We start from the raw sequence: 230,686 nt of genomic DNA on the forward strand, positions 1-230,686 counted from the left end.
TTGAGCAAGCGATCTCCCTTGGATTCTTTAATCATCATCTTTACACCTACCTTACTGGAATAATGGAGCTAGAACAGTGCTGACTCCGGACTGAATTTCTTGGCCAGCATATTCACGCTGAAGACAAGGATGAAGCCGACAACCGACTGGAAGAAGCCGACTGCTGCTGCCATACTCATATCTCCCAAATCCATCAGTGCCCGGTATACATAAGTGTCTATAACATCCGTAGTAGGGTAGAGCGAGACGTTTCTGCCTACAATAGCGTATATCATACCAAAATCTCCGTAGAAGATCCCGCCCATAGCCAGCAGCAACATCAGAATAATCGTCGGCTTCAGCAGCGGTAGTGTGATGAACCGGATTTTATGCCATCTGCTGGCACCGTCGATGGAGGCGGATTCATAGATATCCGGGTTTATGCCCGTGATCGTTGCCAGATAGACGATGGAGCCGAACCCTGCACCCTGCCAGATCTTCAGCAGCACCAGAATCAGTGGCCAGTAACCAGGCTCGCTGTAGAAGGATATTGGAGCCACACCGAACATGTCCAATACTTTGTTGATCAACCCGGTATCCGAAGAGAGCAGCGACACAGAGAACATCGCAATAACCGTCCAGGACAGGAAATTCGGCAAAGTGACCAGCGTCTGGCTGACCCGCTTGAACCATTTGCCGGACAGCTCCGAGAACATCACGGCGATGATTACGGAAATCATGGTCCCGCACAGAATGAACAGCGTGTTCAGAAACAACGTATTGGCAATGACCTTAATCGTATCACTTGATTCAACAAAAAAGCGGAAATTCGAGAATCCTACAAACTTGCTACCCGTTATGCCTTTAATGGGATTGAAATCCTGAAAGGCAATGACAATGCCTCCCATCGGCAAATAGGAAAAGATGAAGATGACCGCTATCCCCGGCAAGGCCATCAGGTACAGCAGATAATTTCTTTTCATTTCTTCAAGAAAGCCTGTCTTGTTTTTGCGTTTTTTAGTGCGGGTTTGAACTGCTACACCGCTCTCCATGTTGTCAACCTCCTATAACTATACTTCCCGCAATTTCTTGTGTATTGGTTTCTCCTGCGGGCAATTCAAATATAACATCGCCAGCGGCATTCAAAAATGAGTCAATCTTTAGTGAGATATGTATGTTTTTTTGGGCATTAAAAAAGCCAACCCCAATAAAATTGAGTTGACCTTTCGGAGATCTGCGATTCGAGACCGGTGCCGAGGAGATTTACGGACGCGCGGTCGAACAAGGGCACATGCCGCAAGAGCACAAAGAACGCTACCTAAGTATGATGCTGCGATGCTCGGCGGTATGCCGATTCAGGCCAAGCGCGAATCCGTCATGCCGGACAGCGGACTCGCCGCCATGCAGCTGATGCTTTCCGCGCAAGCGCGGGGCTAAGACACAAACCCAATGGGAAGCTTCGACAAAGCGAACATTGCCGTGACGTTCGGCCTCGCCCCTGAGCGCTACGCCCCGGTGTTGATCGACGCGATCGGCAAATCAGCAGCGTAAGGCCGGGCTTCGGTACGTTTTTCCGTGGACGAGATTACGGATTGGAAATAAAGGAGTGGGATGTACGAAGCCGCTCCCGTATTTGCGGGGAGCGGCTTTTTTTGCGATAGATAACGGATTGGGATTGTGAAGGAGGGCGGTATAGTCGAGAGAAGGCTATTATGTGAACGGGAATCGGGAGGACCTACGTTTATTCGGATTATCGGAGTTGGCACATGATATTGCTGCTATCCTCACGGAGTTGACCGGCCGGTCCATTCGCCGTGTCGTCGTTTCCGATGATGAATTTCGAGCCCAATTAATATCTCAAGGCTTACAAGACCATGTGGCCGATATGTTTTTAACGTTCTTCCTGGCCAGTCGTGCTGGCGAGTTTGCCCCTGCCGATCCAACGCTGGAGAGTCTGATTGGACGACCGTCCATCACTGTGCGAGAATTTTTAACGAGCTCACCCCACCTGATCTGAAGATAGTAGAGCTAGGTCATTAGACAACAATTGAATTGGTACAACTGAATTTCGGGGCATTTCTTGACAAGGGAAAAGCCCTTTCCACCATGTTATCAGCAGAAGGGGCTACGCATAAAGAATGCTTTTCGGTCTCCTCTTTGAAGGCATGCTCGACGCTGTCGACGCCCAGCGTGATCCCTCGTTTAGGCCATACTCATCATCTAAACATTGATTATAGGAATAGTGATTATACTATTGACTCCTTCTTCTTGTCCTGCCCATGCCGTGAATCATCTCTCTGCCACCGATAATGTCAAGAGACCAGATTTCTCCAGTCTGCTATCCCTGACATAGGATAACAGTTTCCCCTTATGATATTTCTTTCAAATGGTTCCAGACAAGTGCTTTCCCCCGCAGAGAAACTTTCGCATGGTACTCTGGATTATACAAATAATTGTGCCAGGGAACAGGCGTATGAGGATGCTTCTGGCATGGAATTTCAATCCGTCCAACATGAGCCGCTCTACGTTTTGAATATCCATAAAGGCCAGGTAAGATAAGTACTGTTTCAGCTATTAGCCTTTTTTCGGATCGTTTTAGTCAAGATCTCCGATATTCCCTCCCCGCGGAGATTTAGCATCAGCTGCGTTGTATTCTTCGACTAAGGAATCCATTAATTCCTTAACAGGTATAATTTTATTTGTCCTATACGCATTTTCACCGGCAAAAGCAAAACCATTCCTCATTTTTCCTTTTTTCGCATTCATTAATGCAAGGGCAATGCAATAGGGGGAGGATTCATAATTACATGTAACAATACAGTGATACGGACACGTATATGGCTTTTTGTTGCCTGAGTTCACTTCATTTATAAATTTATTGACGATGGCTCTTCCGGGCATGCCGACCGGACTCTTAATAATCTCAATATCCTCTTTTCTACAATTAATATAGGCATTCTTAAATTCGTTAGAAGCGTCACATTCCATGGTTGTTACAAATCGAGTTGCCATCTGCACACCTGAAGCGCCCAACTGCATCATCTTGTGTATATCTTCACCGGAGTATATCCCACCTGCAGCTATAACGGGAACAGGTTTGGCTGCTTTCTCTTCAACTTTTCTAACTTCTTTAACAACCTCTGGAACCAATTTTTCCAACTTATAATCCGGGTCAGTTAAATGCTCGTATTTAAAACCGAGGTGTCCACCAGCCATAGGTCCTTCAACCACGATTGCATCTGGCGCATAGTTATATCTATCTATCCATCTCTTAGCAAGGATGCTGACCGCCCTTGAAGATGAAACAATAGGGACAAGCTTGGTATGCTGTGAGCCATTTAGAAATTCCGGGAGACTAAGCGGCAAGCCAGCTCCAGAAAAAATAATATCAATGCCCTCTTCCACAGCTGCTTTAGCCATCTCCACATAATTGGTCATTGCCACCATGATATTGACTCCGAGGATACCCTTGGTTAAGCTGCGGGCCTTTCTAATTTCGTTTCTAAGGGCTCTAATATTGGCTTCATGAAAATTTCGGGAAAAATCTTTTTCCTCCATCCCAATCCCTGCAACAGATATTACCCCGATCCCGCCTTCATTAGCAACCGCTGAAGCAAGACCGCTAAGAGAAATTCCTACACCCATTCCACCTTGAATAATCGGAAGCTTGGCTGTGAATTCACCTATTGTTAGACCTTTGCCATTCCAAACGTTCATATTCAGTTCTCCTTAATAAATATATTAAAAGATTATTTGTTTCCATGCGGTAATCTTATCAGTACACTTTCAACAATTGCTCAATTTCACCTCAAGTAATAATCAACTTTTCTTGTGATTAATCGTTGGCTTGAATTTTAGTTTGGCTGGCTTAGGTACTCTCCTGTAATTAATAATGAAACACATAAATACAAACACAGACACCGTGTAAAATACTACCGAGAATGCAGAAAACATGAAAAACTGAATGCATCCATTTTATCTTCATGCCGCCCAGCTTGTAAAAAACTGTCCCGATGCTGTAAGCTGCTCCACCAGCCAAAAAGATGGCAAAGCCCTCCCTTGTGAGCTCGGTTATCAGTATATCCGAACCAATCAGCAGACTGCCCCCCATTAGAAAATAACCTATCATTGTAATTGCTTTAAACCGATTAAGGTCAAGTATATTCAATGCAATTACAATACAAACGATAACGCAAACTATACCAAATAACGTCCAACCCAAGCCCTGCTTTGCAGGCTCTAACACGCACAGTGCAAAGGGTGCATAGGTACCAGCAATCAGTATGGGAATAGAACAATGGTCGACCACCTGAAATTTCTTTTTATGATCCAATTCCTTTTCAGGAGACAATCCGTGATAGATACACGACATGGAGTATAAAATAATCAGCGACAAGCCAAACAAAATGCCGGAAACTAGCTGTAATGTATTCTGATATAACAATGCTACGGTGATAAGCATACCCATACCGAAAAGCACACCCAACGTATGCGAGTATACGTTAAAGGTTTCTTCACCTTCAGAATAGACTGGCAGACGAGAATTTTTTATAGATATTTCAGCATTCATTAGACTGACTCCAATCGAATGTTTTTTTTGTATATTGTATTTTCAAGTATCCGAAGAACCCTTTGCTCCAGCAAAGGCTCTTTTATACTCCTTGTTAATGTGAGGGTTAACGTGTTTCCTACAGAAACTACACCACAGCTGTAGGGTGAGGAAGGCTTGGGGCTGAACATCATACCGCTCTGTTTGACATAAGGCTCCATTTCATCCGGAAGCCGCCATATCCCCAAGTTGGAAAATGTCATACAGCTTTCAACCTTACGAAGAGAGAAAAATGTCTGCACTCCCCATCTTTTAAGAGACAGCGGCATGGCGGAAATAACCCTACTTTTTGCCATTTTCACATACATCGCTACCATAGCCGATAGATTTTCTTTGTTTGTACTCCTTTTTAATTGTTTATGGATCGATTGGCACAATGCAGATATATCCGTTTTCTCACTCACATTCCCTGCATAGATCGTGATGGGAACTGTGAAATTGCGCAGTGTACAGCTGCTAAAGCGCCTTCTCAAATCAATCGGGATTGAAAGGCGAACTTCTTGTTGTTTTTTGTTCTTGTACCATCGCACATCAGTTAGCGCTGCTACCAATATGCCTGACAAAAATGCTGTAAGAGTTACTCCATGTTCACTTGCACAGTTCAGCAGTGCCTCCGTTTTGAAGGTAAGTTCTGTGATATGCAGCTTTTCATCCGGTGTTCCTTTCAAGGAATAAGCACTTGGAAAATCCTTCAATTTGTTTGCGACTCCTGCTATCTTTGGGTACTCGTCTTTAATTTCGTCGTAAGTCGATGCTTCTTTCACGCATAGAACCCCTGGAAATCCCGATACAGAATATCGGATATTCAAATATTCGGCAATTAATGATTTTAAAAATACACTACCGCCGTATCCGTCAGATACTGCATGTGAATATTCGAGGGCAATACGGTTTTCCGCTACAACGACACGAAAAGCGCAGGTGTAAAGCTCATCAAGTGTCATGAAGAGCGGATCATTCGCTCTTGCTTCTTCCAGAATCACCGGTGTGTAATCCAAGCTCTCGAAGAAGTAACGAAACCTGTTATGACTCAGCCGTACATAAAAGGATGGAAATCGCGGCATTAAACGATCAAGTGCAGATTGCAAGCTGTTTCTGTCAATAGGGTCGCTCATGGTAACCGTCAATCGGATAAGGGATTTATGTTTTTTGCAAAAGGCTAACGGAAACATGGTTGCTGCCGTATCTAGTTCTAACCGATTAATGGGGGGAGCATATTCTTTTTCATTCATGACAGACCTCTTTCTATGCGAGATTGACACCGTATCGTTTGATCTTCTTCGTGGCCGTGCACTCCAAACCTTGTTCCAAAATCACAAACATATGAATACGTTTATAGCTTGGGAGTTTGTTATTGACGTCATCTATTACTGACTTTATATACGACTGGATTTCTTCAAGATTGGGTAAATAGCCCAGTTTTTCTTTGATGTACTCAATGTTGGGTAAAATCTTTGCCTTTACGCAGCTTTCGCCGTCGCGGTCCTTTCCCTCAAGCACAAGGGATTCGATGATACACTCAGCTTCTCCCAGCCGGGTCTCCAGCTCTTCCGGGTAAATATTTTTGCCGTTGCTTGTAACGATGACATTTTTAATCCGCCCTTTGAAAAACAGCGCCCCTTTTTCGTCGAAGTAACCGAGGTCACCGGTGTGGAAAAATCCGTCCTTCATAACAGCACTCGTTGCTGCCGCATCTCGGTAATATCCAAGCATAACATTTTCCCCTTTGACTACGATTTCGCCGACCCCAGCTTCATTGGAATTTAAGACTTTCAAAGTTACATCAGGGAGTGCACACCCTGTCGAAGTAGGATCGAAAAAGAGGTCGCTATTTCCGGCAACAAGCGGTGCGCATTCCGTCAAACCATAACCCTGCAGAGTGCGGATTCTAACCGCAGCAAAATCACTTACTAGCGAAGCATCAAGCTTTGCCGCACCAACGATAAACAGTCTAAGCTTGTTGCCAAGCGTTTTTCTGATCTTTGCAATGATGATTCCCCGGATAATGAACGGTACTTCGGAAAGAGCTTGTGCAAGGGATTTTTCCTGAAAAAGGGTGCGGTACTTTTTAGGGCATTCCTTCGCGACAGAGAGTCGGATTCGCTTGCAAAGCATTTTCAAAAGCGCAGGAACAACAACCATAACAGAAGGATGATATTCCTGAACATTTCGTGCAACATGGCTTAGTCCGTCACAGTAGCAGATGCACGCACCGCGGGACAGCAGGAGCAAACAATTAAGCGTGCATTCATAGGTGTGATGAAGCGGGAGAATTGAAATCGTCTTATCGTCCGGGTTGATATTCACCACCCTCGTGGTCTGATAAATGTTCGCACAGATATTGTTCTGCGACAAGCACACGCCTTTGGACCTTCCCGTGGTTCCAGAGGTGAAAATAAGAATGCGCATTTCCTCTTTCGGGATTGCAATGGAATCAATATGCCGTTTTTCGCTTTCCGAGATAGGAGCATGAAAAGCTTCGATATCGCTATGTGAATATTGAAAAATGGGCAAATTGACCTCAATCAGCTTTTCATGGCTTGAATCATCTATGCAAATAGTGCTGCATTCGGCTGCTTCACAGAAATTCTGTATATCCTCTGCACACAACTCCTTGTCGATAGGCACGGCCACGCCTACCGTCGCCGCACAAAGGTAGCTAAGCACCCAGCCGTAGCTATTTGTACCGATAACGGCGATGCGTTTGCCGGAAAGTCCTTTTCTGATAAACTCTGCGCAAAGGCTGTAATATTGTTCCACTAGCTCTTTATAAGGGACAAAGCGATAAGCACCGTTCTCTTTTTTGATTTGAAAAGCATTTCGGCCTGCGTAATGCTTCGCACTATAATTCAGAAGTTCTCTGAAATCAGAGAACTTTGGAACGTTGTAGAGAGTTGTGCTTCCGAATGAGAATGTTTTTTTTATCATAATTACCTCCGTAAATATCTGTAGATGTGATTATGATAACTATAAAAACTAAAAAAATGCCTACCTTAATTCTGAATAATTCTTAATTGCCTGTACCGCTATTTCAGAACTCATGTTTTGAGATTTAATATTTATAGATCGTTATCTCTTTGCCAAACCGCCAATAGCAAAACCGCCAGGGCCGCCGTGTGTGGAGATGATGCAGCCTGTGATAGACCATAGAATTCGATTAACCTGGTGTGAACGGCATTTTTGTTCAATTCTGGTGCGGATTTCCTCAGTTAGTCCGTGTGAATACGCCAAATATATTTCATCCGTTTCGATCTCAGTAGAGTTAAAAAAATCTTCCACCACTTTTTCACATACAAGCTCCATCTTTCCCCGGTATCTCCGAGCGGCTACCAGTAAGCCGTTTCTCATTTCAATCAGTGGCTTTATGCTAAATATCAGCGCCATCAGGTATTGGGTGTTAGAACAGCGGCCTCCAGCCTTCAGATAGCGCATATCCTGCACCACAAAATGGAATTTCATTTGCTTGGAGATTTCCATAATTTTCTCTACTAATTCGGCAGGCTCAACATCCGGGTGTGCCATCAAATATCTTGCGCTCTGAATCACCACAGCACCCAAGCCTGCACTTACGTGCTCACTGTCAACATGATAGATATTTTCGTACCCATCATCCGCTATGATAGAGTTCTGGTAGGAGCAGGTGGTTTGTGCTGAATATGCGATGTGAATGATAATAGAATCTGGATTTTTGCTGCGAATATGATGGTACACCAATTCAAAATCTGCGGGATTAGGAGCTGAGGTCGTAGGAATTACGCCGTTCGAGTTACAGAAGTCAAACATTTCTGCTGAGGAAATATCTCCATCAGCATATGTTTTCCCGTTGAGCTGAACGTACATGGGAACAAGCCTAATTCCGTACTCCATTGCCAACTCCGGAGAAAGGTCGGAACCGCTCTCAGTTAAAAGGACATACTGTTTCATTGTTTATTTTCCCCCAAAGTTACTTTGTGTGTTCATAAAACCATTTCTTCGTTTGTTTTACGAATTGCTTAATCCATCTTTTCATCTTTCAAACCTCTTTCGGATAAAATAAAAAAACTCCTTCCAGCAGATTACCTGTTGGTATATTTACCCTAACAAGTAAAACTGAAAAGGAGCCTATTCTAATTCTGAATAAATCTTAATTCTGCTTGGCTGCAGTAACAGGCAGACGTAAAACTGCGGCAAAATGGTTTTTGCGTTTTTCAATATGCAGGCTTCCATTCATTGATTTCGCCATTTTTCCTGCTGACTGTATGCCGATGTTGGCACTTTCCGTAATTGCATTGTGTCTGCCAACCGTGTTTTCAAAATGGACATACACGCTGTCATCCTTGACTCGATAGTACAGCTCAACTGGCTGGCTTGGATCCCCGTACTTTTTGATATTGGAGGATAGATTATCCATGATGCGGGTGAGATACTGAATGTCCACGCTCAAGGAAAATTCCTGCATCTCTGGGTTCCGCATCTGCACGTGAAAGCCGCAATTATATAGAAATTCGGAGTATTCCATAAAGAGTTGATTGAGCAATGTAAATCCATCAACATCCTCCAAATCACCCTGCTTTCCGTTAGAAGCTTGAACCGCTGTAAAATAGGAAAAAAGTTCATCCGAAAGGGATTTGATTTGTACCGATGCACTATGAACTTTTCGCAAGCAATTTTGCATGGAGGCTTCATCCTGATACTGGCCATTCATGGCTAATTCAAGGTAACCGAGCTGCTTCGTCAATGGAGTACGAAGATCATGTGAAAGTGCGGTTATCAAATCCTGATTGGCTTTTATTGCCTTGCTCTCCGCTTCCATACGAGTGATAATGGAGCACCGCATCGTATTAATATCTCTTGCCAACTCACCAAGCTCATCCTTTCTCAACAGCCTGACCTCATGGTTCAGGTTTCCGTTGGTCAGCTGCTCCATATCGTGCGACAGAAGTTTAATATCGCTTATCATGTATCGTACAAATGCCAAAAACAGAAAGAAAAAACTAACGGCTGCGATAAGGATGGATAACGGTTGTCCTAATGCAGAGTTTATTGTACTGGTTGCATATGGTGAAACAGAAACTGATTTATCTGCAAACTGAATCACATAATTTCCTGACGAGCTTTTGTCGGAATTGTACAAAAAGCTTATCTGGGTATTTTCGGTCAGCCAAAATTTGATTTGGGTATAGTCAGTGGACTGTAGGTTGTTGGCCGTAACATAACTCTGAAACTGCTTCAGAAAAACTTCTACATTGTTATTAGTTTCTAATTCTTTAAGTGTTCCTGAATCTGCAATATAATTGCCAAGCGCAGACAGTCCTGTATAGAGAATTACTGCTATAATAACGCTAAACAATGCGAACCCCATCAACTTAAAACCCAATACTGACCGATGTAGAGGTATACGGGCTCTTTTTTCCATTTTGAGTTTATTTTTCAACACGATACCCCTTTCCCCAAACAGTTTTAACAATTGTCGGATTTTTGGAATCCTTCTCGATTTTAGCTCGCTGTTTGCGTATGTGAACCATTACAGTATTGGCGCTTATAGATAAGAAAGGTTCGTTCCAGATCGTTTCATAGAGGTTCTGCATCGTGAAAATCTTACCCCGGTATTGCAGCATCAGGCGTAGCAATTGGTATTCAATCTCTGTGAGATTCAGTTCTGTGTCTGCTTTGATTACTTCGTTAAACGCAGGATGAACCTTCAGATCACCGTAAACTAGATAAGCATCGTTCTTCGCGTCACTTTCTTTTCCCATATATATCTTGTATCTGCGTATCAAGCCTTTAATTCGCGCCAACAACTCTGCACTGGAAAAAGGTTTGGTCAAATAATCGTCCCCGCCGCAGGAGTAACCAATGGTCAGGTCGGAGTCCATACCTTTAGCTGTCAGAAATAACACGGGAGTATTGTATTGTTCCCGAATGGTACTGCATACCTTGTAGCCAGTCATTCCCGGCATCATGACATCGAGAATCACTAAATCAACATCCGCATTCATAAGCGCGACTGCCTGTTCGCCGTTTTCTGCCTGACAAACGGTATACCCCTCATTCGCTAAAAGCGTCTCAATCAGATCGCGAATTTCCTCATCATCGTCCACGATTAATATTGTAGAATTGTTCAAAAGTATTTCACCTCCGAAAAAGTAAAGATCCGTTATTGTTATAATAGCAACATCTTTTCCAGATGTATCTAAATCTTCAATTTAGCAAATATCGCTGAGGTTGCAACCAAGAGTTTTATAAATCTTGCCGTAAACATCAGTTGTGACATTTTCTCCACTGTTATGGGATAACAATACTCCCTTCTTTTCAGCGTGTTCGAATTTATGTTGTAGCAGAATTCTCCTTGGTAGTTTGGTGAAGAAGTTCTTAATTTTGCAACCAATTGCGTATTGTTTATTTTAACTTATTAAGTAATAATTTATTTAACAAATAGAGATCAGCGTTTTTTCTGCATTTAAGAAAGGAGGTGAATGGATTTTGAACTCCAAGCTGACACATCGTGACAAAAAAAAGAAAGCCACTGCTTATGCATTGGCTGAAGCCGCCTTTGAACTTGCGCTTGAGCATGGTATGGACTGTTTCATCGTTGATGACATTGTTCAGAAGACTGGCTTTTCCCGGCGGACCTTCGCCAATTACTTCTCATGCAAAGAGGAAGCAGTAGCTACCTATTTTATGGGCAGCGCCTCGAAAGAGGACGCGGAAATATTATTCGCGGGTTTGCCTCCGGATGCAACGCCGCTCGATGCATTATACAACTTATTGAAGGTGCAACTCACCTCTGAGTTCCTACATAAATTGCGGCAATTCGTTTCACTCGTGGATCTAAATCCGTCACTGGAGCCTTATATTCTCATCGTATTCCGCCACTTGCAAATCTCCGCCCAGGAATTGCTTGAACAGTTCTCTCATGGACGTTATGACGACGCATATACCCACCTTCTAGCAGGTGCCGCCTACGGAGCTTTCGTACCTATTCTACACGGAAGGTTGAACGTCAAGCTACCGGGTGAAAGGGGGGATCCAGACTCTGGTACCTTATCATTCGATCAGTACGTGAACCTCATGTTTACTTATTTACGCAACGGCTTCTAATTCAGAGATAGAAGGCTGTTTCCTTTAGCTGTACATTTTTTCCGAAGGGACTAGGTTAAGGCTTTCATAAGCTTTGACTCATACTGTACTTAATCAAACCGCAGTGTATCAAAAAACGTAAAGCGGAGCTTCCCCCAATAACAGGATAAGCGCCGCTTTGCTGACTTAGGTGATTTTTAGACCGTTCTGGACATTGGCTATTTAGATTGCTCTTGCAATTTCGTTTGCCTCGGCGACAGCATTCAGCGCTCTGCGGGCACTCACCGCATCCCCAATTACATGACACGGAATACTGTGTTCATCACAATAATTATTAATGTCTTCAAAATTCCGTGACTTTGCCCCGATGGCCACTACAACCGAATCACATGGTAATTGCATTATCCGTCCCATGTTTTCTATGACAATAGCTTGTTCCTTAATCTCTACACATTTAGCATCTGTCAAGGTTTGAACACCTGAGGTTTCCAAGTTCTCCATTACACAAATTGACCGCAGCTGACCCAGATCCTTCGCCACTTTTTCCAGCATTTCTACTACAGTTATTTCTGTAGCCTTCCCATGTAGATATTCGGCCACCTCCAATCCTACCAGCCCACCTCCAATAATAACAACCTTACCGGAGACCGCTATCTTTCCAGAGAGAACTTCGTGGGAATTGGTTACCATAGGCAAATGGCTGCCTGGCACTTTCAATTCCATTGGAGCAGCACCGACGGCAACAATTACTTCGTCCGGCCTTAGCTCATCTAGAAGTGCTGAAGTAACAGGTGTTCCAAGTCTCACCTCAACCCCTTCTCTGATTGCCTGCTCTCCCATTGCAATGGCTGCTTCCTTCATCTCCTCTTTTCTTGGTGCTTCACCAGCAAGAGCAAACTGGCCTCCAAGTACAGCTGACGCCTCGCATACAATCGGATAATGTCCTCTACGTTTAAGGATCATCGCTGCCTCAAGACCCGCTATACCTCCGCCTGCAACAACTATTTTCTTGGGATTGTCGGTTGCTGCAAGTTTATATTCGTTTTCTCTCCCTAGTGCCGGATTCCTCAAACAAGTAATGTATGGCATTTCAATGGAGACAAATCCATCATAGCAGCCTTGATTACATCCGACACAACGGACAATATCCGCTGCTTTTCCGGCCTCAGCCTTGTTGCAGAACTCCGGATCGGCGAGTTGAGCACGGCCAATGACGACCATATCCGCTTTTTTGCTGGATAGAATTTCTTCCGCTTGACCAGGATCATTGATTCGTCCCACTGCCACAGTTAACATTCCTGTTTCCTTCCTGATTCTGGCGGCATTATCAACATTGAAGCTCCGGGGAAGGTCAATGGGAGGAACCTCATATTTTATAGCTGAAGTTGAGAAGTTGCCGCGAGATACATCGAGTACGTCTACTCCGGCCTCCTTAGCCATCTTGCAAAACTGTATGACCTCTTCGATGGTCAATCCGCCTTCCAAATAATCATCATGTGCATTAATCCTCATAAAGAGAGGCATTTCAGCTGGAATATTATGACGGATAGCTTCTATGCATTCAATCAGAAATCTGGCCCGATTATTCAGATCACCGCCGTATTCATCTGTTCTCTGGTTGAAATAGGGGCTTAGGAAGATATGAGGCGTGTAATTATGGCCAGCATGAAATTCAACAGCATCAAAACCGGCTTCTACGGCCCGCTTAGCACCTTCTCCAAAGGACTTGGCCGCTTCCTTCAGCGTAGCGATATCTGCTCCAGGAAGGGTGTATTCGGTCCCTGGCACTGATACGGGGCTGGGAATGATCAGCTTCTGCTCAGGATCGCTGGCGACTGCCATCCCTCCAAGCCAGAGCTGAATCCCTGCTTTTCCCCCAGCTTCGTGAATCGCATCTGTAAGCTTCTTTAAGCCAGGAATATATTTGTCCTCGGAGATAGCCAGGAAGTTCCGCGGAGAAGCAGGAGAGTATACGGAGCAGACTTCGGTAAAGTTTAGTCCGCATCCCCCCTCAGCTCTGGCTACATGATAATCAATTAGCTGCTGAGTGACGAACCGGTCCTCTGTAGACATCTTTGTTCCCATTGCCGGAAACATAACCCTGTTCTTCAATTCAAGGCCTCTGATTTTTAAGGGACTAAAAAGCGTACTGTAAGCCATAATAATTCTCCTCTACGTATAATATCTGAATGACTTAGTAAAAATTTTCACAATGTTTTGTACAGAATAAAAATCTTCTTAGATGCACTATAAATATATACGAATCACATTTTTAAATCAATATGTTTAAAACAATTTGTTTTAATTTTCCGAAAAAAAAGAGACTATGCCAGATAGTCTAAAAATACTGGAAATCATATCCTTTTATATTGATTTCAGTGCTTTGATCAACAATTTCAGATATGTTATTCTAGCTTCTCTTTCGTTTAACAATGTTCTACCCAAGCCTATCGCATCATCTTGCTCGGTTGGATAATTTATAGATGACATGAATATTAGATTCTTGTATCTGGTACTTGCCTCATCCCCCGCTATAAGGTTGCACAGCAAACCACTTAGCCGATTGCTCAATTCTAAAGATAAATCGACAATTTTCCTTGATGTCTCATCTACATCTGCAAGCTTCTGAGAATCCTTAAAGATTACTGAATTGCCGGGAAACCTTAATGAGTACTCCATAATTTCGTTGGCAGCGAGCACCAGCCTTTCTTCATCATCGTATTCTACGTTATTCAATATGGACGAAACGGTCAGTGTGTTCTCTATGTAAAACTCCTTTACCATCCTCAGCATTTCTTCTTTACTTCTGAAATAATAATTAATAGCACTAACGTTTACATTGGCTTCTTTCGCTATAGCCCGAATGGATATTTTACAAGTATTGCTCAGTCCCATTAGGTAAAGTGCCCGGTCAAGTATCCGTTCCTCTATGCTTTTCAGCTCTCTCACTTTGCCACCTCATAAACTAATGAATTCTTAGCATATTATAATCACAACGAGCATGTTTGTACAACGGCGAGGCCGATTTATTAACGAATGGGAATGCAAAAACCGGATGCATCTTTGCAACCGGCCTTTCATCACTTTTTATTGCAAATAAATACTGCATCATAAGCTTCAAGAACTGAGTTGAGTACCTTTCGAAACTCACTTATCAATAAAGTTTTGCGTGTTAGGCACAAGCCCATAGCCAGTAGCGTATATGTCTTCCAACGAATTTACTTTAATATCCATACCACTAGCATTTGCAATGAATCCAACACTCACACAAGCCTCCGAACATACAGAATTAACTCACCGTATGTCCTAAGCTATTTAGATATGAATAATCTTTCGTTCCATAGCCGTAGCCACCGCTTGGGATCTTGAATCCACTCCAAGTTTTGAATAAATGCTGGTTAAGTGTGCCTTGATCGTACGCTCTGTAACTCCCATGTCAAATGCGATTTCTTTGCTTTTATATCCACGTGCTACAAACTGAAGTATTATTTTTTCCTTGTCCGTTAAAACAGGGATCTCTGTTTCTTTGGAATCGGAACCTTCTTTACGCTCTTTGGCCGCTAACACTTTGGTCATGATATCAGACTGTAGCAGTGTCTCTCCCCGGATCGCAGATTCGATAGTCCGAAACAAATGAACACGATTGGTATCTTTCAGCAGATAACCTTTTGCCCCCAGTGCCAAAGCATTTACCATTAATTCATCTTCATTATAGGTGGTTAAGATGATGACCGGAATTTTACATTGATTATCACTTAATACTCCCATCGTTTCCATTCCACTCATTACTGGCATATTCAGATCCAGCAGAATTACATCGGGCTTCAGCTCGTCTATCAGGCGCAGCGCCACCTGTCCATTCTCTGCTTCTCCAATGATATCAAACCGTTTATTGGTTTCGACAATCAGCTTCAAGCCGTCACGAACGAGCTGATGATCATCGACAATCAATACCTTAATGGTACTCATAGCTTGTCTCCTTTATGAATGGATGCTTCTATTATAATTCGTGTACCTCTAGATGTACTGGTGATTTGGAGTTGACCTCCAATCAACCGTACACGCTCATATAATCCCAGTAAACCATAATGGCCTGCCTGTTTGCCGATCTGGCTTGTATCAAAGCCTGTCCCGTTATCTTTGACCTCAATCTCAATACGATTATTCCGTTCAGTCACAGTCACCCACACTTTGTCAGCCTTTGCATGCTTCGCCACATTGGTTAGACATTCACTTACGATATATAGACTGTGCTCTATCAGCATTCTGGACATTTGGCTGACCATTTGGATTTTAGGATAAACATTAATTCCGGTCGCCTGGAAAAAACGTTGTATCTCATCAGTAAGTGATTCACGAAAGTCAAGAACGGAAGAGGATTTCAACCTTAGATTATCAATCGCCCGCCGGGCATCAGCCAATAAACTTCGCGCCTGGCTCATCGACTGTTGAATAATTTCCTGTGATCTTCGAATATTTCCCTGTGAGATAAATTCATCTGCAGCATCAAGCTGCATAACGAAAGCAGCTACCCCTTGCGTAAGCGTATCATGAAGATCCCGGGCCATGCGCTGCCGTTCATTTGCCAAGGTAAGTTCCTCTACCTTTCGGTGCGCTTTTTCCAAGTCCTTCAGAAAATTTTGCGTCCTCAGACGGGCATGAACTTGTTCAAAAAACAGCAAAGCATACGCTATAACAACAATTAACATTAATATGAATAAGGGAATGAGCAGTAGCAAGTCAGGCATTTTTCCCAAATACAGCTGAGCATAGAAGAAAATAAACACACAATACAGAAATACAAATGTAATTTTCCTTTTGTGATAATAAAGCCCTACACTCTGTCCAATTAATATGGGTAATAATCCAATTAGAACAGCTGGAGAACCTTCACCCAGCAGTAATGCACAGGTCAAGATCAGCAGTCCTTGAATCAAAAAATACAACCAGGACCTGGAACGGGTCAACCTAAATGAATTCCAGTGTAACAGGGCATGAAGCACATAAGTAATTGTGAAGAAAATGTCGGGTAGGATGAGAAGTTCTTTAACATTTTGCAGAATCATCGTCGCTATATATACCATCTGTATCCACAGCAGGATGGGAATTCGGGAGGCAAGCATTTCATCGGAATTTTCATACTGTATTGTACTTTCATTTAGAAAAGTGCTCATACTCTTCATCATTACACAACCTGTCTCTTATTATTCTTCCATTTAATAAAAGGTTATTTATATGACTTCCGCCGCAAGATAAATCGAATTATTCGAATGAGGAAAAAATAACCTAATAGTAGACCAGCAGCAGTAAACACTGTCACTTGGATTCTGTTCAAACGGCGCGCCTTCTGTTCTTCTACTTGATGAAGGGAGTCCATAGCCTCTGCTAACTGTTGTCTTTGGTGTTCATTTTCAGCAAATAGTTGCGAATTCTGCTTCTGTAAATTATCAGCCATTAAGCGTGTTTCCTCTAGCTTGTCCATGGTAGACTGGTAATTTTCTTTCAGTTCGTTTACCTCGTCCGGAAGCTCGGTAATCGTGTGATACCCATTTTTCAAACTATTCCAGAGTCCTGCATGAGCCTTCTGAGGAGCACAACATAACAGAAACAAGATCAGCGGAATGAGCAGGAGCCGCAATCGGTACCAAGGGAAGTTCGCTTTCAATTCAATCCCTCCTCAAATCACAGGTATGACTTCAACGATATCAATATTGACTTTTGCCACAACCAACCCTGTCATTCTCTCTACTTCTTCTTTCACATTTGTTTGGAGAATTCTCGATAGCAGATGTAGTGGGGTGCTTAGAAGAATAACTGTATGCAAATCAATAAACAGCTCTGCCTCTTCGATACGGACTCCAACAGCCTTATAGAACATTTCTTGGTCCGTTTGCTTATTTCGTCCATCTACGAGTGCAGTCACTTCACGAATCGTTTGGACGGACGAACTGACGATTTTTGCAATCGCCTTATGTGATATATGAATATTCCCCTTTACATTTTCATGTTTAATTGTCATTTAACTTCCTCCTGCTTGTAGGACTTCGTTTTAATAGGTTTCATTAGATAGCTTACCGCTAGACTTCGAGGTTTAGTACGGCTTAACAGCCCGCAAATACTGGGAGTTATGAGTACGGTTTTTATTCTCGTCATTTCAATTAGTTTTGCCTTTAAATACTCCGCTGGGCGCTGGGCCAGAGTCTGTGATATGATAACCAAATTTGAATCCAATTCATGTTGATTTTCTAATATTTCATGAAGAATCACATCAACAACACTTGTGGGGTATTTATCATCAGCTCGAATCCTTCCCGTTTTCACTTCACCCTCAGATCTTAGAGCTAGCGGGCTTATTATTCGATTCTCCAATCCGTAGACATTTCCTCGTATGCTAGAAGTCCCTGTATCATCCAGTAGTATCGTAAACTTCATATTTTGACGGTATTGTTGTAGCCGTTCAATAACGGTAGTCACTTGAAATCCTTTACTGGCGATACGGACTGCTTGTATAACTAATAGTGCGGTTCCGGATGAAAGACTTGCCGAATCTATAACACATACTCGTCCTGACGGAAATGCGCCTGCCGCAGCAACTGCATTCTTATAGGCCGGTGACAGTTCCGAAGCTATGCTGATAAAAAGAACATCCTTCCCGGCGAAAATAGCGGGTGTAAATGCGGATATGAAATCGTTCACGGATGGAGCCGCAATGCCGGGAACTCTCCCTTGTTCGAGCACCATTTTGCAGATTTGTTCAGTAGATACATCCACTTTATCTTTAAAAACCCTATCATTATTAAAAACTACATACACTGGTACGAGTTGTATTTGATGTTGTTCTATGAATACTATTGGCAAATCGGCCAAGCTGTCTGTAAAGATTTGAAGAAGTGACATATGCATCCCCTTGACCTTAATGTTGTATATAGCTCATTATAGCGTTTTGAATACACAAAAAAATCGTACGTAAGGGCATGTACCTTATGTACGAAAGGGAAATCAATACTCTTTTTATTCCTTGATAATCGCTACAAAGTGGGGGCACTGTATCCGGATAAAAAGCAGCCTGTCTATGGACAAGCTGCTGTAATCATTCATTTCACTATAGAATCTTCGATGTATTGAAAAGAAAACCAACAAACAACAACTAAAAAACTACCGGAAGTTCTTTTAATCCTCGAATAATCATACCCGGTCGCCATTCCATGAATTCCTCAGATATTTTCAATTGAATATTCGGCATTTGGCGCAACAAGGCGGATATAGCGATCTCTCCTTCAAGTCTGGCCAAAGGCGCGCCCAAACAGTAATGAATCCCTTTACCAAAAGCGATATGGTTATTCACCTTACGTGTTATATCAAATGTATCCGGATCCGGGAACTGCTGCGGGTCACGGTTTGCCGAGGAGAAGGAGACAAAGAGCATATCTCCTTGCTGAATATGCTTACCGTCAAATTCAACATCCTCCGTTGCCCAACGTATGTTGCTCACTTCAGCCGGTCCGTTATACCGTAAAATTTCCTCGATAGCTGGTTGGATCAATTCCGGATCTTCTTGAAGCAACTGTTTCTGGTCAGGATTATTCAGTAAGGCAAGCATACCGTTACCGATAAGATTTACCGTGGTTTCATGACCTGCAATGATAAGGACAAATACAAGTGCATACAATTCCTGTTCCGAAAGGACATCCCCATCCTCTTCTACACTGATGAGGTCGCTAATCAAATCCTCCTGCAGATCCAAACGCCTTTTGGTTATCAACGAATGAAGATAGTCCACAAACAACGCCATTGCTTCATCACTCTTCTGATTTAATTCTGTGTTATTAACTCCCTCCATAATGGTATTAGACCATTCCCTAAATTTATCCTGATCCTCAACGGGTACCCCCAGCATCTCACATATCACAATAATCGGCAGCGGGAATGCATAATCTTCTATTAAATCCATCTCACGTATACTTTTAGTCTGGATTACAGCAAGAAGTTCATTACTAATATCCTCAATCCGGCCCCGAAGCCGTTCAATCATCCGTGGTGTGAAGGCTTTCTGTATGAGCCGCCGCAACCGGCGGTGATCATCAGGATTTACGCTAAGTAAATTACGGGAAATGATTTCTTGGTGCGGGGGGCCGGCCCCCGCTTCATTATCCGAATATGGAGAATTTGTTACAAAACGTGAATCCTGTAGAATCTCTGCTGCATCTTCATAACGGGATACAATCCACGCAAACTGGCCGCTAGGCAAGAGAAAACGATGAACCGGGTCATTTTTTCGAAGCTCACTATACACCGGAAAAGGATTATTGATAAATTTCTTGTTCAGAAAGTCTACCTTTGAACTCTCAAATTCCTTATTCTGATCCGTTGACATGTCAAACCTCCTGACGATGGTTTAGGTGGAGTCTCTTCGGACTTAAGCTTAATTTTGTTTTGGAGACAACTGCAAGCTTTTCTTCTTTTCCACTCCACTGTCTGAGTGTTCCAGCTTCTCCATCACTGCTTCACCTTCAATATCCAGATTCGGCAGAATCCGGTCCAGCCATTTGGGCAGGTACCAAGCCGATTTCCCCATCAGTGTCATAGTTGCTGGAACAATCAACATTCTAACAACAAATGCATCGAACAGAATTCCGAAGGCTAGTGCAAAACCCATTGATTTGATAATCGGATCTTCAGCCAGCATAAAGCCCGTAAATACCGAGATCATGATGAGTCCTGCCGCAGTCACCACGCTTCCACTATGGCCCATTCCGGCAAGTACTGCCTTTTTAGCATCTCCAGTCTTTTTATATTCTTCGCGCATCCGGCTTACAAGGAATACCTCATAGTCCATCGCGAGACCGAATAAGATACCAACAACGATAATCGGCATGAAGTTCAATACCGTACCTGTTCCATAGAATCCGAACAAGCTGCCCATATGCCCATCCTGTATAACAAAGACCGAAAATCCGAGTGTTGCCGCAAGAGACAGAATAAAACCAAGTACAGCTTTAAGTGGTACTAGCAAGGAGCGGAACACTACCATCAGGAGAACAAAAGCCAGCCCAACGATAACCATACAGAATTTAGGGAGCGCTTCGTTCAATTTTTGGGAAATATCAATATTGACTGCAGTGGTTCCAGTTACCATCAGTTCTACATGATTCTTTTTCAAAATCTCAGGTGTCTGATCTCTGATCGATTGTACAAGCTCTTTGGTTTTCACATCATGCGGTCCGGTAGCAGGGATGATATTGATTAACGCCAGTTTTCCTGATGGACCCGGAATAGCCGGAGACATACTGCCAACATTAGGCAATGTACCAATCTCTTTTACTACATTAGAGACATTCTTTAGAAAGTCTCCCTCACCATCTGCCCGGGCCAGGACTACAAGCGGACTATGGAAACCTGGGCCGTATCCTTCAGATATTAGGTCATAAGCACGGCGTTCAGTCTTTTCAGTCGGTTTTTGCCCATCATCCGGCAAACCAAGCTCTATATGAAGAAACGGAAGGGCGATCGTACTTAGCAGGATCACTCCAGAGATAACCATTATTAATGGCTTTCGGGTCACCACCTGTCCCCAACGATTGTCCTTGTGATTTACTCTTTTTCGCGGTTTTAGCCACTTATTACCACTGCTTGCGCTGATACGATTTCCAAATACCGATAGCAGTGCCGGAATCATAATGACGGAAGATAACATGGTTACGAATACAACAAATGCTCCGGATAATCCCATTGCAGTCAAAAATGGGATTTGGACTACAGAAAGGCCAGCCAAGCCGATGATCACTGTTACGGCTGCAAAAACAACCGAGCTCCCTGCGGTTGCATTAGCGATTGCGATAGATTCGGAGCGCTCATAACCTTCCACCAGTTGCTGGCGGAATCTGGAGACAATAAAGAGTGCATAGTCAATTCCAACAGCCAGTCCAAGCATCGCTGCAAGCGAAAGTGCAACGGATTGTATTTCGATCATATTGGAACCTATCATCATTCCCAGCAATCCGATTCCTAGTCCAACTGCCGCAGTGACAATCGGCAGGGCACCCAGTAGAAACGAACTGAACGTAATGGCCAACACCACAAACGCAATGACGACACCGATGACTTCCGATGGTCCCAAAATTTTCATTTGTACAAATGCTTCACCGGATAGTTCAGCCTGCCAACCTGAGAAACGCATATTTTCAGCAACGTCAGTAATATGCTCTCTGGATTTATCCGTTACCTCTCCGGCAGGAGATTTATAAGTAACGTCTATATAAGCTATTGTTTTATCTGCACTCAGCGAATGATTCTCATCAGGACCTACAACCGATTGCACTTCTGTATCTACCGCAATCTCTTTTAAGGTCTTCTGAATGACCACCTTAGAATCCTCCGAGGACAATGTCTCCTGTTTCGGAGCTTTGATGACCATACGAGTCTGACCCCCGGTCACCTTCGCCTGTGGGTTTGCAAACTCCTTGTTTAGCACTTCAATTGCTTTTTGAGATTTAAGCCCCGGCATGCTCAAATCATCACTGAAAGCTGGTCCCATAGCCAAAGCCAATACCGCTAATGCCAGCAATACTCCCACCCCACCGATAATCACCTTCTTTGAATTCCTCACCGACCAGTGTGCCAGCCGGTATAATAATGTTGCCATTTTGATTTCCTCCCTCTATCCCGCATTACTGATCTCTACTTGAATTCATTCTACGATTTTGGAATGAGAAATACATCGTACTTAAGGGAAGGCGGTCAATGTACTTTTGGGAAATAAACTTACAGAAGAAAAAAAGAACAACCCGCCTAGGTTGTTCCTTCGTCATTATCCTAAACAGATACCCGTCTTAGATCGCCCTTACCTTGATTCATGGAGGGTCCAAGTATCCTTAGATATGAATTATCCCACGTTCCATAGCCGTAGCCACCGCTTGGGATCTTGAATCAACTCCTAGTTTAGTATAGATCGTTGTTAAATGCGCCTTGACCGTCCGTTCCGTGACTCCCATGTCAAAGGCGATCTCCTTGCTTTTATATCCGCGTGCAACAAATTGGAGTATGACTTGCTCCTTGTCCGTTAAAATAGGGAACTCCTTTTTGCTGGAGCCTGTACTTTCTTTACTCTCTTTTGCCGCTAACACTTTGTTCATGATATCGGGCTGCAGCAATGTCTCTCCCCAGATCGCAGATTCGATGCTCCGAAACAGATTTGTACGATTGGTGTCTTTCAGCAGATAACCTTTTGCTCCCAATGCCAACGCATTTACCATTAATTCATCTTCGTTGTAGGTTGTTAAAATGATGACGGGAATCTCACATTGTTTGTTCCTTAATGCCTCCATTGTTTCCATCCCGCTCATCACTGGCATATTCAGGTCCAACAAAATCACATCGGGCTTCATCTCTTCAATCAGACGCAGCGCCACCTGTCCATTTTCTGCTTCTCCAATGATAACAAACCGTTCATTCGTCTCAACAATGAGCTTCAAACCATCACGAATGAGCTGATGATCATCCACAATCAACACCTTTATAGTACTCATAGCTTGTCTCCTTTATGAATAGGTGCTTCCATCCTTATTTTTGTACCGTTTGAGATACTGGTAATCTGGATTTCACCTCCAATCAACCGTACACGTTCATATAATCCCAGCAAGCCATAATGACCTGCTTGTTTGCCAACCTGGCTTGTATCAAAACCTGTCCCGTTATCCTTAACCTCAATCTCAATACGATCATTCTGCTCAGTCACAGTCACCCAGACTTTGTTCGCCTTAGCATGCTTTGCCACATTAGTTAGACATTCACTTACGATATATAGGCTGTGCTCCATCAGCATTCTGGACATTTGGCTGGACATTTGGATTTTAGGATATACATTAATTCCTGTAGCCTGGAAAAAACGTTGTATCTCATCGGTGAGCTCCTCATGAAAGACCATTTCAGAGGCGGAACTCAACCTTAAATTATTAATCACCCTCCGGGCTTCAGCCAAAGTTCTTCGCGCTTGTCCCATAGACTGCTGAATAATTTCCTGTGATCTTCGAATATTTCCTTGTGAGATAAATTCATCAGCAGCCTCAAGCTGCATAATGAAGCTCGCTACTCCCTGCGCAAGCGTATCATGGAGGTCGCGGGCCATACGCTGCCGTTCATTAGCTAATGTAAGTTCCTCCACCTTGCGGTGCGCATTTTCCAAATCCCTCAGAAAGTTCTGAGTCCGCAACCGTGCATGGACCTGTTGAAGAAACAACATACTGTACGCTATTATTATAATCAGCATCAGTAAAAATAGCGGGGTTATCAGTAACAGCTCATATGCTTTGTTCAAAAATATTTCAGCATAGAAGAACATCGACACACTGTATAAAGAAACAAATATGATCTCTCTATTTCGAGAATAGAGCCCAATGCTCTGACCGATTAATACAGGAAGCAGACCGATAAGAACAGCCGGCGATCCGAAAGGCATCAATAAGGCACAGGTTAATATCATCAAACCTTGAATCAGGAAATACAACCATGACCAGAAACGAGTTAATAAATATGAGTTCCAGTTAACCAGGATATGAAAAACAAATGTGATTGAAAAGAATAAACTGTTTAGAAAGATCAATTCGTTAAAGTTCTGTAGGATTAATGTCGCCACATACACCAGTAATATCCAAATCAAGATAGGGACCCTCGAAACAAGCATTACTTCTTCATTGTTAAATGGGGCCTCCTTATTCATTTTATATTTTTCTATAATCTTCAATTTCCATGCCCCTTTTCCAATACATTTTTTATAGGCTTGGACAATCGTACCCTAATTCGTACTTTGATTCTACTCTTCACACGATTTTCAGTTAATCATTTGACGACTTTACGACTTGAAGTCCACTCATCAGTAAGCTTCTTTATTAAATGTTATTAACAAAAGGAAAACGGTTGGACTTGGGATTCATTATCCTGAGTCCAACCGTTTTTCTTTCATTTCTCAAAACTGCTTACTAGCTAATAGGCTTAATTACAACATCTACACGATGCATCTGGTCATCCTGAAAGAGAGGCAGTAGATTTCCATTGATAGGGCTTCCGTCCACCTGTATCTCCGGTTGTCCATGAGACAACCCTAATGGATTTCGGATAGTAATTTCATAACGTATACCGCGGAATTCTCTGTACACCTGGGCTTGCTCCCAATCTGCAGGGAAACACGGATCAATTCGGAGGCCGTCATAATCCCGCTTGATTCCCATAATCCCCTCCAGGAGCGACATAAGTCCCCATGCTGAGGTTCCGGTTGTCCAAGATTGGTATGACTTCCCATAATATTTGGGGTGAATGGAATAACAATTCGTGAAGACATATGGCTCCGCGCCGGATTGTGTGGATGGATTCGCTTCGCTGTCCGGAATGATCTTCAGTAAAGTCCGTATCGCTTCTGCTCCTCGGCCTGCCTTGCAATCCGCCATAATCTTAAACCCTGTTGCATGGCAGTACACTCCGCCGTTCTCGAATAGCCCGGGAAGCATGCCAGCCATTCTGCCTACATGCGGGGAATATTCCATATAAGGAGGCATATTGATTGGGAAGCCAAAATCATGCTCCATGCTGTCCATGGAATCCAGTACCTTGGGCAGCTTCTCTTCATCCGGAATATCGGCAAGTACAGCCCACGATTGTGCGTTAATATAGATTTTGCTCCCCACGCTGTCTTTGGAACCAATATTTTCTTCTTTGCTAAGTGCGCGCATATACCAGCCTCCGTCCCAAGCTGTTTCGTTAATTGCATTTCGGAGGATATGGTACTGTTCATCCAAATAATCGGCATAAGCGTTATCGCCCAAGCGGCGGACCAGCGCTGAGAGCTCTTTCAAGGCATAACAGAACTGCTCGGACAGCATGACAGATTCCGCGTCCGGGTCCGTTGTAATATTCAAGGCATCGTTCCAATCCGCGAAGAAAATACGTACAAGGCCATGCTTTCCTTTGTCTTCAATTAAACGGTTGACCGCTGCCTTCACATGCTCAATCATCGTTGCCGAACCTTCATCCTGATATTCGATCTCCATATCCAGAAGCGAATAATCACCGGTCTCCTTAATCAGCTCACATACCGACCAGATAATCCAGAACGGCTGATCTGAATAACGGGTAGCGTCGTAAGGATACCATGTCAGTACAGCATGTCCAGCCTTAAACTGATGCCGCAAGCATTCGATGATTTCCTCTTTGGCTCTCTCCTGTCTGTAATTGAGAAGGCCAACGGCAATTTGAAGATTGTCACGCACTCCTTTTTTGCCGACAATACAGAAGTCTACCTGTTTTTTCACCCATTCGTTCATAAGTACGTTCAACTTCTCATTAGGTGTAGAAATATGGAGAGCAGCGTATTTGCTTGTCTGATGCTCCTTAGTTTCCTGTAATGCTTGTTCGATACGCTCTTTGCTACTGTAAAGCTCCGCTGTTTGAACCGCTTCATCTAAAGATTCACTAACACCCAGTACATAATATAGTTCCTTCTCTTCACCTGGCGCCAATACCAGTTTATTTTGCAAGACGCCTCCGAGATTAACCAGTGTGGTGAGAGAATTCGTGCAATCTTTACCCTTAACAACAACGTCGGGCCGCTGGAACATTGGAGACGGCATGGAATCCAAACGGGTATACGTCCCCAGTTCCCCCAGAAACTCTCCAAGATTGCCATCAAAGGCGTGGACCGTTTCCGAGCAGGCGATATAACCGTTATATCTATTGTGAGGTGCGAAGGGATGTTTGGACTCACAGTAAACGCCGTTCAGCTTTTCGTCAAAGAAGGTTTCACAGCTTCTGTACATTTCGTAATACCGTGGGTATTTAAACCCTTCCAGTTCAAAGCTAACGGTAGAAAAGAGGCTGATTCGCTTAACTTTATCCGTATTATTCTTTACTTTGACCACCCATACCTCGTTGTACCCTTCGTGGGGCACAAAAAGCTTCCATGAAGCATGGACACCGTTCTTTTGGGACTCTAGGATGGAATACCCTATATTGTGCTCACACGAGAAGTCCTCAACTTCTTCGTTCAAGGGGCCTTCCCCAATATTCCAAAAAACATTTGTGTCATCATCACGCAGATATAAGTATTTGGCATCCTGATTATTAATCATACACATGTCCGCTTTTGAATTGATATAGTAGCTTCGGCCATGGCCGATTTGAGAAACCTGCGTGCAATAGCCTTGCTCACTCCACAAGTAATTGTACCAATGCCTAGGGGTCCGTGGCGTATTAATGACACAGGTATTACCTTCATCTGTAAAACGGTGGATTTTATCTGATTTCATTTTCTCACTCCTAACATTCTTCAATCGTTACCTGTGATGAAAATACCTTACGTTCAATATTAAGTTTTTCACCTATAATCTCAAAGGCACCTTTTAAACGGATATCTTGCGATGAAGCACCTATAAATACTTCCATCTTCCCTGGTTCCACCACTTGCTCCATATTCAAATCATGAAATGCCAGTTGTTTCATATTCACCTTGAAAGCAATTTTCTTTGTTTCATTCACATCTAAGGTAACCCGTGCAAATCCGACCAGCTGTTTTGCAGGTCTTGCGACACTGCTCACATTATCGCGGATATAAACCTGAACCACCTCATCCCCGGCAACCTGACCCGCATTTTCCAGCTTAAATTCTAGATTCAATTCTCCGTCTGCCCGAACCGTGTCGTCGTGTTCCAAGTCGCTATATTTAAATTGTGTATAGCTTAATCCATGTCCAAACGGATATAACGGTGTGTTTTGGTTCGTTTTAATATATTCAGCCCACTCATTAATATCAATATAGAGCGGCACTCTGCTGTTATACATTGGAATCTGGCCTGTTTCTTTTACAATGGTCACCGGCAGCTTTCCACTAGGATTGGTCTTTCCGGTAAGGATATTCACAATGGCTTCAGCTCCAGACTGTGCCGGAAGCCATGAATACAAGACCGCTTTACTGTGTTCGCTTACAAAAGGTGTAGCTAACGGCCGGCCATCAATGATAATTGAAATTACAGGTTTATTCAGCTTAAATACTTCTTCCATCATTTCCAGTTGAGGCTTTTCAAGACCAATGTTGATATTATCTTTGTTTTCACCGCATGTAGCTTCAGGATCAATCATACTTTCTTTGCCGCCTAATACTGCAATGACGATATCCGCCTGTTGTACTGCAGCTTTTACTGATTCAATCCCTCCATCTATGGTTTTGAAAATATTGCAGCCTTTGGTGTGCATTACATGATCTTTCCCAAACTCTGCTTCCAAAACATCTTTTACAGATTTACAATCCGGATAAAACATTTGAACAAATTCTTCATTCGTTTTATAGACTCTTTCCGAGGAATCGTCAGAATTTAAATTCTGCTTGATCATATTCATAATGATTTCTTTCTGTTCAGGGGTTGGCTTACCTTCAAATTCAATTCCAATAGACTTTAATGATTCTTTATGTTCGGTAATGGTCCCTGTGTAAAGCATTCTCAGGAAGCTGTCTTCTTCGGATTTATCAAAATCGCTACTTTTTGTGCTTGCCGATCCAACGGATGAATATCCTCCAAAAAAATTGGTTTTGGTATCGGAGTTGGGCCCTATCAGCGCTATTTTCAAGTTCTTATTGATCGGCAGAATGTTGTCCTCATTTTTGACCAATACCATGGATTTCTCAGCAATATCTTGTGATAATTCTGCATTCTCCGCTTTTTTTATTTCATTGAAGAAATCGCCATCTTCATAAGGATTCTCGAATAGACCTAATGTAAATTTGGTCTCAAGTACCCGGCTAAGCGAAATGTCAATATGTGCCTCTTCAAGTTCACCTGACTCAACTGCTTCTACTAAGTACTGGTAACACTGGTTGCCAGGTTGTTCTACATCCATTCCAGCTTTGAATGCCAGAATCCCTGCCTCTTTAGCATCTTCTGCTACTCTGTACCGTAAAAATGAATGTGTGATACTGCCATAATCAGCTACTACCAGTCCCTTAAACCCTAACTTATTTCTTAGAATGTCTGTAAGAAGCCATTTGGATGTAGACACTGCCTGGTCATTTAACATCCCATAACTATTCATAATAGCTTTCACGTTCGCCTCATGAATGGCTGCTTCAAAAGGGAAGCAATAAGTATCAAACAATTTCCTTTCAGCTATTTGCTGTTCTCCGCCACCTCTTCCCCCTTCAGCATTGCCATAACCGATAAAATGCTTGGCGGTAGCCATTATCTCATTATCACCTTGTATTCCTTTGACAAAAGACACGCCCATTTGCGCAACTAAATAGGGATCCTCCCCATAGGTTTCACCAATTCTTCCGAATCTAGGATCTCTCCCCAAGTCAAACAGGGGGGAATGTACGGCCTTGAGCCCAAATGCCGTTAACTGTTTTTTGACTACTGTACCCATTTTTTGTGCTAAAGCCGGGTCCCAGGTAGAAGCAAGATTAAGAGACTGAGGAAAAGTAGTTGCAGCGGGTATCTGCGCTCCAGCTATTCCTTCACTATGAAACAGCCCCGGAATCCCCAATCTCGTTTCCTCAACAAGGAATTTTTGTATGCCTTTTATAGTCTCCTTATCCTTATTAAGGTCACCTGTAAAGGAATCATTTAAATAGCTTATGGTACCAATTCCATCCTTTAATTTTTCTGCTCTGGTATCATAAACGGATTCTCCTCCATATGAATTTACACAATATAGCTGGGCTACTTTTTCCTTCAATGTCATTCTTCCAATTAAATCTTCGACTCTCTCTTGAATAGACTTACTTGCATCTTTGTAGATCATATTTATCCTCCTAGTAGCTCATCAGTCTTTAAACTGTGGATATAACCTTTTGAGTTTGACTCGTGCATCTTCCGTAGTGAATTGCCAATCCACTCCTTTTTGAACAGCGTTTCGAGTCGATTCCCATTCGGTTAGTTCGCTGGCTAGCTCTTCCATAGAGGGAATCCGTCTGTCTAAACATTGGCTTGTCATGACACTCAGCTCAATTTCAGCAATGTTTAGCCAGCTGCCATGTTTAGGCGTGTAGTGGATCTCGAGCCGTTTGGCTAGACGCAGCGCTGTCTCGGGTTCAAAAGCCTCATATAACGAGGCAATGGAATGTGTGTTTAAGTTGTCCATCACCAAACGAAGGGTCGGTGTGTTCGGGTAATGAACGTCCAAGAGTTCTCGAACTTGCTCCGCCCATTCGATTTTGGTACGTCGTGGACGAACGCTGACATGCCTCCAGCCTGCAAGTGGTTCTGTGAAAATAAAGATACTACAGGTTCCATGGCGTACGTATTCGGAATCTTCTCGCAATGGCTTGGCTGGTTTCATCGGAATGGGGTTGCGCCTATCATCCAGCAGTTGGAAGGGTTTCTCATCCATGCAAATGACAGGATATTCTCTATTGTAGGGCAAATGGTAGACCTCTAGCACATCTTCCATGGCTGCCACAAACGCCGCATTCTGCTTTGGCGGGATACACCAACATTTACGAAGATGGGGTTTGAGTTCGTTTTTTTAAAATCCGATCGACCGTGTCGTACGAAATGCTGTCAATGTACCCCAGTTCTACGGTCTTATCTGCCAACAGCCGAAGGGTCCACCGACTTCTTCCCACCGGTGGTGTACTGCAACTGAGCGCGATGATTCTCGCCTCCAATTCGCCAGTAACCTTTGGAGGATTCGGCGGGGTCAGTCTCTTTTTTCGTTCAAGTGCCGCCTGCATTCCGTTCACTGCAAAGGACTTGCGCACCAGATATACGGTGTTCGTATGGATGTGTAGCTGCTTGGCAATTTCTACATCTGTAAGTTTTCCGTCCAGTCGATTCTCATCTGCCCACAACAGAATTTGGGCTCGCCGAAGAGATCGTGCGGCCACCTTACCTTTCGAGCAAATCTCCAGTAATTCATTCTGCTGATTTGCGGTTAAGCAAACGGTAAATTCACGGTTTCTCATAGTCGACACCTCTTTTTATCTCGACTATATCACATTCACCATATTTTAACTATTTTAAATCTGATACTCTACTAGTGATATTTTTTATTTCTTTAAAAACTAATAAAAATATAGCGCAACTTCAGTTTATGCTGAGACACAAACCTGCTCTACTCTTGAAGCGACTATTCTTTCTTCATTTACCGACTTCATTAGTCATGCTTCGTGTGTAAAAGCTCAAATGAAGCTTCTTTCACATCATGAGAACTTGTGCCGATGTATACCTTGAAATCCCCCGGCTCAGCTCCATACTTCAGATCCGGATTCCAGTACACCAAATCCGCCTTGGTAATACTGAAACAGATCTCTTTTGCTTCACCTGCCGCTAATTTCACTTTCTCGAATCCTTTTAGCTCCTTTACAGGACGAACTACGCTGCCATAAAGATCCTGGATATACATTTGAACGGTTTCTTCTCCCGGTACTCTTCCTGTATTGCTGACCATGACGCTAGCGACTATCGTTTCTGAATCCGTCAACTGCGTTTGTGATAAACGAATGTCCGAAATCTCAAAATTCGTATAGCTTAGGCCATAACCGAACGGGTATAGCGGCTCATTGGAACCATCGATATATCTGGAAAAGAATTTTTCTCCTTTATTGCTTTCCGTTACCGGTCTTCCTGTTTTAAAGTGGCTATAATATACCGGTACTTGTCCAATATGGGCGGGAAAACTCATCGTCAGTTTGCCCGAGGGATTATAGTCGCCTAAGAGCACATCGGCTATGGCATGCCCGGCTTGTGATCCCAGGAACCACGTCTCTACAATGGCAGCCACATGACGCTCGAACCAGTCCAGTACCAGGGGTCTTCCATTGGTCAGGACCAGTATTGTCGGCTTACCCACTCGAACTATAGCCTCCGCAAGCTCCTGCTGCACCTTCGGCAGCGTTATATCCATGCGGGACGCTGCCTCGCCAGACATTTCACTGCTCTCCCCAAGTGCCAGAATGACGATATCCGCTTGTTCCGCCACCGCAACAGCCCGCTCGATTCCCCCATCCACTGCTTCTTCTACGTTACAACCTGCTTCCATCAGCAGATGAGTCTTCGGAAATCCTTTCTCTTCCAGACCCTCTCTCAGCGTAACTGTCTCCTTCGAATACCGGGACCACTGCCAGGGGCCCAGCATATCCTTGCTATCACCGAATGGACCTATTACAGCCAGCTTTTGTTCTTTGACTGCAAGCGGGAGAGCGCCGTTATTCTTCAACAGGACAATAGACTTCTGAGCTAACTTTCGGCTTGCCTCCAAATGCATCGGATGGAAGTGGTATTCCTTCTCTTTCTCCGGACGAACATAGCGGAACGGATCATCCATAATGCCAATCTTATACTTAAAGGTCAGAATGCGCCGTACAGCTTCATTTAGTTGTTCCTCCACAACGAAGCCCCTTTCAATTAATTCATGGAGATGGTCATACGAACGTGTGACCATTTCTATATCCATGGTTGCCTCAAGCGCCTTTTGGGCTGCTTCTTTGCTGTCTTTTGCATTTCCATGAGCGACAATTTCATCAATCGCACCATAATCCGAGATCAATATCCCGTCAAAGCCAAGCTCTTTTCGAAGCAATTCGTTAAGAATGTATCGGTTGCCTGCCACCGGCACGCCTTGGTACGTATTGAAGGAATTCATAACCGAACCTGCGCCAGCTTCAATCCCTGCCTGAAATGGCGGCAAGAATACATTGCGGAGCGTGCCTTCCGAAATATCCACTGTATTGTAATCCCGGCCTGCCTCAGCAGCCCCGTATGCCACGAAATGCTTCAAACAAGCAATGATCGTCTCCGGATCAAACAGGCTATCCCCTTGGAATCCTTCGACTTGAGCTTTGGCGATTAGGCTGCCCAGATAGGGATCTTCGCCAGCCCCTTCCACGACACGACCCCATCTAGGGTCTCTGGTTACATCAACCATTGGCCCGTGATTATACGTTATACCGGTAGCGCTGGCTTCTTTCGAGGCAATCGCGTTAGCTTCTTTGATTGCTGCCATATCCCAACTGCAGGACCAGGCAAGTGGTACCGGAAAAATGGTCTGAAAACCGTGGATCACGTCAAAGTTAAATAATAACGGGATACCGTGAGGGGACCGTTCAACCGCGATTTTCTGCAATTCGAACACGCGGTTACTGTTTACGGCAGAGAGTATTGAGCCTACCCGACCTTCCGTAATCAATTTTTCTGGCGTCTCAGACTCGATATCTGATCCAAGGGAGAGGTTTGTAGACATACACTGGCTCATCTGACCGATTTTATCAGTGATGGACATCTTGTTAAGCAGAATTTCTACAGCTTCACGGATTTCTTGGTCGTTCCTTGGCTTCACATCGCTTTTCCGGTAAGGAGAGAGTGTCGAAATCAGCAAATCTTCGAGAGATGGACCGTTCCCTCTCGTACCCTTCACGAAGAAGGCCTCCTGGTATGGAAGTTTGATCCTGCCCTGGAATTTCTCATCTTCAAAGGTCAAATCAAATTCGAAAGTTTCGCCTGAGACGAACTGGGAAGTTCCTCTGGCTTGTAAAAGATTCCCTTCAACTGTTACCGTGTCGATCTCCACTGGAAATGGAAAAGGCTCCAAGATAACGGATAGTGTAAAAGCTTCTTTTTGATCAATAATGAACTGCATTTTTATCGTCGTATCCGGGGTTTGATGCAGAAAATGCCAAGTACCGATCATACAATTCAACTCACTTTCAAGGTTTTTTTGAGGAATCATGATAGACAGTATTTAAAAGAGCGTAGAAATGTTACTGCGCTCTTTTAATTAATCTATAAGCAATGCTGATTATTTCTTGTTTGCCAGGAATGCATCCGCTTGGGCTTGTACCTCAGCTTTGACCTTATCCAGACCAGCACTGTTAAGGTTTTTGCTCAGTTCGTCAAAAGCTTTGTCCACATCTTTGACAACACCGATATAAATCGGGTTGGCATATTGTGTCGAGGCATTGGCCAGGTTGGCAATCTGCGTCTTGACGTTATCCGAGTTGAAGCTAAAACCTTTATATGCGTAGTCCGAGGTGTCATATTCGTCTAGCTTCTCCCAGAGATTGATATAAACTTGTGGCCAAGTACTCATCGGTTTAAACAACGCCTTATTTACGAACCAGAAGCCTGCAGCGTCAGGAGGATAGGTATTGGTATCGGCTGTTACCCCTTCCGGCAGCCCGATTTTATCATCCGGGGTGATGATATAGTTCTTTCCTTCGATCCCGAAATAAGTCAAATACACATAGGATGGATCTTCCATAATAAGATCAAATGCCTGCATCACACGTTCCGGATTTTTGGAATTGGCCGCAATAGAAATTCCTGCGCCTAACACACCACCCATTGGGTATTTACCGTTAGGCATCAATGACGGAATGATATAACTTTCAATCCCTTTCGCTTCAGCCGCTTCAATTGTGGCGGCAATATCTATGGTGTTACCAAATGCTACTGCAGATTTGCCTTCTACAAAATTATCCTTGGAGCGGATTTTGTTTGCATACGGATTTTTGTTAACATAACCCTTGTCATACCATTCTTTCATGATGCGAGCAGCATATTTTTGTGCGCTCAGGTAAGGCTCTTCCACCATGCTGTAGATTTTCCCAGTTGGATCTGCAGCATCATATGTTACGCCTTGAGCCAAACCACCGCCTCCAAAGGGACCCGTAAATCCAATTTTATCGCGCATCAGATGTTGGTATGGCGTTGGTAAATCAACCTGTGAATCCAGGTTTAGGCCAATCATATCCGGATGATTTTTCTTGACAGCCTCCAGATATGGACCGATTTCAGAAAGGTGTTTCACCTCGCCAAGGCCAGCTTCCGTCATAATATCCTTACGAAGTACAGACACAAAGACACTGCTGTCCGGGGTAGTCTTCGGAATCATAAAGATTTTACCGTTAATCTTGGCCTCTTCCCAAGCGGATGGATCAATAGCAGCTGATTTCTTCGGCATATATTTGGCGATATCTTCTGGCTTCAGCTCATGAAAGGCTCCTTTATTCGCTTGTTCCACGTAATAATTCCAATCTGCTGAAAAGATAAAATCCACATCTTCGCCTGCAGCCAGCAGCAACGGATACTTCGACTGAACATCCCCCCAGCCGATGTAATTCAGTTCAATGGTAGCATTAATGTCTTTTTTCAGCTTCTCATTAAGCGCTGCAAGCACCTCTGGCATTCCTTTCGGTGCCTCGCCAAGCAAGTATCCTTTCAGAACAACCTCTTTTTGATTTGTTGCCGCTTCATCATTATTTGCGGTTTTTGCATTGTTTGCCGAGTTTTCATTGTTTGCATTTCCTTTGGAGCAGGCAGACAACAGCATCGTCAGTGATAGCAGTATTGTCAGGATGAGAATCACATTTTTCTTAGCTTTCTTCACTTTCATTCCCCCTTAGCTATATCAGTATGTTTCTCTCTGTCTCTATCTTTTCTAATTGTAATTTGCTTGTGAGTTTGTACCTACGAGAGAAAGTTTCGATTTTCTTTAATTTCCTTGGTTAATGCTTAATTTCGGAAGGCGGATTCGAACGGTAGTCCCTCCATCAGGTAGGCTGGTGAAGGATAATCCGTACTGAGGTCCATAATTCAACTGAATTCGCTCTTGAATGTTCCGTATGCCGAAGCCTCCTGTTTGTTTGCTAATTGGTCTAATCAACACATTCTCTAACACCTCTTTTTCCATACCAATGCCGTCATCGCTGACTTCTACAATCAAATCTCCCTCCTCCTCTATTGCTGTCACCTGGATTTCGCCTTTCTCCGAATCCCGTTCCAATATGCCGTGCAAGATTGCATTCTCAATTAGAGGTTGAAGCATAATTTTCGGCACCGTACTGCTTTGCAGCTCTGGCGGAACCTTCAGAGTCAATAAGATCGCATTGTTAAACCGCATATTCTGAATTGACACATAAGATGCAATATGCCTAAGTTCACTTTCCAAGGTAACGATTTCTTTGCCATTCGATAGGCTCAAGCGGTAAAATAGTGCCAGCCTGTCCACTACTTTGGATATTTCTTCATTGTCGGATTCAATAGCCATTACATTGATTAGATCCAGGGTGTTGTATAGAAAGTGCGGGTTAATTTGGGCCTGCAATGCCTTTAACTCTTTGTTTTTCACTTCGCGCCCAAGTGTGTAGGTCTGATCCATTAACCTAGACACATTCTCCACCATTACATTGAAATTACGGGTAAGTTCACCGATTTCGTCCTGATTGGCCGGAAGCGGATCAATGCGAAAATTACCATTCTTGACTTTGCGCACATGCCGTAGAAGCTGCCTCAGACGTTTAGTAGCTGAACCAGCAACGATAAAAGACAGCACAAAGGTGAGCGGAATGATCAGAAAAAAAATGAAGATTAGCCGGTTACGCATAATATGGCTCGATTTCAATATGTCAGAGTAAGGTACAATCATAGCTATACTCATATTCGTCCCAGGGATTGGCTGAAGTCCCAGCAGAATTTGCTGTCCATTGAACTCCAGCCGATCCAACCAGATATCCATTCCTCCAGCAATTGAACCCTTTGTCAATATCTCATTAAATTCCTTAGTGCTATACGCAAATGTATTGGAGGTGCCAAGAATTTCACCCCGGTCATTGTATAAGGCTACGGATGTGGAAGGAGTGGCAATGGCATGTTCCAGTATAGAAATCAATGTACTGTTTAATATCTGGGCGCGTACTATCCCGTCTATCTTCTGTATGTTGTGAGCATTCGGAATGACTCGGAGAACAGATATTGTACCACTGCCTGTTTCCTGATCAAGAGAGGAAGATCGCATCCAGGTGAAAACAGATCGAGAGGTTACGAAGTTATTGAACCAGCGGCTATGCTCCAAATTATCCATTCTCAAAAAATCGGAACTCTCAGTGGATGAAGCAAGTCCCTGTTTCATATAGAGCTGAACCGTTTTAATATCCGAATTGTATCGATACTGTCCTAATACCCTGGCTAGCTTATTAGCATCTGTTCCCCAGAGATTTACATCCTTATATCTTTTCGGATCCTCATTGACAAGGGTCTGCACTGTATCATTGAAGGCAATGAAATTCAATACTTCTTTGACCGTTTCTGCACGATACTGCAAGTATGACTTAGTCTCCTCCAACATTTTCCGGGCAGAATACAATGCCTGTTTCTCCGTTTCATTCTCGGTTAGATACAAATGCACAAAGAGCAATAAAACCAACGGAATAATGATGACCAGCAAATAGGAAGCAAATAGCTTATATCGGATGCTAAAATCAGCGAAAGGTCTCCGGAACTTCCTTTTCATTTGGTCATCCTCTCTCGATATTCCGAAGGTGTACAGCCTGCATATTTTTTGAAAAAGGTGGTAAAGTAGTTGGCATCGGCGAAGCCTGTCCGGTCTGCCACCTCATACAGCTTCAGTTCCTTGTCCAGAAGCAGTTCCTTGGCCTTGTCTACTCTTAGGGAAGAGATATATTCTTTGATGGTACCGCCTTTCTGCTTCTTGAAAAAAGAACAGAGATAAGTCTCATTTAGTCCGACCTGATTGGCGATATCCTGAATAGCGAATCCCCTTTCATGAAAGCGTTTGTGAATATACTGCAGGATTTCCCTCATTTTGCCGGAACTCCCCTCCGATTCCGGCGGCATTAGGAATAAGTTCAAGAAGGAGAGGATATATTGCTCCATGCTTACTAGGTCGGGAACACGGTCAATATCCTTCCATATATACCGCCGCTCGGTATCCTCATCTGTGTCAGTAAATCCTAGTTGCACCGCGACATCGAGGATGACCAATAAGAACTGGAAGTATGAATCTTTTAGCCGGACTATATCCAAATCACGTGCTGCCCTTGCCTGTTTGGTCCAGTTCATAATAAGACTACGGGCAGCTTCCAACTCTTCCTGTTTCAGCAAACTTCGTAATCTACGTACCATATCCCAATCGGTAGCCAATTCCCTGCTTACGCCAAGTTCACTGGCAAAAAACAGCCTGCTGTTTTCGTTATAATAATGAAGATTGCACGCATTCAGGGCTTTGTTATACGAGAAGGGAATCTGCATCCGTTCTTTTACAGAATCTCCGACCCCCATACGGACACGGATACTCCCGCCAGTAATTCCGTCCACTTCAGCATAAAGCTCCTCCAGAATAGTGCGTTGCTCCCGATAGCTGCTGCCAAATGCTTCCGGCAGAATGAAGATCAAAAATTGTCGTGAATCGAAACCGCAGATGCCACGAAGCGAAGCAAGCGTACTATTCATATTCAGTCTCCGCAGCAGTGTCTCCTGTAAGGACTTTAGATCTTCAGGATACTGCAGCGGCTGCCAGTACAAGGACGAAGCAATCACAGTGTACGTTCCTTCCAAAGGCAGAAGAAACGTCTCTTTGCTCTCCAGTGCTTCCTGCACATGGTGCGAACCGGGAACCGTAATCAGCTTGCGGACCATCTCCTGTCTCAGATAAGGCAGACCTTCATCGCGGGCATCTTGCAGTTGGCGTTCCTCCAGCCGTTTTCTCTCTTCATGTTTTCTGGATTCCACTGCCTTTCCAACTGCCTCCCGGACTTTGTCCAAATTAATAGGCTTCTCAATATAGTCAAGAGCATTCAGCCTGATCGCCGACATCAGATATTCTTTGTCTGAGAAGCCGCTTAGAAACAGCAGTTTACATGAGATACCGCTTTCGCGGAGCCGCTTCGCGAATTCAATACCATCCATCTTCGGCATCCGGATATCACAAAGTACAATGTCAGGGGCAAAATTCTCACATTTCTCCAAGGCAACTAAGCCATTACGTGCCGTTTCCACCTCATGAATACCTAGCTCCTTCCAGGCAATATGCTTATAAAGCATTTCCCTTGTTCTTTCTTCATCATCAACGATCAGCAGTTTCATGATGTACTCCCCCTTAAGGAATCCAAATTACGTTATGCATTTAAGTAGCCAGCTCTTTGCAGTTGCTAGGCGACTAAATTCTTATTTCGATGATTCCCATCGATTATGCATACTTAGCTTGACCAGGCATACAGTAATAACAATAAAGCCGGTGGGACCCCCCGCCCGGCTTTATTACTCATTACCAATTTGAATTAATACTTTAGTAATTCATCATTTCCCTGGATAACTCGATTTATTCTATAAGTATATTCAACTATATAGTGAAGAATGGACCCATTCTGCTCTTATAACGACTTTTCATTATTCATTTGACGACTTTTCTCTACATAGCACAATATACAAAATCAATACAGTTCCACACGTAACGCAGAAGGAAAGCTGCCTACCGAGAATCCATAAGCCACACGTTTTCTTGGCGAGCTTGTTCGATGATTCCATCAACGGGTCCAAACAATAACAAGCCGTTACAAGAGCACAGCAAAAACGTCTGCACTCTTGTAAAACGACCCGTGATTAAGATCCAAATATTCCGTTTAAAAATACGGTTATTTCTTCTTTGCCAGGAATGCCTCAGCTTGGGCTTCAACCTCAGCTTTGACCTTATCCAGACCAGCACTATTAAGGTTTTTGCTCAGTTCGTCAAAAGCTTTATCCACATCTTTGACAGCACCGATATAAATCGGGTTGGCAAATTGTGTCGAAGCATTGGCCAGATTTGCAATCTGCGTCTTAACGTTCTCTGAGTTAAAGCTGAAACCGTTAAATGCGTAGTCTGACGTATTATATTCGTCCTGTTTTTTCCAGAGGTCAATATAAGCCTGTGGCCAGGTGCTCAAAGGCTTAAATAAAGCACTATTTAAGAACCAGAAACCTGCAGCATCTGGAGGATAGGTATTTGTATCAGCCGTTACCCCTTCTGGCAGTCCGATTTTATCATCTGGAGTAATCACATAATTTTTGCCTTCGATGCCAAAATAAGTTAAATATACATAAGATGGATCTTCCATGATAAGGTCAAATGCCTGCATAACACGTTCCGGATTCTTGGAATTAGCCGCAATAGAAATTCCACCTCCTATATAATTCCCCATTGGGACCTTACCGTTAGGCATCAGGGATGGAATGATATAGCTGTCAATTCCTTTCGCTTCAGCCGCTTCAATTGTGGCGGCAATATCTGTGCTGTTGCCAAACGCTACCGCAGATTTCCCTTCCACAAAGTTATCCTTGGAGCGGATTTTGTTTGCATACGGGTTTTTGTTAACATAACCCTTGTCATACCAGTCCTTCATGATGCCGGCAGCATATTTCTGTGCGCTAAGGTATGGCTCTTCTACCATGCTATAGATTTTCCCAGTCAAATCTGTAAAATCGTAAGCTACTCCTTGGGCTAAAGGTCCACCCCCAAAGGGACCACCCGTGTAGCCAATCTTGTCACGCATCAGGTGTTGGTAGGGTGTCGGTAAATCAACCTGTGAATCCAGGTTTAGGCCAATCATATCCGGATGGTTTTTCTTAACGGCTTCCAGATATGGACCAATTTCAGAGAGGTGTTTCACCTCCGTGAGGCCTGCTTCTGCCATAATATCCTTACGAAGCACAGATACGAAGACATTACTACCTGGGGTGGTTTTCGGAATCATAAAGATTTTGCCGTTAATCTTTGCTTCTTCCCAGGCGGCAGGATCAATAGCAGCTGATTTCTTCGGCATATATTTGGCTATATCTTCTGGCTTCAGCTCATGAAAGGCTCCTTTATTCGCTTGTTCAACATAAGAATTCCAATCTGCTGAAAAGATAAAATCCACATCTTCGCCTGCAGCCAGCAGCAACGGATACTTCGACTGAACATCCCCCCAGCCGATGTAATTCAGGTCAATGGTAGCATTGATGTCTTTTTTCAGCTTCTCATTAAGTGCAGCTAACACCTCAGGCATTCCTTTTGGTGCCTCTCCAAGCAGATATCCTTTCAGAACAATCTCTTTTTGATTGCTTCCCGTTGCATCATTGTTCGTCGTTTTTGTATTATTTTCCGAGTTTTCATTGTTTGCATTTTCTTTGGAGCAGGCAGACAACAGCATCGTCAATGATAGCAGTAATGCCAGGATGAGGATCACATTTTTCTTAGCTTTCTTCACTTTCATTCCCCCTTAGCTATATCAGTATGTTTCTCTCTGTCTCTATCTTTTCTAATTGTAATTTGCTTGTGAGTTTGTACCTACGAGAGAAAGTTTCGATTTTCTTTAATTTCCTTGGTTAATGCTTAATTTCGGAAGGCGGATTCGAACAGTAGTCCCCCCATCAGATAGGCTGGTGAAGGACAATCCGTACTGAGGTCCATAATTCAACTGAATTCGCTCTTGAATGTTCCGTATGCCGAAGCCTCCTGTTTGTTTGCTAATTGGTCTAATCAACACATTCTCTAACACCTCTTTTTCCATACCAATGCCGTCATCGCTGACTTCTACAATCAAATCTCCCTCCTCCTCTATTGCTGTCACCTGGATTTCGCCTTTCTCCGAATCCCGTTCCAATATCCCGTGCAAGATTGCATTCTCAATTAGAGGTTGAAGCATAATTTTCCGCACCGTACTGCTTAGCAGCTCTGGCGGAACCTTCAGGGTCAATAAGATCGCATTGTTAAATCGCATATTCTGAATTGACACATAAGATGCAATATGCCTTAGTTCACTTTCCAAGGTACCGATTTCTTTGCCATTCGATAGGCTCAAGCGGTAAAATAGTGCCAGCCTGTCCACCACTTTGGATATTTCTTCATTGTCGGATTCAATAGCCATTACATTGATTAGAGGGTGTTGTATAGAAAGTGTGGGTTATTTGAGCCTGCAATGCCTTTAACTCTTTGTTTTTCACTTCGCGCCCACGAGTATAGGTCTGATCCATTAACCTTGACACATTCTCCACCATTACATTGAAATTACGGGTAAGTTCACCGATTTCGTCCTGATTGGCCGGAAGCGGATCAATGCGAAAATTACCATTCTTGACTTTACGCACATGCCGTATAAGCTGCCTCAGACGTTTAGTAGCTGAACCAGCAACGTTAAAAGACAGCACAAAGGTGAGCGGAATGATCAGAAAAAAAATGAAGATTAGCCGGTTGCGCATAATATAGCTCAATTTTAATATGTCAGAGTAGGGTACAATCATAGTTATACTCATATTCGTCCCAGGGATTGGCTGAAGTCCCAGCAGAATTTGCTGTCCATTGAACTCCAGCCGATCCAACCAGATATCCATTCCTCCAGCTATTCAGCTCGCAGTTGCTAGGCGACTAAATTCTTATTTCGATGATTCGCATCGGTTATGCATATTTAGCATGACCAGGTATACAGTAATAACAATAAAGCCGGTGGCCCCCCCCCCGCCCGGCTTTATTACTCAATACCAATTTGAATAATTAATACTTTAGTAACGACTTTCCATTATTCATTTGACGACTTTTCTCTACATAGCACAAAAATAAAATCAATTCAGTTCCACACGTAACGCAGAAAGAAAGCTACCTACTGAGGAATCCATAAGCCGCACGTTTTCTTGGCGAGCTCGTTCGATGATTCCATCAACGAGCTCGAAATCATATTGCCTTGTTTCGGTTCAATTAATTCCCAGTAGACTGGAACAATGAGTGTATTCAAGTTTAATCCTGTTCATGATAACCTGGATCCAAACAATAACAAGCCGTTACAAGAGCACAGCAAAAACGTCTGCACTCTTGTAAAACGACCCGTGATTAAGATCCAAATATTCCGTTTAAAAATACGGTTATTTCTTCTTTGCCAGGAATGCCTCAGCTTGGGCTTCAACCTCAGCTTTGACCTTATCCAGACCAGCACTATTAAGGTTTTTGCTCAGTTCGTCAAAAGCTTTATCCACATCTTTGACAGCACCGATATAAATCGGGTTGGCAAATTGTGTCGAGGCATTGGCCAGGTTGGCAATCTGCGTCTTGACTTTATCAGAGTTGAAACTGAAGCCGTTATATGCATAGTCTAAGGTATTATACTCGCCCAGCTTAGTCCAAAAATCCGCATAAGCCTTTGGCCAGGTGCTCATTGGTTTAAACAAAGCTTTATTTACGAACCAGAAGCCTGAAGCATCTGGAGGATAGGAATTTGTATCAGCCGTTACTCCTTCCGGCAGCCCGATTTTATCATCCGAGGTGATGACATAGTTCTTTCCTTCAATGCCGTAATACGCCAAATATACATAAGACGGGTCTTCCATGATAAGATCCATGGCTTGCATAACACGTTCCGGATTCTTGGAATTAGCCGCAATGGAAACTCCAGCACCTATATAATTCCCCATTGGAACCTTGCCGTTTGGCATCAGGGATGGAATGATATAGCTTTCAATTCCTTTCGCTTCAGCCGCTTCAATTGTGGCAGCAATATCGATACTGTTGCCAAACGCTACTGCAGATTTACCTTCCACAAAATTATCCTTGGAACGGATTTTATTTGCGTATGGGTTTTTGTTAACATAACCCTTGTCATACCAATCCTTCATGATACCGGCAGCATATTTCTGTGCACTCAGGTAGGGCCCCTCGACCATGCTGTAGATTTTGCCGGTTGGATCTGTATAATCTGTACTTATCCCTTGAGTCAACGGTCCGCCTCCAAAGGAACCGCCTGTGAAACCAATCTTGTCGCGCATTAGATGTTGGTACGGCGTCGGTAAATCAACCTGTGAATCCAGGTTTAGACCAATCATATCCGGATGGTTTTTCTTAACAGCCTCCAGGTAAGGACCAATTTCAGAGAGGCGTTTCACCTCCGTGAGGCCTGCTTCTGCCATAATATCCTTACGAAGCACAGATACGAAGACATTACTGTCCGGGGTGGTTTTCGGAATCATGTAGATTTTACCGTTAATTCTCGCTTCCTCCCAAGCGGCAGGATCAATAGCAGCCGATTTCTTTGGCATATATTTGGCTATATCCTCTGACTTGAGTTCATAAAAGGCGCCTTTATTCGCTTGTTCAACATAAGAATTCCAATCTGCTGAAAAGATAAAATCCACATCTTCGCCTGCAGCCAGCAGCAACGGATACTTCGACTGAACATCCCCCCAGCCGATGTAATTCAGCTCAATGGTAGCATTGATGTCTTTTTTCAGCTTCTCATTAAGTGCAGCTAGCACCTCAGGCATTCCTTTTGGTGCCTCTCCAAGCAGATATCCTTTCAGAACAACCTCTTTTTGATTGCTTCCCGTTGCATCATTATTTGCGGTTTTTGCATTGTTTGCCGAATTTTCATTGTTTGCATTTCCTTTGGAGCAGGCAGACAACAGCATCGTCAGTGATAGCAGTATTGTCAGGATGAAGATCGCATTTTTTTTAACCCTTTTCACTTTTACGCCCCCTATTAATTAAGATTCCATAAAATCACCAGTTAGCAGGCTTCATATGGGATGGTTCGGCAACAAATCGTAAGATTTAACCTTTTACCGCACCAATCGTGATGCCTTTGACAAAATACTGCTGAAGAAAAGGAAACAGGATTACAACCGGACCCGTAGCAATTACCGTCATAGCAAGTTTGAATGTCTCCTTTGGCATATTAACGGACGACACATGCTGCGCCATCGCCGCCGACATGTTGATTGAAGACAGCATTTTATAGAGCATATACTGCAAAGGAACGTACTGTTCCTTATCAGTAAACATCATCGGAGTCCACCAGTCATTCCAATAGGCTAGGATAGTGAACAAACCGATAGAAGCAAGTGCAGGTTTACTGAGCGGCAGCACCATCTGCCAGAAAATCCGAAAGTCTCCCGCCCCGTCAATTTTGGCAGATTCTACAAGCGGCTCCGGTACTGATCCCTGTATGAAGCTGCGCATAATCAGCACATACATCACATTAAACATAGGCAGCAGAATTAGCACCGCAAGCGTATTCTTTAGATGCAGATAACTAGTGACCCAGATAAAATAAGGGGCTAGTCCACCGCTAAACAAGGTAGTGAAGAACAAAAAGAATGCAAGTTGATTCCGATACTTTACTTCCTTACGGTACATCACAAAGGCAGCCATCGTGGAGATTAACAGCGAAAGCACCGTTCCAATCACTGCCACAATCACCGAAACGCGGTAAGCGGAGATAATATCACCGGGATTGCGGAAGATAAAGGCATAGGCATCCAATGAAAAGCCGCGAGGCAGGAAGGAATAACCCTTCGCCAAAACTTGCCCTTCATCTGAGATAGATCCGGAAATCAGCACGATAAACGGAAGCAGGCACAGAATTGCGATAATTGATACAACAATGTACGAGAAGGCCTGAAAGACAGGCGCTGAATTCAATTTATTATTTTCCATATTAGAGTCCTCCTTTCTTCTGGTTAGAATAGTGCGTTGTCCTTGTCATAACGACGGACCAGGTAGTTGGCAAACAAGATAATGATCAGAGTGAGCACAGATTGATAGAGCCCTACTGAAGAAGCCATACCAAAGTCCTGCGTACCCATAAGCGAACGGAACACTAACGTATCAATAATATCTGTAGCATTCATGAGTGATCCATTGTTACCAATCAGCTGGTAGAACATATCAAATTCACCGCGCATAACCCTTCCTAAACCAAGCAGAATCAACACTACGGCAGTAGGTTTTAGCAAAGGCAGCGTAATTTTCATTATTTTCTGGAACCGGCTAGCACCGTCAATGGTTGCCGCTTCATAAATCTCCTGATCAATTCCGACAATAGCAGCAAGATAAAGAATACTGCCAAAACCAACCCACTTCCACACATATAGTAATGGAAGCAGAAGATACCAATAGCTACTGTTCGAGTAAATATCAATAGCCTCTAAACCGAGATTTTTTAAAAATACATTTACAATACCAAACTCGTAATTAAAAAAGTTGTAAACGAACGCGGATACAGTAACCCAGGATATGAAATAAGGTAGAAACATTAATGTCTGTGCAGTTTTTTTGAAAAACTTGTTATATGTCTCCGAGATCAGTACCGCAACCAAAATCGAAAACAGAGTATACAATCCCAAAAATACAACATTGTACATAATGGTATTCTTTGTCACGAGCCAAGCCTTGCCGGATTCAAAGAAATACTGGAAGTTCTCCAGCCCGTTCCAAGGACTCATAAAAATTCCATCCCTGTAGTTGAATTCCTTGAAGGCCATAACGATACCCGTCATCGGTATATAAGAAAAGATGATAAAAAAAACAGCAATCGGCACAAACATCATGTACAGTACCCAGTTTTTCCTTAGTTCCTGCAGCGGGGACAAACCCTTAGCCTTTTTTGGGGTCCGCACCGCAGCTCGCTCTATATTGGTGCCCATAAGCAACCTCCTTCTGAATGTCTCTCTTTACTTTCTTATTGTAAATGGATTGAGGGTCTCTACCTACGGGGGAAAGTTTCGATCTACTTTGAAAACCTTTGTTAAAAGAGGAACCGAAATGGGACGGTTGGCGTTCCCAACAATCAAACCACCCATCAACAGGTGGTTTTGATTTTGCGCGTTTCCCGCACATAACGGGCTCTTTAAGTAATGCGATTCCCTTCGCGCTTTCTCCATGTAACTCGCCACCTTTGGCCCACCATAAGACCTCATCTTCTCTATAATAAGTTTCGCCGTGTGTACAAAACCCGCCTTTAAGGTTCATTGTCCAGAAACGGTGTACAAGTTCGAACGTGGAAATGTTTTATGAGAAAAAACAGATTGAACCGAACAATGCAGCAAAAAGCTGGAGAAAGAATCTCCAGCTTTGTTATATAGCGATTTTTGTATAAATGATGTCCAAGGCTGTAGGCGTTGCGGTTTTGCACCTTCTTTATTTCCTCTGTACCATAAGTATTTGTACTTACAGAGTCAAGCCGCCATCCACCGCAATGATTGAACCTGTCATATAGCTGGATTTTTCGGATGCCAAGAACACGACGATCTCCGCAATTTCGTTAGGCTCAGCGAAGCGTCCAATCCGCATGTTCGGGAACTCTTCGGGGATATAACCGGACTCCTGCATCATAAGAGGAACACTCTGCGTCAATGCCGTATCGACGCCCCCCGGACAGATAGCATTGACGCGGATGCCTTTACGCACATATTCAATTGCGGCTGCCTTTGTCAGGCCGATGACTGCATGCTTGCTCGTGGTATACGCTGCCATACTATGCTCAGCGCGAATTCCTGCTGTGGATGCGGTGTTAATGATTGAACCAAATCCTTGAGAGTTCATTACTTTAAGTACCTTCTTCATTCCAAGGAAAACACCACGGACATTAACATTTATAATACGGTCAAATTCCGCGGTGTCAAGGTTCTCGATAAGCGAGAACTTCTGCAGGATACCGGCATTGTTGAAAAAAACGTCTATTCGCCCGTAGGTGTCAATGGTAGCCTTCGTGTATCGGTCAACATCTTCTTCCTTAGTTACGTCCGCTTGAAGAAACAGGCCCTCTCCACCTTGATCCCGGATCAATTGAACCGTTTCTTCCCCCGTTACCGTGTTAAAATCAACAGCTACTACCTTGAAGCCTGAGCTTGATAGTTTAAGTGAGGCTGCACGGCCTATGCCTCCACCTGCGCCAGTCACAATAGCGACTGAACCACTCATGGATATCGGCTGAAACGGGCTCACGTTCTGCTGAGGACTCGTCAGATCACCTATTTGCAGTTTCGCCAAGCTCGTTACCATCTCGGAAAGAATCTCTTTGGAAATATTGGCTTGCGGAAAAGCGCTAAGTTGCTCCAAAGTGAAGCTTTTCCCCATGTTTGCCATCGGATTGGTGGAAATACCAGGCAGGTGCTTCTCCAATATTTCAACGGCTTCTTCGTTGGAAAGCAGTTCACCAAGTTTTGATTTTTCTGAAAAGTTCATTTTTATTTCCTCCCTTTAAATTACTTTTAGTTTCCGATCCAGCTCGTCGAGTATGCTCGAATCAATTGGATTATGAACGGCCAGTTCACGAAGTGAAGTGTTTCGAATCATTGAATAAAGCGAATCCGGATTCTGTACGAAACCTGGAGGAAAAAATGGCGCAATCAACTCGCACGCTTGCTCGTTCTCGGCAAGAACAACCAGTGGGGTATACGTGCTTAACATTTTAAGATAACTTCTGAACGGCATATATCGAATCACATAGCTGCCGCTTTCCAGCTCTAGTAGTATGTCCTCACCTTCTTCATTAGCAGGAGAGTCCGGCATAGGACCGGCAATTGACAGAACCGCCGATGCTGCACGAGGAAGGCGAACAAGAGCTGTGGAATGAAACGGGATTTCAAAGTGAAATTCAAGCTCCCCCTCTTCGTCGAACGTCCATTCGCTCAAATAGGTACCTGCCGCAGATTCGAGCTTGGCCTTCGCCCACCGCAAGCGTAAGTCAGGTTTTGGCGCCAGCACGACTCGGCGAAAGCCAGGTGCTTCTTCAGACGGATTTATCCCAGCGATCACCCGGTACATCCATTCGGCGATAGCCCCAAAGGCATAGTGGTTCAATGAGTTCGATCCTGGATTTCCGATCTTGCCGTCCGTGTCAATGGCATTCCAACGCTCCCAGATAGTCGTGGCTCCTAGCTTGACAGCATAAAGCCAGCTCGGATAGTCGTCGTTCAGGAGCAGCGTATACCCCAGTTCTTCGCATCCGTTGTCTGACAGGGCGAAGTTCAGATATGGTGTTCCGACGAATCCGGTCTTGAGATGATTACGGTCCTTCCGCAGCCGATTTATCAAGCCATCCACGAGACGCTTACGGTACGATTCCGGCGCCAGGTCCATTTTCAAAGCAATAGCATAAGCCGTCTGGGTATCGAGTGCAAGGCGCCCTGTCTTAGAGAAGAATTCGTCTTCGATAGACTGTCTGACTTGCCCTGAAATTTGTTCGTAATAGGTCGCATCCTCTTTAAGCCCCAGAACTTTTGCCGCCTTGGCAACCAATCCTGTGGAATGGCAGTAATAGGCCGAGGCGATGAAGTCCTCGTCGGTGCCTCCCATCGAGGAATCGTTGCTTCCGTCAAGTGAAAGCCAGTCTCCGAATTGGAACCCGACCGTCCAAAGCCTCTTACCACCTGATCCTTCGTCCGCGCGAATGATGAAGTCTGCCCAGCTCTTCATACTCTCGTATTGCTGCTCGAGAATCGCTTTGTCTCCGTAATGAAGATATACATTCCAGGGAATGATCGTGGCCGCGTCAGCCCATGCGCTGGAACCGCCGCTCGGAACGTTCACGGCGGGTACGACCATTGGCACCATTCCCTCGCGATCCTCTTGTTCCTGATACATATCGTAACCGTACTTCGCATAGAACGTGTATGCATCCATATTGAAACAAGCCGCCCCGGAGAACACCTGTGCATCTCCCGTCCATCCCATCCGTTCGTCACGTTGCGGGCAATCCGTCGGAACGTCCAGAAAATTGCCCTTCTGCCCCCACAATGCATTCAGAAATAACCGATTTACAAGCGGGTCACTCGTCTCGAAACTACCGATTTGATCTAGATCAGAATAGAGGACACAGCCTGTGAAGTCGTTCGGGTCAAGCTCACCCGGCCAGCCCTCCACTTTCACGTAGCGGAAGCCATAGAAGGTGAAGAACGGGCGGACAATCGCTTCCTCCCCATCGGTAGTATAGACATATTCAGCCTTGGCCGTTCGCAGGTTTTCACGGTAGAAGTTGCCCTCCTGCAGAACCTCACCGTGCTGAAGCCGGATGACGGTTCCTTTTGGAGCGCGTGTACGGAAGCGAATCCAACCAACCATGTTCTGGCCCATATCCAGCACCGTCTCGCCGGCCGGTGTTTGAATAACCTCGACGGGCTTCAGCTCTTCTTTCACGGTAACAGGCACGCTCATCCTCGCTCTCAAGCGTTCGAAACCGAGTTCTCCTTCGCGAACGTTATATAATTCCGTTGCCGTGAACGTGGCATCATAGACTTCTCCGTCATACAGGTTGCCGTCCATGACCCGGCTTCTCTCCGCAGTCCAATCCGTATCAGAATTCAGTACTACCGTTGTTCCGTCGGCGAACGTAACCCGAATCTCGCACAGGACCGCGAATTCGCTACCATATAACTCCCTGGAATGACCATCGAACCCGAAGCGGCCCTTGTATAAGCCGTTACCGAGGCTGACTTGCAACTGGTTATTTCCTTCGCGTAGCAACTGAGTAACGTCGTACGTCTGGTACTGCAGCCACTTGTGGTAGGCGTTGAAGTGCGGGGTAAAATATTCATCCCCAGCCTTGATGCCGTTAATCTGCAACTCATACAATCCGAGCCCGCAAACGTATGCCCGTGCGGACGTGACTGCTCCGGTCAGCTTGAAAGTACGACCGAGCACCGGATGATGTTCCTTGTCCATATCGGGAACGATCCACTTCGCTTCCCACGGTTCTTCCAGCTTAGCAGTCTCGAACCATGCCGTCTCACTTAAAGCATGGTCACCATTGTCCGCCCATACCTCTACCCTCCAGTAGTAGCGGGTTCTTGGCATAAGCTGGATTGGCAGCTCGAAAGAGAGACTGTCGATATCGGCGCGTATGCCGCTGTCGAGTACGACAGACGAGAACGCCTCGTCCAGCGCGACTTCGTAACGGGCGGCAGTCTGCTTCCTGCCAGCGGTATCCGTTACAATGTAGGAAAGTCGGGGCCGGCGGCCCATCGAGAATCCCAACGGATTTGTGATTCGATTGGTTTTTAATTTCGTAATAATCATTAAATTCTTCCCTTTCCAATTAGGTTTTTTTCGATCATAAATAGCTGCAATTCAAATGCCTGCCTGATTACTTCGAGTACTCGCCTTAGATGATTTTCATTTCTAGTTTTATTTTAAGTCCTTGAGCCAATAAGTTATGGTATAATACTTATATAAATAGTATGATTAACAACTTGATTGGATGTGAATGAGCGTGAAATCCGACCAACAAAACGAATTATTACATTCCTCGTGCAAGCTATTGCAGGAGTGCCTGGGACTTCCCGTATTTTGCTCATGGATGCAGGACGATGACGAAGTCCATTCCTTAACCATGGAAGAAGAGCAAACTAACCCCTTCTTTCAAAATCAATTGGAGCTTATTCAGTTTCTAAAACAACAAGTGCATCTTGTGGAGGTTCCGAACATTCATACTACCAACATCGGCGAATCATTTATTACCGTTCCATTCCTTCAAAACGAAATCATGACCGGTATTGTATTTATTGGTCCTTGCACTACTCTCCCACTGACGGACGAAGTCATCCATACCATTCTTATGGATATCAATCAAGTCGAGAGCCCGGATTGGGCCCCCTACCTGAAACAAATGCCACTCGTATCAACAAAGCGTCTTTATAGCATAGGAATCCTGGCACATCAATTGTTAAATGGAGTCATACTGGACGTGACGGATATCATCGAAAAACATTTACGGATCGAGCAGTCTCCTAAAGAAAAAAAACAGGTCGAGGTGCTCATTTCAGACCGTAGAGAATCTTCAGAGTTCCGAGGTCTGTTCGAAATTGAGAAGCAGCTACTCAGTTCCATCCGTAACGGGGATAAAGCCGCTTTTTACAATATGACGCTAACTGTTGGCTACGACGGTAACGGCATCCTGTCTAACCACACCCAGTTACGCAACATTAAAAGTCTTGGCGTTTATGTGATTGCGCTTGCATCCCGAGCCTCAATAGAAGGCGGATTGTATCCTGAAATTGCTTATTCCCTTAGTGAACTTCACCTTCGCTGCATTGAAGATCTCCAAGATTATCGAGCTGTAGTAACCGCCATAGGCGATGCCCTGATCGACTTCGTAGAGCGTGTATCCAAAAGCAAACGAAAGCATCTTTCCAAATCGATTGCGACCTGCCAAGAGTACATTTTCAACCACCTGTATGAAAACATTCCCATATCGGTCCTTGCGGAAAAAACAAGTCTGAATGAAAACTACTTATCACAGTTGTTCAAGAAAGAAACGGGACTAAATATTACCCAGTTTATCCATCAAGAAAAAGTAGAAGAGGCTAAGAAATTGCTGGAACTCACCTCTAATCCGATCACTTTCATTGCCACCAAACTCAATTTTTATGATCAAACCCACTTTAATAAAATTTTCAAAAGATATACCGGGTTTACACCTAAGCAATACCGAAATAAAAATAAATTTGTTATCACACCGGAGGGTGATGACGAATAACGCAAGCCACAATTCGCCCCGATAGTGGCGGCTTGATTTCACCTGCAAGTGCGATATAGGGTGTACCGTCAATATATAGTTTGAATACTCCGTTTTAATTGTGGTATCAAGTCAAAATTACTCATTTTGCGCCCCTCCATTAAATGGTGATTTTAAAGGGTTTTGCAGGAAGATTGGCGCTATTGTATAAATTGACTTCCTCATAGTCTGAACATGCGAACCGAATATTTATCGTTTCCAAGTCGGTAACCTGCTTGTTTAGAATAATGAAAAGATTATTTCCTTTTACCTCTGTGGTATATTGAACAGGTCTTTGTCCTGCGATTACCTGCAATCCATTCAACTTGTCGCCATGTACAACCAACCGCTCACCTGCATGATGGAATGTAATCCGGATGCAATTCCCCTCCTTCATCACCTGATCGACTTCGGGAGCTTCGCAAAATATATTTTGCCCATATACTTTGCCTAACGCCAATAACGCCAGACGTTCACCAACAGGGCGCTTCCGTTTAGGGTGGACATCAAATTCCATACCCATATCCATGATACTGGCCATGTAGGTTTTCTGAACGTTTTTCGATACCTTTTCTTGCTGATCCCGAATGTATGGAAACCCTTCTCCGTTACTCTCAACATCTCGAAATGGCGCCAACTGAACAAAAAGAAACGGCAATTCGTCTTCCCACGTTTCCCTCCAGCATTCGATGAGTGCTGTGAACAACTTGTCATACAGGAATGCCTTGGGCGCGTCAGCTTCACCTTGGTACCAAATTACACCTTGTGCTGTATACCCCGCAATTTCTTTGACCATCGTATGATATAAACCATTAGGACGATTGTAATGTTTTGGTCCAAGCTGCTTAATATAAGGCGATCCTAATAATGGAGCAAGCGTCGTATAAATATCCTCTGTTGCAGTTCCTGCATTCATTCTATCTAACGCTGCAACGATCGAAGGTAACAGGTAAAGCTGCCTGCACAATTTAACCTGCCGTTCATATTCTTCAAGGTTCAAATCCTTAATTGCTTCTTGGTATTCCTGCAAATAGATATTCAAACCTGTATCACGATTTAAATATTCTTCACTTAACCAAGCAGCAGCAGATGTTCCTGACCACGTACAAGTTATAATTCCAACCGGAATTTGAAGATTCTCGAACAGACGGAGCGCAAAATAATAGGCCACTGCGGAAAAATCAGCCGCATTCACCGGGCTGCAGGTTCGCCATTTGCCAAACGGATTTATATCTTCATCAATCTCATCGTCAAAACTAACCTTGGGAGTTTCAAAATAACGTATATCGGTATGATTAGCTACTGTTAGAACTTTGTCAGCTTCCGCATCATATTTTAACCGGAACTCCATATTTGATTGCCCGCCTGCAATCCATACCTCGCCAATCGCAACATCTCTGACCCTGATTTGTTCGCCTGAACTCGAAAGTACGATCAGCTCGGCGTTCGCCGTTGCTTCCATCGGTGGTAGATTTGCCGTCCAGCATCCTTGCTCAATAATGGCGACAACTTCCTTTGCCCCGAGCTTAACTCTTATCTTGTCATCAACATTGCAGTACCCCCAAATTCGAATGGGCTTTCTACGTTGAAGTATCATATGATCGGAGAAAACTGGAGATAATACTAACTTTTGGTTTTGTGAGTGCATTTCTAAACCTCTTTTTCGGGATTTTTTAAGTAACTATTGTATTCCGTTCCGGGAGCTGCATATTGGAGATAGTATTTACCATTGTGCTTGTTCATCCATGCTCCCTCAAAGTTTCTTTCAAGGCATGCTCTTCAATATTTCCATAAGTAAGTGCGGTCTCCTACTCTATTGGCTTCATATCGCCCGGATTGAGTTCAACGCATATGGTCTACTTAACAGCTTTAGCGGTAACTCCATAAAGTTTACTAAAATGCCAGTTACTGCTCTGCCATTGTTACGACTTTCCTTTATTCATTCAGCGACTTTAACAGTAATCTGTGAATAAGGTAGCTCTATTAATAATCATCCCTTGTGTTAACCTAAATAATTTCTAAAAAGCCTGTAGACTTGTTCCTATAAGGAACTTTGTCTACAGGCTAAAAACAGTCTTCTTACTTTCTTTCCAACAGGAAGTGAACTGCAGGGATGGTGCCATCCAACGTGAAGCTCATACCGTCTTCGACAGATGTGCCTTCAACCTGGGCGATCGGAGTACCTACCGTATCCAGTGCGGTAAGCGTTGCCGAATTGCATCTTACGAACAACGTGCCTTCAGGAGTATCAGCATACAATTTCCCTTGGTGGTCGACCGTCGTGATGAACCCCTCCACCGTGAAGATAGTTTCATCCATGCCGGTTTCTCCAAGGACTGTCAGTAGGATTGTCTCAGCCCGTTCTACGGAAGTGCCTTTCGAAGGCAAAGCAGCCGCAGAGATTCGCTGGTTACTCAGAGACAGGGACAAATCGTTTGTTAATGTGACCCCTCCAACCGGATTGCCGCTGAAGTAGGAACATCCTTCGGCGCGGATGCGGAACGTTCCAGCTTCCGGGTCGGATATCAACTCACCAGTATCTGAGACGAGAGCATTGCCAACCAGACCCCGATCATGGGACAGAAGACCCCAACGCTTGAAAGCAGCATCAAGATACGTGGCGAACGCAGTGTAATCGCCGTGTCCAGCCAAGGAAGTAATATCATCGAAGACTAGGGTTTTGTCTCCAAGCTTCGCGCCAGGGAGCAGTTCATCGGTCTCGGTAGCAAGCCGCTCCAGCCGCCCACCACCGGAAGCATGGCGCATGGCGTCACGATACGGCGACCATGCAAAGTACACGGCACGTTCAGCTTGGGAAAGATCGCCATTATTCAGGAAGCCGGCTGTAATTGCGACATCCGCATCTCCGGTATAGGTATCTCCCTGATCCAGGAATACGTTGCGCATATTGGTAATGTAAGGAAGAAATGTGTTCGGCATACTGTAAGAAGGCGGCAGGGTTAACAGATCGTTCTTCGTAAATACCACATCCACCTGGTTTTCTGCCTGGCGCACGAGACCCTTCAGGAATAAGGCAGCCATAAAGCCAAACTGGCAGATCAGGGACGGATCATTGTACGCATCGAAGATGTCCATAATCTCATCGTCGGGCTGGTCGTCCCAGCTTTCAGACGTATGGAAGCAATAGAGCATAAGACCGTCCCAATCGTTCAAACATGCATAAGCAGCCATAGAGAGGAACGCCGTCGAGTGAAACGGATTCACGCCGTACTCGTTCCATTCACTTAGAATAAAGGGCTTTTCTCTGAGCACTGCTGTGGTGGCCATCTGCAGCATTTCGGTGCGCATATATATGCCGTCAGCATGCACCTTCAAAGGATTAGATGTTACATACTCCCTCATCCCTGGTACAACCAGCGTTTCCTGGTGAAACGGCGGCATCGGATGATTGAAGTACGGGTTATTTTCCATAATGTCCGCGTCCGAATGGGAATATACATCCGCTGAACCGTTCAAGAGGTTGCTGGTATTTATAGGAACTTTCGCCCCAAGAGATCGAATATGGTCAATCATTGTACCATAGTACCTACGGTTTACATTGATACCAAATTCCATGAAATCGGCATAGCGGGCAGGACTTACATCCGTCCGTTCCCCCATCGGATTATTTGTAGCTTGAGAGACACTGCCTGTCCATTCCCCCATTGGTTCGTTGGCAACCTGGTAGAACCCCCCCTCCGGGAATAGCACCGTGCCCGCCTCCGGATCTTCCTCTTCACCAAGGGCACAAACATTATTGTAAGTCCACGCCTTAGCAAGATTCTTCCTTGTGTCGTACTTGGCTAACAAATACCGGTTGAAGCGGCGCTGCAGCTCCTGCCGATAAGGCTCAATCCCTTTCTCGTTCTTGATATCTGCCGTTCCTCTTATGGCGGAGTCCTCATTCGCGATCTGAATGGTCATAACCGCCGGATCATCAATTAGTGCTAGTCCAGTATAGGGATTCACATGGGACAGGAGCTTCGTTGCATACTCCTTCTGTAGTTGAATCAATCGTTCATTCATATGGGTGAAGCTCTTAAAAGGGAAGCCCGGTGCGTTAGGATAGTCGAGATCGTCTCCGTCCTGAAAAGCGCGAGCAACCAGCAGATCGACTTGTACGTAAATGCCTTTTTCTTTAAGCTTTGCTACAAAGTAATCAAAGCGGTCAAGACCCTTCTCATGGAAAAACCGGCTAGATCCGCTGTTATAATCAATTAACGGATTATCGAGACTTGAGCTCCAGCCGGAGGGTCCAAGTGGCGCATCGGCTGCATGAAGACGGATCACGTTAATGCCCAAGGAGGCGAAGCGATCCGCCAGACGCTCCGCAGTCTGATGATCAGGCGTATTAGAGCGAGTGGGCATATTAAAGCCGATGAACTTTGCGCGGGTGCCATCCTCAAAGTACAAACGTCCATCTTTCACTTTAGTGAATCCGTGCTTGCCCGCAGGAGCGTCCAGAAGATAGGAGAAATCCAAAGCTCCCGTATTCGGTGCAGTTTTATCAATTTTAATTCTCTGTTTCATATTGAATGACCTCCGTAAGATTGATTTTTGACTGGCTCGCTACTTAATCTTAATCTTTAAATCGTTCATAATTATTGTATGTTTCTTACTAAAAGAGTACGAAAATACATTATTTTGAACGGTAATCCTGTTGTATTTAAGGAATTCATCACCACCCGCACATGATTATGAAGTTACCCCTTCACAGCGCCGATGGTCATACCCTTGACAAAGTATTTCTGAAAGAACGGGTAGGCGATCATGACGGGGATTATGCTGATTACTGCAATCGCCATCCGGAAAGACTCGCTCGGAAGTTGAACCGGATTCGTATTGAGTCTGGAGCTCAAACTGCTGTTGGTGGACAGGAATTCAATATCGCTCATAAGCCGATTCAACACGTTCTGCAGGCTAAACAATTTAGGATCAGTCAGGTAGATAAGACCGTTATTCCAGTCATTCCAATACATAAGTCCCTGCATAAGTCCGATTGTCGCCATAATTGGCAGAGACAGCGGTATGACAATTTTAAGAAACATGGTAAATTCTGATGCACCGTCTATGCTTGCCGATTCCAGCACCGGAGCCGGTATAGTCGTCATAAAGAAGGTTCTCATCATTAGTACCATAAAACCATTCATCAACAATCCAGGTATGATGAGTGCTGCCACTGTATTCTTGATATCAAAGATTTGGGTGTAAATCAGGTAACTTGGTACCAGCCCGCCGTTAAACAGCACAGAAAAGAACAGGAGAAATGCAATGAGCGATCCGCCAGGTAAATCACGGCGAGATAACGGGTAGGCGAACATCGCTGTTATAAGCAAGCTAACCGTGGTACCAACCACAGTAACAAACACGGTGATCCCATAGGCATTAAAAATCATCGAGGATTGATCCCAAATATACGCATACGCCTGTCCGCTCCAAAGCTTGGGAAAGAGAGAGTACCCATCCTTAATAATTGAATTTTCATCAGTAAGGGATGAAGTAACGAGCAGTACAAACGGAAGCAAACAGGCTAGCGAGAATAACGTTAATACCGTATGTGAAATCCATTGCCAAAGCCTACTTTCTTGATTCATAGTATCCTTCCCTCCTAGAACAAAGCATTATCTCTGCTTAATTTGCGAACCACGTAATTTGAAAAGATGACAAGAATGAAGCCAACAATAGATTGGTAGAGGCCGGCAGCAGAAGCCATCCCGATATCGCCAAGCTGCATAAGCCCTCGGAACACATACGTATCAATCGTGCTGGTCGCATCGTACAAAGGACCGGAATTCATCGGTACTTGGTAGAACAATCCAAAATCAGAGTAGAATATCCGGCCGATGTTCAATATCAACAACATAATGATAATTGGGGTAATCAGTGGAATTGTGATGGTTCGAATTTGTTGCCACTTTGTAGCTCCATCCAGTCTAGCGGCTTCATAATACTCTGGATCGATACCGATAATTGCGGCCAGATAGATGATACATGAGTACCCTGCACTTTTCCACACATTCACGAATACAAGAATATATGGCCAGTACTTTGGTTCGTTGTACCAAGAGATAGGTTCTATTCCTAACGATGGCAGGATAGTTTTATTAAGAAATCCCGTCTCTATGCTTAACATCGAAAAAACCAGGTAGCTAACTAAAACCATTGATATCAGATAAGGCAGCAAGATAATACTTTGATAAGCCTTTGCTGCAGCTTTGCTCCTGATTTCATTCAAAAAAATGGCGAAGCCAACGCCAACAATCAGACCAATAATGATGAAGGCTAAATTATATAAAATCGTGTTGCGGGTAATGAGAAAAGCATCTGACGACTGGAATAAAAACTTGAAATTCTGAAATCCAACCCAATCACTGTTCCATATCCCTTTAGAATAATCAATGTTCTTAAAAGCGATCGAGATTCCAAACATAGGGAGATAGTTATTAATAAGCAAATATGTAATTCCCGGTACCATCATGAAATATAGAGGGCTATATTTCCAAATACGCCTCCTCGATAAGCTTCGTGTGTTATTCCTCATTCCGTTTTTCTCCCTTCGTAGTAGCCCGGCGTATTCTTCATCGGTTCTATCTTTATATTATGGAAATAGCTGTCTTGGCTCTACCGTTCCACCGACTTCCGATTTGCATTTTACCGACCATTCACTTAAGGCCAGCTATGAGATTACAAAATAAGAACGATTGTCCAGAAAGATTACTAAACGAGGTCTAGTTGCAAAAATCGAGTAGGAGGGGGCGGTGAGCCCCCGACCTCTCACACCACCGTACATACCGTTCGGTATACGGCGGTTCATGAAATATTCCGTATGGAGTTGTATCTGTCCAACAAGCTCTTAAGTCCATTGGATGCCCAGTATTGGTTATTCAAGGCTCGCGACAAAATTGGACTCCCTGCAATTCGCCAGTACCCTTTACGGGTATTCCCCCACTCATAGGCTTTATCGTTGGGCATGCCTAGAGATAAAAGCCTTTTTAACTTTGGTTCGCGGGTTCTTCCATTGCTTCCATAGACACATTCGTAGCCTTCTTCGAATCCACGCGTCCATCCTTTGAAAGATACTTGGCGTATCCGCTAGCGAGAAGTACCCACACCATCCCATTAGGTATTGGTTTAGTTCCTTCATTCGCTCTTCCATCCTCATCGGCTTCTTTCGGGAGGTTATCTCTCGAATTCTAACCTTCGCTTTCTGTAAGGACTGCTTTGCAATTCTCACTTTCGGCTCTTTGTCTGTGCTAAAACTAAATCCTAGAAACTTCCGTTTCCATGGGTGGTCTACCGCGCTCTTCGCTTGGTTGACCTTCAGTTTTAGCCTCGTCTCGATGAATCGGGTGACGGATGCCTTGACTCGTTCGCCTGCTCTTGGCGTTTTCACGTAGATATTACAGTCGTCCGCATAGCGGACGAAGCGGTGTCCACGTCCCTCTAGTTCTTTATCCAATGTTGGATAGTAACGGACTCAGAGGACCGCCTTGTGGCGCTCCTTCCGTAGTCGGCTTTACTAACCCGTTTTCCATCACCCCCGACTGAAGGTATTTACGAATAAGCAGAAGAACTTTCTTGTCCTTCACTTTCTCCGCAATCTTCATCATTAGACGGTCATGGTTGACGCGATCAAAGAATTTCTCCAAGTCCAGGTCAATTACGAATCGATAGCCTTCTTTCATGAATGTTCTCGCCTTCCTTACGGCATCATGTCCCCGCCGTTTGGGGCGAAATCCATAACTGTGCTCGGAAAAGGGTGGATCGAACAATGGGGTTAACATCTGAGCGATGGCTTGTTGCAGCATTCGGTCTGTCACGGTAGGGATTCCCAGCTTCCTGACACCTCCGCCATTCGGTTTCGGGATTTCGACCCGACGTATGGGGCTCGGCTCATAGATTCCTTCTTCTATCGCTTGCCGTATCTTCTGCCAGTTTTGTACGATGTGTTCGCGTAAGGATTTTACGGACATCCCATCTACGCCATGGCTTCCTTTATTCGATTCGACTCGCTTTAACGCTTGTAGAAGATTTTCCCGTGACAGCAACTGCTCCAACATTTTTTTATTTTTTTATCTCTCTTTACGTGATTTGTGCCTTCTTCTTGTGCCAAAGATGAATTCTGCCCTGCCGAAGCTCCACACGGGATTCACCGCTTCTTTCTTCGGTCAGGTCCTTTCGGATTTTCTGCTGTCATTACTCATCTTGAACGCCTAGATGCACAAATGCCTATTTCATGTTCAGCCCTTCCGCTCGTGTTGCAACACGAAAGCGTACTATGGCGTCAGCCTTATATGAAGTTAGTGTTCCTCAGACCGGAGATTTGCTGCCGGCTTCCTTCAGATTCCACCTCACGGTGGACACCCTTGCCTTAAGCTAATGACTACTACTGCCTTCGCCATTCGGGATTTCAACCCTAGAGATAGCGCCCATGCTGGGCGCACTAAAAAAAGACCATGCAAACCTGCATGGCCTTTGGTCTGAGAATCAAAATTATTTATTATCTTCTGCCCATTTGTCGAGTTGTTTTTGCTTCTCCGCGATGACCTTGTCAATCCCCGCTGTTTTTAACTTGTCAATAAATTGAGGCAATATCTTCTCAGGATCAACACTTCCGGTTTCAAGGGGCAGGAAATATTGACCAATAACATTACTGACGTTAGCATATTCTGTTTTTACCGGTGTAGGGTCGAACGAGAACCCTAAGGCTTTGGATTTATAAGCCGATTTATTATATTCATCCACTTTCTTCCATATATCCGGATCATTCCCATTCCAGACATAGGATAAAAACTGATTGCCGAACAACCAACCATATCCCAAAGTATATCCTGAATTTTGCGCATTAACACCAGGGGGATAATCAATAATGTTATCGGACTTCACTACATAGTGTTTCCCTTCGATACCCCAATCCAGGATGTTCACGAGTTCTTTATCGGTATACATGAGATTTAAGAATTCCATAGCTTTCTCCGGAACTTTCGAGGTAACAGGCACTCCCCACATCGCGTTGGTTAAGGTGGATGACATGGATATAGCAGGCAGCAGTTCTTTAATTACCCTAGGATAACCAGCGCTATTACTTACATTAGCATACGACATAGGGTTAATAACGGTTATAGTAGAAAAGCCACGGTTGGAGTTAATCAGTTCATTTTCATTAACCTTATTGGTCGTTGCGTCTTTTAGAATCAGCCCCTCTTCATACCATTTTCTTACTAATTTAAGCTGCTGAGCATATTCTTCCGTTTCGAACAAGTCGACCACTTTCAGATTATCTCCACGATTCATTAGTACACCGATTCGGTCAATGAGACTGTCATATGTTGGCAAAGCGTTGACAACTGAAGAAAAGGTTGGTGGCAGCAATGGGGCCAGATCCGGTTCACCAGCTTTAATTGCTTTGAGTGGTTCTTCCAAGTCTGCCAAGGTGTTGATTTTATCAACATCAATTTTATATTTCTCCACAAGATCCTTCCGCATTGAAATACCATAACTTGTAGCCATGTCACGCAATGTTGGAACGGCATAAATTGCGTTATTAACTTTTCCTGCCTCCAGATAAGCAGGATCCAGCGCTTGAAGAATTCCTTGACCTTGTTCATTCAGGAGTTTATCCATGGGAAGCAATTGATTTTTCGACATGAACTGAGTGAAGGTTCCTACGATGCCAATTAAATCGAGTTTTTCATCACTGGATAGCATCAGGTTCATTTGTTGCTGCCAACTCGAAAAATTTATTGGCAACAGTTCTACTTTAGTATTAATTCTCTTTAGGGTAACCTCATTTACAGCGTCTTGTATCAATGCCATATCTTTTGGTACGGAGCCGTAAAGTGGAAACGCCACAGTTATTTCCGTCGGTTCTTCAACCTTATTACCAGATGAATCCACTGCTTCCTCGTCTTCACTTTTTCCATTATTTCCACCACAAGCAGATAGTAACAGCGTTGCAATCAAAAGCAGCGAGCATAACATTTTCCATTTTTTCGTCATACTTCTCCCCCATTTTTGTACTATTTCCCTTACTTGAAAACGCTTCCAGCACTCAATTCGCATTAGTGCTTACCTTCAGTTTATATAAACCCGTATTTGAGCACTGCTCCTCAAACGACATTCCATTATTCTTTTGCCGACTTTATCTCACCTGATTCTCGATGAAGTATCTGCCGGTATTCATTCGGATTCATATTCGTATGTTTCTTGAACGTTCTGGAGAAATGGGAGAAATTAGCGTACCCAATATGAGTGGCAATTGCACTTATCGGCATTTCCGTTTTTTCGAGCAATTCCTTAGCAATCTTGAGACGCTCATTTAAGAGATAATCCGATATCGCCATACCGGTTTCTTTTTTAAAGACACGAGTTAAATAATCCGGATTAAGAAATACATGGTTTGCAATCTCCTCCCGGGATAGATCTTCAGTTATGTGAAGTTTTATGAAATGAATGACTTTCTCGATTACACTTTGGGATTGTTCAATTGATTGTACATATTCCTTGGCCCTTTGGATCGTATAACTCATCCAATCGAGAAGATTAACAACAGATCTTGTCGCAGTCGCAGACATATCCTGTGAATCGGGATCGCCAAAGAGCTGATGGGCTTGAATCCCTTTTGTCTGAAGCACATAGTAAACCATTTGTTGAAAATCCTGATAGAACTGGCGCAGAAAGCTGGCGTCTATTTTCTCCTTCTCCATTATGTCTTTCAAAAATCGGGAAGATTCTATTAAAACCTCTTTGAAAGCTCCTTCTGTCAGCATCACGGACCATATAGTCATGTTGATGGATTTGTATGTCGATGCTGGAGTAGTTTGTAAAGAAATTGAAAACACCTTGTTATTATGAACAACATTGTTTTGTTCCAATTTATATAGCTTATTGACCATTCCCAATAATTCATGACCACGAACCTCTTCTCCAATGTAACAGGACAAATCGCAATAAAAAAACTCGCTGCATGCTTTAATGTATTTTTCGCATCTTGATTTCATCGTTTCAAGGTCATGTTGATTCTGAACCGAAAGAACAATAAGCAGTCTTCTATTGCTGAGTGTAATGATCCGACCCGACTGACCGGCTTCAAGCAGTAATTCTTCTGCTGAATTTCTTAGTCCATACTCCAGTATTTTTTCGTCTCTCAAGTTCAATAACTTATGCCAACGTTGGATCCCGATGAGAACAGGAAGAAACAACATTTCTTCCACATAAGGAATTTCCCGCTCTATAGCCGCACGTTGTACCGCTTCACGACTTGATGGAATGGTTTGATTTAAAATATCCTGCCAGAATCGCTCAATGAGTAGAGGCTGATGTTGAAACCATAATTGCCCATATTGGCTATATTTCATCGCCTCTTGATCTTTATTGATTTTATCAATAGCGGTTCGTATCACCTTCTCCAGCTCGCCAAATGGTACAGGCTTCAAAAGGTAATCAAAGCTGCCTAATTGAATAGCTTGCTGCGCATACTTAAAATCAGCATGGCAAGTCAGGAATATGGTCTCTGTTTTGGGATAGAATCCCTTTACCCATTTCGTCAGTTCGAGTCCGGTTGCTTGCGGCATCTCAATATCGCAGAGCATAATATCAATCCGCTCCTGCTCAAACCATTCCTTAGCTTGCCTTACAGTGTAAGCCGAAAATACTGCCGTAATACCTAGCTTCTCCCAGTCAATTCCCGATTGAATCCCTTCTACGGCATGAATTTCATCATCAACGATTAATAGTTGATACATATCCTACTCCACCTTCCTAACCTTCTTCTGTATAAGGCAATTTGATTTCGATGACAGCTCCATTGGGATAACCATTGTAGCAAGTTATTGAAGCCGAATTTCCATAAAGAAATTTCAGTCTCTTGCGAACATTCCAGATCCCAATATGCTCTCCTTGGTCATCAATAATACGGTTACCAGAGTTAATCTCTGTCAGTACTTCTTCCGAAAACCCCTTGCCTGTGTCTCGGATTACAATTTCAATATATGGCTCCAAGCCATCCTCCCTTAAATCCAACTGGACGGAAAGGTGAATCGGCTCCTCCAAAGTAACACTGTGCTTAATAGAGTTTTCCAAAAAGGTTTGAATCAGAAGTGGTGGTACCGACAGCTTTTCTAAAAATTCAGGAACGCTGATAGTGCATGTTAAATGTTCAGGGAACCGCAGTTCTTGAATCCTGATATAATTTCGCACATGTTGAAGTTCTTCGTCCAAAGAAACAAAGGATAAATTGCTGCGGAACATAAATCGAAAATACCTGACCAGACATAAGGTCATTTCTTGAATAAGCTCATAGTTTTTCACCTGCGCCAGGTTATATAGAATGTTTAGGGAATTCAGAAAAAAGTGCGGATTAATCTGCAGTTGGAGATGCTGAAGCTCAGCCTTTTGTTTGTTCAACTGTTCTTCATAGACATTAATTTTCAAGGATTCAATCTCTGACATCATGGTATTAAAGGTTTGATTCACTAATATAAATTCATCTGAGGTTTGATAATCCTCAATACGTGTGTGAACGAGCCCTTTATTTATTCTTTTCATGACTATAATTAATCGTTTTAGAGGCATAAGCAAAATCCGAAAAAGAAATAACAGGCCTAAAGGCAATAACCCGATAGCTGCAAAGGATACAATTGTATTAACATTGGTTAGCCACGGGAGATTTTGCAGAATATGCTTATTAGGAATAATCGCCGCCAAACTGAAATCTCCCTTTTCTGAAGATTCTCCTACTACCAAAAGATTATTTTTTGTTCCTGAAACGTAATATTGCTGAAATCCCCTTGTAAGGTCGATATTCTCATCTTTTAAGGATCGGGTGCTACTCAGGGTTTTACCCTTTGAAGTTACAAGTATTACGCTTCCTTCGTCACCCAAATCGATCAACTGCATGGGTTGGAGTAATGTTCTGGTGTTTACCCAAGCACCAATATACAAATTCCCTGATCTTACTATCCGGAGAATATAATAGCTTTGATCAATCTTTTGGATAAACCAATTTTTATCCGCTGCTGCAGAAGAGTTGGTAAAACCATCTAAGTATTTCTTCAAAACCTCTTCAACCTTCATCTGCTCAGGATAGAGAACGACAGACTGAAAGGCATCAACTAAATCCTGCCGTACATAATTGTAAACAAAAAAGGCATCAACAGATTTATAAAAAACCATATTATTAGTCAGCGTAGTGGATAAGTTATATTTTGCCATCTGATAATCATCTTCCGAGTTGGGAAGATCTAGGGACTTGATGTCCCAATTGTTATTGGCCAAGCTCAGCACATTGCTTTCCGCTTCTTCCAGTTGCGAATCAATCTGGGCCATATATAAAGAAATCAAGTTCTTGTTAGAAATAGCAACTTGATTACGAACAACTGCAATACTGTAGTAATTATTATAAATAAGTAACGTAATTAGAGGTACCGTGATAAGAACTAGTCCGACGATCAGCTTAAGACGAATAGAATTCCAAGAGATTTTGGGAAAGCGTAATCCCATCAATATGCCCCCTTATTAATCTAAAAAGACTGCCATGAGCTTACTTGGGCAGTCCGGTACGATTTTATTATTATTTGTATCCCACGAGAATTTTGTCCTCTTAACGGTTCTAATCTTAGCATGATCAGGAAGTACTAGCTACCTTTTTGACGACTTTGAAGTATGCATTTTACGACACTTAATTCCTGCATTACGATACCTGCGAGCCGATTCTTGCCTTTTCGGAAATCCCACTGCATATTGAACAGCCACTTGTGGCCGTCCGTATCATGGAACAGAAAATGGTCGAATCCGCTAGAGTTCAGAAAAATCGGCTCGGACCACGGGCCTTGAATCATGCCTTCTTCCTGTTTGGCTTTAGCTTTACTACCTTATTTCAGTGCTGCCCTTTGCTGCTCTGATTAAATACCTGCTCCGTATATCCAACTTCTCATATACCTCTACATCGGTCAGTAGTGGTCGCATTATTTAACTATTCCAATTTGATAAATTCAGAAGATGCTGTAGAATAAAGCCACAATCAGCGATCTGAGGATTATTTCCTTTCAACAGGAAACGGATGCATAGTTTCAGACTTATCGAAGATTTTGAACTCTGTATCTGTTATTTCAATCCGCTCCATACTAAACTGCGCTCATACAGATTCTCTTGTTGCTGTTTATCATTGGAAAATGGCCCAGTCAGCTTTTTTGTAATTTTATTGAAATATTGCCCCGTCACACCTTCAAGGGCAGGATCTTTAGCCAATCTAAGGGAAGGCTGGGCTCCTTTATCCGGAGCCTTCTATTTAGGAAGGTCTGTTTTGATCAGGCCATATAAAACAATATCACTCATCGCCTTAATGCCCGACTCGAAGCTGACCTGATGGCCCGCAATAAACTCATAGTCCAGCAGTTTACTCAGTGTCTCATTCAGCATAAGCTTGAGAATCACTGTGTCCACCTTTTGCAGCTCGTCACGGTTCATTCCCTGCTCCACCAGTTCAATGACGCCATCCCAAATCGTATCCAGATGACGTTTGACCTTCTCGTGAAGCCGGGGATAATACCGCTGAAGGTCATCCATATGCCTTATAATCGTGCCAATCGAATAGGCATCGGGAATGTTCAGAAAATATAGTTTTAGTTTGTCATGAATCGGAATTTGTGTATTTCCCAAAATGTCCGTATCCGATTGGTTAATCTGCGAAAAGACAAAATCAATCGTTCTCTCTATCATTTCATCCTTGCTCGAAAAATAGGCATACACTGTGCGTTTACTCGTACCCAGTTCTCTCGCCAAGTCCTCCGTCGTAAAACGCGTGCCCTTGGCTCCGAAGCATTTTAAAATTTTTAAATAAACTATGTTGTCCATACCCTTGCCCGTCCACCCTTCCAGCCTTATAGCGTCTATATTTTAACACTCATGTAATGATACGAGGAAGGGGTTTTACCATACGGTACAAATAATACGGTTTTTTCTCAATGGAATCTGTTATCCGGTATCCTAACCGCTCATACAGCTTGATGGCCCGTATGTTCTCTTGCTTGACGGTCAAAGAGCATTTGCTGTAGTTGCTTAATCTGGCTTGTTCTTCAGCATAATGAATTAACTTCGAACCTACACCGTATCCCCGGCTTTCCGGCAATGCTGCCAATGCTCCGATATGGTATTCATCCACTCTTCCCTCATTTAAGCTAACCGTAGACCACAGCTCCTGCAAATGCAGCAGTGAATGCTTGATAAGATTCCATTTGCGCAGTTTGATTAGATCCCGGACAGTGGGACAGACCAGCTTATCCATCACAGATACCGGGTAACAGGAGATGATGCCTACCGTTCTGTTATCCAGTCTTGCCTCAAATGCATATTGATGGCTGAAACGGTTTTTTTCGAGTCCCCATAATTGTTGCAGCGTATGTTCAATTATTGCTTTATCTGTAGTTCCAATGAGCGGATAGGCCATATAATCCAGTGCCATCCCCATAAGTCCTCCGGATGCCGATTTGGGATTGCCGGGTATTATTGAAATATTATCCATAGAAAAAACTCCTCTCGCTACACATTGGTACTTATATAGTTTCCTTAGTACCAAAATAACTGAAGTCATGCTTCTTTGTCAAACAGCTGTTAAAAGGATTGAACAAAGGTATCGTATCCAGTTCAAACTTTTCTCACGTAAAATCATTTTCATGCCAAAGTTCATATTGTAGGAAGGACCAAATCTCGAAAAGGTGAATTGCCCACGCTATATCTTGACTAGTGCATTTTACGTTTTAAATAATCCGTTTCTTCATATACATCGGCTATTCTGTTGGGTGCACCATCTATCCAAAATGAGTAAAAAATGAAAATGGTGGCACATTATATGTACATTCAATATATAAAGGAGAATAAACTTGAATAAATCAAGTTCGAATTTGAATTCAAAAAAATTAAGTGGCGAACTTAACACCACCCTTGCCATTATAGACGAGCGTCTGGGAAGCAATTCGGACTTCATTTTACATAAGCTGACAGCAACAAAAGAAGGGGTATACCAAGCGGCTATCTGTTATATCGATGGACTCGTTGATCAACAGTTGGTTACTAAATTAATATCGGACATGAATCAGGTTTTTTGGGACGATAAAACATACACTTCAATGAAACCCAATTTATTCAAAGTCCAACTTTCTGCGCTAAGCATTTCCTCTGTTTACACAGAAGATGATCTGATTATGTCTATCCTCAATGGTTTTGCACTTGTTATTGTCCAAGGGGTAAATGAAGCGTTTGTTATACCAGTTAATGGCGGATTGAGACGTGCAGTAGAAGAACCTACTTCCCAGACGGTTATCCGAGGACCAAAGGAAGGTTTTACAGAAGACATTACAACCAATATTGCTCTTATTCGCCGCAAAATAAAGTCTCCAAACTTATGCGTCAAGTCCCAGGTCATAGGTCGGTACACTCAAACAAAAGTATCATTAATTTATATTGATGGCATTGCAAATCCGGAAGTGGTTAAAGAAATATCTTCACGCCTTAATTCTATAGACAGCGACAGTATACTGGAAAGTGGCTATATTGAGGAATTTATACAGGACGGCATTGCCTCCCCCTTTCCAACCATGCTTAATACAGAACGTCCAGATACAGTCGCAGGCGGATTACTGGAGGGGTTGGTGGCAGTTATAGTTGACGGCACTCCCTTTGTATTAATAGCTCCTGTAACCTTTTTTAGATTCTTGGTTTCCAGTGAAGATTATTACCAGCGATTTGACATTTCGTCATTTCTTAGAATTGTTCGTCTGGTTTCTTTTTTTATTGCCTTGCTTCTTCCTTCTCTTTTCATAGCAACCACAACGTTTCAACAGGAAATGCTTCCGACCACCTTGCTGATCACGCTCGCTGCCCAACGTGAGAGCACTCCGCTGCCCGCTCTTCTGGAAGCTTTTATTATGGAATTGACCTTTGAAATCATTCGTGAGGCAGGCGTTCGTATGCCCCGTGCCATCGGACCTGCTATCTCCATCGTTGGAGCTCTCGTTCTTGGCCAAGCTGCTGTTCAAGCCGGTCTTGTATCAGCCGCTATGGTTATCGTCGTTTCATTCACTGCCATTGCTAATTTTGTTCTCCCTGCAATCAATATGGCTGCAGCTATTCGCCTTCTCCGTTTTTTCTTGATGTTCTTTGCAGGAACCTTTGGTTTATATGGAATCCTTATCGGTACTGTACCTCTTTTGGTTCATTTGGTTTCCCTTGAATCGTTTGGAATACCTTACTTGGCGCCACTCTCACCATTTAATAAATCTAAATTGAAGGATCTGTTCATTCGTGTACCATGGTGGAAGATGAAAACGCGCCCGGTGATGAATGGTGACAAGAACCAAAAGAGACAGTCTGATAAGCAGAAAAGCTTCGCTCAAAGAGCGAAAGACCATCATAAGGACCCTTTGTCTTAGGAAGGTGAAAATAAATTTATGCGTAAAGCTCTGATTAGTGTGATGCTTTCACTAGCCGCGCTGATTTTATCCAGCTGCTGGAACCGGACAGAATTAAATGAACTAAGAATCACGACTGCAACAGGCGTGGATTACAAAGATGGAAAGTGGCTCGTCACATATCAGACGATTATCCCTTCATCTATGGCTTCTGGTACAGGAGGAACCTCGGGAGGCAGTTCGCAACCAGGCATCCACGTTTTCTCAGTGAGGGCGGATACATTTAATAAAGCAAGGAATTTAAGCAACCTGGAAACCTCCCGGCGTCTCTATGTTGCACATAACAAGGTCGTGGTAATCGGCAAAGAAGCGGCAGAGAAAGGAGTCCGTGAGCTTATAGATTTATATCTTCGGAGCACAGAAGCACGGGAAAACGTTTATATCCTAGTGACCGATGGCCAAGCGAATGAGCTACTGAAAAAAATGGTACCACCTGAAAAACTACCTGGAGCAAGTTACGGTGAGATTTTAGATATAGAAACCGATTTGGTTTCTATTTTCCCAAAGACAACTATTTACGATTTTGCATTACATTTATATTCAGATTCCAAAAGTATCGGAATCCCCGTCGCTACACTCTCTGGAGAAGAAACCACTCAAAATATAAAAGACCTTGAGTCTCTTGATGCGCTCAAGACAACGTCACCGCCTTTAAAAATCACCCTTTCCCGGTTAGGGATCTTTCAAAGAGATAAGTTAGTGGGTTGGCTCAATCAGAAAGAAAGTAAAGGGCTCTCCTGGCTATCCGATCAAATCAAAGGTACTGAAATCTCTTTTCCTTGTTCTGAACATGAAAAAAAGCTAAACTCCATTACCGTTACTTCATCGAAAACAAAATTAAAACCATTAAAATCAGATAATCATTACACCATGCTTGTAAAAATAAACGTAAGTGGAGTCTTAATGGAATCTGTCTGTAAAGAAGACTTATCAAAACCTGAGATCATTTCAGCCCTTCAAAAGATTATCGAAGAACAAATTGAGGAAGACATTAACGTTGCGTGGGACGCACTGCAACGTTTGGGTACCGATACGCCAGGTTTTGCAAATATTATTCATCGGAAATACCCTAAGGATTGGAAAGAAATTAATGATGATTGGGAGACAGAGTTCAAAAAAATGGAACTTAAAATACAAATCAAGGTCAACATCAAACGCCCGGGGCTTATTCAAAAATCGGTTAATGCCTCATAGTGTTAAAAGGAGCTGCATTTATGAGTAAAGATGCCCGTATATCTGAAATAGCCAGTACACTTGCTCTGTTTGAACTGGGGAGTACACCCTTGTTTTTATTGGGTGCAGAAGCAAAGCAGGATGCTTGGTTAGCTATGATTATTGCAGCAGCCGCTGGTTTTATTCTATTACTAGCCTATCTTTGGATTTATCGCTTAAGTCCAGAACGGGACTTGTTTGAGATAAGCCTGCATTATTTGGGCAAAATACCAGGTTGGATTGTAGCCTTCTCTTTTGTTGGTTACTTTACGTATGAATGTTCCCGCAATTTGCGCGATATCGGTGAGCTGTGTAGCATGACGCTACTCAATCAAACCCCCATGGTTATGATTTCACTGCTTGCGATAGGTGTAATCACGTTTGTGTCTAGCTATGGACCTAAAGTGTTTTTTCGTCTTTGCGTCATTTTTATATATCTATTAACGTTCGGTTATGCATTAATATTGATTTCCATTCCGATGACAGGACTGTTTCACCATGAATTTATGTTCCCTATACTGGAGAATGGTCTTAAGCCAGTTTGGGACTCTGCAATTCCGGAAATTGTTTCTTTTCCATTTGGACAAGTCGTCCTTTTTCTCGTGTTCTTTAAATATGCACCAAAAGGTAAGAAGCTTGGTAAAGGTATCATATCCACATACATCGTTGTATCACTAATGTTGACCATACTGAATCAGACGGTAATCCTGGTCTTGAATCCTGATGTTGCGGGTCTCACCACCTACCCGCTGCTTACCGTTGTTCAAATGATACATGCAGCCCAAATTGTCGAGCGAGCCGACGCGCTCTTTACACTCATTTTGTTTATTGGTTTAGGTGTGAAAATGTGCATCTTTTTTATAGGCTCTGCTATCGGGATGCAAAGACTCACTACAATTAGATATAAAATATGGCTAATCCCTTTGGCTCTAACTGTTTTTGTCCTCTCCTTTTTATCGCGGACCTATACAGAATTTATATGGGAAGGTCTACATTATGCAGTAGTCAGGGTATTTCCTATTTTCCAAGTTGCCCTCCCTGCTATACTGCTCATCACCATGTTGATCCGAAAAACAAAACATCAAAAATAATTAGGGGTCAGGCATCAGCTTGATTGCGAAAGAGTATTTTCTATTGAACATTATTTCAATGAAGAGCTAGGTGGTGTCTCCCCAGAAAGTCATAAAAAAAAGACTCTTTCGTCTTCAAAAACAAAAGGGTCTTTTTTTTGTTTTATTCTATAAATATCCATTCAAGGGCAATGTTTCAGATCGTCTAAACTGATGTCTTGTTTCGGGTTTTCGCTATTTTGTATTTTCAACCATAATACTCAACACATGCTTGAATGTCTCAAGATCGTCCTTGGAAATACCTGCGATTGTATCGTTTCTGAATTTTTCGGCAATTGGCACTAAATCGAGAACTACCTTTACGCCCTTTTCAGATAATTCTAACTGCTTTATTCGTTTATCTGAATTAGTAGCGGAGCGATATATTAGCCCATCGAATTCCAGCTTTTGAAGCAAACGGACCACACTCGGTTCTTTTATCGACATTTCTTCTGCTAGTTCTCGCTGGGTAATGGATTCATGAATGTGGATGTAATACATAGCGATCCATTGGCTCCTGGTGATGTGGTAGGGACGAAACTCTTTCTCCAATGCTTCTGCAAAGATTTTCCCACTACGGTTTGTGACAAAAGCAAGACAATCCTCTAGATTAAACAATAGACACACCAACCATTCCCAACAGTTTTATCTCCGTGTACTTCTCCTCTATTCGTTATATGATAGCAAACTTTTCACTTTTTGTGAATTGGTGTAGCTTATCCGGAAATTTCATGCTTGATGCAGCGCCCCAATGCTAAAGCCGAATGCAGCTTCATGAATCACTTCTCCCGTAGTCGGGTGAGCAAAAACGGTGTGCATGATTTGTTTCTCCGTCAGCTCATTGGCAATCGCAAGCGTTAAGCTGCTGATCAAGGAAGACGCATCAGGACCAATGATTGCCCCTCCAACTATTTTATGTGAGCGATTATCCTTAATCAATTTAATAAAACCTTCGGGTTCATTCATTGTTAACGCCTTACCATTGCTGGCAAAGGAAACCTTGCTCACACTGTAATCCATCCCTTGCTGTTTACATTCATCCTCTAATAGACCTACACTGGCTATTTCAGGTGAAGTGAAAATCACGTTCGGGATTGCCGTATAGTGCATGCCTCCCGATTCCCCTAATATCCCATCGATAGCTGTAGTACCTTGATGTGAAGCGACATGGGCAAGCTGCATAATATTTGTAACATCGCCTATCGCATAGATATGTTCGACGTTTGTACGCATGTGTTCGTTCACGGTAATGCCTCGTCCACGTTCATTGAGCTGAATTCCGGCTCGTTCAACCTCCAAGCCATCCAAGTTAGGCTCACGTCCAATAGCCACCAATACTTTCTCACTAACGAGCAGGTGCTCGCCTAGGGAATCCTCATAAGTTACAATCGCTTGTCCTTCGTCAGCACGCTGGACTTTGACTACCTTCGAGTTCGTATGGATATGGATCCCTGCTTGCTCCGCCGAATGTTTAATTTCTTCAGAAATGTCGCTGTCGACCATGGTCAACAGTCGGCTCATAAATTCAATTACATGCACTTCAACACCCAAATAACGATAGATGAAGGCAAACTCCATGCCAATGACACCCCCGCCGATAATCGTGATGCTCTTCGGCAGCTCGGTGCATGCAAGCGCATCAGTGCTGTTCATAACAAAAGGAAGGTCGATGCCAGGAATATTCACCTTGGAAATTTTGGAGCCCGTAGCGACGATGATTTCGTTCGCTGAAATATGGTAATGGTTCTGCCCCTTTACACTCACTTCATGTGCGGATAAGAAAGAAGCTTGCCCGCGGATAACCTCTATATCATTTTTCTCCATCAAGTAGTCAATCCCGGAAACTAATTTTCCCTTGATCTCATCTTTACGACGAATAATCTGCTTCATATCGACCTGGAGATCCGTTCCTGTGTGGATACCAAATAAAGATGATTGTTTGACATAGTGACAAACTTCAGAAGATTTAACCAGTGATTTGGTTGGAATACAACCTACATTTAAACATGTACCGCCCAATTCTTCCTTTTCAACTAATGTAACTTTAATCCCTTTTTTAGCGGCATAAATGGCGGCCACATACCCGCCTGGTCCTGCACCAATAATCAATAATTCAACTTTTTTAGCCATGGCTGGCTGATCCATGCCAGCAGGCTGCGCTTCAGATAATGCAACGGTGTCTTCTTCAACAGTTTCCAATGTAAACAAAACTTGGTTGGAGGAAATTTCTCCACCTTCTTCAAAAAGAATGTCGCTAATGGCCCCCGCTGCGGTCGCTGTAATTTCTCGACTGCCTTTTCCCGTCTCAACCTCGACGAGTACGTCTCCGATAGAAACCTTCTCCCCTAGCTGTACATTGATCGTTCCTGCCTTTCCCTTTTTTCCCCCAGGAATCATTGACATTTTAATTTCCATGATCTTCATGCTCCTTCATAACTAAAAAGCGTAAAGCCGCGCCGCTTTTAGCGAATAGTTTAGTGTCTGACTACACCTGATTGTACCAATTTAACCCCGTTCGCCAAGCAGTCTCCAACCGGGCAGGTCTTCTCAATGAATGCCGCAAAAGCTTCTGCTTTTTCCTGACTTTCGGTCGTTTTGAAGTGCATTACAAAACGAATTTCCTGGAAACCGCTTCTCACATCTGCCAGCCCCATGAACCCATCCGGGTCCAAATCCCCTTCAAGCTCAACGTACAACTCTTCATACGAAAAGCCATACCCATCTGCAAAAGCAGCAGCAACGATGGACTGACATGCTCCCAGCGCACACAGAAGTGCTTCGACTGGATTCATCCCTTTATCTGTTCCACCAAAGTCTTCGGGTTCATCCATCAAGATTTTAAAACCTCTAGATTGAGCCTCAACCTGCAAACCTCCTGGTAATTTTGTGGCAGTAGCTTTAAATGTAGTTAACATAATATAGCCTCCTTTTATATTGTGAAAAAAATAACTTACCACTCGTGAAAATAATAACAATCTTTTTACTCAAAGTCAATAGTTAGCTAAGTAAGTATAATTATAAATTGTAGTATGGATTATATTTGTCTAATTAATTAAGTTTCTCTACCGCAACACTTCACATATTCTCTTTAGCCCTTCTGTTAAAATCGCTCTCGGGCATGCAAGATTAAGACGAATATAACCATCTGAATTGGCCACAAACATACTGCCTCCTTCGAGTAATACTCCTGCATTAGCAGCAAAATATAAAGACATATTTTCCTCATTAGGAAGATATGCACTAATATCCACCCAAGCAAGATAAGTAGCCTCAGGGATACGGAATACAGCCTGATGTAAGTGTTTTTTCAGATATTGCTGGGTAAAAATAAAATTGTCATCCAAGTAAGTTTTTAATTGTCTCAGCCAATCATCACCGTGTTGATAAGCTGCCTGTGTTGCCGCAATACTCAGTGGGTTTTCCATGCTGTAATGACGAGCCTGCCACAACGCTCTGACTTCATCATTGGGAATAATTATATTTGAGAGCATCAATCCGGCCATATTAAAGGTCTTGCTTGGGGCTAAACATGTAATAATCTTATCTGAATTTGGAAATATTTTCGCCAAAGGTTCATGAACCATTCCATTCCTGAGCAAATCACAATGAATTTCATCTGAAATAATCCAAACGTCATTTTCAAGACAAATTTCACCAAACCTCATTAATTCTTCTGGTGCCCAAACACGTCCTGTTGGATTATGAGGATTACAAAAGATACATAAACTCACCTTTTCATCTCGCACTTTTAATTTTATATCTTTATAATCCATTGTATAGTAACCCTCTTTGTTTATTAAGTCGGAGGTCACTAATTTAAGATTATTAAAATCTACAGCGTGCTTGAAATACGCATAGGACGGCGTAACAATTAAAACCTTATCGTCTGGTTTGCAAATGTACTCAACCAACTCATATAAAGCGGGAATAATACCAGGTGAAGTTACCAACTGCTCTTTTGGGAAGCTCCAATCATAGTGACTTTGTGTCCAACCAACAACAGAAAGATAATAATCGGGATCAAATATTTTCGTATAGCCAAAAATACGTTTATCCAACCGATCTTTAACGGCTTGAATAATTTCAGGAGGAGTAGCAAATTCCATATCAGCCACCCACATACGAATGAACTCGTCATCTTTAAAAGGGAACGTTATGTCATTAGAAGCCTTGAAAATGTATTCTTTAAAGCCATCTGTACTCATAGCATTGGTATTTTTTCGATCAACGATTTCATCAAAGTTATACTTCATCTGTTTTCTCAGCTCCTATGGTTTACTAATTCATATCCTCTCCAAGAAAAGAATGTGAATCGGCTTCAACAAGACAGTCTATCGTTTGCTTAAATTTCAACCGCTGAATCTATGTAGAGTGTTAGGCAAAAGAGGCACCAGCCCCTGTGGTGTAGATATCCGCAATACTAAGCTACCGACATAGCCGATCAGAGTATGGTCCACTAATTCTAAAAAAGTAGACATTATGTGTTCCTCACATAATGTCTACGCTTCTAGCAAAACAAGCAAGCATTCAAGGTTTTTTAATTATTAAGCGTATACGTCGAAGTCACTTTAACGTTTCGTTCAATTGTATTTCTCACAGGTGATATTTCTATGGCTTTTGCAATCAACTTTTCAACCTGCGTTTCATCTGCGTCACTATCCACATTGAAACGAACGTTTATTTCATCAAAGCCAGAATTGCCCTCTTTTAAGCCAAAGAAAACGTTCAGATCTATTTCGCCAGTAACATCAACTTCCAAAGAATTTACTTTAATACCCATACCACTAGCAGTTGCAATGAATCCAACACTTACACAAGCGCCAAGCGCACTTAACAACAGCTCGACTGGATTAGGTCCTTTTCCAGTTCCGGATAGCCACTCTGGTTCATCAATGGGTACCGGCTTATAGTCCCCAACCTCGGCCTCCGAGTAAAACCCATCTTTCCATTTTACTGTAGAAGCGAAACTTGTAATCGCCTCATCAGGTTTTCCCTTATATTTCTCTGCTAAGCTTCCGAGCATATTCACATTTATACCGTTCATTTTCCCCATGTATAGGACTCCTCTATTTTACATTATTCATAGACCAATCTTAATTGAATCCTCGCTTGTCCTTATGACTTTTTAGGCGGGATCGCACACCCTTCATCAGTACATAGTCCTCCACTAGAGGTTTCATCAGAAAGAATTTCAAACTTAGGAGCCGGATGTTCTTCTTCCCAGACTTTCTCCAACACTTGAGAAAAAGATGCTATCGGCTGTGCCCCTGAAACTGCATACTTTTGGTTGAATATAAAGAACGGTACCCCGCTAATCCCAACTCGACGAGCTTCATCTTGATCATTTCGTACTTGATCTGCATAGAGCTCCTTATTTTTCAATACTCCAAGGGCATCTTTTCTGTCTAATCCAACCGCTTCTGCAATATCGGCCAGTGTATCATGATCTCCTACATCCTTTGATTCAGTGAAATGAGCAATAAGTAATTTTTCATTCAACGTTGTTTCTTTGCCATTCGTTTTTGACCATTTTAATAAACGATGAGCATCCAGTGTATTTGTGGGTTTAAGACTATCTAATTGAAAGTTTAATCCCACGTTCTTGGCTTGTTGAGTTAAGTGGCTAAGAAATTCTTTTGCTTGTTCTCTTCCGCCAAACTTAGGGATTAATTTTTCAACAAAACTTGTCCCATCATATGAAGAAGCTCCCGGATCAAGCTCAAAGCTTTTGTATTCAATACTTATTTCATCTCTATACGGTAATCCTTCTAAGGCTCGTTCCAGATTTTGTTTACCAATATAGCAGAATGGACATGCAATGTCAGACCATATTTCAATTTTCATATTTCTACCCCTTTTCAGTTCTCGTTATTCGTCAAATGCAACCAGTGCATTCACTCCATGAGCAAGTGCGGAACCAGCTTTCAAAGCAGTAGCTACCATAATCGACTCTGCCAGCTCTTCTTTGGTTGCTGTGGCTTTTTTGGCTGCTTTCGTATGAATATCAATACAATATGGACACCCAGTGGTATGGGCAACCGAAACCGCAATCAATTCTTTTTCCTTGCTACTGAGTATGCCGGCTTTCAACGCCTTCTGATCAAAAGAACCAAAGGCTTTAAATGCATCACCGCTTAATTGGGTAAACTCTCCCAGCCGGTTGATATAAGATGCACGGTATAGCTCGTCGTCTTCGGTTTCATCATATGCATTTAATGCATTAACGCCATGAGCCATCGCCGAACCCGCTTTGAGGGCGGTAGCAACCATAATCGATTCTGCCATTTCCTCTTTCGAAACACCATTTTTCTTAGCTTGTTTGACATGAGCCTCAATACAATAAGGGCATCCCGTGGTGTGGGCTATAGCAATTGCAATCAGTTCCTTGAATTTCGCTGTAAGCTTACCTTCGGCCAATGCTAGCTTTTCAAAGGATACAAACGCCTTAAATATTTCTGGAGAAAGTGAGTTAAATTCTCCAATACGTTTAAAACTCGATTTTTTAAATAGACTGTCCTGATGATACATATAAACCCCTCTATTCTATTAGAAATTTTAGTTTAATATAATATGCTCAGTGCCTCACGCGTAAACGGAAGTAAATCCTCTGTTCGTCCATCGCGGATTTTGTTTACCCAGTCAGGATCAGCCAATAATGCGCGTCCGACTGCGATCAAATCGAATTCTTCATGGTCTAATCTCTCGATTAAATCACCCATGTTGGCTTTGCCATTAGCCTCTTCCCCGGTAGCAAAGAAATCAACGAAATCAGCGCCCTCCAGTCCGACAGACCCAACAGTAATCGTTGGTTTCCCAGTCAGTTTTTTTATCCATCCTGAAAGATTCAACTCAGACCCTGCAAAAGCCGGTTCCCAAAAGCGACGAATAGAGGCATGAAAGATGTCAACGCCCGCATCAACTAATGGCGTTAAGAAACGTTTTAGTTGTTCTGGAGTTTCAACTAATTTTGCTGTATAGGCATCATATTTCCACTGTGAGATTCGTAGCACAATTGGAAATTCTGGTCCAACAGCACGTCGGCAAGCTGCGATGACCTCACTAGCAAAGCGTGTGCGAGCGACTAAGTCGTCACCGTATTCATCGGTACGCGTGTTTGTTTTTTCCCAGAAGAATTGATCAATTAAAAATCCGTGTGCCGCCATAAGCTCGATACCATCAAAACCAACTTTTTTAGCATTGGCTGCTGCCTGCTCGAAGGCTTCAATCAATTCTGTAATTTCTTGCTTAGAGTAATCATTGACGTTACCGCGTGCACCCATGTGCCATATTTGTGAGAAAATTTTACCACCGGCCTCATGGACACCATCTACCACTCTTGACCATCCGTTTAGCGCATCTTCCCCATATATGTGTGGTACGTTCTCTTGATCAGATACAACATCACGATGATTGATAAATGTACCCTCTGTTACAATAAGTCCGACACCATTTTCAGCTCTACGACGATAATACGCAGCAACATCCTCCCCCGGCACTCCATTTGGAGAAAAGTTCCGAGTCATTGGTGCCATCATAATACGGTTAGATAGTTTCAGATTTCCCATTTCGAATGGTTTAAAAAGAGCTTCAACTGACTGGGGAATATTCATAATAACCTCCTAAAAGTACATTGCCTGTTATTTCATGTAATCCTATTAACGATCTATGATCATACCTCAATAGCACTTTGCAGAAAATGTTCGATCTCTTCGCGTGATTTACGGAGCTTGTTGACATATCGAATAAGCTCTTTACCGTCGGCATAGGCTACAAAGCTTGGAATACCCATAATATTTTGTTCTTCACTCACAGTGCCTACTTTATCTACATCCACCTCAATGAGATCCAGATCATTCGCAAATTTTTCTTCAACTTCGGGCATGAATGGATCAATGAATTTGCAGTCAGGACACCAGTCTGCTTTAAAAACAGCAACTGTAATTTTTGGTGAAAGGATAGCTGTATCAAATTCTGATTTAGAGTTAATTTTTTTCATTTTATTATCTCCTTTTAATTAGGTGGTTTTTTTACCACTCCATTTGATTTTTTTCAATATAATCACTTGTCAGATCATCTCCAGCATCAATTGACACCTTACCCTCGGTACCTACAGGCACACCCGCTTTTACAAGTAGCTGACCAATGTGGCATTTTTTTTCAGCTTGTAGAAATAATGCTTCCACCACAGAAATATCTTTCTTTGATGCATTTGAGGATAAAACAACATGCGGACGATGTGTAATGCTCAGTTGATTTCCTTTAGCCATGTTCCCTTCAGTGTCCATAAAGAACCCGGCAACGGGCACCTTCTTGCGATCAAGCATGTACGCTAGCGTCAGAGCATAACAAGCAACGGCTGAGGATATCAGGAGCTGTTGAGGATCAGCACCCTCTCCACTTCCCCCTTTAGAAACAGGGATAGCAATTTGTGTTTGTAAATTGTCACTTTTTATGTGGCCAATTCCTTGCGCATTCTTGTACCAAACCATATTCATCTTGATTTTTTGATCTAGCACTATAATATGCTCCTTTTCCATATTATTAATTCGTCACTAAAAACCTTACGTTTTTAATTATTTTCCAAAGAATCAATAAATTTTTCGCTATCCATAGCTGCCATCGCTCCAGTTCCTGCTGCAGTAATAGCTTGACGATAGCGGGTATCCTGTACATCTCCGGAAGCAAACACACCTGGAATATTTGTCATTGTCGTGCCGGGTACTGTAACGATATAGCCGTTATCATCCGTCTCAATTTGACCATTTAAAAAGTCAGTATTTGGATGGTGACCGATGGCTACAAAAACACCATTTGCATGCAGCATTTCCTCTTCACCTGAAACATTATTCCGGACTTTCAATCCTGTCACTCCACGCTCTCCCGCAACAACCTCAAGAGGAGTCTTGCTTAAAGCCCACTCAATTTTAGGATTTGCACGAGCGCGATCTTGCATGATTTTTGAGGCCCTCAGTTCTTCTCGACGGTGCACCAAGGTAACTTTTGAAGCAAAACGCGTTAAAAAGCTCGCCTCTTCCAAAGCAGTATCGCCTCCACCCACTACGATGAGTTCCTTATTTCTAAAGAAAAATCCATCACAAGTGGCACAAGTACTAACACCCCGGCCTACATTTTCTGCTTCGCCTGGTATGCCCAAATATTTCGCACTGGCACCGGTTGAAATGATCAGAGTTTCAGTAATGATTTCTCCTTTTCCATCGACTTCCAACCTAAATGGTCTTTTGTCCAAATCCACTGTCTTTACCCATCCATTATGAAATACAGCCCCAAAACGTTCCGCTTGTTTACGCATATTATCCATTAATTCAGGACCCATGATTCCATTGGGGAATCCGGGATAATTTTCAATTTCAGTTGTTGTTGTGAGCTGCCCTCCTGGTTCAAGTCCTTCAATGACAAGTGGCTTCATATTTGCACGGGCAAGGTAGATCGCAGCGGTCAATCCTGCTGGACCCGTTCCGACAATTACAGATTTATACATATTCTATCCCTCCCAATTTATTAGTTTACAGCTGCTTATGAAGAATAAATTTAATATTCAATTGATTAATTGAATTATAACATTGGAATCTCTGTTCGTCAACTGGTGGGGAGAAAATGATTACAAATGATATGCATTGCATAAAGGCTTGTCAGAGCCCCATCGGCACTGACAACTATGATTTTTCTTATCATTTTCCAAAATAGGGTATTCCCATGAAAATTATCGAATTTATTTTCTTTTGACTTGACTATCCTCGGGATGTTTATGTTAAAATTCTAATAATCAATTGAATCACCTATGCTCGATTACATGATGAATTACCTATTGCCTCGCTTTGGGGATTGATATCTTTAATACGAAAAGAAAAGAGGTTGACAATAATGGAAGAAGAGCTGAACTCTGCGAAAATTTTCAAGGAAGATCTATATAAACAATTGGCTAGAATCGGAAAATGTTTGTCCAGTGATAAGCGACTTGAGATCTTGAATGTCCTATCCAATGGTTCTAGAACCGTAGAAAAAATAGCTACCTGCACAGACATGAATGTTGCGAATGTATCCCGCCATCTTCAAGTTCTGCTCGATGCTAAGTTGGTTAAATTCTCGAAAAAAGGAACATACGTGATCTATTCTTTGGCCGATCCTGAAATCATCGAATTTCTTTCCTCTTTATGGCGGATCAGTGAAAAACAGCTTCCTGACATTAGCAGACTGAAAGATGATTTCCTAAACAATCTTGATGACGTTCATACGCTTACGATGGATGAGGTTAGGGAGAAGCTTAATAATGATTCAATAATTTTGGTGGATTTACGTCCTAAAGAAGAGTATGAAATGGATCATATTGCAGGAGCAATTTCGATACCAATGGAAGAGTTAGAGATATTCATAAGAGATATACCGAAAAATACAGAAATCATCGCATATTGCAGAGGTCCATTGTGTGTCTATTCAGCTCTGGCCACTCAAAAACTACAATCTGAAGGATTTACAGCTTTTCGGATGGAAGAGGGCTTAAATGAGTGGCAAGAACATTTTCAAATTCATTAAGCTGACTTCTTAGAACAGACGAAGAACAATTAATTCTATTCTTTTATTCATAACTAAAGGACTTCAAGGCCATATAATTGGTCTCTGAAGTCCTTTTTAGTAGAAAAATTTAAATCGAATGTGTACTTCTTAGAATACTATCTTCTTTCCGGTGAAACTGCGGTAAATACTGTTTATGAGCCTCAAGTAATTCATCCAACAACGCTTTAGCCGAGTCACCGCTTTGAACCAGTGGATTAGACGTAAATGCTTGCAGAGCCGTTGCGTAGTTCCCCGTAACAGCGGCTTCAATCGTTAATTCCTCCATGGACTTCATTAATTGTAATAAACCGCGTTGTGCAGGAGGGAAAGAACCAAAGTGAATTGGCTCAGCACCATGGGAGGTGATCACACTGGTTATTTCAATGGCACTTTCAACTGGCAGATCATTGATCGCTCCCTTATTGCGTGTACTTACAACCATCTGAGTTCCTTTATTGTTATAAATGGAGTTAATGATCTCACAGGCAGCATCACTATAATAGGCGCCGCCTCGTTTTGCAAGTTCTTCTGGCTTATGATCCAAATTTGGATCTTTGTAAAGTTCGAACAGACTCTCCTCTAGGCGCTTCACTACTTGTCCACGAGTCCCTTCTCCCTTCGCTTCTTCAAGTTCCTCTTGAATCATCGCATCTGTCATGTAATAGTACCGGTGATATGGGCATGGTAGCATGTCTAATTGGACAAGCTGTTCATGCAGGAATCGCATGTTTTTAATATTTTCAACGATTTTCTCTGTTTTCGCATCAGGACCATACAGTTTATCAATCGCTTGACGAGTAAGATCTTGGCCGTTGTGTCCATAAATCTTATGCCAGTGCAGATGATTAATCCCTGCGAATTTAAAAAATAATTCATTTTCATTCTTCTCGAGCACTGCAGATTCATTTTTCACAGCCACAATGGGGACATTACACAGTCCAATGACTTTCTCCCACATTCCATAACGAAGAACTGCTTCAGTGACCATCCCTGCAGGATTCGTGAAGTTAATCAGCCATGCATTTGGACAAAGCAATTTCATATCCTCAACGATCTCTAGAATAACTGGAATGGTCCGAAATGCTTTTAGCATACCCCCAGCTCCATTCGTTTCCTGTCCAATTAGTCCGTATTTATTGGGTATCGTCTCATCTTTGATCCGAGCATCCATGAATCCAACACGCAACTGAGTCGTTACAAAATCTGCACCCTTCAAAGCTTTCTGTCGATCAAGTGTCAAATGAATATCACAATCAATCCCTGCTGCCTTTATCATACGTTGAGCCATAGCGCCGACAATCTCAAGTTTTTCCCTGCCTTCTTCAATGTCGACTAGCCATAACTCTTTGACCGGGAGTTCATGATATCGTTTGATAAATCCTTCCACCAATTCCGGAGTATAGCTTGAACCTCCACCAATCGTTACAATTTTCAGACCTTTTTTCATTCTGATTTCCTCCCAAAAATGAATTTATAAACTATATTTGCACTGTAATTTATGTAATGCATTACATGTCAAGTATAAAAAATTCGTGCTAGGATTATCTTCCTTTTCTGCTTTGTAGAGCTTCGAAAACATGATATGCTTTCTTGTAAGAGGTGGTTAGAAGTGGCGAATATTCAAGAGATTGCTCGTTTAGCGGGGGTATCCACAGCAACTGTATCACGAGTAATGAATAAAAATGGCTACGTCAGTGATGTAACCAGACAAAAAGTTTTAGGAATTATCGAGGAACTTGATTATGTCCCCAATGCAAATGCGATCTCTCTAAAAAAAGGTGAAACTCGCCAAATTGGAATAATAACGGTCTCTTTTAGTCCCATTATTATTAATTTTGTTCGTGCATTCACTCTTTTTGCTGAGAAAAACGGATTTAACATCACACTTTTTATCACGAATGGAGAACCTAAAAAGGAGCTTATCGCTCTAGAAATGCTAAAACGGAAGCAATTAGATGCTATCGTGTGTTTGATACGGTCTAATGAATGGGATGTTATCGAATCCTATGCCCGGTATGGCCCTATTGTGGTATGGCAACGTCTTCAAAACGAGAATCTTCCATCTGTCTTTATGGAACAATTCCATGCCTATTGGACAGGCCTTGAATATCTTTATTCCAAAGGTTACCGAAAAATACTCAGCATATATCCAATGTCCAAAGGGCTGAATACAAAGGAACGTATTCGTGCCCATTCAGAATTTGCTATAAAGCACAATCTTATGGCCTATTCTTTTCCTCATTTCGAAGATAAAACTTTAGTACGTGATGGGGAGGAGCTTGCTAGATGGTGGGAGTCGCAGGAAGTCCGGCCTGATGCTATTTTTTGTGCCAATGATGAAGTGGCAGCTGGCCTCATGACAGCCCTGCGTCGCTTGGGATTTTCTATTCCGGGAGATTTGGGAATTATTGGATTCGATAATACAGAGGTGGCTCACTTGCTCGATTTGACAACGATTGACTACCCTATCGATCAGCAAGCTGAGAATGCATTTATAATTTTGCAAAACAAGTTGAACAACACCAAAAACAAGCTAAACCCTTTAACATACAGGTTAGTTGAGCGGAACTCGACGTAACGCAGTATCTTTACTGGCTACTTTGTTACTGGTGCTGTCTTACGTAGTTTCCTGTAATCTCAATAAAAAAAGAACACCTCATCCAATTCCATGGACGACGTGTCTTTTTTCGGTGGTACTCATTGATCTTTTATTTTAATTCATTCATAAATCGCCTGAAATTTTGAGAATTCAAATTAGTTTGCCCTTTTTAATGAAATTTCAAATCGGGAGCCAGCCTCACCTGCAAATACAATGCGGCCGTTTTCTGGCAAGACAACCTCATTCTTACCGCTGACCACGGTGTGATTAATACAAATTCCCGTCTGGTCATATACAGCAAAGGCACCATGTGCAGGCATTTTCACTGTCATGACTTTTCCTTTTGCAGTAGCTGGTACCGAAAACCATTTGGCATATCCATCTGCTTGAATGGTTGTCACGGATTGTTTACCAGAATAGATTGGTTTCACCAGTTCCTCACTGGCGTATACATAACCAGAGGCTTTAAGATACTCTCCTCCATTCTTTTTAGAGAAATGAATATCCATCGTATCCCGTCCGGCAGTACCAGGAATTTGCAATAGATTGGCTGCTTCGTTTGCTCCAATGATCTTATTGTTGGACATATACCCTGGATTCTCTTTATTCAGATGAATAGGTAGGATTGATGAAGCATTGAGATAGACCATGGATGTATATTTTTCATTCACCAGGTAATATTTTTTACCATCACGTTTTTTCCATGAGGCGTCAATCTCCTTGGATAATTCATTGGCTTCAAGCTTCTCCGCTTTATATTCTGAGAAAGCCAGCTGTCCGAGTTCTGGTATGGATATATAAGATTGGGACCATAGGTAAGTATGCCCATTTTTCTCCATAACGAATTTCAACTTTTCTGTACCATCGTCATTAACAAAAGTACCATCTGCTGTATAGGTGTATTCTTGAGCCGGATTACTAGGAGCTGTAGGTGTGGATACAGTCATTTGCCCAGCCGTATTCATTTTGATCTTCATAACCGAATTATTGCCGCCATACTTCCCTTCATACTTGGATATTCCTTTGGGCATTTCTGCATTCACGGGTACGCCAAATGATTTTTCTGGCTTCCGTTCTGTAATAATGTCATTTTCCTCAAGTGCGCTGAGTAATAATTCATTCGCAATGAAATGATTGGTTAAGCTTGACCCGCCTGAAGAGATAACTGCTGCAGCCATGTTGTATTCCGGAAGCACCACTAATGAAGACTGATAAGATAACGTATCTCCCCCCTTCATAACTGCCTTAATGCCGTACTCGTTGAATGGGAACAAGTTCACAGTATCCCACCCTAACCCGTAAGACATGAGCGTATCGCTATCCTCTGGCCACATGCCTTCTTTATACTCTTCTTGCGCCATGGCTTCTACAGACTTACTGGATAGAATGCCATTGATCTCTCCCGTGAAGATTCTTGAGAATTTGACCAAATCTTCAGCGGTGGAATAAAGACCTCCAGTACCGATAATATTATAATTCTCTTTTGGAAGTTGTCCCTCATAAAAAGGGGAATAGATGCCCGCCATTTCTGCCGGGTCAAGCACATCCTGTGGTGTTTTGGTATGCTTCATATCCAAAGGTTCCGTAAAAAATTTGTGTATAAATGCGGTATAACCGATGCCGCTAACTCTTTCGACCAGAATCTCGGCTAACGTAAAACCATCGTTGCTGTAGACTGAGTATGCGCCGGGATCTGCCTTCAGGTTTTGATTCGCCAATTGCTCCATAAACGTATCATGTGAATACGTGTCATTATCTCCGTACAATGTGGCATTGCTGGTTGAGGTGCCCAAAAGACCGGAGGAATGATTCAGCAACATACGGGCTGTAATCTGTTTGTATCGGTTATCTTTCATTTTGAAGTCAGAGATATAGTTCACAACAGGCAGATCCAAATCGATCTTGCCTTCATCAACCAGCTTCATTACAGCGGCAGTAAGCATCATTTTACTGGTTGAACCGATGCCATAGATCGTGTTTGAAGTAAGAGGTACCTTGTCGTTTATATCGTTCTTGCCCGTTTGACCGGATACCACAATCTCTCCACCATTGATGAGCGCATATTGCAGACTCGTCGTGCCGTACGTCTCGGTCAGTAATTTGGCTTTTTCGATCACGGTTTTCTTCGTTGTTTCATAAGAAAGGTTGCTGTTGTTATTCGTGGCAGCCGGTGTGGCCATTGCAGACATTGGAGCAATTATAGTCAGCATGAAAGTCATAGCAGTTAAAGTATTTCTTTTTCTTGCTGTCCTCATACTCATCTTCATTTTTGTTACCTCTCTTGGTTTCACTCTTGCATCTACTCCTGTCTTCATCATTGTGTTAGGCCACCTTAACATAGGCGCTAAAGACAGTATAACCAACCAAGATGTCCCCCTAATGACTGCAACATGAACGGAGGATGAACAGGCCAAAAAAGGCTGCACCATCACATGCAAGAAGCTTTATACATGGTGTCGCAGCCTAGAAAAGGTATAAAAAAACAATCACACTGCTGGTGTTGTGATTGGTAAGATGACTATGAAGGTCGTTCCTCGTCCGTATTCGCTCTCCACCCGGATGTCCCCTTGATGAAGCGATACGATCTGCTTTACAATAGCCAGTCCCATACCGCTGCCTTCATATTTCTGGCTGTGGGAGCGATCAGCTTTAAAGAAGCGGTCAAATATACGCTTTTGATCCTCCGGGAGAATACCAATACCCCAATCTGATATGCAGACCGTCACATTCTTGATATCCTGTTTGATTCTGACGTTAATCCGGCCACCCTCCTTGGAAAATTTGATGCTATTGCCGAGGATATTGGTCCACACCTGATTTAAGAGCTCATGATCGGCCGTGATTTTGGCGGGCTGCAAATCAAGCTCGAACTGAATGTTGCGGGCTGACCATTGAGGTTGAATAGCGACGATTACACGTCTGATCTGTTCATCCAGACTAAGCGTGGTGAGTCGCATCTGGGATGTTTGAGATTCTAGCAAACTCAGCTTTAGTAGACTATCACTTATTTTGGACATTCGCGCAGTTTCAGTGATGATAATATCGAGGAAACAGTTTCGTTCGTGATCCGGGAGGTCTACCTGCTTTAGCGCTATTGCATAACCGGAAATGGAAGTGAGTGGAGACTGAACTTCATGGGATACGTTTGTCACGAATTCCCTGCGCATCTGCTCAAGCTGCTGTAGATCGCGCATCATTTCTTCGAAGCTGCGAGCCAAAGTACCTAACTCACCCTTTTGTTTAATATTAAGCTTGACGTTGAAATCTCCACCAGCTATACGACGGGTCGCTTTTGTTAGCTTTTTTATCGGTCTCACCAGGAACATAGCGGAAATTAGAATCAATAGGCTTCCTGCTAATAACGAATACACTAAAAAAGTTACAACAAACTTGATAAGAGATGAGGTGGAAGAGGGAGTGATGGGCTCTACAAACATTGCTCTGCTCCCCATTTCAGTTTCTATCGGCAATCCTAAGAAGATCGTATCGATTCCATTGACTTGCGCCCTTCCTCCATCCAGCACTTTCTTCACTTGTTCCGTAGTCACTGGGAAAGGATGGTGTCCTGAAAACTCTCCGTAGGATTGGAATTGATCCGTTGCTGTATAGATTCGTATGTGATAGGAATTGAGTTGCTTCATTTCACTTATAAACATTTCTGCTTCACGTAACGGCAAAGTCTCGTAGATGCGGACGATATCCTGGCCAAAGTCGAGTAAGGTGATTTGCAGGTTTTCATTTAATTCATCTTGAAATATCCAGGTTGCAGCAAAAAAAGCAATGATTGTGCCCCCGATTACGGAGACCAGAAAGGTCAGGACTACGCGTGTATATAAGGAACCGATCATTCCTGCACCTCAAGCCGGTAGCCAAGTCCGCGCACCGTTTCGATACGGAAATCGGAGATAGCCGCGAAACGTTCGCGTAGGCGCTTAATGTGCACGTCTATCGTTCGATCATCGCCAGTATAATAGATTCCCCAAACTTGATCGATTAATTGCTCCCGCGTATAGACTTGTCCTGGTAATCCAGCAAGTTTATACAATAATTCAAACTCCTTAAGCGGCAAGGTGAACGACTCTGTACCTCTCATGACCTTATAAGTCTGCCGGTTCAGAATGATGTTTCCTAGCTGGATGGTCTGAGTTAAACCTATACGGTATCGTTTCAACAGTGCCTTGACACGAGCCATCAGCTCAAGCGGATCGAATGGCTTTGTCAAATAGTCATCTGTCCCGAGCTGGAATGCTTGTACTTTCTCCCAGGTTTCGCTTCTTGCCGTCAACATTAGTAACGGAAGATCCGGATTGGCTCTTCGAAGTTCCTCGCATAATGCCCAACCGTCCATCACCGGCATCATAATATCAAGAATGACCAAATCGACTGGCGTGGACGTATAGATGGCCAGTGCTTCCTTTCCGTTTGCGGCGTCGATAGTTGCAAATCCGTCGTTGCGCAAAAAGAAACAGACGAGTTTTCGAATGTTCGCATCGTCGTCAGCGACCAATATCGTAGGCATCGTTTCCACACTCCTAAAAAAGAATAATTCTTCGTTTGTGCAAGAGCGAAGAATGTCTAAATTATGCTACCTCATTGGCCGAAATCATGCAATGGCACCCATGTGAGAAATGGCCCCATTAAGTTGTCTTTGGCCTGCCCGGTCGCAGCCCAGATCGCATCCACGGCAGTGTGTTGATCAGATAGGGAGCGCGTGGCTTACGTGAAACCATAAGCCCCCTAAATACAATTAAAAGATGCTCAATGCCATGCTTTGAGTAGCTCATACAGATTCGCCGTGGATTAATTTACCATAATATTACTATTTTTGGTCTTCGGTGTATGCTCGGTTTCGCCGATGGCAAAAGGCCAGAGTATCCGATCAAATATTAGAAAAAGTTTGAATCACCCCTAACTTTGAGCGCAGGATATCTGCATAAACAACTGCATATTAAAAGTTATGATGCTCTTCTTCATGGATGCTGAATGCCAAACATCATTAATCAGATTGGAGCATATATTGTATATTTCACCGTACGTATTTCTCACATAGAAGCCGTCCTCTTAAAACACAAATCTAATAGCTAGTCAAAAAACTGAATATCAAAGGCTCCTTTATGTATCCAAGCTCGGCACCGGCAGACATTGCCACAATGATTCGTTCGGGACTCATCAATCTTCAAGCATTGCATCCGTGATAAGAAGGAGAACTGAAATGAAGACCACAAGCGAACAGATTATTCTTGTAACAGGAGCAATAGAGGGTATCGGAAAGCAGACGGCTGCCGACATAGCCAGATTAGGAGCGACTGTGCTTCTCCACGGAAGAACCCAGAACGCGGTGCCGCTGTCCGAGAGGAACTTATAGCCTTCACTGGAAACGCAAACATCCGATCGTACACTGCCGACTTCTCGTCACTTGAAGAAGTACGGCGGCTGGCGGCTTAAATTCAAACCCACTACTCCCGCTAGATGTACTGATCAACAATGCCGGCATCGGATTTGGAAATCTTCAGGACACAGAGCGCTCCTTCAGTCGGGATGGGCATGAGCTTCGTTTTGCCGTCAATTATTTGGCCCCGTTTCTGCTGACAGGCGAGTTGCTGGGCACACTCTAAAACAGCCCGGCCCGGATCGTTAATGTTGCCTCTGCAGGCCGTAGTCCCATTGACTTCAATAACATTATGCTGACCCATCAAAACTCCCCGGTTACGGCCTAAACACAGAGCAAATCAGCTCTTGTTGCCTTTACCTTCGAATTTTCGGAGCGGTATTGCCATAGTGAATGACATGCTATTCTCTGCATCCTGGCACGTATCTCAACACCAAAATGGTTCAGGAAAGCCGTATCGCTCCAATGGGAAGCGTCCAGTCCGGTTCGGATGCCATTGTACATCTGCACTCTCCCCTGAACTTGCGGGGATTATCTGAAAATACTTTGACCAAAAAAGGGAATCCCGTGCGGAGAGACAAGCCCATGACAGCAAATTCCGAAAAGAATTGTGGCAATGGAGTGCGAGTCTGGTAAAACGATAAAATTCAATTGATTATACCCAATAATACTCATCTTATCTGAAAGGCAAACGACTCAATTGTGAGCCGGATGCTTATCTCTGCAATTTGGAGCAGCCTTGGAATCAAAACGTTATATATTAATCCTGCGTCAAAATTCTCATGGGAACGGATGGGGAAAATCTCCAAGAGACACGGGAACTGTACAATTTGACGGATACCGAAGAAGAATCACGATAACGATATATTTATCAACTCATAAATAGTACCCCTATCGGCAGACAGTCAATAGGGGTACACTCATGTTCCAGCCTTCAATGGGTTTGCAGTTGCCGTTTCCAACTTACTTGCAATATCGTCTGCAGACCATCCTGTATTTAAGATTCCTTCTTTATCACATACCGCTTTTATTCTTAGGGAATCAGCTTTTGTTTTCTTAACTCATCCAAAACTGCAATCAGTCCAACTTCGCTATCCACAACCTCATGAAAACCGAACTGCTTCGCTTTGGTTGTATCCGAAATGACATCATATTCGCAACCGAATATAAAATCGCCAAAAGGCCAGGCAGCAACTTTTTCATAAGGAGTGGGAAGTAAATCGTATTTTTTAATCATGGACATCCATGTTTCTTTTTGCAATGGCATCAATTCCGATAATGAAATGGTCTGAATAGGAGCCGCATCCATATCAAAGTATTTAGCCACTTTGGGCCATAGACTTTCCCAGCGAAAAAGGTCTCCATTCGTAATATTGAAAATTTCAAAGGCGGTGTGCTCTTGAACAGCCGCCCATGCTGAAGCACGTGCAAGCAGAGAAGCGTCTGTAAACTGTGCCAACGCACGGTAGGCACCTTCTTTGCCGGGAAAGCGGAGCGGCAGTCCCAATTCTTTTGAAATGGAAGCATAAACAGCGATAACCATCGCGATACTCATTGGATTGCCAATCGAAACTCCGGCAACGACGTCAGGCCGCAGAATCGTCCATGACCAGCTTTTCCCAGCCTGATAGATCCGCAAAAAGTCCTCCTGATTATAATAAAAGTTTGGAGGAAGATGGCGCGGATCATTTTCTTTGGCCGGTGTTTTGAACTTACCCAAATGTACACCGTATACCTTAGCTCCCTGCATTAAAATCACTCGTTCTAAAGCGCCTGACGTTTCTTCAACACTTTGTACAATATTGGCCAGCATACTTGTATTCACATCAATCTGCTCTTTGGAGTGAGCCGGGAAATCCTGATAGGCCGCATAGAAGATATGGGTGATCCCTTTGATCTTGCCTAAGGCTTCTCTCAGCTCTTCACGGTTTAACAGATTCAGACTGATATAACGGTCAGCTTGCTTCTGTGGAACAGTGCGGGCCACTCCAATGGCATCCCACTGCTCCAAACTACTCAAGTGCTCCAAAATATAGCTCCCAATAATTCCTGTAGCTCCTACAACAAGAGCCTTGTTTTTCGCCATAAGCCTTCCGTCCTCCTTAAGATAACTTAAATAATACCGGAATCGAAACTCAGATTATCCTAGCAGTTCAATAACTGCGTTGGTTGCAGCAATCGTAGATTGCGGATTTTGTCCCGTAATCAGATTTCCGTCCACTTCTACATGAGAAGACCAATTAGGTTCAGCCACAAATACAGCACCTAAATCGCGAAGCTTGCTTTCCAGTAAAAAAGGAACATGTTTATCCAGTTTTGCATTTGCCTCTTCCTGATCTGTAAAAGCAGTGACACGCTTCCCAGACACAAGCGGTTGTCCATCTGCTAAAGTGACGCCAACGAGACCTGCAGGACCATGACATACCGCCGCAATAACCTTTTTGGCTTGGTCAAAATAGGCGATTAAATCATGAAGTGGCTGATGCTTGGGGAGGTCGTACATGGTTCCGTGACCACCTGGAGAAAGATCGCATCAAAATCAGCTGCGGAAACTTCCTCGACACGCAAAGTATTTTCCAGATATTCTTGGGTATCTAAAAATTCTGATGACACGCTATCATTGATACTGCCAGGATCAACGGGGCCATTGCCTCCGAGTGGACTTGCTACGGTGACTTCATATCCTTTGTTTGTAAATCCAATGTAAGCTTCTGCAAATTCGGACAACCAAATTCCGGTTGTTCTTCCCTCGTGAATTTCTGTATGATTAGTGACAACGATTAGCACTTTTTTTGTCATTACGATATCCTCCTGTAGGGTTGTTTTGTGCTTTCGTTGTTATTGTATACCCGCCTTTCATATAAAACAAATTATGAAATAGTGGTGTTATGATAAATATATTTATAGATAAAACATTAGTTATCCTCATATATGGACTTCATGAACTCATGTATTGAAGACAGGTGCTTATGTTTGTGCTTACATGCAATAAACAATTCATTTTTAACTGTCAATTCCACAAAAATCACTTTCGATTTTGATTTATCCGCTGCCTGCTCAAATATATAGGTTGGCATTACACCTAAGCCCACGCCGTTTTCAATCGCTCTCAAAATCAGGTGGTAATCAGGAATGATGTGTACAGGCCGGATCAGGGGACGTTTCTTAAAATGCTCTCTCCAAATTCTTCGTATACCCGGCAATTCCAGACCATAACTCATCCAGTTTTGAGTAGCTAGCCATATTTCCTTGGCGATCAGACTGATGCCAATAGGTATTTCATAATGCTCAGGCGCAACGACAACGAACGCCTCTTCCATCAATTTAAGATACTCTATGCCTGCTGCGGGAATCTTTTTTGATGTAATGATTAAATCCAATTTGTCTTCGTTCAGAAGTTGCAACAATTGATCAGCTTCACTGAAATGTACGACTGTACGCATGTTGTATTTTTGAATTTGAGGAAGTATTTTTGCACTGAAAAATTCATGATGGGTTCCGATCCTTACTACGGCCAGTGTAGATAAAGAAGCACAATTCAGATTTATAGTTACCTCATCCAAGGACTCAATTAAGGGGGCTAGCTGCGAGTACAATTCCTTCCCCCGTTCGGTGGGAATCATTTTTCTGGAGGTTCTCCTGAACAACGCTTCTCCCACCTCTGCTTCCAATGCAGCTAAATGCTGGCTCATCGCCGGCTGGGTCATCATTCGTGTTTTTGCAGCTTCGGAAACAGAATGATGCTTATAGATTGCAATAAAGCTCCGATACCATTCATAATCAGCCATACACCTATCCCCTTCATTTTTAACTTCACTTTCTCCATATAACTATTACCATACACATTTCGTTGAAACATCACGTGCTATGATCTTGAAAGTATTACAACAGCACGTTCATCGTTTGTAATATGCTCTTTGCCCCATGAACACAGTGTCTCCAGCACAGGCATCAATGTTAAGCCTTTAGGCGACAGAGAATATTCGACCTTGGGCGGCACCTGTGGATACTCTTTACGAACAATGAGATCATGGGCTTCTAATTCTTTTAATTGATTGCTTAACATTTTATGCGTGACCTTGCCTAGTTCTCTTTTTAATTCACCGTATCGCAAAATTTCTCTTTTCCACAACCAAAATAATATATGCATTTTCCATTTGCCGCCAACTAACGACATTGCATAAGCAAACGGTTCGACATTTACGGTCTCTCGTTCCTCCACTCACTCCCATGATAGTTTTCGTAATTTATTATATCGTTGATGTATAATATAAAAAAAGTATGCACTTTTAAGGTAGATACTATCAAGAAGAGCGTTGCGTACGTAACAGAAGGAGGAAAAGGATTTGAAGACGAGCTTTCTATTGCTAATGACTTCACGATCCGGGGACTTTCCAAAATCGAGAGTGCCATCCAGCAAGAAGGTACCAAAGCCGTAATCCAAATCTTTCATGCAGGCCGCAAGACGAATTCCAAAATCTTAAGAGGCGTTCAGCCAACAAGTGCGAATGCTATTGCCGCGGTGTACCCCCAGGATTCAGAGACACCACGCGAATTAACAAACGAGGAAATTGAAAGTATAATTCAAGACTTTGGCAGAGCCACGCTAAGAGCAATTCAAGCCGGATTTGACGGAGTAGAGCTGCATGGGGCCAATACGTATCTCCTTCAACAATTCTTCTCTGAGAATTCCAATCAGCGAGGCGATCAATGGGGAGGCAGCTTCGACAATCGTATGCGGTTCCCTCTAAGGGTGATTCAAGAAGTTGCCTCCGTCATCAAGGCCAATGCAGACAAACCGTTTACTTTAGGGTATCGTCTGTCTCCCGAAGAATTGGAAATCCCTGGATTACGACTCGACGATTCTTTAGCTTTTGCTCAAGCTTTAACAGGGACTCCGATTGACTACATTCATTTGTCGATGGGAAGTTATAAACGCACCTCCTTAAATCAACGTGAAGATAAAGAACCGATCCTGGCTAAGTTTGTCAAAGTCTTGGATAACATCAAGCCGCCGATTGTCGTAGGCTCGGTAGAGCGACCAGAAGATGCGGAAGCAGTTATAGAGACTGGTTCTGCTTTGGTGGGAATCGGAAGATAATTGATCCGTGAGCCTAAATGGGTACAAAAAGTTGAAGCAGGCGATCTTTGCAGCATCCGCTATCACATTTCACCGTACGAATTGATTTGAGAAAAAGATGTAACAAGTAGAAACGGACGGAGCTGTCCCAAAAGCCATGAAATGGCTGCTTGGGGTAGCCCTTTGTTTTTGAGCAGGATCAACTTAAGCACTTGGGTGGACGCTCCGCGAATGGACCGTTGTTCCAATCGCTGATATGAACAAGACTGTCACACGCAATTGTAACTCTCTCGTTTATTAAATCCCCCTTATAACAAGAAGGGGTTTGAACAAGCTGAACTAGAAGGCAAAAGGTATCGACGGTGAGCAGTCTGATATTCGCGGATTGGGGATACCGCATGTTTTCCCTCCGTCTGCAGAGAGTGCACCACGAACTGTTGGCGTGCATCTTCACCTTTAAGGTTAGGCACATAGCGATTACGTGGATTCTCTCTTGCGGCTTTTCTCTTTGCCTTCTAACTCTGCTTTTCAATCCTTCTTCTCTATCGGGGCTTGGTATTTCTAAACTGGTAGATGGTTAGCTTTCGAAACGTTTGACCTATGTCTCATCCTTGTCTTCTGGTTTCTTCGATTTCTCGAGCAATCGACCAAACGAATCCACTTAACTCCCGTGCCACAGCTACAATCACTTTTCCACTGGGTTACCCTTGGATAGCATCGTCGAGTATTTCCGATGCAGCCGGTGTTGAGCCTTCCAGGAAATCGACTGAATGCCAGGCTCTTGGCCCATCTGGCGATCGGATGCTTACGTTAAGTCAAGTGTCAGAAAAAACGGGATTAACTCCTTATACGATTCGTTATTTTGAAAAAATCGGGGTACTACATGAACCCAAGCGTAGTAATGGAGGGGCACGTGTCTACAAAGAAAGCGAGGTTCCTATATTCAATGTCTAAATAAACTAAAAAAATTGGGCTTATCGCTTGAGGAGATTACGGAATTTACTCGTGAGGGCTGTGTAATGGATAAAATTCAACAAGGGGAGAATCCTTCTAATTATAATCCTACCTTAAAAAAGCGGATTGAAATCCTTGAGAAGCATCTGATGGGACTGGAATTCAGGCGACGAGAAATTGATTACATGATTTCTCTCGCCGAAGAGAAACTTATCCTATACCAAGAACTTACGAAATAAGACATAGTAAATACTGGATAATAGCGGTGTAATCGTACGTGAACACTGTAGGGTGTCTGATGTAGAAAATCAGACACCATGTGCCAGTTAATTGAAAGCAAGCCCCTCCGCAGCGAGTATGTAATGTGAATGATTTCCATACTCCAGGTGTGGCAATTCCCCTGACTGAACTCGAAGCAGCTCACTTTTAGCGTACAATGTTGAATAAATATATTACCGATTTTGACAACCAGAAAAAAACTAATCCCCCAAAAGACCACACTTAGAGTTAATGGTCTCTGACTCATCTCAAGAGGCAAAACTTGCGACTGCTTGATAGCGAAAGCTATTGAAGCTAAAGAAGTGGCCAAAATAAACTAAATATACTTGTCCTGACTTGTCTGTAGTTGCCTGTAAACCTCTCTAAAATTATCATCCACAGTATTTCCTCCTAGCCTGGATCATTTTGATCCATTTTCCCTGAACAAATCTCAGTACAAGCAGCTTTAACTCTCCGCACAGCTGATATAATGCAGCAATCTCCTGCATACCGTCTCCGGTAAGATCGGAAGCATAGATAGCCGGATGTTTGACTGGTTTTTCGATGGTTACGTCCGTTGCGCCAATCGGAAGATGCTGATTCACAATTTGGTTTAATAGCGGTTCGCTCATGGACAAGCTATTTACCTCCCTTATGACCACATTCGCCTAATGGTATGCGTCATAAATCGAGATATGCCTTCTTTCAATTGTACATAGATGGATTGATGCTGAAGATTGAATGGATAAGTTTAGTCATTGAATGGATTCATCTCCGTCAATGTTCGCACAAACTCTCTGGCAGCAGGAGATAACTGCTCGAATGAATGCGCCACTATTCCGTGCTGCCGCTGTATTGCAGGTTCGATATCTTTGACAAGCAGATTGTGCCTGGTAGAATCCAGCGTAAAATTCGAGATAACACCGATGCCCAGATTTTTCTCCACCATATGAATCAAAGAATCGGCAGTTTGCACCGTCAAACTTTCCCGTATATGAATGTCATGCTGTTCCAGCAGTTGCATTAACGATGCCTCAGTGCCACCTTTGCAAAAAATCAGATCTCCCTGATGCTCGCGTAATGAAACGGTCGAGGCTGTATGGAGAGGATGCGTGTCGGGAAGAATCGCCGTCATGTGATCGTAAATGAGTACCCTGGATTCCAACGCTCCAAAGGGAGATGTGACCAGGCCGATTTCTACAGTGCGGTTTTCAACCCACTCTTTGATTTGAAATGGAGTTCCTTCTACCAATTCAATCGTCACCTCAGGATATTTTTGGTGAAAAGTGTAGATTACATCGGTCAACAGATTAATGGTTGCCGCAGGAAAAGAGCCTACCTTCAGCGTTCCACGTAGCAGATCGTTTTCCATACACGCGACCTGCATCATTTTATTATCTAACGCAATCATTTGCTTGCCAAGCTGCAGCAATTCCCCACCGACCGCTGTTAATACAAGTCCGTTTTGTTTATCCCGTATGAAGAGGCGCACATTAAGTGTATTCTCCAGATTTTTGAGGGCTTTGCTTACCGCAGGCTGTGAGATGTACAGCATTTTGGCGGCTTCGGTAATATTCATTGTCTCCGCAACCTTAACGAACACTTCCAACTGGCTCATATTCATTGTGCAGCTATCCTCTCACCGTCATAACCATAAGGTTATGTCTCTCATGAATTATTGATATTTCAGTTATATTGGAACATGAATTAATATAAAAAGCAATCCTGTTACGCCTTCATAGCGATTTCAACAGAAAGAAAGGAGTTTTTCTATTGAGTTCCAATCATGTTGCTCAATCTTCACAAACGGCTGCAGATAAACGCACCTCCTCGGTTAACATGCCCTGGGGCGGCCTGCTCGCGCTAGCTTTAACAGGTTTTATCTGTGTACTCACCGAAACAATTCCCGCGGGGCTGCTTCCCCAGATTAGTCAAAGCATGGGGATTACCGCATCCATGACCGGACAATGGGTTACCCTGTATGCGCTGGGTTCCTTGCTCGCTGCTATACCGCTAACCGCGGCAACACAGCACTGGAACCGAAAATCTTTATTGCTTGTCTGTATTATCGGTTTTCTTCTATTTAACACAACTACAGCTGTATCCAGCGTATATGCAGTTACGCTTGTTGCCCGCTTCCTGGCGGGAGTCTCTGCGGGTGTACTATGGGGCATGATTGCCGGCTACGCCCGGCGTATGGTTCCGGACCCGCTGAAGGGTCGGGCTATGGCGATTGCCATGTCGGGCACTCCACTTGCCCTGGCTCTGGGAGTCCCGATTGGAACATGGGCCGGGGTACTTATGAGTTGGAGATATGTTTTTGGCGCACTATCATTGGTCACCTGCCTGCTCATCATTTGGGTCATGTTCAAACAGCCAGACTATCCAGGGCAGACCCGACAGCTAAAGGAGCCTTTGATTCGTGTACTTCGCATAAGAGGAATTCTTCCGATTCTAAGTGTCACATTTATCTGGGTATTGGCTCATAACATTTTGTACACGTATATTGCGCCTTACTTGGAGAATGCAAGTACCGTCACCCGGATCGACATGGTTATGTTAGTGTTTGGACTGAGCTCCGTGGCCGGTATTGTCGTTATCGCCGCACTTATCGACCGCTGGTCACGTACACTGATGCTGACAAGCATACTCGGTTTTGCAGTAGCAGCACTGGTACTGGCATTCGCCAGTCAGGAAGCAGCTGTTGTCTATATCTGTGTTGCCTTATGGGGCCTTACGTTTGGAGGTGCCGCTACACTATTGCAAACGGCAATGGCCGAAGCCGCAAATCATCATGCGGATGTCGCCCAATCTATGCTGGTTACCGCATGGAACCTGGCGATCGGGGCAGGCGGTTTCGCGGGAGGACTGTTGTTAACTCATGCGAGTATAACAGCTTTCCCTTGGACAGTCGTCGCTCTCCTGTTGCTTGGAGGGATCATTGCCTTTTCCGCACGTACCTATGGATTTCCCTCCCAGGCAAAAGGTTTGCATCAATAGCTAAACCAGCATGCCTCCCTTCGACATATGTTCGAGAACAGCGACTGCATTGAGCAAAATGCTTTCTTGAAGTAACGGAAAGTGTTGGTATATTGTCAGGGAGTTCAACTCGCAAGTACAACAGCATTTTTTTGAACTGACCCCTTCTGCTAAAACGGCGGAAGGGGCTTTTTGCTGTAAATCGGCAAAATCTCCCTTTGAGGTACATCATCATACTGTAGCATGAAAAAAATTGCCCCTACTTATGATACGGTTCCCCGCGTATGATCTTAAACTAATCTGCCCGTTAGCTCAATGAAAAAACGGGCTTCCGTAGCGCCTACTCATCAATGTATATCATTCAACTATATTTTCCCGTTAGCGCAATGAAAAAGCAGCCGTAGTTTGGCTGCCTCTGCTCAAATGGGCTATTACAATATAATTTCAGGTAAATGAAGTTCAAAAATTAAGTGCGCTGTTCGGTGAGATACGTTTTGACTGAAGGAGCCTTATAAATCGAGAACTGCTTCAGAATCCCTTCTGGAGTATTATCTGTAATGACCATAGCACGATACTTCGATTGGTCGCGTTCCATAGTATCAAACATGGATACAAGTGGATCAAAATATTGATTGATGTTCAGCAATCCACATGGCTTTTGATGCAATCCTAACTGACCCCATGTAAAGATTTCAAAATACTCTTCTAATGTTCCAGGTCCACCAGGAAGAGCAATAAACCCATCTGCCAATTCCGCCATCTTTGCTTTACGCTCATGCATCGAATCCACCATTATAAGCTCTGTTAAGCCCGTATGCGCTATCTCACGGTTTTGGAGAAATTGAGGGAGTACTCCAATAACAGAACCTCCATGCTCCAGCACAGCATCCAGCAACAATACCCATAAGTCCGACATTAGCTCCACCGTAAATTAGAGTGATTTGTTGTTTGGCAAGCTCTTGTCCTAATTTAAGTGCATTTTCTTTATAAATTGAAGAAGCTCCTTCACTAGAACCACAAAATACAGCTATTGATTTCATAACCCATCTCCCATTTATTTTAATTTTCTGAATAACGTGCCTGAAGCTTTTGTTTATGCGATATCAGGATATCTTCAAGCGATATATCATATTTATTGGCGATCACAATGAGATTTCCTAAAACATCTCCAAGTTCTTCTGTTAATTCAGATTTATTCTCTTGAAATGTGCCTGCAACCTCATCTGGACGATCCCTACCAATCTCTAATGCACGAATTGCACGAGCTACTTCCCCAGTTTCCTCAGCAAGAAATCCAATACGGACAAATATATCTAAGTCTGACCAGTTACGATTCTTGTAATATTCCTTAACCCATTGTTGAAATTCAATGATATCCATGTTTCCCTCCAACATAACAAGATTGCTCGATCTCAAAAACTCGAGAATAATAATACCATATTGAAGTTTAATAATCTATTTAGCCAATTTCATCGGTTGCTTTATGTGAATTAATCATTGGAACTAACCTGCCCGTTAGCTTAATGAAGCGTCCGCGCTAGTCTAATACTTTGTTTTCTCAGTCTAACACTTTATTTTCTGGACAATAATATCTCAGTATCATTATAATTGCACTGTAATCTATTGTTCCACAATTGGAGGAATGAAATAATGCCACATGAACCAGAGATTGAAGTTGTTTTCGAGGGTGGGAAGAACAAAAGTTATCCCATACAAGGTGGAAAAAGACACTGGCGGCGTGTGATTGGTAAAGACGAAGTGATTTACGAGGATAATATAATCTCGCCTGAACTTTGGGAAGCAGCGAACGCTAGTATTAAGAATCGTAATGGATTGCCCTCAGCCATTTCTGACAAATAGAAGCCACATCGCGTTTATGCAATATGGCTTCTTACCTTTCTAACCAATGTCCAAGCCCTGTTAATGTTATCTGCTCAGTTCGTTACCATCCCTTACACTTATCAAAATATCTTCTTTTGATTTTTGTCATCAATAATAATCTGCACCGATTCCTTAAACCGCAAAGCATGCACAATCTCCTGCTCCCGCAGGAACTTGAGGCTGTCCTGCAGATCCACATCATCCGTCATGTCAATCAGCCACTGGTATGTAGCCCTCGGCGGCGATGTCTTCATATAGGTCAACGAGCGGATCACCCTTGGCCTGGATATACGATGCGGTCCATGGCTCACCGGCAGAATTCTGATAAAACAGAGCATGATCACGTTGCGCATAATTCGGACCGAGTCCCGCCGCCTCAAGCTCACTGATCGAAGCGTACTTGGTCAGCTTGTAGATCATAGTGGCAATTATTTCCAAATGAGCAAATTCTTCTGCACATCGAAGTTATCAGTCATGATTTTATTGAAATAATTGTTAAAAGAAATTAAAGTGTTAGACTGTATTTGTTAATTTAACACGGCTTCAGAGTTTGATAATCGTCAACTTTTAATAAATAAGTATTAGACTGACTCATTAAAAGTAACAGCAGCAGAACAAGACTTGATAAATAAGTCTTAGACTGCCGCTGTTGTCATTCAACTAAAGTTCCCGTTAGCTCAATCGCACTTGGTTTTTTGGCCACATGCCATAACAAAGGTCATCATCGAATACGCTTCAGAGGAATTATTAATTTTCTCAGAAGCTTGTTTTAACTGATCGTATTCTTCTGCATTGATAACACTATTTTTTAAAAAAACCTCAAAACGGTTAATATCCAATTGCCGAGTAAATCCTTCAATTCCATGAAGATCGCTATGCTGAATAACGACATCTAAATCTACATCTGTATAACCCGCATTGGTTAAGAGCCGTGGAATATACAGCGTACAGTGCAGCAAGAATGAAACTAGCTGCAGCATTATTAAGCCATAATTGAGGTTTTACCAGAACTTTCAGCTGGTTCCCATAGGATTGTTTCTCTTCTACTGGCATGGCTGGGATCCATTTTAAAATTCCCGCAAAAGCGATGGCATTAATGACAGCGGAAAAGAGAAAGGCATTCTCGTCAATTGAAAATAAACTCAAGCAATGTTGAGCTTGAGTTTTACGAATTTTTAAGGTAAATGTGGCTTCAATATGTTACTTTCTCACCAGCAACACACAGCATTCCACATGTCTTGTGTGTTTACTTAAAGCTCCTATCTTCAGGTCTAGCATCGCTTCCTCAATCTTAAACTCGATTCTTTGTTTTACCACTACCGATGATACGGTTCACCGCGGATGATCTTAAACTAAACTGGCTCGTTTAATGCCCTCGACACTCTAGCACTTTATTTTCTACTGACGACAATATCGGGATACGGGAACTAACTTGGGATAGTCTGCTCCAGGAACCAATGGACATGTTGGATTATTCACTTTTGTTCAATTGAATTTTTTTGAAGTAACTTATTCATTTGGGTCATGTTAGTCGATTGGCTATAAAAATCATACCAAACTCATTTCGAGTCATCTTCTACAAATTCGACTACACTTACTTCTGTTGAATTTCATAACATAAAAAATCGTCCACAAGTCATTCTTATGGACGATAATGCTTTTTGACAATTTTCAGGGATTATCTTCACTCAGAAATATTCAGGACGGCACGGAATCGAGTCGATGCTGACATCATTTTATCGTATGCTTCGCTAGCACGATCTAATGGGAAGGTCTCAATCATGGGGCGAGTATCAGTCAGGATACTAAAATTAATCGTCGCTTGTATTTCTTTCGCTCCGCCTGTAAACGTACCTTTGACAGTGTTAGGCCCTTTCAAAAAGTCCATCGCTGACAATTCTAGTGGATCAGTGGAACCTGCCACAATGATTAGCTCGCTGTCTTGACCCAACCCGTTGATCAGAGAGGAAATCGCCTTCGCATTAGGTGCAGTTGCCAAGATGACTTTAGCACCGCCTAATGCTTGTAATGCCTCAGCCGGATCTTCTTTGGCCGAATCAATATAGTGATGGGCTCCAAGTTCACGTGCGAGAGCTTCTTTATCATTTCCTCGTGAAATAGCCACGGTGCGAAATCCAGCTTTGCTTGCAAACTGAACGGCAAGATGTCCCAGTCCACCAATCCCTTGAATCGCCACCAGATCACCAGGACGAGCTTTACTATTTTTGATGGCACTAAAGGTTGTTTCGCCAGCACACATTAGTGGGGCAGCTTCCATCACCGAGATTTCATTTGGAATACTGGACAAGCTGTCTTCATAAGCAACCATGTACTCCGCATATCCACCGTCCATTGTTAATCCGGTTACATGGCTATGTCCCCCATTCCATCCAATGCCAACACGGTCTCCGATTTTCCACTTTGATGAGCCTGCTCCAAGCTCATCAACGATTCCTATTACTTCATGTCCAGGAATACGAGGATATGCTGACGCAGCACCGCCCATGGCCATTGAATCTCCGTTACAAACGCCACAAGCTTCAACACGGAGCAATACTTGTCCTTCTGCCGGCTGCGGAACCGGCACCTCAACTAACTGCATTTTTTCTCCTGCAGCCGGAATTTGCATGGCTTTCATTTTCTTCATGAATAAACCTCCATAGTTTTAAAATGATAGTACTTCATTAGTATAGTTTAAATTAATCTAATATTCAATTCATTAATTGTATATTTGGTTTTATTGATTTCATTGTAGATGAATCATATCTGACTAATGATTTTTGAGACTGCAAGTTCAGCAGTCTGAAGTGCACCTTCAAGATGTCCACCAAATTCTGAACTTGTTTCTGTTCCAGCAAAAGTAACTTTATTTTTCCATTCCCCTGATATAGGTATAGGTCGTATTGCGGGAAATTTTGAAGTGGACGATCTTCGGATATAGCCGTATTGACATCCGCAGACCAATCTTTATAAATTATAGCCCTTACGTTTATGGCTGACGGGCCGAAAAGCCTAATCAACTGTTCCTTCACTTGTTCTAAAACCTCTTTTTCCCCTAACTGTTGGCGGACGTCCGGAGGCATTCTAAAGAAACCAAATAATGCACCCGAACCTGTGTTGGGAGATGCGTCATGAATTTCCTGCAACGGCCCTACCCCACTCGATGCGAAACCCGAAAGTCCATCTTTTCTCCAAAAAGGTTCATCATAGACAGCTATAGCCTTGGCTTGTTCAGCCATTCAGGTTGGTTTGTTAATAAGACTTACGTTCGTTTCAGGAGAGAATGAAGGAATAAAAGTAATCTGCTCTGCAATAATTCGAGGTGGTAGTGCTAAAATAATAGCACGAGCGATAAACTCTTTTGTTTGTCCATCTGCAAGTTCTGTGGTTATCGTAATGGAGTTTTGATCGTTTAATTTTATTGTTTTCACACGTGTTTCCAAATCAAAGAGATCTCTCCATGGAGTTATCTGGAAGGGTATGGCGTTCAGGCGCCTGGTTCTCATACCGCTCAAATAACATAGCCCCCTCGGTGTGCTGATCGAAGGTTTTGAGGTGTAGCTCTTGAACGAGACTAGATATCGTATGCTCATATCGCGGCCAGAACCAAGTGGGTCCAAGATCAAATTGACCCAATTCAGGTTTGTCGGGACTCGTGGTACTTAAAATCCTACCACCAATTCTATTGCGGGCCTCCAAAATCTTACATTCAATTCCTTGTGCTGTGAGTAAATTGGCAGCTCGCAGGCCACTTAAACCAGCACCAATAATAATCCGGGATTCTTCATTTTTTACTCCATCATTAAATGATTTTAAATTCATGTAGCCTATTTTAGAAGTTATACAGCATTGTACAACTGTTCTAATTGTGCTTCTAATTGTTCAAACTGAACAAACCGTCCTTCACGAAGATATTCCTTTTGATCAAAAAATAAGATGATCATGGGAACTGTAAAAATCAATAATTTGCCTGCAACCGCCTCTACCTGACTAGCGTCTATGTGCGCAAGTTTAATTTCCGGATAGTTGTTGAGTAAGTTTTTTAGTTTAGGATAAATCGCATGACATACATTACAATCCTCTTGAGATACATATAGCATACTTAATCGGTTATTTTGTATAAATGTATCTATTTCATTGACTGAAGTTATTTCTTGGACATTTATCATTATTCTCCCGCCTTACTGTATTTTATTCGGAACTGAATGGTTACAGTTCCAAGGATATTCAATGCAATATTGTTCTAATTTGCTTTTCCGACTCCATTCAATTAATTGAGAAACTGGACCGACTAATAAATACAAATCATGAAATCCCTGTTTTCGTAAAATACGCACCGCTTTTTTTCCTTTAAAATAATGATCGGTCAATATAATAACGCTATCTTTTGGAGACAAATCTTTTTCCCAAACAAAAGGCAATCGGCCTACGTAGATATTGATGGATTCCGGAACCTGCTCTTTTTCAAAATCGGAACTATCTCTGATGTCAAGCCATTTAATATGATCAGGCAACTGGTTTTGGTTTGATTTTAAAGATAACATGGTTACACCGCGAAGGAAGCGGAAATGTTGAATTAGCCAGTAAATTAACAAAAAAACTAATATCAAAGTATACATTTTAAGCATTCCACTCTTGGACTCCTTCTTCTATTCGGTATGCTGTGAAGCCCTGTTTTTGAATATAATCAACAGCTTCAGACGCAAGAGAACAATAAGGGCCACGACAGTATGCAGCAAGCTCTACATCAGCTTTATTTAATAATTTCAGGTATTCTTCCAACTGGTCTAAAGGCACAGAAATGGCACCTGGGATATGAGATGTTTCATACTCCTCTATGGGTCGTAGATCTATGAGAACCATGTTATTCTGCTTCATTTTTGCCAGCAGGTCGTTTTTTGTGATACTTTGAACACCTGCATATTGATTTTTTAAATCATCTTTAATCTGTTTGATGTCGGAGAGTCTGTCCTCACACACATTCCATAAAGAGGATAAAAATTGAGTTACAGATGGATCACTAATATTATAGATGACGAAAGTACCTTTTTTGTGAAATCTAACCAGCTTCGCTTCCAATAAAATTTGTAAGTGACGGGATACATTCGCAACACTCATACCAGTTTGTGTAGCCAGACTTTCAACAGATTTTGGTCCATTTGATAAGAGATCCATAATTTCAAGTCTTTTGTCACTGGATAAACATTTTCCGATTCGAGCGAATTGCTGATATAGACGTTCTTTAATATCTGATTCAGGACATCTAATTCCCATTGGAAACGCCCCCCTCTCTGTTGCATTACCATATATGCTCGGGTATACCCTCTGCACTCGAATTACTGACTAATATGTCCAAGTATAAAATAGCAATACAATTGTTAAAAAAGAACGACGGTTCAGAAAATCCCAATCCGTCGTTCTCTTTGAAGACTCTGTTAATTAAGCAATCCTAGAATTTTTTCTTTAAGTGCTTGTTTTTGATTGACTCCCACCATTGTTTCAACCAATTTACCATCTTTAAATAAAAGCAGTGTAGGAATACTTCTAACTCCAAATTGTGAAGCCAGTTCGTTTTCTTCATCAACATTGACTTTAGCTATTGTCGCTTGTCCAGCTAAATCAGCAGCCAGCTCGTTTACGATTGGCAGTTGCACTTGACAAGGTGGACACCACGGTGCCCAAAAATCCACTAGTGTTACTCCGGCTTTAATGTTCGATTCAAAATTCTGATTTGTTAAAGATGTTGCTCCCATAACTAAAATCCCCCTTAATCTAATTATCAATTATTCAATCGATTAATTGAATTATACTTTTCAGATTGAATTTTGTCAACCTCTTTAAATAGGTCTGTGTCATTCTCAGCCGGATAAGCGTAGTAGGATATGCCATTAAGGCTGTATGGAAAACGAAAGTGTGCCAATCTTAGGAAAAATTCCATGGAACTTCTCACTAGAGTAAAGGGCTGAACAAATTCAGCCCCTCCTCATCAAACCGTACGTGAGGTTTTCCCTCATACGGCTTTCCGATGTTTGTCATTCATGGGCATGCAGATTACAATAGCGTTTTTAGTCCATATTGGATGGTCAAATATCTAACTTCTGACCGGGATTTCATCCATCTTCCTCGTTGTCTCTTCTTCGCGTACCACCGGGTTAATCGCTGCAGAATATACCAATCCAGCTTTGCTAACCTCTTTTGGCTGTAGTTCGTGTAGTAATAATTTCTCCATCCTTGAATCTTGGGATTGAGCCATTCCACGTGTTCCACGAACGATTTCCAGCGCATGCCGGGCGGTGCTAATCTTTCTTTGACCACGCCGCGGATACGTTCCTCTGCCTTCTTCGTTAGCCACTGTTGTGTGGTATAGTACACCTTCCCTTGAGAAGTTTCTGCTTTCGTTTTTCGGTGGTGCATTCCTAAGAAGTCGAATCCCTCTTCTCCTGTCCACAGGCCTACAATGCGGGTTTTGGTTGGATGTAGCGTGAGCTCTAGACGTTCCATAATTCTGCGGATGAGTTCATACGCATGTTCTGCATCCTTCTTGGTTTTACAGACCACGACGAAGTCGTCCGCATACCTTGTCAGTTCTCCCAGCCTACTTCCGTGTTTCTCCCATAACTGGTCAAAATAGTTCAGGTAGATATTTGCCAAAAGCGGGGGAGATGACCCCACCTTGCGGTGTCCCTAAATCGGAGCGCCATACATTTCCTTCTTCCATCACTCCCGCATGAAGCCACTTCCGTATGAGCTTCAAGATCCGCCTGTCATTGATACGCATCTGTACCAGTTTCATGAGCTTCTCTTGATTAATATTGTCGAAGTAGCCTTGGATATCGACGTCGACTACCCAATTTCCTTTGCGGTTGCAGGCTTTCCGGATTCGCTCCAGCGCTCCTTTCGCACTTCGTTTCGGACGAAATCCGAAGGAGACTTCTTTAAAATCTGCTTCAAAGATGGGTTCAATCACGAGTTTGGTTGCCATCTGCATCACTCGGTCGCGCACAGTGGGGATGCCTAGCGGCCTTGGCTTCCCATCTTTCTTGGGAATGTAGTGCCGCCGTACGGGCTGCGGGTGGTAATGGCCTTCCTTCAGTTCTCGTTCGCATTCCTTGAGGAAACTTGTTTCCCCTTGTTCTTCAATTTCTGCGAGCGTCACGGCATCCACTCCCGCAGCTCCTTTGTTCGCTTTCACCCGTTTCCAGGCTTCGCATAGCACATCCCACCGGTAGACTTTGTCGTACAGGGCATGGAATTTACGCTTGTTGTTCTCCTTGGCCGCATGACCTAGCTTTTCTTGGAGTTCTTGAACTTTTTCCTTGGGTGTTGTTAGCCGTTTGGCATTCACTCACTCGTACCTCCTCCAAAAGCATAAACAAAGCAGGGCTCCTTCCCTCCCTAAGGTTATGTTGTCCTTAGGTTCCTTGGTACTACGAACCCCTCGGACTCCCTTCCCACAGACGGTTCATTTCGTCTTTTGGACTTATAGAGCGCCTCTTTACGGGTTCCTAAAAAAAAAAAAAATAGTCCCGTGTGGGGGAGGGTCTCCCCAGTTCACTGCATCCTCTTTACTACCATGCCGATCCCTTTACGCTGGAGGATTCTTCACTGTCGCTCCAAGTTCTTGACAGCTTCCATGGCCTTCGCCCAATTTCCCGAGGCTCGGCTTCCTCTCTTCCCTCTTGCGAGGCCTTTTTGACAACGCGGCAGGATTCACTTCATGTTACGGCCTGGCAGTTTGCTCGCCCTGTCTCTGACAGGTACTTTTGTCGATTCGCTTTTACATACGGCTTTCACCCTACGTAAGAATCCTAGCTACGCGGGGGCTTGGCCCCTCCCACGACCGGGCTTTCACCGGCTAGACGATGCGTGCTTAGCTGGGCACGCAAAAAAAGAAAAACCCGCAATTTATGCGGGCCCCCTTCTTACCGGTCACTCATTATGATTCTTGTTGATCCCCCTGATTGAACGAGATTGACAAGGAGCAATCCTGCCGCTTTCTCTCCCTGCTCCGCTGTAGCCCTCCGCCAATAGTCTTGTTCGCAGTTGGTGGAGGCTTCACTCCTTTTTTCAATTCATACCTGCGATTGATTTTTTCATAAGGTCTTCATTTATAGCCCCACGATAGATTTCTTGAATTACTCCTTGGGAGTCAATCATGAGAGAGGTGGGGTAAGCAAATATTTGATATTGTCCAGATATTTCCCCTTCCGTATCCAAAGCAACCGGGAATGAAAGCTTGAAGTCCTCTACAAATTTCTGTACATCGCTATTACTTTTCTCTGTATTTGTTAAATTGATAGCTAGTACGACAACTTCCTTACTATTCTTTTTATAAATCTTCTCCATATGCGGCATTTCCGCCCGGCAAGGCGGGCACCATGTGGCCCAAAAGTTTAAAATCACTTTTTTTCCAATAAAATCAGAAAGTTCAACTTCATTTCCTTCCAAATCGAGTAATATAAAATTCGGCGCTTGATTCCCTTTCTGAATGCCAATATCAACATCTTCTAACTCTACGGTTTGAGTTGCCGTTCTAGACTGTTCCTTTTTGCTTTGGCTATAGTCGTAAATCCCCCAACCGATAACAAGCAGTAAAGCCACAATGGCAATACCATTTTTCCACATACCTTTACACCTCTTTAATACGAAATGGGAGTAAACTGTGTCAACCACGCACTGATCTTTTGTAACTGTCCAGTGAAGACTAGCAAACCCATGCCTATAAATATCCAACCATTAATCCTGGATAGTAAAGGTAGCCAGCGGTTGATTTTTTTCAAAATCCCTAATGAATAGGTCAACATGATCGCTATCACCAAAAAGGGTACGCCAAGTCCAATCGAGTAAACGAACAACAAAAACATCCCGCTGTATAAGGTTTCTGCAGAGCTCGCGAGCAACAGAATAGAGGATAAAGCAAGACCCACACATGGAGTCCACCCTGAACCAAAGGCCAATCCTAAAATGAATGAACTCACATTTCCCTTCTTTGTGTGATTGGTGTTCACCCATTTCTTATCGAACATGAGAAAACGCAAAGTTAATATCCCTGACATTTGCAGGCCAAAAACAACAATGAGCAAACCGCTTATTTTCTCTATCAGCATGCGATTACCGGCAAAAAACTGACCTATAAAACTTGCTGATGCTCCCATGGCAACGAATACAACACTGAAACCCAAGATAAAGCTGATGGAGCGGAAAATTAACAGTTTTTTGTCGACATTCATTTTATGGTCTTGTACAAGCGAACCCGTTAAATGGGACACATAAGCCGGAATTAATGGAAAAACACATGGCGAAAGAAATGAAAGAATACCAGCTATTAACGCAATGATTACTGTCGGGCTTTCCAATTCATTGAGCCTCCTTACTCTTCTTTTGACCCAATCGGTTACTGAATCCTAATGCAAGTAGAAAAATGATGATATAAACCGCCTGTTCCTTGGTAAAACCAGCTATGATAAATGATTTGCTTTCCCGGACAAAAAAAATACCAACCATCCCAATGCTATACCAGATCCAGCATGGACTCATTTTCTCCATTCCCAAAGTAGCGCGATTGCTTGTATACAGACAGAAAGCCAGCATACCATTGAGGAGCAGATGCAAGATATGAAACAGCATGTTCGAAGTGCCCATGAATAAAAATAAAAGTTGATACATACTGCTGCCTGCTATCCATCCTGCACTTGCAAGATCCAGATTAAGCGTGAGGGATGTATGATCTTTGCGCGTGCGAAATCCTACATAAGCAAGAGATGTTACGAATGCCAGTCCAATTCCCCGATCTCCTCCATCAAAGTAAAGTAGTGACATCGGATACTGGATGACGGAAACCGGATCAAAGAGGATAAAACTTAATTTCCAAGTAAAAAAACCAATCATCATCGCACGCGAATATTTTTCTGCAATTATTCCTTCTATATTAAGCCGATACAGCCGCATTTTTATGACCAGAAAAGTGACAAAGGCTGAAAGTATGGATATGAGCAAATCTAAATTCAAAAGTAAAGGGCCTAGCTGCACAACATTCAATATCCCACCTCCAGTGCTTATTAGAACATCCTAAAGTCAAGTTGCTGTCGATTCAAAATCGCTATTCCCCTCTCTGTCTATAAGGAGAGGGGAATGGTAAACCAGAATGTATATTCGTCGCCTTTAGGGCTTAAACCGATTCGCCCCCCATGTTGTTGAACAATTTCTTTCGCAATGGCAAGCCCTAACCCTGTGCCACCTGTACCGCGTTGCCTGGCAGAATCAGCCCGGTATAAACGTTCAAAAACAAAAGGGATTTTCTCGGGAGGAATAGGTTGTCCGGCATTGGTAATCGTCACACGATATTCCTTTTCCACCCTGTCGCCTGTAATTCGTATCCATCCACCAAGATCATATTGCAGCGCATTTTGAAGCAGATTAGTTACCACCTGTCTCAAGCCAACTTCATCACCTTCTACCACTGCCGGACTGACTTCAAATTCTACGTTCATCTGTACATTCCTTAATTCCAAATCAAAGCTCTGATACACGGTTTGTATGACCACATGTATGTCGATCTTCTGCCATTGTGGTTTAATGAATCGTCTATTTTCCCAGACCGCAAGCTGATGCAATTGTTCCACTAACTTCGACAAATGCAGTGCTTCATCGTGCAAAGAACGATAAAGCACTGCATTCCCTTGAATGACACCAGTACTGAGTGCCTCCAGATAACCATTGAGGTTACTCAACGGGGTGCGCAATTCATGTGAAATATTGCTAAACATTTGCTTTCTGCTTTCTTCGGATCGACTTAAGGTAAGGATCATTTGATTAAATTGATGACTAAGTTGTCCAGTCTCATCTTCCGATGCAACTGGGAGGGGCTCCGGGTACTTTCCCTCATTCATCAACCGTGTAGATTTCATCAACTGGTGAAGCGGGATCTGAATTTTTCGCATTAACAAATAATAAATCACTGCCGCCACCAACAGCGCAATTAGACTGGCACGCAATAAATAGAAATGCATCGTTTGATTAAAAAAATGTTGTTTTTCCTGCTCGACAAAACTATATTGCTCGACGAGAAGACAAGCAAAATCTTTAACTGAAACTCCTACCAACCATATTACCATTCCGATCACAATTCCATTGATGATCATAATTTTCCAAACAATGCTCTTTCTCCAAAACCATAGTCCCTTTAATGTTGAAAGCAACAACACGTCCCCCCTTCATTACTGAACCTGCTGCATAAGTTCCTCGATGATTTCGTAGGTCATCGGGCCGACGATCTTTTGCTCGATTTCCCCCTTTGAATTCAAGATAAAGGTTGTAGGAATGGTGGTGACTTGATACAAATCGGCTACCTCAGAACCTTTATCAAATACGATCGGGAATGTTAACTGATACTTGTCAATAAATTGATGGATGTCCTCCTGTTTAGCTTCCGATTCTGTCAGGTTAATTGCGATCAATTCTAATCCCTCATCTTGATAATCTGAATAGAAGGACTGTAGGTGCGGCATCTCAGCAATACATGGCGAACACCAGGTTGCCCAAAGATTCACAATCACTCGTTTTCCTCGATAATCCGACAGCGAAAGTCCTTCGCCGTCCGTTGTCAATAACGTAAAATCTGGTGCCAGTTCCCCTTGGTTCAATCCGATTTCACTCTCTTGTTGTTCTTCCTCTACTGTGTGTTCTGCTTGCTTTTTCTGCACTAGTCTCGAATTCTCTTTACTTTGAATATCATAGGCGCCCCATATGATGAGGGCAATCAATCCGAACAATGCAAACCACTTTTTCATAAGAGCCAGCCTCCTTTCTGTATACTGTATAGGTCCATTGTTAAGTTTCCTTAAAGACAGATAACTGGGAAAATATTATCCTAAGCAAAAAGAAAACTGCCCTCGGGCAGTCAAATGAAAAAGCATTAGTATATTACAAATCGATATCCCATGCCTCTGATGGTTTCAATACATTCGGTCGTGCATTCTGTTTCAGCCAATTTCTCTCGGAGTTTGCTGACATGAACATCGATGGTGCGTTCAATGACAAGCTTTTCACTATTCGGATAAAGTTCCTCCAAAATTTGCTCGCGACTCAAAATCTGTCCAGGATGCTGCATCAAAAAATGAAGAAGACGAAATTCATGTTTGGTCAAAGGCAATAGTGCACCATTGCATTTGGCTTCCCCGCGAAATGGCTTAACGGTGAGCCCTCTATAACTGATTTTACTACAGCGATTCGCGGTTCTTCTCAAAATCGTCTCGACACGTAGAACTAACTCTTGCGGGCTGAACGGCTTGGTCACATAGTCATCTGCTCCGAGTTGCAAACCGTTAATACGCTCCTGCTCATCCACTTTGGCAGTTAACATCATGATCGGTACATCACTCTTCCATTCACTGCGAATACGCCGACATAGTTCTTCGCCGGTTTGCTTGGGCATCATGAGATCCATAATAACAAAACAGGGATCATATGTTTCAAACTTGCGTTGCCCTTCCTCTCCATCCTCAGCTTCAATAACCTCAAACCCCGACTTTTCCAAGTAAATTTTGATCAATTGCCGAATCTTCTGATCATCCTCAACGAGCAAAATGTTCTTTCCTCTTAACTCCATTACCAGACACCTCGGCTTTCCCGGCTATTTCAATATCAAACCCTCCAGTCATCAGCGCGCCACCGGGTAATGTGACGTTTTATCGCATCAGGCGCCATGCCCTCTCCAACAGCACGCTGGCAAAGCGCAAGAAACTCATCATCTTCTGCGAACCGCAGTGCAATCACTTGCCTTAATTGCAAGTTGGTATCAAGGGGCTGGCCGGTTAGCTGGATATGCCTAAAGTTCACTTCATTCCAGATGATTCGATCCTGGAGCTTCATCGCATACATTCGCGCCAGCATCCCGAGAATAGTGATGCCAATAGATGTAAGCAAGAACAGGAATGCAGGCAAGCTCCCCTTACTCGTAACGACATAAACAATTGCAAGAATTAATAAAATCAGTGCCAGCGGCATCAAAATGTAGTGTTGCAACGGGGTGATTTTTTTATGATTTTGATAGTTCTGAGGTTGATTCCTTTTCATCAGATTTCACCTTTCCTCTGTCTTATAATGGCTCGAACGCTTCATGAATGGTGCTGTCCACTTCGCTATAATCAACAATTTCCTCGAGTTCACCTGTTACGATTAAACGATCCGAGCCATCTGAGCTGTAACAAGTGACGAGGGTTAATAATGTTTTATCTGCCACATCATCAATTACATCCACGCGTTCAGGCATAACAACTTGACTTTGAACCATGGTGTATTTAAATACCTTGTCCTTATTCGTGATAAAAAGCTCATCACCCGCTTCTACATGCTTTAAGGCTCCAAACAAAAGTTGCGGATTACGCGAATTATGGGCAGCAATGGCATAATTGCCTTCACCCATCGCTTGATCAGGCTTCATGGTTGCGCTGGCCGCTCTCAAATTCTCATTGGTTGCCCCATACAATATCGGCAAGTTTATGTCTACGCTAGGAATATAGATCCCGCCTATAACATTTTCAGTTTTGATCGTTGCTTTTTTATCGAGGAATCCTAAATTCTCTACTGCCGTGAAATCAAAACTCTCCACTTGTTTCTTCTGGTTCTGTTCATCCAGACTCTCCATATTTTTCTTGATGCCTTCGGCACCCAGTCCGGTTTGATACAGCGAATTCAAATGGTTTGGAGAGATCCAATAGTCCATAATCGGTTTGTATATCATCATTCCGCCTCCTGCAAGCAGCAAGATAACGGAAAAGATGCTGTAGTAACGTTTTCGGCTTCTGTTTTCCATTATGTTGTTCTACCCTCCTTTCCTGAGACATCCTGAAAATGATCATACCTCCTCATTGTTAAGAATTGTTTAAGCACGGCAAACTCCCATTGCCAAGGCACAACTAGGGAGTATTCGATCTGGAACACCTTGAGGGGTAACACATTCAGGCATTTGGATAATCACGCAGGGATCTGCAAACACATCAGGGAGTCTGTCCTACGAAAGAACATAATCATCACTCCTTAACAAACTGTATTAATCTAGCCAAGGCCATTAAACCAACTTTCTTTTTATAAGGCTGCTTTTTAAATTAAGACTGTCTAAGGTGTACTCATCAATTGAAATGAAATTAGTCGTTAAATGAATCGACAGTCAAATGGTATTTCCCCCCTCCATGTTTCTAATATGCTTGGTCCATCGTAAACGATTATATACCATTCGATAGATCAATTGAATAATACTTTAATATAGGCATCCGTTCAAGTCTATTTACTTGCCGGTTCCTGGGTTACCTGTCCTCGCGTTGTCGATGCTTACACTACGGTAGGCTACCAGGTCATCGGTGCACTCAAAACCAATCGAAGAGGTTCACTCGGCTAAAACTTTTATCCAGTTGGGGATACTCTTGCCTTGGACTAATTTGTATAACACGGTCAGGTGAGAATATACTTTTTCCTTTTAGTGATGGACTGCGCTTCGTACACAAGTGCCTGGCGATCGGTATAGGAAGTTGACTTTTCGATCATATAAATTCCATAATAGGGTCCGGCGCCTCTGTTACTGAATTTAGTTAAAAACTACGCGAAAAGTTTCAGAGAGAGTGATTTCACACACAATACTTCATTGGAGGATTAGCCGATGAGTTAGTTTAATATTACAAAAAAACATGCTGGAACAATCTGTAACTAAACTGTATTCTCTGAAGTTTAATCTGATTGAGCGAAGATAGACATAGATTTTTGACCAAAAAAAAAGAAATAAGGTATGAAGCATCCTTATCTCTCGTCTAGTTTGGAGTATTTTCTAAAGCAAAAGACTGTCTAAACGTTCTTCATTAATATTTTCGGTAATTATCCTCTGGATTTTCCCGGCGGTGAAGTAAGCGACAGCCGGTACGATGTCTATACCAAGTTTCCCAGCCAGTCCGGGCGATTTATAGACATCCACTTTGGTTACCCTCAGCTGTGTGGCGTGAGCCTGCTCAAATTTCTCAATTAATGGCAGCAGCTCGCGGCACTTCGGCTCGGTAGCATTCCACAAATAGACGACCGAAGGCTTGCCATGATTTAAAATCTGATTTTCATATACTTCGCATTCTGAAATATACTTCTCTGCGTTGTAACCGGCAATCGCGCCGTCCCCCACCGCCGTAGCAACCTGCTTCAGGAATTTGTCGCATACGTCACCTGCGGCGAATACACCGGGTAAATTCGTCTCCATTTTCTCGTTGACGAGCACGTAACCATTTCGATTCAGCGTGATCGTATCAGCAAATATTTCCGTATTCGGGTTATATCCAATGAACAGGAAGCAAGTATCCACCTTTACCGGCTGCAGTTCGCCGGTTTTCAGATTTTTCAGCACTACAGCCTCCAACTGTTCTTCTCCTTCAAAAGAGTCGACCATCGTATTCCACAGAAACTCCATCTTGGGATTATCGAGAGCCTGATTTTTGGCAATTTCATTGCAATCCATTTTACCATGATCATGCATCACTGATACGATCACCTTGTCGGCAAACTTCGTCAGGAACATCCCTTCTTCAATGGCCGCATCTCCGCTGCCAATCACCATCACCGTTTTGCCTGTATTAGCCGCCGCATCACAGGTCGCACAGAAGGAGATTCCCTTATCGTATAGAAACTTTTCCTCATTCTTTGCGCCGGTCAGTCTGGGTTTCCCGCCACTGGCAATGATTACGGCCTTAGATTCATAACGAACCCGGAACGTTTCAACAACCTTCACCTCACCTGTCAAAGAAATCGCTTTGACATCAGTCATTTTGAAATCTACGCCAAACTTCTTCGCTTGTTTATGGAACAGGCCCATCAATTCTGTACCCGTCGCCCCCTCAGGAAACCCAGGGTAATTTTCTATCTCATTCGTATACGTGGCAAGACCGCCAAACAGCGTTTTTTCCAGAATCAGTGTCTTGAGTTTGGCACGTCCACAGTAAATTCCCGCCGTTAACCCCGCCGCACCACCGCCGATAATAACGACATCATACTGCTCTGTTTTCTTCTCCATATGCCTGAACCCCCATCGCAAATGTTGATTTCAAAGAAGCAGGCTGACCTTTTAGTCAGCCCGTCATCAAGTCCATTGCTCTCGTCTACATGAAAAATTTAGCTAATAATTTACTGCCGATAAAAGCACCTGCAAGCAGGAACAGCCAAAAAATCCAGCCGGAGAGTGACAACGAAGAAATCGAGGTAAATAACGCCCCAATATTACAGCCATTGGCAAGTCTCGCTCCGTAACCCATCAGTAATCCGCCAAGCACTGCTGCAAACACTTGCTTCAGTGAACGAAGCTTCTTCAGCTTGAATTCCGAAGCAAACAGCGTAGCCAGCAATGCCCCCAGAATAATACCCAGGTTGCGAATTGATCCTCCATCGTTCAGAAAGCCGGCAGACAGCGTCTTTTGCGCCTTCTCCGAGCTGAAATACGCCCAATTGTCCACATTGCCTCCGACGAGCTGATACATCCAGGCACCCCAATCTGCAAAGGCGCTCGTTACCCCCCAGCCCTTCGAGAATACAGCAAGATGGGCTATTGCCAATACAGCGAGCAGTACGGCTCCAGTTACATAAGTTAGCGGTTCTTTCAGCAATTGCTTATAAAAACGATTAGAGGATATTTTTAACCAAAATGCGTTCACCGTTCAATTCCTCCCATCTTCAACATACCGTCTACTCTATTTCACTTTCTCGATCACAATTTCCCATTCGCCATCATCAATTTCTTCAATTTCTACGTTGTGGCCTTGCGTTCTCGCCCATTCAGGAACATTCTTCATCGCACAGCTATGGTCAATCGACACGACTAGCACGTCGCCTACCTTAAGCTCCACCATCTTTTTCTCCGTTCTCATCAACGGAACCGGACAAGCTTCTCCCATGCAATCCAATGTAAATTCTGCCATTTTAACAACCACCTTAACTTAGTATTTTTGTGAATAATTTCACTTTCCATCGAAACCAAACAGACACTCTGCATCCAAACTCAAGAAAAGCACCTTCATCCGATGAACCCTTACTCCGCACTACCCACTTTTTTCTGCTGCCATTTGACAGAAGCAATATAAAGCAGCAGGATGATTAAAAACTGAACCAGCAAGGCTCCTAACCAACCAAACACATCAGGTAAAAAAACAGCCGGCGCATCCTTTATCACAGTTGTCTGCCACCAGCCCATATCATGCGCTCCCCACAGAGAACCAATTACAAAGAACACCAGAGATAGCATCTGCATCGTAAAGCCTTCCCCGACCCGCATAAGTGTACCTGAGGCGCAACCGCCGGCAATGACCATCCCGATCCCGAAAATAACGGCGCCGATGACCAATGCCAGACTGATCTGACCGACATTATCCATGCCTGGAATCGGGTTGCCTGCTGCAAATGCGGAGTATTTTATTGCCGAGAAGCCGATGGTCGCGAGAGAGCAAGCAATTAATACCGCCCTTGTCACGGATGTACTCCCCGTAATCCAGGGATCTCTCATTGAAGCCGTAAAACAAAACCGCGCTCTTTGCAAAACTACGCCAAACGCAAGCCCGAAAAGTAAATAGATCACCATTTTGTCATTGTACTGATTCAAATAGAAACCAAATCCAATGACGAGAACCGAAGCCAAAAGAGCGATCGGCAGCTGGCTCTTCTTTGGCTTTCTAGGTGCCCGGGTGCGAACGGATTTCGCTGCGAGACTAGCGCTTTGCTCCATAAATGAACACCTCCTACCTTGAAGTTAATTAACTATGTGAAAATAGTAACATGATTATAAAGCCTGTGGTTATCTGCATTTTCAATGCTGTATAAGTTTTTCTAATGGCGATTTAATTATAGGCAGGTTATGATATACAGTGGTCAGAGATTGACAAAGGAGGGCATTACAATGAATCTGGAAACGCTTAAATCATTTCTCGATATTGCCAGGCTCAATAGCATCTCCAAAGCTGCGCAGAAGTCGCACATCACGCAGTCCGCGCTTAGCCAACAATTAAAATCCTGGGAAACATCGCTGGGCACCGAACTGCTACAGAGAAGCAACAAAGGGGCGCAGCTCACGGACGTTGGAGAAATTGCGCAGAAATACGCAACACAAATTTGTAAACTATATGAGGATATGGTCACCGAAATCGAACAATTTAAGCCTGCCCAGTATCAACAACTTTCCATTTACGCGATCCCTGAAGTTTGCAACTATGCTCTGCCCTGCACATTATTTGAAGTGAAGAATCACTTCCCTTTTTGCAATATTTCATTAAATGAAGCGCTCAGTCCGCACATTGAGGAGCATATTTTACTTGAAGAAGGAGACATCGGCTTCATCTCTGGTCCATCCTCCAAGTCAGAGATAAACTCGTATAAGGTATTTTCCGACCAAGTCATGCTCGTCTCCAGCTACTCCAAGCCTGCTCCTCAGGAAATTAAATTGGAAGAATTGCCTCGGTACCCCCTAGTTGGGTCTACCCAGCTTATCTGTGTTCAACGCTCGCTGGAACAGACTTTGACAGAAAACGTGAAGCTGAACATTCTCTACAACCTTGATTCCATTGAGGCCGTTAAGCTGGCTGCAATCAAAGGACATGGCGCTGCATTTCTGCCGTATATGTCCATAAAAAAAGAGCTGTACAACAAACAGCTCAAACCAATTCATATTCGTGATCTCCAGGTATACAATGATATTTATATGGTCAAGAAGCATCATCAAAATTGTAAACGCGATACAAAGCAACTTGTTCAATATATTGAACAAACCTTAATTGATACGTTATGCTGAGAGCTCAATGCTCAAGCCTCTATACTAATCTCCCATACGCCATTAATCACTTCTTGAGCTGAACAACGCAGATGGGTCTGCTTGCAGTATTCTGTGATCGATTTTCTCGCACAGCTATGGTCTGTGAGCAGCAGTACCTTTTCACCTCGATAAATCGCTTGATGATGCTTCTTAAGCATCAATACCGGCACCGGACAAATTTCTCCCATACAATCAATTTCAATCATACTTGGCACTCTCTCCTCACTCGACTCTTTGATAAGTCCTGTACTGTGTCAACCTTCATGAATAGAATATGATCCATAGTATATTGAATGTATGCTACTTCAAATATTCCTTAAGCGTTTCAATAAACGTCTCCAGAGCTTTTGTCTGGTATGCCGATCTGGTGACGATGGTGAAATTCCGTTTAAACGGAAGCCCTTCTACATGAATCTTTCCGATGTATCCGCTTGTTAGCTCTTTAGCAATTGCCCACCCTGACAGCAGACTGATCCCCAATCCTGCCTCAACTGACTCCTTAATCACCTGTGTACTTCCGAATTCCATGATAGATTTCGGAGTAAACTCATACATTTCAAAGAAATTGTCCGCTGCCTGTCTTGTTCCGGAGCCTTCTTCCCGAAGAATCCACGTTTCATCCACCAAGTCTGAAAGGCGCAATTCCTCTTTCTTTTCTAGTAAAGGATGCTGCGGCGAAGCAACTATAACCATATGATCCTCCGAAACGATTTCTGAGTGTATTTGATGATCGTTGAAAAAACCCTCGATAATTCCAATATCCAATTGATAGGAAATCACCAAATCGATTATTTCCTTCGTGTTATGAATGATGATTGACGGTCTGATAAGCGGGTATTCTTTTTTCAGCTTGGCGATAATATGCGGTAAAATATATTCGCCGAATGTATAGCTCGCGCCAATGGCTATTGGGCCGCTGGCATTGTTGGCCAAATCATCTACTAAGTATTGCATTCTTGTGTAGAGTGCAAGGATTCCTTTTGCATGGTGGTAGACAATTTCCCCGGCTTTATTCATTCGCACGAATTTATTGCTCCGCTCCAGTAATCTTGTCCCCACCACCTGCTCTAATGTTCTAATGTACTGGCTGACGGCTGGCTGCGTCATATGCAGTTCCTCTGCGGCTTTCGTGAAATTTTCTTTTTCTACGACTTTAATAAACACCTCTAAATATTGATCCATATTGGTACACTTCCATCCAATTTTGTTTTTACTTAGCTGTAATCATTGCCGTGTTTATTTATATGAAATCACTTATCATCCATATTATATATCATTATTTTCCTTATATATAAAATAGGGGGTACACTCGACTTATGAAAATAATTTGAGGTGATGAAATGGAAGGCCAACAAGCAAATATTCCGGATGTCAAGGAGAAAAACCTTCTCAATCCCAAAAAGAAAGCTTCTGTGGGTTTATGGTTATCAGGCATTGCTTTCACCGTTGTTATTGCAGCAATTGGGTTTGTTTTATCAAAGGTTCCCGGGTTTGATCATGTTGGCCCGCTGGCCTGTGCGATTGTGATCGCAGTTATTTACCGGCAACTTTTCGGTTACCCGGAGGCATTGCGACCCGGGATTCAATTTTCAGCCAAGCGTTTATTGCGTTTTGCGATTATATTATATGGTCTGAAATTAAACATAGATACTGTTCTTCACCAAGGACTTGACCTGATTGTCCGCGATATGGCGGTAGTTGGATTTGCAATTTTGGCAACCGTTTGGCTGGGAAAGGTCCTCAAAGCGGAGCCATCATTATCATTGCTTCTTGGAATTGGAACTGGTGTCTGCGGTGCTGCAGCTATTGCCGCCGTATCACCGATATTGAAAGCTGATGACGAAGATACAGCCATTGGAGTTGGCATTATTGCCCTGGTAGGAACCATTTTTTCGGTTGCTTATACCATTCTTCGGCCTTTTTTACCAATATCATCTATTCATTATGGGATTTGGAGCGGCATCAGCCTTCACGAAATTGCACATGTCGCATTGGCGGGGGCCCCAGCAGGGCAAGATGCACTGGCGATTGCCCTGCTGGCCAAATTAGGCAGAGTACTGTTGTTAGTTCCCTTATGCTTTATATTGATATTTTGGATGAAACGGAAAAACTCCGGAAACAGCAATGGTGCGAAAATTGAACTTCCGTGGTTCCTTATCGGCTTTATTCTAATGAGTCTATTTGGCAGTTATTGTTTAGGTAAGTCCATTGCTATTTCCCCGGGGTTTATGAACGGAGTTTCCAATCTGACGACCTTTATTCTCACATCGGCCATGGTCGGACTTGGATTGAATGTAAATCTGCGCGACCTCCGGGCAAGAGCTTTGAGACCGCTTATTGCGATGCTAATCACCTCTATTGTATTATCGGTTGTTACATTTTTCATTGCTTAAAATCCGTTCAACAGCGTTGGTTCAGTGGCAACGATGGTAGTTGACGATTTCTTGACGCCAGTTGCGCAAGGTTTTCAAGGAAGTAGTTAACGCCGGATATGCGCTGTGTTGACATCCGGTGAGTAGTAGTACCATTCCGCGAATACTCCTTTCTAGGCGTGGGCCTGCTAAAGCCAAGGGTAGCCACCTCAATATGAATCGTTTGGTGGTCTACTTCCAATTGTCGTAAGCCTCAATAAGTCGCGGAGCAAAAGCGTCGCTCCGCTTCAAAAAGAGCTCGCTGCAATCGAGCGTGAAATGAAAATGTTGGATTCCCAGAAGGCAAAGGTACTTTACCCTCTACGAAAGCGACACAATCGATAACGACATCTTGGTCGAACGCATCAACGAGCTGAGGTCGAAGTACTACGTGCTTGCAAACCGAAAATCTGAAGCGGAGCGACAGCTTGATGAAAAAAACCAGGCTGAACCCCATCCCACTACAGCTCGTACGCAAAGCGCTCAGAACTTAAACGGGCTCCTGCAGTCCTCTCCGCTCGAAACTCAAAGACGTTAATTCAGACCATAGTGAAGCATATAGCTGTTCAGCAAAGCCAAAAGCTTCGAGGCGTCGAACTAGAATTCGATGAGACGCTACGGCAGTTTCTGGTCGTCGCAGTGGCCTCCACCGATAGGGAGGCCACTGAAAAAGTCTCTTTATAAAAACCGTCAAATATCGCGGGATGTGACTAGGATGTTCCATTCAAAAAAAATAGCCCTTTGTACCGTTCCTATGTGTGAAGCCTCCACACATATATATAAATCCGTGCCCCGCAAGGAATTCCACAAAAAACTTGTCCTTATTTAGGATACGCTTCACCGCGTTGTCTGTAACGGCAAGTTTTAGGACCATCCTTTTGTGGGATGGCCCTTTCATTTTTCTCATTATGTTGAACTATGTTCCCCGTTAACGAGCCGCCAGCATACTGGAAATACTGAAGAAGAGAAATCGGTTTCTCAGTTGACCAGCGAACACGGCATTCATGCGAATGTCCTCCAACGGTGGAAAACGGAAGCCATCCATAATCTCCACCAGCTCTTTGTGGATGATCGCCAAAGCATCACCAAAATGATGATCCGAGATTACCAGGCGCTTCAGCATACGTGGTTTCTCAAAGGCAAGCAACGCATCATCCAGACCACAGGCAAACATCGCGGCGTCAGGCCGTTAGCCGTACGGAATTATAGGACGGGTCAAATTCTCTGGAAAGATGATGAGCAGCTGATCAGGTTGTAGGACTTTGTAAGGTGAGTCTTGCGCCGGAATGAATGATAACCCCAATACACTAATGAAGTAATTGGAGTCTATTCCCGGGCTTTCTCTCTGCTGACCGGAACGTGAAAAGTTACCGTTGTCCCTGTATCTAGCGAGCTTTTGATATCAAGGCCCGTCCCGAAATGCCGTTTTAAGCGCTGATCCGTATTGATTAATCCGACGCCGGAACTACTGTCTTTATTTCTTTCCAATAATCGTTGCAATTGAACCTCGTCCATTCCGCCCCCATCATCTTCAACTGTTATCTCTGCATGGGTCTCCACGACGGAAATTCGTATTACAATGCTGCCTCCACGTTTGCGCTTCATTATTCCATGTCTGATTGCATTCTCAACGAGAGGCTGGATCGAAAGAAACGGGACTTTGATGCCCACATAATCATCAATCTCCCAAATCACCTGCAGCCTATCTTCAAACCGGACCTGTTCAATATATAAATAAGAACGCACTAAACTTAGCTCTTCTTCAACCGGAACAAGACTGTCCACGTTTTGAAATTTAAATTTGTTCCTCAAATAATTAGTGAACTCTTCAAGCAAATCACGCATCTTCTCCAAATTAATATCACTTAATGCTGATATAGCATTCAACGCATTAAACAAAAAATGAGGCTGAATTTGTGCTTGCAGCCATACAGCTTCTAATCGGAGTTGTTCCCGAATGGATTGTTTAATCGTAGTTAGCGCCTTTATCCGCAATTTAAGTTCTATCGCCTCTACTGGCTTCGTCACATAATCGTTTGCTCCCGCCAGAAAACCGCTTTGAATATCCTGCGGCTGGCTTCTTGCAGTAAGAAGCAAAACCGGAAGCTCTGTGAAGGTAAACCGCTCACGAATCCTTCGTGTCAGTTCATATCCGGACATCATCGGCATCATGATATCGGAGATAACCAGATCCCACTCCTTAGTATCCAGAATAGCCAAAGCTTGTTTGGCACTCGTTACCATTGTTATATCATATTCGTCTGGTGGCAGTATGGCTTCAAGCACTTGAAGGTTAACGGGATCATCATCAATAATTAATAGAACCGGACGGTCGGAATCCATATTGAAGAACGTTGCCGGTGTCTCAGCACTCAGGATATTTGCCTTGTCCGTGTTCATCGGAACATGTTCTTGAGTTGCCACAGAATGTACGGGTAACAATTCAAAAGCGTTCGTCATAGCACTCTCCGCCTCCGCTTCCAAGCCTGCCAGCTTTAAAGAGAATATGAATTGTGAACCTTCTCCTTTAGTGGAGGTCACATCTAATGTACCCCCATGAAGCTCAACCAGCTGTTTGCTTATACTCAACCCTAACCCAAAGCCGCCTTCAATCATGGTCTCACTTGTGTTGGCTTGCTCGTATGGACGGAATAGGCATTTAAGCATGTACTCATCCATTCCGATTCCGGTATCAGCAATAACGATATAAGCCCGCCCGTCCTTTACATAAGCCGAAATCGAAATGACTCCATCATTTGTGTATTTCACAGCATTATGAAGTAAATTGAAGACGATTTGAATAATCCGGTTCTCATCCGCATGTACCAGAGGAAAATCTTCAGGAATTTGATTTGTAATTTTTACAGACTTCACCTCTGCATTTAATTGCAGCATATCAAGTACTCCCGTCACGATCGGCTGAATCAGTATGACTTTTTTGAAGATACGGGGATTGCCTTCCCGCAAGCTCATCACATCAATCAAATCGTTTAATATCAAGGTCAGCCGGCGCCCTACAGAAAAAATAGTATCAAGCTCTTTGATACTTCTTTCCTGCATCAAATGCTGTTCCCGTTTTAAAACAGATTGTGACAGGTTGAGTATGCTGTGAAGCGGATTTTTGAACTCATGTGAAGTATTCACCAGAAATTGATCTTTATGGTCATTCATTCTTTGCAAGGCTGTTGCAAGCTCATTTGTGTTCTCGTACATGTTAAAATAATTCCTAAACCATACTGAGGCCAAACACCCCATCGAAATAATCAAATCAAACGGATAGTAGACAACACTATACCCGCCCTCCCGCCAGAGGAGCATCCAAATAAAATGATGGATCAACGCAAGGATGGAGAAAAACAATAACAGATTCCCTCTCATATCCTTAGCCACTGTTCTACAGATCGCAATCGTCGAAATGACTCCAGCAATACCACCTAGCAGATAATACACGGGGAAGATCCTAGTTACCTGATACGTATCCAAGAACAACGTAATACCTGCGGTCCCCAAGATCATTGCCCTAAATACAGGATACATCCTGTGCCAAAAGGCGAGTTCGCGATGATTCGTACACTCCAATAATGCATAGGCTCCAATCAAAAAAGCCACATTGGATAGCCGGAAATCCCAAACGTTGCCGATATAAAATATTTGATGGAACAGCTTCTCATCACTGCTTAATCCGCTGCTTAGCGTGATAAAGAATGTTAGCAAAGAGAAATAAAGCAGCTTTTTCTGCTTGTTACCCAATAGAAATAATATAAACGCATAGGCAGAATGGATCAGAAAGATAACAGTTGTCAGAATCTGCATAGAAACCGAAACCTTCATCTCTTTGGTAATTGCTTCTTCTGACCCGAATTTAATAGACCGGACAATGCCACCGTTCCGGCTATCCACAAAATTGGACGCTTGAATCACCAGTTCGATTACACCATCTTTATCTGCCGTAAAGGTTGTAGAATACGGAAGATTCTTAGCGATAGAGTCTTCTTCCGAATCCGCCACCCGCCCGGATTTAGCCAGCAATCGGCCGTTTACGTATACTTCCGACGAAGTGCGTATACTTGGCACATGAATACTATAGTTTAGATCTTGTTCCGGATTCACATATAATCGCAAGCGGTACGAGCCGAATCCATATGGAGTAGACGTCCCGGCATGCAAAGCTTCATTCCATCCCCCCGGAACTTGAATAATCCTTGGCTCACTCCAGACCAAGCCTTGCTGCTTATTGCCATCCGAGAGCCATTGTGAGGAATAAAATTCCCATTCCCCGTCAAGCAAAACAATCTGCCCGTCTTCTGCATTCCAATCACGCAAATGGAGTTCCCCGTTTTTTATGGAATCCTGTTGTAGATCACCAAACATCTCCATCCACAATATGCGTGAGCCTGATAGAACAGCTATTAGTAATCCCAGCAATAAAAATATGTACTTCAATTTCATTTGGTATTTCAATGAAAGATTAGCCAAGAGTATTCCTCTCTTCTTTAACTATCGGTTTCCTGTAGTTCTTTGCTAAGAACGCAGAGCATTGCGAAGATAAGCCTCATCTTCAATATGGCTGACTCTAGTCGACCCGATCAAAGGGGCTGTGCCCCCTTCATTTTGTAGCAACCTGTGCACGTAAAATTCTTCGGTTAGCGATGTCTGCTCATTCCAATTGCGGTTAACCGACCTGAAGCCAAAGGCAGGACTCCTTTTTAAGAGATTCTCTTACTAATGCTAAGGCTAGTCCTTAACATTATATTTGAAAATTGGCCCCCCCAAAATTTGCGCTCAATAATTTGGGTTCAAAACGGCAAAAGCCCCTTAAAGGCACCTCATTATTCTGTAACACAAATAAACCCGCAGAAGCCCGTTTACACACCGTTCCGACCAGAGTGTAAGCTACACTACTCCTATGTTCTGCATGATGCAAATACAGGCTCCTGCGAGCTTTTCTTCAAAAAACTTGCCCCTATTTATGGTACGGTTCACCGCGGATGGTCTTAAACTAAACTGGCTCGTTTAATGCCCTCGACACTTTAGCACTTTATTTTCTACTGACGACAATATCGGGATACGGGAACTAACTTGGGGTAGTCTGCTCCAGGAACCAATGGACATGTTGGATTTTTCACTTTTGTCCAAACTCATTTCGCTCATCTTCTACAAATTCGACTGCACTTACTTCTGTTGGATTTCATAACATAAAAAATCGTCCACAAGTCATTCTTATGGACGATAATGCTTTTTGACAATTTTTCAGGGTTTATTTTCACTCGGAAATATTCAGAACGGCTCGGAATCGGGTCGATGCTGACATCATATTATCGTATGCTTCGCTAGCACGATCTAATGGATATGACTCAATCATAGGGCGAATATCCGTCAGCACACTGAAATTAATCGTCGCTTGGATTTCTTCCGCTCCACCTGTAAGCGTACCTTTGACTGTGTTAGGTCCTTTCAAGAAGTCCATCGCTGACAATTCTAGTGGATCAGTGGAAGTTGTCACAATGATGAGCTCGCTGTCTTGACCCAACCCGTTGATCAGAGAGGAAACGGCCTTCGCGTTAGGTGCAGTTGCCAGGATAACTTTGGCACCGCCTAATGCTTGCAATGCCTCAGCCGGATCTTCTTTGGCCGAATCAATGTAGTGATGAGCTCCAAGTTCACGTGCGAGAGCTTCTTTATCATTTCCTCGTGAAATAGCCACGGTGCGAAATCCGGCTTTGCTTGCAAATTGAACGGCGAGATGTCCTAGCCCACCAATTCCCTGAATCGCTACCAGATCACCAGGACGAGCTTTACTATTTTTGATGGCACTAAATGTTGTTTCGCCAGCACACATGAGTGGAGCAGCTTCCATCGCCGAAATTTCATTTGGAATACTGGACAAACTGTCTTCATATGCAACCATGTACTCCGCATATCCACCATCCATCGTTAATCCGGTAACATGGCTATGTCCCCCATGCCATCCAATGCCGACACGTTCTCCAATTTTCCACTTTGATGCGCCTGCTCCAAGCTCATCAACGATTCCTATTACTTCATGTCCAGGAATACGAGGATATGCTGACGCAGCACCGCCCATAGCCATTGAATCTCCGTTACAAACGCCACAAGCTTCAACACGGAGCAATACTTGCCCTTCTGCCGGCTGCGGAACCGGCACCTCAACTAACTGCATTTTTTCTCCTGCAGCTGGAATTTGCATGGCTTTCATTTTCTTCATTGAATAGACCTCCGTAGTTTTAAAATGTTGGTATTTCACTAGTTTACTTTAATTAAATCAATTATTCAATTAATTAATCGTATATCGAATTCATTGTAGATGAATCATATCTGATTGATGATTTCGAGAATGCAAGTTCAGCTGACTGAAGTGCACCTTCAAGATGATCACCAAATTCTGTACTTGTTTCTATTCCAGCAAAAGCAATTTTATTTTTCATTCCCCTGATATAGTATAGGTAGTCCATACTTTTATTGCTGACGGGCCGAAAAGCCTAATCAACTGTGCCTTCACTTGTTCTAAAACCTCTTTTCCCTCTACCTGTTGGCGGACGTCCGGAGGCATGCTAAAGAAACCAAATAATGCCCCCGGACCTGTGTTGGGAGATGCGTCATGAATTTCCTGCAACGGCCCTACCCAACTCAATACGTAACCCGAAAGCCCATCCTTTCTCCAAAAAGGCTCATCATAGACAGCTATAGCCTTGGCTTGTCCAGCCATCCAGGTTGGTTTGTTGATAAGGCTTAAGTTCGTTTCAGGAGAGAATGAAGGAATAAAAGTGATGTGCTCTGCAATAATTCGAGGCGGTAGTGCTAGAATAATAGCATTTATGGTAGAATATAGGGTTCGGGCGGCTGGTTCTCATACCGCTCAAATAACATAGCCCCCTCGGTGTGCTGAACGAAGGTTTTGAGGTGTAGCTTTTGAACGAGACTAGTGATGGTATGCTCATATCGTGGCCAGCACCAATAATAATCACGGGATTCTTCATTCTTTACTCCATCAATGAAACTCCCCGCAGCAAGCTGCGGGGTATCTTAGCTGGAGAATTCGCTTCGCTCACCTAGTAAAACGTCAATTGCTCTCCTTCTGTTTTTTCGTGTGACTTTACGTATTCGTCCACAATCCCTTGCTTCTTCACATAATTTCTTATGGTTGCTTCACTTCCAAATTTACTTACTGTGTTTACAAAATATCCGTCTGACCAAAATTCTCCACCCCATAATTTTCTTCACTTCGGGATGTCTTGTGAAAATTTCTCTTGCCGTTATACTTTTTATCGTTTGTATGATTTTCGTTGGACTATACTTCGGCACGGACTGCACCAGAAAGTGAACATGATTTTTATCCGTTCCAATCTCTAAAAATATGATCTCATATCTCTTGGATATTTCCAGACAGATTTCTTTCAAACTTTCGTCTACCTCTGCACCATGTCCATTTTCTATCTGCAACATGCATATATCACTCAACGTTTATCTATCCTTATCACTTCCAGCATCCTATCAATCAAAAAGATGCTATAACATATATAAGCCTAGCTCTACTTAACAGTTGTACGAAAATATGGTGTTCGGTATTTATTGGATTTATGTTTACCATAGCTTTTATGTGCTGTCCATCATCGTGCTGTTCTTCTGCTTTCTTGGCGGAGGGGTGGTCGTGTTAGTCAATCACGCTATAATTAAGCAATATTATTGCTTGCACAAAAGTGGGGTGTGCTGGACCGCTCAAAACGTAAGTTTTCCTAGAAATTTCATTGAATACAATACTTGAGCAACGCGTTTCTAAATGTATGGGGAATTGCAAATGTCGTATATTGCACATTCGAAAGTCGTCAAAACGTTAGAACAGGCTCCTGGTTTCTGTTAGAATTAATCTAAATATTCGTATGATAATATTATAAAACGACAGGAATAAAAAAATCCATCAGGCTGCCAACACGTTCATGGCAGTCCTTTTTAGATTAACAAGGAGGGCTTATGATAGGATTGCGTTTTCCCAAGATCTCTTGGATTCCATTCGGCTTAAGCTGATTGTCGAACTAAGTCTTACGGTTCCCCTATTGACGCAGCTTATATACAACAATTATTATACTCTGCACATATTGAGGTTTCTTGAGTGCATCATTTCTCTTGAATCAGCAAGATGTTGTAAACCGAGCCACCCCCGTAAAAAATACCATTAGGAAAATCTGAGTAAAGTTGAAGAAAATAGATAGGTTAATTATCTAACAGTTGAGCCATAAACTATACAAACGAGGTGAGAGGCTTCAACGGTACATAACATACACAACAGTAATGGCATCGAAAATCGTATTCCAAACATTCTTTAGAATTAGCTTTCTTCGGTTTGATTTATAATTGCATACTCCGACAAATGTTTTAAAAAAAGTAGCATAATCTATTTTTTAAAACTATTTACTTAAAAAGGAGCTGATATATATGAAATCCAAAAAAATTCTATCTCAGGAAGTTGAATGTGGTTTCAGTAGTTATATCAAGGCGTGTCTTTCCCGCTCTGCTTTTCGCTTTTTCAGTAAACAGGCCAAAGATAATACCAGCACACAACCTCTACATGAGAACTTTGAATCTTCATTAATCAATAATGATTATGCATTCTCAATTGATATTGTTGTACGACAGCTTTGGTTACTTCAAGCTCTTGAAACCCTCAGTATTACTGAAAGACAACTGATATACTTAAAATACTTTCAAGAAAAAACTGATCAGCAAATTGCCTTTTTATTAGGTGTAAGTAGACAAGCTGTAACAAAATCCAAAACCAATGTACTGGATAAACTTAAAAGAAATATGGATCTTTGAATGTAGATAGAAACAGCGAAGCAGCGCTCCTCTTTTCTTTTATATGCATATTATATAAAAAGGGAGGCATAACTGATGTTTGAAACTAAAGAGTTAATTGAAATGGCTCAATATGGCAATACAATTGCCGAAGTTGAATTATTAAGAAGATATGAACCCCTAATTAATAAATATTCTCGACGATTTGGATTGTTGGATGAGGATTGCAAACAACATCTGGCTATTGAATTTCTCTTAGCTACAAGAAAATTTGACATTAACCGTTATCTATAGACATTTTCATATTGAAGCTATTTTAGTGATACCAAGCCTTGTTCTTTATTTCACTTATGCATTGTTTATATTAATTCAAATAAAATATATTTTTGGTTGCAATTATCCACTTATAAAGCAATTTATATTAATAAGCACAAGGTAAATTCACGCCACCTTGAGTTTTTCTTTTTCAATTCGCTCATTGAAAATAGCACATTTATAATCCAAGCACTTTCTTCTTGCACTGTTTAACAGAAAGCGACGTAAGCAAAGGCGCGAAGACTGTCTCGCTTTTTTCTCCGTATGAGACACGAGCGATTTACTTTTGGCTTTGAATCAACCTGTAGTGGGTTGAATCGCCATAATCTGTAAGAATAAATAATGATACTTCTGCCCGGCCAACGTCACTGTATTGGGGGCAGCTCGCTCGGATGAGGGGGAGTTCCCATAAAGTTGGGACTATGTGCAGTTTAACTAACTGCGGCTTGAGATTATTATTTGGAGCTTGTCTATTATGTTTTTCAATCTTGTAGTAACACTTCCTCAAAATCAGCAATATAACTTTCAGAAGCAATTTTAGCACTCTTAGCAAAAATCTCGAAAATATGAGGTGATAGAATTGAATCCGAATCCACAAATGTATCTTAGCCTTCAAGAAGCTTATCCCCTTCTTTTTCAAAGCTATCCCGATGTCGTAGACATTACTCAAATGTGTGAGATGCTCGGCGGCATTAGCTTTAAAACAGGCTATAAGCTCCTAAAGGAAAATAAAATAGAACACTTCAAAATTGGCCGCTCTTATAAAATCCCTAAAATCAATATCATGATCTACCTACATCTCTCGAATATACAACCGCCCCTAAACTTCAACGCTTTACCGCATTGAATTAACCTTTTACACATGCTACAATTAATGCGTCAATGGTAGGATCAATGCGGGCTGCTATGAAGGAGGAATATTCATGGTAGCAGGCCACCTACAAGAAAAAAAAGGGCTTTTTTATATGGTCTTGAATTGCAAGGATGAAGAAGGTAAGAGAAAACCAAAGTGGATTCCTACTGGTCTTATGGTAAAAGGAAACAAAAAAAGAGCAGAAGCATTGCTATTAGAGACGAGGAGGGAATTCACTCTTCTCTTAAATGCCCCTGAAAAAGAACAAGCTGCTGAAGAAATTATCGAAGAGAAACCCACTGAAGAGCCAGTTGAAATAGGCCCACTTTTTTCTGAGTTCATGCTTCAGTGGCTAGCAATGATGAAACATCAGGTTGAATTTATCACCTATGCTTCGTACCACAATGTCATTACTAATCATATTGTTCCTTACTTCGAAGAAAAGGGGTTATTTCTCAAAGAATTATTACCAAGTCACATACAAGATTACTATCAATATGAGCTTGAAGAAAATGGAGTAACAACCAACACGGTTCTCCATTATCACGCTAATATTCGCAAAGCTCTAAAACATGCTCTCAAAAATGATTTAATTAACACTAATCCAGCAGATAAGATTGAAAGACCAAAGAAAAATGATTTTGTAGGCAGTTTTTACAACAAGCAGGAGACTAATATTCTGTTTGAAAAAGTTAAGGGCGAACTGATAGAGCTAGCAGTCATTCTTGCCGCTTTTTATGGATTGCGGCGAAGTGAAGTAGTTGGGTTGAAATGGACAGCTATAAATTTTGAAAACAAAACGATTAGTATTAGGCACACTGTAACTCCGGTTTATTTTGAAGGTCAGGAACACATCATTGAAAAGGACCGGGCTAAAAACAAACCAAGTCGCCGCACCTTACCTCTTGTGCCTGCCTTTGAGGAATTACTGCTGCGTATTCGTGAGCTTCAAGCTCTCAATAAAACCATATGTGGTAAATCCTACTGCACTGATTACGAGGAGTATATCTATCTGGATAAGTTGGGACAACGTATTAAACCCGGCTTTATTACACAAAACTTTACTAGAACTCTTAAAAAAAATGGTTTACGTCATATTCGCTATCACGACCTGCGTCATAGTTGTGCAAGCCTCTTACTCGCCAATGGAGTCAGTATGAAAGAAATTCAGGAATGGCTGGGACACAGCAACTATTCTACAACGGCGAATATTTATTCTCATCTAGAGTACAGCTCCAAAATATCTTCGGCATCAACGATGAGCAATGTTCTGATCTTTTAATAAAAAAAGATCGCACTGCCCTCAATGTTTCATGAGAGTCATGCGATCTTCTCCTAGTTCTCTCCTTCGGAAAAAGGAGAGAACTACAGGAGAGAACTCGATAAAAAGTTCTCTCCTAAGTCGTTTCAAAAACCAAGGTTTTTCGGAAAAAACCCTTATAAATCAAGGATGCCGAGGACGGGGGTCGAACCCGTACGGTAGTCACCTACCGCAGGATTTTAAGTCCTGTGCGTCTGCCTGTTCCGCCACCCCGGCATGTTATTGCGCGTTCTTACGCGACAAGAAATATAATAGCACGTATTAGGTGGATACGCAATAAATTTTTCCTGTTTTCCCTATCCTCAAAAAAATAGCCCGGTCAGCCAAAGCTGATACGGGCTTTTTGTCCACGGCCAAATCCTAGTGGCGGTCGCGCTCACCGGTTCTGCTGCGCATTCCGGCAAGACCGAGAAGGCCAAGCAGACCGAGCCAGCCCCAGTTGGAGCGGTTATCGTTATTGTCTGTGGCGGTCGTACTCTGCGCCCGATATCTGCCGGTAGTCGTGTTGTTCGACAGCGGAGAGACGGAGCTGTTGTCTCCGGTACGGACTTTGTCCTTCATGATGGTTTCGGTCTTGTGCATGGAATCTCTGGTCTCATTCATCAGGGTGTTGCCCCGATTGTCCATCGTCCGGTCATCCATATTCCCCATGTTGCCCATGTTACCCATTCTGCCATCTGTCGTTGTGCTGTTCATTCCCGGTGGTGTAGTTGTGCTCATACCGCCTGCTGCTGCGGAGATGTCACCGGCTCCGAGCAGACTCATGGACAGGACTGTACCGCAGGCAAGGCTTGTGATCAGCTTGTTCAAAATGTTGTGCCCCCTTCAAGGATGTGGTTTATCGCTGATAATTTCCCCATCCGGGACAGCATCTATACAGAGAAGTTATTCCTTCACAATGTTCACAGTCTTGGTGCGCGCATCATAGGTTACCTGGGCACCCAGCGCTTCAGCGATGGCACGGACCGGAGCATAGGTTGTGGCATTGTCCATCAGCCCGTTCGTAAGCTTCCGCCCGTTCAGCGTGATGTTAATGGGGATATCCTTATTCACCTCTGGTTCACCTCCGTTAATGCGGCTTAACGCGGCCTTAACCTGCTGCGCCGCCGGCCGTTTCCCGGCTTTAAGCTCTGAAGTAGTCAGGCCGAAGCTCATCTGCAGATGGGCATAATCTTTGAAGGTGGTCCAGTCCCCACCCCATTCGAAGCCAAGCTTCTTGCCCTCCTGTGCAACCTCCTGCCAGTCTGCCACCTTATCACCGTCTCCGTCCCAGTTAATATCCCAGGATACACTTTTACCATCCGGCAGCAGCAGTGCGAAGTCAATCGCTAGTCCATAATTATGGTAGCTGCTCCCGCCCCGGGCATTAGTCACAATGTCGCCCTTCTTCGTTCTTCCCTGAGCATACAACTCATTCTGCTGCGCTATCGTACGCATTCCCTGCGTAATGAGGATCGGCACTCCCCGGTTATAACAACGTCTAATCAGCTCTGTGGTCCCTGCCAGCACAGCCGGATGCAGATTGCCGAGCTTCCCGGCCGATTTACTCTTCACTTGTTCCAAAGTCAGCATATACTCACCCCCCTATATAGTTAATGCCCCCTTTTCCCGTGTTGCTTGTACGAATAACCTATACAGCCCGTAAAATTCGGATGTACTATCCGTATAATCAGAAATAGACCCCCGGTATTCCAGGGATCTTGTTCAGCCGGATGGATTCCGCCATAACAGGCCAGAATAAGTAAGCGGACCTGTAATTCTTAATACATGAAAGGTGGTTGAACATGGATATTCACAGCGACAGCTACAAAATAGCCGCACTTAGTGACCAGGAGGATGTCGTGGAGGTGATCCGTCAGGCTGAATCGGAGATTGCCCGGATGACCGGGAACCCGGAAGTGACGCTGATTGCCTATGAGAAGACGGACCGGGCCGGGAACGGGAGTAACTAAGGACTCCTTTTACAGGCAGAGCCTTCCTTCGTCAGACAATATAAGCCTCGACAATGTCATCTATAAGCAGCCACTTCCATTCCTCCGCCCACTGCAGCTTAATCTCACGCGAGTGGGTGTGAATGGAGGTTACGAACCCGCTCAGCAGCTTCTGCTCCAAGGGGTCAAACAGCACTACTGTCACCCGCACATGACTCCGCAGCGATAAGGCCAGCGTATGCTCAATCTCCTCCACCTTCTGCTCATCCAGAACCGGTCTCAGGCTGCGCCAGGCCTCCCGTTCGTCTCTCCTAATCCCGCTCTTATGCTCCGTCAGCAGGATTCTACTGCTCTCCCGCAGACTGCCCGCTTCAAGCTTCTTGCCCATTACCTATTCCCCCACTCTGTGTGTGTATAACCCGGACTCATCATCTTGCCGCCTATGTACCGAACGTATGTTTGTATTATATCCGCGATTCCTCTTGTTAGGCAAGCAGAAATTAATGTCAGTAAAAGGACGCAGAAGGAGGGCCAAACATTCTCTGGAGTCACTGTAATCCCATAAGAGAAGTAATACAAGTACACTCTATATAGCACCACACCTGCATTGAAACAGCCATACCGTGGTTCTAGTAATTTGTCTAATCTGATGCCATCATTAAGGTGAAGAGTAAGAAAAGGAGTGGAGATGAAATTTATGATTAGAGCTGCAAATGTGGGGGATCGTGAGGATATTTCCAGACTATTAACGCAATTAGGTTACCCGGGTACGGAGACTTTTATGAAAGAGAACATAGAGAGATTTCTTGCTGACCCCAACGAGGAATTAATGGTCTATGAAGCGGAAGGAGGTGTTATCGCCTGTCTGTCCCTGCATTATATCCCGCAATTGGGCATGAGAGGAGATATCGCCTCCATTAGTTATTTGGTTGTGGACTCCTCCGTTAGAAGTAAGGGCATTGGACAGGCATTAGAGGAATACGCCTCAGCTTGTGCCCACCAAAGAGGATGTGCCAGTATCCAGGTTCATTGTCATTCCAGAAGAATACAGGCTCATAAATTTTATGAGAGACAAGGCTTCAAGGAGGCCCCTAAGTACTTCTCAAAAAGGTTAGACATATGATTCAACCGGCAGCAAAAAGACGCCCACAGTTATACTGTAAAGCGTCTTATCAGAAACACCTTGCGCGATCACAACTCTCTTATCCGCTTACTTCCCTGAAGTGGTCTCTGTGCCGCCAGTACTTGGAGCTTTTCCGATATCTGCCCCTGCTTCTGACACGGTCCCTGTTACGGCCTTCTCCGGCTCAATCAGTCCCGCTGCGAGTCTGGCTTCGTTCAGCTTGGAAATGCCGTACAGCATCGCTACGTCCGCCTGCTGATTCATCGCGTTGAACTCCTCGGCGGTTACATCGGGAGATACTGCGCTTTGGGAAGCCTTTTCCTTGAGCTGATAGGCGCTTTGGAACGCGATAACCGAATCTCTGAGCAACGTCTGCACGGTATCCGGCAGGCTTTTCGAGATTTTGACATCGTTCACCTGATCTGCAATCTCGGAAGCCGTATCCTGGAAACGGTTAACCGCCTTCTGCAATTCTTTGTCCGTCGCTTGTCCGGTGGAATAAGAGGTTAGCGTGGTGTTGAAATTCTCCAGCGAGGATTTTCCCATTTCGTCATATTTTGACATTTCATTGTAAAAGCTCTGCACTGTCTCCTGCACCACTTCCTCTGAAGCAGGTTCAGCACTGTTATTGCCGCAGGCACTAAGTAGAACAACCACCATAATTAGTCCTGCAAATAAAGCTTGTCTCATAGTTAATATCCCTCCACTTAACAGAATAATATCGAATTTTGTTAAGTGCAAATGAAATTAATGTAAAAACCGCGGTTATGAAACATATTTCAGCGGTTAAGCGTATTCATATGGAGAAATAGAAAACAAGAACCCCGTAATGACTGGGAATTCTTGTTATACTATAATGAAATTATACGTTAGATGAGAGGGAGTTATCTTATGCATTATTGCACAGCCTGTGGTGCGGAGTACAAGCAAGATGCCAAATTCTGCGGAGAATGCGGAGCAAGCACAGAGAATCCCAATACACCGGCAGCAGCACAGCGTCCGGCGGCTGGCCGCCGCTCCGGCTCCGGTCCGGAACAAGAATTATGGCAGGGCAAGCCTGCCGGCATATCCGACCGTCTCAAGGGGCTGGTCGGACTGAATTCAACCAAGTACACGATTACGTCCCAGCGGATTATGGTGAAGAGCGGACTGATCGGCAAGGATGTCGAAGAAATCGAGCTGCTGCGGGTGAACGACTTCTCCGTCAGCCAGTCAATCATGCAGCGTATGCTGGGCATCGGGACGCTTACGATTTTGTCAGACGACGCTTCTTCTCCACAGCTCCCCTTCTATAGAATCCGTAAGGTTCAGGATGTGAAGGATATCCTGCGCCAGGCCGTCCGCGACGAGAAGATTGCCAACAACATCAGCTACCGCGAGCAGATCTGATTAGGGAAGGTAGAGGGCTCCTGCCGGAATTACGCTTTTGGCCTGGCTGGGGCTCTCCCACATGAGTACCGCACGCGCATCCCCCTGGTTCTCGTAGTACTCCACCTTCAGCTCATGCAGCTTCCCCGCAATCAGCTTCACTGTGCCCTTCCGTTCCTGCCCGCTCTGCTTGATCCAGCTGTCGATAATCAGCTTCCCGTCAATCCATACCCGGATTCCGTCATCTGAATAAGAATAGATATTGTAAGTCTCGGTGTAGGCCGCACTCAGTCTGCCGCTCCAGCGCACGGAGAACAGATCTGCATGAACCGCCGGACCCGGCGCGGACTGCCTCCAGGCGAAGTTAATGTTGGCATCCGTCCGGGTGAGGGCAGGCGTGCCGCTAAGCGTAATATTATTATAGTATTGCCCGTACAACCCCTGCTTCGGAAGCTCGCCGCCTGTTGAAGCAAATTCCGCCGCCTTCGCCGCATACTCATCCCTGGTGAACACAGCACCATTCTTCATAAAAGCCTGAATCGTAGCATCGTTGTTCCGCTCATACAGCAGCTTGCCCCAGGTCATCTGGTAACTCCATTTATTCTGCGTTCCTGACAGCACCGAAGGCGGCGGAAGCTCTCCGTTCTCACCTACGGCGATCAGCTTGCCGCGCCCCAGATCCCACAGGCTGTCATGATGGCTTGCCTTGAAATCCCCCTCGTAGATATCTGATGCCAGCACATCCACTCTTCCGCTGCCCGGATAATACTTCGCCAGTTCATCGCTCCACTCGTTCTTGGCATTCGGGCTCCATACCCAGAGCAGATTATGCAGCTTATGATACACGGTGTAGCGCTCAAACATAATCTCCCAGAGGGTAACGAAGGAAGACTTCTGCCCCCACCAGAACCAGCCGCCGTTCATCTCATGGTAGGGCCTCCAGAGTACAGGCACGCCGGCGTCATTCAGTTTTTTCAGGAAAACAGCCACCTTATCCAGCTCGGCAATCATCGCCGTATATTCGGGCGTTCCCGGTGTGATATATTTGCTGAAATTAGCTTCACTGAGGCTCATGGAGACATTCGTCCAGGCCGGGGCCGTACCCGGCAGATGGGCATGATAAGTCATGGCCACAATGCCCCCGGCTTTGTGCCAGCGGATGGCGCTGTCCGTAACCCCCTGCCGCTGCCTGCTGATTAACTGCTCCGTCTGATTGCCGATCGGCCCCATCTCATAGCCGTGAAGTCCGGCATAGCTGCCAGCCGTATTCTTCAGCTTGTTATTGAGATCATCCGGACTCTCCAGATAGTCATGCTGTCCGCTGATCATCCCCTGCCCCTGCAGCCAGTACAAGGTTTCCAGCAGCTGCCTGGCCGGAGGGCCCAGCTCATCATCCGCAGGAGCCATCAGCACTTTGCGAAAAGCCGCCTGCCACTGCACATCGCCAATGAGCCGTGAGGCCGAATCCAGCAGATCCCTGAGTATGCGCTGTTCCACAGTTTCCACCATCCTTTTCCTAAATATAAGAATTTATATGCTTCACGCCATACATTATCCTTCTATTTCCCGCTGAAACGGTACGTCCTGTACAAGGACAACAAAGCCGTTTCTGCTTGGTGTTTGTACATATTATGACGAATTATGGGATCTCAGCACGGCGAATCCCTAAGAAATTGGACTGTCGCAATCCTGTACTCTTACGCTATACTATTGTGAGCATAGGCTATATACCCACAACATGTGCAAAGGAGCAGATATGAAAGCAAAAAAAACGTTCACCAGTCTCTTGATTCTCATCTTGCTCAGTCTGGCCGCTTACTGGTTCGGAGAGAACGGGCAGCTGCTGCCGCAGACCCCTTCTACAGATCATTCAGATGTAGTGAAGCTGGAATTCCCGTCAGAACGCTACCCGGAGACCGCCAGACATATTCAGGAGGCCATCCGGAAGGGAGAGTCCGCCATCTGCACCATCGACCGGAATGAAGCGGAGGAGAACCGTAAGGCATCCCTGAAGGGTGTCCCCACCAAAAAAGGCTATGACCGGGATGAATGGCCCATGGCCATGTGCGCAGAAGGCGGTGCCGGTGCACATATTGAATACATAACCCCCGGCGATAACCGCGGGGCAGGAAGCTGGGTCGGCAATCAGCTGGAGGACTTCGCCGACGGTACCCGGGTGGAGTTCATGTTCAAGTAAACACGAAGCTGCCGGATTGGACTTGCACAGAGCTGAACCCCTGGCCCTGCTTAGTTATTCAATTTCACCGCGATAAAGCGTAAAATGAAATGGGATAATCTGACTTAGATGGAGAGCCTGAAGTGTTCTATATCTGTTATCGGGGGAAACGGCTGTACGGCCCTATGTCCGAGGCTGAAGCTTTGCAGGAATGGTTCGCGCTTGCAGGAACAATCAGGGAATTATATATCATTGAAACCGACGAAGCCACAGGCCGAATCAAACGTCAGATCGGACCGGCGGTCCGTAGTTATAAAAAGAAAAAGAAATAGCCCTGTCCGGCATCAGCCGGACAGGGCCACACTTGCTACAGGCTGGTTTTAGAATAAGCAGGCTTTAGTGATAATAACCAGCAGAATGAACAGTACCAGAATTGCGCCCGTCGAAGTCCAAGGGCTTGCTACCGGAAGGATTGGTGGTCCCTGATTCACTCCACCTACGTTATTTCCACAACCGCAACCATACTCTGCTCCCATAATTAATTCCTCCTCTTGAATATTGAATACAGCACAGAATATGTGGAAATCCGCCCCGTTGCATGGGCCAATCGGCAAAGAAATGTCATTCACCTAACGGACAGGCGGCCAGCAGTCGATAATAAGTAGAGGAAGCATCGTCGCTTCCAGACTACCCAGAAGGAGGTAACTACATGGATATTGCAGCGTTATCCGTTGTCATGAGCCAGTCTTCCTTACAGCAGGCCGCAGGGCTGCAGGTAATGAGCCTCGCTAAGGAGCAGGCGCAGACGGATGCCCAGAACATGGTCCAGATGCTGAGTCAGGCCACACACCCCACCTTGGGAAAAACACTTGATATTCGGGCGTAATTCCTTTATGCTTACATACATAGGAACACTCGTTCCATATTTCAGCCGCTTGAGTTGTAAGTGCGCGCTGAACTGCTAAGCCCTTGCGGGCTTTTCTTTTGGCCAATAACACGAACATACGATCTTATATTGGGGTGATTGAATATGCAAGGCTATTATCAGATGACCGCTTTGGAGAAATGGACAGAGGATCTATACCAGCGTATTGGCGTCCGTAAGCCATCCGACATATCCATTGACTACATAGCCGAACGGCTGAATATCTGGGTGCATTACCTGGACGTCAGAAGCAAGGGGATTGAAGCGACGGCCGGAATGTACAGTATGTTCATCGACAACAGGCTGCCTCCCGAGCTGCAGCGGCTGGAATTCCTCCATGTGCTCTGCCACCTGCTCCGGCATGCCGGTAAGTCTACCCTGATGCCCGGACAATTCACACAGGCGCAGAAGGACGAATCAGACCGGTTTATTCTGTATGCCTCCATGCCCTATTCGATGATCGCTGCGAATGTCCTGCCCGAACTCCGTGAGGATGCTGTGGCCGAACTCGCTGTAGCCTTCCAGGTTCCCGTCCCTCTGGCGCTGCAGCGGATTGATCAGATCCAGAGACGGATTTTTCAGGGGCAATTAATGGCTGTAATGGAGCGGAACGAAGACAGAAATATAATCCACAGACATATTCGCTAAGCGCTGCGGGGATAATACGGTACAGAGATAAGGGCATGGTGAGACTCTACTGTAAAGGGGATCAAGATCAACGTGGACGCCATACAAGTCATTCAATTACTGCTGACTCATCCTGATTACAGCGTGGATGCGGTTCATCCCGAAATCCCGGATTTCGTGGGTATCGAGACGATTGAAGTGGACCACGAGACCCAGACCTTCTCCATTCTGCTGCAGGAGCCCAAGGAATACGGCTGAACCTCCGAAGCAGCTTACACGTAAGAGACCCCGCCAACTTCCGGCAGGGCCACCTTGTATATGAAGATCATTCAAGCCAACTAGCCTGTGCTTACAAACTGGACAACCCCGATAACCACCAGGAACAGCAGGATACCGAGTACGATCGCAAGGACGGTCCTGCCTAAGTTGTTGGCGGGTTGCCGGGGCGCATTCTCCATATTGGTTAGACGGGCCTCCAATACAGCAATCCGCTTCTCCAGTTCCCGGTTCTTGTTCTCTGCTTCGGTCATTGCCACTCTCCTCAATGATTTATTTTAAGAATAGTTACAGGATGACAATTACATAGAATAGGCCTGCTAATACAAACCGGTATAGAGCAAACCATTCCAGGCGCAGCCGCTTAATTAGCTTGATGAATGTTACTACCGCTATCATTGCCACGATGAAGGAAGTAATAAATCCGATTAGCATCAGCACAAGCGCATCCGAACTCAGCAAATCACGGCTGTCGTACAGATCCAGGAGGCTTGCCCCGAACATGACCGGCACGGAGATCAGGAAGGTGAAGTCTGCCGCGGCCTTCTGGCTGGTTCCCAGCAGCAAGCCCCCTGATATCGTCGAGCCCGATCTTGAGAAGCCGGGCCACAGCGCCAGACACTGGAACAGTCCGATCCCGAAGGCTTGTTTATAATTCAGACCGTCCACGGTCTCTGCCGTTTCGGTTCTCTTGCTGCGTGCGGCGAAGATCATCAGCAAGCCACCGGCAATAAGCCCTATTAAGACGGGCTTCGGACCGAACAGCTGGCTTTTAATCGTGTCCTTGAATAGCAGATAGATGATTAACGCCGGCACCATAGCGAGGATCATATGAATGGCGTTCAATCCCTTACTCTTGGCGAAATCCATCTTAAGCATATTCACACCAATGTTCAGGTACTTCTTCCAATACAGCAGCAGTACTGCCATCACTGCCCCCAATTGTATCACAATCTTAAAGGTTACTGCCGTGTCTCCGTCAAAGTCCAGCAAATCCCCTGCCAATACAAGATGTCCGGTGGACGATACCGGTAGAAATTCCGTCAGTCCCTCTATAATGCCCAATATGATTGCCTTTATTGCGTCCGTCACTGTCCAATAGTCCCCTTTCGGAAATAGATCAATATATTTCCAGTATAAGAGGCGGGGAGGAAATTCCCCATCGTTATATCTTACAATATCGGATTTGGTGTGACATAAATGTCATGTGCGATTGTGATAGTAATGCGCGTTACAATATAATCTGAAAGGCGGAGAACGCTTGGGCACACAAGTTACAGTACGGGAAATGCTTAGAGCCTTGCAGGATGCCGGATTCATACCTTCACTTAATTATAGCAATCGCGGAAGCCACCAGCACTATATATACCGTACTGACCCGGCTCGATACGCTGATGTAAGCGTCCATGCAATGGGGCAGGTAATACCAAAAGGCACACTCAAAAGCATTGAACGAACTTCCGGAGTTATATTTTAATAATTGGGGTTTCCCTTAACCTATAAGAGGAGAATGAAAAAATGGCGAAATGGGTGCAACGTTATATTTATCCGGTAGTTGCTGAACAGGGCGAGGATGGCGGTTATGGACTGTATTTTCCGGATTTTCCCGGAAGTGCGATTCTTGCACTCGACATTCAGACCGCTGTCCGTAACGCAAAAGATATGTTAGTCGATTTCCTATTAGAGTTAGAAGATAACGGAAACATCCCTCCAAATCCTTCTGCCCCTGAACAGATTCAGCTAGAAGATCCGGCCGACAAAGTTATTTTCATTGACGTATTTATGCCGCCCTACCGTGACGAAGCAGCAAACAAGTCTGTAACCAAAAACTGCACACTGCCAAAGTGGCTGCGGGAAGCGGCAGACGAAGCCGGCCTTAACTTCTCACAAATTCTCCAGAACGGTCTTAAGGAAGCCTTGGGATTAGATAAACGCCAGGAACGTTAAGAGACATGCCAAACAAGCCCTTCCGCTGATTAACGGGATGGCTTGTTTTCGGGTGATTGAAGACTTAATCTTTAGCCGATAAGCAGCTTATCCTCCGGATACCGATATTTTTGCTTCACATTTTTTTGTGCCAGTGCCAAAGCTAGAGTCAAGGGCCCTAGTCTCCCGATGTACATTGTAATTATGATGATACATTTCCCCAGGGGCGAAAGCTCCTGCGTTAGATTCATAGACATTCCTACAGTTCCAAATGCTGAGGTTACTTCAAAGAGAAGCGCCAGGAAGTCTTTAGGATGAGCATATTCTGTAATGGATAGAAGAAAGGTGGCTGTAAGAACTACGCCCAGGGATATGGTCAATACTGCGAGTGCCCGGAATATGATATCCTGGGAGATCCGTTTTTTAAGCAGCTGTACATCTGTTTTCCCCTTAATCGTTGAGACGATACTTAACATAAGTACAGCAAAAGTAGTCGTTTTTATACCTCCTCCCGTCGATCCGGAAGAAGCCCCTACAAACATCAGGAAAATCATAAAAAATTGTGAGGCCGGGAGCATTGCTCCAATATCAATAGAATTAAAGCCGGCTGTACGGGTAACAACACCCTGAAAATAGGCCGCCCAAAACCTTTCGCTCCATGAGAGGGAACTAAAGGTTTCTGTATTAAAGAGTTCTATCGCAAATATGACCAAAAACCCCGCCATACAAAGGAGCCCGGAAGTAATTAAAACTATTTTAGTATGAAGCGAAAGATCTCTCCATCTTCTTTTCCGGTACAGATCCAGAATCACCGTGAATCCAATCCCGCCGACGATAAACAAAAGGGAGATCACAATATTAACCAACGGATCACCGACATAGCGGCTCAGACTGTCTGGCCACAATCCAAATCCGGCGTTATTAAAGGCAGACACTGAATGGAATATCCCATAATAAATTGACCTTGCTGTTCCTAGTTCATTGGCCCATCGAAGAGCCAACAATATAGCTCCAGCTGTCTCCACAATAAACGTAATGAGAAAGATACTGAGCGATAACCGCACGACTCCTTGTGTGGTTACAGAATTAGATGATTGCTGGATAAGCAGGCGTTCTTTTAGTCCAATCTTTTTGCCCATGATCACGGCGATCAAAACACTGAATGTCATAAATCCCAAACCGCCAATTTGAATCAGAAGTAAGATGATCATCTGTCCAAAATGAGAAAAGTCGGTACCGGTATCAAGTACAACAAGTCCCGTTACACATACGGCTGAAGTCGAAGTGAACAGAGCTGCCAGCCAGCCTATACTAAGTCCGCTGGACGAAGATATCGGCAAGGCCAGCAGCACTGTACCCAGCAAAATAGGGACGGCAAAACCGAGCAAAATGATTCTGGATGAGGTCAGTTTGAGATTTGTGATGAAGGATGAAATTCTGTTAAAGAACATAGTTTGGCTCCATTCAGCTTATTAAAAAGAGCCCGCTATAAGCAAGCTCCTTCAATACCGATTTAGATCCCTATTATAGAATTTATCCATTTAATTGTACAGGAGCATCGTCTCCAACTACGCTCAGCTCAGCAATTCAGCGATTAACTGTTATTTTACAGACGTTTCCTTGCTTTCTTCCTCCAGGACCTTCAGGTCATCCTGAACGCTCCCCTTCCATAGGGGCACTCCGGAACGGTAGGCAGCCCGGCCATTCAGGTGACCTGCTACCGGTGAAGTGATGAATACAAATATAATCGCCAGCAGAAGCTTGACGTTAACCGTTCCGTCTTTGAACCAAAAGTACAGGAAGCCTCCCGTCAGCAAACACAATACCCCGAAGGTTGCACTTTTGGTAGCCGCATGTGAACGCAGATACACATCGGGCAGCCGGACTAAGCCGAAGGCACTTAAGCCGCAGAAGACTGCACCCATTACCACAATCATCGAGCTAATCAGTTCACCTGTCATTGGGGTTCCCTCCATCTTCTATAACGGCTCCCCGTTCAATATATCTGGCAAGTGCCGTAGTACCAATAAACGTCAGAATCCCGATAACCAGGATGACTTCTATAAAGTCCTGGGTATCCAGCAGCATACTAAAGACGGTTATCATAGCGAGTACATGAATGCCTATCGTATCGAGTGCGGCAACCCTGTCGGAGCGGGTTGGCCCTTTCAGGAGACGGAACAGGCAGGCCAGCATCGCCAGAGCCAGAATGATCATGGCCACGGTTAGCATAACTGGGATCATTAACGGGTCACCTCCCTAATCGCTCGTTCGAAAGTGCCTCTAATCTGCGTGACCAGCAGCTCTGCATCTTTGATATCAATAGCATGAATGTACAGCGTCTTGCCATCCTTGGACACATCCAGGGTCAGGGTTCCCGGTGTCAGACAAATCAGGCACGAGAGCAGTGTGACTTCCCAGGGCGTGGTCAAAGCCGTCTCATAAGCAAAGATACCGGGACGTATAGCCAGTCGTGGACGGATAATATGACCTATGACCACAAAATTCGAAACCGTAAGTTCACGGGCAAAGATCAGCAGAAGCTTCAGTACAGCCCATATACGTATGAGATAGAACGGCCGGGACTGGGACCTGGATTTCCTAAATAACAGTAAAAGCCCGATGCCCAGCAGATAACCTACAATGAAGCTTGAAGCGGAGCTACTATTATTTATCGCCATCCACAGAAAGGCAATCAACAGATTAAACAGGAATTGTAAGGCCATCTCCTCTACTCCTTCATTATGGCTTCTATATATAGCGCAGGTGAAGCCAGAACGTCGCCAGCCTGCGATACATAAGTATACACAACCTCCGCCCCGATCCCCATTGCTATCACAAGCAGCAGCAGGCCGGCAGCCACAGCCGAAGCAGCCTTCAAGCTCACCTTAGGCTGCTCTTCCTTGGGTTCATTTCCCCAGAATGCCAGCCTGAACACCTTCATCAGGGAGAACAGCACCATAAAGCTTGACCCCAGACCAATGAGAGACAACGTCAGCATCCCCTCTGACAACGCTCCGCGGAGGATCATAATTTTGCCGGCAAAACCGCTAAGCGGCGGAATCCCGACGAGGGCGAGCGCCAGAATGAAAAACATCCAGCCGAGAAGCGGATACTTTCTGATCATCCCGCCCATATTGCCTAGCCGGTCGGTTCCGGCTGCGGATATAATCATCCCGCCCAGAATAAACATAAGTCCCTTGGCCAGCATATCGTGCAGCAGATAGAAGACTGCCCCATTCATTGAATCTGCAGTCCCCGCAGCGAGTCCAAAGGCTACAAATCCAACGCTGATAATGATGTTATAATTCAGAATCCGCGGGATATCCTTATAAGCCACGGCCCCCAGGCTGCCCAGGATCATAGTAGCAGCAGCCATCCAGGCGATCCAGTCATGGGTGAAGCCGGGATCGTTCACGAACAGCAAGGTGAAGGTGCGGATGATTGCATAGAGTCCTACTTTGGTCAGCAGGGCACCGAATAATGCTCTGACAGCCGCCGGAGGCGCACTGTAGGACCCTGGAAGCCAGAAGAACAGGAATAGTCCGGCCTTCAGGGAAAATACAATCAGAAACAAAACAGCAATCACATTAAGCACGCCGCCTTGTCCCGCTTCAGCGATACGCTGGGACAGGTGCGCCATGTTTAGTGTTCCGACTGCAGCATAGAGGTAAGCTACCGCTGCTACGAACAGTGTCGAGGATACGATATTGATAAGCAGATATTTCGACGTTTCTCTTAGCTGAAGCTTGGTCCCTCCGAGTGAGATGAGCGCATAAGAAGAAATCAGCATGACCTCAAAAAAGACAAACAGGTTGAAAATATCTCCGGTAAGAAACGAGCCATATACCCCGACCAGCAAAAACTGAAAGAACGTATAGTAATAGAACCGCTCCCGCTGCTCTCCAATACTGCTGAAGGAGTAGCACAGAATCGCAAAACTGACGATCGAAGCCATCGTTACCAGCAATACAGCAAACATATCCCCTACAAAAACAATGCCATACGGAGGAAGCCAGCCCCCCATTTGCAAGGTCTGTATACCCTCTGAGTAGACACGTGCAACCAGCAGCACCGCAATCAGAATATTCAATAGACCGCTGAGCGCACTAATCACGCGCTGAAGCCGGATCTTCTCTTTGAGAAAAATCAGGATGACCGCCGTAGCCAGCGGAATGAGAATCGGGAGCACCAATAGATTGCTCATTCGTTGTCCTCCTTAATGCTGTCCATTTCATCAGTTCCCCGCGTCTGATAAGACCGGTATGCGAGTACGAAAAAGAAGGCTGTGACCCCAAAGCTGATGACGATGGAGGTTAGAATCAGCGCCTGCGGCAGCGGATCAACATAGGTATCCGCTTTGCCTAGTACAGGCGCTGCACCCTTTTTGAGCCCGGCCATCGTGAGCAGCAGCAGATGGACTCCATGCGTCAGCAAGGAGGTGCCCAGCACAATGCGCAGCAGGCTTTTGGACAGAATCAGGTAAACACCGATCATGAAGAGAATTCCGACCGCTACCGCCATTACGAGTTCCATTTCTTCTCCCCTCCGATCGATAAAATGATGGTCATCGTCACGCCGACTACAGCCAGGAATACGCCAAGGTCAAACAGGACGGCAGTCGCCAGCTCCGTATCCCCAAGTACAGGCAGATAGAAGTGGCCGAACGTATGACTTAGAAAAGGAGCGTCAAACAGGAATGAACCTGACGCTGTCAGAATAGCCAGCATGAGCCCGGAAGCGGTCAGCAGCCGGTAATTCACAGGGAGCACCTTACGAACCTGATCCCTGCCAAATGCGATGGCAATGAGCACAAGCGCAGCAGAAGCCATCAAAGCCCCGATAAAACCTCCCCCGGGATGATTATGTCCGGCAAAGAACAGATACAGGGAGAATATCAGAATGATAAGGACAACGCCCTTCGAGATGGTCTGTAGAATCACATCATTGCTGCGCAGCGGCAATCTTTCTTCCTTTGCAGGCTCCAGCGGCGGTAATTCTGCCTCCATTCTCAGATGAATCAGACCATAAATGGCCAGTGAGGCGATGCCAAGCACCATGATTTCAAACAAGGTATCAAATCCGCGGAAATCTACCAGGATGACGTTGACAACATTCTTGCCGCCAGCCAGGTTGTAGCTTTCTTTCAGGAAAAACTCGGAGATCGGTTCAAACGGACTGGTACCCATCGCCGCCAGAGCAATCAACGTCATCGTGATCCCGGCTCCAGCCGCTATCACCAGATTGGGCAGCTTAAAGCGCAGCGGCTCCTTCTGCTTCTTCAGCTTCGGCAAATACCGGAAACAAAGAAGGAACAGAATGACCGATACGGTCTCTATAATCATCTGTGTGAGTGCAAGATCCGGTGCCCGGAAAAGCACGAAGAGCAGCGTCACCATATACCCCACACCACCGGTGAAAAGAATCGCGCTCACACGTGACTTGGCAAACGGAACTGCAAAGGCAGCCAGCAGCATGGCTGCTACAACAGCCATTTCATAAAAAGACAATGAGGCATATTGATCCATACCCAAGCTAATGCCCGGCTGCCGGAGCAGAACTGTGAGCAAGGAAATGATGAAAAAGCTGAAAATATAGATCAGGTAATGGCGGCCCGAACCAGTCATATAAGCATCGGTTAAGCGTCTTGAACCCTGCTCGAGCAGTCTTAACGAGAAGTCATACATCCGGCTCAGTGCATTGGTGCCGCCGGCTTCACGGTCTAGTACACGTAACCTGGTATAAATTCTAAACAACAGCGTACCTGCTGCTATAACGCCGAGGGTCATGAAGATTTCCGGTGTCCAGCCATGCCAGAAATGAATAGAAACCTCAAAGGCTTCTTCTGGCGCCAGCAGCCCCGTATGAATGGAAGACATGGCCGGTTCAATCAGCGTAGCAGAGACCAGGTCAGGGAAGAAAGCAAACACTACAGCCAGTGAAATTAGAATCACCGGTGACAGTAAGAGACCCAGTGGAGCTTCATGAGGCACTTTATCCAATTTGTCTTCCTTCAGCTTGCCGCGGAAGGTCTTGAAGACAAAGATCATGCTGTATACAAAGGTAAATACACTGGCAATCCAGGCAATCACCGGAAAGAGCTGGGTCCAGTATCCTGAGCTCAGGATGTCAAACTCCCGGATATTAAGTACAGAAGTGAAGAACATTTCTTTACTGAGGAATCCGCTGAATGGCGGCAATCCGGCCATGGAGAAGGTCCCGATCAATGCGATAGAGAAGGTGACCGGCATGAGAGACATAAGCCCGCCAAGCTTGCGCAGATCACGGGTACCCGTCTCATGGTCGATGATGCCCACAACCATAAACAGACTGCCTTTAAATACAGCATGGTTAATGAGATGAAAGAGCGCTGCTGTAGTAGCCATCGTATAGAAAACCGCATCCCCCGTACCGGTGAAGAAGGCTGCCGCCGACCCGAGTCCAAGCAAAGACATGATCAAGCCAAGTTGACTGATCGTGGAGTAAGCGAGCAAGGCCTTGAGATCGGTTTGCCGGATGGCTTTGAACGACCCGTAGATCAGAGTTACCAGTCCTGTGACTGAGACCAGCCAGAACCACTCGGATTGTCCGGCATACAGCGGGGTGAGCCGCGCTACCAGATAGATCCCTGCCTTAACCATGGTAGCCGAGTGAAGATACGCACTGACCGGAGTCGGCGCTTCCATGGCATCAGGCAGCCAGATATGGAATGGAAATTGGGCAGATTTCGTAAAGGCTCCCAGGAGAATAAGCAGCATGGACGGGATAAACATTACACTTTCTGTCAAGGTCCCTGCCTGTGCAACAATCTCACGTATACTATAAGTGCCGGTCATTACATACAGCAGATTGAATCCGGCTAGCATCGCCAGACCGCCGAACACCGTGATCAGCATGGACTTCATTGCTCCATAGGAGGATCTTTCCCGGCGGTGCCAGAAGGCAATGAGCAGGAACGAAGATATGCTCGTCAGTTCCCAGAATCCGTACAGCACCATCAGATTATCTGACAGCACCACTCCTAACATGGCTCCCATGAACATGAGCAGGTATATATAAAACTGGCGGATTCCCTCCATGAGCTTATCGAGATAATAAATCGAATAGAGCACGACAAGGGCCCCCATCCCGGTAATGAGCAGGACAAAGAGCAAGCTGAGTCCATCCAGTACCAGCGAGATATTCACCCCAAAGGACGGCATCCAGGTGATACTGTTCTCAATAGGCTCTCCTGCACGGATGGATGGAATTCTTGTCAGGAAATAAATGAAGAGAGCCGCAGGAAGGGGCAGAACGATCCAGCCCAAGTGAAACCGGGTGTTCTTCTGCTTCATCAGCAGCATTAGCGCAGCCAGCAAAAACGGAAGCAGGATAATCATATGCAGCAAGGCTTAATCCCCCTTTCTAGTATTTGGTATCATCCGCTTAACGGGGCTTCACCCATTCGTTCTGTACAATTCTCAAATATTGCGCTTCACCGTTTCTGACAATTTTGAACAGGCCGGTATTGAAATCTGTATCGAGCTCACGAAAGAAAACCCCCTTCATGGCTTCATCTCCATCCGGTTCATCCATCAGGATATGACGGTCGCCCTCTTGGACCAGATAAGCAGAGAACCCTTGCTCATGGGACTGCTCCAGCAGCTCCGGATACCGCTGTACCGCAACGATATGAAGATCAATTGGACCCATCCGCTCCAGCAGATCATTGATAAAGCTTCCCCGTGTAATCTCCTGCCACAGCGTTTGGCTTGACTGTCCGAGTACAATTTGTGTGATTTTGTGATCCTTTGCAGTCTCCACAATCACATCAGCCGTTTTTTTGCCATTACATTTGCGGATCACAAATTGTCCGCCAGCCTCCTTGGTCTGATTCTCCCAGCCGGACAGGTACTGCTGCTTCTCCCTGTTATATTCATTGTCTCCGGATGCATCTACAGTGAGTACCATCAGCGGGGCATTGAGCAATCTTGCCAATTGTCCTCCGCGCTGAATTAACCGCTGCCCGTGCGGCCCGTAATGTACACACACCATGATGCTCTCATTGTTCATTTCCATTTCAAACCCTCCACAGCAGTAAATTTGTTCCAGGTAAAAAACACAAAAAGAGCCCGCTGTTGGCAGGCTCCTCCGGTTCACTCCGTATACAATTATTGCAATTATATAGTCACCGAAGGAGAAAGTAAAGGCCATTTGCGGTGAATAATCCGGGAAGCATCAGGGGAGCCTGTGTGAAAAGGAGGAATTCCTCATGTTAATACGTAAAATAATATGCTGCATTTCCCTGTTCGCCGCTATGTTACTACTTGGCTGGAAAATGGATAAGTTAATAACTCCTAATACGGCAGTTCCGCAAACAAGCAACTTTTTCGTTGAAGAATTTAGTTTCCGTACCGAAAGCCTCAATGATCCGGTCCCCATTAGCGTACCCCATCTCCCCCGGGAATATGTTAGAATCAGACTAAACCCTTGAATTGAATGGGAGTAGAGAGATATGCTCAGAAGTACCCGGACATTAGAGCTAGAAAATGGGACATTCCTTGAATATACAATTGCCGGAACAGGGACGCCCATTTTGCTTTTTCATGGCGGGCACTCTAATTGTAATGAAGAGTTTGGATACAAAAATCTGTTGGAGCAGGGCTATTCGATCATTACTCCTTCGCGGGCCGGTTACGGCTCAACAAGTAAAGAACTTGGGCTATCGTTAAATACGGCTTGTGAGGCTTATCTGCAATTGATCAATCACCTTGATGTATGTACGGTTCAAGTCGTTGCTGTATCAGCTGGCGGACCCACCGGTATAACCTTCGCTTCCCTCTATCCAGAGCGCGTCAGCAGTCTTGTCCTTCAATCTGCTGTATCCAAGGAATGGCATTCTCCTAAAGACGCTATTTATAGGATGGCCAAAATATTGTTCCATCCGGCCACAGAAAAATATACATGGAAGCTTGTTTCCTTCTTCAGCCGTACATTTCCAAATTTCATTCTAAAACAGATGGTACCTTCATTCAGTACCCTTCCCGTACCTGAGGTCTTGCAACAGTTCAGCCAAGAGGATATTGAACAATTTGTCGCCATGAATCAGCGCCAGCGCTCCGGCCATGGGTTTATGCTTGATCTTGAACAGAGTGCGGCCTTCACACCCTCCAAACTACAGAAAATTATGTGTCCGACCCTGATTATACATAGTAAAAATGATAAGGCTGTTTTACCGGAGCATGCCTTGTCTGCTCATCACCATATCCCCGAATCCAGACTATGCCTTCTTGACTCATGGGGACATTTGATATGGCTGGGCAGTGGAGCCCGGAGCGTTGACACGGAATTGAACAAGTTTTTGTGTAGCAAATTTATCAGGCCATCCATTTAATACTCTGCAATACTTTCTCATACTGCCTCCAAAGTGTTAAAAGTCCTTCGCCTAACAAATTCTTCCCTTTGATTATCCCTGCAACTATGAAAACAGCAAAAAACCCTTACAAAGTAAGGGTTTTAGTGAAGTGGGCCCTACAGGACTCGAACCTGTGACCAATCGGTTATGAGCCGACCGCTCTAACCAACTGAGCTAAGGGCCCGGACTAGGATATCCGTATTATACAAGTGCTGTCAGGTGTAATAAGATTGGTTGCGGGGGCAGGATTTGAACCTGCGGCCTTCGGGTTATGAGCCCGACGAGCTACCGGGCTGCTCCACCCCGCGTCAGTAAACATATTCAAACAGCGACAATAGATAATATACAATATAGACATGGATAAAGTCAAGGATGATTTTGGTTATTTAGTTCATGGCAGAAACCGCACACCATAACGGCCCTTGCGGGAACGGTAAATTTCTACAAACCGCGGATCATGATAACCATAGATCCAGCCGTCCTGCTCCAGTCTTTTGGCGAGGCAGCCTGCTTGAAATCTTGTCCTGAACAGCTTAGCGAAGTAGATCCAATTCATGATACCCTCTTCTCCTTTTTCGCATTAATATATTCCTTTGTGTTATTTATCATGCCCAGTTTTGCAATAAAAACAGGACAACTACTCTGCGGAAGGGTTGGCAAATTCTTGCACCGTGCGCCATATTCCGCAGGTTGGCAGGTGATAACCTTGGAGCGAAGCCTGCTCACCGGGAACAGTTGGATTTTGTACACTTACGTATCCTGATATTGTCGTTTCAGTGGAGCTAAGTGGATTTTTGTCATCTAATTCTGCTCCCTATCCTGGGAATCTCCATTTCGGGCGCAAACAAATGCTGTTTTTCCAACTAGCTTCCTCCATGCTGAGATTTCGCTATAATTAGATGACGTTTTTCCACTTGCTTATATAGGACACCCTTAGGGTTAATGTGTATTTGAAGGCGAGTCGTTACTGCGATGAATAAAGTACTTCCGGCGTCTTAAAGAACCTCCATAAGGAACGGAAGATAAGGCTTGAAGGGCTGGGAAACGGACAATAGCTGATGAAGTCGGGTGATTGAGGGGCAGCGCCCCTCTCAACCTATGGCAACCAAAGAAGCCCAGCAGCCTGTAAAGGCACTGGGCTTCTTGCTGTATTCCCGTTCAGGCTGCGGCTTCAAGACCAGCCTGTATTATACGCCGAACGCGGCGGGATCTTTGCGCCAGGATTGCAGCAGCGCTACATCTGTAGCGGCGATCTTAGCTTGATCCAGCGCAACGCCGATGAGGGTGCTGTAGTTGGACAGGCTCTGCAGCGGGATATCTGCAGCCGCGAAGGCTTCAACCGCGCGGTCCAGCTCGTAGCTGAAGATAGCCAGAACGGCCAGCGGGACGCCGCCTGCTTCCTGCACAGCCTGCGCGGCCTTGATCGAGCTGCCGCCTGTGGAGATCAGATCCTCGATGACAATGACCTTCTGGCCGGGAGCGATCAGTCCCTCGATCTGATTCTGCTTACCGTGGCCTTTGGCTTTGTCACGGATATAAGCCATCGGCAGACCGAGCTTATCGGCCACCCAGGCCGCGTGCGGGATGCCGGCGGTTGCAGTCCCCGCAATCACCTCAGCGTCCGGATAGCTGGCTCTGATCCGCTCTGCGAAGGCATCGGCAATATAGTTACGGACAACCGGGAAAGACAAGGTCAGGCGGTTATCGCAATAGATCGGAGATTTGATGCCGGACGTCCAGGTGAAGGGTTCCTGCGGCCGCAAGGCTACCGCTCCAATCTCCAGCAGGTAACGTGCAACTTGTTCACTTTTATTCTCTAATGGGCTCATACTTCGCTCATCTCCTCAATAATGGTTAGTGCTGCGGCGCGCGGATCTGCCGCCGCCGTAATCGGCCGGCCCACTACCAGATAGTGGCTACCTTGCCGGATAGCCTGTCCGGGGGTCATGACCCGGGACTGATCGTCCAGCGAAGCACCGGCAGGCCGGATGCCAGGGGTCACTGTACGGAAATCCGGGCCGCAGGCAGCGGCAATTACCGCTGATTCCTGCGGCGATGCTACCACCCCATGCAAGCCGGCTTCTGCTGCAAGCTTGGCGTAACGTACCACCGTATCCGTCACTGAACCGGCAATACCGATTTCGCTGTTCATCACTTCCTGGCTCGTGCTGGTAAGCTGGGTTACCGCGATAATAAGCGGGATATGCAGCGACGGATGCAGGCTGACTGCCTTCGCCGCCCCTTCCAGCGCAGCAGCCATCATGGCGGCTCCCCCGGCAGCATGAACATTGAACATATCGACCCCTAGCAGGGTCAGGCTCTCCGCTCCGCCCCGCACCGTGTTCGGAATATCATGCATTTTGACATCAAGGAATACGGAGTACCCGCGTTCCTTCAGCTCGCGGATGAAGTCAGGCCCGGCAGCGTAGAACAACTGCATGCCCACCTTCATATAGCAGGGAATTCCCTCCAGCTGGTCGAGTAACAGCCTTGCCTGCCCCGCATCCGGGTAGTCCAGGGCTACCATCAGCCGTCCGGCCATTTCATTACGCTTTTCTACTTGTCCGACGTTCTCATGTTCATGTTGCTGCTCTGCTGCGTTCCGCTCCATTTGCCAACCTTCTTTCCACCTGTGATTATGCAACGTTCAAGGTCCCGGGCATAGGTGAACGGTCTGCGCTAACGCAAACCGTCCCTGTAGCAGCCTGTAATGACTGCCCCGCCCTATATATTATTGTCCGACAAAAGCAGGCATCGACTCGGACGAGAAGTTAATCGTCTGCAGCATTATCAGCAGCGCCGTTACCGTATCGAGCGAGGTCATACATACAACGCCGTTCTCTACTGCTTCACGGCGGATACGGAACCCGTCACGTTCAGGCGTCTTGCCTTTGGTCAGTGTATTGAAGACGAAGTTCGCTTGACCGCCGCGGATCAGATCCAGAATGGTCGGCTCGCCTTCATCCAGCTTGTTGACGTTCATCACGTTCAGCCCGGCCTGCTCCAGCGCCGCTGCTGTACCTCCGGTAGCGATGATTTTGTAGCCCATGGCATGGAAGCCCTTCATCAGCTCAACCGCTTCTGCCTTGTCTTTGTCAGCTACAGTAACGATGATTGCGCCGGTCGCCGGAATCTTCATTCCTGCGCCGATCAGGCCTTTGTAGAGCGCTTTGGCGTACAGCTTGTCGCGGCCCATCACCTCGCCGGTGGATTTCATCTCCGGTCCCAGTGTCGGTTCTACTCTGCGCAGCTTGGCAAAAGAGAACACCGGAACTTTTACCGAGACATAGTCGCTCTCCGGCCATAAGCCTTCCGTATACCCATCTTCCTTCAGCTTGCCGCCAAGGATGATCTTGGTTGCCAGATTCGCCATCGGGATGCCGGTCACCTTGCTCAGGAACGGAACCGTACGCGAGGAGCGCGGGTTAACCTCAATGACATACACTTCATTCTGATAAATAACGAACTGGATGTTGACCAGTCCAATGGTCTTCAGTTCCTTGGCGATCTTGATGGTGATCTCGGAGATTTTCTGCTTCAGGCCTTCATCCAGGTATTGCGGCGGATAGACTGCAATGGAGTCGCCGGAGTGAACCCCTGCGCGTTCCACATGCTCCATAATCCCCGGGATGACTACCGTCTCGCCATCGCAGATCGCATCGACCTCAACCTCTTTGCCCAGCATATAACGGTCAATCAGCACCGGATGCTCGGGATTCACTTTTACCGCTTCAACCATATAGCTCAGCAGCTCTGTATCGTTGTAGACAATCTCCATCGCACGGCCGCCCAGGACATAAGAGGGACGAACCAGCACCGGATAACCGAGCGCCTGCGCCGTTTCGACGGCTTCGTCAATATTGATCACCGTCTTGCCTTTGGGCTGTGCGATATCCAGACGGGCCAGCAGCGCTTCGAACTTCTTGCGGTTCTCCGCTTCATCAATGCTCTCCAGGCTAGTGCCCAGAATGTTCACACCTGCTGCCGCAAGCGGCGCAGCCAGGTTAATGGCAGTCTGCCCGCCGAACTGTACGATAACCCCGATTGGGTTCTCCTGGGCAATCACGTTCATGACATCCTCGAAGAACAGCGGTTCAAAGTACAGGCGGTCCGAGGTATTGAAATCCGTTGACACCGTCTCTGGATTGTTATTGATAATGACGGCTTCATAGCCGGCCTTCTGGATAGCCCATACCGCATGGACAGTGGAGTAGTCGAACTCAATCCCCTGGCCGATCCGGATCGGACCGGAACCCAGCACGATTACCTTCTGCTTATCGGAATGAATGACCTCATTCTCCGTCTCATAGGTCGAGTAGTAATATGGCGTCGAAGCTTCAAATTCTGCGGCGCAGGTATCCACCATTTTGAATACCGGAACGAGTCCTTGCTGCAGACGCATCGCACGCACTTCAGACTCCTTGGTGAATGCCCCGCCCGGACGTCCTTCGGCACGGATCTCGGCAATCGCCCGGTCGGTGAAGCCTTTGCGTTTGGCCTGATAGAGAATCTCTGCAGACAGAGTCTCTTCCCCGCGGATCTCATTCTCGAAGCTCACGAGTCCTTCGATCTTGGAGAGGAACCACCAGTCCACATTCGTAATATCCTGAATCTCCTGCAGCTCATAGCCGCGGCGGAAGGCCTCGGCGATCAGGAACAGGCGCTCATCATCCGGCTTGGCAAGTCTATAGCGCAGCACACTCTCTTCAAGCAGCTCCGCTCCCGGCAAGCGGAAACGGTGCACACCGATCTCCAGCGACCGGATCGCCTTATGAATCGACTCTTCGAAGGTCCGGCCGATCGCCATTACTTCACCGGTCGCCTTCATCTGGGTACCGAGCTTGCGGTTCGCAGAGATGAACTTGTCGAACGGCCAGCGCGGGATTTTGCTGACGATATAATCCAGTGTAGGCTCGAAGCAGGCGTAAGTCTGGCCGGTCACCGGATTGACGATCTCATCCAGCGTGTAGCCCAGAGCAATCTTGGCGGCCATCTTGGCAATCGGATAACCGGTCGCCTTCGACGCCAGCGCCGAGGAGCGGCTTACGCGCGGATTCACTTCAATCACATAGTACTGATAGCTCTGCGGATCTAATGCGAACTGTACGTTACAGCCGCCTTCAATATTCAGCGCGCGGATGATCTTCAGGGAAGCACTGCGCAGCATCTGATATTCACGGTCAGACAACGTCTGGCTTGGCGCCACTACGATGCTGTCGCCCGTATGTACGCCCACCGGATCAAAGTTCTCCATATTGCAGACTACGATACAGTTGTCGTTCGCATCACGCATGACTTCATATTCGACTTCCTTCATGCCGGCGATGCTCTTCTCCACCAGACATTGGCCGATCGGGCTGTAACGGATACCGGCCTTGACGGTCTCACGCAGCTCTTCTTCGTTGTCGCAGATCCCGCCCCCGGTTCCGCCCAGCGTGTAGGCAGGACGTACGATCAGCGGATAGCCGATTCCGGAAGCGAAGCCCATGGCTTCTTCCACGCTTGTAATAATCGCACTCTCCGGCACCGGCTGATCCAGCTCGCGCATCAACTCGCGGAACAAGTCACGGTCCTCCGCCTTCTCGATGGATTCGAGCTGGGTACCCAGCAGCTTTACGTTCTCGGACTTCAAGACTCCGGCACGGGCCAGTTCTACGGCCATGTTCAGCCCGGTCTGTCCGCCGAGTGTCGGCAGCAGTCCGTCCGGGCGTTCCTGGCGGATAATGGCGGTCACGAATTCAAGCGTAATCGGTTCAATGTATACTTTATCCGCCATATTGGTATCGGTCATAATCGTCGCAGGGTTGCTGTTGATCAGGACAACCTCCACGCCTTCTTCTTTGAGCGCCTGGCAGGCCTGTGTGCCTGCATAGTCGAACTCAGCGGCTTGACCGATGACGATCGGTCCGGAGCCGATAACCAGTATTTTTTTGAGTTTATCGTTCTTAGGCATGTTATAGAGCTCCTTTCACGGCTTCAAGCTGTGGTGCAGATGGTTTCGGTGCCGTGATTCTGGCATTGGCCGCAAGCTGCGCCTGGCGTGAGCCTGCCGGCTGATTCGCCTTGTGTTCTGCGATCAGCTCCAGGAAACGGTCGAACAAATAACTGCTGTCATGCGGTCCCGGCGCCGCTTCGGGATGGTACTGCACCGAAAATGCGGGGTAGCGGGTATGCTTCAGTCCTTCAACAGTCTTATCGTTGTTATTAATGTGTGTCACTTCAAGATCCGTGTTCACTACGGATTCCTCATTCACGGTGTAACCATGGTTCTGGGAAGTGATGAAGCAGCGTCCGCTCTCCAGCTCCTTGACCGGATGGTTCCCGCCGCGATGGCCGAATTTGAGCTTCTCTGTATCTGCGCCGCAAGCCAGGGCGAACAGCTGATGACCCAGGCAGATCCCGAAGATCGGATATTCACCGAGCAGCTCGGAGATGGTCTGTACAGCGTAAGGAACATCCTTCGGGTCCCCAGGACCGTTCGAGAGCTGAATCCCGTCCGGATTCAGGCGGCGGATCTCATCTGCAGTCACATCGTGAGGCACCACAACCACATCACAGCCGCGGCTGTTCAGCTCACGCAGAATGCCTGTCTTCGCGCCGTAATCCACCAGTACAATGCGTTCCTTGTGGCCAGGGCTGCTGTAAGTCGTAGTTGTAGAGGTACGGGCTACCTGGTTGCGCAGCTGCTCAATAGTAGTGTCGCCCATCATCTCCATCAGCTCTTCCACACGCTTATTCGAAGTGGTGAGGATGGCCTTCATCGTGCCGTAATGGCGGATAATGCGGGTGAGCATACGGGTATCAATCTCGCTGATGCCGGGAATGTCATATTCCTTCAGCAGATCGTCTACACTGTATTCAGCACGCCAGTTGCTGGGTACCGATTCGTGGCGCCGCACTACAAAGCCGTGTACAAAAGGACGCACGGATTCAAAGTCATCACGGGTAATGCCGTAATTTCCGATCAGCGGGTAGGTCATCGTAACAATCTGACCGCAGTAAGAAGGGTCCGACAATACCTCCTGATACCCCGTAATTCCTGTGTTAAATACAACCTCGCCCGTCTTTTCGCCTTCCGCGCCAAATGCGGTGCCTGTAAACAGTGTTCCGTCCTGAAGCAGCAATCTCGCCTGCATGCCCTTCCACTCCTTCTTGTTTCTGTAGTCTGATTCTTATGTCACAGCCATGCAGCCCGGCTGCATATATTCACTCTTGCTCCGCTTACACTTCACTCCATACGGCTCTGCCGTCTACCCAAGTCTTCACCGGCCAGCCCTTAAGCTTCCATCCGGTAAAAGGTGTATTGCGACCCTTGCTCGCAAATGTTGCAGGATCTACTGCCTTCTCTTCATTCAGGTCAATCAGTGTCAGATCGGCAGGCGCCCCTACTGTAAGGCTGCCTGTGCTTAGTCTGAACACCCGGGCCGGATCAGCGGTCATCCGCTGGACCAGCAGGGACAGATCCCATTTGCCTGTGGCTACAAAAGCGGTATACAGCAGCGGGAAGGCCGTCTCAAAGCCGACGATGCCAAACGGTGCAAGCTGCATGCCTTTGGCCTTCTCTTCCTCGCTGTGCGGCGCATGGTCGGTCACGATGATATCCAGCGTGCCGTCCAGCAATCCTTCAATGCAAGCCTCAACGTCGCGGCGCGAGCGCAGCGGCGGGTTCATTTTCCAGTTAGCGTCCATTCCCGGAATATCTTCCTCCGAGAGCAGCAGATGATGCGGGCATACCTCAGCGGTCACCTTGATGCCGATCTGCTTCGCCTGGCGGATGAGCCGTACCGATTGCTCGGTACTGACATGGCACACATGGTAGTGGACCCCAGTCGCTTCGGACAATAGAATGTCACGGCCTACATGAATGGCTTCCGACTCATTCGGAATTCCCTTCAGACCATGCTTGTCAGCAAAAGTGCCCTCCGCTACCGGCGCTCCTTCCACCAGCGAGTTATCCTCACAGTGGGCAATCACCGGCATATCCAGTCCCTTCGCCAGCTTCATGGCATCCTTCATCATCTGTGCACTTTGCACGCCTACACCGTCATCGGTGAAGCCAATCGCCCCCGCTGCCTTCAGTGCTGCGAAGTCCGTCAGCTCGCGTCCCAGCTCGTTCTTGGTAATGGCCGCGTAGGGCAGCACCTTCACAAGTCCCGCTTCACGCGCCTTATCCTTGACCAGCTGTACGATCTCTGCACTGTCTGTTACCGGGCGTGTATTCGGCATGCAGGCAATCGTTGTGAATCCGCCTTTGGCTGCCGAACGTGCGCCGGTCTCAATCGTTTCCTTATGCTCGAACCCCGGTTCACGCAGGTGCACATGCATATCAATCAGTCCCGGAATCAGCAGTTTGCCTTCCGCCTCAATGATCTCCCCGGCTTCCTCCACCGCTTCAGCGGCATCCTGAATCTTCGAGATAAGTCCATCCTGCACAACAATATGCTTGCGCTCCAGCACGCCTTCTTGGTTCAGTACACTGGCATTTTTGATGATCACGGTTAGGATTCTCCTTTTGTGCCCACCGGCCGCAGCCGTAAGCTCTGTAGTTATTATATAATAAAGATTCATATTTGTGTATATTTATTAATGCGCTTATGTGAGGTTTTTTCTGTCGTGCTTGAACGTGCTACTGTAGCGCCCGCTCCATGACCGCCATCCGTACCGGCACCCCGTTCGCCATCTGCGGGAAAATCCGGGACTGGCTGCTCTCCACCACCGCGTCGTCGATCTCCACATTGCGGTTGACCGGCGCCGGATGCATAATGATTGTCGCAGCGTCCAGCTTGGCCGCCCGTTCTTCGGTCAGCCCGAATTGCTCCCGGTACTGCTCAGCCGATAAAATAATTCCGGAAGCATGCCGCTCCAGCTGCACTCTCAGCATCATGACCACATCTGCCTTCAGCGCTTCTTCCATAGAAACGTATGGAGCGTAGGCGGCAAGCTCAGGTGCCTGCATATTGGCCGGGGCGCAGAACTGCACGCTTGCCCCCATCTTCGTTAACGCCCACAGATTGGACCGGGCTACCCGGCTATGCATAATGTCCCCGATAATCGACACCTTCAGGCCCTTCAGCTCGCCAAAATGCTTACGCATCGTATACAGATCCAGCAGTGCCTGTGTAGGATGCTCGTTGTTGCCGTCCCCCGCATTGATCAGCGGGATGTTCACCTTCCCGGCAAGCTGCTGCAGCACCCCGGCAGGCTTCAGGCGTACCACCCCTGCGTCGATCCCCATGGATTCCAAAGTGCGCACGGTATCGTAGATCGACTCGCCTTTCTCCACACTGGAGGCTGCAGCCGTGAAGTTCAGTACTTGAACGCCCAGGCGTTTCTCGGCCATCTCGAAGGAGAACCGGGTGCGCGTGCTGTTCTCAAAAAACATGTTGGCAACAAAATGTGCTCTCAGTACCGGCGTAAGCTTCTCGCTCTGATTGTCCCAGTAAGCCGTTCTGCCCAGCAGCTGGCTGATTTCCGAAGCGTCCAGTTCCTTAATCCCCAGCAGACTGCGTTCCTTCACTTTGGTTGCCGTCATCATTGTTATCGTTCCTCCCGGTTTGAAATAATGTACACTTCGTCCTTGCCGTCGAATTCGCTCAGGGACACTTCAATCTGCTCATGCCTGGAGGTGGGTACGTTCTTGCCGATATAATCGGGACGGATGGGTAATTCCCGGTGCCCGCGGTCAGCCAGTACTGCAAGCTGGATCATGCGCGGACGTCCGCAATCCATCAGCGCATCCATCGCTGCCCGGATCGTTCTTCCGGTGTACAGCACATCGTCGAACAGAATCACTTTCTTGTCGCGGGTGCCGGTGCTGCCCGGAGGCAGGGTCAGGTAGCTGTTCACCACTGCCTTGTCCATCTGCTCCCGGTTGTCCCCGCCGCCTTCGCGGTCATCCCGGTAATGCGTAATGTCCAGCTCACCGTAAGGAATATCCACACCCTCGATCTCCTTGATGCGCTCCGCGATCCGCTGGGCCAGATATATCCCCCGGGTACGAATGCCGACCAGCAGACAATTCTCAATACCCTTGTTTTTCTCCAAAATCTCATGTGCAATGCGTGACAGTGCCCGGCGAATCGCCGTTTCGTCCATAATGACATTTTTTTCAGTAACCATCCTCGTGCCATCCTCCTGCTTGATCGCCTGCTCAAGTTCCCGGTAAACAAAAAACTCCTTGCCCGAAGCAGGCAAGGAGTGAAATCCGCAGATTCAAAAAGATGGCGTGTCCGCGCGCATAAAGAGGCACTCCGTACTCCTACGGATTCCTTCTCGACGACCGCGAACCTCGATTCACGTTACCTTGCCAGCCTCACGGGACTGAATTAAAGGCGCATATTCAACTATAGGGAATTATGACAGATGAACGGGGTGGTGTCAAATTTTCTGGGCGGGGAGTTTGATGGAGGGAAGTTTAGGCGGCTCGGTTAAGTGCGAGAGCTTCAGCGGTTAGGTGAGGGCGACTGCGGTTAGGCGCGACAGCTTCAGCGGTTAGGTGAGGGCGACTGCGGTTAGGCGCGACAGCTTCAGCGGTTAGGTGAAGGACGCTGCTGCGGTGATTCTGGACTTCCGGCCGCTGTTATGTTTGGATTTCCTGATTATTACCGCAGCCGCGGTAGAAATCCAAACATAAAGGCGGACGCTACCGCTCCTACAGTTCCAAAATCCCCTCCGCCGCTTCCACCTAAACGGTAAGGGACCTTCCTCCACCCCAAGGGGGTGGGGGCAGGAAGAACCGCACTATAGCGCTGTGCTGATCGTGCGGAAGGGCAACACTGCGAAGTGCGAAGAGCTAAGTGTGACAACGCGGACTGCGAAGAGCTAAGTGCGACAACGCGGACTGCGAAAGCATACGACATCTTAGCTGATTTGGGAGACAGGAAAACTTAGGGGAAAACGAAGGCCTTGAGGCTGAGAGACTTTACAACTTACTAGCGGTGGTGCTTTTCCCCACCTATTTTCGTTCCTGCCCGGGGTTTGTTATGATACTGCTGGAGGCGAAATTAAATGATGAAATTGGAATTTATTACTATAGATACATGGGATGAAGCACTGTGGGCAGGGATGGAACCGATCTATCATGAAGCCTTCCCGAGCGGCGCGAAGACAACAAGCATCCTCCGCAGTATGCTGAACAGGAAGATCGCATATCTACATGCAGGATTAGACAAGGGCCAGGTTGTTGCCATGGCAGTTACCGGTGTGGCGGGACAAGCTGCGGATAAGGTACTGATTATTGATTACCTGGCAGTCAATCGCGAATTACGCGGAACAGGGACGGGAACCTGGATGCTGGAGCAGATTAGAGCTTGGGCGGTACAGGAGCATAACATCCGGGGCATCATTATCGAGGCTGAATCTGGAGCTACGGAATCGCATAAGGAGCGCATACACTTCTGGGAGCGCAACGGGTTCGTCCTAACCTCCTATGTTCATCAATACAGGATGGTGCCGGAGCCGTATCAGGCGATGCTGCTGCTGCTGGATCAGAGCGCGAATGTGCCGGATGACGGAGAAGCGCTATTCCGCTACATCAATGCTTTTCATAAGGTGGCTTACCGGAAAGGCTGATACATGGGGCGGGGATAAGGAGAAGCGGGTATACGGATGGCGGGGTTTCAGCAGGGAGGATACGACTTCCTTGCAACAAGCAACGAGAGGGTAGACTTCCCTGCAACAAGAACAGGAGGATACGACTACTTGCAATAAGCAAGTGGATTAATGTATCCTAATTCTCCGATTTCCGGAAGATCCCCGTTAGCAAGTGGATAAACAGCATCTAATACCGGTTACTTCAGCTACTTTGGGCGAAATGAGAGAATTTAAGTGTTGTTTATCCAACTCTTGGTTTAGCATCGTCTATTGGTTCAGCAGTAAGTGGAGAAAATCCAACTGTTTCCCGTTGCGCCAAATTTCAGTGCAGAGCAGTTTGTTAATCAACAAAAGCCGCCGCAGATTCCTCCGCAGCGGCCCATAAACCTATTAAAATTCAAATTCAACATCGCTCAGGCGTCTTTGAATTTCGGAGATTACACGTTTCTCATCCTCTTCGCCCTTGGCGACGAAGGTAACGGAGAAACGCACGAACGCGCCGGCATCATCCCAAGGCACGGTGGAGATCAGCTTCTCGCGGATCAGGAACTGCGAGAAATCTTCGCCGGATTCGAAGCGGCGTCCGCCCTTCACGCCTTTTGGAGCGGCTACATACAGGAAGAAGGAACCCTTCGGCTTCTCTGCCTGGAAGCCCAGGCTGTTCAGCGCATCCACCAGCATGTTGTGGCGGCGGGAGTACTTGTCGGCAATCGCTTCGGTAATCTCCGGGTGGGAGAGGCCGTAAGCGGCAGCTTTTTGAATCGCGATGAACTGGCCGGAATCATTATTGTCCTTCACATCACTGAACGCCTTCACGATCAGCGGGTTACCGGCCACGAAGCCGATTCTCCAGCCGGTCATGTTGTAGGACTTGGACAGGGAGTGCAGCTCTACGCCGACATCCTTGGCACCAGGCACGGACAGGAAGCTCAGCGGCTTCACGCCGTCATAAGTCAATGCAGCATAAGGGGCGTCATGGATCACAACCACATCATATTTCTTCGCCCAGGCCACTACCTCACTGAAGAATTCAGGAGTTGCGCTTGCACCGGTAGGGTTGTTCGGATAGTTGAGATAGAGCAGCTTCGCCTTGCGGGCTACGTCCTCCGGAATAGCGTTCAGGTCAGGCAGGAAGTTGTTCTCCTTCTTCAGCTCAACAGAGTACACTTGTCCGCCCAGATATTTGGTATGGGTGCCAAGCACCGGATAACCCGGGATGGTCATAATGGTGATATCGCCCGGATTAATGAACACGGAGGGCAGCATCGCCAGCGCCGGCTTCGAGCCAATGGAATGCACAATTTCAGTTACAGGGTCAATGCCGTCTACCTGAAAAACTTCCTTAAGGTACACTGCGGCTGCGGCTTTGAATTCAGGAATCCCGTTATCGGAGTATCCCCGGTTCTCTTCCTTGGCTGCTTCCAGCGCAAGTCTGGCCACAATGCCTTCATCCGCCATTTCGTCCGGCTCGCCGACGCCCATGTCGATCAGTTCAATGTCAGGAAAATCCTGCTTCGCCGATGCTTTGGCGCGTTTGATTTTCTCGAATTTGTAGATCGAGGTGTCTTTGCCATACCCTTCGCCGCCGATACGTTCTGCAAAGTTAGTCTGAATGAAAGTATCCTGATAGTGTTCAATACTCATAATCTTCTTCTCATCTCCCGGGCTATGTTGTGAAGCTATAGAAGCTGAACTTAAGAAAGCAGCAGGTTAGCTTCTTAAGCTCACTCTGTTATGCTCTAAATATGACGCAAATCCAGCCCGTGTACCATGGATTTATAATCTATTGATTTGTACTTATCTGCTGCGCAGCGTAAAGAGCAAATCTTCCATATCCGCAGGGATTGGCGCACTGAACTCCTTGTATTCGCCCGTAGAAGGGTGTACAAATCCAAGGACCGCAGCATGGAGCGCTTGTCCGTTCATGGCCGTTCCCTTGCTGCGCCCGTAGATCGGATCGCCGACCAGCGGATGGCCGATGAACTTCATATGGACCCGGATCTGATGCGTCCGTCCCGTCTCAAGCTGCAGCTCCAGCAGTGTGCAGTCACCGAACCGTTCCAGCACCGTGAAGTGTGTCACTGATCGTTTGCTGTTCTTCTCGGTTACCATATACAGCTTACGGTCATGCGGATCACGGCCGATGGGTGCATCCACCGTTCCCTTGTCATGGGACAGATTCCCGTGCACTACTGCGATATAGCGGCGGGTCACACTGTGTTCCTTAAGCTGGGCGGACAGCGAAGCATGACTGGCGTCATTCTTGGCAGCCATAATCAGACCGGAGGTGTCCTTGTCGATCCGGTGCACGATGCCTGGACGAATCTCGCCGTTAATGCCGGACAGATCCTTGCAGTGATACATCAGCGCATTGACCAGAGTGCCGGAGGGATGTCCCACTGCCGGATGCACGACCATGCCGCGCGCCTTGTTCACCACAATAACGTCGCTGTCCTCATAGGCCACTTCCAGCGGAATATCCTGTGCAATCAGGTCCGTAACCTCGGGTTCCGGTACCGTAACCGCTACCTTATCCCCTTCATACAGCTTATAGTTCGCTTTGACCGGAGCGCCGTTCACCTTAACATACCCGCCGCTGATCCATAGCTGGACCTGAGAGCGTGAGATCTCGTCCTCCCAGGCCTCCGTAATGTATTTATCAATCCGTTCCCGCGCGTTGCCGGCGGCAACGATCCATTCGGTGACGTCTCTTTCTTCTTCGAGGGCGCCAGAATCCGCCAGCTCATTGACGTCTTTGTTCAAATCATTCATTCCCTTCTTTGACTTCCTGTGATTCCTTCACCTCGGTGACTTCCTGTTCGCCCTTCACTTCCAGCAGCGTATCCAGAATAATCAGGCCTACCCCGACCACGATGCAGGAATCGGCCACGTTGAAGATCGGGAACGTATAGCTTCCGAAATTGAACATCAGGAAGTCTACGACTTCACCGTTCAGAATCCGGTCCAGGAAGTTGCCGATCGCCCCGCCAAGCACCAGCGCAAGTGCGGTTGGCAGCAATTTGCGGGTCTTGCGGGCCTTGTTCAGGTACCAGACGATACCGGCCACAACGATTACCGTAATGACAATGAAGAACCATTGCTGTCCTTCCAGAATTCCAAAAGCGGCTCCACGATTGCGGTGAGATGTAATAAGGAAGAAATCCTTGATCACCGGAATCTGCTCTGCGAGCTCCAGCCGGGTGGCAATCAGATATTTGGTACCCTGGTCAATCAAAAATACAATTAGCGCAATCAGAAAGTACACCACAGAAGTTGTCACTCCGTTCTTATTTTTCCCGCAAGTCTGCGGTACGAATACTGTATAAAGACTTGTATATTGTAGCACAGCGCTCAAGATACCGTCCATTGCATGACGATGTGGATCTGTAAAGTCAGGGCACTATTTTCCATCGCTAAAAAAGGGCCCCGGAGGCCAAGCTATCCGTAAGAAGAACCGAAAGGAGCCCACAGTAATGAGCCATCTGACACCACAGCAGCTCTCCGGGCTGCGCACCCAGCTCCTGCAGCAGCAGGAAGAGATCAAGCACAGGCTGAGCAATAGCGAGCAATATGGATTGCAGGAGGCGATGCGGGACAACACGGGAGAGCTGTCCGAGATCGACAACCATCCCGGCGATGCCGCCACTGAGCTGTATAACCGTTCCATGGATATTTCCCTGCTGGAGCGGGACGAGCATGAGCTGGACGATATTGAATCCGCTCTGCGTGCGATGGATGAAGGTACCTACGGGATCTGCATCGCCAGCGGTGAGCCAATTCCCTATGAGCGCCTGGCCGCCCTCCCCTCCACCCGCTTCACCAAGGAGCACGCCCCCCGCCAGAGCGCTCCGTTCACCCGGCCGGCCGAGGAGGAGCTGCTTACTCCGCCCTTTGGACGTACCAGCCTGGATGAGCGGGACGATCAGAACGGCTTCGACGGCGAGGATGCCTGGCAGATTGTCGAGAGCTGGGGCAATTCGGATTCCCCTGCCATGGCTGAAGGGAACAACATCAGCTCCTACAATGATATGGAGATTGAGGCGGACGAGACCGAAGGCTTCGTGGAGCCTTGGGAGAATTTCGTAGCTACCGATATTACCGGCAACCATCTGACGATTGTCAAAGGCAACAGCTACCGCCACTACATGGACGATGAAGAAGGCGACTATCTGCTGGACCCGACGAGAAAAGAACGGAAGTAGCATTTTACTACAAGCTTAATGCCCCACAATGTGGGGTTATTCGGCGTTCACCGGGATCAGAACGTCTTCAGCTCCAGCTGGTGCTGGACGATCCGCACAATGTCAGCGATATAATCGCCGATTATCGGCAGATTCAGCGCCCCTAGTACCTGAAGCACATAGATAATCGTCGCTGCAAAAAAAGTAAACCCGAGCGCAATCCCCAGCCCCCTGGCCGCCCCGGAGAGAATATTCAGCCAGATCAGCCGGAACGGGGAATGCAGCAGCTCCGTATATTCCGAGATACGTGCCTTCTCCATCTGCTGGGCCAGACTCGTAGTCATCCGGTACAAGGCGTTTATCTTCTCCTCCTGCGGAAGATCTGCCGGATCAGCGGCTGTTGAGAGCGCAGCAGCAGACTTTTGTGAGGACAACGGTGCTTGTATCGGCTCGCCGGAATGCATGTATTTCCGCGTCTCCTCCGGTGCCTGTTCCCTGCTGCTATTTCCGCCTGAGGTATGAATTGTAATTCTGCCCGGCCCTTCCGGCCTCTGCGGCTGCTTCCCCTGATGATCCCCGTCTTTCCGTCCGCCCATGACTCCTACCTCCTGGTTCTCTATAAGCCGCAAAGCAAACGAGCCCCGGTTAAAGAGAGGTTCTCTCTTCAAGCACAGGGCTCGTCATTTTGCATTCTAACCCATAGAAACTTTGTCTTTGCGGTTAGTATATGCCATAGAAGGACAAGTAATGCAGAGATACGTGCCTGTTAGGCGCCGATATGAATACCGATGCTCTTACCGCCCGCATCTACAGTTTCATAGGTATAGTCTCCGTCAAAATCAACTGTAGTCACGAGTACATTCTCACGCAGCACCTGCTCAAATGCGGTAACGGCCGCCTTCAGCTCGTCATCGACATGCAGCGTCAGGGCAATCCGCTTGTCAATCGGCAGATCCAGACGTTTACGGTAATCCTGCACGGCACGCACCACTTCGCGCACCCAGCCTTCTTGAACAAGCTGCGGTGTAATTTCAGTGTTCAGCGCCACCGTCAGCCCGTAGCCGGAAGCCGAGGCAAAACCCGGTTTGGCCTGCTTCTCCACCAGCAGCTCCTCAGAAGTGATCTGCAGCTCCTCCCCGTCCGGGGAGACAATGGCAATTACGCCGTCTTGAACCGCTTTGCGGGTAGCGTCGCTGTCCATAGCCTTCAGGAAGCCTTGCAGGAAGCCGACATTCTTGCCGTATTTCTTGCCTGCCACCTTCAGGTTCAGCTTCAGGGTGAAGTCTACGAAGCCGCTGTCGCTGTGCTCGATTACGATATGCTTGACGTTGATCTCGTCTTTGATCAGCTCTTCATAATCCGCCACATTGAAGTTGTCAGGGGTGGAAGCAATCAGCTCAGACAACGGCTGGCGGGTCTTGATGCCACTCTCGTTGCGCACGTTACGGGCCAGCTCTACGATGCCTCTGGCGCTCTCCATATCCTGTTCCAGCGCGAGGTCGATCAGCTTCTCATCCGCTGCCGGATAATCTGCAAGATGCACACTTTCACCGCCGCCCAGGTTCGTGAAGATATCCTCGGACAGCATCGGTGTGAATGGAGCCATCAGCTTGGCTGTAGTCAACAGGACATGCGTAAGTGTGCGGTAAGCGTCCAGCTTCTCTTCGCCCAGCCCGCTGCCCCAGAACCGGTCGCGGGAACGGCGGATGTACCAGTTGCTCAGCTCATCCACGAAGTTCTCAATGGCTTTGGAGGTGTTGACGAAATCGTTCACCGCCAGCCCCTTGTCTACCAGCAGGATCAGGCTGTTCAGGCGGGACAGAATCCACCGGTCGAGCTTATGCTCAGACAGCTTGAACGGGTGATCCGCAGGATCGTAGCCGTCGATACCGGCATACAGCGTCAGGAACGCATGGGTATTCACCAGCGTATCGACCACCTTGGATTTCGTCTCTCCCACCAGACCGCGCGAGAACCGCTTGTTGTTCCACGGCGCACTGTCGGACAGAATCGCCCAGCGGAAGGCATCTGTGCCGTATTCGTTGATGATCTCCCAAGGATCAATAACATTGCCTTTGGATTTGGACATCTTCTGGCCGTTCTCATCGAAAATATGGCCGTGGGCGATAACCGCCTTGTAAGGTGCTTTGCCCGTGAACAGCGTCGATACCGCCAGCAGGCTGTAGAACCAGCCGCGGGTCTGGTCGATCCCCTCACAGATCATATCCGCCGGATACTGGTCTGCGAACTGTTCTTCATTCTCAAACGGATAATGGCTCTGCGCGAACGGCATCGAACCGCTGTCGAACCAGACGTCGATAACTTCCGGGGTGCGGACCATTACGCCGCCTTCACTGAACGGACTCCGCAGCTTGATATTGTCCACATACGGCTTATGCAGCTCGATATCCTCCGCCACTTCCCCGATGGCCATGGATCTCAGCTCGGCGATACTGTGCGGTGCGAATTCCTTGCCGGTGTCCTGACAGACCCACACATTCAGCGGTGTGCCCCAGTAGCGGTTGCGGCTGATGTTCCAGTCTACCAGCTCCTCCAGGAACTTGCCGAAGCGGCCTTCGCGCACGTGTTCCGGGTACCAGTTCACACTGTTGTTGTTCGCGATCAGCTGATCTTTGATGGCCGTCGTCTGGATGAACCAGCTGTCTGTTGCATAATAGAGCAGCGGGGTATCGCAGCGCCAGCAGAACGGATAGCTGTGCTCGTATTTCTCTTTATGGTAGAGCAGTCCCTGCTCGGACAGCAGCTTCACGATATCGAGGTCGCAATCCTTCACGAACCGTCCGGCAAAATCGCTCACCACACTGGTGTATTTACCGGAGACATCCACCACGTTCACGAAGCTGATGCCATTCTCGCGGCAGCTCTTATAGTCATCTTCCCCGTGCGCCGGAGCCATATGTACGATCCCGGTACCGCTGGAATCCGTAACAAAGGCTGCCCCGACGATGACATTGTGCTTCTCTGCCTTAATGTAACCGAACGGCGGTGTGTAGGTCTGGCCGATAAAATCAGCGCCCGTGTGGGTAGACAGGATCGTGTAGTCGCCCTTCAGCACTTCGTCCACCAGGTTCTTCGCCAGCACATATACGCCGTCTTCCTGTTGCGCACGCACATATTCCATATTCGGGTTCATCGCCAATGCCATGTGTGCCGGAAGCGTCCAAGGGGTGGTCGTCCAGGCCAGTACATAATCGCCGCTGCCGTCCAGCTTGAACTTGGCAGTCGCACTGAGATCCTTGACCGTCTTGTAGCCCTGCGCCACCTCATGGGAGCTAAGGGTCGTCTGACAGCTAGGACAATACGGGCTAACGCGGTGTCCGCGGTACATCAGGCCTTTGTCATGTACTGTAGCGAGGATATTCCACACACTCTCGATGTACGTATTATCCAGCGTAACATAAGGGTTATCCAGATCCGTCCAATAGCCGATAGCCTCCGTGAACTCGCGCCACTGCTTCTCATAGCCGAATACACTGGCTTTGCATTCCTTGATAAACTTCTCCACGCCGTATTCTTCGATATCCTGCTTGCCGGAGATGCCCAGCTTCTTCTGCACGCCGAGCTCCACCGGCAGACCGTGGGTATCCCAGCCTGCTTTGCGGATGACGCGGAAACCCTTCATCGTCTGATAGCGGCCGACGAAGTCCTTGATGACCCGGCCCAGCACATGCCCGATATGCGGCACGCCGTTCGCGGTCGGAGGTCCTTCATAGAACACATAGTTCGGGCGCCCCTCCCGGTTCTCCATGGATCTGCGGAAGGTATTCTCGTCGCTCCATTTTTTCAATATCCGGACATCTCTGGCCCGGGCTTTTTCTTTGACGTCTACTTTATGCATGATGGTCAATCCCTTCGTTTAGTCTTAAACTTTATTCGGATATCATCCGAGCCTTCTTTTTTAGAAGCTTTTTTTAAACCTTAATCTTGCAAGGCTTTTCGATCCCTCCCAAACCCTCCCTTCGCCAAGGGAGGGCCCCAAGGGCTCTGCCCTCTGGACACCCGAAAGAAGTGCATCGTGCGAGGAGCAGGGTCAGTGGACGGGAAGGATTACTTCGGCGGAGTCCTCGGCCCTTCTTAGGCTGCCCTATCGGGTACGCCTGCGGGGCCTTACCCGCGCTAGGGGCATCGGGCTCCGCCCGGGTCCTTGCCGTTGATCCTTGGTCCTTCCCGGCCTGCGAACCCGGAGGGCAGCTCTGGCCGGGCTGTGCCCGGGGTCCATGCCGTTGATCCTTGGTCCTTCCCGGCCTGCGAACCCGGAGGACAGCACTGGCCGGTCTGTGCCCGGGGTCCACTCCGTTGATCTTTGGCCCTTCCCGGCCGCGAACCCGGAGGGCAGCTCTGGCCGGGCTTCGCCCGGGGCGCAGTTGAGGCCCCGCAGGCGTACCCGTCAGGGCAGCCTAAGAAGGGCCGCTCCCCGCTCGAACAAATCCTTCCCCGTCCGCGAACACCCCTCTATGCACAGCGCACTTGTTGCAGGTGTCCAGAGGGCGGCCAGCCCTTGGGGTCCCCCTTGGAAGGGGGATTTAGGGGGATAAAAAAAAGCCATCCCGCCCCCCAAAGGGGCGAGACAGCGCTCGCGATACCACCCTAATTTGCACTTCACGCACTTCCTTAGGGGAGTGGATTCAGTACAATCTCAGTCCGCAGGCCATAGACAGCCACACGGGTCCGGGATAACGTCCGGCAGACGGCGGAGCCTACACACGTATACACGTATACGCTTCAGCTTAGCTTCTAGGGGAGGATCTTCCGGCAAGGCGTGAACAATCGGTTCGCAGCAATCACCGACTCTCTGGAGAACGTTACCTTATCGTACTTGTCCCGTCATCGAATTTCGTTTCAATGGACACAGATATGTTCTAGTTATAGACGTTTTTGCAGTAATTGTCAAGATGGATTACAGCAGCAGGTCCCAGCTCAGGGGGGTGCCCATGGGCAGATTGGTTTTCATTTCTTTCCCAAGCAGCAGATCGTAGTACTCGGGAGCTAAGCCATAGCCTGGACGAACCACCTTCATATTATCCCTAGTGAGCACTTCCCCGGCCTTGATATCCTTGGCGATATAGAGGGACCGCCGGAATTGAAGGGACTTCTCTTCTTCCTGCGAGGGACCGATGGATACTCCGCCAAGTGCCTTCCAGGCTGTATCTGTCTCCTGAACCAGAGAAGCAAACTCCGCAGGCTCCAGGGAAAATGCGGAATCCACTCCGCCCTCCTCACGGTTCAGGGTAAAATGCTTTTCAATGACTGTACTGCCCAGCGCGACACTTGCCACAGCAGCCCCTACGCCCAGGGTATGGTCGGACAGCCCCACCTGGCAATGAAAGACGTCCCGCAGATACGGAATGGTGTTGAGATTGGAATGTTCGGGCGAAGCCGGATAACTGCTGGTGCATTTCAGCAAAATGTACTCCTTGCAGCCTGCCCCGGTGATGGTCTGGACAGCATGTTCAATCTCGCCCAGCGAAGCCATCCCGGTCGAAATGATCATCGGCTTTCCTTTGGAGGCTACCTTTCGCAATAAGGGGATATCATTGTTTTCAAAGGAGGCAATTTTGTAGCAGTCTACTCCCAGGGACTCCAGAAATTCGAGCGAGGTCTCATCGAACGGTGTGCTGAACGGAATCATCCCGAGGGCCCTGCAAGCATCAAAAATCTGCTCATGCCATTCCCAGGGCGTATAGGCCTCCTGATAAAGCTCAAACAGCGACTTCCCTTTCCAGAGCGCATTCGATTCAGCGACCATGAAATCCTTGCTCTGCAGATTAAGCGTCATCGTTTCCGGGGTATAGGTTTGAATTTTGAACGCATGTGCCCCGGCCCTGGCTGCGGCCTTGACCAGTTCGAGTGCGCGGTCCAGTGACTTATTGTGGTTACCGGACATCTCCGCGATGACAAAAGGGGGATGACCGCTTCCGATGCGCCGGTTTCCGATGGTTATTTCCTTCATTGGCTTTTGCAACCTCCTCTTTGAGCCGTACTCTTTGTTTCTTCCATTGCTCCCGGAACAGACCCATTAATACAACGTCCACCGGCTGATGATTCCTTAGCCTTTGCCTGACTAACCTGCCTTCCTCCACAAACCCTAATTTGCGGTGATATGATAAGCTCTTCTGATTGAAGTCCAGGATTTCAGCGCACACTTTTCTCATCTGCCGCTCCTGGAAGATCAGCTCCAGCGCCAGAATTCCCATGCTCGTTCCAGACCCGCGGGGGCAGTCCTGATTCCCAATATAGAAGCCCCATTCACAGGTTTGGTGCTCAAGATTGATCTGTGAGAACTGCACGAAGCCGATCGGTTTGGCTTGATAATAACAGATTCTGACCAGCCTGCTTGCATCCTTCGCTATGGAATTCAGCCATTTATGATGCTCCTCAAGCAGAATGAGCCCGTCATGATTCATAAAAGGCCGGACATGAGCGGCATTGCGCCACTCCCATATCAGTGTGCTATGTTCCCGGCTCAGCTCCTTAAGCGTATAGTCGTGAATGTCTGCCATAGTCGCCTCCCATGATCCTGTCGATAACCTCGTTTCCTTTATCCTCGCCCATAATCTGAAGGGCCTGCTCAGACATACCTTTGACCAGGGACGGATCGGCAAGCAGGCCCTTAAGCTCCTGCTCAATCCTCAGCGGCGTTACGTCAGCACTGCTCCCTAAGCAGCGGGTAGCACCTTGCTCATGAACCAGGGTGGTAATTTCCCGTTGATTATCCGCCGTTATAATGGATAGTGAAGGTAAGCCCAGGTAACACCGCTCCCAGGTTGTGCTTCCGCCTGCTCCGATGGAGAGATCCGCCTTCTGCATCAGCTCAGCCATATAATCAATTTGACAGTGAAAGCTGGCCTTCGGCATCGTGCGGCATAATGCTGCAATATCATCCTTATTACGGTTCATTCCGCCCGCTACCACATCAAGGTGTAAATCGGCAAAGGCGGAACTCTGTAAGGCGTGTAAGGTTTTTATAGTCTCACGGGTCGGATCTGTGCCACCAAAAAATATAAGAATTCTGTTTATACTTCCGTCACGTTCAGGCAACTGCGGCTTGACGGCACGAAATTCAGGCCGGAGCAGGGTATAACTGGTGCCCAGCAATTGCATACAATGATTCGGAACCAGCCCCTGATAGCGATGCCCGTCAGCGGATAGATTAGGGTCCAGCAGCATATCGCATTGATGCAGCCGGTCCGCCAAATCATCAATCACAACTATCTTTCCCGCGTGCTCTCCGGCTAAAGTCTCCCATTGTTGATCAATCCCGTATTGGTCAATAATCAGCCCATCCACCGGACCCGCCTCCCGAAGCAGCTCTGCTGTTTGCAGCGCATCCGTTCTCCAGTCCACTTGCAGCCAGGTTTGTGCATAAGCCCGATCGTCCGGCCCAGGCAGCATGAACACCTGATAGCCCTGTTCCATCACATAGGGTGCCAGATTTCCGGGCAGATCACGGCAGATGAACGAGACCTTCGCCCCTCTTCGTGCAAGCTCATTGGCCAGTGTAAGGCAGCGCATGACATGGCCTGTACCCATGGAATGGGAGGAATCTACCCGGAAGCACAGGTTCACTTGGGGATATGCATCTGTTACCATGCGGTCCACCCGCCATCTACCGAAATATTCTCACCGGTAACATAATTTGCAGCGGCGGAGGCGAGAAACACCATAACCCCTTTCAAATCTTCAGGATTGCCGATCCGGCCTAACGGATTCTTCCCTTCCAGCTGCTTGATGAACTCGGGGTTTGCCTGAACCGAGGGGTGGGGAAAAGGGCCCGGTGATACGGTATTGGCTCTAATTCCGTGTCGTCCGAAGTGGCAGGCGATGTAACGGGTGAATTGATTAATCGCCGCTTTTCCTGCCCCGTAATTGGCGGGATTATCCATCCCGCTGTTTCCGTAGACCTCAGGGTTAGGAGAGACCCGGCCATACATAGAGGATACGTTAATGATGGAACCTTTCTTTTGTTCAACCATGTAGGGCAAGACAGCCTTCACGCATCTGAAGGTTCCATTAATCGTCCCGTCCATCCCTGTCAGCCACGCCTCTTCACTCATGGCGGGCAGCTTGCCCGGTGAGCTGAAGGCAGCATTATTCACTAGAATATCTATACTCCCGGCGGCTTCAGAAATGTCGCGGAAACAGGTCTGGATGGATTGTTCTTGTCTAATATCCATAGATTTGCCAAAGCATGGAGCCGCAGTCTTGCGAACAATCTGTTCCGCCAGCTCCTGACATTTCCGCTCATTCGAGCTTACAATGTATACCGTGGCGCCAGCCTCAGCAAGGCCCTCCGAGATCGCCGTGCCCAGATAACCCGCCCCGCCGGTCACGACCGCGGTTTGACCTTGTAGATTAAAGAGTTCATGAATGGTCTTCATCCTGTTCATTCCACCTCCTGGGATCCATAATCTGCACGGGAATATCCGTAAAATAATCACCGAGCTCTTGCCGTATCTTCCGGGTTAACGGGGGCAGGGCCATCATGTTGACATTCTCCTGAACCTGCTCTACCGTCTCACATCCGATAACGATCCCCGATACTCCAGGGAGATCCCTTACATACAGGAAGCACAGCTCTTTTACAGGTATCCCGATCTCCTTGCTGTACGCTATGAATGACTTCAATGGCTGCTCGGCTTGCTTCAGCTTGGCAGGAAGCTTCTCCGGTGCCATAAGCAATAATCCTTGCAGATAGACACTGCGGACCAACACTTCTGTTCCTTGGCCCGCGAGCCGCTCCAGCATGCCATTTCTGATCCATCTTTGGTCAAATACATTAAGCGGAAGCTGAATACTGGTCACTCCATCCAGGCTCAAAAAAGTCTCGGCCTCCTGCGGATCATAGACCGAAACCCCAATGCTCCGGATCATCTGCTGCTGCTTCAGCTCCTTCAGCAGGTGTAGGATTTCGCCGTTCCGATAGGTCATATCCAGCGGATCATGCAAGAGAAGGGTATCCAACGCGGACCGCTTCAGCTTGTTCAGGGAAGACAGGACAGAAGAAGTTACGAACTTCCTCCGCGCTTCTTCAGTCTGAAGCCCTAACCGCTGTACCGAAGGCAGCTTGGTCACAATCTCAGGCCTGCTCTGCGGCTCTACCTGCTGCAGACAATCCCCAATCAGGCTCTCACTGTTCCCATATCCCGGTGCGGTGTCCAAATAACCAATCCCCGCGGAGACGGCAGCCTGGAGCAATTGGCAGCTCTGTTGTACGGACGGATGGCCTGCTGCATTCGCAATCCCATAATTCCCGCCTAACTGGGCAGTACCCAGCACAAGTCTCGCTCTATTTGTCATATTCCGATGCCTCGCTAATTAGTCATAGTCTCTTCTTCAGGGTAGTCGCTTCGTTCAGCTCACGGACCAGTGCGGTATCATCCCGCCATTTCACTTTGATTCCCCTGTTCAGCTCAGCCACCTCAGGGTGCTTCAACAGGAAGGCCTGTAACTCCTCGAAGGTAAGCGGTCTTGGACCAATATCCATGGCCTTGTATAAGGTCTCGAACAACTCCAGATCTTGAATCTCGTCCATGGTTAATCTCCATTCGGGATGCACCCACTCCGCGGGAAGCTCCACCGCATTCAGGTTGAAGAGGTCCGGGTTGTTAAAAAAGTAAAAGGACAAATACTCTGCATGTGAAAGTGAAGCTGAACATTGCAAAAGCCTTCTTAACGCTTCTACTGTGTAGACATCCCCTACTGTGCCCATCGTCGATTCCTTCGCATAAGTGAAGTCGGCACCGGTTTTGATGTGCTGGTCGATCATATAACCCATCATTTCCGGGGAAACGGCCGGATTGTCGCCGGTCACACGAACAACGATATCCGCCCGGGTGGCTTCAGCCGCTTTCAGCAATCGCTCGGCTACATTATCCGGGTCTCCCGTGACAATCTTCACCCGGTTGTCCAATGTGAACTGCGTAAGGGGCTGGTCGTCCGGAAGATCAGAGGTTGCCAGAACTACCTCATAACCGCCCGGAACCGCCAGACAGTTCATGAGACATCTTTCGATGGACGCAATGCCATGAATAGGACGCAGAGCCTTGCGCCGGAGCCTTGTTGATTTCAATCTGCAGATTACGGCAATACATACCTTAGGTTCCTTCACCTGCTCCGAGTTGATCGGGGCATTGGCAATCTTGGCAATCACCTTCACTTTGGCCACCGGAGTCACTCCCTTCTTGAAGAATTGGAATAATGGCTGATCACCTTCTTCACCGCAGCAACCACATCCATCACATCCTCAGAGTCCATGCCCGCATACAACGGGAGCGTAATGAATTCCTCGTAGCAGCTCTCAGCGATCGGGCATATTCCCTTACGGAAACCCAGACTTTCGTAGTACGGGTGCAGATAGGCAGGAATATAGTGGACGTTTACACCGATATTTTCTTTTTGCAGAGCCTGAAAGACCATCTTCCGTGTGCCTGTCAGCTTGGAGAGCTGAAGTCTGACAATGAACAGATGCCAGCTCGACTCCACATTTGCAAGCTGATGCGGGAGAATGAGCTCCTGGACCGGGCCCAGCTCTTGCAGATACAATTTCGCCAGCTGCTTGCGTTTCTCTATGAAACTCCCGATTTTGCGTAACTGGGATGTGCCGAGTGAGGTCTGAATGTCTGTGATTCTGTAGTTGTATCCAAGGAGCTGCATTTCGTAATACCACGGTCCATGATTATCCCTCAACCTGCGCTCATCCCGTGTAATGCCATGGGTACGGAACTGCAGCAGCTTCTCATAGAACAGCGGGTTATTGGTGGTGATCATTCCGCCTTCTCCCGTTGTTATATGCTTTACGGGATGGAAGCTGAACATGGTCATATCCCCGATGGAGCCAATGCTTCTACCCTTATAGGTAGCCCCAAGCGCATGTGCGGCATCTTCAATCACGATTAGATTATGGTCACGGGCAATTTGCAGGATCTCATCAAGCTCTGCAGGCTGGCCTGTGAAATGGACCGGTATAATCGCCTTCGTTCTGTCTGTAATGCTCTCTCTGATCCGCCCCGGATCGAGGTTATAGGTCAGCGGGTCGATATCCACGAACACTGGCACGCCCCCCTGATACAGCACGCAGTTCGCTGTCGCGGCAAAGGTCATGGGTGTAGTGATTACCTCATCGCCATCGCTAATCCCGGCCGCATAGCAGGCACCATGTAATGCTGCAGTTCCGCTTGAGAAGGCCACTGCATACTTCGCTCCTGTAAATGCTGCGAGGTCTGCTTCAAATTGTTCAATGGCAGGGCCGCTCGTCAAAAAATCACTTTGCAGCACCTTCAGCACCGACTGTATATCTTCCTCATCAATAACCTGCTTTCCATAAGGCAAATAGTGGGCACGTACAGGCTTTCCGCCGTGGATCGCCAGTTTGCTTTTACTTTTACTCATGATTGGGAAGGCTCCTCTCGGTGAAACGTCTCAAGAATCCATTGCTCCGTCTGCCGGATACCCTCTTCTATGGTTACCTTTGGCGTCCAGGACAGATGTTGTTCCGCCTTCTGATAATTGCATAACAGCTTCTGGATCTCGCTCTGCGGGTGAATATGGGGGATATGCTGAACCGGAGCCTGCCCGTCTGCAATGAGCTCGGCCAATTGATTGACTGTAATATCCTCTCCTGTGCCTGCGTTCACAATCTCTCCGTTCAGCTTGTCGCTGTAGCCCGCTTCAACCACGAAATCCGCGCAATCCTCCACATACAGCAGATCCCGTGATTGTGTGCCGTCCCCGTAGATCTTCAGGGGCTCGCCCTTCAATTTGTTGTGAATGAAGATCGCCACCACTCCGCCTTCGCCGCCTGTTTTCTGAAAGGGACCATACGTGTTGAACGGTCTCACGACCACAACCGGCAGATCATACGCGTAGAAATAGGATAACACCATATTTTCAGCAGCAATTTTGGCACCGGCATACGGGGAGGCTGGCTTGATGGGAGATTGCTCGTCAATCCCCTGCTCATCCGCTGCTCTGGCATAGACCATGCAGGTACTCATGAAGACCACTTTCACCTGCTGCTTGCGGCATTCCTCCAGTAAATAAAAGGTAGCCAGCGTGTCATTGTTAAATGTTGTCTCAGGATCATCTATGCTGTCCTGGACATTGATGCTTGCAGCCAGGTGATAACACAGGTCAAAGGTTGTCTCCCGGAAAAGCTTCTTCAGGGCCTCTCTGTCCTTCAGGTCCATTACCTGGACCCTTTGCAAATGCTCATGACCGGCATATTCCTGCAAATTATCCAGGGATGAATTCGCCAAATTGTCGATCACCCAGACACTTTGTCCATCCTTTAACAAACGCCCTACGACCCATCTGCCAATGAACCCTGTACCTCCGGTTACGAGTATATTCATGTTAGCCTCCACTAGATTAGATTTTGTTCAAGCGCCAGCTTCCTTACCTGCTCCTTCGTCAGCGGGATCTCTCCTTCAGAGCTATAGGTTCCCGGCTCCGGTCTGCTCGCTTCCTGGTATGACTGCTTGGAAGCAAACGGAGAAGGAACAATATATACATCCGGTAATTCATAAGCGGTTAAGGATTCCTCATGCGTCATCAGCTCTTCGTATCTCTTTTCACCAGGCTTCAGGCCAATCTCCAGGATCTCCACCGAAGCGGGGGAAATGCCGTATTTCTTCGGCGCCTCCTGGGCTACAACCTCAGCCAGATCCTTCAGCTTAATGACAGGCATCTTCAGAATGAACGTCTCTCCGCCTTTGGCCATCTGCAGGGAACTGACGGTTAACTTCGTCGCCTGCTCCAGGGTCATCATGAATCTGGTCATGGATAGATCCGTTACGGTGATGGCTTGCCCTGCTCTGACCTGCTTCACAAATAAGGGGATGACCGAACCTCTGGAGCCCATTACATTCCCGAACCGCACCGTACAGAATACGGTCCTGCCCGGTTCCCCTGAAGTTACAGCGGAGGCAATAAGCTTCTCTGCGGATAGCTTGGTGGCTCCATAATTATTCGTCGGCGAAATAGCTTTATCCGTACTTGTGAACACCACCTTGTGTACCTTCTGTTGCTTCGCCGCCCGGATCACGTTATACGTGCCAACCACATTGGTAAGTACCGCCTCGAACGGGTTATATTCACAGAAGGAAACATGCTTCATGGCTGCGGTATGGAACACGTAATCTATATCCTCCATCGCCGCCAGCACACGGTCATAATTACGAACATCGCCAATCAGGTAGCGCAGCCTTGGATTTCCGTTCAGTTCATTCTGCAGCTCAAATTGTTTATATTCATCTCTGCTGAGAATCCGGATGACTGCTGGCTCCTGCTCGGCAATCAGCTTCACAATGCTTTTCCCGATCGTGCCGGTTCCGCCAATGACCAGAATTTTTTTGTTCCTAAAGAACATCTCCTCCTCCCCCCTGTTCATAGCTTGGGTCTTCCCTGGATCAGGCGGTCCATTAATTCGGCAAGTCCCCGGCCGGAATGCTCAACCAGATAGGAGTGCTGCAGGAACTTATCCTTCACAGCCTTGTAGTTTGATTGCTCTTTATTGCTGGAGAAATAATCGGCCACCATTCGGGTCAGATCAGCCGGCTCCTTTTGAATATAGGGGTCAAGAGCGTCATAGTAATCATATTCACGGTTAGCCTGAATGAATTTGTAGACAAACACTGGTTTGTTGAATAAAAGGCCTTCCAGAGCAACCGTCGAGAGGGTCGCCACCACAGCGTCTGACTTCATAACCAGATCACGGGTGTCTGCCTTTCTGTCGGTAACCACATGGACATTCTCATATTTCTCTTCAAACTCGGTATACAGCGATATTAGCTTCTTGGATAGCTCCCAGGGATGGGGCTTGATGATTAACTGGAATGGCTCTTGTGTAGCAAGCTGGGTGAGCAGGGTCCGGATCTTATATTCATCCAGGGTGGGGCCGGTGGCAATTAATAAGGTGACTTTATGAGGGTCAAGCTGATAGGTCTCCCGGAACGAATCCTCGGAGGTATGCTGTGCCGTAAATATATCATCATAACGGGGGTGGCCTGTGATCACAATTCGCTCCGCTTCAAGCCCTCTTCTCGTATACCAGTCGTGTTCGTATTGCCCGTAGATTCCAACATGGCTGGAGAAAACAGGGATAAACGCCTCTTCCCCCATCAGAATGCCATGCTGCAGACATACGCTGGGAATTCCTCTGATCCCCGCCACGACGGCAAGAGCCCGGCTGGCTACATCTTCTGTCGTACCTACCATTACAGCGGCTACCGGGATTTCATTGTACAGATTAAAAACCATTTCGATCGTATCTGTAATGGAAGGAATACGGTGGATGAAGGTCTGGGTGAAGAATTCATTGCTGAACGCCGGATGTCCCTTGTATTCGGCAAACAGGTCAGCGGCTCTCTCCATTAACTCATCGGATGCTTGTCTGGTATCTTTTTTATAGTTCAGGCTGCATAGATTAGGGATTCCAAATAGCTCAGAGACTCTGGAACGGGACAAGATCACCGCATGATCTTCGTTAAAATGTTCGCTGAACGTTTGCTCCGACATTCTTATATAATCCAGATTAATCAGTATCTTTCCTTCTAGATTGGACTTAATAGGCTGATAGAGCGGCGCGACCATCATTTCAAAAAAAGGTTGAATCTGATCCTGCTCATGAATACTGGAGTGGTTCAGTTTCAGCCCGAAGTCTGGGCTCCCCATCTCGCTTCTAAGCTCATCATTAATTTGCTGATAGAAATTCGTCATAAGTCCAATCGGGATGTTTCTATATTTCAAATCCTTGGTTACATTGAGAAATTCACTATAGAGAGACCAGTAATTAGACAGATAGATAGACAATCCGTTTCCTCCTTCTTCATGCACCGGTTTTGGCAGCTTCTTTATTTCTTCTGCTGCATTAATTTCAGTTCTTCTCTAAGCTCCTTGCAGGTTCTTTGCGGGGGCAGCATTTGTATAAACTGACTTTTCTCCTGATGTGCCAATTGATAGTGAATGGATAATTCGGTGATATAGTTATCATCCAGAACCTCCTCGACCGGGTAGAACTCCCAGAACTGATTCAGCCGCCAGAAAAAACGGCCATCGCCAATTCTATAAAACTCGGGATTCTCATCCCAGTAAGAGCCGAACTTGTCTTTGATTACCGGAAGGATGGAGCTTCTGTGCAGAATGGAGCAATGATCAATGACGCAAGGCGCTACCGAGACTATCTTTTTTGCCGGCCTGAGCTGGGTTTTGGTAACCTCATTGTGCTCATTCAAGTAATTGACCATCGAGGCAGAATACGCAATCATGACCTCGGGATGATTCTCCATGTAGTCCACCATTTGCTGTAGTCTAGTATTCCGGTAACAGTTATCATCCGTTGCATAGGAAATATACTCCCCCTTTGCCTGATGCAAGGCTTCATTGATTAGAGCGGAATATCTGACCTTCTCCACCCTTTGTTCAAGAGAGCTGATATTGCTCTGGGAGAATTTGATACGCTTATCCGTGAGATAAGGCTCAATCACTTTAAGGGTGTCTTCATTGGAGTTATCATCCATCAGGTAGAACTCAAAATCTGTAAGTGTCTGGTTCAGAATGGATTCAATGGACTTTGCGATATATGCGGCCTTATTGTAGCTGGTCATGATTATAGTTACTTTTGGCAATATAATACCTCCCTCACTGTTTACTTGCTATCATATGTCTTCTTTATCGAAACGTTATAGGTTAGAAGACTAACTTTTCAGAAGAATAGCGTAATTTCCACGGAATATACGGGTTAACAGGAATAAAACGCCTAACAGATTTCCTGTTAAACGTTTAATGAAGTCCGGTAAGTCCTGGTTTTAGGGCTGGAGCTGCCTCAACAGATGATCAATCCGGTGCCCAAAGGTATGTGCGGTCACCACGCGTTGCCTGGCTGCCACCGCTATTTGCCTGCGCTCGTCGTCATGCACCATGTAGTAATGGATCTTCTCAAGTAACTCCTCCTTATTCTGGTAGGAAATCATTTCTGACCCTTCCTCGAAATGCTGGTTCAGCTCTGCTTTGTAATCCGTAAGCTGGAAGGCCTCACAGCCGGCAGCGTCAAAGGTACGGTTGTTGATGCTCTTCGCGATAATCCCTGCACGGTTTCTATTGTATTTCTCATCCGAGAGTCGGTGGATATTCAGAACGATCTTAGCGCCATTATAATAATTCACGGCTGTTTCGGGATTCACCCAGGCGTTCACCAGTGCTACAGTCTGGCCGGGCTGCTTCATCCATTCATTGTAATACCTGCCCCAGCCTCTCCCTACGATTTGAATCCGGTAATCTGTTCTTCGCAGTAAGAATTCGATAAGCTCTATCCGGTTACTGTAGGGTACACCTACTAAACAGATATCACTTCTATACTCTTCGGAGACCTCTGAGGGACGAAACAGGCCGGGATCTGTGCCCAGCGGCAGATGATAGACATGGGGATGGCCAAGCTGTCTGTATTGCTCCAATGCGGCTTGGTCAATGGTGAAGATGTAATCAAAATAAGGGGCGAGCGAAACCGTCCAATCCATATAATACGGGTCCTCGGTCAGCCATATAGCTGACTTCCCTTGGGTTTGTTGTATGAATTCCAGCATAGGTGTGGTAATTTTGAGGCCAGCCAGGACCAGAATCAGATCGGGCTGCAGGGATTGCTGCTTAAGCTTTAATGCATCCAAGCCACTCCTTAGGCTGAACGATTCGCAGGGGTGGCCTGCCGTCTGAAAGGCTTCTACTATACTCTGCTCAAAAAAGTAATAGACTGCCCGGAAACCTGAGGTAATAAATAGAATATTCAACTATATTCCTCCCTTATAAACTCCCAATTTTCCAATCAATAGGATGTCCCCCCAATCATAATATCCGTGAAAACCATATGATGTAATTGTGAACAAATTGGAGGTGAAAAAATGGCGCAAACTTTAGTTGAATATGCAAGAAGTTTTCATACCAATCTAAGCACCGGAGTTATTATGATTCCAGTCCCTTCCACAGCCACTTTGATCTTAGAATTTGGTATGGCCGTTCCTGCTGCTCCAAGCAATTATGTAGAACTCACTACTACTGTCGGCTGGGAGGTAACGAACGTATTTGCTACTCCGCCCGATCAGCCCAAGCTCTTGCTTGAAGTCCTTGTGGATGGAATCCTTGTCGGCAGCGCACAGCAGTCCTCCATCTCGAACGATGAAGATGAACCGCTGCGGATGACCACCATGTTCCAGACCATTCTTACCGATCTTCCCGAAGGATATTATCCTGTTCAGGTATTTGCTACCAACCTGGAGGATCTTCAAGGAGATATCATCTTAAGAGGCCCTATCCTCATCACCGGAAAGGTAATCGCCCCTGTATAAAGGCTACACAAAAAAACTCCTTGGTAGAAGTCTTATTTGCCTAAAGCAAACAAGATTAACTTCTACTAAGGAGTTTTTGTATAGATCTGAGCGGTTACCTGCTCAGAGCGCGTTCTCGCTAACCTCACGGCTTTCCAGCGCATTCCAGTCATCCTGGGACAGCAGCTCCAGCTGAGCCTCCAGCAGCGTCCGGAAGCGGGTACGGTAGATGGAGGCCTGCTTACGCAGCTCCTCTGTCTCAATAGCCACCTTGCGGGATTTGGACAACGCTTCGTTGATAATCCGGTCGGCATTCTTCTCCGCTTCCTTGAGGATCAGCTGGGATTCCTTCTTGGAGTTGTTCTTCACATCATCGGCAGCCTCCTGGGCCACCAGAATGGTCTTGGACAGGCTCTCTTCAATATTCACGAAATGATCCAGGCGTTCCTGAAGCGATAATAGCTGGTTATGCAGTTCCTTGTTCTCGCGGATCACGCTTTCATAGTCCTTAATGACCTGATCCAGAAATTCATTGACCTCATCTTCGTCATAACCGCGGATTCTCCGGGAGAATTCCTTGTTATGTATATCGAGCGGTGTTAATGGCATGCTGTGCACCTCCTAGAAATTTCGGACATCGGTTGTCCCTGAGCGGGTAGCCCCTTCTGCACACAGGGGCGTTATCAGCGCCCAGCCTGCTGAATGTTTGTATCCCTTGAGACTATCAATTTCGACAGGCACTGCTGTAATCCTGCTAAGGCTTCAGACAAATTTGCCTGCCAAAATCCGGTAACGGCCTTTCTTTGTCAAACTGCCGATCTCCAGCAGCTTAAACCGTCCGAACCCCTGGATAGAGACCATATCCCCTTCTTTCAAGGCGCAGGACGGATCTTCCTCCACCTTCCAGTTCACCCGCACACGTCCGGCCTTGATCGGAGCCAGAATCTTGCTCCGGCTTAGGCGGGTGACATCGGAGGCAATTCCATCGAGCCTTAGAGAAGCCACTGTGAATTCCATGGTCTCCAGCTTAACCTGACTGCTTCGTAAGCCGGATAACGGCAGGATCTCGGTACTGACATTCATCCGGTGCACACTGGTCAGATGAATGGACAGATAATCGGCGATATCCGCAGCCACCAACACATGACAGCCGTCCTCCAGTACATGAATATCGCCGATCTTGCCTCTTTTGATCCCCAGTCCCAGGATGGACCCCATGTAATCCCCATGCTCCGGCGAGAGAAATTTCTGCTCCCCCGAAGTAATGGACAATACGCTTAGCTCCATATCCTCAACCGTAAGGTCACGGTAATCCGGTGCCACCATAGCCCGCTTCCGCTCGGCATCCGAAGAACCGCCCTCCCAGCGTACGGTAACATCGGGATGGCGGTTCACCAGGCTCTGCAGGATATAACCCTGACGGGGGTCAAGAAATTCGGTCAGCTTGGTCTCATGGTACTCTCCGGCATTCGTTACCCATTCCCACGCCTTGTCCACAAATTGCCGCTCATCCGGGTGGAAATGCCCGTATATTTCATTCTTCATGGGACTCAGCCGAAGATCAGGGCCACAATGGAATGAAGCCCGCCTACCGCAAACCGCAGCACGACAATCGCAATAATCGGAGAGATATCAATGGTTCCGAACAGGGGCGGAATGATCTTCCGGAACGGAGTCAGAAACGGCTCAACAAGCTTGCCGAGCAGTTCACCAATGAAATTCTCGCGCAGATTCGGCAGCCAGGACATGAGAATGTATACGATAATCATGTAGTAGTAAATTGTGAATAGGATGTTGATAATGGAAGATATTTCGTTCAAAACCTGCTCACCTCATTCTGTTGTAGTCTTGATCATCACCGAGAATCTCTGTAATGGAGCCTTGGATCTCCACCGTGTCCGGTGTGCACATAAATATATTGCCCCCAATTTTGGATATTCCTCCACCCAGGGCATAAACGGTTCCGCTCAGAAAATCTATAATCCGCATAGCCTGATCGTTGCGCACCCGCTGCAGGTTAATCACAACCGTGCGGTGCGAACGCAGATGGTCGGCAATTTCCTGGGCTTCGTCATACGAACGCGGCTCATAGAGCACTACCTTAACATTTTTTTGCGAATGGATACTGACGACGTTGGCCCTCTGATTTTTGCGCGTTTCTACAGGGGCGGGTTCGTATTCATCCTCATCACGGGAAATTTGCTCCCGCTCCACAATCTCCTCTTCCTCCTGCAAGCCCAAGAAACTCATAAACCGGTTCATCACGCCCATCAATCTCCCTCCTCATGACCTACTAATACCGTACCCAGGCGCACCCGGGTGGCTCCTTCCTGTATCGCCACTTCAAAATCATTCGACATTCCCATCGACAGCTCCCCGATAGGCTCAGGTGTCAGCCCCAGCAGATTGAGTTCATCGCGCAGCTCGCGGAGTCCCCGGAATACAGGCCGGGTCAGCTCCGGGTCCTCTTCGTGAGGGGCCATAGTCATCAGTCCGATGACCTTAACACGGTGGAGCGGGGCAATCTCCTTCAGGAAGCCCTGCACCGCCTCCGGTGCCAGGCCGAACTTGGTGTCTTCCCCGGAAATGTTCACCTGCAGGAACACCTTCACATCCAGTCCGGCGGCATCCGCCTTCTTATGCAGCTCCCGGGCCAGCGATAACCGGTCCAGGGAGTGTATATATTGAAATTTACCGATAACATCCTTCACCTTATTGGTCTGCAAATGCCCGATAAAGTGCCAGATCCCCTTATGGCCCAGTAACTTCCATTTAGGCTCCGCATCCTGCCAGCGGCTCTCGGCTATCTCCTCAAGCCCTGCTTCCAGACAGGCGGAAACCGTATTCAGCGATACATATTTCGTGACAGCAATCACCTTGACTTCACTGACATCCCGGCCGCTGACCGCACAGGCCCGTGCGACACGTTCCTCTACCCCGGCTATTCTCTCTTGTAGTGAGGCCAATATTCAACTCTCCTTTATTCCGATCCAGCTCGTCATTCTTCCTGTAACCCCATTCTCCTTGCGATAAGAAAAGAACAGATCACTGTTACAGCTTGTACACCAAGTTGTACATTCGATATGAGTCGGCAATATTCCTGCTTTTATCATAATGCGTTGATTCAATTCTTTCAAGTTCAGCATCGCTTTGCTGCTGTCCTTGTCCGAAGGTCTATATAACTCACGCGCCCCTTCCGCCGCATTCTGCGGGTTCAGCCCGGCCTCCAGCCGGCGGACACGGTCCATTACATAATCATCGACCTCATAGCAGCATTCACCAATGGATGGACCGATAGCAGCCCTTATATCCTCTGGACGGCTCCCGTACGTCTGTCCCATTCTCTCCACCATCGCTGCCGCTATTTCGGCCACCGTCCCCTTCCAGCCTGCATGTGCCAGCCCTACAGCCCCCTGCAGCGGATCATAGAAGAATAGCGGTACACAGTCGGCATAAAAGGAAGTCAGCAGCACTCCATGCACATCCGTCAGCAGCCCGTCTGTGGCCTGAAAGGCGGAAGCCCGGTCCAGACTGCCTTTGCCGCGGTCCTGTTCTGTAATGACAGCGATCTCTTTCCCATGGGTCTGTTCCCCGCAGGTCCAGTCTGCAAGCCGGAAGCCCAGACTCCCGGCCAGCAGCCTCCGGTTAGAGAGTACATCCGCCGGATCATCGCCGACATGAAAAGCACAATTGAAGCTGTCATACGGTTTTGTGCCGCTGCCGCCTGCTCTGCCTGTGAAGCCTGCAGTAATCTTCTGATACTGCCCGCGCCACGGCTCCAGATGCAGCAGCATTGGCGCTGCGCCAGTCTGCATAAACGGTTCCATATCTTCACCTCCGCTTAAGTGTACCACAAACTCTTCCCCACAAAGTGACGTAAAGCTCCGGTGCCTATTCAAGTACTTTGCGGGGGCCCCCGAATAAACTTTACCCATATCCGCAGAAAAAAGACGCACCTTATCAATAAGTGCGCCGCTCACTGCGTTCCGGCCGTTCCAGATACATCATTTCACGGTCTTCCTGTCCCTGCGGGATGCGGGGCTCCTCCAGCTTCACAAGCACGACATCTGCACCAATCTTAACGATATTCCGCCACGGGATGATCAGATCAGCGCCGCCGCCGAACAGTCCCATAAATCTTGTATACCCCGGAACAATAATGGCGTCAATAACACCTCTTCGTACATCCAGCTCCAGATCACTAATCTGTCCGAGCCGCTTACCGTCGACAATATTGATAACATCCTTGGTTTGAAAATCGGAGATTTTCATTTTTTTACCCGCACCTGCGGACTCCTCGTTCATCCTGCCACCCCTGTACATTCAGACCTATAACTTCAGTATATGTCCCTAAGGCTTGGCAACATGTCTCATTCCATGACGGCTTAACGCGGCAGACATACAAAAGGATACCCCGGACAGCCATTACCGCTGCCTTCCGGGATATCCTCGGCTCATTTATAAGCTGGGGTTAGGATTTTACATGCTTTTGCATTTGCTGGATCGCCGACTTCTCAAGCCTTGAGACCTGGGCCTGTGAGATTCCAATCTCGTCTGCGACCTCCATTTGGGTTTTGCCTTCAAAAAACCGCATGGATAAAATGCGTTTCTCGCGCTGCCCCAGCCGCTGCATGGCCTCCCGGAGGGCAATCTCTTCAATCCAGGAGACATCCTTGTTCTTGTCGTCACTGATCTGATCCATCACATAGATGGGGTCCCCGCCGTCATGATAGATCGGCTCAAACAGGGATACCGGGTCCTGGATAGCATCGAGGGCAAAGACAACATCCTCTTTCGGGACACCAAGCGCTTCGGCAATTTCAAAGATCGTCGGTTCCCGTGAATTCTGATTCGTCAGGCTGTCACGGACCTGCAGCGCCTTATAGGCGATGTCCCGCAGGGAGCGCGATACCCGGATCGGGTTGTTGTCACGCAGGTAGCGGCGGATCTCTCCGATGATCATCGGCACCGCATAGGTGGAGAACTTAACATTTTGCGATAAATCGAAATTATCGATGGCTTTCATGAGTCCGATGCAGCCTACCTGAAACAGATCATCCACGAACTCTCCACGATTATTGAACCTTTGAATGACGCTTAGCACAAGTCTAAGGTTGCCATTTACCAATTTCTCTCTGGCGGATCGCTCGCCCTGCTGCTGCAGCGAAGTGAACAATGCCCGCATTTCCACGTTCGTCAGAACAGGCAGCTTGGCGGTGTCCACACCGCAAATCTCGACTTTATTTCGGGTCATGATGATTAACCTCCCAAGGAGAAACATTACTGTACATTATCTCCCCGGTCCGGCATTTTATTCCTCAGCTTTTCATCACTTACACCATCTTGTTGAACTCCTTGCGCAGCCGCTTGATAATTCTTTTCTCCAGGCGTGAAATATAGGATTGGGAGATGCCCAGCAGATCGGCAACATCCTTTTGTGTTTTTTCTTCCCCGCCCCGGAGTCCGAAGCGCAGCTCCATAATCAGCCTTTCCCGCTCGCTGAGCTTCTCCAGCGCCTTCTGCAGCAGCTTGCGGTCCACCTGCTCCTCGATATTCCGGTAGATGGTATCATTCTCCGTGCCCAGTACATCCGAGAGCAGCAGCTCGTTGCCATCCCAGTCAATATTGAGCGGTTCGTCAAAGGAAACCTCGCTTCTTGTCTTGCTGTTGCGCCGCAGATACATCAGAATTTCATTCTCAATGCAGCGGGAGGCGTAGGTGGCGAGTTTGATTTTTTTCTCCGGATCAAAGGTGTTGACTGCCTTGATGAGTCCGATCGCCCCAATGGACACCAGATCCTCAATGTTAATGCCGGTGTTCTCAAATTTCCGGGCGATATAGACCACCAGCCGCAGGTTGCGCTCGATCAGCATAGCCCGGACAGCGGCATCGCCGCTGGAGAGCCGCTGGAGCAGGAACTCCTCTTCTTCCCGCGTGAGTGGCGGCGGCAGCGCTTCACTTCCGCCGATATAATAAATCTCCTGACTTTTTAGTCCGAGCAGAAACAGCATGCGGTAATACTGCAATTGCAGCACAAGCTTGAATTTGACCATTATTGTTCCTCCTATAGGTTACTTAGGCCCATCGCCTTGTCAGCCGGCGCTTCTGGAGCGCTCTCTTTGTGGGTCAGGTCAGGGTGAATGACCGCCCGGTACGCGCCGTCTCCCGACAGTGTCCCGCCATCCAGCCCGATGAGTACCCTTTTGCTGCAAAAGGTATCCCCGCCCAACTGTATCGTCACGTTATCCGGCTTCAATGCGAGCATGAAGGATGCCCCGCGGTTAACGCCTCTGTACGGCACCAGCCGTATTCTGTCCTGCCAGGCAAACGACTGCCCGTCCGTTTCCAGTACAAGTGTATCTGCTCCCGTCTGGGTCAGCCTTCCCTTCCAGGCAGCCGGCAAATGGGTCTCCCACAGCGAGGCTTCCATGACCATTACCGGAATCCTCGTCAGTGGATCACTGAGCCGGTTCCCGGTGTCCAGCAGCCCAGGGCAAGTGACCGACACTCCGTCAATCTCCACGGTCACTTCGCCGATATAGGAATCCAGCTGCTCTCTGTGCCTGCGGGAGGACTGAATCAGCTTGAAGAGGAGCAGGACCAGCGGAAGCAGGGCAAGCACGAACCAGAACCCGATCTTCAGCCGGTAAGCTTGGCCTCCTGAGGAGGTAAAGATCATCCCGTTCCAGATGTCGCCTGAGCTTTGCAGCAAATAATGAAACCCTATGATCCCTCCCGCCGCCGCAAAATTAGTGATATAAAACGCCCCTAATGCACGTAGATAGCTTTGCAGACTTCTGAATCCAAAGGCTATCCATAACATCAAAACCGATAATCCGAATTTGATAAGAAAGGTGTACAGAAAGGACAGCTCCGGTACGAACATCATTACAACATACAGCGCACCCACCAGCGCTGAGAGAATAAGCCGCCACCAGGATACCTTTTGCTTGACCAGCCAGCTTGTCAGCCATAACAGGACTCCGTCGATCAGCAGATTGGCGGCAAAAATCAAGTCAATATACACAACCAGTGCTCTCACCTGCCTGCAAACGGATATCTATCCGGAGGCCAGGGTGCAGGCTCTCTTTTTAGACGATAAGATTAGTATAGAAACTCCGGCATTCAAAGTCTGTCTAAACATGGGGGGCGTTCTTACGGTTTTTTTGTCGAGTCATGGGTCTAAGAGGGTACAGCGGAGAAACAAGCAGAAACGGCACCATCCGTGTAAGGACAGTACCGTTTCTGTGGGAAATATAAGGATAGGTGATCTTCCGCAGCAGTTAGTTATTGATAGATTTCAATTCTTCTTCGGTCAGTCCGGTTGCCTGCTGTACAGATACAGAGTCCATTCCCATAGCCAGAAGATTCTTCGCTATTTCCAGCTTGGCCTCAAGCTCACCCTCAGCTCTGCCTGCCGCTATGCCTGCTGCTTTACCTTCCTCCATACCTGCAGCTCTGCCTTCCTCCAGACCTTTAGCGAACCCTTCTCTTTGCGCACCGTCTCTCTGCGAGGCCTCGTCCAGCAGAAACTTCTGGCGGTCTTCGTATTTACGGCGTGCTTCCGAATCCTGGCTCAGAAACTCCAGGGTCTCCATCGCTTTCTTCAAATCAGGCTCGTTCATCTGCAGCACCTCCCAATCAGAGTAATGGGTTCCATTCAGAAATAACAGCCAGTTCACAAGGCCTCTCTCGCCGGGAATCGCAGGCTGATTCAGCTTGGGCAGCTCCAGGAAGTGAATTTCAATATCGTCTGACAGCGGCGCTCCGCTTACATCCTCCCGCAAGTGAAATACACTATGGGGATGTTCATTAGGCAGCACCTTATAGTTCAGAATATTGATGGTCACACATTTCTTGAGGTCCATATATTTACCGCTCACCTGAAGCTGACCCGCATACCTTTTGCTCCAGTAATACAAGGTCCGTTTCTCAATATCATATTTATTGAACAGCTGCATCTCAATATTAATCAGCTTGCCGTCCACAGATTTCGCCCAGATATCAAATATCGCCTGCTTATCCAGCGGATCATCCTTATCCGTATAGGGGTTGAGCAGCACCACTTCTTCCAGCGGGAGATCACCCGCATCCATGAATATCCGGTTCAAAAAAGCCAGCAGCACATCCTTGTTATTCTCACTTGCAAATATCCGCTTAAATACGAAATCCACTCTGGGGTCCAGCAGTTCCATTCCATCGCCTCCCATTATTAGTATTATAACAGCCTGAAAAACAAAAAACACCGTACCCGCAGTTCTTAAGCTGCGTGATACGGTGCTTCCGTAACGATCTATACTATGAATGGCTATTAATCATTGTTGCCGCGTGTCCGGTTGCGCAGGAAGGTTGGAATATCCAGCTGATCAGAGGTTGTCTGATTGCCGAACGGACGAAGATTCGCGTTCTTATCCTTATCCTTCTCCACTGCCGGCTCACTGCCGGCTGCCGGACGGCGTACAGGCGCTGCAGGAAATGGCTTGTGTTCAAAGCCGGTCGCAATTACGGTGACCTTGATCTCGTCCTTCATGCTCTCTTCGATAATGGCACCGAAGATCATATTCACTTCGGGGTCCGAAGCAGAGGTAACAATCTCGGCAGCTTCATTCACTTCATACAGAGAGAGGTTAGCGCCCCCTGTGATGTTCATAATTACGCCGCGTGCCCCTTCAATGGAGGTTTCGAGCAGCGGGCTCATAATGGCTTTGCGGGCCGCCTCAGAGGCACGGTTCTCGCCGGTGGCGATACCGATACCCATCAGCGCTGAACCGCGCTCCGTCATAATGGTCTTCACATCGGCAAAGTCAAGGTTGATCAGGCCGGGAACCTGAATAAGGTCGGAGATCCCTTGCACCGCCTGGCGGAGTACATTATCCGCTTCACGGAATGCCTCCAGCATCGGAGTTTTCTTATCCACAATTTCAAGCAGGCGGTCATTGGGAATCACGATCAGTGTATCGACCTTTTCCTTCAGCGCCTCGATGCCAAGCTCTGCCTGATTGGCACGTTTTCTTCCTTCGAAGGTGAACGGGCGGGTCACGACGCCTACCGTCAATGCTCCGCATTCTCTGGCGATTTCGGCAATCACAGGCGCTGCGCCTGTTCCGGTGCCGCCGCCCATGCCTGCGGTTACGAAGACCATATCCGCACCCTTAAGCGTATTGGAAATCAGATCGCGGGATTCCTCTGCCGCCTTCTTGCCGACCTCAGGATTCGCTCCTGCGCCAAGTCCGCGCGTTAATTTATCCCCGATTTGCAATTTATGCTCCGATTTGGCCATATGCAGCGCTTGGGCATCTGTATTAACTGTGATGAACTCAACACCCTGAACGCCATTTTCAATCATCCGGTTCACGGCGTTGCTTCCGCCGCCGCCTACGCCGATGACTTTTATTTGAGCCAAGCTCTCCATTTCAAAATCAAATTCCAACATATTGTTTCCATCTCCCCCTCGAGTAGTGCTTGGATGGCCAGTCCAAGTGTATCTGGACTTACACTTATATGAACTCGCTAAACATATTCTTTAGACGTTCCACCAGACCAGGTTTCTTGGAAGAATCCTGAACAGGCGCCGCGCTTTGTTTGCTGCGGTTCACTGTCTTCTTGTTGGCGCTCCCGCCGCTGCTTCGTCCGCGGAAGTTGCGCACAACGTTATGAAGGATACCTACACCGCCGGTGAAGCCGGGGTCGCGTACTCCAATATAATCCGGTACGGCAATACGTACAGAGGCTGCCAGTTCAGTCTGGGCTACCTTCAGTACCCCAGGCATCGAAACGGTGCCACCCGTAAGTATATAACCTCCCGGAAGCTCAGTATAACCAAGCCGTTTCACTTCCTGGCGGATCAGATGGAAGATTTCCTGGACTCTCGGCTCAATAATCGCTGCCAGATCCTCCTGGTTGAATTCCTTCTCGACATTGCTGCCGATACGCAGAACCTTGAACACAACATCCGAAGCGGCATCGTCTATCCAGGCACAGCCGTATTTCAGCTTCACCTTCTCAGCCTGATCGGTAAGAGTGCGCAGTCCGTACGCAATGTCATTGGTTATAAATTCTCCTCCGATCGGAATCGTGGAGGTTGCACTAAGAGAACCTTCTTCATATACGGCTATCGTTGCTTGGCCGGCCCCAATATCAACCAGTACAGCCCCCATTGATTTCTCATCTTTGGAAAGCGCTAATCCGCCGGCCCCGAGAGACATGAGGACAAGATCTTTAACCTTAAGACCTGATTTCTCCACGCAGCGTAGCAGATTATGTATAGGTGTCTTGGCCCCGGTAATGATCGTCGCCTCCACTTCAAGACGAACTCCGATCATTCCGCGCGGATCCTGAATTCCTTCAAGTCCATCGACGATATATTGCTTGGCGACAACATCAATAACCTCGCGTTCCGGCGGCAGTGCAATAACCTCTGCAGCCTTGATTACGCGGTCGATATCATCTTCGCCGATCTCACGGTCCTCATTCTGAACAGCAACTACGCCGTGGCTGGATTGCAGGCCGATATGATTGCCGGATATCCCGACATACACCTCGGATATTTGAATACCGACCATTTGCTCCGCATGTTCTACGGCACTCTTGATCGATTGCACAGTCTGATCGATGTCTACAATCGCACCCTTGCGTATTCCTTCCGAATCAGCAGATCCAACGCCAATAATATTAAAGGTTCCATTGGTAACTTCCCCGATGATTGCCCGAACTTTGGATGTACCGATGTCCAAACTAACAATGATGTCATTGTTGCTCAAGCCCTATGGCACCTCCTGTTATAATCATAATAAGTTGTGAAGATAAATAGATATTAAGCACTCTTTGATCCCGGTCGCGGGAAACATCTCTGTACATATTCAACATCCCTAATCCTTTCCCTCTTTTTTCAACAAATTTTTTGAGTGGAATAATATGACAAGGTTTTCACATGCAAGCAGACGCCCCTCAGCTTCCAGAAATCAACGTCTGACACTCAAAGAAGGGTTACAAGAGAATAACAGCTATATCCATGATTGCATCTCAAAAAATCCGCAGAAAAAAGAGGGATATTGCTTATTGCCCGTAACACAGATTGTAGCATTTTTTCCGCTCTATTAGTAGGGACTATTTACTCCCCAGCGTCTGCATCCTCTCCGGTGTCCACCGTTTCATTGTGAAACGGAACATAGGAATCTGCCTCCAGCATCCTAATGAGTCCCGGCTCTTCCGTCTCGATCACCTGGTTCAGATAGCCTACTTTATCCTTCAGCAGTGAAATTGCCGTGATCACCTCGAACCGTGAACGTGTGTACAGCTTGATCCGGTCCGGAAAAGACAGCGTCGGGGAAGGGACAATCTCGGAGATATCACTGGTCAGCTCATTCGGGATTCCGGCGAGCGCCTGGCACAGCTTGGCCTTAAAGGGATCGTCAGCCTTCCAGTTGGTCAATATGGGCTTCTCTACGGCAATCCCGGTATCGGTCACGGAGACTGCGGCCCCGCTCGACAGAATGGCTTCAAGTACACCAGCCTGGTCCAGTTCATAGGCAACCGCAGGGTACTCTTTGATACTGATAGTAACTACACCAGGGAATTTCTTGCTTACTTCCGCTTTCTGCACCGTATTCAGTGCTTCCAGCGCTTTCCCCACAGAATCCCCGGAGACTGCGAAGAACTGTCCGCCGATCTTCAGTCCGCTTGCAGCAAGGAGCTTCTCACGGGATGTATATTTATCCCCCTGTGTATGGATTGCCGTAATCTTGCTGATCGACGAGCGAAAGAAGATTACAGCCAGCAGTGCGGTAAACAGCAGCACCAGGATAATGATGATTTTACGGTTTTTTCTCTTGCTAGGCTTGTCCTCTTTCAGAAGAGGTATTCGGGTTTTTGGCATTCTCATATCTCCGTAATAAGGCCCTGTCTCCTTCCTTCGCGGCTGGGCCGAAGGAGACAGGGAGCTTTAATTGGCCAAATCCATCGGACCCGGCACAGGCACTTTGCGGCTGATGCGTGCTCCCAGCTTTTGAAACAATATCTCAATGCCGTCATATCCCCGGTCAATATGATGCGCCTGCTCAACAATGGTCGTTCCCTGAGCGGCAAGCCCGGCAATCACTAAGGCTGCTCCTGCGCGCAGGTCAGTGGCTTCAACCGTTGCTCCATACAATCTCTGCACCCCGCGAATGAACGCCCGGTTCAGATCTATGGAAATATCGGCTCCCATGCGGGCCATCTCCTCCACGTGCTTGAAGCGCCCTTCAAATACAGTTTCCTTGATCACACTGAATCCGTCTGCCAGGGACAATAGAACCATTACCTGAGATTGCAGATCCGTAGGAAATGACGGATAAGGGGAAGTTACAATTCTATCTACCGCACGGGGTCGTCCCATACAGCTGATATTAATTATATCATTGCAGACTGTAATTTGAACACCGGCACGCCTCAGGATATGGATCAGGGAGGTCAAATGTCCTGCATTGGTATGGGTCAGCGTCACATTGCCCCGAGTGGCCGCTGCTGCGATCATCACGGTTCCGGCAACAATCCGGTCAGGGATTACCTCATAGCTGCACGCATAGAGCTTCCGGACACCCTGGATGGTGATCGTATCCGTTCCCGCGCCGATGATCTGCGCACCCATCGCATTGAGGAAGTTCTGCAGATCCTGGATTTCCGGCTCTCTGGCTGCTCCAGAGATGGTGGTGGTTCCCTCAGCCGTGGCAGCAGCCATCATGATATTCTCCGTAGCCCCTACGCTGGGGTAATCCAGATGAATATCGCAGCCCTTCAGCCTGGCAGCCCGGCAGCATATTCTGCCGCCCGTCTCTTCAATCTCTGCCCCAAGCTGCTTCAGCCCCTGGAGGTGGAGGTCAATCTTGCGTTCCCCGATGGCGCAGCCTCCCGGCTGATAGATGGTCACCTCACCGAATCTGGACAGAAGCGGTCCCATCAGAAAAATGGAGGATCTCATCTGCCGCATCAAATCCTCCGGAACATGAGAGGTCAGGAGAAATGACGTATCAATTGTTACCGTTTCCTCTTCATGCACCGTCCTGCAGCCCAGCCGCTGCAGAATATCCAGCATCGTTTCGATGTCAAGCAGCTTAGGCACATTATGCAGTGAGTGAACTCCTTCGGCCAGCAGGCTAGCTGCCAGAATCGGCAGAGCTGCATTTTTTGCTCCATGGATACGAATGGTGCCTGACAGGGGATTTCCACCCTCAATCACCAATTTGTCCAATGTATCACCTCCGAGATTACCGCTCACCCACCATAAGCACTTCCTGCACTTCTGTCTTTCAGGATGGGCCTCCGAAGAACTCTGCTCCCTATCCCTGACTCCAAGAGGTGCTCTGGGTGATTGTCACGATTATAAGATCATCCTATGTCAGGAGCCCCGTGTGTGTGACAATGAAAGCCCGGATTCTAACGCTTCCGTCCTGCAGCCAGCCTGCGTAGCTCGGCGACCACCAGTGAGGCGGAATCTCTTTTGCCCAGGCGCCTTGAGGCTTCAGACATACTGCTGCGTACGGTATCCGCCTGGACGATCTTCTGCACCGCTGTGAACATCGCCTCGCCGCTCAGATCCTTCTCAAGCAGCACGACTGCTGCACCTTCACGTTCCAGCGCTCTGGCGTTCGCTTCCTGATGGTTGTTCGTAACATTGGGAGACGGAATGAGTACAGAGGGTATGCCAAGCGCGGTAATCTCTGCAAGAAAAGAAGCGCCTGCCCGGTTCACAATAAGCGAGGTGCAAGCCAGTACCTCAGGCATATTGTGGACATACGGGAGGACATGCAGCCAGTTCGGCAAACTGCCAAGCGTCTCGCGCACCGCCTTGCGTGTATCCTCGAAATAAGCTTCTCCGGTAACATATACATAATGAACACCATTACCCTTACCCACAAACGGAGCCATCTCAATCATGGCACGGTTAATCGCCTTGGCTCCCCCGCTTCCTCCGACTACCAGCACAACCGTGCTTCCTTCAGGTATGCCCAGCGAAGCGAAACCGCGCTGCGGGTTAGCCGTCATGACCGTGGTGGCCCGTGGATTGCCCGTATAGATTACATTTTTGGCGCCGGGAAAAGCCGGCTCTGTGCCTTCAAAGCTGACGGCGACCGTATCGGCATAACGGCTGAGAAAACGGTTGGTCAGTCCCGGGATCGCGTTCTGTTCATGAATGAGCGTCGGGATACCGAGCCGGGATGCAGCATACACCACAGGTCCGCAGACATACCCTCCGGTACCGACAACAACATCAGGCTTGAACTCGCGCAGCATGGCTTTGGAGGCCTTGACCCCCTTCAGGAACCGCATCACCGTCTTCACATTGTCCATCGACAGCTTGCGGCGGAAGCCTGTAATATCAATCGCCTGGAAAGGCAGATTCTCCTGGGGAACCAGCTTGCTCTCCAGACCTCGTTTGCCTCCGATATACAGGAAGACGGAATCCGCATCTTCGGATTCCAGTTGTCTGGCAACGGCTACGGCAGGATAGATATGTCCTCCCGTGCCGCCGCCGCTAAGTACAATACGCATGTCTTTCACCTCGCATAACGGGATAAATTAAGCAGAATACCTAGAGCTGTGAGCATCAGGGTCAGCGATGAGCCCCCGTAGCTGATCAGCGGAAGCGTAATGCCGGTTACCGGAATGAGGCCGATAACCACGCCGATGTTGATGACCACCTGAACCGCCACCATACATACGATGCCTACGGCAAGATAGCTGCCGAAGCGGTCCGGCAGACTCATCGCCACCTTCATCCCGCGCCAGATCAGCAGCAGGAACAGCAGCAGGACAGCCAGCCCCCCGATAAACCCCAGCTCCTCGGCCAATATTGAGAAAATAAAATCAGTCTGCGGCTCCGGTACATAACTGTACTTTTGCCGGCTCATCCCGAACCCCAGTCCGCCCAGCCCGCCGGGACCCACCGCATACAGCGACTGGATAATCTGATAACCGGCGCCAAGCGGGTCGGACCAGGGGTCCAGGAAGGCGGTGATCCGCTGCAGACGGTAAGGCGCAGCCGCGATGAGCCCGGCGAAGCCGGCCAGCCCCAGCGCACCAAGGGCAAGCAGATGCTTCATCCGCGCTCCGGCTGCAAAGACCATCATCAGGGCCGCTCCGAACATGACCGTGCCTGTGCCGAGATCCGGCTGCAGCATAATCAGCGCAAAGGCAGAACCAATCAGCGCCAGCGGCGGAAGCAGCCCGCGCGTGAAGCTGGAGATGTCATACTCATCCGTTCCTAGCCATTTGGCCAGGAAGAGAATCATCCCCATCTTCATGAATTCAGAGGGCTGAATACCGAAGGAGCTGATGCCAATCCAGCTGCGCGCGCCCCCGCGAACGACCCCGATGCCGGGAACCAGCACCAGCAGCAGCAGAATGAAGCAGACGATCAGCGCAGGCCGGGCAAACCTCTTCAGCACCGGATAAGCCGTATTCGCAGTAATGAACATCGCGATCAGGCCGAGGCCTGCGAACAACATCTGTCTTTTGACAAAATAAAACGAATCGCCATAATTGCGGAAGCCCAGAACGGACCCGGCACTGTATACCATTACCATACCGATAGCCAGTAAAGCCAGTATCGGAAGCAGCAGCCAGATATCGGGCGCATGACGGGATTTGTTCATCAGGAGCACACCTCTTGCATCCGTAGTAGGGGCTTATCCACCCCCCTACTTAAAGGTTATGCACCGCCTCTTTAAAAATACGCCCGCGCTCCTCATAGGAAGCAAACATATCCCAGCTGGCACATGCGGGGGAGAGCAGAACGATGTCTCCGGCTTCCGCAAGCGCGGAAGCCTCCCGCACAGCCTCCTGCAGCACGGCGGCGGCGCTCTCCCCATTATCGACGGAGATCACTGTCTTTACTCCTGCCAGCTGCGCAACAGAGGCCAGCTTGTCCCGGGTCTGTCCAAGCGCGACCAGCGCCTTGACATTCCCGCCGAGGACAGGCAGCAGCTCCATGTAATCGGAGCCGCGGTCCAGGCCGCCTGCAATAAGAATAACCGGCTTCCGGAAAGAGGCCAGCGCCATAGAGGTAGCTTTGGAATTGGTCGCCTTGGAATTGTTATAATAGGCCGCCCCTGCCTTGTCTGTTACATATTCCAGTCTGTGTTCCACCCCGCGGAAGGAAGCCAGCACCGCGCCGAGTCCCGCCGGGTCTGCCCCTGCGGCAATGGCAATGCCGCAGGCAGCCAGCGCATTCTCCACGTTGAAGCGGCCGGGAAGCCCGATAGAGTCGACAGAGGCTATTTCGGTCTCCTTCTCCGTGTTATCCCGGTAGATGATGACACGCTTCTGCTCATCTTCAGTATCCGGCACGAAGGAAGGGCGGACAAATATGCCCTGCACCAGCTCCTCGGTCATGGAGAAGGGCAGGATTCCCGCCTTGAGATAAGGAACCAGCTCGCGGCAGACCGGATCATCCCAGTTCAGCACAGCGGTGTCACCCGGGCCCTGATTGGCGAACAGCTTGGATTTGGAAGCGACATAATCCTCCATCCCCCCGTGATAGTCCAGGTGGGTCTCGGCAACATTCAGCAGGGCAGCGACCTTGGGCCGGAAGGCTTCCGTACCCTTCAGCTGGAAGCTGCTGAGCTCGACCACCATCCAGTTGTCTGCGTCAGCCTCCTGTGCGGCCTGACAGAGCGGCGTGCCTATATTTCCGGCTATGATGGGTCTTAAGGCTGCCGCCTCCAGCATACGGCCTACCCAGGTCGTTGTAGTGGTCTTGCCGTTGGAGCCGGTAATGCCGATGATAGGGGCGGCACAGAGATGATAAGCCACCTCCACCTCGGTTACAATCTCGATGCCAAGCTCAAGCGCCTGCTGCACAGGAGCTACCGAATAGGGAATTCCCGGGTTTTTGACGACCAGGGCCACCCCCTCATGGATCAGACTCTCCGGATGTCCGCCACATATAACAGAAATTCCCAAAGTTTCCAGTTCGGAAGCTTCGGGACTTTGATCTCTTTCCTTTTTATCGTTGACCGTCACAACAGCGCCGTGTTCATGCAGCACCTTGGCCACCTGGACGCCGCTTTTGGCGAGCCCCAGGACGACCACTTCTTGATCACGGTACAGATCCGGATGTTTCATTCGTTACAACCCCTTGATGAGATATAGTCCAGCCACGGCCAGCACGAGGCTTACCGCCCAGAAGGAGACGACCACACGCCACTCCGACCAGCCGCCGAGTTCAAAGTGATGATGAATCGGGCTCATTCTGAATACCCGTTTGCCCCGGGTCTTAAACGAAGCGACCTGAATAATCACGGACAGCATTTCAACTACGAATACCCCTCCGATGACCACAAAGAGCAGCTCGGTCTTGGTAACAATGGCAATCGCGCCAATCGCGCCGCCAATCCCGAAGGAGCCGAAATCCCCCATGAACACCTTGGCGGGATGGGCATTGAAGACGAGGAAGCCAAGGACCGCGCCAATCATCGCAGCGGCGCAGACACCGGCCGCAATAGAGGTGGCCTGCATGGCAACCACAGCAAAGGCGGCGAGCGCAATCGCACTTACGCCTGACAGCAGCCCATCCACTCCGTCCGTGAAGTTAACGGCATTCGTAACCGCCATCATCATCAGAACAATGAACGGATAGTAGAACCAGGGGCCCCAGTCCAAGCTGAAGGATGTTCCCGGAACGCTGATATTGGTGTTATGACCCGCCGAAATCAGCAGGACGCAGAGGATAACTCCAACCAGCAGCTGACCCAGCAGCTTTTGGCGTGCGGTAAGCCCGAGGGAGCGTTTGAAGACAATTTTGATATAATCATCCAGAAATCCGATGAGTCCATAACCCAGCGTAGCAACCAGCAGTACATAGAAATCAGAATTGATGACCGAGAATTTCAGAAAAGACAGCGTGAACGCGACCATGATGATCACTCCGCCCATCGTAGGGGTTCCCGCCTTTTTCAAATGAGTCTGTGGCCCGTCGTCACGAACCTGCTGCCCCAGCTTGAGCCGGCGCAGCAGCGGTATGATCAGCGGAGCGGCAATGACCGCAAGGATAAAGGACACAGCAATAGTCAGCAGAAGCAATTGATAATCCATGGGTACACCCCTCCTTTTAGTTAAAATTAGCTTCAGAATGATCCTTCAAGCGGTGAAGCACTTCCTCCAGGCGCATCCCTCTGGATGCTTTGAACAATACTACATCCTTCTCGCTGCACTTCGCATTCAAGGCAGTGATCAAGGCTTCTTTATCTGTAAAAGCAAAGAGATGTCCGGCCTCGAATCGCTCCGAAGCCGCCGCAGCAATATGCGCCGCCAGCGGACCAAAGGTAAACACATCATCCGTCAGCTTAGGATCAAGGTAACTGCCGATCTGCCGGTGGAACATAATTTCCTCCGGCCCAAGTTCCAGCATGTCCCCCAGCACCGCGATTCTGCTGCCGCTGCATTTCATGGACTGCAGCACATCTATGGCCGCCCTCATTGAAGTGGGACTGGCATTGTAGGCATCATTCAGCAGAACGAGCCCGCTCTCCGTCTCGATAACTTCAATCCGCATGCCGGTTAGCTTGAGGCCGCTTAATCCGGCTGCTATATTCTCCTCAGTTACATCATAATGACGCGCTACCGCAAGCGCAGCGAGTGCATTAATGACATTATGTTGTCCCGGCAGGGGAAGCGTGAAGGCGCGCTGCCCATGAAGCTGCGAGGTGAAGATCATACCTGCGCTGTGCGTCATCAGACCGGTAGGATAATCATCGTTGTCCGCCGCCTGCCCGAAGCGGAAGGTCAGCAGGCCTTCCGGCGTACGGAAATCAGGCTCTGCCAACACTTCGGCAAGCAGCGGCTCATCCCCGTTATAGATCAGCAGCCCGCCCGGCTTAAGTCCGTCCACAATCTCCAGCTTGGCCCGGGCAATCTCCTTGCGGGAGCCTAACTGCAGCAGATGGGATTCACCCACATTGGTTATCACAGCCACATCAGGCGGGGCAATCCTGGACAGGAGGGAAATCTCTCCGCGTGAGCTCATGCCCATCTCCAGCACAGCAATCTCAACATCACTGTCCATAGAGAGAATCGTAAGCGGCAGCCCGATGTGATTATTGAAATTCCCTTGTGTTTTGTGTACCTTGTACTGCACTTCAAGGAGAGCGGTAATCATATCCTTGGTTGTCGTCTTGCCGTTGCTCCCCGTTACGGCAACCACCCGGGGAGCGATATCGCCCAAATAGGCGGAGGACAGCTTCTGCAGTGCTGCCAAAGTGTCCTCTACCAGAATAACCCCGCCGCCTGCCGGAGCCGGTCCCTTATCCCGCTGCCAGAGGGCAGCGGCTGCCCCCGCAGCCAGAGAAGCGGCTGCATAATGATGGCCGTCGAAGTGGTCTCCAACCAGCGGGACGAACAGGCAGGCGGGCGAAATTTTGCGCGAATCGGTGACGACGCCCTTAATTTCTATATCCTTATCTTCTGCCGAGGACAGCTCTCCTCCGCACATTTCCGCGATATCATACAGCGTTCTTATAATCAATAGCTTCGGCCCCTTATCACTTCTTTGGCAACGATGCGGTCATCGAAATCGTGAACGACTCCGCCTATCAGCTGATAGGTCTCATGACCTTTCCCCGCAATCAATACTACATCGCCGGGGCTTGCCATTTCAATAGCTTTTGTGATGGCTTCACGCCGGTCCGGAATCATCTCGTACTGTTCCTGCGGCACCCCGTCCTCGAGCAGACCTGCCTCAATATCACTCAGAATCTGCAGAGGGTCCTCTGTCCGGGGATTATCGGAGGTAACCATAACATGGCCGCTGTACTTGGCTGCGATCTTGCCCATGAGCGGGCGCTTGGTTGTATCCCGGTCCCCGCCGCAGCCGAAGACAGTGATCACCTTGCCTGCTGCGAATTCACATACAGCCCGCAGAACATTCTCCAGACCGTCAGGTGTATGCGCGTAATCCACAATCACCGCGAAATCCTGCCCGGCATCCACGGATTCGACACGGCCGTCCACGCCGGCTACCGACTCCAGGCTGGTCTTGATCTCTTCCAGCGGCACACCCTCCAGCAGGGCAGCCGTAATCGCTGCGAGCGCATTATAGACATTGAACTTACCGACCATCCGGAGCGAAATGTCACTCTCTCCCTTAAACGTCTCCACATGGAAAAAGGTTCCTTTGGCGGTGATCGAGATTTGGGATGCCCGTACATTGGCAGAATGGTCTATACCATATGTAATGACTTCCGCTGCGGTCTGGGCGGCAAAATAGCTGCTGGCCTCATCATCTGCGTTCAGCACAGCATATTTGCGTTCTTCGTTCCACGGGGAGATCACGTTGCCGAGCCGTGAGAAGAACAGCCCCTTCACTGCACGGTATTCCTCCATCGTATGATGATAATCCAGGTGGTCCTGGGTCAGGTTGGTGAATATCGCGGTACGGTAGTCCGTCCCTTTCACCCGCCCCTGCTGAAGCGCATGGGAGGATACCTCCATTACGCAGCACTGTACACCCTTAAGCGCCATCTGATTCAAGCTGCGCTGAAGCTCAAGCGATTCCTGTGTAGTCCCGGACATCGGATAACTCTGCCCGTCATAGCGCATCTGGATCGTACCGATCAGCCCGGTCTTCACTCCATGATCCTGCATAATCCGTTCTATCAGATACGTGGTGGTTGTCTTGCCGTTGGTACCGGTGATCCCGATCATCCTCATCCGGCTGCTGGGCGAGCCGAAGAAGGCATTGGACAGTACAGACATCGCATACCGGCAGTCATCCACTACGACCTGGGGCAGATCAATCTCCAGCTTCCGCTCGCAGACCAGCGCGACGGCGCCCTTGGCAGCAGCCTGCGCCGCATAATCATGTCCGTCCACGGTATGCCCGGGCAGACAGATGAACAGATCGCCCGGACCCACCTTGCGGGAATCTGCCTGCAAATCCGAAATCTCTATGTCGCCTTCCCCATATAGACGGGAAGCCGCCAGACAAGAAGAAAGTTCATTAATTTTCATACCCATCCCTCACTCTGTATAAAATCCTTAATCTTCACTTGAGGTTCCCATATAAATCCGGATCGTTGACCCCTGCTCCACTCGTGCTCCCGCCTTCGGCGCCTGATTGATCACCGTATTGCCTGAGCCGGAACGGACCAGCATGAAATTCATATTCAGATCCTCATAAATATCCTGAACGGTCGCTCCCGTAAGATCCGGGACTGTCACTATTGGAGTCTCCCCGTATTTATAGGTCCTTGGCAGCTGATCCTTGCGCTGTGGAACCTTCAGATACAGAAGAGAGTCCTCAAGAATATTCTGGACAATTGGAGCAGCTACCACACCCCCGAACTGGATTCCCTTCGGGTTGTCAACTGCGGTGTAGACCACGAGCTGCGGATCATCCGCCGGGGCAAATCCGATGAAGGATACGATATGCTCCGTAGGCGAATACCGGCCGTTGATTACCTTCTGTGCCGTCCCTGTCTTGCCGCCCACACGGTAGCCGTCAATAAATGCCGGCCGGCCTGTGCCTTTGGCAACCACGCTCTCAAGGGCAGCCCGCACTTTCTTCGAGGTCTCCTCCGAGATCACCTGCCGCACTTCCTCCGGCTCGGTCTCGGAGACAACATTGCCGGTATCCGGATTAATCCAGGCTTTGGCGACATGCGGAGTGTACAGCCTGCCGCCGTTGATGGCCGCCGATACCGCAGCGATCTGCTGGATGGGTGTGACGGATACCCCTTGACCAAAGGCAGTGGTCGCCAGCTCTACCGGGCCTACCTGGGCCGGCTTGAAGAGAATCCCGTTCGCTTCACCGTTAAGGTCAATTCCCGTCTTGCTGCCGAAGCCGAAATCACGGATGTACTTGAACAGTGTATCCTTGCCGAGGCGCTGGCCCAAGGCCACAAATCCGGGGTTGCAGGAGTTCTCTACTACTTCAAGGAAGGTTTGGCTTCCGTGTCCGCCTTTTTTCCAGCAGCGCAGCTTCGCTCCGCCGACCTCAATATGGCCCGGATCGAAAAAATGCTCATTCTGCAGATCCACCTTGCCCTCCTGCAATGCCGCAGCCAGAGTAATGATCTTGAACGTGGAGCCCGGTTCATAAGTCATCCAGATCGGAAGATTACGGTTATAAACTTCGGCATCATATTCCTGGTAGGCACCCGGCTCATAGCCCGGCCGGCTCGCCATCGCCAGAATCTCGCCATTCCGGGGGTCCATGGCAATCGACCAGGCGCCCTGTGCCTGATATTTCACCATGGCCTGATCCAGCTCGCGTTCCATAATAGACTGGATCTGCTTGTCGATGGTCAGCTCCAGACTAAGTCCGTCCTGCGGCTCGGTGTACTTCTCTGAGGACCCGGGCATCAGCCGGCCTCCGGCATCGGACAGATACGAGATATTGCCCGCGCTGCCCTGCAGCAGCTTATCGTAGATGCTCTCTATCCCGGTAATCCCCTGATTGTCAATTCCAGTGAAGCCCAGAATATGGGCAGCCAGATCACCATAGGGATAATACCGTTTGTTATCCTCAGCGACAACGATGCCCGGCAGCTGCAAATTACGGATGCTCGCGGCAAGCTCCATCGTAATTTTGCGGCCTCCGGGCTGCAGTTTCACTGAGGCTTTCTTCTGGGAGAGCAGCGTAACCAGCTTCTCCTCGGTCATCCCGAGCAGCGGAGCCAGCTGCTTCGCCGTCTGTGGCTTATCCTTCACCTGTACAGGAATGGCATATATCGTCGGTGAGCTGATATTGTAAGCCAGCGCCACACCTTTCCTATCCAGAATCTCGCCGCGTTTGGCAGTGAAGGGGATATTCCGCCGCCATAAATCCTCTGCCTTATCGCTCAGCTTCTCTCCCTGGGTTAACTGAACATAGGCAAGACGCACAGCCAGCGCACCGAACAACACGGCCAGTCCCAGCAGCGTCCACAGTATTCTCCGCCGACTTTCGACTTTTGACACCTTCATTGCGTTCTCCCCGCTTTCGCTCGTATAGACATGATCTCTTATCTTCATGACTATTCGGGACAAACAGGGGTTAGAACAAGCCTGTATTCGCGGTTACTCCGGCGTGTCTTCCGTTTCGGTGTCATCCGCTACCGCTACGGGAATATTTTCTCCATATTCATTCAGCGGGCTAAGCTTCAGTGCCACCTGCGTTTTGCCGTTATTCTTGGTCTGCGTCTGCTCCGTCACATAACCTTCTCCATCGACGGATATTCCCACCTTCAGCAGATTGAGAATCTCCAGGGCATCGCGCAGGGATTGCCCACGCAGATCGGGAAGCGTCAGGTTCCCGCCCTGCTCGCTTAACAGATAGATCCGCTGTCCGGCTGTCAGGGGCGTGCCCTTCTCAGGGTACTGGCTGACTACATTCGCGCCTTGGCCTACCGCTTCAAAATCAAATCCCTGATTGATTAACTGCTGTCTCGCTGCCTTCACCGTTTTGCCGGTTAAGTCCGGTGCCTTGCGCTGTACAACAACCTCAGTCTTCACTGGCTTCTTGCCCGCATCGTCGGTGACTTCTCCAGCTTTGGGTACGCCCATATAAGGAAGCGCCTGGGATACGATCTCTTTGAAGATCGGACCTGCAGCGACACCTCCGCCGGCAGCATCGGCAGGCTCATCAATAATGACGAAGACCGCAATCTTCGGATCATTGACCGGTGCATATCCAAGGAAGGATGAACGTACCTTGTCCCGGTCATATCCTCCCTTACCATCCGGCTTGATAGCCGTACCGGTCTTGCCTGCCACCCGGTAACCCTCAATGAAGGCGTGTCTCCCGGTTCCGTGCTGCTGATCTGCCACTACCTGCTCCAGATAGCTGCCAGTCTCACGTGCACTTTCCTCCGAGAGTACCTGGCGCACAACCTCCGGCTGAGTGACCGTAGTCTTGCCGGTATTCGGATCGCTAACCTCCTTCACCACATGCGGCACCAGCAGCTTGCCGCCGTTCGCAATCGCCGCAATTGCCGTGAGCTGCTGAATCGGTGTAACCAGCAGCTTACCGTGGCCATAAGATAGCGTGGCATTTTCCGACACATTGTTCGGAGCGGGATTAACCAGCCCGATAATTTCTCCCGGAAGATCAATACCTGTCTTCTCTTTGAAACCAAAATCAGTGATATATTGCAGCAGCTTTTCCTTACCAAGCATTTCATAGCCAAGCTTTACAAAAGCTACGTTGCTTGAACGTTTAACTCCTTCAAGGTAAGTAATTTCGCCCCACCCTACCCGGTTAATATCAGGAATAGGCTTGCGCAGACCCTTGAGTTTGATTTGGCCGGACATGAAATAAGCATTCGGATTGAACAGCTTCTCCTGAACAGCACCCGCCAGCGTCACAATCTTGAACGTCGAACCCGGCTCAAATCTGGACATGATAGCATGGTTATAGAAGCCTGCTGCCTCCTGATTCGTATTATAATATTCATTCGGATTAAACGTCGGCATGTTCGCCAGGCCCAGAATCTCCATCGTCTTCGGATCAGCAGCGATTACACTGATCGACTTCGGTCTGTACTCCGCATATGCCTTTTTCATGGCCTCTTCAATATAGAGTTGAATCGTGCTGTCAATGGTCAGCTTGTAGTTGGTACCGTTAACCACCGGCTGAAACGTATCCTTGGAATCGGGCAGCTTGATGCCTTGGCCGTCACTCTGGTAATTTAGCTTGCCGTCCGTACCGGAGAGCTGTTTGTCCAGATACTTTTCCAGCCCCATGACCGCTGTGCCGTCTCTGTCGGTGTACCCCAGAATATGCGCAGCGAGCGTATCCTTCGGATAATAGCGCTTCTGCTCACGGACGAGTCCTACCCCCGTTTCCAGCGTATCATGCTCTTTCTTGAGCTTCTCTACAAAAGCAGTCACTTTGTCGGCCATATCCTGGCTGATCTTCCAGCCCTCATTGCGAATTTCCCGGTTCTTATAGTAGTTACCGTCTTTATCCTTGGCTTCAATCAGCTTCTTCAGCTCATCCACCGGTTTGTTCAGCAGCTCATGCAGGCCCTGGATCACCTCTTCACCGATCTTCTTCTCGGCAATGACCTTAGGGTTGACAACTACAGTGTAAGCAGGCACATCGCTGGCCAGAACACTGCCGTTCCGGTCTTGGATGACCCCGCGGACGGCCTTGATCGTAGAGGTATGCGCCCATTGCTCGGCGGCTTTCACCTGCCACTTTTCACCCTGCACAATCTGAATCCAGAATACTCTGGCGACTAAAACAAGAAAAAAGAGGGTAATACACCCTCCTATAAACAGCGTGCGAAGTTTTATTCTTTTGACCATAAGGGAACCTCACAACCTCTATTATTGCGATTGCCGTTCATCGCTGATTAGTTACCGGCTTTGTTAGTAGCCTGGCTGCTAAGTGGAACATAGATTGTAGAATCCATAGGAGGAACCACATATCCCATTTCCTTCGCTCGTTTGACAATCGTTTGTTCCAAAGTCTGCTTCTCCATCTGAAACGTGGCAATTTGCTTTTTGTTCTTGGCAATTTCGCTGTCCAGCTTCTGGGCCTGCAAGTTCAAATCGTAAATATGGACGTAACGCCAGATCAGGGCGGCAGCTACCAGAATGAAGGCTCCCAGTGTCAGCATGTACATAAGCTTCTCCTGCAGCGGAAGCACTCTCCGCGTGGTAACAACTTTCTTCTTCTCACGGTAGAGCGGGTTGGTCTCTTGTTTTCTCTTGGGTTGAACTGCTAAATTTCCGCGGGTATAAGCCATCTCTGATTCTCCTTTATCGTCATCTACAATTTCTCTGCGATACGCAGTTTGGCTGAACGGGCACGTGAGTTAAGATCCAGCTCTTCTTCTCCCGGCACAATCGGCTTACGGTTGATTAGCTTCAGGGTACCTTTGGCACCGCACACGCAGTACGGAAGGTCAGGCGGACAAGTGCAGCGGCTCAGATAACTGCTGAAAATCTGTTTGCAGATCCGGTCCTCCAGCGAATGAAAGGTAATGACAGATACCCTTCCTTCAGGCGCCAGACAACGTACAGCAGCATGTAGCCCTTCCTCAAAAGCACCCAGCTCATCATTGACGGCAATCCGCAGTCCCTGAAAACTCCGTTTGGCCGGATGTCCTCCGGTCCTTCTGGCCGCCGCCGGAATACCTTCCTTGATCAGCTCGGCCAGTTCTCCCGTGTTCTCCACCGGATGTTCTTCTCTGCGCTCCACAATCTTACGGGCAATCCGCCGTGAGAATTTCTCTTCGCCATACTGGAATAACACTTTGGCAATCTCCTGCTCGCTCCAGGTATTGACGATATCGGCTGCAGTCAGCTCTGCCGACTGGTCCATCCGCATATCCAGCGGAGCGTCATGATTGTAGCTGAATCCACGTTCCCCTTCATCAAACTGCGGAGAAGATACCCCCAGATCATAGAGAATCCCGTCTACCTGGGGAACTCCGTCCTTCTGCGGAACAAACGGCAGCTCCTTCAGTACCTGCTCCAGATCACGGAAGTTGGTCTTGACCATAACCACCTTGTCGCCGTATCCGGACAATTTTTCTTTAGCATTATTCAGCGCCCAGTCATCCTGATCCAGACAGATCAGCCGGCCCTCGCCGCTAAGCTTGGAGGCGATAAGCGAACTGTGCCCGGCTCCCCCGAGCGTACAGTCTACATATATGCCATCCTTCTTGATGTGCAGCCCTTCTGTCGCTTCTTCCTTAAGTACCGTGATGTGGTGAAACAAGCTGCATCCCTCCAAGGCAGTAATTCGATTTGTGTGTGTATTATAGATCAAAATTGAAATCCACCAATTTCTCGGCAATTTCGTTGAACGATTCTTCTGACTGTTCGAAGTACTGCTCCCATAGCTCCTTGTTCCAGATCTCCACCCGGTTCGAAACGCCCAGAATAACACAGTCCTTGTCCAGCTTGGCATATTGCCGCAGATTCCCCGGCAGATTCACCCTGCCTTGCTTGTCCCATACACATTCGGTCGCTCCTGAGAAAAAAAAGCGGCTGAAGGCGCGGGCATCCGATTTCATCAGTGAAAGGCTTTTGAGCTTTTGCTCCATGATTCCCCATTCTTCCATGGGATAAACAAACAGGCAGGAGTCCAGGCCGCGGGTCGCTACAAAGGAGGTTCCGAGCATTTCACGGAACTTGGCAGGGATAATGATCCGGCCTTTATCGTCAATGCTATGCTGGTATTCCCCCATAAACATGCTTTGTCCCCACCTCTGGTTCCCGATTCCCCACTTTGCCCCACTTTTCACCACCTAAGCATAATAGATTCGCCATTAAAAATCAAAAACCTTTTTCCGGAGCAAGGTAATTTTTGCTTATTTGTCAAGAGGCTATTGTTAAGACTCTCATCACACGCAAAAGCCCGGGCCAATGTGATTGGCTCCGGGCTCGTGCAGATCCATATCGTTAATCGTTCAGATTCCAGCTGTCCAGATATTCGGTCTGTGCCTGGGTGAGGCTGTCAATGGCAATCCCCAGACTTTCCAGCTTGTAACGTGCTACCTGCTCATCCAGATCATAGGGAACATTCTCCACTTTGACGCCAATGCTCTTATAATTGTCATTCACATATTTAAGGGATAGGGCTTGCAGTGCGAAGGTGGTATCCATAATCTCTGCCGGATGGCCATCGGCTGCGCCAAGGTTCACCAGGCGTCCTTCAGCCAGCAAATACAGCTTGCGTCCATCCTTCAGCTGATACTCTTCGATATTCTTGCGTACCGTCCGCTGCGATACTGAGCGCTCCGCCAGCTCCGGCTTGTTCACTTCCACATCGAAATGTCCGGCATTGCAGAGGATCGCACCGTCCTTCATCACATCATAATGCTCACCACGGATGACATACCGGTTACCAGTGACGGTAACGAAGAAATCTCCGCGCTTCGCAGCTTCCAGCATCGGCATCACGTGGAACCCGTCCATGTGGGCTTCCACGGCCTTGATCGCGTCCACTTCCGTAACAATTACGTTCGCCCCCAGCCCCTTGGCCCGCATCGCTACACCTTTGCCGCACCAGCCGTAGCCCACTACAACCACTGTCTTGCCGGCCACAATCAGGTTCGTAGTGCGAACAATGCCGTCCCATGCCGATTGTCCTGTACCATAACGGTTATCGAACAAATATTTACAATAGGCGTCATTAACAGCCACCATCGGGAATTTCAGCATTCCTTGCTTCTGCAGCGCCTTAAGGCGGATGATACCAGTGGTGGTCTCCTCAGCGCCCCCGCGGATATTCTCCATCAGATCGGGACGTTCGGAATGCAGCAGGGTGGCGAAATCACCGCCGTCGTCGATAATCAGATCCGGCTTACTCTCCAGCGCCTTAATGTTCAGTGCCTTGAACTCCTCCGGGGAGGGATTATACTTGGCGAACACCGTAATGCCGTCCTCAACAAGCGCGGCGCACACATCGTCCTGAGTAGACAACGGATTGGAACCTGTGATCGTTACCTCGGCGCCGCCCGCCTGTACTACCTTAGCCAGATAAGCGGTCTTGGCTTCCAGGTGAAGCGTGATCGAGACCTTCAGTCCCTTGAACGGCTGCTCCGCTTCGAACTGCTCACGGATACGGTTCAGCACCGGCATATGCTGGCGAACCCAGTCGATTTTGAGATGGCCTTCAGGTGCAAGCGACAGATCGGCGACAATGCTGTTGTGCTTGGATAATGAACTCATGGTAGAACCCCCTAGAATAATGTTCTTACATATAAATAATACGGTGTGCTCCACTGTAGTCAGCGGGCACAGCCATCAATTCATCCAGCCAGCCCAGGCCGTAACGGTTCAAATAATACATCATATTATAGACCCGCTCCTGCAGCTTACCCAGTGGCATAAGCGATAACTCGATCCGCTCCCACTGGCGCAGCCCAGCCTCATTCTGCTTCTCCAACGCATCCAGTGCTTTACCCTGGAGGAAAGAGATCTGGTCGATAATCTTATCCTTGTTATTGTTGCCCAGCTTCAGCAGCCCTGTCTGAATACCGCCAAGCTGTTCAATCAGCGGCTCGTACATCCCGGAGAACGCTGTTTTGATCTCTTCGAACTTATCTTCGAGCTTCAGCTCATCCTGAGCGCTCAGCCACTCTTTGCGCTTATCGTCCAGATTCATCCGTACATCCGTGAAGGACAAGCCGTATTTATCCATATGCTTATGAAGCGTTCCCTCTATCACTGTAAATGACATACGCGGAATAATCAGCGGCATCTGTCCGTCCAATACCTTAAAGGCTTGATGCGGAATCGCCCAGTAGGCCATTTCCCCTTGCCCAAGCACCGTAGCCAGGACAGGCAGCACATAATCCTGCATAAGCGGGCGGGTAAGCACATTGTTGCTGAACCGTTCGGGATGGCTCTCCAGCAGCTCCAGAAGTTCAGTACGGGTGAAGGATACCGTAGCTTTCCGGTCTGTGAACCGCCCCTCCACCTTATGGAGCAGAAGCCGTGCACCTTCATGAATATAGAAAAGATTAGCATTGCCCGGCGTTACATCAGCCTGCAGCTCATATCCGCTCGCCTTAATCTGTTCCGCCGCAGCAAGATAGGCCGTCTCCAGCTCATCATTCCGTTCGATCATGGAGGCGAACATCGGGGCCTCAAGCCTGCGCAGGGCAGGATCAGCAGAATCCAGCAGAATAAGTCCGAATTGCCCGAACAAAGCACCCATCAGCTTGGCAAAAGCCTCCGTCATATTCTCAGCACCCTGTGATGAAGCTGTCACCAGCTCCATGAGCTGTTTTTTGAACTCACTGTCCTGCAGTAAGCCGTCCAGCTGCGCTATCGCCTGAAGCCAGCTGTCTGCGTCTACCTTAATCTCGCTGACGGAAGACCGGGGTCCTTCGCCTTTATCCAGCTTAATCCGGGTAATTTCGCCAGTGCGGTTCAGTACATACGTATGATTGACCTCATCCCAGTCATGATCTTCCCCGGCAATCCAGAACAGCGGAACGACCGGGCGCCCCAGCTGGGCAGCCGCTTCCCGGGCAGCCTGTATAGTAGTAATAGCTTTATAGACCACGAAGAGGGGGCCGGTGAACAAGCCGCTCTGCTGACCGCCTGTCACCACCAGAGTCTCGGGCTGCTCCAGCAGCTCAAGCGAACGAAGGACGGCCTCATGGGCATTGTGCTTCCCGTTATAGCTGCGTAAGTATGTAACTACGTCTGCACGGTCTGCCCGTAAGCTTCCTGTACGATCCAGCCATTCTGCGCGTTCAGCCCGGCTCTCCTGGCTGCGGAAGTCCCCGCCATACAAATGTCCTACTGTTTCATATTGATGTATATAGTCACTGGCGAGCGCAGATCCGCCCGGCAGTGGTTCCGGTACAACATTCATATGCAATTGCCTCCTGTTCTAAACCTGCTATATGTAATCATAAATCGGTAAACCCTTTATGATTGTATCCAAAGTAAGGTGCGGCGTCAAAGAAAGAAGCGCCGGGATCGGGAAAACTATTCTTATCAATTGAAATAATAGGCGAGAGCTGAACGCTCCCGCCTACATAATACTACCCTTTTCATTTCAGGCAAATTGTTTGGCAACGAAATGTCCCTTGGACACCTCAATCATCTCAAAGTCGCTGTCATTTGTTTTTTCGCCGGCAGCATAAATCGGGCTGCCCAGCTCATCATGCAGATGAATGCGTTTTTTGTTCGCTTCGACTTCCGGGTCTGGAACCGGAATAGCAGATAACAGCGATTTGGTGTAAGGATGCAGCGGGTTAGCATAGAGTTCTTCACTTTCCGCCAGCTCCACCATTTTGCCCAGGTACATAACAGCCACACGGTCACTGATATGCTTAACCATAGACAGGTCATGCGCGATGAAGAGATAAGTCAGTCCGAGACGGTCCTGCAGCTCCTTGAGCAGGTTAACGACCTGCGCCTGAATCGATACGTCCAGTGCGGAGATCGGCTCATCGCAGACGATGAACTTAGGATTCACGGCAAGAGAACGCGCAATTCCGATACGCTGGCGTTGTCCGCCGGAGAACTCATGCGGATACCGGGTGGCATGGTCATGGTTAAGTCCAACCATATCCAGCAGCTCCTCAATCCGTTTCTTGCGTTCCTGCCGGCTTCCGGCCAGACCATGGATATCCAGCGCTTCCCCGATGATGTCAGATACCGTAAACCGCGGGTTAAGCGAGGCATACGGGTCCTGGAAGATCATTTGCATATCACGGCGCATGGCCTTCATCTTGCCGCCGGACAATTTGTAGATATCTGTACCATTGTATCTCACACTTCCTGCAGTCGGCTCATACAAGCGGAGAACGGTACGGCCTGCAGTAGTCTTCCCGCAGCCCGACTCCCCTACCATACCCAGGGTTTCGCCTTCGCGAATCGAGAAATTAATATTATCAACAGCCTTAAGAACTCTTCCCTTACCAACATTGAAATACTTCTTAAGACCTTCTACTTCAATCAGATTCTTGCTCAAATTCTTACTCAAACGAACTGCACCTCCTTGGCCATCGAATGCAGATTCCAGCAGCGCGCATATGCGTATCGCTGAATTCTGTGGAGCCGGGGTCCATCCCTTCACAGCTATACATTGCTTCACGCAACACGCTGTGAAATGACAACCGGCCGGCGGCTTAATTAGATCAGGGGAAGCTTCCGATGATTGGAATCAGCAGCTCGCCCTTCTTGTGGTCAAGATGCGGCACTAACCGCACAAGACCTTTGGTGTAATGATGAACCAGTCACACATTCCGCCGGAGAATTCGTGGGGATATTGGTTAAAGCGAGCCGTCGCATCTGTAATGCCTACTAGCTTCAGCATTTCAATACCTCGATCATTTCGCTTCGGCCGCTGACATATTCTGATGTTTGATCAAAACTTCGGTTATCTGTTTGCCCACCTTGATCGCTCAGTTCAAAGAAGTCATCGGGTCTTGAAGGATCATGCCAATATCTTGCCGCGAATGGATTCCATATGGTCTATTTCTTCAGCTTAGGGTCGAGCGCATCACGCAGACCGTCACCGAAAATGTTAAAGGAAAGCATCGTTAAGCTGATCAGGATGGCCGGGAACAGGAAACGCCACGGATAATACATCCAGCCAGTCAGTGAGTCACTGATCATTGATCCGAGTGAAGCAATAGGAGCCTGTACACCCAGTCCGAGGAAGCTCAGGAACGCCTCGGCAAAAATCGCATTCGGCACAGATAGTGTAATCGTTACGATAATCGGTCCTACAGCATTCGGCAAAAGATGCTTGAACAGCAGTCTTTTGGAACTTGCACCCATCGAACGTGAAGCCAAGACGAACTCACGGTTCTTCAGCTGCATAATCTCCCCGCGCACAATCCAGGACATGGTAATCCAGCCTGTTATCGTTAGTGCCAGGATGATGGTTCCAAGGCTTGGCTCAAGAACAACCAAGAGCAGGATAACAACCAGCAGGTAAGGGATGGAGTACAGGATTTCAGAAATCTTGTTCATGATGTTGTCTACACGGCCACCGAAGAAGCCCATAATTCCGCCATAGATTACTCCGATAAAGAGGTCAATTGCAGCGGCAGCTAGACCGACAATCAGTGAGATACGCGCGCCGTACCAGGTACGGACAAAGATATCACGGCCCAGATCATCTGTACCAAACCAGTGGTCGGATGAAGGAGGCTTGTTGGTGCTGAGCAGATCGTTAGAATAGTAATTGAACTTTGAGAAGAACGGAGCAAAAATTGCCGCCAGTACGATCAGTCCAAGGATACCAAGTGCGGTCATTGCCATTTTGTTCTGGCGCAGACGCTCCCAGGAATCCCGCCAAGCGGACAGACTTTCGCGCTGAATGACTTCGGCCTGCCGTTCATCAATTCCGATATGACGGAAATCGTCCGGTTTCAGGTTCGCATCCGGCGATACCAAGTTTTTGTCAGAAGCCAATGGTTAGCCCTCCTTTCCACCAGTTAGTTTGATACGCGGATCTACGAATACATAAGCAATGTCAGTGATAAACCGGGCCACCATAAGCAGTACACCATAGAAAATGGTAATCCCCATAATCACGGTATAATCGCGGACACCAATTGCTTCGACAAATTGCTTGCCTATACCGCCGATACCGAAGATCTGCTCGATAACTACAGAACCTGTTACGATGTTAGCCGTCATAGGTCCCATATAGGTTACAACTGGCAGAATCCCGTTGCGCAGTACGTGGCGGCTCAAGATGGCTGCCCAACTTAGGCCTTTGGCCTTAGCCGTCTTGATATAATCCGCATGCAGGACTTCCAGCATACTTGATCGCGTTAGCCTCGCTATGAAGGCTATCGGCTGCGCTGATAGTGCGGCTACAGGCAAGAAATAATACATCGGCCCCTTAAACCCGGAGACCGGGAACATATGGAACTTGTAAGCAAACACATATTGCAGCAGCGAGGCGACTACAAAGCTCGGAACCGCAATCCCCAGCACCGCCAGCACCATTGCTGCACTGTCTATAAACTTGCGGTGATAGAGTGCCGCCATCATGCCGAGAAAGACTCCGACAATAACCGACACAATAATTGCGATAACCCCCAGCTTCAGAGACGCCGAGAACGTCTGGCCGATCAAGTGAGTTACATCCTGATTCAGACGCTTCATGGATACACCAAGATCACCTTGGACAATTTCACCCAAATACTTGAAATACTGATGATAGAGCGGCTTGTCCAATCCATACTGCTCGTATAAACGCGCTCTTATTTCTGGTGGAATCTTCTTTTCAGAAGTAAACGGGTCCCCCGGAATAGCTTTCATCAGAAAAAAGGTCGCTGAAATCAGTACGAACAGCGAGACAACCATATAGAAAAACTTATTGGCAACATAACGGGCCATCCCCATCAACACCTCCTTTGACTTTTTTTAAGACACATAATTAGATTTTATGAAAAAAATGGCCATTTGTCTAATTTCTTATTTTGTAAGTTCGTGAAATGTTTAACAAAAAGCCTGAAATGCAAAAAAAAGGGATATATATGGAATTCCACATATATATCCCGAAGTGTACTGCTCCCTTCAGACTACCACTATTCAGTTAAGCAATCTCAAGGTTCTGCCAAACTTAGTGCTCGAGCAGATAGCCGCGAGTGAAGTCAATGGCACCACTGAAGTCAAGAGTTACACCTTTGAGGTACTCTTTAGTCAGGGAGTTGTTTGTGTAGTAGTAGAACGGAATCAGGATCATATCATCCTGGATGATCATTTTTTCTGCTTGAGCAAACAATTCTTGACGTTTTGCCAGGTCGGAGCTTGTTTTAGCTTCGTTAATCAGCTTGTCATACTCAGGGTTAGCGTAACCTGTATCATTGTTACCGCCGCCTGTTACCCACATATCCAGGAAGGTCATTGGATCATTGTAATCCGCAGTCCAGCCGGCACGTGCGATCTGGTAGTTCAGGTTCTGACGGTTGTCGATAAATACAGCCCATTCCTGGTTTACAGTGTTTACAGTGATACCCAGAGCCTGTTTCCACATGTCAGCTACAGCCAAAGCGATTTTCTTGTGGCCTTCACTTGTGTTGTAGGACAGTTCAACCGGTGGCAGTGCAGTCAGACCTTCTTCGGCCAGACCTTCAGCCAGCAATTTCTTAGCTCCTTCAAGATCTTCTTTGAAGTAGTCGTCTTTAACTGCATTACGGAATTCACCGTCAGCGCCGGCGATACCCGGAGGTACATAACCAAATGCAGGGATTTGTCCACCCAATGTTACATTGTCAATCAGTGCCTGGCGGTTAATAGACATTGCCAGGGCTTTACGGATTTTAACGTTATCGAACGGTTTTTCTGTAATGTTGAATTCATAGTAGTAGGTACTTGCGATACCTTTTCTCTGGAACTCGTTAGGAAGCTCTTTTTGTACGATTGGAATCTGTTCCTGCGGGATTTCGCCGTGAGGGTTACCCGCGCGGTCAAGTTCGCCGTTCTTGTAGCTCAGCAGTTCAGTTGCGCCGCTGTTCACCAGGGAGAAGTCGATTTTGGCCAGCTTGATGTTGGCAGCATCCCAATATTTATCGTTCTTGCTTACTTGCAGGGATTGGCCGGTAGTCCACTCCGTCAAGGTAAACGCACCGTTAGTGATCATAGTATCTTTGCTTGTTGCCCATTTCGCATTACCTTCAACGGATTTGTGTACAGGGTAATACGTATAGAAGGACAGAAGTCCAAGGAAGTAAGGAGTAGGTGCCTTCAGCGTAACTTCAAGAGTTTTCGCATCCACAGCTTTTACGCCCACTTGACTGAAATCTGTAATTTTCTTTCCATAATATTCTTCAGCATTCTTCATGTAGTACAATTGGTAAGCGTACGGTGCAGTAGGATCTGTGTTAGGATCCAGCACGATTTTCCAAGCGCGAACAAAGTCAGCAGCCTCTACAGGGTCGCCGTTGCTCCATTGTGCATCACGCAGATGGAAAGTATATACCAGTCCGTCAGCGGAAACATCCCACTTCTCGGCAATACCTGGCTCAGCTTGGCCAGTCTCATCATTCATGCGAGTCAAGCCTTCATACATAGTTTTCAGGACGGTGTTGGCTTGGCTGTCCTGAGCTTGTGCAGGGTTAAAAGTAGGTGGTTCTGCAGTCAGGTTAACTCTCAGTGTCTGGTCAGCAGCCAGTTTCTCGTCACCTGTTGTTCCTGTGTTCGTGCTGCCCTCTGGTGCAGTCGTCGCCGCTGCATTGGTGCCGCTGTTTGCATTGTTCTTGTTTCCGCCGCAGCCAGCAAGCACTGTGCCGATAACCAAAACTAATGCGAACATGAGCAATAGACTTTTACTCTTCTTCATCTAGCAGTTCCCCCTAAATAGAATGTGGTATATGGTTTATGATTATACAACCAGTGGTCAAAAAAATCTAGAGCAATATTTTCTGAAAACGACTTTTTTTTAATTCTTTAAAATTTTGTGACGTTGACGCTTCACCGGAGCAGTGGAACGTTACATCGCTTGTGATATGTATTGAATGAGGCCTACAATCATAAATAATACGTAACCTACGCCGAGAAAAAAGAAAGAAAGCCGCCATACTGCACGGAGTAACCTTTTTCCGTCTACCCCTCCTTTGAGCCGGTTTTGCGCGCCGCCAATCAGTCCGGCGGATATTAATACAATAAGTAGTATAAGAAAGAATCCAAAGGTTGAATTAAAAACAATATTGAACAGTCCAGAAACTGACAGCAGCAGAAACAATGTAGTGATGTCCATTGCCATCATCATCGTTTTTCTTTTATCATGCCTTAACCCAATCCCTGCGAAATACACAATCAAAAAAGGAACAATCGGAATAACGCTTAACACGCCGAACGAATTCCGGAGAAATTCCAAACAGCCTCACCTCTCCCTCACAGTCATGCCTTCTACCAGCCCGCAGATCCAGCGGTGCAGCGGAGCCTCAACGCCCCTTTGCAGTCCCATATTCACAATGCTTCCATTAATCCAGCGAATCTCCGTCTCCCGGTCAGCAAGCACATCGGCCAGCATGGATGAAATATTGCCCGCCGTCGCGCGGCATACTTCAAGAATAGCCTCCCAGGTCTGCTGCTTAAGGGTAATCCCGCAGGCATCGAATATGCGGGCGGCCTCTGCATACAGTTCCTTCATGAGCTGTACACGTTCAGGGGAAGCCAGCAATTCGCCGTTCGGGACCCGCCATATTGCGGTTAGAGGATTAATTACAGCATTGATCATGAGCTTCCGGTAAATGATGGTATCCACTTCTTTCGACAGAGAAGCGTTGAATCCTGCTGCGCTCAGAGCTTTTATGAAACTAATTACTGCAGCAGGTTCAGAATCCGGCAGAGCTGTTTCATTAATATGGATAGATGAGCTGCTCTTTCCTATACATATTTCCCCTTTACCTGCATGAATAACCTCTGTTAATGTTTTCCTCTTGGCCGCCTCTGTCGTTACAGCCGCCCAGATGGATGACTCCGGCAGCAGCTCCTGAAGCAGCTCCAGGTGTCCGCAGCCGTTCTGGAATCCTATCATTATAAGTTTCCGGTCCTTAAGGGGCTGAAGAAGCTCCGGAAAAGCTTCATGAAGCACCTTTTGTTTGACGGTTATCAATGTAACATCCCCGGGATCGGTCAGCTGCCGCTGCGCATACTTCCCCACCGGTTCAGCAGAGAAGCTCCCGCCTGCCAGCAGCAATGCTGTTCTGTCGTCTTCATAGCTAAGCGTTAGCCCGTGCTCCGTCAAAGCCCGGCTCTGCTGCTCACTCCGGCACCATATCCGCACTTCAGCTCCGCCAGCGATAAGCTTGCCTGCCAGCAGCAGCCCCAGAGAGCCCGCGCCGATCACATCTATTCTCATGCCAATGCCGCCTTCCAGCCAAGCTCCAATAATTTTCCTAATTATATCCTGCCCGTCTCTTCAAAAGCAAAACAAAAAACCCTGCAACACTGGTGCTATACGGCACTGGAGCTGCAAGGTTCGCTGTATTCCTATTCTATTCAATCCGTTCCAGGTTTCCATTCGCGTCCATTTTAAACCGGGTCTTCTCTTCATCCTCTTCATTAAGAAAAGCAAGTCTGCGGGCACGGTCCATAATCTGGATCAGCGCCTTGTAATCATCATTGACCACTCGGTAATCGCTTTGGGCCAGATTGACTTCCTTGGACAAGCGTTCATTCTCAATTCTAAGCTCTGTGAGTTCATCTTCCTTCTCACGCAGATCCCGCTCCAGCATCTTAAGCTGTCTGCCAGCCTCCTGGAACGTTCCTTTCCATTGTCTCAGAAACCGGATCACAGCATCAATAGACAAGCTGTTCTCGCTTAAGCCTTCGCTGCGTCCATAGTCTTCCTCAATGTCTCCCAGAATTAATCCGGCGACTTGCGCTCCCCGGGAGGACGGCTGTTTTTTCAGATAACTCCGTTTCTGCCGCTGGCTCTTGGCAATTCCGATAGCATCCTCGTAACTTTTGCGCACGCAGCTGTTCCAGCGGAAACCGCAGGCAGCCGACGTTCTGCCGATTTTCTCACCCACCTCTTCAAAAGCAGCAAGCTGTGTGCTGCCTTCACGGATATGACGCAGCGTTATTTCTGCCAATATCAGATCATCTTCCGCACTCCAAGCATCCTGTCTAACGGCTGTCATAAAGCCAAACCCTCCTAACAACATCATGAAATAACCATCTTCAGAACCGGCAGCTCCGCCGGGTAGTGAATAGGGATAAAAGCTGCTTACTCCATTTCTATGCCTCTATTAGAGTTCATAGAATCTATTTGATACTAAATTGTATTGCCAATTTGTCTGCACCTCATACTACCTTTGCTATAAATTCTCTTTTCAGCCGCAAAAGGCTTGTGTCAATTATAATAATCATATTTTTTATAAATTTCTGTAATTTTTTCGATGAATTCGTTTACAGTGTTTTAGACAGCCGTTATAATGAATGGTAAGCAGCAGTAGCCGGATTCATACTGGAAGGGGGACCCTCTCTTGGACCGCATGTTTCGCGTATTGGGATTTTTCACACTCGCCATCGGACTTATGGCTTTTGCCGGTAATCTCACGGAAATGGCCCTGTTATTCTTTTTGCAAACCGCTTTTTTTGTGATTTTGGGGTACATGAAGTTTACGGAAAAGACCTACATCCTGCTCTTTTGGGGCTATATGATCCTGACGTTTACAGGCTTCAGCTACTGGACGATATTTGAAATGGGATTGCCGCTGTAACGCATATATATAGGAACGAAACGGATATGGCTTCTTGCCTTAAGGAAGCATCTCCGTTTTTTTGTTTGCAGAATTGTAGTTCCGGGAGTTCAAAAACAGGGTATGATATTTTAACAGGCCGAAACATATGTTTAGTATAGCCCTGTTAAACTCTGCTCAAGGTGGTGATGTGGTGTTATTTCGTAATTGCTTACGCCGGTTATTCGCAGCCGTATTCATTCTCACCTGCATCCTTGTGCCGCCGGCTTCCACGGTATATCTGTCTGCCGGTACCGGCTCCAGCTCTGGAGTCAGTGCTTCGCCGCCCTCTATGCCGGATAATGAAGAAACCCGCAAACTGCTGGAGCAGACGCTCTCCTCTGCAGAGATTGAACGCGAAATTGCCCGGATTACTGTGGAGCAGCAGACACTCGAACACGAAGTCGCGATGCTGGAGAAGCAGGCAGCCGACAAGCAGACGAGTATCGCGGATAAGCAGGAACAGGCCGGTGCGGTTGTGCGGGCGTATTATATGGGGGAACGGGACGGACTTCTTACAGCCTTCCTGTCTGCAAAAAGTATCAGCAGATTGCTCGCTCTAGTCGATTATTATGAGATTATTATGGGGCAGGACCGCAGAACGCTCACGGAGTATGAGGATCAGTATAAAGATCTGAAGAGCACGCTCACAGCCGCCCAGCGCAGCAGCAAGGAGCTTACAGAGCTCAAAACTGCACTTGAAGAGCAGCAGACACGTGTGCTCGCCTTGAATAAGGAAATCGAAGGCGGTATTCAGGCCAGTACAGATCCCGCGAGTATGGAGCGTCTGCTGGAGGAGTTCAGCAAATATTGGGAGAGTATCGGACTTCATGAGGTACGGACCTACTTCAAAGCATTAGCGTCAGCCATGAAGCATCTGCCGGAGTTCGTCCAGAACCGGGATGGCGTACTGGTACGCAAGGGGATGACTTATAATCTGGCGCTTTCGCAAGAGGATCTGAATACGTTCCTGGTCTCGCAGAACAAGTTATTCCAGGATTTCCGCTTCGAGTTCAAGGACAATTCGATTACGGCTACGGGACAAAGCGGGGGCTTGTCGCTGTCGCTGACCGGACGGTATACCATCCAAAAGGAGCCGGTCAACGGCTTGATGTTCCATGTTGATCATGTAGTCTTCAATGGGCTGGAGCTGCCGGATACGACCCGCCAGGCTCTGGAGGAAGAATTCGATCTCGGCTTCTATCCGTCCAAAATCGTCTCCTTCCTGCAGGCCACCGAGGTATCCAGCTCGGATGGCATCCTCCATGTGAAGCTGTCCCTCTCATTCTGAAGGGGGCTTCACCTGAGCTTCATAGCCGGCTGCATCCAGCTTGCCGGTCAGCAAACTGAGCGCCGCTTCCGCCTTCCGGTTCCACTCAGCTTCTGAGCCTGAGCCGGGAGTGTTGTCCTCTGCAAAGAACCATCCGGCATCCATGGGCAGCCGCTCAAGCTTAAGCTGGTCCGAGCGGTACAGCTCGTCCAGTGCAGGCAGACGGTCCGTGTTCTTCAGCCATTCCAGCTGGGCAGTGCTTGAGGTTACATAGGCCAGCCACTTGACTGCTGCTTCAGGACTGCCGGATTGGGCCGGAAGGGCGAAAAAGCGGCTGTTGATGACCTCATAGCGATGTGCGCCCTCCTGTTCCTGCGGCACCTGTACCGCCAGCGCCGTGTTCCCGTGCTTCTTCCATTCCGAGAGCGGCACTGCCGCCACCGCAAGCTGTCCATCCTGCAGCATCTCCCAGATCTTCTTGTTGTACCGGCTGGTCAGATAAAAGTGACTTCGTGCCCCTTCTGTCCACTGTGCCTGAGCCAGACCCGCAGACAGCAGCCCGCTGCCCATGCTCTGCAGCACCGCAGCATACCCGTACGGATTCCGCGTATCCATGGCCAGCAGATATCGGTTCTTCTCCGCTTCACCCTTCAGCCGTCCAAGCAGCTCATTCCATTGTTCCAGATTTGCCGGTGCTTGCGCCAGACCCAGCTTGGCGAGCCGTTCCGGGGAATATACCAGCACATAAGGATCGATATCCAGCGGCACCCCCCAGTTATATCCGTTCCACTGCATCTGCGGAATAAGCATCGTAAGCGGCGTGCTTCCCGGAACACTCTGATAGATATCTACAGGAAGCAGATATCCCCTGGTCGCCAGATCATAAATGCTGTGACCGTCAAGCATCACGATATCCGGACTGGCCCCAACGGTCAATTCCTCACGCACCTGCGCCGCCCCGTCTTCCGAATCCACATTCTTAAGCATTACGTTAACTCCGCTGGACAAGGTATAATTCTTGCTGATCCGCTCCAGGACGCTGAATTCCTCGCGGCTAAGCGATACGCGGATGTTAAGGCTCTGAATCTCCCCTGCTTCACCTGAAGGAGGACGCTCTGATTGGTCAGGCGGCTGTCTGGGCGGATAGTTACCGTTGTCCGTATCCAGCTCCATACTGGGCGACAAGCTTGTCAGCGCCAGCAACAGAACAGCAAACAGCAACCAATAGTTTTTGCGTTTCAGCACATGCTCTCTCTCCTTCGGCTGTTTCTTATTCCTCATTTTAGCAGAGATGCTCGGCCTTGTCTGCGTTTGTGAAACCGTTCTCTTTATATAGAAGGAAACGGCGGGATGGGAGATCTGAAGAGCATGGCCGCAATTGGGCGGTAGTCGCACCTGCGGTGAACTTTGGGCTTCCGGCCGCTGTTGACTCCAGATTTCTTCGATTAGACCGCTGTGCGCGGTTGAAATCCGGAGTCAAAGGCGGACGCTGCCGCTCCTACAGCTCCAAATTCCCCCTCCGGTGCTATCGCCATGTTGCTCCAGCTAATCCCAGCCGAATCCCCTCCCGCCGCTTCCGGGGGCGGGCAAACAAAAGCCGGGAGTGGTCATCTCCCGGCTGGTTAAACAAGTATCTCTGACTGAGTAAAGAATATCAGCCAGTAAACCAAGCTAGTAGAACCGAATCCGATAAATCCAGACATATGGTTACTACCACGCTGCTTGGAGCCTTGAGTGACTACAGCAAATCCGCAGCCAGCTGAGCCAGATGCGAACGCTCACCCTTTTCAAGAGTGATATGGCCGCTGACGCCCTGCTGCTTGAACTTCTCCACGATATAGCTGAGTCCGTTGCTCGCCGCATCGAGATAAGGATGGTCAATCTGCTCGGGATCACCCATCAGGATCACCTTGCTGCCTTCACCGGCACGGGAGACGATGGTCTTCACTTCATGACGGGACAGATTCTGCGCTTCATCAATGATAATGAACTGTGACGGAATCGAGCGTCCGCGGATATAGGTCAGAGCCTCTACCTGGATGCTTCCCAGGCCCATCAATATTTTATCGATATCCCCTGCTTTCTTGGTATCGAACAGGAATTCCAGGTTATCATAAATCGGCTGCATCCATGGCCGGAGCTTCTCATCCTTCTCTCCCGGCAAGTACCCGATATCCTTACCCATCGGAACAACCGGGCGGGCAATCAGCAGCTTCTTGTATTTATGCTCATCCTCCACCTTGAACAATCCGGCGGCAAGCGCCAGGAGCGTCTTGCCTGTTCCCGCCTTGCCGGTAATGGTAACGAGCGGAATGTCATCATTCAGAAGCAGCTCAAGCGCCATCCGCTGCTGGGCATTCCGGGCGCTGATCCCCCATACCGCATCATTGCCGAGATAGAGCGGCTCCAGCCGGGAAGCGTCGCTGTTTACCTTCAGAAGAGCAGATTTGCCGCTGCCAATCTCATCCTTCAATATCACAAATTCATGCGGATACAGCGGATAGGACAACGACAATTGCTTCGTGGACAGGTAGCGCTGGCTGTAGTACTCATCAATCAGCGATGGATGAGCCATCAGCGACTGGCAGCCGTTATAGAGTTCATTCAGATCTCCGGTACGGTCGGATAAATAATCCTCCGGAGTTATGCCAAGCACATCCGCTTTGATCCGGACGAGTACGTCTTTACTTACAAGTACCACAGGACTGGGATCAGCCTTCTCATTCTCCTCATGGAGATAGTTGAGTGCTACAGCCAATATCCGGTTGTCATTCGAGACTTCGCCGAACATCTCCTGTACCTTTACGAAGCTGCGGTGGTTAAGCTCTACCTTCAGCGTACCTCCATGGTCCAGTACCACACCGCTGTGCAGGTGGCCCAGCTCCCGGAGTCCGTCTAACAAACGTGACACAGTGCGGGCGTTGCGGCCGATTTCATCGGCATTACGTTTTTTGGAGTCGATTTCTTCCAGGACTACAGCAGGAATGACCACCTCATTCGCCTTAAAAGCAAAAATCGAATTGGGGTCGTGCAACAGCACGTTGGTGTCCAGTACGAATATCTTTTTCATGTTATCCCCTCCACAGCGCCTGGTTTGATTGATCCAATCATACATAACTCTATTCAGCAAGGGCAAGATAAGGGTAACCACTGATTCTCAGGCTGAAAGGAGTACGCACATATGAGAAAATCAATGTGTCTGTTGCTGGTACTGCTGCTGCTGACAAGCTGCGGTATCGCTAATAAAGAGACATCACCCTCTCCTCAGGATAAACAATCGGCTAAGGCTTTAGACCGTCAGGGGAACCGCGGAGTACGGACTTTATCCGAAGATGGTACAACTGCCCTTGAACCCACACCGGGATCGGGACAACCCGCACGCGGTAAGGGCGACAGCGATGTTGCACTTAAGGACCATTTTGAACAATTAGCTAAAAGAGTTCCCGGTGTTAAAGGCGTCCACTGTGTCGTTATGAACAATCTTGCCGTTGTCGGCATTGATGTGGACGGGGCGCTTACCCGTTCACGGGTCGGAAGCGTGAAGTACTCTGTAGCTGAAGCGATCCGCAAGGACCCCAGAGGCGTAAGAGTCCTGGTTACTGCCGACATGGACCTCAGCAGCAGGCTGGCCGAGATGGGCAAGCATATTGCCAAGGGCAATCCGGTCTCCGGCTTCGCTTCGGAAATGGCCGATATTATCGGCCGGATCATCCCGCAGCTTCCGGAGGATATAGAGCCGCAAGGGAACACCCGATAGCCAGAGTGTATGACAAATCCTTCTTATTTTTGGACATAAAAAGCCTAGTGACAGCACACTAGGCTTTTTGCATGGCGGTAAACACTTGACCGTCCAGCTTCTCGGCCGCACGTGCATCGTATACCTTCGCATATTTTGGAGCAGACTCCAGATGGGCGCCGTAGAAAAGCGCATTGCGGACTGCTTCAATCTCAACATCAAAACAGCACATCTTGAACGGGACATCCGCTAGCGGGTCCTGCCTAACCGCAGCACGGCCGTTGATGGCATGTACAGTCCCCTCACCAAACACTGTAATCGTTACCAGCGGGTTCACCTTCATGTTGTTCACAAGCCGGGAGCGGTGGTCCACAGCCAGCCTGACAATGGACGGGCTCACTGCATAGATCCAGGAAATCGCAGTCGACGTAGGTCCGCCGGATTCTGCATCCACCGTGTTAA

At 46.7% G+C, this 230,686-nt stretch carries 213 protein-coding genes, 3 tRNA genes and 8 pseudogenes (2 of these 224 running past the window's edge); 37 read left to right on the forward strand and 187 right to left on the reverse strand.

Features of this window, described 5'->3' with window-relative positions; genetic code table 11:
• Both KDC22_RS23940 and KDC22_RS23945 read right to left on the reverse strand, forming a co-directional pair.
• On the reverse strand, positions 1-38 hold the 5' portion of the coding sequence (locus KDC22_RS23940; RefSeq protein ID WP_246552932.1) for a carbohydrate ABC transporter permease. It extends 847 nt beyond the left edge of the window; only the first 38 of its 885 coding nucleotides appear in the window; its start codon is at positions 36-38; the stop codon falls past the left edge of the window.
• A gap of 30 nt (positions 39-68) precedes the next feature.
• Positions 69-1,031, reverse strand: coding sequence for an ABC transporter permease (locus tag KDC22_RS23945; protein ID WP_211720596.1), 963 nt, complete (start codon positions 1,029-1,031; stop codon positions 69-71).
• 707 nt (positions 1,032-1,738) lie between these two features.
• Between KDC22_RS23945 and KDC22_RS23950 the strand changes: the two genes are divergently transcribed.
• Positions 1,739-1,996, forward strand: coding sequence for a Rossmann-fold NAD(P)-binding domain-containing protein (locus tag KDC22_RS23950; protein ID WP_211720597.1), 258 nt, complete (start codon positions 1,739-1,741; stop codon positions 1,994-1,996).
• A 351-nt stretch (positions 1,997-2,347) separates the two neighbouring features.
• Here KDC22_RS23950 and KDC22_RS34110 read toward each other — a convergent pair whose 3' ends face one another.
• From KDC22_RS34110 to KDC22_RS23985, 8 genes are all read right to left on the reverse strand, one after another.
• The gene (locus KDC22_RS34110; RefSeq protein WP_485020541.1) at positions 2,348-2,554 is read right to left on the reverse strand and encodes a hypothetical protein; all 207 of its coding nucleotides are present in this window, start codon (positions 2,552-2,554) and stop codon (positions 2,348-2,350) included.
• Between the two features lie 20 nt (positions 2,555-2,574).
• Positions 2,575-3,696, reverse strand: coding sequence for an NAD(P)H-dependent flavin oxidoreductase (locus KDC22_RS23955; RefSeq protein ID WP_211720598.1), 1,122 nt, complete (start codon positions 3,694-3,696; stop codon positions 2,575-2,577).
• A gap of 169 nt (positions 3,697-3,865) precedes the next feature.
• Positions 3,866-4,549: a PAQR family membrane homeostasis protein TrhA gene (trhA, locus tag KDC22_RS23960; protein ID WP_211720599.1), complete on the reverse strand. Its 684-nt coding sequence runs from the start codon at positions 4,547-4,549 to the stop codon at positions 3,866-3,868.
• Entirely contained in the window at positions 4,549-5,820 is a 1,272-nt protein-coding gene (locus tag KDC22_RS23965) for a phthiocerol/phthiodiolone dimycocerosyl transferase family protein (RefSeq protein WP_211720600.1), read from the reverse strand. The genes trhA and KDC22_RS23965 overlap by 1 nt, the downstream gene beginning before the upstream one ends.
• A gap of 13 nt (positions 5,821-5,833) precedes the next feature.
• Positions 5,834-7,516, reverse strand: a complete 1,683-nt coding sequence (locus tag KDC22_RS23970) for an AMP-binding protein (RefSeq protein ID WP_211720601.1) — start codon at positions 7,514-7,516, stop codon at positions 5,834-5,836.
• 141 nt (positions 7,517-7,657) lie between these two features.
• A complete protein-coding gene (locus KDC22_RS23975) occupies positions 7,658-8,512 on the reverse strand; it encodes a DegV family protein (RefSeq protein ID WP_211720602.1) in 855 nt (284 codons plus the stop codon).
• A 199-nt stretch (positions 8,513-8,711) separates the two neighbouring features.
• Positions 8,712-10,034 carry a sensor histidine kinase gene (locus KDC22_RS23980; RefSeq protein ID WP_211720603.1) on the reverse strand — a complete coding sequence of 441 codons (1,323 nt, stop codon included), beginning with the start codon at positions 10,032-10,034 and terminating at the stop codon, positions 8,712-8,714.
• A complete protein-coding gene (locus KDC22_RS23985; protein ID WP_246552933.1) occupies positions 9,991-10,668 on the reverse strand; it encodes a response regulator transcription factor in 678 nt (225 codons plus the stop codon). Before KDC22_RS23985 ends, KDC22_RS23980 begins: the two co-directional genes overlap by 44 nt.
• A 382-nt stretch (positions 10,669-11,050) precedes the next feature.
• On the opposite strand from KDC22_RS23985, the gene KDC22_RS23990 reads away from it, so the two are divergent.
• Entirely contained in the window at positions 11,051-11,668 is a 618-nt protein-coding gene (locus KDC22_RS23990; protein ID WP_211720605.1) for a TetR/AcrR family transcriptional regulator, read from the forward strand.
• A 201-nt stretch (positions 11,669-11,869) separates the two neighbouring features.
• Here the strand turns inward: KDC22_RS23990 and baiCD are convergent, their stop codons facing one another.
• From baiCD to KDC22_RS24115, 26 genes are all read right to left on the reverse strand, one after another.
• A complete protein-coding gene (gene baiCD / locus KDC22_RS23995; protein WP_211720606.1) occupies positions 11,870-13,807 on the reverse strand; it encodes a bile acid Fe-S flavoenzyme BaiCD in 1,938 nt (645 codons plus the stop codon).
• Between the two features lie 204 nt (positions 13,808-14,011).
• Complete coding sequence (locus tag KDC22_RS24000; RefSeq protein WP_211720607.1) at positions 14,012-14,596, reverse strand: TetR/AcrR family transcriptional regulator; 585 nt, start codon at positions 14,594-14,596, stop codon at positions 14,012-14,014.
• Between the two features lie 366 nt (positions 14,597-14,962).
• Positions 14,963-15,616, reverse strand: a complete 654-nt coding sequence (locus tag KDC22_RS24005) for a response regulator (RefSeq protein ID WP_211720608.1) — start codon at positions 15,614-15,616, stop codon at positions 14,963-14,965.
• Positions 15,613-16,833, reverse strand: a complete 1,221-nt coding sequence (locus KDC22_RS24010; protein ID WP_246552935.1) for a sensor histidine kinase — start codon at positions 16,831-16,833, stop codon at positions 15,613-15,615. The genes KDC22_RS24005 and KDC22_RS24010 overlap by 4 nt, the downstream gene beginning before the upstream one ends.
• 41 nt (positions 16,834-16,874) lie before the next feature.
• Positions 16,875-17,312 carry a hypothetical protein gene (locus tag KDC22_RS24015; protein ID WP_211720609.1) on the reverse strand — a complete coding sequence of 146 codons (438 nt, stop codon included), beginning with the start codon at positions 17,310-17,312 and terminating at the stop codon, positions 16,875-16,877.
• Between the two features lie 12 nt (positions 17,313-17,324).
• A complete protein-coding gene (locus KDC22_RS24020; RefSeq protein WP_211720610.1) occupies positions 17,325-17,666 on the reverse strand; it encodes an Asp23/Gls24 family envelope stress response protein in 342 nt (113 codons plus the stop codon).
• Positions 17,663-18,544, reverse strand: a complete 882-nt coding sequence (locus KDC22_RS24025) for a DegV family protein (protein ID WP_211720611.1) — start codon at positions 18,542-18,544, stop codon at positions 17,663-17,665. The genes KDC22_RS24020 and KDC22_RS24025 overlap by 4 nt, the downstream gene beginning before the upstream one ends.
• A 250-nt stretch (positions 18,545-18,794) precedes the next feature.
• Complete coding sequence (locus tag KDC22_RS24030; protein WP_211720612.1) at positions 18,795-20,021, reverse strand: cytochrome P450 family protein; 1,227 nt, start codon at positions 20,019-20,021, stop codon at positions 18,795-18,797.
• A gap of 48 nt (positions 20,022-20,069) precedes the next feature.
• Positions 20,070-22,289 carry an MMPL family transporter gene (locus KDC22_RS24035; RefSeq protein WP_211720613.1) on the reverse strand — a complete coding sequence of 740 codons (2,220 nt, stop codon included), beginning with the start codon at positions 22,287-22,289 and terminating at the stop codon, positions 20,070-20,072.
• 229 nt (positions 22,290-22,518) lie between these two features.
• Positions 22,519-23,172, reverse strand: coding sequence for a response regulator (locus KDC22_RS24040; protein ID WP_211720614.1), 654 nt, complete (start codon positions 23,170-23,172; stop codon positions 22,519-22,521).
• Entirely contained in the window at positions 23,169-24,386 is a 1,218-nt protein-coding gene (locus KDC22_RS24045; RefSeq protein WP_211720615.1) for a sensor histidine kinase, read from the reverse strand. The genes KDC22_RS24040 and KDC22_RS24045 overlap by 4 nt, the downstream gene beginning before the upstream one ends.
• A gap of 235 nt (positions 24,387-24,621) precedes the next feature.
• Positions 24,622-26,940 carry a GH36-type glycosyl hydrolase domain-containing protein gene (locus tag KDC22_RS24050; protein ID WP_211720616.1) on the reverse strand — a complete coding sequence of 773 codons (2,319 nt, stop codon included), beginning with the start codon at positions 26,938-26,940 and terminating at the stop codon, positions 24,622-24,624.
• Between the two features lie 10 nt (positions 26,941-26,950).
• The gene (locus tag KDC22_RS24055; protein ID WP_211720617.1) at positions 26,951-29,425 is read right to left on the reverse strand and encodes a glycoside hydrolase family 3 N-terminal domain-containing protein; all 2,475 of its coding nucleotides are present in this window, start codon (positions 29,423-29,425) and stop codon (positions 26,951-26,953) included.
• Between the two features lie 21 nt (positions 29,426-29,446).
• Positions 29,447-30,587, reverse strand: a protein-coding gene (locus tag KDC22_RS24060) for an IS630 family transposase (protein ID WP_211720618.1) whose coding sequence is annotated in 2 segments (ribosomal slippage) — positions 29,447-30,149 and positions 30,148-30,587 — 1,143 coding nt in all. Because the reading frame shifts where the segments join, the coding sequence is not laid out codon by codon here.
• A gap of 191 nt (positions 30,588-30,778) precedes the next feature.
• Positions 30,779-33,349, reverse strand: a complete 2,571-nt coding sequence (gene bglX, locus KDC22_RS24065) for a beta-glucosidase BglX (protein WP_246552937.1) — start codon at positions 33,347-33,349, stop codon at positions 30,779-30,781.
• Between the two features lie 69 nt (positions 33,350-33,418).
• A complete protein-coding gene (locus KDC22_RS24070; protein ID WP_211720619.1) occupies positions 33,419-35,008 on the reverse strand; it encodes an ABC transporter substrate-binding protein in 1,590 nt (529 codons plus the stop codon).
• Between the two features lie 105 nt (positions 35,009-35,113).
• Positions 35,114-36,910 carry a sensor histidine kinase gene (locus KDC22_RS24075; RefSeq protein ID WP_211720620.1) on the reverse strand — a complete coding sequence of 599 codons (1,797 nt, stop codon included), beginning with the start codon at positions 36,908-36,910 and terminating at the stop codon, positions 35,114-35,116.
• Entirely contained in the window at positions 36,907-38,502 is a 1,596-nt protein-coding gene (locus KDC22_RS24080) for a response regulator (RefSeq protein ID WP_211720621.1), read from the reverse strand. Before KDC22_RS24080 ends, KDC22_RS24075 begins: the two co-directional genes overlap by 4 nt.
• 548 nt (positions 38,503-39,050) lie before the next feature.
• Positions 39,051-40,643 carry an ABC transporter substrate-binding protein gene (locus KDC22_RS24085; protein ID WP_211720622.1) on the reverse strand — a complete coding sequence of 531 codons (1,593 nt, stop codon included), beginning with the start codon at positions 40,641-40,643 and terminating at the stop codon, positions 39,051-39,053.
• A 105-nt stretch (positions 40,644-40,748) separates the two neighbouring features.
• Positions 40,749-41,303 carry a sensor histidine kinase gene (locus tag KDC22_RS33575; protein ID WP_246552945.1) on the reverse strand — a complete coding sequence of 185 codons (555 nt, stop codon included), beginning with the start codon at positions 41,301-41,303 and terminating at the stop codon, positions 40,749-40,751.
• Positions 41,293-41,766 carry a sensor histidine kinase gene (locus tag KDC22_RS33580; protein ID WP_246552947.1) on the reverse strand — a complete coding sequence of 158 codons (474 nt, stop codon included), beginning with the start codon at positions 41,764-41,766 and terminating at the stop codon, positions 41,293-41,295. Before KDC22_RS33580 ends, KDC22_RS33575 begins: the two co-directional genes overlap by 11 nt.
• Positions 41,767-42,291: 525 nt before the next feature.
• Positions 42,292-43,884 (reverse strand): ABC transporter substrate-binding protein, encoded by a 1,593-nt coding sequence (locus KDC22_RS24095; RefSeq protein WP_211720623.1) that lies wholly within the window; start codon positions 43,882-43,884, stop codon positions 42,292-42,294.
• Positions 43,885-43,969: 85 nt separating this feature from the next.
• Positions 43,970-44,854 (reverse strand): carbohydrate ABC transporter permease, encoded by an 885-nt coding sequence (locus KDC22_RS24100; RefSeq protein ID WP_211720624.1) that lies wholly within the window; start codon positions 44,852-44,854, stop codon positions 43,970-43,972.
• Positions 44,855-44,877: 23 nt separating this feature from the next.
• Complete coding sequence (locus tag KDC22_RS24105) at positions 44,878-45,843, reverse strand: ABC transporter permease (RefSeq protein ID WP_211720625.1); 966 nt, start codon at positions 45,841-45,843, stop codon at positions 44,878-44,880.
• 523 nt (positions 45,844-46,366) lie between these two features.
• Positions 46,367-47,119, reverse strand: a complete 753-nt coding sequence (locus KDC22_RS24110) for an SDR family NAD(P)-dependent oxidoreductase (protein WP_425517073.1) — start codon at positions 47,117-47,119, stop codon at positions 46,367-46,369.
• A 279-nt stretch (positions 47,120-47,398) separates the two neighbouring features.
• A complete protein-coding gene (locus KDC22_RS24115; RefSeq protein WP_211720626.1) occupies positions 47,399-50,215 on the reverse strand; it encodes an alpha-L-rhamnosidase in 2,817 nt (938 codons plus the stop codon).
• A gap of 313 nt (positions 50,216-50,528) precedes the next feature.
• Between KDC22_RS24115 and KDC22_RS24120 the strand changes: the two genes are divergently transcribed.
• Entirely contained in the window at positions 50,529-51,674 is a 1,146-nt protein-coding gene (locus KDC22_RS24120) for a helix-turn-helix domain-containing protein (RefSeq protein ID WP_211720627.1), read from the forward strand.
• Between the two features lie 139 nt (positions 51,675-51,813).
• Here the strand turns inward: KDC22_RS24120 and KDC22_RS24125 are convergent, their stop codons facing one another.
• The 13 genes and pseudogenes from KDC22_RS24125 to KDC22_RS24180 all read right to left on the reverse strand — a co-directional run bounded on the left by KDC22_RS24125 (position 51,814) and on the right by KDC22_RS24180 (position 67,212).
• Complete coding sequence (locus KDC22_RS24125) at positions 51,814-53,340, reverse strand: sialate O-acetylesterase (protein WP_211720628.1); 1,527 nt, start codon at positions 53,338-53,340, stop codon at positions 51,814-51,816.
• 431 nt (positions 53,341-53,771) lie between these two features.
• Positions 53,772-56,222, reverse strand: coding sequence for a glycoside hydrolase 5 family protein (locus KDC22_RS24130; protein ID WP_211720629.1), 2,451 nt, complete (start codon positions 56,220-56,222; stop codon positions 53,772-53,774).
• A gap of 173 nt (positions 56,223-56,395) precedes the next feature.
• On the reverse strand, positions 56,396-57,286 hold the full coding sequence (locus tag KDC22_RS24135; protein WP_211720630.1) for a carbohydrate ABC transporter permease: 891 nt from the start codon (positions 57,284-57,286) through the stop codon (positions 56,396-56,398).
• Positions 57,287-57,300: 14 nt separating this feature from the next.
• Positions 57,301-58,170 carry an ABC transporter permease gene (locus tag KDC22_RS24140; RefSeq protein ID WP_211720631.1) on the reverse strand — a complete coding sequence of 290 codons (870 nt, stop codon included), beginning with the start codon at positions 58,168-58,170 and terminating at the stop codon, positions 57,301-57,303.
• 332 nt (positions 58,171-58,502) lie between these two features.
• Positions 58,503-59,752 (reverse strand): annotated as a pseudogene (ltrA, locus tag KDC22_RS24145) (group II intron reverse transcriptase/maturase).
• A gap of 433 nt (positions 59,753-60,185) precedes the next feature.
• Positions 60,186-61,691: an ABC transporter substrate-binding protein gene (locus KDC22_RS24150; protein WP_211720632.1), complete on the reverse strand. Its 1,506-nt coding sequence runs from the start codon at positions 61,689-61,691 to the stop codon at positions 60,186-60,188.
• 125 nt (positions 61,692-61,816) lie between these two features.
• Positions 61,817-63,436, reverse strand: a complete 1,620-nt coding sequence (locus tag KDC22_RS24155; protein WP_211720633.1) for a response regulator — start codon at positions 63,434-63,436, stop codon at positions 61,817-61,819.
• 16 nt (positions 63,437-63,452) lie between these two features.
• Positions 63,453-65,192 carry a sensor histidine kinase gene (locus tag KDC22_RS24160; protein ID WP_211720634.1) on the reverse strand — a complete coding sequence of 580 codons (1,740 nt, stop codon included), beginning with the start codon at positions 65,190-65,192 and terminating at the stop codon, positions 63,453-63,455.
• A gap of 176 nt (positions 65,193-65,368) precedes the next feature.
• Positions 65,369-65,527, reverse strand: a pseudogene (locus tag KDC22_RS24165) (family 43 glycosylhydrolase); the annotation flags it as partial.
• 268 nt (positions 65,528-65,795) lie between these two features.
• Positions 65,796-65,939, reverse strand: a complete 144-nt coding sequence (locus KDC22_RS24170; protein ID WP_211720635.1) for a hypothetical protein — start codon at positions 65,937-65,939, stop codon at positions 65,796-65,798.
• 36 nt (positions 65,940-65,975) lie between these two features.
• A complete protein-coding gene (locus KDC22_RS24175; RefSeq protein WP_246553811.1) occupies positions 65,976-66,410 on the reverse strand; it encodes a TetR/AcrR family transcriptional regulator in 435 nt (144 codons plus the stop codon).
• Positions 66,411-66,545: pseudogene (locus KDC22_RS33585) on the reverse strand (helix-turn-helix domain-containing protein); the annotation flags it as partial.
• A gap of 49 nt (positions 66,546-66,594) precedes the next feature.
• A complete protein-coding gene (locus tag KDC22_RS24180; RefSeq protein WP_211720637.1) occupies positions 66,595-67,212 on the reverse strand; it encodes a GNAT family N-acetyltransferase in 618 nt (205 codons plus the stop codon).
• 352 nt (positions 67,213-67,564) lie between these two features.
• On the opposite strand from KDC22_RS24180, the gene KDC22_RS24185 reads away from it, so the two are divergent.
• Genes KDC22_RS24185 through KDC22_RS24195 form a run of 3 tightly spaced genes read left to right on the forward strand, consistent with a single transcriptional unit; the run spans position 67,565 to position 71,460 of the window.
• Positions 67,565-69,118: a spore germination protein gene (locus tag KDC22_RS24185; protein ID WP_211724172.1), complete on the forward strand. Its 1,554-nt coding sequence runs from the start codon at positions 67,565-67,567 to the stop codon at positions 69,116-69,118.
• A gap of 18 nt (positions 69,119-69,136) precedes the next feature.
• Positions 69,137-70,351, forward strand: a complete 1,215-nt coding sequence (locus KDC22_RS24190) for a Ger(x)C family spore germination protein (protein WP_211720638.1) — start codon at positions 69,137-69,139, stop codon at positions 70,349-70,351.
• Positions 70,352-70,371: 20 nt separating this feature from the next.
• Complete coding sequence (locus KDC22_RS24195; RefSeq protein ID WP_211720639.1) at positions 70,372-71,460, forward strand: GerAB/ArcD/ProY family transporter; 1,089 nt, start codon at positions 70,372-70,374, stop codon at positions 71,458-71,460.
• Positions 71,461-71,673: 213 nt separating this feature from the next.
• On the opposite strand, the gene KDC22_RS24200 is transcribed toward KDC22_RS24195, so the two are convergent.
• From KDC22_RS24200 to trxB, 11 genes are all read right to left on the reverse strand, one after another.
• The gene (locus KDC22_RS24200) at positions 71,674-72,105 is read right to left on the reverse strand and encodes a MarR family winged helix-turn-helix transcriptional regulator (protein WP_425517074.1); all 432 of its coding nucleotides are present in this window, start codon (positions 72,103-72,105) and stop codon (positions 71,674-71,676) included.
• Positions 72,106-72,207: 102 nt separating this feature from the next.
• Complete coding sequence (lpdA, locus tag KDC22_RS24205; RefSeq protein WP_211720641.1) at positions 72,208-73,893, reverse strand: dihydrolipoyl dehydrogenase; 1,686 nt, start codon at positions 73,891-73,893, stop codon at positions 72,208-72,210.
• 59 nt (positions 73,894-73,952) lie between these two features.
• Positions 73,953-74,393 (reverse strand): OsmC family protein, encoded by a 441-nt coding sequence (locus KDC22_RS24210; RefSeq protein ID WP_189029837.1) that lies wholly within the window; start codon positions 74,391-74,393, stop codon positions 73,953-73,955.
• Positions 74,394-74,540: 147 nt separating this feature from the next.
• Complete coding sequence (locus tag KDC22_RS24215) at positions 74,541-75,731, reverse strand: MalY/PatB family protein (protein ID WP_211720642.1); 1,191 nt, start codon at positions 75,729-75,731, stop codon at positions 74,541-74,543.
• Positions 75,732-76,015: 284 nt separating this feature from the next.
• The gene (locus tag KDC22_RS24220) at positions 76,016-76,531 is read right to left on the reverse strand and encodes an OsmC family protein (protein ID WP_211720643.1); all 516 of its coding nucleotides are present in this window, start codon (positions 76,529-76,531) and stop codon (positions 76,016-76,018) included.
• 62 nt (positions 76,532-76,593) lie between these two features.
• On the reverse strand, positions 76,594-77,322 hold the full coding sequence (locus KDC22_RS24225) for a DsbA family oxidoreductase (protein ID WP_211720644.1): 729 nt from the start codon (positions 77,320-77,322) through the stop codon (positions 76,594-76,596).
• A gap of 24 nt (positions 77,323-77,346) precedes the next feature.
• Positions 77,347-78,006, reverse strand: a complete 660-nt coding sequence (locus tag KDC22_RS24230) for a carboxymuconolactone decarboxylase family protein (RefSeq protein ID WP_211720645.1) — start codon at positions 78,004-78,006, stop codon at positions 77,347-77,349.
• A 32-nt stretch (positions 78,007-78,038) separates the two neighbouring features.
• Positions 78,039-79,088 (reverse strand): NADH:flavin oxidoreductase, encoded by a 1,050-nt coding sequence (locus KDC22_RS24235; RefSeq protein ID WP_211720646.1) that lies wholly within the window; start codon positions 79,086-79,088, stop codon positions 78,039-78,041.
• 59 nt (positions 79,089-79,147) lie between these two features.
• Positions 79,148-79,474: a thioredoxin family protein gene (locus tag KDC22_RS24240; RefSeq protein WP_211720647.1), complete on the reverse strand. Its 327-nt coding sequence runs from the start codon at positions 79,472-79,474 to the stop codon at positions 79,148-79,150.
• 31 nt (positions 79,475-79,505) lie between these two features.
• Positions 79,506-79,994 (reverse strand): OsmC family protein, encoded by a 489-nt coding sequence (locus KDC22_RS24245; RefSeq protein WP_211720648.1) that lies wholly within the window; start codon positions 79,992-79,994, stop codon positions 79,506-79,508.
• Between the two features lie 53 nt (positions 79,995-80,047).
• A complete protein-coding gene (gene trxB / locus KDC22_RS24250; RefSeq protein WP_211720649.1) occupies positions 80,048-80,977 on the reverse strand; it encodes a thioredoxin-disulfide reductase in 930 nt (309 codons plus the stop codon).
• A 383-nt stretch (positions 80,978-81,360) separates the two neighbouring features.
• Here trxB and KDC22_RS24255 point away from each other — a divergent pair, with 383 nt between their 5' ends.
• Positions 81,361-82,029, forward strand: coding sequence for an ArsR/SmtB family transcription factor (locus KDC22_RS24255; RefSeq protein WP_211720650.1), 669 nt, complete (start codon positions 81,361-81,363; stop codon positions 82,027-82,029).
• A gap of 109 nt (positions 82,030-82,138) precedes the next feature.
• On the opposite strand, the gene KDC22_RS24260 is transcribed toward KDC22_RS24255, so the two are convergent.
• On the reverse strand, positions 82,139-83,497 hold the full coding sequence (locus KDC22_RS24260; RefSeq protein WP_211720651.1) for a 6-phospho-beta-glucosidase: 1,359 nt from the start codon (positions 83,495-83,497) through the stop codon (positions 82,139-82,141).
• A 162-nt stretch (positions 83,498-83,659) separates the two neighbouring features.
• Between KDC22_RS24260 and KDC22_RS24265 the strand changes: the two genes are divergently transcribed.
• The gene (locus tag KDC22_RS24265) at positions 83,660-84,628 is read left to right on the forward strand and encodes a LacI family DNA-binding transcriptional regulator (protein ID WP_211720652.1); all 969 of its coding nucleotides are present in this window, start codon (positions 83,660-83,662) and stop codon (positions 84,626-84,628) included.
• A 176-nt stretch (positions 84,629-84,804) separates the two neighbouring features.
• Here the strand turns inward: KDC22_RS24265 and KDC22_RS24270 are convergent, their stop codons facing one another.
• The 3 genes from KDC22_RS24270 to KDC22_RS24280 all read right to left on the reverse strand — a co-directional run bounded on the left by KDC22_RS24270 (position 84,805) and on the right by KDC22_RS24280 (position 89,168).
• A complete protein-coding gene (locus KDC22_RS24270) occupies positions 84,805-86,904 on the reverse strand; it encodes a serine hydrolase domain-containing protein (RefSeq protein ID WP_211724173.1) in 2,100 nt (699 codons plus the stop codon).
• A gap of 231 nt (positions 86,905-87,135) precedes the next feature.
• A complete protein-coding gene (locus KDC22_RS24275; protein WP_211720653.1) occupies positions 87,136-88,497 on the reverse strand; it encodes a sensor histidine kinase in 1,362 nt (453 codons plus the stop codon).
• Positions 88,494-89,168: a response regulator transcription factor gene (locus tag KDC22_RS24280; RefSeq protein ID WP_211720654.1), complete on the reverse strand. Its 675-nt coding sequence runs from the start codon at positions 89,166-89,168 to the stop codon at positions 88,494-88,496. The genes KDC22_RS24275 and KDC22_RS24280 overlap by 4 nt, the downstream gene beginning before the upstream one ends.
• Before the next feature lie 693 nt (positions 89,169-89,861).
• Here KDC22_RS24280 and KDC22_RS24285 point away from each other — a divergent pair.
• Entirely contained in the window at positions 89,862-90,014 is a 153-nt protein-coding gene (locus KDC22_RS24285; protein WP_211720655.1) for an SDR family NAD(P)-dependent oxidoreductase, read from the forward strand.
• 100 nt (positions 90,015-90,114) lie between these two features.
• On the opposite strand, the gene KDC22_RS24290 is transcribed toward KDC22_RS24285, so the two are convergent.
• The 5 genes and pseudogenes from KDC22_RS24290 to KDC22_RS24310 form a co-directional block, all read right to left on the reverse strand.
• Positions 90,115-90,342 (reverse strand): hypothetical protein, encoded by a 228-nt coding sequence (locus KDC22_RS24290; protein WP_211720656.1) that lies wholly within the window; start codon positions 90,340-90,342, stop codon positions 90,115-90,117.
• 729 nt (positions 90,343-91,071) lie between these two features.
• Positions 91,072-92,124, reverse strand: coding sequence for an SDR family oxidoreductase (locus KDC22_RS24295; protein ID WP_211720657.1), 1,053 nt, complete (start codon positions 92,122-92,124; stop codon positions 91,072-91,074).
• Positions 92,125-92,178: 54 nt separating this feature from the next.
• A pseudogene (locus KDC22_RS24300) lies at positions 92,179-92,837 on the reverse strand (type 1 glutamine amidotransferase domain-containing protein).
• A 116-nt stretch (positions 92,838-92,953) separates the two neighbouring features.
• The gene (locus KDC22_RS24305; RefSeq protein WP_211720658.1) at positions 92,954-93,826 is read right to left on the reverse strand and encodes a LysR family transcriptional regulator; all 873 of its coding nucleotides are present in this window, start codon (positions 93,824-93,826) and stop codon (positions 92,954-92,956) included.
• A 77-nt stretch (positions 93,827-93,903) separates the two neighbouring features.
• Positions 93,904-94,215 (reverse strand): winged helix-turn-helix transcriptional regulator, encoded by a 312-nt coding sequence (locus tag KDC22_RS24310; RefSeq protein ID WP_211724174.1) that lies wholly within the window; start codon positions 94,213-94,215, stop codon positions 93,904-93,906.
• 84 nt (positions 94,216-94,299) lie between these two features.
• Between KDC22_RS24310 and KDC22_RS24315 the strand changes: the two genes are divergently transcribed.
• The 3 genes from KDC22_RS24315 to KDC22_RS33595 all read left to right on the forward strand — a co-directional run bounded on the left by KDC22_RS24315 (position 94,300) and on the right by KDC22_RS33595 (position 96,311).
• The gene (locus tag KDC22_RS24315; protein ID WP_211720659.1) at positions 94,300-95,139 is read left to right on the forward strand and encodes an oxidoreductase; all 840 of its coding nucleotides are present in this window, start codon (positions 94,300-94,302) and stop codon (positions 95,137-95,139) included.
• Between the two features lie 780 nt (positions 95,140-95,919).
• Positions 95,920-96,072, forward strand: a complete 153-nt coding sequence (locus tag KDC22_RS33590; protein WP_246552952.1) for a MerR family DNA-binding transcriptional regulator — start codon at positions 95,920-95,922, stop codon at positions 96,070-96,072.
• Positions 96,073-96,137: 65 nt separating this feature from the next.
• Positions 96,138-96,311: a hypothetical protein gene (locus tag KDC22_RS33595; protein ID WP_246552954.1), complete on the forward strand. Its 174-nt coding sequence runs from the start codon at positions 96,138-96,140 to the stop codon at positions 96,309-96,311.
• 411 nt (positions 96,312-96,722) lie between these two features.
• Here KDC22_RS33595 and KDC22_RS24325 read toward each other — a convergent pair whose 3' ends face one another.
• Positions 96,723-96,968: a hypothetical protein gene (locus KDC22_RS24325; protein WP_211720660.1), complete on the reverse strand. Its 246-nt coding sequence runs from the start codon at positions 96,966-96,968 to the stop codon at positions 96,723-96,725.
• Positions 96,969-97,081: 113 nt separating this feature from the next.
• Positions 97,082-97,954, reverse strand: coding sequence for a LysR family transcriptional regulator (locus tag KDC22_RS24330; protein ID WP_246552955.1), 873 nt, complete (start codon positions 97,952-97,954; stop codon positions 97,082-97,084).
• A 215-nt stretch (positions 97,955-98,169) separates the two neighbouring features.
• Between KDC22_RS24330 and KDC22_RS24335 the strand changes: the two genes are divergently transcribed.
• Positions 98,170-99,330, forward strand: a complete 1,161-nt coding sequence (locus tag KDC22_RS24335) for an MFS transporter (RefSeq protein ID WP_211724176.1) — start codon at positions 98,170-98,172, stop codon at positions 99,328-99,330.
• 445 nt (positions 99,331-99,775) lie between these two features.
• On the opposite strand, the pseudogene KDC22_RS24340 reads toward KDC22_RS24335, so the two are convergent.
• Positions 99,776-100,349, reverse strand: a pseudogene (locus tag KDC22_RS24340) (LOG family protein).
• A 19-nt stretch (positions 100,350-100,368) separates the two neighbouring features.
• Positions 100,369-100,689, reverse strand: a complete 321-nt coding sequence (locus KDC22_RS24345) for a MazG nucleotide pyrophosphohydrolase domain-containing protein (protein WP_211720661.1) — start codon at positions 100,687-100,689, stop codon at positions 100,369-100,371.
• A 270-nt stretch (positions 100,690-100,959) separates the two neighbouring features.
• Between KDC22_RS24345 and KDC22_RS24350 the strand changes: the two genes are divergently transcribed.
• Positions 100,960-101,169 carry a hypothetical protein gene (locus tag KDC22_RS24350; protein WP_211720662.1) on the forward strand — a complete coding sequence of 70 codons (210 nt, stop codon included), beginning with the start codon at positions 100,960-100,962 and terminating at the stop codon, positions 101,167-101,169.
• 101 nt (positions 101,170-101,270) lie between these two features.
• On the opposite strand, the pseudogene KDC22_RS24355 reads toward KDC22_RS24350, so the two are convergent.
• From KDC22_RS24355 to KDC22_RS24460, 24 genes and pseudogenes are all read right to left on the reverse strand, one after another.
• Positions 101,271-101,643: pseudogene (locus KDC22_RS24355) on the reverse strand (manganese catalase family protein); the annotation flags it as partial.
• 224 nt (positions 101,644-101,867) lie between these two features.
• The gene (locus KDC22_RS24360; RefSeq protein ID WP_211720663.1) at positions 101,868-102,170 is read right to left on the reverse strand and encodes a hypothetical protein; all 303 of its coding nucleotides are present in this window, start codon (positions 102,168-102,170) and stop codon (positions 101,868-101,870) included.
• Between the two features lie 704 nt (positions 102,171-102,874).
• Positions 102,875-103,837: a zinc-binding dehydrogenase gene (locus KDC22_RS24365; RefSeq protein ID WP_211720664.1), complete on the reverse strand. Its 963-nt coding sequence runs from the start codon at positions 103,835-103,837 to the stop codon at positions 102,875-102,877.
• A gap of 64 nt (positions 103,838-103,901) precedes the next feature.
• Positions 103,902-104,429, reverse strand: coding sequence for an FAD-dependent oxidoreductase (locus KDC22_RS33895; protein ID WP_343221788.1), 528 nt, complete (start codon positions 104,427-104,429; stop codon positions 103,902-103,904).
• Positions 104,430-104,633: a hypothetical protein gene (locus KDC22_RS33900; protein WP_343221789.1), complete on the reverse strand. Its 204-nt coding sequence runs from the start codon at positions 104,631-104,633 to the stop codon at positions 104,430-104,432.
• 1 nt (position 104,634) lies between these two features.
• Positions 104,635-105,012, reverse strand: a complete 378-nt coding sequence (locus KDC22_RS33905; RefSeq protein ID WP_343221790.1) for an NAD(P)-binding protein — start codon at positions 105,010-105,012, stop codon at positions 104,635-104,637.
• 17 nt (positions 105,013-105,029) lie between these two features.
• Positions 105,030-105,359 (reverse strand): thioredoxin family protein, encoded by a 330-nt coding sequence (locus KDC22_RS24375; RefSeq protein ID WP_211720665.1) that lies wholly within the window; start codon positions 105,357-105,359, stop codon positions 105,030-105,032.
• Between the two features lie 12 nt (positions 105,360-105,371).
• Entirely contained in the window at positions 105,372-105,818 is a 447-nt protein-coding gene (locus KDC22_RS24380) for a rhodanese-like domain-containing protein (RefSeq protein WP_211720666.1), read from the reverse strand.
• Positions 105,811-106,464: an ArsR/SmtB family transcription factor gene (locus tag KDC22_RS24385; RefSeq protein WP_211720667.1), complete on the reverse strand. Its 654-nt coding sequence runs from the start codon at positions 106,462-106,464 to the stop codon at positions 105,811-105,813. Before KDC22_RS24385 ends, KDC22_RS24380 begins: the two co-directional genes overlap by 8 nt.
• A gap of 161 nt (positions 106,465-106,625) precedes the next feature.
• Positions 106,626-106,943, reverse strand: a complete 318-nt coding sequence (trxA, locus tag KDC22_RS24390; protein WP_211720668.1) for a thioredoxin — start codon at positions 106,941-106,943, stop codon at positions 106,626-106,628.
• A 298-nt stretch (positions 106,944-107,241) separates the two neighbouring features.
• Positions 107,242-107,841: a reverse transcriptase domain-containing protein gene (locus tag KDC22_RS24395; protein WP_211720669.1), complete on the reverse strand. Its 600-nt coding sequence runs from the start codon at positions 107,839-107,841 to the stop codon at positions 107,242-107,244.
• The gene (locus tag KDC22_RS24400) at positions 107,813-108,535 is read right to left on the reverse strand and encodes a reverse transcriptase domain-containing protein (RefSeq protein ID WP_211720670.1); all 723 of its coding nucleotides are present in this window, start codon (positions 108,533-108,535) and stop codon (positions 107,813-107,815) included. Before KDC22_RS24400 ends, KDC22_RS24395 begins: the two co-directional genes overlap by 29 nt.
• Positions 108,536-109,257: 722 nt before the next feature.
• On the reverse strand, positions 109,258-109,815 hold the full coding sequence (locus tag KDC22_RS24405) for a redoxin domain-containing protein (protein WP_211720671.1): 558 nt from the start codon (positions 109,813-109,815) through the stop codon (positions 109,258-109,260).
• 14 nt (positions 109,816-109,829) lie between these two features.
• Positions 109,830-110,546, reverse strand: a complete 717-nt coding sequence (locus KDC22_RS24410) for a cytochrome c biogenesis CcdA family protein (protein WP_211720672.1) — start codon at positions 110,544-110,546, stop codon at positions 109,830-109,832.
• Between the two features lies 1 nt (position 110,547).
• Positions 110,548-111,228: a hypothetical protein gene (locus tag KDC22_RS24415; RefSeq protein WP_211720673.1), complete on the reverse strand. Its 681-nt coding sequence runs from the start codon at positions 111,226-111,228 to the stop codon at positions 110,548-110,550.
• Between the two features lie 77 nt (positions 111,229-111,305).
• On the reverse strand, positions 111,306-112,388 hold the full coding sequence (locus tag KDC22_RS24420; protein WP_211720674.1) for a sensor histidine kinase: 1,083 nt from the start codon (positions 112,386-112,388) through the stop codon (positions 111,306-111,308).
• A gap of 18 nt (positions 112,389-112,406) precedes the next feature.
• Positions 112,407-112,979, reverse strand: coding sequence for a redoxin domain-containing protein (locus tag KDC22_RS24425; protein WP_211720675.1), 573 nt, complete (start codon positions 112,977-112,979; stop codon positions 112,407-112,409).
• Positions 112,980-113,104: 125 nt separating this feature from the next.
• Positions 113,105-113,797, reverse strand: coding sequence for a response regulator transcription factor (locus KDC22_RS24430; RefSeq protein WP_211720676.1), 693 nt, complete (start codon positions 113,795-113,797; stop codon positions 113,105-113,107).
• Between the two features lie 35 nt (positions 113,798-113,832).
• Positions 113,833-114,264 (reverse strand): DUF6526 family protein, encoded by a 432-nt coding sequence (locus KDC22_RS24435; protein ID WP_211720677.1) that lies wholly within the window; start codon positions 114,262-114,264, stop codon positions 113,833-113,835.
• Positions 114,265-114,286: 22 nt separating this feature from the next.
• Complete coding sequence (locus KDC22_RS24440) at positions 114,287-115,003, reverse strand: class A sortase (RefSeq protein WP_211720678.1); 717 nt, start codon at positions 115,001-115,003, stop codon at positions 114,287-114,289.
• Between the two features lie 1,005 nt (positions 115,004-116,008).
• Entirely contained in the window at positions 116,009-117,232 is a 1,224-nt protein-coding gene (locus KDC22_RS24445) for an FAD-dependent oxidoreductase (RefSeq protein ID WP_211720679.1), read from the reverse strand.
• Positions 117,233-117,317: 85 nt separating this feature from the next.
• Positions 117,318-117,866 (reverse strand): YeeE/YedE thiosulfate transporter family protein, encoded by a 549-nt coding sequence (locus KDC22_RS24450; protein WP_211720680.1) that lies wholly within the window; start codon positions 117,864-117,866, stop codon positions 117,318-117,320.
• Between the two features lie 36 nt (positions 117,867-117,902).
• The gene (locus tag KDC22_RS24455; protein ID WP_211720681.1) at positions 117,903-118,130 is read right to left on the reverse strand and encodes a sulfurtransferase TusA family protein; all 228 of its coding nucleotides are present in this window, start codon (positions 118,128-118,130) and stop codon (positions 117,903-117,905) included.
• 110 nt (positions 118,131-118,240) lie between these two features.
• The gene (locus KDC22_RS24460; protein WP_246552957.1) at positions 118,241-118,930 is read right to left on the reverse strand and encodes a YeeE/YedE thiosulfate transporter family protein; all 690 of its coding nucleotides are present in this window, start codon (positions 118,928-118,930) and stop codon (positions 118,241-118,243) included.
• 171 nt (positions 118,931-119,101) lie between these two features.
• Here KDC22_RS24460 and KDC22_RS24465 point away from each other — a divergent pair, with 171 nt between their 5' ends.
• Positions 119,102-119,989: a LysR family transcriptional regulator gene (locus KDC22_RS24465; protein WP_211720682.1), complete on the forward strand. Its 888-nt coding sequence runs from the start codon at positions 119,102-119,104 to the stop codon at positions 119,987-119,989.
• A gap of 11 nt (positions 119,990-120,000) precedes the next feature.
• Here the strand turns inward: KDC22_RS24465 and KDC22_RS24470 are convergent, their stop codons facing one another.
• Positions 120,001-120,216: a sulfurtransferase TusA family protein gene (locus KDC22_RS24470; protein WP_211720683.1), complete on the reverse strand. Its 216-nt coding sequence runs from the start codon at positions 120,214-120,216 to the stop codon at positions 120,001-120,003.
• A 94-nt stretch (positions 120,217-120,310) separates the two neighbouring features.
• Entirely contained in the window at positions 120,311-121,192 is an 882-nt protein-coding gene (locus KDC22_RS24475) for a LysR family transcriptional regulator (protein ID WP_211720684.1), read from the reverse strand.
• Between the two features lie 158 nt (positions 121,193-121,350).
• Between KDC22_RS24475 and KDC22_RS24480 the strand changes: the two genes are divergently transcribed.
• Positions 121,351-122,403 (forward strand): YeiH family protein, encoded by a 1,053-nt coding sequence (locus tag KDC22_RS24480; protein WP_211720685.1) that lies wholly within the window; start codon positions 121,351-121,353, stop codon positions 122,401-122,403.
• 946 nt (positions 122,404-123,349) lie between these two features.
• On the opposite strand, the gene KDC22_RS24485 is transcribed toward KDC22_RS24480, so the two are convergent.
• The 5 genes and pseudogenes from KDC22_RS24485 to tnpA all read right to left on the reverse strand — a co-directional run.
• A complete protein-coding gene (locus KDC22_RS24485) occupies positions 123,350-123,544 on the reverse strand; it encodes a hypothetical protein (protein WP_211720686.1) in 195 nt (64 codons plus the stop codon).
• A gap of 203 nt (positions 123,545-123,747) precedes the next feature.
• Positions 123,748-126,870: a hybrid sensor histidine kinase/response regulator gene (locus KDC22_RS24490; RefSeq protein ID WP_211724178.1), complete on the reverse strand. Its 3,123-nt coding sequence runs from the start codon at positions 126,868-126,870 to the stop codon at positions 123,748-123,750.
• A gap of 814 nt (positions 126,871-127,684) precedes the next feature.
• Positions 127,685-128,647 carry a zinc-binding dehydrogenase gene (locus KDC22_RS24495; protein ID WP_211720687.1) on the reverse strand — a complete coding sequence of 321 codons (963 nt, stop codon included), beginning with the start codon at positions 128,645-128,647 and terminating at the stop codon, positions 127,685-127,687.
• Positions 128,648-128,863: 216 nt separating this feature from the next.
• A complete protein-coding gene (locus tag KDC22_RS34075; protein ID WP_211724179.1) occupies positions 128,864-129,259 on the reverse strand; it encodes an FAD-dependent oxidoreductase in 396 nt (131 codons plus the stop codon).
• Between the two features lie 232 nt (positions 129,260-129,491).
• Positions 129,492-129,855: pseudogene (gene tnpA / locus KDC22_RS24505) on the reverse strand (IS200/IS605 family transposase); the annotation flags it as partial.
• Between the two features lie 1,017 nt (positions 129,856-130,872).
• On the opposite strand from tnpA, the gene KDC22_RS24510 reads away from it, so the two are divergent.
• The 4 genes from KDC22_RS24510 (at position 130,873) to KDC22_RS24525 (ending at position 133,682) form a co-directional block, all read left to right on the forward strand.
• Positions 130,873-131,253 carry a sigma-70 family RNA polymerase sigma factor gene (locus tag KDC22_RS24510; RefSeq protein WP_211720689.1) on the forward strand — a complete coding sequence of 127 codons (381 nt, stop codon included), beginning with the start codon at positions 130,873-130,875 and terminating at the stop codon, positions 131,251-131,253.
• A gap of 75 nt (positions 131,254-131,328) precedes the next feature.
• Complete coding sequence (locus tag KDC22_RS24515; protein WP_211720690.1) at positions 131,329-131,526, forward strand: helix-turn-helix domain-containing protein; 198 nt, start codon at positions 131,329-131,331, stop codon at positions 131,524-131,526.
• A 601-nt stretch (positions 131,527-132,127) separates the two neighbouring features.
• Positions 132,128-132,394 (forward strand): MerR family transcriptional regulator, encoded by a 267-nt coding sequence (locus KDC22_RS24520; RefSeq protein WP_246552960.1) that lies wholly within the window; start codon positions 132,128-132,130, stop codon positions 132,392-132,394.
• A 76-nt stretch (positions 132,395-132,470) separates the two neighbouring features.
• A complete protein-coding gene (locus tag KDC22_RS24525; RefSeq protein WP_211720691.1) occupies positions 132,471-133,682 on the forward strand; it encodes a tyrosine-type recombinase/integrase in 1,212 nt (403 codons plus the stop codon).
• Positions 133,683-133,851: 169 nt separating this feature from the next.
• Here KDC22_RS24525 and KDC22_RS24530 read toward each other — a convergent pair.
• The 3 genes from KDC22_RS24530 to KDC22_RS24540 all read right to left on the reverse strand — a co-directional run bounded on the left by KDC22_RS24530 (position 133,852) and on the right by KDC22_RS24540 (position 135,293).
• Positions 133,852-133,937, reverse strand: a tRNA-Leu gene (locus KDC22_RS24530).
• Between the two features lie 144 nt (positions 133,938-134,081).
• Positions 134,082-134,531, reverse strand: coding sequence for a WGxxGxxG family protein (locus KDC22_RS33610; protein WP_246552963.1), 450 nt, complete (start codon positions 134,529-134,531; stop codon positions 134,082-134,084).
• Positions 134,532-134,606: 75 nt separating this feature from the next.
• Complete coding sequence (locus tag KDC22_RS24540; RefSeq protein ID WP_211720692.1) at positions 134,607-135,293, reverse strand: M15 family metallopeptidase; 687 nt, start codon at positions 135,291-135,293, stop codon at positions 134,607-134,609.
• A gap of 212 nt (positions 135,294-135,505) precedes the next feature.
• Between KDC22_RS24540 and KDC22_RS24545 the strand changes: the two genes are divergently transcribed.
• Complete coding sequence (locus KDC22_RS24545) at positions 135,506-135,673, forward strand: hypothetical protein (RefSeq protein ID WP_173128035.1); 168 nt, start codon at positions 135,506-135,508, stop codon at positions 135,671-135,673.
• A gap of 31 nt (positions 135,674-135,704) precedes the next feature.
• Here KDC22_RS24545 and KDC22_RS24550 read toward each other — a convergent pair whose 3' ends face one another.
• Positions 135,705-136,040 (reverse strand): YolD-like family protein, encoded by a 336-nt coding sequence (locus tag KDC22_RS24550; protein ID WP_173128039.1) that lies wholly within the window; start codon positions 136,038-136,040, stop codon positions 135,705-135,707.
• Positions 136,041-136,340: 300 nt separating this feature from the next.
• On the opposite strand from KDC22_RS24550, the gene KDC22_RS24555 reads away from it, so the two are divergent.
• Complete coding sequence (locus tag KDC22_RS24555) at positions 136,341-136,775, forward strand: GNAT family N-acetyltransferase (protein ID WP_211720693.1); 435 nt, start codon at positions 136,341-136,343, stop codon at positions 136,773-136,775.
• 87 nt (positions 136,776-136,862) lie between these two features.
• On the opposite strand, the gene KDC22_RS24560 is transcribed toward KDC22_RS24555, so the two are convergent.
• The gene (locus tag KDC22_RS24560; protein WP_173128045.1) at positions 136,863-137,465 is read right to left on the reverse strand and encodes a hypothetical protein; all 603 of its coding nucleotides are present in this window, start codon (positions 137,463-137,465) and stop codon (positions 136,863-136,865) included.
• Between the two features lie 201 nt (positions 137,466-137,666).
• Here KDC22_RS24560 and KDC22_RS24565 point away from each other — a divergent pair, with 201 nt between their 5' ends.
• Complete coding sequence (locus tag KDC22_RS24565; protein ID WP_211720694.1) at positions 137,667-138,164, forward strand: PH domain-containing protein; 498 nt, start codon at positions 137,667-137,669, stop codon at positions 138,162-138,164.
• Here KDC22_RS24565 and KDC22_RS24570 read toward each other — a convergent pair whose 3' ends face one another.
• On the reverse strand, positions 138,165-139,640 hold the full coding sequence (locus tag KDC22_RS24570; RefSeq protein WP_211720695.1) for a glycosyl hydrolase: 1,476 nt from the start codon (positions 139,638-139,640) through the stop codon (positions 138,165-138,167).
• A gap of 259 nt (positions 139,641-139,899) precedes the next feature.
• Between KDC22_RS24570 and KDC22_RS24575 the strand changes: the two genes are divergently transcribed.
• Positions 139,900-140,340, forward strand: coding sequence for a NucA/NucB deoxyribonuclease domain-containing protein (locus KDC22_RS24575; protein ID WP_211720696.1), 441 nt, complete (start codon positions 139,900-139,902; stop codon positions 140,338-140,340).
• Positions 140,341-140,462: 122 nt separating this feature from the next.
• A complete protein-coding gene (locus tag KDC22_RS24580) occupies positions 140,463-140,651 on the forward strand; it encodes a hypothetical protein (RefSeq protein WP_211720697.1) in 189 nt (62 codons plus the stop codon).
• 48 nt (positions 140,652-140,699) lie between these two features.
• Here KDC22_RS24580 and KDC22_RS34080 read toward each other — a convergent pair whose 3' ends face one another.
• Positions 140,700-140,855: a YjcZ family sporulation protein gene (locus KDC22_RS34080; RefSeq protein WP_379255664.1), complete on the reverse strand. Its 156-nt coding sequence runs from the start codon at positions 140,853-140,855 to the stop codon at positions 140,700-140,702.
• 173 nt (positions 140,856-141,028) lie between these two features.
• On the opposite strand from KDC22_RS34080, the gene KDC22_RS24585 reads away from it, so the two are divergent.
• From KDC22_RS24585 to KDC22_RS24595, 3 genes are all read left to right on the forward strand, one after another.
• Positions 141,029-141,205, forward strand: coding sequence for a YjfB family protein (locus KDC22_RS24585; RefSeq protein WP_173128061.1), 177 nt, complete (start codon positions 141,029-141,031; stop codon positions 141,203-141,205).
• Between the two features lie 144 nt (positions 141,206-141,349).
• Complete coding sequence (locus tag KDC22_RS24590; protein WP_211720698.1) at positions 141,350-141,892, forward strand: ImmA/IrrE family metallo-endopeptidase; 543 nt, start codon at positions 141,350-141,352, stop codon at positions 141,890-141,892.
• Positions 141,893-141,964: 72 nt separating this feature from the next.
• Entirely contained in the window at positions 141,965-142,129 is a 165-nt protein-coding gene (locus KDC22_RS24595; protein ID WP_173128067.1) for a hypothetical protein, read from the forward strand.
• Positions 142,130-142,209: 80 nt separating this feature from the next.
• On the opposite strand, the gene KDC22_RS24600 is transcribed toward KDC22_RS24595, so the two are convergent.
• Both KDC22_RS24600 and KDC22_RS24605 read right to left on the reverse strand, forming a co-directional pair.
• The gene (locus tag KDC22_RS24600; protein WP_173128070.1) at positions 142,210-142,401 is read right to left on the reverse strand and encodes a hypothetical protein; all 192 of its coding nucleotides are present in this window, start codon (positions 142,399-142,401) and stop codon (positions 142,210-142,212) included.
• A gap of 34 nt (positions 142,402-142,435) precedes the next feature.
• A complete protein-coding gene (locus tag KDC22_RS24605; RefSeq protein WP_173128073.1) occupies positions 142,436-143,239 on the reverse strand; it encodes an undecaprenyl-diphosphate phosphatase in 804 nt (267 codons plus the stop codon).
• 196 nt (positions 143,240-143,435) lie between these two features.
• On the opposite strand from KDC22_RS24605, the gene KDC22_RS24610 reads away from it, so the two are divergent.
• Both KDC22_RS24610 and KDC22_RS24615 read left to right on the forward strand, forming a co-directional pair.
• Entirely contained in the window at positions 143,436-143,624 is a 189-nt protein-coding gene (locus KDC22_RS24610) for a type II toxin-antitoxin system HicA family toxin (protein ID WP_246553780.1), read from the forward strand.
• 41 nt (positions 143,625-143,665) lie between these two features.
• Positions 143,666-144,094 carry a type II toxin-antitoxin system HicB family antitoxin gene (locus KDC22_RS24615; protein WP_173128079.1) on the forward strand — a complete coding sequence of 143 codons (429 nt, stop codon included), beginning with the start codon at positions 143,666-143,668 and terminating at the stop codon, positions 144,092-144,094.
• Between the two features lie 71 nt (positions 144,095-144,165).
• Here KDC22_RS24615 and KDC22_RS24620 read toward each other — a convergent pair whose 3' ends face one another.
• The 8 genes from KDC22_RS24620 to KDC22_RS24655 form a co-directional block, all read right to left on the reverse strand.
• Positions 144,166-145,524 (reverse strand): TrkH family potassium uptake protein, encoded by a 1,359-nt coding sequence (locus KDC22_RS24620; RefSeq protein WP_211720700.1) that lies wholly within the window; start codon positions 145,522-145,524, stop codon positions 144,166-144,168.
• 150 nt (positions 145,525-145,674) lie between these two features.
• Positions 145,675-146,034, reverse strand: coding sequence for a monovalent cation/H(+) antiporter subunit G (gene mnhG / locus KDC22_RS24625; protein WP_211720701.1), 360 nt, complete (start codon positions 146,032-146,034; stop codon positions 145,675-145,677).
• Positions 146,024-146,317 carry a Na(+)/H(+) antiporter subunit F1 gene (locus KDC22_RS24630; protein ID WP_036725027.1) on the reverse strand — a complete coding sequence of 98 codons (294 nt, stop codon included), beginning with the start codon at positions 146,315-146,317 and terminating at the stop codon, positions 146,024-146,026. Before KDC22_RS24630 ends, mnhG begins: the two co-directional genes overlap by 11 nt.
• A complete protein-coding gene (locus tag KDC22_RS24635) occupies positions 146,317-146,799 on the reverse strand; it encodes a Na+/H+ antiporter subunit E (protein WP_211720702.1) in 483 nt (160 codons plus the stop codon). The genes KDC22_RS24630 and KDC22_RS24635 overlap by 1 nt, the downstream gene beginning before the upstream one ends.
• 5 nt (positions 146,800-146,804) lie before the next feature.
• The gene (locus KDC22_RS24640; RefSeq protein ID WP_211720703.1) at positions 146,805-148,280 is read right to left on the reverse strand and encodes a Na+/H+ antiporter subunit D; all 1,476 of its coding nucleotides are present in this window, start codon (positions 148,278-148,280) and stop codon (positions 146,805-146,807) included.
• On the reverse strand, positions 148,277-148,609 hold the full coding sequence (locus KDC22_RS24645; RefSeq protein ID WP_173128094.1) for a Na(+)/H(+) antiporter subunit C: 333 nt from the start codon (positions 148,607-148,609) through the stop codon (positions 148,277-148,279). Before KDC22_RS24645 ends, KDC22_RS24640 begins: the two co-directional genes overlap by 4 nt.
• Positions 148,597-151,452, reverse strand: coding sequence for a Na+/H+ antiporter subunit A (locus tag KDC22_RS24650; protein WP_211724182.1), 2,856 nt, complete (start codon positions 151,450-151,452; stop codon positions 148,597-148,599). The genes KDC22_RS24645 and KDC22_RS24650 overlap by 13 nt, the downstream gene beginning before the upstream one ends.
• Before the next feature lie 46 nt (positions 151,453-151,498).
• Entirely contained in the window at positions 151,499-152,131 is a 633-nt protein-coding gene (locus tag KDC22_RS24655; protein ID WP_211720704.1) for a universal stress protein, read from the reverse strand.
• A 436-nt stretch (positions 152,132-152,567) separates the two neighbouring features.
• Here KDC22_RS24655 and KDC22_RS24660 point away from each other — a divergent pair, with 436 nt between their 5' ends.
• A complete protein-coding gene (locus KDC22_RS24660) occupies positions 152,568-153,446 on the forward strand; it encodes an alpha/beta fold hydrolase (RefSeq protein ID WP_211720705.1) in 879 nt (292 codons plus the stop codon).
• A gap of 131 nt (positions 153,447-153,577) precedes the next feature.
• On the opposite strand, the gene KDC22_RS24665 is transcribed toward KDC22_RS24660, so the two are convergent.
• The 10 genes from KDC22_RS24665 to pyrR all read right to left on the reverse strand — a co-directional run bounded on the left by KDC22_RS24665 (position 153,578) and on the right by pyrR (position 163,586).
• Positions 153,578-153,651 (reverse strand) — tRNA-Ile (locus tag KDC22_RS24665).
• Between the two features lie 47 nt (positions 153,652-153,698).
• Positions 153,699-153,775 (reverse strand) — tRNA-Met (locus tag KDC22_RS24670).
• Between the two features lie 83 nt (positions 153,776-153,858).
• Positions 153,859-154,023, reverse strand: coding sequence for a hypothetical protein (locus KDC22_RS24675; protein WP_019909365.1), 165 nt, complete (start codon positions 154,021-154,023; stop codon positions 153,859-153,861).
• Positions 154,024-154,654: 631 nt separating this feature from the next.
• Positions 154,655-155,296, reverse strand: a complete 642-nt coding sequence (gene pyrE / locus KDC22_RS24680) for an orotate phosphoribosyltransferase (RefSeq protein ID WP_211720706.1) — start codon at positions 155,294-155,296, stop codon at positions 154,655-154,657.
• On the reverse strand, positions 155,293-156,009 hold the full coding sequence (gene pyrF / locus KDC22_RS24685; protein WP_246553781.1) for an orotidine-5'-phosphate decarboxylase: 717 nt from the start codon (positions 156,007-156,009) through the stop codon (positions 155,293-155,295). The genes pyrE and pyrF overlap by 4 nt, the downstream gene beginning before the upstream one ends.
• A gap of 189 nt (positions 156,010-156,198) precedes the next feature.
• On the reverse strand, positions 156,199-159,420 hold the full coding sequence (gene carB, locus KDC22_RS24690) for a carbamoyl-phosphate synthase large subunit (RefSeq protein ID WP_211720708.1): 3,222 nt from the start codon (positions 159,418-159,420) through the stop codon (positions 156,199-156,201).
• Position 159,421: 1 nt separating this feature from the next.
• Positions 159,422-160,603: a glutamine-hydrolyzing carbamoyl-phosphate synthase small subunit gene (gene carA, locus KDC22_RS24695; protein WP_173128115.1), complete on the reverse strand. Its 1,182-nt coding sequence runs from the start codon at positions 160,601-160,603 to the stop codon at positions 159,422-159,424.
• Between the two features lie 85 nt (positions 160,604-160,688).
• Positions 160,689-161,963 carry a dihydroorotase gene (locus KDC22_RS24700; protein ID WP_425516967.1) on the reverse strand — a complete coding sequence of 425 codons (1,275 nt, stop codon included), beginning with the start codon at positions 161,961-161,963 and terminating at the stop codon, positions 160,689-160,691.
• Between the two features lie 130 nt (positions 161,964-162,093).
• Positions 162,094-163,002, reverse strand: coding sequence for an aspartate carbamoyltransferase catalytic subunit (locus KDC22_RS24705; protein WP_173128119.1), 909 nt, complete (start codon positions 163,000-163,002; stop codon positions 162,094-162,096).
• A gap of 2 nt (positions 163,003-163,004) precedes the next feature.
• Positions 163,005-163,586, reverse strand: a complete 582-nt coding sequence (gene pyrR / locus KDC22_RS24710; RefSeq protein WP_211720709.1) for a bifunctional pyr operon transcriptional regulator/uracil phosphoribosyltransferase PyrR — start codon at positions 163,584-163,586, stop codon at positions 163,005-163,007.
• Positions 163,587-164,474: 888 nt separating this feature from the next.
• On the opposite strand from pyrR, the gene KDC22_RS24715 reads away from it, so the two are divergent.
• Positions 164,475-165,038, forward strand: coding sequence for a GNAT family N-acetyltransferase (locus KDC22_RS24715; RefSeq protein WP_211720710.1), 564 nt, complete (start codon positions 164,475-164,477; stop codon positions 165,036-165,038).
• 411 nt (positions 165,039-165,449) lie between these two features.
• Here KDC22_RS24715 and KDC22_RS24720 read toward each other — a convergent pair whose 3' ends face one another.
• The 3 genes from KDC22_RS24720 to lspA form a co-directional block, all read right to left on the reverse strand.
• Positions 165,450-166,703, reverse strand: a complete 1,254-nt coding sequence (locus tag KDC22_RS24720; RefSeq protein WP_211720711.1) for an LL-diaminopimelate aminotransferase — start codon at positions 166,701-166,703, stop codon at positions 165,450-165,452.
• Between the two features lie 153 nt (positions 166,704-166,856).
• Positions 166,857-167,831, reverse strand: coding sequence for an RluA family pseudouridine synthase (locus tag KDC22_RS24725; RefSeq protein WP_211720712.1), 975 nt, complete (start codon positions 167,829-167,831; stop codon positions 166,857-166,859).
• Complete coding sequence (gene lspA / locus KDC22_RS24730; RefSeq protein WP_173128866.1) at positions 167,824-168,327, reverse strand: signal peptidase II; 504 nt, start codon at positions 168,325-168,327, stop codon at positions 167,824-167,826. Before lspA ends, KDC22_RS24725 begins: the two co-directional genes overlap by 8 nt.
• Before the next feature lie 205 nt (positions 168,328-168,532).
• Here lspA and KDC22_RS24735 point away from each other — a divergent pair, with 205 nt between their 5' ends.
• Positions 168,533-169,261, forward strand: a complete 729-nt coding sequence (locus KDC22_RS24735) for a TraR/DksA C4-type zinc finger protein (protein WP_211720713.1) — start codon at positions 168,533-168,535, stop codon at positions 169,259-169,261.
• Between the two features lie 56 nt (positions 169,262-169,317).
• Here the strand turns inward: KDC22_RS24735 and KDC22_RS24740 are convergent, their stop codons facing one another.
• The 14 genes from KDC22_RS24740 to KDC22_RS24805 all read right to left on the reverse strand — a co-directional run bounded on the left by KDC22_RS24740 (position 169,318) and on the right by KDC22_RS24805 (position 186,039).
• Entirely contained in the window at positions 169,318-169,704 is a 387-nt protein-coding gene (locus KDC22_RS24740; protein WP_211724183.1) for a DUF5665 domain-containing protein, read from the reverse strand.
• Between the two features lie 302 nt (positions 169,705-170,006).
• Entirely contained in the window at positions 170,007-173,099 is a 3,093-nt protein-coding gene (gene ileS, locus KDC22_RS24745; RefSeq protein WP_211720714.1) for an isoleucine--tRNA ligase, read from the reverse strand.
• A 1,059-nt stretch (positions 173,100-174,158) separates the two neighbouring features.
• Complete coding sequence (gene pseI, locus KDC22_RS24750) at positions 174,159-175,211, reverse strand: pseudaminic acid synthase (RefSeq protein WP_211720715.1); 1,053 nt, start codon at positions 175,209-175,211, stop codon at positions 174,159-174,161.
• Positions 175,135-175,761: a UDP-4-amino-4,6-dideoxy-N-acetyl-beta-L-altrosamine N-acetyltransferase gene (pseH, locus tag KDC22_RS24755; protein ID WP_211720716.1), complete on the reverse strand. Its 627-nt coding sequence runs from the start codon at positions 175,759-175,761 to the stop codon at positions 175,135-175,137. The genes pseI and pseH overlap by 77 nt, the downstream gene beginning before the upstream one ends.
• Entirely contained in the window at positions 175,733-176,851 is a 1,119-nt protein-coding gene (gene pseG, locus KDC22_RS24760) for a UDP-2,4-diacetamido-2,4,6-trideoxy-beta-L-altropyranose hydrolase (RefSeq protein WP_211720717.1), read from the reverse strand. Before pseG ends, pseH begins: the two co-directional genes overlap by 29 nt.
• A complete protein-coding gene (locus KDC22_RS24765; protein WP_211720718.1) occupies positions 176,845-177,648 on the reverse strand; it encodes an SDR family NAD(P)-dependent oxidoreductase in 804 nt (267 codons plus the stop codon). Before KDC22_RS24765 ends, pseG begins: the two co-directional genes overlap by 7 nt.
• Positions 177,623-178,558 (reverse strand): aldo/keto reductase, encoded by a 936-nt coding sequence (locus KDC22_RS24770; protein ID WP_211720719.1) that lies wholly within the window; start codon positions 178,556-178,558, stop codon positions 177,623-177,625. Before KDC22_RS24770 ends, KDC22_RS24765 begins: the two co-directional genes overlap by 26 nt.
• Positions 178,559-178,580: 22 nt before the next feature.
• Positions 178,581-179,426 carry a cytidylyltransferase domain-containing protein gene (locus tag KDC22_RS24775; RefSeq protein WP_211720720.1) on the reverse strand — a complete coding sequence of 282 codons (846 nt, stop codon included), beginning with the start codon at positions 179,424-179,426 and terminating at the stop codon, positions 178,581-178,583.
• A gap of 5 nt (positions 179,427-179,431) precedes the next feature.
• On the reverse strand, positions 179,432-180,649 hold the full coding sequence (gene pseC, locus KDC22_RS24780; protein WP_211720721.1) for a UDP-4-amino-4,6-dideoxy-N-acetyl-beta-L-altrosamine transaminase: 1,218 nt from the start codon (positions 180,647-180,649) through the stop codon (positions 179,432-179,434).
• A complete protein-coding gene (locus tag KDC22_RS24785) occupies positions 180,646-181,611 on the reverse strand; it encodes an NAD-dependent epimerase/dehydratase family protein (protein ID WP_173128159.1) in 966 nt (321 codons plus the stop codon). Before KDC22_RS24785 ends, pseC begins: the two co-directional genes overlap by 4 nt.
• 11 nt (positions 181,612-181,622) lie before the next feature.
• Entirely contained in the window at positions 181,623-182,627 is a 1,005-nt protein-coding gene (locus KDC22_RS24790) for an SDR family NAD(P)-dependent oxidoreductase (RefSeq protein WP_211720722.1), read from the reverse strand.
• A 17-nt stretch (positions 182,628-182,644) separates the two neighbouring features.
• Positions 182,645-184,069, reverse strand: coding sequence for a CDP-glycerol glycerophosphotransferase family protein (locus tag KDC22_RS24795; protein ID WP_211720723.1), 1,425 nt, complete (start codon positions 184,067-184,069; stop codon positions 182,645-182,647).
• 41 nt (positions 184,070-184,110) lie between these two features.
• Positions 184,111-184,884: a glycosyltransferase family 2 protein gene (locus KDC22_RS24800; protein ID WP_211720724.1), complete on the reverse strand. Its 774-nt coding sequence runs from the start codon at positions 184,882-184,884 to the stop codon at positions 184,111-184,113.
• A 180-nt stretch (positions 184,885-185,064) separates the two neighbouring features.
• Entirely contained in the window at positions 185,065-186,039 is a 975-nt protein-coding gene (locus KDC22_RS24805; protein WP_211720725.1) for a CgeB family protein, read from the reverse strand.
• A 111-nt stretch (positions 186,040-186,150) separates the two neighbouring features.
• Between KDC22_RS24805 and KDC22_RS24810 the strand changes: the two genes are divergently transcribed.
• Complete coding sequence (locus KDC22_RS24810; protein ID WP_211720726.1) at positions 186,151-186,594, forward strand: hypothetical protein; 444 nt, start codon at positions 186,151-186,153, stop codon at positions 186,592-186,594.
• A gap of 102 nt (positions 186,595-186,696) precedes the next feature.
• Here the strand turns inward: KDC22_RS24810 and KDC22_RS24815 are convergent, their stop codons facing one another.
• From KDC22_RS24815 to KDC22_RS24985, 36 genes and pseudogenes are all read right to left on the reverse strand, one after another.
• Entirely contained in the window at positions 186,697-187,182 is a 486-nt protein-coding gene (locus KDC22_RS24815) for a DivIVA domain-containing protein (RefSeq protein WP_173128176.1), read from the reverse strand.
• A 153-nt stretch (positions 187,183-187,335) separates the two neighbouring features.
• Positions 187,336-188,118: a YlmH family RNA-binding protein gene (locus KDC22_RS24820; RefSeq protein ID WP_211720727.1), complete on the reverse strand. Its 783-nt coding sequence runs from the start codon at positions 188,116-188,118 to the stop codon at positions 187,336-187,338.
• 5 nt (positions 188,119-188,123) lie between these two features.
• Positions 188,124-188,393, reverse strand: coding sequence for a YggT family protein (locus tag KDC22_RS24825; protein ID WP_216857137.1), 270 nt, complete (start codon positions 188,391-188,393; stop codon positions 188,124-188,126).
• Positions 188,394-188,400: 7 nt separating this feature from the next.
• On the reverse strand, positions 188,401-188,844 hold the full coding sequence (locus KDC22_RS24830) for a cell division protein SepF (protein WP_042216684.1): 444 nt from the start codon (positions 188,842-188,844) through the stop codon (positions 188,401-188,403).
• The gene (locus KDC22_RS24835) at positions 188,844-189,539 is read right to left on the reverse strand and encodes a YggS family pyridoxal phosphate-dependent enzyme (protein WP_211720728.1); all 696 of its coding nucleotides are present in this window, start codon (positions 189,537-189,539) and stop codon (positions 188,844-188,846) included. Before KDC22_RS24835 ends, KDC22_RS24830 begins: the two co-directional genes overlap by 1 nt.
• A gap of 3 nt (positions 189,540-189,542) precedes the next feature.
• Entirely contained in the window at positions 189,543-190,400 is an 858-nt protein-coding gene (pgeF, locus tag KDC22_RS24840; protein WP_211720729.1) for a peptidoglycan editing factor PgeF, read from the reverse strand.
• A gap of 133 nt (positions 190,401-190,533) precedes the next feature.
• Positions 190,534-190,878 (reverse strand): YlmC/YmxH family sporulation protein, encoded by a 345-nt coding sequence (locus tag KDC22_RS24845; RefSeq protein WP_173128188.1) that lies wholly within the window; start codon positions 190,876-190,878, stop codon positions 190,534-190,536.
• A gap of 166 nt (positions 190,879-191,044) precedes the next feature.
• Positions 191,045-191,827 carry an RNA polymerase sporulation sigma factor SigG gene (gene sigG, locus KDC22_RS24850; protein WP_211720730.1) on the reverse strand — a complete coding sequence of 261 codons (783 nt, stop codon included), beginning with the start codon at positions 191,825-191,827 and terminating at the stop codon, positions 191,045-191,047.
• A gap of 79 nt (positions 191,828-191,906) precedes the next feature.
• Positions 191,907-192,629 carry an RNA polymerase sporulation sigma factor SigE gene (gene sigE / locus KDC22_RS24855; RefSeq protein ID WP_036690190.1) on the reverse strand — a complete coding sequence of 241 codons (723 nt, stop codon included), beginning with the start codon at positions 192,627-192,629 and terminating at the stop codon, positions 191,907-191,909.
• 8 nt (positions 192,630-192,637) lie between these two features.
• Entirely contained in the window at positions 192,638-193,615 is a 978-nt protein-coding gene (gene spoIIGA / locus KDC22_RS24860) for a sigma-E processing peptidase SpoIIGA (RefSeq protein ID WP_425516968.1), read from the reverse strand.
• Between the two features lie 241 nt (positions 193,616-193,856).
• Positions 193,857-194,768, reverse strand: a complete 912-nt coding sequence (locus tag KDC22_RS24865; RefSeq protein WP_211720731.1) for an Rpn family recombination-promoting nuclease/putative transposase — start codon at positions 194,766-194,768, stop codon at positions 193,857-193,859.
• A 116-nt stretch (positions 194,769-194,884) separates the two neighbouring features.
• A complete protein-coding gene (gene ftsZ / locus KDC22_RS24870) occupies positions 194,885-196,006 on the reverse strand; it encodes a cell division protein FtsZ (protein WP_173128194.1) in 1,122 nt (373 codons plus the stop codon).
• A gap of 64 nt (positions 196,007-196,070) precedes the next feature.
• Complete coding sequence (ftsA, locus tag KDC22_RS24875) at positions 196,071-197,333, reverse strand: cell division protein FtsA (RefSeq protein WP_173128198.1); 1,263 nt, start codon at positions 197,331-197,333, stop codon at positions 196,071-196,073.
• 350 nt (positions 197,334-197,683) lie between these two features.
• Complete coding sequence (locus KDC22_RS24880; RefSeq protein WP_211720732.1) at positions 197,684-198,448, reverse strand: cell division protein FtsQ/DivIB; 765 nt, start codon at positions 198,446-198,448, stop codon at positions 197,684-197,686.
• Between the two features lie 66 nt (positions 198,449-198,514).
• Positions 198,515-199,798 carry a UDP-N-acetylglucosamine 1-carboxyvinyltransferase gene (murA, locus tag KDC22_RS24885; RefSeq protein ID WP_173128205.1) on the reverse strand — a complete coding sequence of 428 codons (1,284 nt, stop codon included), beginning with the start codon at positions 199,796-199,798 and terminating at the stop codon, positions 198,515-198,517.
• Positions 199,799-199,983: 185 nt separating this feature from the next.
• Positions 199,984-201,099, reverse strand: a complete 1,116-nt coding sequence (gene murG / locus KDC22_RS24890) for an undecaprenyldiphospho-muramoylpentapeptide beta-N-acetylglucosaminyltransferase (protein ID WP_173128208.1) — start codon at positions 201,097-201,099, stop codon at positions 199,984-199,986.
• A 5-nt stretch (positions 201,100-201,104) separates the two neighbouring features.
• Positions 201,105-202,202, reverse strand: coding sequence for a stage V sporulation protein E (gene spoVE / locus KDC22_RS24895; RefSeq protein WP_211720733.1), 1,098 nt, complete (start codon positions 202,200-202,202; stop codon positions 201,105-201,107).
• Positions 202,203-202,251: 49 nt separating this feature from the next.
• Positions 202,252-203,673, reverse strand: a complete 1,422-nt coding sequence (gene murD / locus KDC22_RS24900; protein ID WP_173128214.1) for a UDP-N-acetylmuramoyl-L-alanine--D-glutamate ligase — start codon at positions 203,671-203,673, stop codon at positions 202,252-202,254.
• A gap of 3 nt (positions 203,674-203,676) precedes the next feature.
• Entirely contained in the window at positions 203,677-204,642 is a 966-nt protein-coding gene (mraY, locus tag KDC22_RS24905; protein WP_173128217.1) for a phospho-N-acetylmuramoyl-pentapeptide-transferase, read from the reverse strand.
• A 16-nt stretch (positions 204,643-204,658) separates the two neighbouring features.
• On the reverse strand, positions 204,659-206,068 hold the full coding sequence (locus tag KDC22_RS24910) for a UDP-N-acetylmuramoyl-tripeptide--D-alanyl-D-alanine ligase (protein ID WP_343222054.1): 1,410 nt from the start codon (positions 206,066-206,068) through the stop codon (positions 204,659-204,661).
• Positions 206,068-207,555: a UDP-N-acetylmuramoyl-L-alanyl-D-glutamate--2,6-diaminopimelate ligase gene (locus tag KDC22_RS24915; protein WP_211720734.1), complete on the reverse strand. Its 1,488-nt coding sequence runs from the start codon at positions 207,553-207,555 to the stop codon at positions 206,068-206,070. The genes KDC22_RS24910 and KDC22_RS24915 overlap by 1 nt, the downstream gene beginning before the upstream one ends.
• Before the next feature lie 27 nt (positions 207,556-207,582).
• Positions 207,583-209,511 carry a stage V sporulation protein D gene (locus KDC22_RS24920; RefSeq protein ID WP_173128225.1) on the reverse strand — a complete coding sequence of 643 codons (1,929 nt, stop codon included), beginning with the start codon at positions 209,509-209,511 and terminating at the stop codon, positions 207,583-207,585.
• A gap of 93 nt (positions 209,512-209,604) precedes the next feature.
• Entirely contained in the window at positions 209,605-211,836 is a 2,232-nt protein-coding gene (locus tag KDC22_RS24925; RefSeq protein WP_173128228.1) for a penicillin-binding transpeptidase domain-containing protein, read from the reverse strand.
• A gap of 47 nt (positions 211,837-211,883) precedes the next feature.
• The gene (locus tag KDC22_RS24930; RefSeq protein WP_211720735.1) at positions 211,884-212,279 is read right to left on the reverse strand and encodes a hypothetical protein; all 396 of its coding nucleotides are present in this window, start codon (positions 212,277-212,279) and stop codon (positions 211,884-211,886) included.
• A 23-nt stretch (positions 212,280-212,302) separates the two neighbouring features.
• Positions 212,303-213,256 carry a 16S rRNA (cytosine(1402)-N(4))-methyltransferase RsmH gene (gene rsmH, locus KDC22_RS24935; protein ID WP_211720736.1) on the reverse strand — a complete coding sequence of 318 codons (954 nt, stop codon included), beginning with the start codon at positions 213,254-213,256 and terminating at the stop codon, positions 212,303-212,305.
• A gap of 40 nt (positions 213,257-213,296) precedes the next feature.
• On the reverse strand, positions 213,297-213,734 hold the full coding sequence (gene mraZ, locus KDC22_RS24940) for a division/cell wall cluster transcriptional repressor MraZ (RefSeq protein WP_173128235.1): 438 nt from the start codon (positions 213,732-213,734) through the stop codon (positions 213,297-213,299).
• Between the two features lie 208 nt (positions 213,735-213,942).
• A complete protein-coding gene (locus KDC22_RS24945; RefSeq protein ID WP_173128238.1) occupies positions 213,943-215,214 on the reverse strand; it encodes an adenosylhomocysteinase in 1,272 nt (423 codons plus the stop codon).
• 25 nt (positions 215,215-215,239) lie between these two features.
• Positions 215,240-216,871, reverse strand: a complete 1,632-nt coding sequence (gene bshC / locus KDC22_RS24950) for a bacillithiol biosynthesis cysteine-adding enzyme BshC (RefSeq protein WP_211720737.1) — start codon at positions 216,869-216,871, stop codon at positions 215,240-215,242.
• Positions 216,872-217,057: 186 nt separating this feature from the next.
• Entirely contained in the window at positions 217,058-217,978 is a 921-nt protein-coding gene (locus tag KDC22_RS24955) for an ABC transporter ATP-binding protein (protein WP_211724185.1), read from the reverse strand.
• An 8-nt stretch (positions 217,979-217,986) separates the two neighbouring features.
• A pseudogene (locus KDC22_RS33815) lies at positions 217,987-218,476 on the reverse strand (oligopeptide/dipeptide ABC transporter ATP-binding protein); the annotation flags it as partial.
• A 5-nt stretch (positions 218,477-218,481) separates the two neighbouring features.
• Positions 218,482-219,429 (reverse strand): ABC transporter permease, encoded by a 948-nt coding sequence (locus tag KDC22_RS24960; RefSeq protein ID WP_281424935.1) that lies wholly within the window; start codon positions 219,427-219,429, stop codon positions 218,482-218,484.
• 3 nt (positions 219,430-219,432) lie between these two features.
• Positions 219,433-220,365, reverse strand: a complete 933-nt coding sequence (locus KDC22_RS24965; protein WP_211720738.1) for an ABC transporter permease — start codon at positions 220,363-220,365, stop codon at positions 219,433-219,435.
• Positions 220,366-220,591: 226 nt separating this feature from the next.
• Complete coding sequence (locus tag KDC22_RS24970; protein WP_211720739.1) at positions 220,592-222,310, reverse strand: peptide ABC transporter substrate-binding protein; 1,719 nt, start codon at positions 222,308-222,310, stop codon at positions 220,592-220,594.
• Between the two features lie 150 nt (positions 222,311-222,460).
• The gene (locus KDC22_RS24975; RefSeq protein WP_173128246.1) at positions 222,461-222,847 is read right to left on the reverse strand and encodes a DUF3397 domain-containing protein; all 387 of its coding nucleotides are present in this window, start codon (positions 222,845-222,847) and stop codon (positions 222,461-222,463) included.
• A 6-nt stretch (positions 222,848-222,853) separates the two neighbouring features.
• Complete coding sequence (locus KDC22_RS24980) at positions 222,854-223,834, reverse strand: ketopantoate reductase family protein (protein WP_211720740.1); 981 nt, start codon at positions 223,832-223,834, stop codon at positions 222,854-222,856.
• A gap of 136 nt (positions 223,835-223,970) precedes the next feature.
• Positions 223,971-224,618: an RsfA family transcriptional regulator gene (locus tag KDC22_RS24985; protein ID WP_173128252.1), complete on the reverse strand. Its 648-nt coding sequence runs from the start codon at positions 224,616-224,618 to the stop codon at positions 223,971-223,973.
• 345 nt (positions 224,619-224,963) lie between these two features.
• Between KDC22_RS24985 and KDC22_RS24990 the strand changes: the two genes are divergently transcribed.
• Both KDC22_RS24990 and KDC22_RS24995 read left to right on the forward strand, forming a co-directional pair.
• Positions 224,964-225,200 carry a DUF2626 family protein gene (locus KDC22_RS24990; RefSeq protein ID WP_173128255.1) on the forward strand — a complete coding sequence of 79 codons (237 nt, stop codon included), beginning with the start codon at positions 224,964-224,966 and terminating at the stop codon, positions 225,198-225,200.
• Positions 225,201-225,372: 172 nt separating this feature from the next.
• On the forward strand, positions 225,373-226,509 hold the full coding sequence (locus KDC22_RS24995) for a coiled-coil domain-containing protein (protein ID WP_211720741.1): 1,137 nt from the start codon (positions 225,373-225,375) through the stop codon (positions 226,507-226,509).
• Here KDC22_RS24995 and KDC22_RS25000 read toward each other — a convergent pair.
• Together KDC22_RS25000 and KDC22_RS25005 are read right to left on the reverse strand one after the other, a co-directional pair.
• The gene (locus KDC22_RS25000; protein WP_211720742.1) at positions 226,501-227,769 is read right to left on the reverse strand and encodes an extracellular solute-binding protein; all 1,269 of its coding nucleotides are present in this window, start codon (positions 227,767-227,769) and stop codon (positions 226,501-226,503) included. The genes KDC22_RS24995 and KDC22_RS25000 overlap by 9 nt on opposite strands.
• A 457-nt stretch (positions 227,770-228,226) precedes the next feature.
• The gene (locus KDC22_RS25005; RefSeq protein WP_173128262.1) at positions 228,227-229,558 is read right to left on the reverse strand and encodes a PhoH family protein; all 1,332 of its coding nucleotides are present in this window, start codon (positions 229,556-229,558) and stop codon (positions 228,227-228,229) included.
• Positions 229,559-229,669: 111 nt separating this feature from the next.
• On the opposite strand from KDC22_RS25005, the gene KDC22_RS25010 reads away from it, so the two are divergent.
• The gene (locus KDC22_RS25010) at positions 229,670-230,245 is read left to right on the forward strand and encodes a YhcN/YlaJ family sporulation lipoprotein (RefSeq protein ID WP_211720743.1); all 576 of its coding nucleotides are present in this window, start codon (positions 229,670-229,672) and stop codon (positions 230,243-230,245) included.
• 58 nt (positions 230,246-230,303) lie between these two features.
• Here KDC22_RS25010 and KDC22_RS25015 read toward each other — a convergent pair whose 3' ends face one another.
• Positions 230,304-230,686, reverse strand: partial view of a pyridoxamine 5'-phosphate oxidase family protein gene (locus tag KDC22_RS25015; protein ID WP_173128268.1) — the 3' portion only. It continues 70 nt past the right edge of the window; the window shows 383 of its 453 coding nt (coding positions 71-453); its start codon lies beyond the right edge, outside the window; it ends in the stop codon at positions 230,304-230,306.

Source organism: Paenibacillus tritici (assembly GCF_018207515.1).
GTDB lineage: Bacteria > Bacillota > Bacilli > Paenibacillales > Paenibacillaceae > Paenibacillus_AQ > Paenibacillus_AQ tritici.

What these genes read in the sequence shown, in the direction of transcription:
- KDC22_RS24455 (WP_211720681.1), bottom strand. Translation starts at nt 118,130, where the DNA reads ATGGCAGAATTTACATTGGATTGCATGGGAGAAGCTTGTCCGGTTCCG.
- KDC22_RS34080 (WP_379255664.1), bottom strand. Translation starts at nt 140,855, where the DNA reads ATGGGAGCAGAGTATGGTTGCGGTTGTGGAAATAACGTAGGTGGAGTG.
- trhA (WP_211720599.1), bottom strand. Translation starts at nt 4,549, where the DNA reads ATGAATGCTGAAATATCTATAAAAAATTCTCGTCTGCCAGTCTATTCT.
- KDC22_RS23965 (WP_211720600.1), bottom strand. Translation starts at nt 5,820, where the DNA reads ATGAATGAAAAAGAATATGCTCCCCCCATTAATCGGTTAGAACTAGAT.
- KDC22_RS24115 (WP_211720626.1), bottom strand. Translation starts at nt 50,215, where the DNA reads ATGATTATTACGAAATTAAAAACCAATCGAATCACAAATCCGTTGGGA.
- mraY (WP_173128217.1), bottom strand. Translation starts at nt 204,642, where the DNA reads ATGGATTATCAATTGCTTCTGCTGACTATTGCTGTGTCCTTTATCCTT.
- KDC22_RS24010 (WP_246552935.1), bottom strand. Translation starts at nt 16,833, where the DNA reads ATGATGAAGAGTATGAGCACTTTTCTAAATGAAAGTACAATACAGTAT.
- KDC22_RS24380 (WP_211720666.1), bottom strand. Translation starts at nt 105,818, where the DNA reads ATGCTTAAAATGTATACTTTGATATTAGTTTTTTTGTTAATTTACTGG.
- KDC22_RS24040 (WP_211720614.1), bottom strand. Translation starts at nt 23,172, where the DNA reads ATGAGTACTATAAAGGTGTTGATTGTGGATGATCATCAGCTCATTCGT.
- murD (WP_173128214.1), bottom strand. Translation starts at nt 203,673, where the DNA reads ATGAAACATCCGGATCTGTACCGTGATCAAGAAGTGGTCGTCCTGGGG.
- KDC22_RS24480 (WP_211720685.1), top strand. Translation starts at nt 121,351, where the DNA reads ATGGAAGGCCAACAAGCAAATATTCCGGATGTCAAGGAGAAAAACCTT.
- KDC22_RS24270 (WP_211724173.1), bottom strand. Translation starts at nt 86,904, where the DNA reads ATGAGGACAGCAAGAAAAAGAAATACTTTAACTGCTATGACTTTCATG.
- KDC22_RS24055 (WP_211720617.1), bottom strand. Translation starts at nt 29,425, where the DNA reads ATGATCTACAAAGATGCAAGTAAGTCTATTCAAGAGAGAGTCGAAGAT.
- KDC22_RS24195 (WP_211720639.1), top strand. Translation starts at nt 70,372, where the DNA reads ATGAGTAAAGATGCCCGTATATCTGAAATAGCCAGTACACTTGCTCTG.
- pyrE (WP_211720706.1), bottom strand. Translation starts at nt 155,296, where the DNA reads ATGAGCCCATTAGAGAATAAAAGTGAACAAGTTGCACGTTACCTGCTG.
- KDC22_RS24435 (WP_211720677.1), bottom strand. Translation starts at nt 114,264, where the DNA reads ATGAAAAGGAATCAACCTCAGAACTATCAAAATCATAAAAAAATCACC.
- KDC22_RS24130 (WP_211720629.1), bottom strand. Translation starts at nt 56,222, where the DNA reads ATGAAACAGAGAATTAAAATTGATAAAACTGCACCGAATACGGGAGCT.
- KDC22_RS24310 (WP_211724174.1), bottom strand. Translation starts at nt 94,215, where the DNA reads ATGTCGTTAGTTGGCGGCAAATGGAAAATGCATATATTATTTTGGTTG.
- ftsZ (WP_173128194.1), bottom strand. Translation starts at nt 196,006, where the DNA reads ATGTTGGAATTTGATTTTGAAATGGAGAGCTTGGCTCAAATAAAAGTC.
- KDC22_RS24985 (WP_173128252.1), bottom strand. Translation starts at nt 224,618, where the DNA reads ATGACAGCCGTTAGACAGGATGCTTGGAGTGCGGAAGATGATCTGATA.
- KDC22_RS24425 (WP_211720675.1), bottom strand. Translation starts at nt 112,979, where the DNA reads ATGAAAAAGTGGTTTGCATTGTTCGGATTGATTGCCCTCATCATATGG.
- KDC22_RS24025 (WP_211720611.1), bottom strand. Translation starts at nt 18,544, where the DNA reads ATGTCACTTCTTCAAATCTTTACAGACAGCTTGGCCGATTTGCCAATA.
- KDC22_RS24020 (WP_211720610.1), bottom strand. Translation starts at nt 17,666, where the DNA reads ATGACAATTAAACATGAAAATGTAAAGGGGAATATTCATATATCACAT.
- KDC22_RS24005 (WP_211720608.1), bottom strand. Translation starts at nt 15,616, where the DNA reads ATGAGTACCATTAAGGTATTGATTGTCGATGATCATCAGCTCGTTCGT.
- KDC22_RS24965 (WP_211720738.1), bottom strand. Translation starts at nt 220,365, where the DNA reads ATGGCCCGTTATGTTGCCAATAAGTTTTTCTATATGGTTGTCTCGCTG.
- KDC22_RS24770 (WP_211720719.1), bottom strand. Translation starts at nt 178,558, where the DNA reads ATGACAAATAGAGCGAGACTTGTGCTGGGTACTGCCCAGTTAGGCGGG.
- KDC22_RS24350 (WP_211720662.1), top strand. Translation starts at nt 100,960, where the DNA reads ATGCCACATGAACCAGAGATTGAAGTTGTTTTCGAGGGTGGGAAGAAC.
- KDC22_RS24485 (WP_211720686.1), bottom strand. Translation starts at nt 123,544, where the DNA reads ATGCTGAAGCGCCTGGTAATCTCGGATCATCATTTTGGTGATGCTTTG.
- KDC22_RS33580 (WP_246552947.1), bottom strand. Translation starts at nt 41,766, where the DNA reads ATGGATATCTGGTTGGATCGGCTGGAGTTCAATGGACAGCAAATTCTG.
- KDC22_RS24830 (WP_042216684.1), bottom strand. Translation starts at nt 188,844, where the DNA reads ATGGGCGTGATGAACCGGTTTATGAGTTTCTTGGGCTTGCAGGAGGAA.
- KDC22_RS23970 (WP_211720601.1), bottom strand. Translation starts at nt 7,516, where the DNA reads ATGATAAAAAAAACATTCTCATTCGGAAGCACAACTCTCTACAACGTT.
- KDC22_RS24175 (WP_246553811.1), bottom strand. Translation starts at nt 66,410, where the DNA reads ATGATAGAGAGAACGATTGATTTTGTCTTTTCGCAGATTAACCAATCG.
- KDC22_RS24345 (WP_211720661.1), bottom strand. Translation starts at nt 100,689, where the DNA reads ATGGATATCATTGAATTTCAACAATGGGTTAAGGAATATTACAAGAAT.
- KDC22_RS24585 (WP_173128061.1), top strand. Translation starts at nt 141,029, where the DNA reads ATGGATATTGCAGCGTTATCCGTTGTCATGAGCCAGTCTTCCTTACAG.
- KDC22_RS24180 (WP_211720637.1), bottom strand. Translation starts at nt 67,212, where the DNA reads ATGGATAATATTTCAATAATACCCGGCAATCCCAAATCGGCATCCGGA.
- KDC22_RS24945 (WP_173128238.1), bottom strand. Translation starts at nt 215,214, where the DNA reads ATGAGTTCATTATCCAAGCACAACAGCATTGTCGCCGATCTGTCGCTT.
- KDC22_RS24590 (WP_211720698.1), top strand. Translation starts at nt 141,350, where the DNA reads ATGCAAGGCTATTATCAGATGACCGCTTTGGAGAAATGGACAGAGGAT.
- KDC22_RS24255 (WP_211720650.1), top strand. Translation starts at nt 81,361, where the DNA reads ATGGAAGAAGAGCTGAACTCTGCGAAAATTTTCAAGGAAGATCTATAT.
- KDC22_RS24475 (WP_211720684.1), bottom strand. Translation starts at nt 121,192, where the DNA reads ATGGATCAATATTTAGAGGTGTTTATTAAAGTCGTAGAAAAAGAAAAT.
- KDC22_RS24565 (WP_211720694.1), top strand. Translation starts at nt 137,667, where the DNA reads ATGCATTATTGCACAGCCTGTGGTGCGGAGTACAAGCAAGATGCCAAA.
- KDC22_RS24225 (WP_211720644.1), bottom strand. Translation starts at nt 77,322, where the DNA reads ATGAAAATTGAAATATGGTCTGACATTGCATGTCCATTCTGCTATATT.
- KDC22_RS24645 (WP_173128094.1), bottom strand. Translation starts at nt 148,609, where the DNA reads ATGGAACTCGTAATGGCGGTAGCGGTCGGAATTCTCTTCATGATCGGT.
- KDC22_RS24515 (WP_211720690.1), top strand. Translation starts at nt 131,329, where the DNA reads ATGTTTGAAACTAAAGAGTTAATTGAAATGGCTCAATATGGCAATACA.
- KDC22_RS24545 (WP_173128035.1), top strand. Translation starts at nt 135,506, where the DNA reads ATGGATATTCACAGCGACAGCTACAAAATAGCCGCACTTAGTGACCAG.
- KDC22_RS24980 (WP_211720740.1), bottom strand. Translation starts at nt 223,834, where the DNA reads ATGAGAATAGATGTGATCGGCGCGGGCTCTCTGGGGCTGCTGCTGGCA.
- KDC22_RS23975 (WP_211720602.1), bottom strand. Translation starts at nt 8,512, where the DNA reads ATGAAACAGTATGTCCTTTTAACTGAGAGCGGTTCCGACCTTTCTCCG.
- KDC22_RS24215 (WP_211720642.1), bottom strand. Translation starts at nt 75,731, where the DNA reads ATGAAGTATAACTTTGATGAAATCGTTGATCGAAAAAATACCAATGCT.
- KDC22_RS24880 (WP_211720732.1), bottom strand. Translation starts at nt 198,448, where the DNA reads ATGCCAAAAACCCGAATACCTCTTCTGAAAGAGGACAAGCCTAGCAAG.
- KDC22_RS33905 (WP_343221790.1), bottom strand. Translation starts at nt 105,012, where the DNA reads ATGAATTTAAAATCATTTAATGATGGAGTAAAAAATGAAGAATCCCGG.
- KDC22_RS24790 (WP_211720722.1), bottom strand. Translation starts at nt 182,627, where the DNA reads ATGTTCTTTAGGAACAAAAAAATTCTGGTCATTGGCGGAACCGGCACG.
- spoVE (WP_211720733.1), bottom strand. Translation starts at nt 202,202, where the DNA reads ATGAACAAATCCCGTCATGCGCCCGATATCTGGCTGCTGCTTCCGATA.
- KDC22_RS24470 (WP_211720683.1), bottom strand. Translation starts at nt 120,216, where the DNA reads ATGATTGAAATTGATTGTATGGGAGAAATTTGTCCGGTGCCGGTATTG.
- mraZ (WP_173128235.1), bottom strand. Translation starts at nt 213,734, where the DNA reads ATGTTTATGGGGGAATACCAGCATAGCATTGACGATAAAGGCCGGATC.
- KDC22_RS24785 (WP_173128159.1), bottom strand. Translation starts at nt 181,611, where the DNA reads ATGAATATACTCGTAACCGGAGGTACAGGGTTCATTGGCAGATGGGTC.
- KDC22_RS25000 (WP_211720742.1), bottom strand. Translation starts at nt 227,769, where the DNA reads ATGAGGAATAAGAAACAGCCGAAGGAGAGAGAGCATGTGCTGAAACGC.
- KDC22_RS24445 (WP_211720679.1), bottom strand. Translation starts at nt 117,232, where the DNA reads ATGGAGAAGAAAACAGAGCAGTATGATGTCGTTATTATCGGCGGTGGT.
- KDC22_RS24330 (WP_246552955.1), bottom strand. Translation starts at nt 97,954, where the DNA reads ATGAATATGAGCCAGTTGGAAGTGTTCGTTAAGGTTGCGGAGACAATG.
- pseH (WP_211720716.1), bottom strand. Translation starts at nt 175,761, where the DNA reads ATGGCAGACATTCACGACTATACGCTTAAGGAGCTGAGCCGGGAACAT.
- mnhG (WP_211720701.1), bottom strand. Translation starts at nt 146,034, where the DNA reads ATGACAGGTGAACTGATTAGCTCGATGATTGTGGTAATGGGTGCAGTC.
- KDC22_RS33895 (WP_343221788.1), bottom strand. Translation starts at nt 104,429, where the DNA reads ATGGCTGAACAAGCCAAGGCTATAGCTGTCTATGATGAACCTTTTTGG.
- KDC22_RS24640 (WP_211720703.1), bottom strand. Translation starts at nt 148,280, where the DNA reads ATGAGCAATCTATTGGTGCTCCCGATTCTCATTCCGCTGGCTACGGCG.
- KDC22_RS24315 (WP_211720659.1), top strand. Translation starts at nt 94,300, where the DNA reads ATGTATAATATAAAAAAAGTATGCACTTTTAAGGTAGATACTATCAAG.
- KDC22_RS24920 (WP_173128225.1), bottom strand. Translation starts at nt 209,511, where the DNA reads ATGAAGGTGTCAAAAGTCGAAAGTCGGCGGAGAATACTGTGGACGCTG.
- pgeF (WP_211720729.1), bottom strand. Translation starts at nt 190,400, where the DNA reads ATGGAACCGTTTATGCAGACTGGCGCAGCGCCAATGCTGCTGCATCTG.
- KDC22_RS24550 (WP_173128039.1), bottom strand. Translation starts at nt 136,040, where the DNA reads ATGGGCAAGAAGCTTGAAGCGGGCAGTCTGCGGGAGAGCAGTAGAATC.
- KDC22_RS24105 (WP_211720625.1), bottom strand. Translation starts at nt 45,843, where the DNA reads ATGGGCACCAATATAGAGCGAGCTGCGGTGCGGACCCCAAAAAAGGCT.
- bshC (WP_211720737.1), bottom strand. Translation starts at nt 216,871, where the DNA reads ATGAATGTTGTACCGGAACCACTGCCGGGCGGATCTGCGCTCGCCAGT.
- KDC22_RS24365 (WP_211720664.1), bottom strand. Translation starts at nt 103,837, where the DNA reads ATGAAGAAAATGAAAGCCATGCAAATTCCGGCTGCAGGAGAAAAAATG.
- KDC22_RS24600 (WP_173128070.1), bottom strand. Translation starts at nt 142,401, where the DNA reads ATGACCGAAGCAGAGAACAAGAACCGGGAACTGGAGAAGCGGATTGCT.
- ileS (WP_211720714.1), bottom strand. Translation starts at nt 173,099, where the DNA reads ATGCATAAAGTAGACGTCAAAGAAAAAGCCCGGGCCAGAGATGTCCGG.
- KDC22_RS24280 (WP_211720654.1), bottom strand. Translation starts at nt 89,168, where the DNA reads ATGCCTACGATATTGGTCGCTGACGACGATGCGAACATTCGAAAACTC.
- KDC22_RS24075 (WP_211720620.1), bottom strand. Translation starts at nt 36,910, where the DNA reads ATGAAAAGGAAGTTCCGGAGACCTTTCGCTGATTTTAGCATCCGATAT.
- KDC22_RS25010 (WP_211720743.1), top strand. Translation starts at nt 229,670, where the DNA reads ATGAGAAAATCAATGTGTCTGTTGCTGGTACTGCTGCTGCTGACAAGC.
- KDC22_RS24125 (WP_211720628.1), bottom strand. Translation starts at nt 53,340, where the DNA reads ATGCACTCACAAAACCAAAAGTTAGTATTATCTCCAGTTTTCTCCGAT.
- pyrF (WP_246553781.1), bottom strand. Translation starts at nt 156,009, where the DNA reads ATGGCCGGACGGCTGATGGTAGCCCTGGACTACCCGGATGCGGGGCAG.
- baiCD (WP_211720606.1), bottom strand. Translation starts at nt 13,807, where the DNA reads ATGGCTTACAGTACGCTTTTTAGTCCCTTAAAAATCAGAGGCCTTGAA.
- KDC22_RS24725 (WP_211720712.1), bottom strand. Translation starts at nt 167,831, where the DNA reads ATGAATGATTTGAACAAAGACGTCAATGAGCTGGCGGATTCTGGCGCC.
- KDC22_RS24925 (WP_173128228.1), bottom strand. Translation starts at nt 211,836, where the DNA reads ATGGTCAAAAGAATAAAACTTCGCACGCTGTTTATAGGAGGGTGTATT.
- KDC22_RS24765 (WP_211720718.1), bottom strand. Translation starts at nt 177,648, where the DNA reads ATGAACAGGATGAAGACCATTCATGAACTCTTTAATCTACAAGGTCAA.
- KDC22_RS24740 (WP_211724183.1), bottom strand. Translation starts at nt 169,704, where the DNA reads ATGCATTCCGGCGAGCCGATACAAGCACCGTTGTCCTCACAAAAGTCT.
- KDC22_RS24815 (WP_173128176.1), bottom strand. Translation starts at nt 187,182, where the DNA reads ATGCCATTAACACCGCTCGATATACATAACAAGGAATTCTCCCGGAGA.
- KDC22_RS24465 (WP_211720682.1), top strand. Translation starts at nt 119,102, where the DNA reads ATGAATCTGGAAACGCTTAAATCATTTCTCGATATTGCCAGGCTCAAT.
- KDC22_RS24190 (WP_211720638.1), top strand. Translation starts at nt 69,137, where the DNA reads ATGCGTAAAGCTCTGATTAGTGTGATGCTTTCACTAGCCGCGCTGATT.
- KDC22_RS24525 (WP_211720691.1), top strand. Translation starts at nt 132,471, where the DNA reads ATGGTAGCAGGCCACCTACAAGAAAAAAAAGGGCTTTTTTATATGGTC.
- KDC22_RS24430 (WP_211720676.1), bottom strand. Translation starts at nt 113,797, where the DNA reads ATGGAGTTAAGAGGAAAGAACATTTTGCTCGTTGAGGATGATCAGAAG.
- KDC22_RS24220 (WP_211720643.1), bottom strand. Translation starts at nt 76,531, where the DNA reads ATGGGGAAAATGAACGGTATAAATGTGAATATGCTCGGAAGCTTAGCA.
- KDC22_RS24035 (WP_211720613.1), bottom strand. Translation starts at nt 22,289, where the DNA reads ATGGCAACATTATTATACCGGCTGGCACACTGGTCGGTGAGGAATTCA.
- KDC22_RS24285 (WP_211720655.1), top strand. Translation starts at nt 89,862, where the DNA reads ATGAAGACCACAAGCGAACAGATTATTCTTGTAACAGGAGCAATAGAG.
- pseI (WP_211720715.1), bottom strand. Translation starts at nt 175,211, where the DNA reads ATGAAGGAAATAACCATCGGAAACCGGCGCATCGGAAGCGGTCATCCC.
- KDC22_RS24275 (WP_211720653.1), bottom strand. Translation starts at nt 88,497, where the DNA reads ATGATCGGTTCCTTATATACACGCGTAGTCCTGACCTTTCTGGTCTCC.
- KDC22_RS24735 (WP_211720713.1), top strand. Translation starts at nt 168,533, where the DNA reads ATGAGCCATCTGACACCACAGCAGCTCTCCGGGCTGCGCACCCAGCTC.
- KDC22_RS24385 (WP_211720667.1), bottom strand. Translation starts at nt 106,464, where the DNA reads ATGGGAATTAGATGTCCTGAATCAGATATTAAAGAACGTCTATATCAG.
- KDC22_RS24155 (WP_211720633.1), bottom strand. Translation starts at nt 63,436, where the DNA reads ATGTATCAACTATTAATCGTTGATGATGAAATTCATGCCGTAGAAGGG.
- KDC22_RS24810 (WP_211720726.1), top strand. Translation starts at nt 186,151, where the DNA reads ATGGCGCAAACTTTAGTTGAATATGCAAGAAGTTTTCATACCAATCTA.
- KDC22_RS24845 (WP_173128188.1), bottom strand. Translation starts at nt 190,878, where the DNA reads ATGAACGAGGAGTCCGCAGGTGCGGGTAAAAAAATGAAAATCTCCGAT.
- KDC22_RS24140 (WP_211720631.1), bottom strand. Translation starts at nt 58,170, where the DNA reads ATGATGGTACCGGGAATTACATATTTGCTTATTAATAACTATCTCCCT.
- KDC22_RS24705 (WP_173128119.1), bottom strand. Translation starts at nt 163,002, where the DNA reads ATGATGACGGCAACCAAAGTGAAGGAACGCAGTCTGCTGGGGATTAAG.
- KDC22_RS24655 (WP_211720704.1), bottom strand. Translation starts at nt 152,131, where the DNA reads ATGGAAATGAACAATGAGAGCATCATGGTGTGTGTACATTACGGGCCG.
- KDC22_RS24635 (WP_211720702.1), bottom strand. Translation starts at nt 146,799, where the DNA reads ATGGCCTTACAATTCCTGTTTAATCTGTTGATTGCCTTTCTGTGGATG.
- KDC22_RS33575 (WP_246552945.1), bottom strand. Translation starts at nt 41,303, where the DNA reads ATGGCTATTGAATCCGACAATGAAGAAATATCCAAAGTGGTGGACAGG.
- carB (WP_211720708.1), bottom strand. Translation starts at nt 159,420, where the DNA reads ATGCCTAAGAACGATAAACTCAAAAAAATACTGGTTATCGGCTCCGGA.
- KDC22_RS23945 (WP_211720596.1), bottom strand. Translation starts at nt 1,031, where the DNA reads ATGGAGAGCGGTGTAGCAGTTCAAACCCGCACTAAAAAACGCAAAAAC.
- KDC22_RS24510 (WP_211720689.1), top strand. Translation starts at nt 130,873, where the DNA reads ATGAAATCCAAAAAAATTCTATCTCAGGAAGTTGAATGTGGTTTCAGT.
- KDC22_RS24460 (WP_246552957.1), bottom strand. Translation starts at nt 118,930, where the DNA reads ATGGAGCAAAGCGCTAGTCTCGCAGCGAAATCCGTTCGCACCCGGGCA.
- KDC22_RS24865 (WP_211720731.1), bottom strand. Translation starts at nt 194,768, where the DNA reads ATGGAACTGCTGGACCCCAGAGTGGATTTCGTATTTAAGCGGATATTT.
- KDC22_RS24440 (WP_211720678.1), bottom strand. Translation starts at nt 115,003, where the DNA reads ATGGAAAACAGAAGCCGAAAACGTTACTACAGCATCTTTTCCGTTATC.
- KDC22_RS24305 (WP_211720658.1), bottom strand. Translation starts at nt 93,826, where the DNA reads ATGGCTGATTATGAATGGTATCGGAGCTTTATTGCAATCTATAAGCAT.
- carA (WP_173128115.1), bottom strand. Translation starts at nt 160,603, where the DNA reads ATGCAGGCGAGATTGCTGCTTCAGGACGGAACACTGTTTACAGGCACC.
- KDC22_RS24150 (WP_211720632.1), bottom strand. Translation starts at nt 61,691, where the DNA reads ATGACGAAAAAATGGAAAATGTTATGCTCGCTGCTTTTGATTGCAACG.
- KDC22_RS24915 (WP_211720734.1), bottom strand. Translation starts at nt 207,555, where the DNA reads ATGAAAATTAATGAACTTTCTTCTTGTCTGGCGGCTTCCCGTCTATAT.
- KDC22_RS24050 (WP_211720616.1), bottom strand. Translation starts at nt 26,940, where the DNA reads ATGAAATCAGATAAAATCCACCGTTTTACAGATGAAGGTAATACCTGT.
- KDC22_RS24240 (WP_211720647.1), bottom strand. Translation starts at nt 79,474, where the DNA reads ATGAAAAAAATTAACTCTAAATCAGAATTTGATACAGCTATCCTTTCA.
- KDC22_RS24660 (WP_211720705.1), top strand. Translation starts at nt 152,568, where the DNA reads ATGCTCAGAAGTACCCGGACATTAGAGCTAGAAAATGGGACATTCCTT.
- pseG (WP_211720717.1), bottom strand. Translation starts at nt 176,851, where the DNA reads ATGGTAACAGATGCATATCCCCAAGTGAACCTGTGCTTCCGGGTAGAT.
- KDC22_RS24135 (WP_211720630.1), bottom strand. Translation starts at nt 57,286, where the DNA reads ATGAATCAAGAAAGTAGGCTTTGGCAATGGATTTCACATACGGTATTA.
- KDC22_RS24295 (WP_211720657.1), bottom strand. Translation starts at nt 92,124, where the DNA reads ATGGCGAAAAACAAGGCTCTTGTTGTAGGAGCTACAGGAATTATTGGG.
- KDC22_RS24630 (WP_036725027.1), bottom strand. Translation starts at nt 146,317, where the DNA reads ATGATCCCAGTTATGCTAACCGTGGCCATGATCATTCTGGCTCTGGCG.
- KDC22_RS24160 (WP_211720634.1), bottom strand. Translation starts at nt 65,192, where the DNA reads ATGGGATTACGCTTTCCCAAAATCTCTTGGAATTCTATTCGTCTTAAG.
- KDC22_RS24675 (WP_019909365.1), bottom strand. Translation starts at nt 154,023, where the DNA reads ATGAATTGGATCTACTTCGCTAAGCTGTTCAGGACAAGATTTCAAGCA.
- KDC22_RS25005 (WP_173128262.1), bottom strand. Translation starts at nt 229,558, where the DNA reads ATGAAAAAGATATTCGTACTGGACACCAACGTGCTGTTGCACGACCCC.
- KDC22_RS33590 (WP_246552952.1), top strand. Translation starts at nt 95,920, where the DNA reads ATGCTTACGTTAAGTCAAGTGTCAGAAAAAACGGGATTAACTCCTTAT.
- KDC22_RS24720 (WP_211720711.1), bottom strand. Translation starts at nt 166,703, where the DNA reads ATGAGTATTGAACACTATCAGGATACTTTCATTCAGACTAACTTTGCA.
- KDC22_RS24610 (WP_246553780.1), top strand. Translation starts at nt 143,436, where the DNA reads ATGCTTAGAGCCTTGCAGGATGCCGGATTCATACCTTCACTTAATTAT.
- KDC22_RS24260 (WP_211720651.1), bottom strand. Translation starts at nt 83,497, where the DNA reads ATGAAAAAAGGTCTGAAAATTGTAACGATTGGTGGAGGTTCAAGCTAT.
- KDC22_RS24210 (WP_189029837.1), bottom strand. Translation starts at nt 74,393, where the DNA reads ATGTTAACTACATTTAAAGCTACTGCCACAAAATTACCAGGAGGTTTG.
- KDC22_RS24405 (WP_211720671.1), bottom strand. Translation starts at nt 109,815, where the DNA reads ATGTGGAAAAATGGTATTGCCATTGTGGCTTTACTGCTTGTTATCGGT.
- KDC22_RS24490 (WP_211724178.1), bottom strand. Translation starts at nt 126,870, where the DNA reads ATGAAATTGAAGTACATATTTTTATTGCTGGGATTACTAATAGCTGTT.
- KDC22_RS24970 (WP_211720739.1), bottom strand. Translation starts at nt 222,310, where the DNA reads ATGAAGAAGAGTAAAAGTCTATTGCTCATGTTCGCATTAGTTTTGGTT.
- KDC22_RS24360 (WP_211720663.1), bottom strand. Translation starts at nt 102,170, where the DNA reads ATGCTGCAGCTAGTTTCATTCTTGCTGCACTGTACGCTGTATATTCCA.
- lpdA (WP_211720641.1), bottom strand. Translation starts at nt 73,893, where the DNA reads ATGGAAATTAAAATGTCAATGATTCCTGGGGGAAAAAAGGGAAAGGCA.
- KDC22_RS24495 (WP_211720687.1), bottom strand. Translation starts at nt 128,647, where the DNA reads ATGAAGAAAATGAAAGCCATGCAAATTCCAGCTGCAGGAGAAAAAATG.
- KDC22_RS24620 (WP_211720700.1), bottom strand. Translation starts at nt 145,524, where the DNA reads ATGTTCTTTAACAGAATTTCATCCTTCATCACAAATCTCAAACTGACC.
- KDC22_RS23955 (WP_211720598.1), bottom strand. Translation starts at nt 3,696, where the DNA reads ATGAACGTTTGGAATGGCAAAGGTCTAACAATAGGTGAATTCACAGCC.
- KDC22_RS33595 (WP_246552954.1), top strand. Translation starts at nt 96,138, where the DNA reads ATGGATAAAATTCAACAAGGGGAGAATCCTTCTAATTATAATCCTACC.
- KDC22_RS24080 (WP_211720621.1), bottom strand. Translation starts at nt 38,502, where the DNA reads ATGAAACTGCTGATCGTTGATGATGAAGAAAGAACAAGGGAAATGCTT.
- pseC (WP_211720721.1), bottom strand. Translation starts at nt 180,649, where the DNA reads ATGAGTAAAAGTAAAAGCAAACTGGCGATCCACGGCGGAAAGCCTGTA.
- trxB (WP_211720649.1), bottom strand. Translation starts at nt 80,977, where the DNA reads ATGTATAAATCTGTAATTGTCGGAACGGGTCCAGCAGGATTGACCGCT.
- KDC22_RS24615 (WP_173128079.1), top strand. Translation starts at nt 143,666, where the DNA reads ATGGCGAAATGGGTGCAACGTTATATTTATCCGGTAGTTGCTGAACAG.
- trxA (WP_211720668.1), bottom strand. Translation starts at nt 106,943, where the DNA reads ATGGGAGCAACATCTTTAACAAATCAGAATTTTGAATCGAACATTAAA.
- KDC22_RS24560 (WP_173128045.1), bottom strand. Translation starts at nt 137,465, where the DNA reads ATGAGACAAGCTTTATTTGCAGGACTAATTATGGTGGTTGTTCTACTT.
- KDC22_RS24715 (WP_211720710.1), top strand. Translation starts at nt 164,475, where the DNA reads ATGATGAAATTGGAATTTATTACTATAGATACATGGGATGAAGCACTG.
- KDC22_RS24235 (WP_211720646.1), bottom strand. Translation starts at nt 79,088, where the DNA reads ATGAATATTCCCCAGTCAGTTGAAGCTCTTTTTAAACCATTCGAAATG.
- KDC22_RS24575 (WP_211720696.1), top strand. Translation starts at nt 139,900, where the DNA reads ATGAAAGCAAAAAAAACGTTCACCAGTCTCTTGATTCTCATCTTGCTC.
- pyrR (WP_211720709.1), bottom strand. Translation starts at nt 163,586, where the DNA reads ATGGTTACTGAAAAAAATGTCATTATGGACGAAACGGCGATTCGCCGG.
- murG (WP_173128208.1), bottom strand. Translation starts at nt 201,099, where the DNA reads ATGCGTATTGTACTTAGCGGCGGCGGCACGGGAGGACATATCTATCCT.
- KDC22_RS24290 (WP_211720656.1), bottom strand. Translation starts at nt 90,342, where the DNA reads ATGGGTCAGCATAATGTTATTGAAGTCAATGGGACTACGGCCTGCAGA.
- KDC22_RS24820 (WP_211720727.1), bottom strand. Translation starts at nt 188,118, where the DNA reads ATGAAGAATGAAATATACGGGCATTTCCACCCGGATGAGCGGCAATTT.
- KDC22_RS24555 (WP_211720693.1), top strand. Translation starts at nt 136,341, where the DNA reads ATGAAATTTATGATTAGAGCTGCAAATGTGGGGGATCGTGAGGATATT.
- KDC22_RS24540 (WP_211720692.1), bottom strand. Translation starts at nt 135,293, where the DNA reads ATGCTGACTTTGGAACAAGTGAAGAGTAAATCGGCCGGGAAGCTCGGC.
- bglX (WP_246552937.1), bottom strand. Translation starts at nt 33,349, where the DNA reads ATGATTCCTCAAAAAAACCTTGAAAGTGAGTTGAATTGTATGATCGGT.
- KDC22_RS24120 (WP_211720627.1), top strand. Translation starts at nt 50,529, where the DNA reads ATGGAAGAAGAGCAAACTAACCCCTTCTTTCAAAATCAATTGGAGCTT.
- KDC22_RS24930 (WP_211720735.1), bottom strand. Translation starts at nt 212,279, where the DNA reads ATGGCTTATACCCGCGGAAATTTAGCAGTTCAACCCAAGAGAAAACAA.
- KDC22_RS24030 (WP_211720612.1), bottom strand. Translation starts at nt 20,021, where the DNA reads ATGTCAACGGATCAGAATAAGGAATTTGAGAGTTCAAAGGTAGACTTT.
- KDC22_RS24650 (WP_211724182.1), bottom strand. Translation starts at nt 151,452, where the DNA reads ATGATTATCCTGCTTCCGTTTTTGCTGGCTGCGCTAATGCTGCTGATG.
- KDC22_RS24230 (WP_211720645.1), bottom strand. Translation starts at nt 78,006, where the DNA reads ATGTATCATCAGGACAGTCTATTTAAAAAATCGAGTTTTAAACGTATT.
- sigG (WP_211720730.1), bottom strand. Translation starts at nt 191,827, where the DNA reads ATGACCCGAAATAAAGTCGAGATTTGCGGTGTGGACACCGCCAAGCTG.
- KDC22_RS24110 (WP_425517073.1), bottom strand. Translation starts at nt 47,119, where the DNA reads ATGAGTGGTTCAGTCGCTATTGTGACTGGCGCAGGTGGAGGCATAGGC.
- KDC22_RS24100 (WP_211720624.1), bottom strand. Translation starts at nt 44,854, where the DNA reads ATGGAAAATAATAAATTGAATTCAGCGCCTGTCTTTCAGGCCTTCTCG.
- KDC22_RS24375 (WP_211720665.1), bottom strand. Translation starts at nt 105,359, where the DNA reads ATGATAAATGTCCAAGAAATAACTTCAGTCAATGAAATAGATACATTT.
- KDC22_RS24335 (WP_211724176.1), top strand. Translation starts at nt 98,170, where the DNA reads ATGCCCTGGGGCGGCCTGCTCGCGCTAGCTTTAACAGGTTTTATCTGT.